The 177,806-nt window shown below is 74.8% G+C and carries 177 protein-coding genes, 2 tRNA genes and 1 pseudogene (1 of these 180 running past the window's edge); 82 read left to right on the forward strand and 98 right to left on the reverse strand.

The genetic code is table 11. The features are described from left to right. A protein-coding gene (locus ACI6QG_RS05440) for a VOC family protein (RefSeq protein WP_407023554.1) crosses the window boundary here: on the reverse strand, positions 1 to 94 show its 5' end (the start). Its footprint begins 341 nt before the window's first position; only the first 94 of its 435 coding nucleotides appear in the window; it begins with the start codon at positions 92 to 94; the stop codon falls past the left edge of the window. A 23-nt stretch (positions 95 to 117) separates the two neighbouring features. Further along, positions 118 to 873, reverse strand: a complete 756-nt coding sequence (locus tag ACI6QG_RS05445; protein WP_407023555.1) for an SDR family NAD(P)-dependent oxidoreductase — start codon at positions 871 to 873, stop codon at positions 118 to 120. Positions 874 to 1,088: 215 nt separating this feature from the next. Between ACI6QG_RS05445 and ACI6QG_RS05450 the strand changes: the two genes are divergently transcribed. Genes ACI6QG_RS05450 through ACI6QG_RS05465 form a run of 4 tightly spaced genes read left to right on the forward strand, consistent with a single transcriptional unit; the run spans position 1,089 to position 4,295 of the window. Next, positions 1,089 to 1,229: a hypothetical protein gene (locus ACI6QG_RS05450; RefSeq protein WP_407023556.1), complete on the forward strand. Its 141-nt coding sequence runs from the start codon at positions 1,089 to 1,091 to the stop codon at positions 1,227 to 1,229. Then, a complete protein-coding gene (locus ACI6QG_RS05455; RefSeq protein WP_407023557.1) occupies positions 1,222 to 2,244 on the forward strand; it encodes a Bug family tripartite tricarboxylate transporter substrate binding protein in 1,023 nt (340 codons plus the stop codon). Before ACI6QG_RS05450 ends, ACI6QG_RS05455 begins: the two co-directional genes overlap by 8 nt. Positions 2,245 to 2,257: 13 nt before the next feature. Beyond that, positions 2,258 to 3,469 (forward strand): CaiB/BaiF CoA transferase family protein, encoded by a 1,212-nt coding sequence (locus ACI6QG_RS05460; protein ID WP_407023558.1) that lies wholly within the window; start codon positions 2,258 to 2,260, stop codon positions 3,467 to 3,469. Between the two features lie 34 nt (positions 3,470 to 3,503). Then, positions 3,504 to 4,295, forward strand: coding sequence for an SDR family NAD(P)-dependent oxidoreductase (locus ACI6QG_RS05465; RefSeq protein ID WP_407023559.1), 792 nt, complete (start codon positions 3,504 to 3,506; stop codon positions 4,293 to 4,295). A gap of 319 nt (positions 4,296 to 4,614) precedes the next feature. On the opposite strand, the gene proA is transcribed toward ACI6QG_RS05465, so the two are convergent. Together proA and ACI6QG_RS05475 are read right to left on the reverse strand one after the other, a co-directional pair. After that, positions 4,615 to 10,473 (reverse strand): anti-phage protein ProA, encoded by a 5,859-nt coding sequence (gene proA, locus ACI6QG_RS05470; RefSeq protein ID WP_407023560.1) that lies wholly within the window; start codon positions 10,471 to 10,473, stop codon positions 4,615 to 4,617. Between the two features lie 423 nt (positions 10,474 to 10,896). Further along, positions 10,897 to 10,972 (reverse strand) — tRNA-Ala (locus tag ACI6QG_RS05475). A gap of 133 nt (positions 10,973 to 11,105) precedes the next feature. On the opposite strand from ACI6QG_RS05475, the gene ACI6QG_RS05480 reads away from it, so the two are divergent. Genes ACI6QG_RS05480 through ACI6QG_RS05495 form a run of 4 tightly spaced genes read left to right on the forward strand, consistent with a single transcriptional unit; the run spans position 11,106 to position 13,373 of the window. Then, a complete protein-coding gene (locus ACI6QG_RS05480) occupies positions 11,106 to 11,417 on the forward strand; it encodes a YggT family protein (protein WP_407023561.1) in 312 nt (103 codons plus the stop codon). 2 nt (positions 11,418 to 11,419) lie between these two features. Then, the gene (gene folD, locus ACI6QG_RS05485; RefSeq protein WP_407023562.1) at positions 11,420 to 12,262 is read left to right on the forward strand and encodes a bifunctional methylenetetrahydrofolate dehydrogenase/methenyltetrahydrofolate cyclohydrolase FolD; all 843 of its coding nucleotides are present in this window, start codon (positions 11,420 to 11,422) and stop codon (positions 12,260 to 12,262) included. Beyond that, positions 12,259 to 12,516, forward strand: coding sequence for a hypothetical protein (locus ACI6QG_RS05490; RefSeq protein WP_407023563.1), 258 nt, complete (start codon positions 12,259 to 12,261; stop codon positions 12,514 to 12,516). Before folD ends, ACI6QG_RS05490 begins: the two co-directional genes overlap by 4 nt. Next, entirely contained in the window at positions 12,513 to 13,373 is an 861-nt protein-coding gene (locus ACI6QG_RS05495) for a DMT family transporter (protein ID WP_407023564.1), read from the forward strand. The genes ACI6QG_RS05490 and ACI6QG_RS05495 overlap by 4 nt, the downstream gene beginning before the upstream one ends. Here ACI6QG_RS05495 and ACI6QG_RS05500 read toward each other — a convergent pair. Beyond that, the gene (locus tag ACI6QG_RS05500; protein WP_407023565.1) at positions 13,357 to 13,782 is read right to left on the reverse strand and encodes an acyl-CoA thioesterase; all 426 of its coding nucleotides are present in this window, start codon (positions 13,780 to 13,782) and stop codon (positions 13,357 to 13,359) included. The two genes, ACI6QG_RS05495 and ACI6QG_RS05500, sit on opposite strands and share 17 nt — an antisense overlap. A 48-nt stretch (positions 13,783 to 13,830) precedes the next feature. On the opposite strand from ACI6QG_RS05500, the gene ACI6QG_RS05505 reads away from it, so the two are divergent. Beyond that, entirely contained in the window at positions 13,831 to 14,211 is a 381-nt protein-coding gene (locus tag ACI6QG_RS05505) for a histidine triad nucleotide-binding protein (RefSeq protein ID WP_407023566.1), read from the forward strand. After that, the gene (locus ACI6QG_RS05510) at positions 14,208 to 15,053 is read left to right on the forward strand and encodes a SirB1 family protein (RefSeq protein WP_407023567.1); all 846 of its coding nucleotides are present in this window, start codon (positions 14,208 to 14,210) and stop codon (positions 15,051 to 15,053) included. The genes ACI6QG_RS05505 and ACI6QG_RS05510 overlap by 4 nt, the downstream gene beginning before the upstream one ends. A gap of 9 nt (positions 15,054 to 15,062) precedes the next feature. Here the strand turns inward: ACI6QG_RS05510 and shc are convergent, their stop codons facing one another. The 3 genes from shc to hpnA all read right to left on the reverse strand — a co-directional run bounded on the left by shc (position 15,063) and on the right by hpnA (position 19,201). Continuing rightward, positions 15,063 to 17,012, reverse strand: a complete 1,950-nt coding sequence (gene shc / locus ACI6QG_RS05515; protein ID WP_407023568.1) for a squalene--hopene cyclase — start codon at positions 17,010 to 17,012, stop codon at positions 15,063 to 15,065. An 81-nt stretch (positions 17,013 to 17,093) separates the two neighbouring features. Then, positions 17,094 to 18,218 (reverse strand): glycosyltransferase, encoded by a 1,125-nt coding sequence (locus ACI6QG_RS05520; protein ID WP_407023569.1) that lies wholly within the window; start codon positions 18,216 to 18,218, stop codon positions 17,094 to 17,096. Then, positions 18,215 to 19,201, reverse strand: coding sequence for a hopanoid-associated sugar epimerase (hpnA, locus tag ACI6QG_RS05525; RefSeq protein WP_407023570.1), 987 nt, complete (start codon positions 19,199 to 19,201; stop codon positions 18,215 to 18,217). Before hpnA ends, ACI6QG_RS05520 begins: the two co-directional genes overlap by 4 nt. 60 nt (positions 19,202 to 19,261) lie before the next feature. Here hpnA and ACI6QG_RS05530 point away from each other — a divergent pair, with 60 nt between their 5' ends. Then, complete coding sequence (locus ACI6QG_RS05530) at positions 19,262 to 19,897, forward strand: ABC transporter substrate-binding protein (protein ID WP_407023571.1); 636 nt, start codon at positions 19,262 to 19,264, stop codon at positions 19,895 to 19,897. A gap of 12 nt (positions 19,898 to 19,909) precedes the next feature. On the opposite strand, the gene ACI6QG_RS05535 is transcribed toward ACI6QG_RS05530, so the two are convergent. Then, positions 19,910 to 20,362 (reverse strand): zinc-ribbon domain-containing protein, encoded by a 453-nt coding sequence (locus ACI6QG_RS05535; RefSeq protein WP_407023572.1) that lies wholly within the window; start codon positions 20,360 to 20,362, stop codon positions 19,910 to 19,912. Positions 20,363 to 20,436: 74 nt separating this feature from the next. Between ACI6QG_RS05535 and ACI6QG_RS05540 the strand changes: the two genes are divergently transcribed. The 4 genes from ACI6QG_RS05540 to ACI6QG_RS05555 are packed head-to-tail and all read left to right on the forward strand — an operon-like array spanning position 20,437 to position 22,982. Then, positions 20,437 to 21,120, forward strand: a complete 684-nt coding sequence (locus tag ACI6QG_RS05540; protein WP_407023573.1) for a cell division ATP-binding protein FtsE — start codon at positions 20,437 to 20,439, stop codon at positions 21,118 to 21,120. Further along, positions 21,113 to 21,949, forward strand: coding sequence for an FtsX-like permease family protein (locus tag ACI6QG_RS05545; protein ID WP_407023574.1), 837 nt, complete (start codon positions 21,113 to 21,115; stop codon positions 21,947 to 21,949). Before ACI6QG_RS05540 ends, ACI6QG_RS05545 begins: the two co-directional genes overlap by 8 nt. Positions 21,950 to 21,975: 26 nt before the next feature. Next, a complete protein-coding gene (tsaB, locus tag ACI6QG_RS05550; protein ID WP_407023575.1) occupies positions 21,976 to 22,578 on the forward strand; it encodes a tRNA (adenosine(37)-N6)-threonylcarbamoyltransferase complex dimerization subunit type 1 TsaB in 603 nt (200 codons plus the stop codon). Beyond that, entirely contained in the window at positions 22,575 to 22,982 is a 408-nt protein-coding gene (locus tag ACI6QG_RS05555; protein ID WP_407023576.1) for a GNAT family N-acetyltransferase, read from the forward strand. Before tsaB ends, ACI6QG_RS05555 begins: the two co-directional genes overlap by 4 nt. Here the strand turns inward: ACI6QG_RS05555 and ACI6QG_RS05560 are convergent. Then, complete coding sequence (locus ACI6QG_RS05560; RefSeq protein ID WP_407023577.1) at positions 22,969 to 23,187, reverse strand: sulfurtransferase TusA family protein; 219 nt, start codon at positions 23,185 to 23,187, stop codon at positions 22,969 to 22,971. The genes ACI6QG_RS05555 and ACI6QG_RS05560 overlap by 14 nt on opposite strands. Before the next feature lie 100 nt (positions 23,188 to 23,287). Here ACI6QG_RS05560 and ACI6QG_RS05565 point away from each other — a divergent pair, with 100 nt between their 5' ends. The 4 genes from ACI6QG_RS05565 to ACI6QG_RS05580 are packed head-to-tail and all read left to right on the forward strand — an operon-like array spanning position 23,288 to position 25,261. Beyond that, positions 23,288 to 23,710 (forward strand): Ros/MucR family transcriptional regulator, encoded by a 423-nt coding sequence (locus tag ACI6QG_RS05565; protein WP_407023578.1) that lies wholly within the window; start codon positions 23,288 to 23,290, stop codon positions 23,708 to 23,710. A gap of 47 nt (positions 23,711 to 23,757) precedes the next feature. Further along, positions 23,758 to 24,150, forward strand: coding sequence for a Fur family transcriptional regulator (locus ACI6QG_RS05570; RefSeq protein ID WP_407023579.1), 393 nt, complete (start codon positions 23,758 to 23,760; stop codon positions 24,148 to 24,150). Next, positions 24,147 to 24,929 (forward strand): GNAT family N-acetyltransferase, encoded by a 783-nt coding sequence (locus ACI6QG_RS05575; protein ID WP_407023580.1) that lies wholly within the window; start codon positions 24,147 to 24,149, stop codon positions 24,927 to 24,929. Before ACI6QG_RS05570 ends, ACI6QG_RS05575 begins: the two co-directional genes overlap by 4 nt. Continuing rightward, complete coding sequence (locus tag ACI6QG_RS05580) at positions 24,929 to 25,261, forward strand: DHCW motif cupin fold protein (protein ID WP_407023581.1); 333 nt, start codon at positions 24,929 to 24,931, stop codon at positions 25,259 to 25,261. Before ACI6QG_RS05575 ends, ACI6QG_RS05580 begins: the two co-directional genes overlap by 1 nt. Here ACI6QG_RS05580 and ACI6QG_RS05585 read toward each other — a convergent pair. Together ACI6QG_RS05585 and ACI6QG_RS05590 are read right to left on the reverse strand one after the other, a co-directional pair. Then, a complete protein-coding gene (locus ACI6QG_RS05585; protein WP_407023582.1) occupies positions 25,248 to 25,925 on the reverse strand; it encodes a lysophospholipid acyltransferase family protein in 678 nt (225 codons plus the stop codon). The genes ACI6QG_RS05580 and ACI6QG_RS05585 overlap by 14 nt on opposite strands. A gap of 34 nt (positions 25,926 to 25,959) precedes the next feature. Then, positions 25,960 to 26,832: a branched-chain amino acid aminotransferase gene (locus ACI6QG_RS05590; RefSeq protein ID WP_407023583.1), complete on the reverse strand. Its 873-nt coding sequence runs from the start codon at positions 26,830 to 26,832 to the stop codon at positions 25,960 to 25,962. A gap of 154 nt (positions 26,833 to 26,986) precedes the next feature. On the opposite strand from ACI6QG_RS05590, the gene ACI6QG_RS05595 reads away from it, so the two are divergent. Further along, on the forward strand, positions 26,987 to 27,538 hold the full coding sequence (locus ACI6QG_RS05595; protein ID WP_407023584.1) for a MarR family winged helix-turn-helix transcriptional regulator: 552 nt from the start codon (positions 26,987 to 26,989) through the stop codon (positions 27,536 to 27,538). Continuing rightward, complete coding sequence (locus tag ACI6QG_RS05600; protein WP_407023585.1) at positions 27,538 to 28,236, forward strand: response regulator; 699 nt, start codon at positions 27,538 to 27,540, stop codon at positions 28,234 to 28,236. The genes ACI6QG_RS05595 and ACI6QG_RS05600 overlap by 1 nt, the downstream gene beginning before the upstream one ends. On the opposite strand, the gene ACI6QG_RS05605 is transcribed toward ACI6QG_RS05600, so the two are convergent. Together ACI6QG_RS05605 and ACI6QG_RS05610 are read right to left on the reverse strand one after the other, a co-directional pair. Then, positions 28,233 to 30,254 carry an acetate--CoA ligase family protein gene (locus ACI6QG_RS05605; RefSeq protein WP_407023586.1) on the reverse strand — a complete coding sequence of 674 codons (2,022 nt, stop codon included), beginning with the start codon at positions 30,252 to 30,254 and terminating at the stop codon, positions 28,233 to 28,235. The genes ACI6QG_RS05600 and ACI6QG_RS05605 overlap by 4 nt on opposite strands. Continuing rightward, complete coding sequence (locus ACI6QG_RS05610) at positions 30,254 to 31,633, reverse strand: MmgE/PrpD family protein (protein WP_407023587.1); 1,380 nt, start codon at positions 31,631 to 31,633, stop codon at positions 30,254 to 30,256. Before ACI6QG_RS05610 ends, ACI6QG_RS05605 begins: the two co-directional genes overlap by 1 nt. A 469-nt stretch (positions 31,634 to 32,102) precedes the next feature. On the opposite strand from ACI6QG_RS05610, the gene ACI6QG_RS05615 reads away from it, so the two are divergent. The 5 genes from ACI6QG_RS05615 to ACI6QG_RS05635 all read left to right on the forward strand — a co-directional run bounded on the left by ACI6QG_RS05615 (position 32,103) and on the right by ACI6QG_RS05635 (position 36,440). Beyond that, entirely contained in the window at positions 32,103 to 33,233 is a 1,131-nt protein-coding gene (locus tag ACI6QG_RS05615; protein WP_407023588.1) for a type III PLP-dependent enzyme, read from the forward strand. 70 nt (positions 33,234 to 33,303) lie between these two features. After that, on the forward strand, positions 33,304 to 33,774 hold the full coding sequence (locus tag ACI6QG_RS05620) for an Lrp/AsnC family transcriptional regulator (protein ID WP_407023589.1): 471 nt from the start codon (positions 33,304 to 33,306) through the stop codon (positions 33,772 to 33,774). A gap of 239 nt (positions 33,775 to 34,013) precedes the next feature. Further along, complete coding sequence (gene radA / locus ACI6QG_RS05625) at positions 34,014 to 35,429, forward strand: DNA repair protein RadA (protein ID WP_407023590.1); 1,416 nt, start codon at positions 34,014 to 34,016, stop codon at positions 35,427 to 35,429. Positions 35,430 to 35,463: 34 nt separating this feature from the next. Next, positions 35,464 to 36,075, forward strand: coding sequence for an RluA family pseudouridine synthase (locus ACI6QG_RS05630; RefSeq protein ID WP_407023591.1), 612 nt, complete (start codon positions 35,464 to 35,466; stop codon positions 36,073 to 36,075). Then, on the forward strand, positions 36,060 to 36,440 hold the full coding sequence (locus ACI6QG_RS05635; RefSeq protein ID WP_407023592.1) for a hypothetical protein: 381 nt from the start codon (positions 36,060 to 36,062) through the stop codon (positions 36,438 to 36,440). The genes ACI6QG_RS05630 and ACI6QG_RS05635 overlap by 16 nt, the downstream gene beginning before the upstream one ends. On the opposite strand, the gene ACI6QG_RS05640 is transcribed toward ACI6QG_RS05635, so the two are convergent. From ACI6QG_RS05640 to lysA, 3 genes are read right to left on the reverse strand one after another with little or no spacing between them, the layout of a single operon-like run. After that, positions 36,425 to 36,814, reverse strand: coding sequence for a hypothetical protein (locus tag ACI6QG_RS05640; RefSeq protein WP_407023593.1), 390 nt, complete (start codon positions 36,812 to 36,814; stop codon positions 36,425 to 36,427). The two genes, ACI6QG_RS05635 and ACI6QG_RS05640, sit on opposite strands and share 16 nt — an antisense overlap. Next, positions 36,814 to 39,312 carry a DUF4175 domain-containing protein gene (locus tag ACI6QG_RS05645; RefSeq protein WP_407023594.1) on the reverse strand — a complete coding sequence of 833 codons (2,499 nt, stop codon included), beginning with the start codon at positions 39,310 to 39,312 and terminating at the stop codon, positions 36,814 to 36,816. Before ACI6QG_RS05645 ends, ACI6QG_RS05640 begins: the two co-directional genes overlap by 1 nt. Continuing rightward, positions 39,302 to 40,642 (reverse strand): diaminopimelate decarboxylase, encoded by a 1,341-nt coding sequence (lysA, locus tag ACI6QG_RS05650; protein ID WP_407023595.1) that lies wholly within the window; start codon positions 40,640 to 40,642, stop codon positions 39,302 to 39,304. Before lysA ends, ACI6QG_RS05645 begins: the two co-directional genes overlap by 11 nt. Before the next feature lie 74 nt (positions 40,643 to 40,716). Between lysA and ACI6QG_RS05655 the strand changes: the two genes are divergently transcribed. Together ACI6QG_RS05655 and ACI6QG_RS05660 are read left to right on the forward strand one after the other, a co-directional pair. Beyond that, positions 40,717 to 41,106, forward strand: a complete 390-nt coding sequence (locus ACI6QG_RS05655) for a hypothetical protein (RefSeq protein ID WP_407023596.1) — start codon at positions 40,717 to 40,719, stop codon at positions 41,104 to 41,106. A 31-nt stretch (positions 41,107 to 41,137) separates the two neighbouring features. Continuing rightward, on the forward strand, positions 41,138 to 42,970 hold the full coding sequence (locus tag ACI6QG_RS05660; RefSeq protein ID WP_407023597.1) for a transglycosylase domain-containing protein: 1,833 nt from the start codon (positions 41,138 to 41,140) through the stop codon (positions 42,968 to 42,970). Between the two features lie 7 nt (positions 42,971 to 42,977). Here ACI6QG_RS05660 and ACI6QG_RS05665 read toward each other — a convergent pair whose 3' ends face one another. Beyond that, the gene (locus tag ACI6QG_RS05665; protein ID WP_407023598.1) at positions 42,978 to 43,481 is read right to left on the reverse strand and encodes a type III secretion system chaperone family protein; all 504 of its coding nucleotides are present in this window, start codon (positions 43,479 to 43,481) and stop codon (positions 42,978 to 42,980) included. A gap of 165 nt (positions 43,482 to 43,646) precedes the next feature. Continuing rightward, on the reverse strand, positions 43,647 to 43,997 hold the full coding sequence (locus ACI6QG_RS05670) for a DMT family protein (protein WP_407023599.1): 351 nt from the start codon (positions 43,995 to 43,997) through the stop codon (positions 43,647 to 43,649). A 74-nt stretch (positions 43,998 to 44,071) separates the two neighbouring features. Between ACI6QG_RS05670 and ACI6QG_RS05675 the strand changes: the two genes are divergently transcribed. From ACI6QG_RS05675 to ACI6QG_RS05690, 4 genes are read left to right on the forward strand one after another with little or no spacing between them, the layout of a single operon-like run. Next, positions 44,072 to 44,395, forward strand: coding sequence for an ArsR/SmtB family transcription factor (locus ACI6QG_RS05675; RefSeq protein WP_407023600.1), 324 nt, complete (start codon positions 44,072 to 44,074; stop codon positions 44,393 to 44,395). Next, positions 44,392 to 44,793 (forward strand): arsenate reductase (glutaredoxin), encoded by a 402-nt coding sequence (gene arsC / locus ACI6QG_RS05680; protein WP_407023601.1) that lies wholly within the window; start codon positions 44,392 to 44,394, stop codon positions 44,791 to 44,793. Before ACI6QG_RS05675 ends, arsC begins: the two co-directional genes overlap by 4 nt. Continuing rightward, the gene (locus ACI6QG_RS05685; RefSeq protein WP_407023602.1) at positions 44,786 to 45,499 is read left to right on the forward strand and encodes an aquaporin; all 714 of its coding nucleotides are present in this window, start codon (positions 44,786 to 44,788) and stop codon (positions 45,497 to 45,499) included. Before arsC ends, ACI6QG_RS05685 begins: the two co-directional genes overlap by 8 nt. Further along, entirely contained in the window at positions 45,466 to 45,753 is a 288-nt protein-coding gene (locus tag ACI6QG_RS05690; RefSeq protein WP_407023603.1) for a hypothetical protein, read from the forward strand. The genes ACI6QG_RS05685 and ACI6QG_RS05690 overlap by 34 nt, the downstream gene beginning before the upstream one ends. Here the strand turns inward: ACI6QG_RS05690 and ACI6QG_RS05695 are convergent. Further along, positions 45,701 to 46,972, reverse strand: a complete 1,272-nt coding sequence (locus tag ACI6QG_RS05695) for an AmpG family muropeptide MFS transporter (protein ID WP_407023604.1) — start codon at positions 46,970 to 46,972, stop codon at positions 45,701 to 45,703. The genes ACI6QG_RS05690 and ACI6QG_RS05695 overlap by 53 nt on opposite strands. Before the next feature lie 46 nt (positions 46,973 to 47,018). Between ACI6QG_RS05695 and ACI6QG_RS05700 the strand changes: the two genes are divergently transcribed. The 6 genes from ACI6QG_RS05700 to ACI6QG_RS05725 all read left to right on the forward strand — a co-directional run bounded on the left by ACI6QG_RS05700 (position 47,019) and on the right by ACI6QG_RS05725 (position 52,170). Then, the gene (locus ACI6QG_RS05700) at positions 47,019 to 47,651 is read left to right on the forward strand and encodes a histidine phosphatase family protein (protein WP_407023605.1); all 633 of its coding nucleotides are present in this window, start codon (positions 47,019 to 47,021) and stop codon (positions 47,649 to 47,651) included. Positions 47,652 to 47,787: 136 nt separating this feature from the next. Then, positions 47,788 to 49,083, forward strand: a complete 1,296-nt coding sequence (gene rho, locus ACI6QG_RS05705) for a transcription termination factor Rho (protein ID WP_407023606.1) — start codon at positions 47,788 to 47,790, stop codon at positions 49,081 to 49,083. A 301-nt stretch (positions 49,084 to 49,384) separates the two neighbouring features. After that, a complete protein-coding gene (locus ACI6QG_RS05710) occupies positions 49,385 to 50,101 on the forward strand; it encodes an ATP synthase subunit B family protein (RefSeq protein WP_407023607.1) in 717 nt (238 codons plus the stop codon). Continuing rightward, positions 50,098 to 50,493, forward strand: a complete 396-nt coding sequence (locus ACI6QG_RS05715) for a phage holin family protein (RefSeq protein ID WP_407023608.1) — start codon at positions 50,098 to 50,100, stop codon at positions 50,491 to 50,493. Before ACI6QG_RS05710 ends, ACI6QG_RS05715 begins: the two co-directional genes overlap by 4 nt. Next, a complete protein-coding gene (locus ACI6QG_RS05720) occupies positions 50,490 to 51,428 on the forward strand; it encodes a DUF3618 domain-containing protein (RefSeq protein WP_407023609.1) in 939 nt (312 codons plus the stop codon). The genes ACI6QG_RS05715 and ACI6QG_RS05720 overlap by 4 nt, the downstream gene beginning before the upstream one ends. A 409-nt stretch (positions 51,429 to 51,837) precedes the next feature. Then, on the forward strand, positions 51,838 to 52,170 hold the full coding sequence (locus ACI6QG_RS05725) for a hypothetical protein (protein ID WP_407023610.1): 333 nt from the start codon (positions 51,838 to 51,840) through the stop codon (positions 52,168 to 52,170). Between the two features lie 11 nt (positions 52,171 to 52,181). On the opposite strand, the gene ACI6QG_RS05730 is transcribed toward ACI6QG_RS05725, so the two are convergent. The 3 genes from ACI6QG_RS05730 to ACI6QG_RS05740 all read right to left on the reverse strand — a co-directional run bounded on the left by ACI6QG_RS05730 (position 52,182) and on the right by ACI6QG_RS05740 (position 54,925). Further along, positions 52,182 to 53,039, reverse strand: a complete 858-nt coding sequence (locus tag ACI6QG_RS05730) for a PhzF family phenazine biosynthesis protein (RefSeq protein ID WP_407023611.1) — start codon at positions 53,037 to 53,039, stop codon at positions 52,182 to 52,184. After that, entirely contained in the window at positions 53,036 to 53,836 is an 801-nt protein-coding gene (locus tag ACI6QG_RS05735; RefSeq protein ID WP_407023612.1) for an exodeoxyribonuclease III, read from the reverse strand. Before ACI6QG_RS05735 ends, ACI6QG_RS05730 begins: the two co-directional genes overlap by 4 nt. A 138-nt stretch (positions 53,837 to 53,974) precedes the next feature. Beyond that, a complete protein-coding gene (locus ACI6QG_RS05740; RefSeq protein ID WP_407023613.1) occupies positions 53,975 to 54,925 on the reverse strand; it encodes an acetamidase/formamidase family protein in 951 nt (316 codons plus the stop codon). 118 nt (positions 54,926 to 55,043) lie between these two features. Here ACI6QG_RS05740 and ACI6QG_RS05745 point away from each other — a divergent pair, with 118 nt between their 5' ends. From ACI6QG_RS05745 to ACI6QG_RS05775, 7 genes are all read left to right on the forward strand, one after another. Further along, the gene (locus ACI6QG_RS05745; protein WP_407023614.1) at positions 55,044 to 55,556 is read left to right on the forward strand and encodes a transporter substrate-binding domain-containing protein; all 513 of its coding nucleotides are present in this window, start codon (positions 55,044 to 55,046) and stop codon (positions 55,554 to 55,556) included. An 11-nt stretch (positions 55,557 to 55,567) separates the two neighbouring features. Beyond that, on the forward strand, positions 55,568 to 56,071 hold the full coding sequence (locus ACI6QG_RS05750; RefSeq protein ID WP_407023615.1) for a type 2 periplasmic-binding domain-containing protein: 504 nt from the start codon (positions 55,568 to 55,570) through the stop codon (positions 56,069 to 56,071). Between the two features lie 72 nt (positions 56,072 to 56,143). Further along, positions 56,144 to 57,169: an amino acid ABC transporter substrate-binding protein gene (locus ACI6QG_RS05755; RefSeq protein WP_407023616.1), complete on the forward strand. Its 1,026-nt coding sequence runs from the start codon at positions 56,144 to 56,146 to the stop codon at positions 57,167 to 57,169. 595 nt (positions 57,170 to 57,764) lie between these two features. Then, positions 57,765 to 58,787 (forward strand): amino acid ABC transporter substrate-binding protein, encoded by a 1,023-nt coding sequence (locus ACI6QG_RS05760; protein WP_407023617.1) that lies wholly within the window; start codon positions 57,765 to 57,767, stop codon positions 58,785 to 58,787. A gap of 183 nt (positions 58,788 to 58,970) precedes the next feature. After that, positions 58,971 to 60,269 carry an efflux RND transporter periplasmic adaptor subunit gene (locus ACI6QG_RS05765; protein WP_407023618.1) on the forward strand — a complete coding sequence of 433 codons (1,299 nt, stop codon included), beginning with the start codon at positions 58,971 to 58,973 and terminating at the stop codon, positions 60,267 to 60,269. A gap of 7 nt (positions 60,270 to 60,276) precedes the next feature. Then, on the forward strand, positions 60,277 to 63,435 hold the full coding sequence (locus ACI6QG_RS05770; RefSeq protein WP_407023619.1) for an efflux RND transporter permease subunit: 3,159 nt from the start codon (positions 60,277 to 60,279) through the stop codon (positions 63,433 to 63,435). 266 nt (positions 63,436 to 63,701) lie between these two features. Continuing rightward, on the forward strand, positions 63,702 to 65,063 hold the full coding sequence (locus ACI6QG_RS05775; RefSeq protein WP_407023620.1) for a TolC family protein: 1,362 nt from the start codon (positions 63,702 to 63,704) through the stop codon (positions 65,061 to 65,063). Positions 65,064 to 65,530: 467 nt separating this feature from the next. Here the strand turns inward: ACI6QG_RS05775 and ACI6QG_RS05780 are convergent, their stop codons facing one another. The 8 genes from ACI6QG_RS05780 to ACI6QG_RS05815 all read right to left on the reverse strand — a co-directional run bounded on the left by ACI6QG_RS05780 (position 65,531) and on the right by ACI6QG_RS05815 (position 72,164). Then, entirely contained in the window at positions 65,531 to 66,886 is a 1,356-nt protein-coding gene (locus ACI6QG_RS05780) for a hypothetical protein (protein ID WP_407023621.1), read from the reverse strand. Beyond that, the gene (locus tag ACI6QG_RS05785; protein ID WP_407023622.1) at positions 66,880 to 67,320 is read right to left on the reverse strand and encodes a molybdenum cofactor biosynthesis protein MoaE; all 441 of its coding nucleotides are present in this window, start codon (positions 67,318 to 67,320) and stop codon (positions 66,880 to 66,882) included. Before ACI6QG_RS05785 ends, ACI6QG_RS05780 begins: the two co-directional genes overlap by 7 nt. A 2-nt stretch (positions 67,321 to 67,322) precedes the next feature. Beyond that, entirely contained in the window at positions 67,323 to 67,574 is a 252-nt protein-coding gene (gene moaD / locus ACI6QG_RS05790) for a molybdopterin converting factor subunit 1 (protein ID WP_407023623.1), read from the reverse strand. After that, positions 67,571 to 68,221, reverse strand: a complete 651-nt coding sequence (locus ACI6QG_RS05795) for a hypothetical protein (protein ID WP_407023624.1) — start codon at positions 68,219 to 68,221, stop codon at positions 67,571 to 67,573. The genes moaD and ACI6QG_RS05795 overlap by 4 nt, the downstream gene beginning before the upstream one ends. A 60-nt stretch (positions 68,222 to 68,281) precedes the next feature. Beyond that, entirely contained in the window at positions 68,282 to 68,869 is a 588-nt protein-coding gene (gene pgsA, locus ACI6QG_RS05800; RefSeq protein WP_407023625.1) for a CDP-diacylglycerol--glycerol-3-phosphate 3-phosphatidyltransferase, read from the reverse strand. Between the two features lie 6 nt (positions 68,870 to 68,875). After that, a complete protein-coding gene (uvrC, locus tag ACI6QG_RS05805; protein WP_407023626.1) occupies positions 68,876 to 70,768 on the reverse strand; it encodes an excinuclease ABC subunit UvrC in 1,893 nt (630 codons plus the stop codon). A 266-nt stretch (positions 70,769 to 71,034) separates the two neighbouring features. Beyond that, positions 71,035 to 71,418, reverse strand: coding sequence for a dihydroneopterin aldolase (gene folB, locus ACI6QG_RS05810; RefSeq protein ID WP_407023627.1), 384 nt, complete (start codon positions 71,416 to 71,418; stop codon positions 71,035 to 71,037). Then, complete coding sequence (locus ACI6QG_RS05815) at positions 71,415 to 72,164, reverse strand: SDR family oxidoreductase (RefSeq protein ID WP_407023628.1); 750 nt, start codon at positions 72,162 to 72,164, stop codon at positions 71,415 to 71,417. The genes folB and ACI6QG_RS05815 overlap by 4 nt, the downstream gene beginning before the upstream one ends. A 65-nt stretch (positions 72,165 to 72,229) precedes the next feature. Here ACI6QG_RS05815 and ACI6QG_RS05820 point away from each other — a divergent pair, with 65 nt between their 5' ends. Beyond that, on the forward strand, positions 72,230 to 72,604 hold the full coding sequence (locus tag ACI6QG_RS05820; RefSeq protein ID WP_407023629.1) for a dihydroneopterin aldolase: 375 nt from the start codon (positions 72,230 to 72,232) through the stop codon (positions 72,602 to 72,604). A 1-nt stretch (position 72,605) separates the two neighbouring features. On the opposite strand, the gene ACI6QG_RS05825 is transcribed toward ACI6QG_RS05820, so the two are convergent. From ACI6QG_RS05825 to hpnI, 6 genes are read right to left on the reverse strand one after another with little or no spacing between them, the layout of a single operon-like run. Further along, on the reverse strand, positions 72,606 to 73,274 hold the full coding sequence (locus ACI6QG_RS05825; protein WP_407023630.1) for a hypothetical protein: 669 nt from the start codon (positions 73,272 to 73,274) through the stop codon (positions 72,606 to 72,608). Positions 73,275 to 73,291: 17 nt separating this feature from the next. Beyond that, positions 73,292 to 74,215 (reverse strand): hypothetical protein, encoded by a 924-nt coding sequence (locus ACI6QG_RS05830; protein WP_407023631.1) that lies wholly within the window; start codon positions 74,213 to 74,215, stop codon positions 73,292 to 73,294. A 50-nt stretch (positions 74,216 to 74,265) separates the two neighbouring features. Then, positions 74,266 to 75,222, reverse strand: coding sequence for a lysylphosphatidylglycerol synthase domain-containing protein (locus tag ACI6QG_RS05835; protein ID WP_407023632.1), 957 nt, complete (start codon positions 75,220 to 75,222; stop codon positions 74,266 to 74,268). After that, the gene (hpnK, locus tag ACI6QG_RS05840) at positions 75,219 to 76,088 is read right to left on the reverse strand and encodes a hopanoid biosynthesis-associated protein HpnK (RefSeq protein ID WP_407023633.1); all 870 of its coding nucleotides are present in this window, start codon (positions 76,086 to 76,088) and stop codon (positions 75,219 to 75,221) included. The genes ACI6QG_RS05835 and hpnK overlap by 4 nt, the downstream gene beginning before the upstream one ends. After that, the gene (gene hpnJ, locus ACI6QG_RS05845) at positions 76,085 to 77,518 is read right to left on the reverse strand and encodes a hopanoid biosynthesis associated radical SAM protein HpnJ (RefSeq protein ID WP_407023734.1); all 1,434 of its coding nucleotides are present in this window, start codon (positions 77,516 to 77,518) and stop codon (positions 76,085 to 76,087) included. Before hpnJ ends, hpnK begins: the two co-directional genes overlap by 4 nt. A gap of 17 nt (positions 77,519 to 77,535) precedes the next feature. After that, positions 77,536 to 78,660, reverse strand: coding sequence for a bacteriohopanetetrol glucosamine biosynthesis glycosyltransferase HpnI (gene hpnI / locus ACI6QG_RS05850; protein ID WP_407023634.1), 1,125 nt, complete (start codon positions 78,658 to 78,660; stop codon positions 77,536 to 77,538). 44 nt (positions 78,661 to 78,704) lie between these two features. Here hpnI and ACI6QG_RS05855 point away from each other — a divergent pair, with 44 nt between their 5' ends. Both ACI6QG_RS05855 and ACI6QG_RS05860 read left to right on the forward strand, forming a co-directional pair. Beyond that, a complete protein-coding gene (locus ACI6QG_RS05855) occupies positions 78,705 to 79,610 on the forward strand; it encodes an MlaA family lipoprotein (RefSeq protein WP_407023635.1) in 906 nt (301 codons plus the stop codon). Beyond that, positions 79,607 to 80,242, forward strand: coding sequence for a substrate-binding domain-containing protein (locus tag ACI6QG_RS05860; protein WP_407023636.1), 636 nt, complete (start codon positions 79,607 to 79,609; stop codon positions 80,240 to 80,242). The genes ACI6QG_RS05855 and ACI6QG_RS05860 overlap by 4 nt, the downstream gene beginning before the upstream one ends. Before the next feature lie 15 nt (positions 80,243 to 80,257). Here ACI6QG_RS05860 and ACI6QG_RS05865 read toward each other — a convergent pair whose 3' ends face one another. The 7 genes from ACI6QG_RS05865 to ACI6QG_RS05895 form a co-directional block, all read right to left on the reverse strand. Next, entirely contained in the window at positions 80,258 to 81,268 is a 1,011-nt protein-coding gene (locus ACI6QG_RS05865; RefSeq protein WP_407023637.1) for a GDP-mannose 4,6-dehydratase, read from the reverse strand. A gap of 66 nt (positions 81,269 to 81,334) precedes the next feature. After that, positions 81,335 to 81,805, reverse strand: a complete 471-nt coding sequence (locus ACI6QG_RS05870; protein ID WP_407023638.1) for a GNAT family N-acetyltransferase — start codon at positions 81,803 to 81,805, stop codon at positions 81,335 to 81,337. Further along, positions 81,802 to 82,353, reverse strand: a complete 552-nt coding sequence (locus ACI6QG_RS05875; protein WP_407023639.1) for a nucleotide exchange factor GrpE — start codon at positions 82,351 to 82,353, stop codon at positions 81,802 to 81,804. Before ACI6QG_RS05875 ends, ACI6QG_RS05870 begins: the two co-directional genes overlap by 4 nt. Before the next feature lie 31 nt (positions 82,354 to 82,384). Further along, a complete protein-coding gene (hrcA, locus tag ACI6QG_RS05880) occupies positions 82,385 to 83,461 on the reverse strand; it encodes a heat-inducible transcriptional repressor HrcA (protein WP_407023640.1) in 1,077 nt (358 codons plus the stop codon). 57 nt (positions 83,462 to 83,518) lie between these two features. Further along, complete coding sequence (locus ACI6QG_RS05885; RefSeq protein ID WP_407023641.1) at positions 83,519 to 84,187, reverse strand: hypothetical protein; 669 nt, start codon at positions 84,185 to 84,187, stop codon at positions 83,519 to 83,521. Beyond that, positions 84,184 to 88,467 (reverse strand): CusA/CzcA family heavy metal efflux RND transporter, encoded by a 4,284-nt coding sequence (locus ACI6QG_RS05890; protein WP_407023642.1) that lies wholly within the window; start codon positions 88,465 to 88,467, stop codon positions 84,184 to 84,186. The genes ACI6QG_RS05885 and ACI6QG_RS05890 overlap by 4 nt, the downstream gene beginning before the upstream one ends. Continuing rightward, positions 88,467 to 89,588: an efflux RND transporter periplasmic adaptor subunit gene (locus ACI6QG_RS05895; protein WP_407023643.1), complete on the reverse strand. Its 1,122-nt coding sequence runs from the start codon at positions 89,586 to 89,588 to the stop codon at positions 88,467 to 88,469. The genes ACI6QG_RS05890 and ACI6QG_RS05895 overlap by 1 nt, the downstream gene beginning before the upstream one ends. Before the next feature lie 244 nt (positions 89,589 to 89,832). On the opposite strand from ACI6QG_RS05895, the gene ACI6QG_RS05900 reads away from it, so the two are divergent. The 6 genes from ACI6QG_RS05900 (at position 89,833) to ACI6QG_RS05925 (ending at position 95,206) form a co-directional block, all read left to right on the forward strand. After that, positions 89,833 to 90,582, forward strand: a complete 750-nt coding sequence (locus ACI6QG_RS05900) for an SDR family oxidoreductase (RefSeq protein ID WP_407023644.1) — start codon at positions 89,833 to 89,835, stop codon at positions 90,580 to 90,582. Then, positions 90,579 to 91,913 (forward strand): cytochrome P450, encoded by a 1,335-nt coding sequence (locus ACI6QG_RS05905; protein ID WP_407023645.1) that lies wholly within the window; start codon positions 90,579 to 90,581, stop codon positions 91,911 to 91,913. The genes ACI6QG_RS05900 and ACI6QG_RS05905 overlap by 4 nt, the downstream gene beginning before the upstream one ends. Continuing rightward, complete coding sequence (locus tag ACI6QG_RS05910; RefSeq protein WP_407023646.1) at positions 91,910 to 92,779, forward strand: lysophospholipid acyltransferase family protein; 870 nt, start codon at positions 91,910 to 91,912, stop codon at positions 92,777 to 92,779. Before ACI6QG_RS05905 ends, ACI6QG_RS05910 begins: the two co-directional genes overlap by 4 nt. 8 nt (positions 92,780 to 92,787) lie before the next feature. Further along, positions 92,788 to 93,966 carry a bifunctional phosphopantothenoylcysteine decarboxylase/phosphopantothenate--cysteine ligase CoaBC gene (gene coaBC, locus ACI6QG_RS05915; protein WP_407023647.1) on the forward strand — a complete coding sequence of 393 codons (1,179 nt, stop codon included), beginning with the start codon at positions 92,788 to 92,790 and terminating at the stop codon, positions 93,964 to 93,966. After that, entirely contained in the window at positions 93,963 to 94,439 is a 477-nt protein-coding gene (gene dut / locus ACI6QG_RS05920) for a dUTP diphosphatase (RefSeq protein WP_407023648.1), read from the forward strand. The genes coaBC and dut overlap by 4 nt, the downstream gene beginning before the upstream one ends. A gap of 140 nt (positions 94,440 to 94,579) precedes the next feature. Beyond that, the gene (locus tag ACI6QG_RS05925; protein WP_407023649.1) at positions 94,580 to 95,206 is read left to right on the forward strand and encodes a hypothetical protein; all 627 of its coding nucleotides are present in this window, start codon (positions 94,580 to 94,582) and stop codon (positions 95,204 to 95,206) included. On the opposite strand, the gene ACI6QG_RS05930 is transcribed toward ACI6QG_RS05925, so the two are convergent. Beyond that, complete coding sequence (locus tag ACI6QG_RS05930; RefSeq protein WP_407023650.1) at positions 95,127 to 95,885, reverse strand: methyltransferase domain-containing protein; 759 nt, start codon at positions 95,883 to 95,885, stop codon at positions 95,127 to 95,129. The genes ACI6QG_RS05925 and ACI6QG_RS05930 overlap by 80 nt on opposite strands. 37 nt (positions 95,886 to 95,922) lie before the next feature. Between ACI6QG_RS05930 and gloB the strand changes: the two genes are divergently transcribed. The 5 genes from gloB to ACI6QG_RS05955 are packed head-to-tail and all read left to right on the forward strand — an operon-like array spanning position 95,923 to position 99,282. Next, positions 95,923 to 96,648, forward strand: coding sequence for a hydroxyacylglutathione hydrolase (gloB, locus tag ACI6QG_RS05935; protein WP_407023651.1), 726 nt, complete (start codon positions 95,923 to 95,925; stop codon positions 96,646 to 96,648). 14 nt (positions 96,649 to 96,662) lie between these two features. After that, entirely contained in the window at positions 96,663 to 97,253 is a 591-nt protein-coding gene (locus ACI6QG_RS05940; RefSeq protein ID WP_407023652.1) for a glutathione S-transferase N-terminal domain-containing protein, read from the forward strand. Further along, on the forward strand, positions 97,250 to 97,672 hold the full coding sequence (locus ACI6QG_RS05945; RefSeq protein ID WP_407023653.1) for a cupin domain-containing protein: 423 nt from the start codon (positions 97,250 to 97,252) through the stop codon (positions 97,670 to 97,672). Before ACI6QG_RS05940 ends, ACI6QG_RS05945 begins: the two co-directional genes overlap by 4 nt. Then, positions 97,669 to 98,262, forward strand: a complete 594-nt coding sequence (locus tag ACI6QG_RS05950) for a class I SAM-dependent methyltransferase (protein ID WP_407023654.1) — start codon at positions 97,669 to 97,671, stop codon at positions 98,260 to 98,262. The genes ACI6QG_RS05945 and ACI6QG_RS05950 overlap by 4 nt, the downstream gene beginning before the upstream one ends. 48 nt (positions 98,263 to 98,310) lie before the next feature. After that, entirely contained in the window at positions 98,311 to 99,282 is a 972-nt protein-coding gene (locus ACI6QG_RS05955; protein WP_407023655.1) for a Bug family tripartite tricarboxylate transporter substrate binding protein, read from the forward strand. A gap of 22 nt (positions 99,283 to 99,304) precedes the next feature. On the opposite strand, the gene ACI6QG_RS05960 is transcribed toward ACI6QG_RS05955, so the two are convergent. The 15 genes from ACI6QG_RS05960 to ACI6QG_RS06030 form a co-directional block, all read right to left on the reverse strand. Beyond that, complete coding sequence (locus ACI6QG_RS05960; protein ID WP_407023656.1) at positions 99,305 to 100,264, reverse strand: tripartite tricarboxylate transporter substrate-binding protein; 960 nt, start codon at positions 100,262 to 100,264, stop codon at positions 99,305 to 99,307. After that, on the reverse strand, positions 100,261 to 101,094 hold the full coding sequence (locus ACI6QG_RS05965; protein WP_407023657.1) for a 3-oxoadipate:acetyl-CoA acetyltransferase: 834 nt from the start codon (positions 101,092 to 101,094) through the stop codon (positions 100,261 to 100,263). Before ACI6QG_RS05965 ends, ACI6QG_RS05960 begins: the two co-directional genes overlap by 4 nt. Then, complete coding sequence (locus ACI6QG_RS05970) at positions 101,091 to 102,290, reverse strand: benzoate/H(+) symporter BenE family transporter (RefSeq protein WP_407023658.1); 1,200 nt, start codon at positions 102,288 to 102,290, stop codon at positions 101,091 to 101,093. The genes ACI6QG_RS05965 and ACI6QG_RS05970 overlap by 4 nt, the downstream gene beginning before the upstream one ends. A gap of 4 nt (positions 102,291 to 102,294) precedes the next feature. After that, positions 102,295 to 103,008 carry an ABC transporter ATP-binding protein gene (locus tag ACI6QG_RS05975; protein WP_407023659.1) on the reverse strand — a complete coding sequence of 238 codons (714 nt, stop codon included), beginning with the start codon at positions 103,006 to 103,008 and terminating at the stop codon, positions 102,295 to 102,297. Then, entirely contained in the window at positions 103,005 to 103,754 is a 750-nt protein-coding gene (locus ACI6QG_RS05980) for an ABC transporter ATP-binding protein (protein WP_407023660.1), read from the reverse strand. Before ACI6QG_RS05980 ends, ACI6QG_RS05975 begins: the two co-directional genes overlap by 4 nt. Then, complete coding sequence (locus tag ACI6QG_RS05985) at positions 103,751 to 104,743, reverse strand: branched-chain amino acid ABC transporter permease (protein ID WP_407023661.1); 993 nt, start codon at positions 104,741 to 104,743, stop codon at positions 103,751 to 103,753. The genes ACI6QG_RS05980 and ACI6QG_RS05985 overlap by 4 nt, the downstream gene beginning before the upstream one ends. A 4-nt stretch (positions 104,744 to 104,747) precedes the next feature. Continuing rightward, on the reverse strand, positions 104,748 to 105,608 hold the full coding sequence (locus ACI6QG_RS05990) for a branched-chain amino acid ABC transporter permease (RefSeq protein ID WP_407023662.1): 861 nt from the start codon (positions 105,606 to 105,608) through the stop codon (positions 104,748 to 104,750). Positions 105,609 to 105,633: 25 nt separating this feature from the next. Then, a complete protein-coding gene (locus ACI6QG_RS05995) occupies positions 105,634 to 106,821 on the reverse strand; it encodes an ABC transporter substrate-binding protein (RefSeq protein ID WP_407023663.1) in 1,188 nt (395 codons plus the stop codon). A 28-nt stretch (positions 106,822 to 106,849) separates the two neighbouring features. Then, the gene (gene catC / locus ACI6QG_RS06000) at positions 106,850 to 107,128 is read right to left on the reverse strand and encodes a muconolactone Delta-isomerase (protein WP_407023664.1); all 279 of its coding nucleotides are present in this window, start codon (positions 107,126 to 107,128) and stop codon (positions 106,850 to 106,852) included. An 11-nt stretch (positions 107,129 to 107,139) separates the two neighbouring features. Further along, positions 107,140 to 108,297, reverse strand: a complete 1,158-nt coding sequence (locus ACI6QG_RS06005; RefSeq protein ID WP_407023665.1) for a muconate/chloromuconate family cycloisomerase — start codon at positions 108,295 to 108,297, stop codon at positions 107,140 to 107,142. Positions 108,298 to 108,361: 64 nt separating this feature from the next. Further along, a complete protein-coding gene (gene catA / locus ACI6QG_RS06010; protein ID WP_407023666.1) occupies positions 108,362 to 109,291 on the reverse strand; it encodes a catechol 1,2-dioxygenase in 930 nt (309 codons plus the stop codon). A 30-nt stretch (positions 109,292 to 109,321) separates the two neighbouring features. Beyond that, entirely contained in the window at positions 109,322 to 110,116 is a 795-nt protein-coding gene (locus ACI6QG_RS06015) for a 1,6-dihydroxycyclohexa-2,4-diene-1-carboxylate dehydrogenase (protein WP_407023667.1), read from the reverse strand. Between the two features lies 1 nt (position 110,117). Then, entirely contained in the window at positions 110,118 to 111,140 is a 1,023-nt protein-coding gene (gene benC / locus ACI6QG_RS06020) for a benzoate 1,2-dioxygenase electron transfer component BenC (RefSeq protein WP_407023668.1), read from the reverse strand. Positions 111,141 to 111,153: 13 nt separating this feature from the next. After that, the gene (gene benB / locus ACI6QG_RS06025; RefSeq protein WP_407023669.1) at positions 111,154 to 111,675 is read right to left on the reverse strand and encodes a benzoate 1,2-dioxygenase small subunit; all 522 of its coding nucleotides are present in this window, start codon (positions 111,673 to 111,675) and stop codon (positions 111,154 to 111,156) included. Positions 111,676 to 111,689: 14 nt separating this feature from the next. Next, positions 111,690 to 112,751 carry an SRPBCC family protein gene (locus tag ACI6QG_RS06030; protein ID WP_407023670.1) on the reverse strand — a complete coding sequence of 354 codons (1,062 nt, stop codon included), beginning with the start codon at positions 112,749 to 112,751 and terminating at the stop codon, positions 111,690 to 111,692. Between the two features lie 497 nt (positions 112,752 to 113,248). On the opposite strand from ACI6QG_RS06030, the gene ACI6QG_RS06035 reads away from it, so the two are divergent. From ACI6QG_RS06035 to mbfA, 3 genes are all read left to right on the forward strand, one after another. Then, a complete protein-coding gene (locus ACI6QG_RS06035; protein WP_407023671.1) occupies positions 113,249 to 114,157 on the forward strand; it encodes a LysR family transcriptional regulator in 909 nt (302 codons plus the stop codon). Between the two features lie 181 nt (positions 114,158 to 114,338). After that, on the forward strand, positions 114,339 to 115,019 hold the full coding sequence (locus ACI6QG_RS06040) for an alpha/beta hydrolase (RefSeq protein ID WP_407023672.1): 681 nt from the start codon (positions 114,339 to 114,341) through the stop codon (positions 115,017 to 115,019). 147 nt (positions 115,020 to 115,166) lie between these two features. Further along, entirely contained in the window at positions 115,167 to 116,144 is a 978-nt protein-coding gene (gene mbfA, locus ACI6QG_RS06045; RefSeq protein WP_407023673.1) for an iron exporter MbfA, read from the forward strand. Between the two features lie 61 nt (positions 116,145 to 116,205). Here the strand turns inward: mbfA and ACI6QG_RS06050 are convergent, their stop codons facing one another. Next, complete coding sequence (locus tag ACI6QG_RS06050; protein WP_407023674.1) at positions 116,206 to 116,811, reverse strand: helix-turn-helix domain-containing protein; 606 nt, start codon at positions 116,809 to 116,811, stop codon at positions 116,206 to 116,208. A gap of 131 nt (positions 116,812 to 116,942) precedes the next feature. On the opposite strand from ACI6QG_RS06050, the gene ACI6QG_RS06055 reads away from it, so the two are divergent. The 7 genes from ACI6QG_RS06055 to ACI6QG_RS06085 are packed head-to-tail and all read left to right on the forward strand — an operon-like array spanning position 116,943 to position 124,560. Beyond that, entirely contained in the window at positions 116,943 to 118,571 is a 1,629-nt protein-coding gene (locus ACI6QG_RS06055; RefSeq protein WP_407023675.1) for a peptide ABC transporter substrate-binding protein, read from the forward strand. 1 nt (position 118,572) lies between these two features. Next, positions 118,573 to 119,523 carry an ABC transporter permease gene (locus ACI6QG_RS06060; RefSeq protein ID WP_407023676.1) on the forward strand — a complete coding sequence of 317 codons (951 nt, stop codon included), beginning with the start codon at positions 118,573 to 118,575 and terminating at the stop codon, positions 119,521 to 119,523. Then, positions 119,520 to 120,371 (forward strand): ABC transporter permease, encoded by an 852-nt coding sequence (locus tag ACI6QG_RS06065; protein ID WP_407023677.1) that lies wholly within the window; start codon positions 119,520 to 119,522, stop codon positions 120,369 to 120,371. Before ACI6QG_RS06060 ends, ACI6QG_RS06065 begins: the two co-directional genes overlap by 4 nt. Then, positions 120,368 to 121,333, forward strand: coding sequence for an ABC transporter ATP-binding protein (locus tag ACI6QG_RS06070; protein WP_407023678.1), 966 nt, complete (start codon positions 120,368 to 120,370; stop codon positions 121,331 to 121,333). Before ACI6QG_RS06065 ends, ACI6QG_RS06070 begins: the two co-directional genes overlap by 4 nt. Continuing rightward, on the forward strand, positions 121,330 to 122,334 hold the full coding sequence (locus ACI6QG_RS06075; RefSeq protein ID WP_407023679.1) for an ABC transporter ATP-binding protein: 1,005 nt from the start codon (positions 121,330 to 121,332) through the stop codon (positions 122,332 to 122,334). Before ACI6QG_RS06070 ends, ACI6QG_RS06075 begins: the two co-directional genes overlap by 4 nt. Continuing rightward, positions 122,318 to 123,643, forward strand: coding sequence for an NAD(P)/FAD-dependent oxidoreductase (locus ACI6QG_RS06080; RefSeq protein ID WP_407023680.1), 1,326 nt, complete (start codon positions 122,318 to 122,320; stop codon positions 123,641 to 123,643). Before ACI6QG_RS06075 ends, ACI6QG_RS06080 begins: the two co-directional genes overlap by 17 nt. Further along, positions 123,643 to 124,560 (forward strand): 2-hydroxyacid dehydrogenase, encoded by a 918-nt coding sequence (locus ACI6QG_RS06085; protein ID WP_407023681.1) that lies wholly within the window; start codon positions 123,643 to 123,645, stop codon positions 124,558 to 124,560. Before ACI6QG_RS06080 ends, ACI6QG_RS06085 begins: the two co-directional genes overlap by 1 nt. A 36-nt stretch (positions 124,561 to 124,596) precedes the next feature. Here ACI6QG_RS06085 and ACI6QG_RS06090 read toward each other — a convergent pair whose 3' ends face one another. The 10 genes from ACI6QG_RS06090 to ACI6QG_RS06135 all read right to left on the reverse strand — a co-directional run bounded on the left by ACI6QG_RS06090 (position 124,597) and on the right by ACI6QG_RS06135 (position 135,315). Further along, complete coding sequence (locus ACI6QG_RS06090; RefSeq protein WP_407023682.1) at positions 124,597 to 125,823, reverse strand: ABC transporter substrate-binding protein; 1,227 nt, start codon at positions 125,821 to 125,823, stop codon at positions 124,597 to 124,599. 27 nt (positions 125,824 to 125,850) lie between these two features. After that, on the reverse strand, positions 125,851 to 126,321 hold the full coding sequence (locus ACI6QG_RS06095) for a MaoC/PaaZ C-terminal domain-containing protein (RefSeq protein ID WP_407023683.1): 471 nt from the start codon (positions 126,319 to 126,321) through the stop codon (positions 125,851 to 125,853). Continuing rightward, on the reverse strand, positions 126,318 to 127,922 hold the full coding sequence (locus ACI6QG_RS06100; RefSeq protein ID WP_407023684.1) for an AMP-binding protein: 1,605 nt from the start codon (positions 127,920 to 127,922) through the stop codon (positions 126,318 to 126,320). The genes ACI6QG_RS06095 and ACI6QG_RS06100 overlap by 4 nt, the downstream gene beginning before the upstream one ends. Continuing rightward, on the reverse strand, positions 127,922 to 128,995 hold the full coding sequence (locus tag ACI6QG_RS06105; protein ID WP_407023685.1) for an alcohol dehydrogenase catalytic domain-containing protein: 1,074 nt from the start codon (positions 128,993 to 128,995) through the stop codon (positions 127,922 to 127,924). The genes ACI6QG_RS06100 and ACI6QG_RS06105 overlap by 1 nt, the downstream gene beginning before the upstream one ends. Before the next feature lie 148 nt (positions 128,996 to 129,143). Beyond that, positions 129,144 to 130,070: a LysR substrate-binding domain-containing protein gene (locus ACI6QG_RS06110; protein ID WP_407023686.1), complete on the reverse strand. Its 927-nt coding sequence runs from the start codon at positions 130,068 to 130,070 to the stop codon at positions 129,144 to 129,146. A gap of 196 nt (positions 130,071 to 130,266) precedes the next feature. After that, the gene (locus ACI6QG_RS06115) at positions 130,267 to 131,211 is read right to left on the reverse strand and encodes a Bug family tripartite tricarboxylate transporter substrate binding protein (RefSeq protein ID WP_407023687.1); all 945 of its coding nucleotides are present in this window, start codon (positions 131,209 to 131,211) and stop codon (positions 130,267 to 130,269) included. A 7-nt stretch (positions 131,212 to 131,218) separates the two neighbouring features. Next, the gene (locus ACI6QG_RS06120) at positions 131,219 to 132,160 is read right to left on the reverse strand and encodes a Bug family tripartite tricarboxylate transporter substrate binding protein (RefSeq protein WP_407023688.1); all 942 of its coding nucleotides are present in this window, start codon (positions 132,158 to 132,160) and stop codon (positions 131,219 to 131,221) included. After that, positions 132,157 to 133,728 carry an acyl-CoA carboxylase subunit beta gene (locus ACI6QG_RS06125; protein ID WP_407023689.1) on the reverse strand — a complete coding sequence of 524 codons (1,572 nt, stop codon included), beginning with the start codon at positions 133,726 to 133,728 and terminating at the stop codon, positions 132,157 to 132,159. The genes ACI6QG_RS06120 and ACI6QG_RS06125 overlap by 4 nt, the downstream gene beginning before the upstream one ends. After that, on the reverse strand, positions 133,725 to 135,083 hold the full coding sequence (locus ACI6QG_RS06130) for an acetyl-CoA carboxylase biotin carboxylase subunit (RefSeq protein ID WP_407023690.1): 1,359 nt from the start codon (positions 135,081 to 135,083) through the stop codon (positions 133,725 to 133,727). The genes ACI6QG_RS06125 and ACI6QG_RS06130 overlap by 4 nt, the downstream gene beginning before the upstream one ends. Positions 135,084 to 135,087: 4 nt before the next feature. Beyond that, a complete protein-coding gene (locus ACI6QG_RS06135; RefSeq protein ID WP_407023691.1) occupies positions 135,088 to 135,315 on the reverse strand; it encodes a biotin/lipoyl-binding carrier protein in 228 nt (75 codons plus the stop codon). A gap of 70 nt (positions 135,316 to 135,385) precedes the next feature. On the opposite strand from ACI6QG_RS06135, the gene ACI6QG_RS06140 reads away from it, so the two are divergent. From ACI6QG_RS06140 to ACI6QG_RS06150, 3 genes are read left to right on the forward strand one after another with little or no spacing between them, the layout of a single operon-like run. After that, positions 135,386 to 136,081 carry a GntR family transcriptional regulator gene (locus ACI6QG_RS06140; RefSeq protein ID WP_407023692.1) on the forward strand — a complete coding sequence of 232 codons (696 nt, stop codon included), beginning with the start codon at positions 135,386 to 135,388 and terminating at the stop codon, positions 136,079 to 136,081. A gap of 37 nt (positions 136,082 to 136,118) precedes the next feature. Continuing rightward, a complete protein-coding gene (locus ACI6QG_RS06145; protein WP_407023693.1) occupies positions 136,119 to 138,473 on the forward strand; it encodes a CaiB/BaiF CoA-transferase family protein in 2,355 nt (784 codons plus the stop codon). Beyond that, on the forward strand, positions 138,470 to 139,417 hold the full coding sequence (locus tag ACI6QG_RS06150) for a Bug family tripartite tricarboxylate transporter substrate binding protein (RefSeq protein ID WP_407023694.1): 948 nt from the start codon (positions 138,470 to 138,472) through the stop codon (positions 139,415 to 139,417). The genes ACI6QG_RS06145 and ACI6QG_RS06150 overlap by 4 nt, the downstream gene beginning before the upstream one ends. A gap of 719 nt (positions 139,418 to 140,136) precedes the next feature. Here the strand turns inward: ACI6QG_RS06150 and ACI6QG_RS06155 are convergent. Together ACI6QG_RS06155 and ACI6QG_RS06160 are read right to left on the reverse strand one after the other, a co-directional pair. After that, positions 140,137 to 141,051 carry an NAD(P)-dependent oxidoreductase gene (locus ACI6QG_RS06155; RefSeq protein ID WP_407023695.1) on the reverse strand — a complete coding sequence of 305 codons (915 nt, stop codon included), beginning with the start codon at positions 141,049 to 141,051 and terminating at the stop codon, positions 140,137 to 140,139. Continuing rightward, complete coding sequence (locus ACI6QG_RS06160; RefSeq protein WP_407023696.1) at positions 141,048 to 142,262, reverse strand: ABC transporter substrate-binding protein; 1,215 nt, start codon at positions 142,260 to 142,262, stop codon at positions 141,048 to 141,050. Before ACI6QG_RS06160 ends, ACI6QG_RS06155 begins: the two co-directional genes overlap by 4 nt. Before the next feature lie 380 nt (positions 142,263 to 142,642). Between ACI6QG_RS06160 and ACI6QG_RS06165 the strand changes: the two genes are divergently transcribed. Beyond that, positions 142,643 to 143,404, forward strand: a complete 762-nt coding sequence (locus ACI6QG_RS06165; protein ID WP_407023697.1) for an SDR family NAD(P)-dependent oxidoreductase — start codon at positions 142,643 to 142,645, stop codon at positions 143,402 to 143,404. Between the two features lie 106 nt (positions 143,405 to 143,510). Here ACI6QG_RS06165 and ACI6QG_RS06170 read toward each other — a convergent pair whose 3' ends face one another. After that, positions 143,511 to 144,671 (reverse strand): CaiB/BaiF CoA transferase family protein, encoded by a 1,161-nt coding sequence (locus tag ACI6QG_RS06170; RefSeq protein WP_407023698.1) that lies wholly within the window; start codon positions 144,669 to 144,671, stop codon positions 143,511 to 143,513. 31 nt (positions 144,672 to 144,702) lie between these two features. Here ACI6QG_RS06170 and ACI6QG_RS06175 point away from each other — a divergent pair, with 31 nt between their 5' ends. The 4 genes from ACI6QG_RS06175 to ACI6QG_RS06190 all read left to right on the forward strand — a co-directional run bounded on the left by ACI6QG_RS06175 (position 144,703) and on the right by ACI6QG_RS06190 (position 147,924). Continuing rightward, positions 144,703 to 145,623 (forward strand): LysR substrate-binding domain-containing protein, encoded by a 921-nt coding sequence (locus tag ACI6QG_RS06175; RefSeq protein ID WP_407023699.1) that lies wholly within the window; start codon positions 144,703 to 144,705, stop codon positions 145,621 to 145,623. Positions 145,624 to 145,757: 134 nt separating this feature from the next. After that, the gene (locus ACI6QG_RS06180) at positions 145,758 to 146,135 is read left to right on the forward strand and encodes a carboxymuconolactone decarboxylase family protein (protein WP_407023700.1); all 378 of its coding nucleotides are present in this window, start codon (positions 145,758 to 145,760) and stop codon (positions 146,133 to 146,135) included. Then, a complete protein-coding gene (locus ACI6QG_RS06185) occupies positions 146,125 to 146,898 on the forward strand; it encodes an enoyl-CoA hydratase/isomerase family protein (RefSeq protein ID WP_407023701.1) in 774 nt (257 codons plus the stop codon). The genes ACI6QG_RS06180 and ACI6QG_RS06185 overlap by 11 nt, the downstream gene beginning before the upstream one ends. Before the next feature lie 57 nt (positions 146,899 to 146,955). Continuing rightward, on the forward strand, positions 146,956 to 147,924 hold the full coding sequence (locus tag ACI6QG_RS06190) for a Bug family tripartite tricarboxylate transporter substrate binding protein (protein ID WP_407023702.1): 969 nt from the start codon (positions 146,956 to 146,958) through the stop codon (positions 147,922 to 147,924). Here ACI6QG_RS06190 and ACI6QG_RS06195 read toward each other — a convergent pair. Genes ACI6QG_RS06195 through ACI6QG_RS06250 form a run of 12 tightly spaced genes read right to left on the reverse strand, consistent with a single transcriptional unit; the run spans position 147,908 to position 159,717 of the window. After that, positions 147,908 to 148,894, reverse strand: a complete 987-nt coding sequence (locus tag ACI6QG_RS06195) for an NADPH:quinone oxidoreductase family protein (RefSeq protein WP_407023703.1) — start codon at positions 148,892 to 148,894, stop codon at positions 147,908 to 147,910. The genes ACI6QG_RS06190 and ACI6QG_RS06195 overlap by 17 nt on opposite strands. Then, entirely contained in the window at positions 148,891 to 149,988 is a 1,098-nt protein-coding gene (locus ACI6QG_RS06200) for a CaiB/BaiF CoA transferase family protein (protein ID WP_407023704.1), read from the reverse strand. Before ACI6QG_RS06200 ends, ACI6QG_RS06195 begins: the two co-directional genes overlap by 4 nt. Continuing rightward, positions 149,985 to 150,578 carry a 3-hydroxyacyl-CoA dehydrogenase family protein gene (locus ACI6QG_RS06205; protein WP_407023705.1) on the reverse strand — a complete coding sequence of 198 codons (594 nt, stop codon included), beginning with the start codon at positions 150,576 to 150,578 and terminating at the stop codon, positions 149,985 to 149,987. The genes ACI6QG_RS06200 and ACI6QG_RS06205 overlap by 4 nt, the downstream gene beginning before the upstream one ends. After that, complete coding sequence (locus tag ACI6QG_RS06210) at positions 150,575 to 151,471, reverse strand: 3-hydroxyacyl-CoA dehydrogenase family protein (protein ID WP_407023706.1); 897 nt, start codon at positions 151,469 to 151,471, stop codon at positions 150,575 to 150,577. Before ACI6QG_RS06210 ends, ACI6QG_RS06205 begins: the two co-directional genes overlap by 4 nt. Beyond that, positions 151,468 to 152,640, reverse strand: a complete 1,173-nt coding sequence (locus ACI6QG_RS06215; protein WP_407023707.1) for an acyl-CoA dehydrogenase family protein — start codon at positions 152,638 to 152,640, stop codon at positions 151,468 to 151,470. Before ACI6QG_RS06215 ends, ACI6QG_RS06210 begins: the two co-directional genes overlap by 4 nt. Further along, a complete protein-coding gene (locus ACI6QG_RS06220; RefSeq protein ID WP_407023708.1) occupies positions 152,640 to 153,335 on the reverse strand; it encodes an SDR family NAD(P)-dependent oxidoreductase in 696 nt (231 codons plus the stop codon). Before ACI6QG_RS06220 ends, ACI6QG_RS06215 begins: the two co-directional genes overlap by 1 nt. Further along, positions 153,335 to 154,531 (reverse strand): ABC transporter substrate-binding protein, encoded by a 1,197-nt coding sequence (locus ACI6QG_RS06225; RefSeq protein ID WP_407023709.1) that lies wholly within the window; start codon positions 154,529 to 154,531, stop codon positions 153,335 to 153,337. Before ACI6QG_RS06225 ends, ACI6QG_RS06220 begins: the two co-directional genes overlap by 1 nt. A 14-nt stretch (positions 154,532 to 154,545) precedes the next feature. Beyond that, positions 154,546 to 155,313: an enoyl-CoA hydratase/isomerase family protein gene (locus ACI6QG_RS06230; protein WP_407023710.1), complete on the reverse strand. Its 768-nt coding sequence runs from the start codon at positions 155,311 to 155,313 to the stop codon at positions 154,546 to 154,548. After that, positions 155,310 to 156,929, reverse strand: coding sequence for a class I adenylate-forming enzyme family protein (locus ACI6QG_RS06235; protein ID WP_407023711.1), 1,620 nt, complete (start codon positions 156,927 to 156,929; stop codon positions 155,310 to 155,312). The genes ACI6QG_RS06230 and ACI6QG_RS06235 overlap by 4 nt, the downstream gene beginning before the upstream one ends. Further along, entirely contained in the window at positions 156,929 to 157,708 is a 780-nt protein-coding gene (locus ACI6QG_RS06240) for an enoyl-CoA hydratase-related protein (protein ID WP_407023712.1), read from the reverse strand. Before ACI6QG_RS06240 ends, ACI6QG_RS06235 begins: the two co-directional genes overlap by 1 nt. Further along, positions 157,705 to 158,916, reverse strand: a complete 1,212-nt coding sequence (locus ACI6QG_RS06245) for a CaiB/BaiF CoA transferase family protein (RefSeq protein WP_407023713.1) — start codon at positions 158,914 to 158,916, stop codon at positions 157,705 to 157,707. The genes ACI6QG_RS06240 and ACI6QG_RS06245 overlap by 4 nt, the downstream gene beginning before the upstream one ends. A 42-nt stretch (positions 158,917 to 158,958) precedes the next feature. Then, positions 158,959 to 159,717 (reverse strand): SDR family oxidoreductase, encoded by a 759-nt coding sequence (locus tag ACI6QG_RS06250; protein ID WP_407023714.1) that lies wholly within the window; start codon positions 159,715 to 159,717, stop codon positions 158,959 to 158,961. A gap of 142 nt (positions 159,718 to 159,859) precedes the next feature. Here ACI6QG_RS06250 and ACI6QG_RS06255 point away from each other — a divergent pair, with 142 nt between their 5' ends. Genes ACI6QG_RS06255 through ACI6QG_RS06265 form a run of 3 tightly spaced genes read left to right on the forward strand, consistent with a single transcriptional unit; the run spans position 159,860 to position 163,801 of the window. Then, a complete protein-coding gene (locus ACI6QG_RS06255) occupies positions 159,860 to 161,494 on the forward strand; it encodes a sigma-54 interaction domain-containing protein (RefSeq protein WP_407023715.1) in 1,635 nt (544 codons plus the stop codon). A gap of 52 nt (positions 161,495 to 161,546) precedes the next feature. Further along, positions 161,547 to 162,506 carry a tripartite tricarboxylate transporter substrate-binding protein gene (locus ACI6QG_RS06260; RefSeq protein WP_407023716.1) on the forward strand — a complete coding sequence of 320 codons (960 nt, stop codon included), beginning with the start codon at positions 161,547 to 161,549 and terminating at the stop codon, positions 162,504 to 162,506. Beyond that, on the forward strand, positions 162,503 to 163,801 hold the full coding sequence (locus ACI6QG_RS06265) for an MmgE/PrpD family protein (RefSeq protein ID WP_407023717.1): 1,299 nt from the start codon (positions 162,503 to 162,505) through the stop codon (positions 163,799 to 163,801). Before ACI6QG_RS06260 ends, ACI6QG_RS06265 begins: the two co-directional genes overlap by 4 nt. 29 nt (positions 163,802 to 163,830) lie before the next feature. On the opposite strand, the gene hpxZ is transcribed toward ACI6QG_RS06265, so the two are convergent. From hpxZ to ACI6QG_RS06325, 12 genes are all read right to left on the reverse strand, one after another. Then, entirely contained in the window at positions 163,831 to 164,217 is a 387-nt protein-coding gene (gene hpxZ, locus ACI6QG_RS06270) for an oxalurate catabolism protein HpxZ (RefSeq protein WP_407023718.1), read from the reverse strand. A gap of 5 nt (positions 164,218 to 164,222) precedes the next feature. Further along, positions 164,223 to 165,605 carry an AtzE family amidohydrolase gene (locus ACI6QG_RS06275; protein WP_407023719.1) on the reverse strand — a complete coding sequence of 461 codons (1,383 nt, stop codon included), beginning with the start codon at positions 165,603 to 165,605 and terminating at the stop codon, positions 164,223 to 164,225. Continuing rightward, positions 165,602 to 165,796: a DUF4089 domain-containing protein gene (locus ACI6QG_RS06280; RefSeq protein WP_407023720.1), complete on the reverse strand. Its 195-nt coding sequence runs from the start codon at positions 165,794 to 165,796 to the stop codon at positions 165,602 to 165,604. The genes ACI6QG_RS06275 and ACI6QG_RS06280 overlap by 4 nt, the downstream gene beginning before the upstream one ends. Next, positions 165,793 to 166,767 carry an oligopeptide/dipeptide ABC transporter ATP-binding protein gene (locus tag ACI6QG_RS06285; protein WP_407023721.1) on the reverse strand — a complete coding sequence of 325 codons (975 nt, stop codon included), beginning with the start codon at positions 166,765 to 166,767 and terminating at the stop codon, positions 165,793 to 165,795. The genes ACI6QG_RS06280 and ACI6QG_RS06285 overlap by 4 nt, the downstream gene beginning before the upstream one ends. Beyond that, the gene (locus ACI6QG_RS06290; RefSeq protein ID WP_407023722.1) at positions 166,764 to 167,732 is read right to left on the reverse strand and encodes an ABC transporter ATP-binding protein; all 969 of its coding nucleotides are present in this window, start codon (positions 167,730 to 167,732) and stop codon (positions 166,764 to 166,766) included. Before ACI6QG_RS06290 ends, ACI6QG_RS06285 begins: the two co-directional genes overlap by 4 nt. Then, on the reverse strand, positions 167,729 to 168,571 hold the full coding sequence (locus ACI6QG_RS06295; protein WP_407023723.1) for an ABC transporter permease: 843 nt from the start codon (positions 168,569 to 168,571) through the stop codon (positions 167,729 to 167,731). The genes ACI6QG_RS06290 and ACI6QG_RS06295 overlap by 4 nt, the downstream gene beginning before the upstream one ends. Further along, complete coding sequence (locus ACI6QG_RS06300; RefSeq protein ID WP_407023724.1) at positions 168,568 to 169,581, reverse strand: ABC transporter permease; 1,014 nt, start codon at positions 169,579 to 169,581, stop codon at positions 168,568 to 168,570. The genes ACI6QG_RS06295 and ACI6QG_RS06300 overlap by 4 nt, the downstream gene beginning before the upstream one ends. After that, positions 169,581 to 171,188 carry an ABC transporter substrate-binding protein gene (locus tag ACI6QG_RS06305; RefSeq protein ID WP_407023725.1) on the reverse strand — a complete coding sequence of 536 codons (1,608 nt, stop codon included), beginning with the start codon at positions 171,186 to 171,188 and terminating at the stop codon, positions 169,581 to 169,583. The genes ACI6QG_RS06300 and ACI6QG_RS06305 overlap by 1 nt, the downstream gene beginning before the upstream one ends. An 839-nt stretch (positions 171,189 to 172,027) precedes the next feature. Beyond that, positions 172,028 to 172,104 (reverse strand) — tRNA-Arg (locus ACI6QG_RS06310). A gap of 20 nt (positions 172,105 to 172,124) precedes the next feature. After that, complete coding sequence (locus ACI6QG_RS06315; protein WP_407023726.1) at positions 172,125 to 173,378, reverse strand: glycosyltransferase; 1,254 nt, start codon at positions 173,376 to 173,378, stop codon at positions 172,125 to 172,127. Continuing rightward, positions 173,375 to 174,769, reverse strand: a complete 1,395-nt coding sequence (locus tag ACI6QG_RS06320) for an SEL1-like repeat protein (RefSeq protein ID WP_407023727.1) — start codon at positions 174,767 to 174,769, stop codon at positions 173,375 to 173,377. Before ACI6QG_RS06320 ends, ACI6QG_RS06315 begins: the two co-directional genes overlap by 4 nt. 31 nt (positions 174,770 to 174,800) lie before the next feature. Further along, positions 174,801 to 176,084 (reverse strand): FAD/NAD(P)-binding protein, encoded by a 1,284-nt coding sequence (locus ACI6QG_RS06325; protein WP_407023728.1) that lies wholly within the window; start codon positions 176,082 to 176,084, stop codon positions 174,801 to 174,803. Between the two features lie 95 nt (positions 176,085 to 176,179). On the opposite strand from ACI6QG_RS06325, the gene ACI6QG_RS06330 reads away from it, so the two are divergent. Both ACI6QG_RS06330 and ACI6QG_RS06335 read left to right on the forward strand, forming a co-directional pair. Then, entirely contained in the window at positions 176,180 to 177,178 is a 999-nt protein-coding gene (locus ACI6QG_RS06330; protein WP_407023729.1) for a Bug family tripartite tricarboxylate transporter substrate binding protein, read from the forward strand. Positions 177,179 to 177,210: 32 nt separating this feature from the next. Continuing rightward, a pseudogene (locus ACI6QG_RS06335) lies at positions 177,211 to 177,806 on the forward strand (hypothetical protein); the annotation flags it as partial.

The raw sequence follows: 177,806 nt of genomic DNA on the forward strand, positions 1-177,806 counted from the left end.
GGGACTCATCGAGCTGCAGGACCTCGCGGTAGAACTCCTCCAGCTCCGGCAGCTGCTTGGTCGCGAAGTTCACGTGGTGGAAGCGGGTGGCCATGGGAACTCTCCTGGTGGGTTGCGTCAGTGGATGTGGCTGCCGCCATTCACGTCCAGCGTGGCGCCGGTGACGTAGGAGGACAGGTCGGAGGCGAGGAACAGGCAGGCCGCTGCCACTTCGTCCGGCCGGCCCGGGCGGCCGAGCGGCAGGCCGGCGGTGAGCGCGCGGATCTTCTCCGCCGAGACCGCGCCGGTCACGAAATCCGTCTCGATCAAGGACGGGCACACCGCGTTGGCGCGCACGCCCACGGGGCCCAGCTCGCGCGCCAGCGACTTGGTGAGGCTGAGCACGCCGCCCTTGGAGGCTGCGTAATGCGCCCCGCCAACCAGCCCGCCGCCGCGCTGCGCCGCGACGGAGGCGACGTTGACGATGGCGCCCGCACCCTGCGCCGCCATCGGGGGCGCGAAGGCATGAGCGACGTTGAAGGCGCCGGTGAGGTTCACCGCCAGCACCTGATCGAACTCCGCCGGCGTGATCTCCGCGAAGCCGCCGGAGCGGATGATGCCGGCGCAATGCACCACCGCATCCACCCGGCCGAAGCGTGCCAGCACCTCGGCCGCGGCCGCGGCGCAGGCGTCGCGACTAGTGATGTCGCAGGCCAGGCCGATGGCGGCCGAGTCGGGATGCAGCGCCGTCACCTCCAAGGCCGCATCGGCGATGAGGGGGCTGACGTCGAGCAGCGCGATCCGCGCGCCATGTGCGGCGAGGGCGATGGCGACGGCGCGGCCGATGCCCTGTTTCGTCGCTGCGCCGGTGACGACGCACGCCTTGCCCTGCATCAGCATCGCGCTTCCTTCCCTGGGTCCGGTTCCAGCCGAGTCACCACATTCCATATCTGAAATCAATCGCTCATTGGTGGAAGGCTTCGAATCCACTTGAAAAAATTTTAGATATGACTTGTTGACTCCATATCTGAAAAACTGCTCAGGTCGGGAAGCGTGGGCCACAAGGCCGGCCGGGTTGCCAAGGCCCGGACAGCAGGAGGGGAAACCGGATGATCCAGCCCAAGACTGCCAAGGCCCCCAGCCTCGCCGCGCGCCGCGACTGCGTCGCCCCGCTGTCGGGGCGCGGCCAGTCCAACGCGCTGCCGCACGGCGGCCTGATCAACAACCCTGGGGGACTTCGTGATGGCTGAGATGGATCAGGCCCGCATCGGGCATCGCAAGGTGGCGACGACCCGCCGCCGCGTCATGCAGGGCCTGCCCGCGCTCGGCGCCGCAGCGCTGCTGCCCGGCGCCGCTGCCGCGCAGGGCGCCCCGCGACCCATTCGCTGGATTGTCGGCTTCCCGCCGGGCAGCGGCACGGACGTGGGGGCGCGCATCATCGCCGAGGTGGCGAGCCGCAACCTCGGCCAACCCATCGTGGTCGAGAATCGGCCCGGCGCGTCCGGCAGCCTGGCGCCGGCCGCCGCCAGGACCTTTCCGGCCGATGGCCTCACCATCTTCACCCTGGAGATGGGAGCCTATTCGCTGGTCCCGCATTTCCTGCCGGGGATCAGCTACGACGCCGCGCGGGACTTCCGCATGGTCAGCATCCTCCTCAGCATCCCGATGGTGCTGATGGTGCCGAGTTCGCTCGGCGTCTCCACCGCCGCCGAGTTCGTCGCCCTGGCGCGGTCGCGCGCGCCCAACACGATGCAGTTCGGCAGCTCCGGCGCCGGCAGCATCACCCACGTCACCATGGCCGCCTTCCTGCGCGAAGTGGGCGTGACGATGGAGCACGTGCCCTATCGCGGCACCAACTTCACCGTGGCCGATCTGGCCGCGGACCGGATCGCCGCCGCCTTCACCGATGCCAACACGCCTACCCCCTTCATGCAGGCCGGGAAGCTGCGGATGCTGGCGGTGGCCGCCCCGGAGCGCCTGGCGGCGCAGCCGAACGTGCCGACGATCCGCGAGGCCGGCTTCAGCATGGACATGCCGTACTGGCAGGGCGTCGCCGTGCTGCGCGGCACCGCCGACGCCACGGTGGAGCGCCTGAATGACGCCCTGAACCGTGCCGCCGCCGACCCCCAGGTTGGCGTGCGCCTGCGCGAGATCGGCATGGAGCCCTGGCCACGGATGACGGCGCAGGCAGCGGACGACTTCGCCCGCACCGGCGACGTGGCGGTGCGCGACAAGCTCCGCGAGCTCGGCCTGGCCACGCAGTGAGGCGCGCCGGGCGATGAGTGGGGACGCCCTGGCCGGCCTGTGCGTCCTCGACCTGACGAGCGTCGTGGTCGGGCCGGCCTGCACCTGGCGCCTGGCGCAGTACGGCGCCGAAGTGATCAAGGTGGAGGCGCCGGAGGGCGACCTGATGCGCGGCCTGGGCGGTCTCTCGCCCACCGGCGAGCATTCGGGCACCTTCCTCCACCTCAACCGCGGCAAGCGCAACATCTGCCTCGACCTCAAGCAACCCAGCGCGCGGGAGGTGATCGCCCGGCTGCTGGCGCGCGTGGATGTGGTGGTGGCCAACATGCGGCCCGGGGCGCTGGCGCGGCTGGGGCTGGACGCCGCCGCGGTGCGCACGCGCCACCCGGCGATGATCCATTGCCTCATCACGGGCTATGGCACGGACGGCCCCTATGCCGGCCGGCCGACCTACGACAGCGTCGTCCAAGGCGCCAGCGGCGTCGCCGGGCTGTTCGGCGCACGCGATGGCCGGCCCGCCTACGTCCCCATGGTGGTCTGCGACCATGTGGTAGGCGAGATCGCGGCCGGCGCCATCCTGGCGGCCGTGCTGCGCCGGAACGCCGGCGGCGGGGGCAGCAGCCTGGAAGTCCCGATGTTCGAGACGATGGCCGCCTTCGTCCTCCAGGAGCATCTGGCGCAGCACAGCTTCGACCCGCCGGTCGGGCCGGAGGGCGACCAGCGCCTGCTGAATCCGCGCAACACCCCGCTTCAGACGGCGGATGGCTGGATCTCCGTCACCATCAACAGCGACGCGCAGGTGCGCGCCTTCCTCGCCGCCGTGGGGCGGGAGGATCTGCTCGGCGATCCGCGCTTCGCCACGGTGGCGGCGCGGGCGCGCCACGTAAAGGAATGGTTCGAGGTGCGCGGCGCCGGGCTGTCCGGCAAGACCACCGCCGAATGGCTGGCGGTCTTCGGCGCTGCCGACATCGCGGCCATGCCCTGCCACACGCTGGAAACGCTGCGCGAGGATCCGCACCTGCGCGCCGTCGGCCTCCTTGTGCCGGAGCAGCACCCCACGGAGGGTCCGGTCACGGCGGTGCGCTCCACCGTCCGGCAGGATGGTGAACTCCCGCCCCTCCGGGGCCCCGCCCAACCGCGCGGGTGGGACACCCGGGCCGTGCTGGAGGAGATCGGCTGCAGTCCAGGCGAGATCAAGGCGCTGCTTGCGGCCCGCGCCGCGGTGGCGGCTCCGGGGCGGGCCTGAGACCCAGCGAGATCAGCAGAGAAGGAGGAACGCCATGCCCGGCACGAGGCTCGGCGGCAAGGTCGCGATCATCACTGGTGGCGGGGGCGGCATCGGCTCCGCCGCCGGCCGCATCTTCTGTGCGGAAGGCGCCCGCGTCGCGCTGCTCGACCGTGACCCGGCCGTGGTCGAGGCCGCCGCCACGGGCATCCGCGACGGCGTGCCGGGCGCGCAGGTCATCGGACTGGTGGCCGATGTGGGGGAGGAAGCCGCCGCCCAGGTGGCGGTGGACGCCGTGCTGCGCGAGTTCGGCGGCGTGGACGTGCTGGTGAACAATGTCGGCATCCGGCGCTACGAGGCCGTCGCCGATGCGCCGTGGGCGGCGTGGGATGACATCCTGCGCGTCAACCTGCTCAGCTTCGTGTCCATGACGCGGGCGGCGTTGCCGGCCCTGCGACGCAGCGGGCGGGGGAGCATCGTCAACGTCTCCTCCACCGGCGCCGTCTTCGGCCGCAAGGGGATGGCGGCCTATGATGCCTCCAAGGCGGCCGTGCTGGCGCTGACGCGCACCATGGCCTTCGAGGAGGCAGAGCACGGCATCCGCGTCAACGCCATCTGCCCCGGCTACACCCGCACGCCTTTCCACGAGGCGCGCATGGGCCCGGCCGCGGTGGATGCGCTGGTGCCGCCCTGCGTCCTGCAACGGTGGGGCAGGCCTGAGGAGCTGGCCTTTCCCGTGCTGTGGCTGGCCTCCGACGAGGCCTCCTATGTGACGGCAGCCACCTTGATGGTGGATGGTGGCTTCCCGGCGGAGGGTGGCGGAACGGCGGTGAGGAGCGCGGTTTAGGCGATCCGGCCCCTCGCTCCCTGAGCGGACGGAGGGCAAGGGCCGGGCTACCTTCGCGCAGCGTTAGGCAGGCCCACAGCCATCCAGCTATGGGCCGGTGCGTGCGCGCATCCGCTGCCATTCGGACCGTCATTGCCGGAACGCCAGCCCGCATCCCGGCTGGCGCAGCGAAGCGCATCGCGCGGCCGCGAACACGCTCCCACCTACTCCATTCGGCATGGGCTTCGGTGCTGACATCCTGCTTCCTCCCCGGCCGGGCATGCCGCGGAGCCTCCCGGCCGCGCGTCATCGTGCCGCGGCGAGGCGCGACCTGTCCCGTTCAACCCCCTGTCACGCGTGCCGCGTCCACGGCTTCCTGGAGGCGCTCGCGCACCAGGCTCCGCAGCGCCTTCACCCCGCATGCCTCCTGCATGGCCAGGAGGAGGTCATCGCCGGGTCGCGCAGCGGCGCCTAGTTCGCGCGCCAGTGCGCGCAGCCGTTCGATCGGCACCTCGGCCGGGTCGGCTGGCCCGCGCTCACCGCGCCGGAGCGGCGCCGCCGCTTCCGGGTCCACCCCTGCCGGCCAGACGAAGGTCCCGGCCGAGTCCCGGGTCTGCGGCAGCGAGGCGGGGATGGCCGCCTCCACGCGCTCCTGGATCTCGCGCCCCGCCCGCTTGAAGCCGTGCGCGCGCGCCATGCGCTGGATGAGGCGGTCCTTGCGGATCGGGCCATGCGACGCCACGGCGGCTGCCACCATCGCCGCCAGCGTGTCGCGGTAGTCCGCGTCGTAGAACCGCGCCGCGTCGGCGTCCCCTGCCCAGGCGCGGTCATCATCGCCCTCAGCGGCGTCGGGCGCCGCCTCCCCGGCGGGAGGCGCATCGGCGGCGCCATCGGCCGGGCCGCCTGCCTCCGCCTGCGGTGCCGCCTCCTCACGGCGTCGCTCACGCGATGCCGTCAAGCGTTCCTCCAGCGCAGCGTGCAGGCGCTCCGCCTCGCGCGCGGCGTTCACCCACCAGTCGGTGGACCATACCCGCAGCACGTGCCAGCCAAGCCCCTCCAGCACGGCCTGCCGCAGGCGGTCGCGGTCGCGCGCCGTGGCGCCGCGATGGTAGGTGGCGCCGTCGCACTCCACGCCCGCGAGGTAGGCGCCGGGCCGGTCGGGATCCACCACGCCGAGATCGACGCGGAAGCCGGAGACGCCCACCTGCGCGTGCACCGTCCACCCCTTGGCGCGCAGCCGCTCGGCCACCGCGGCCTCGAACGGGCTCTCCACCTCCCCGCCCGGCGCGGATGGCACCACCGCGAAGGCCCGCGCGCCCAGCTGCGCGAAGGTGAGGAACCGCTTGAGGTGCGCCACGCCCGTCGCCGCCGTGCGCGCGAGGTCTATCTGGTCGGGCCGGAGGCTGGCGAAGACCACCAGCGCCTCCCGCGCGCGGGTGACGGCGACGTTGAGCCGGCGCTCGCCACCGGCCTGGTTGAGCGGACCGAAGTTCATCGCCACCCGCCCGGTCGCGTCCGGCCCGTAGGTGAGCGAGAAGAGCATGACGTCGCGCTCCTCGCCCTGCACGGATTCGAGGTTCTTCACCAGCACCGGCTCGGCGCGCTCCTCGGCGAAGAAGGGCTCCAGCGCCGGGTCGTCGCGCCGCGCCTCGTCCAGCAGGTTCTCGATCAGCGCCTGCTGCTCGGCGTTGAAGGTGACGATGCCCAGCGAGCGCTCCGGCCCGCCGGCGAGCGTGGCGCGCAGCACCGACAGGGCCTCCGCCACCACGGCCCGCGCCTCCACTTGGTTGGTCCGGGCGCCGGCGCGCGCATAGACGCCGCCGGCGACGTGGCGGAAGGACACCGCCGCGTCCTCGGTCATCGGCGAGGGGAAGGTGACGAGCCGCCCGCCGTAGTAGCTCTCGTTGCTGAAGGCGATCAGGCTCTCGTGGCGGGAGCGGTAGTGCCACAGCAGCTCCACCGCCGGCACGCCGGCGCCGAGGCATTCGTCGAGGATGGATTCGAGGTCCTGCACCTCCGTCTCCACGCCCTCGCCGCCCTCCGCCTCGGGGAGCACGCGTTCGAAGAAGCGCGTTGGCGGCAGCTGCTTCGGGTCGCCCACCACGACGGCCTGCCGCCCGCGCCCGAGGGCGCCGACGGCGTCCCAGGTCGGGATCTGCGAGGCCTCGTCGAACACCACCAGGTCGAAGGGCTCGGCATCCGCCGGCAGGTACTGCGCGACGGAGAGCGGGCTCATCATCAGGCAGGGGGTCAGTCGGCGCAGCGCCCGCGGCATCCGCGCGGCGAGCTGGCGGAGCGGGAGGTGGGCGCGCCGCTTGGCGAGCTCGCGCTTGAGCACCGCGTATTCGGGGTGGCCTTCGCGCTCCGCCTCGCCCGGCAATCCGGCGGCGAGGCGCGCGCGCACCAGGCGTGTCGAGAGCGCGAGGAGGTGCGCGTCCAGCGCCCGGAAGCGGGCGATGCGCGTCTCGTGCCGCGCCGCCACGAAGGAGCGCAGGCGCGGCGAGGCCTCGACTGCGAGACCGACCCACCAGCGCGCGTAGTTCGCCTCGAACACCCGCGCCGCGTCGGCGGGCGCCACGCGTCCATCCTCCAGCGCCCGGATAAGCGGGGCGAGGCCCGCGGCCTCGGCGCGTTGGGCGATGCCGCGCCAGCTGGTCCAGTCCTTCAGGCGCGCGGCGGCGGGCGGCCAGCCGCGCAGGTGCGCCGCCAGCGCCCCGGCCCAGTCCGTGCGCGACCCATCGAGCACGCCGCGCGGGTCGGCGCCGCTTTCCAGCGCCAGGGCATCCAGGGCGGCCTCGGCGGCGCGCAACGCGTCACGGAAGCGCAGGAGCGCGGCGCCGATGCTGCCGGAGGGCGCCAGCAGGTCGGCGCCCTCCGTCACCAGCAGGCGCAACCCGGCGCGCAGCTCCAGCAGTTCCGTAGGGTTGGCCGCGCAGGATGCCGCGGCGGCACGCAGGGCGCGTGCCCATTCGATGCAGGCGTCGAGCCGGGCGAAGTCCGTCCCGAAGCCGCGCCATGCCGGGCCAAGCCGGGACAGCGGCGCGCCTGCCGCGCGCGAGGCCGCTTCCAGCTCCGCCATCTCCGCAAGGCGGCCGAGGTCCGGGCCGCAATCTTCCGGCACCGGCCCGTCGCAGGCGCCGGCAAGGCGCTTGCGCAGCCCACGCCAGGCCAGGGCGCGCGCCACCACCCACTTCCCGGCCGCCGCGAGCCATTCGCCGCGCAGCGCCGCCACCGGCAGGCCGGTCGCCTCCGGCCGCCACTTGGCCGAGAGCCCCGCCCGCAGCTCGGCGTGTCGGGCCGCGCGGGTGGCCTCCTCGCGCAGCGCCTCGGCGATGGCCGCCGCGTCGTCGCCAAGTGCCCATCCCGCCTCGGGCGCCAAGCGGTCCAGCAGCACGGCGGCGAGCGCGTCGAGCGCGGCGAGGGCAGGCCGCGACGCCCCGCCGTCGCGCAGCCCCGCCGCGAGCGATGCTTCCGCGGCGAGGCGAGGCAGCGCGTCGAGCGCCGCCGCCGCGGCCATCGCGCCATCGAGCACGCGGGACTGCCAGGGCGGCGACCACTCCGTGGCCTCCACGCCGGCGAGGGGCGCCGCGTCGGCCAAGCCGCCCATGCGCTCCAGCGTGGCCGCCGCATCCTCGACCAGCTCGCGCAGCCGCAGGTAGTCGCCGGCGTCATGCGCGTCGGCGTCGGGCCAGGACAGGCGCAGCTCCGGCACGGCGCCGCCCTCTGCGCGCAGCACGTGGCCCATGGCGCGGAACGGCGTCCAGCCGTTGCGGCCGCGCTGGTGCAGCGCGCGCACGTAGCCGTTCAGCTCCTCGCGCAGCGCCGCCGCCTCGGCGAGCGCGGTGTCCCAGTCGTGCTCGGCCCGCGCCTCGCGCACCTGCTGCGCCTGGTCGAGCTGGGCCAGCACGGCCGCCTTGCTGGTCTTGGAGGAGAAGAGGTCGAGGCAGAACTCGCCGAGACCCACTTGCCGGAGCCGGCGCTGCACCACCTCCAGCGCCGCGCGCTTCTCCGCGACGAAGAGCACGGTGCGGCCCTGCGCCAGCGTGCTGGCGATGATGTTGGCGATGGTCTGGCTCTTGCCCGTGCCGGGCGGGCCGATCAGCACGAAGGAGCGCCCCGAGGCCGCCGCCGCCACGGCGCGGAGCTGGGAGCTGTCCGATTCCAGCGGGCAGGCGAGGCCGGCCGTCGCCTCGTCGAGCGAGGGCGGCGCGACGGTTTCCCCGTCCTCGCCGCCGAAGGCGGGCGCCGTGCCGCCCGTGCCGGGCCCATCCATCAGCCGCTGCGCGACCTCGCTGCCGCGCAGCGCCTCCGCGCGGTCTGCCAGGTCCTTCCACATGAGGTACTTGGTGAAGGACAGGTTGGTCAGCGCCACGTCCTCCGCCACCTCCCAGCCCGGGATGTCGCGGACCTTGGTGCGGAAGGCGTCCAGGATGGCGGCGACGTCGGCGCCGCTCTCATCCTCCGGCGGGCGCTCCATCTCCAGGGTGGGGAAGCGGATGTCGAACTCCTGGCGCAGCATCTCCAGCAGGGTTGAGTTCAGCCGCGTCTCGTCGTCATGGGCACGCAGCGAGAAGCCCGAGCGGATGCTCGGCCGCTCCAGCACCACCGGCACGAGGAGGATCGGCGCCCGGAAAGGGGCCTCGCGGCCCTTCTGCCGCCACACCAGGGCGCCGATGGTGAGGAAGAGGGTGTTTGCCCCGCCCTCCTCGCGGTTCGCCCGCGCGGCGCGGAAAATCTCCGTCAGCCCGGCCTGCAGCGATGCGTCGTCCCGACCCACCAGCAGCTCGCGCCGCCCCAGCGCCTCCCGTGCGAAGGCGCGATCCGTTTCCTCCTGCAGCCGGTTGCGCGCGAGGCGCGCCGAGCGCGGATCGTCGCCCGACATCAGCTCCGGCCAGGGGCGGAAGCGCAGGGCAGGCCCGGCGCGCCCGCCGCGCCCGGCCCGCATCTCCGCGAGCAGGTTCTCCAGCGCGCCCGGGTCCGGGCAATCCACGGCGAGCGCCTGCTTGCCGCCGGTACGGAGGTTGAGCAGCCGGTTGCGGCCCGACAGGTCGAGGAGGCGCTTGCGCCATTGCTCGAGCCGCCCGGCGGGCGTGCCGGGGGGCGCCTCCGCCTCGGGCGGGGCGTCCTCGCGCAGCGGCGGCGCCTCCTCGGGCGGCAGGTCGAGGACCACCTCATCCTGGACCTCCGCGGTCGTGTCACGCAGCGCATGCGCCGGCGCGCGCGCCGACAGGGGCTGGATGCGCCGGCTGCGCGCGCGGGCGACGTCAATGACCGCCTCGAACTCGGTGTCCTTGTCCGCGGCCACGCGTGCCGCGCCGACCGCGCAGGCCCGCCCGAAGCCGACGCGGCCGCTGCCGGCGGCGAGGGTGGATTCGAACAGGACGATGTCGTGCAGCGCCAGGCGGGTGCGCAGGCCGGGCGCGTCATCCGCCCGCGACGCGCCGAAATCGTGCTTGCTGAGCCAGAGCCCGGGGAAGGCATGCCCGCGCACCAGCACGATGACCGGGCGCAGCCCCATCGCCTCCAGGGCGCTCGCGAACAGCACGGCGAGGTCGAGGCAGGTCCCGAGGCGCTCCTCCATCACCTGACGGGGCGGGCGGATGCGCTGGCCCTCCCTCTCGAAGGAGGCCGGGGGGTTGGTGTAGCGGATGTCGAGCGCGCACACCGCCCGCCACAGCGCCTCGGCCTGTTCCCAGGCGCGCGGCTTGGAGCCCTGCTGGTAGCCGTCCAGCCCGTCATTCTTGCCCGCCGCGCGCAGCTTGTCCGAGGTAGCGCGCAGCAGGCGCGGCACGGCGGGGTCATTGGGCTCCACGAAGGCAGCGAGGATGTCGGGGATGCCGCCGCATCCGCCCCACTCATTGTAGGCGAGGACGCGCACTTCCTCATGCGCCTCCGCCAGGGCGGTGCCGCCGGCGCCCGTCGCCACCAAGCTGACGCGCGCCCGCGTGGCCTCGGTCAGCGAGGACAGGAAGGCACCGTCGAGCTCGACGTCGAGCGGGGCGAGGGAGCGGAGCTGGCCGGCCGCCACGCCGCTCAGCCGCCAGCTGCGCGGCCGGATGACGGGTGGCTCGCAGGACAGGGCGACCTCGACCTCCGTCGAAGCGGCGCCCTCGCCGGCCTGGAAGGCGAGTTCCGCGAGGACCGGGACGTGGTTCTGCCAGAGCGCGGCGTTCAGGGCCGGCTGGATGGCGAAGGACAATCGGGCGGGACGCGGCGGCTCCGTAATGTCCGATGTGGTGTCGTGAGACTTTGATGCGAGGTCGGACATGGCGATGTCGATACCACGGGCCGCAATCCTTGTATCCGTTGTCAAGCTGTGGTCGCCGTCATCCCGAACGGAGTGTGGGAGGGCGAAACAAGCTTTCTCGAACGGGTTAACCGTGAGGATTGCCGGTTGAATGGCAGCTTAAACGGGTCTGCCACTTCCGACCGGCAGAGCCTCGCTGCAGGTTGAGGTGAGCTAACTGTGGTGACCGGCTGCCTCAACAGATGCAAGAGCACCACGCCAACGAAGTTCGTGCGCGTTCGCCACCAGCCAACAGTCGTGAGGGGGAAGGTAGGGGGGTATGCGACCAAAAAGCAGACGAGAACTCAATGGTATCAAGTATTTGCTGCGAGGTGATGGTGGAGCTGAGGGGAATCGAACCCCTGGCCTCGTCATTGCGAACGACGCGCTCTCCCAACTGAGCTACAGCCCCGTATCCATCCCGCGGCGGTGGGGCGCCGGGGTGGCGGGTGTTTGCCCCCAAGGGCCGCGCAAGTCAACCGCCCCTTGCCCTTCCGCCCGCCATCCGCGACAAGCCCGGAACCGCGCAGGGAACGCCGCCGCCCATGATCCTCGACGCCCCCTTCTACATCCTCCTCACCGGGCTGAACCTTTACTCCTGGGCGGTCATCATCGCCGCCGTGCTGTCCATGCTGGTGGGCTTCGGCGTGCTGGACAGCCGCAACCGCTTCGTCTGGGCGGTCAGCGACTTCTTCTACCGCATCACCGAGCCCGCCCTGCGCCCCATCCGCCAGCGCATGCCCAACCTGGGCGCGGTGGACCTGTCGCCCCTGGTGCTGATCCTGCTGATCCAGGCCGCCATCCTGCTGGTCGCGGCGGTGCAGGGCTACCTCATCCGCGGCGGGATGTACTTCTGAGCATGGCGGCGCTGCTCGACGGCAAGGCGCTCGCCGCGCGGGTCCGCGCCGGGCTGGCCCAGCGCGTCGCCACGCTCGGCTTCCGCCCCGGCCTGGTGGTGGTGCGGGTGGGCGAGGACCCGGCCAGCGGCGTCTACGTCCGCAACAAGGACCGCGCGGCGCAGGAGGCGGGCTTCGCCTCGCGCACGCTGCACCTGCCCGCGGCGACGACGGAGGCGGAGCTGCTCTTCACCATCGCCGCGCTGAACGCGGACGGCGCGGTGGACGGCATCCTGGTGCAGCTGCCGCTGCCGCCGCACATCGCCACGGAGAAGGCGATCGGCGCGGTGGACCCGGCCAAGGACGTGGACGGCTTCCACCCGCTCAACGCCGGGCGGCTGGCCTCGGGCCTGCCGGGGCTGGTGCCCTGCACGCCGCGCGGGGTGATGCACCTGCTGGCCGAGTCCGGCGCCCGCCTGCGCGGCGCCCGCGCCCTGGTGCTGGGCCGCTCGCAGATCGTCGGCCGGCCGATGGCGCAGCTGCTGCTGGGCGCCGATTGCACCGTCACCATCGCGCATTCCCGCACCGATGACCTCGGCGCCGAATGCCGCCGCGCCGACATCCTGGTCGCCGCCGTCGGCCGGGCCGAGATGGTGAAGGGCGGCTGGATCAAGCCCGGCGCGGTGGTCATCGACGTGGGCATCAACCGCCGCGCCGACGGCACGCTGTGCGGCGACGTGGCGTTCGGCGAGGCGCAGCACGCCGCCGCAATCACGCCCGTCCCCGGTGGCGTCGGCCCGATGACCATCGCCTGCCTGCTGGAGAACACGCTGGACGCCGCCATCGCCCGCAGGGGTGGCGCATGATCATCCACCGCAGCCTGCAGGTCATCGGCGTGCTCGCCATCCTGATGTGCCTGGAACTGGCGTGGCGCGCCTCGCCCTGGGGCGGCGATGGCTGGTCGCGCGCGCGGCTGCTCTACGCCGCGGCGGGCGGCGTCTCGGCGCTGGCGCTGGTGGCGATCGGGGGCCTTGGCATCGCCTTGCGCCGCGCCGAGGCCCAGGCGGCGGAGATGCGCGCCGCCATCGCCCGGCTGGAAGAGATGCTGCGCGGCAGGTGAGCCTGCTCCTCGCCGCGCTCTACGTCCTCATCTGGGGCTCGGCCTTCAACGCGGCGCGGGTGGTGGCGCTGGAATGGCCGCCGCTCTGGGCGCTGGCGATCCGCTTCGCGCTGGTGGTGCCGCTGCTGTGGCTGCTGTGGCGCCGGCTGGGCGGGGCGCTGCCGCAGGGCGCCGACCGCTGGCGGCTGGCGGCGATGGGGGCGCTGGGCATGGGCGCCTACCTGGCCTGTTCCTGGGTGGCGTCCCGCCACGTGCCTTCCGGGCTGGTGGCGCTGCTGGCGGCCACCGCGCCCATGTTCGTGGCGCTGGGCGAGCGCGCGCTGCGCGGGGCGCGCCTGCCGCCGCTGGGCTGGGGCGGGCTGGCGCTGGGCTGGCTGGGGGTGGCGGTGCTGGGGCTGGGCCGGGCGCTGGACGGCCTCCTCGCCGCCGAGGCCTGGGGCATCGGGCTGACCCTGGTCGGCGCGCTGTGCCAGGCGGCGGGGCTGCTGGCCTATGCCCCGGCGCGCGGGCGGGTGGACCCGTGGTCGGCCAACCTGGGGCAGACGGCGGTGGCGGCCGCGTTGCTGCTGGCGCTGGCGCTGCCCTTCGGCGGGCCGGCGCCGGCGGCGGCGTCCGTCCCCGTGCTGCTGGCGATGGCCTGGTCCATCCTGGTGGTGGGCATCGGCGGCTACGCGCTGTTCTTCGCGGTGCTGCGCCGCTTCGGCCCGGCGCGGGCGGCGGCGCTGCAATTGCTGGCGCCCCCGGTGGCGGCGCTGCTGGGCTGGGCGCTGCTGGGCGAGAAGCTGCTGCCCGGCGACCTGCTGGGCGGCGCGCTGACGCTGGCCGGGCTGCTGCTGCTGTTCAGGGCGCGCGGCTGATGGCCTGGAAGGCCGCGCGCATCCCTTCGGGGATGGGCTCCGGCCGCCCCGTCTCCCGGCGCACGTAGACGTGGACGAAGTGCCCCTCCGCCGCCGCTTCCGGCGCGTCGGGGCCGAACACCGCGACGTCGTAGCGGACGGAGGAGGTGCCCAGCCGGGCCACCCGCAGCCCGACCTCCAGCGGCATCGGGTAGGCGAGCGGGCGGCGGTAGCGGCACCCGGTTTCCGCCACGATGCCGATCAGGGGCGAGCGTGCGATGTCCAGCAGCCCGGCCTCCAGCAGCCAGCGGTTCACCGCGGTGTCGAAGAAGGAATAGTAGGCGACGTTGTTGATGTGCCCGTAGGCGTCGTTGTCGGCCCAGCGCGTGGTGAGGGGCACCAGCACCGGAAAGGCGTCGCGCGTCGTCATGGTGCGCAGGATGGCGCGGCCCGCGCGGCGTTGGTAGCCTTTGCCCCCATGAGCGTGACCGGCCTGCCCCCCTACGACCCCGCCAACGTCTTCGCCCGCATCCTGCGCGGCGAGATCCCGTGCCGGAAGGTGCACGAGGACGAATGGGCGCTGGCCTTCCACGACATCAACCCGCTGACGCCCACCCACGTGCTGGTCATCCCCAAGGGGGAATGGGTCAGCGCGGCGGATTTCCACGCCGGCGCCGGGACGGAGGCCATCGCCGGCTTCTGGCGCGCGGTGGGCGCGGTGGCGAAGGCGCAGGGGCTGGAGGAGGGGGGCTACCGCCTGCTCGCCAACATGGGGCCGGATGCGGGGCAGGAGGTGCCGCACTTCCACGTGCACCTGTTCGGCGGCAGGCGGCTGGGCGCCATGGTGCCGCGCGGGTGAACGGGGCGGAGGAAGCGCGCGCCGCGCTGGACGCCGCCGGCCAGCTGCCGGACGCGGAGCTGGAGCTGGCGATGGTGGCGCTGCACTTCGCCCGGCTGGACGCGCCGGAGGCCGACTGGCGCGCGGCGCGCGACGCCCTGTCCGAGCTGGCGCGCCGCGCCGTGGCGGCCGCTGCGTCCGACCCCGCGGCCGATGCGGGGGACACCCCCCGCCGCGCCGAGGCGCTGCGCGCCCTGCTGCATGACGGCTTCGGCCTGGCCGGCGACACCGACACCTACGACGACCCGCGCAACGCCAACCTCCTGCACGTGCTGGCGCGCCGGCGCGGGCTGCCGGTGGCGCTGGGCATCCTGTGGCTGCACGCCGCCGAGGCCGCGGGCTGGGGCGCGCACGGCGTGGACTTCCCCGGCCACTTCCTGCTGGCGCTGGAGGACCCGCGCGGCCAGCTCGTCCTCGACCCCTTCGCCGGCGGCGCGGCCCTGGCGGCGCCGGAGCTGCGCGCGCTGATCAAGCGGGTGGAAGGCCCGAAGGCGGAGCTGCGCCCCGGGCTGCTGGCGCCCATGGGCAAGCGCGCCGTGCTGCTGCGGCTGCAGAACAACATCAAGCTGCGCCGCCTGCAGGCCAACGACGTGGAAGGCGCGCTGCGCTGCGTGGAGGACATGCTGCGCCTGGCGCCCGACCACGCCGCCCTGTGGCGGGAAGCCGGGCTGATGCGCCACCGGCTGGAGCGCATCGGCGCCGCCATCGAGGCGATTTCCCGCGCGCTGGAGCTGGAGCCGCGCGGCGAGGCCGCCACCCGCCTGCGCGCCTTGCTGGAGGAGCTGCGCAACCGCCTGAACTGAGGCGCCGCCCTACAGCCCCGCCGTCACCCGCCGGCTGTTGGAATCGCGCAGGTTGCGCAGCCGCGCCAGCGCCCAGAGCGGGAAGATGCGGCGGTAGCCGTGGTAGCGCAGGTAGAAGACGTGCGGGAAGCCGGTGCCGGTGTGGTCCTCCTCCGCCCAGCCGCCATCGGGCTGCTGGCGCTCCAGCAGCCATTGCGCGCCGCGCGCCACCGCCGGGCCGTCGGCCTCGCCCGCCGCCATCAGCGCCAGCATCGCCCATGCGGTCTGGGAGGCGGTGGAGGGGCAGGGGCGGCGCGCCCCGTCCGGCCGGGTGCCGCCGCGCTCGGGGTAGGTGAAGCCGTCCTCGCCCCAGCCGCCATCGGGGTTCTGCGCCGCCTCCAGCCAGGCCACGGCGCGGCGCATCGCCGGGTGGCCGTGCCCCAGGCCGGCGGCGTTCAGCGCCGTCAGCGCGCTCCAGGTGCCGTAGACGTAGTTCACCCCCCAGCGCCCGTACCAGGAGCCGTCGGCCTCCTGCTCGCGCAGCAGGTACTCGGTGGCGGCGCGGGCGGCGGGGCCGTCGCCCTGGCCGAGCTGCGCCAGCATGGCCAGGCAGCGGGCGGAGACGTCGGCCGTCGGCGGGTCCAGCAGGGCGCCGTGGTCGGCGAAGGGGATGTGGTTCAGGTAGTGGAAGGTGTTGTCGGCGTCGAAGGCGCCCCAGCCGCCGCCGCGCGACTGCATGCCCACCGTCCAGTCCACCGCCCGGCGGATGGCGCCGTCGAAGGCGTCCTCGCCGGCGCGCTGGCGGTGGCGGTCCATGGCCAGCACCACCACGGCGGTGTCGTCCACGTCGGGGTAGTGGGCGTTCTGGTACTGGAAGGCCCAGCCGCCGGGCTTCAGCTCGGGGCGCTGCCAGGCCCAGTCGCCCTGCACGCCGGTGATCTCCCGCGCGCGCAGCCAGTGCAGGCCGCGCGCCACCTCGGCCTCCGCGCCGCCGGCCTCCATGAGGGCGTGGGCGGCCAGGGCGGTGTCCCAGACGGGGGACAGGCAGGGCTGCACGTAGGTCTCGCCGTCCGCGCGCTCCAGCACCAGCTTCTCCACCGCCGACCAGGCGGTGCGCACCCGCGGGTCGTCCGGCGGGATGCCCAGGCAGTGGTACATCATCACCGCGTTGGCCATGGCGGGGTAGATGGCGCCCAGCCCGTCCTCGCCGTTCAGGCGCTCGGTGACGAAGGCCTCGCAGGCGGCCTCGGCCTTGGCGCGGTGGTTGCGCGGGAACAGGGCGCGGGCGCGGTGCAGCGCGGCGTCCAGGCCCTTGAACAGGCTGGCCCAGGGCTCGGCCTGGTGGGCGCCGCCGGGCCATTCCCTCACGAATTCCGGCGGGGTGCGGAACAGCTCGCGGATGCTGGCGCCCGTGGGGTTCGCCGCCACCGGGCGATGGGCCATCACCACCGTCAGCGGCACCAGCACCGTGCGCGCCCAGTAGGAGATCTTGGAGATGTGGAAGGGGAACCAGCGCGGCAGCAGCATGATCTCGGGCGGCATCATCGGCACGGCGCGCCAGGGCACCGCGCCGAACACCGCCAGCGCGGCCCGGGTGAACACGTTGGAGCGCTCGGCGCCGCCGGCGGCGAGGATGGCCTCGCGCGCGCGCGCCATGTGCGGCTCGTCGGCGCCGTCGCCCACCAGCTTCAGCGCCAGGTAGGCCTTGACCGAGCAGGAGACGTCGAGCGGCCCGCCATGCACCAGCGCCCAGCCGCCATGCGCGCCCTGGATGCGCCGCAGGTAGCGGCCGATGCGCGCCTCCTTCTCCGGCTGGATGCGGCCGAAGAAGTGATGGAGCATCAGGTATTCGGCCGGAATGGTGGCGTCCGCCTCCAGCTCGAAGACCCAGTGGCCGTCGGGGCGCTGGTGCGCCAGCAGGTGCGCCGCCGCGCCCTTCACCGCCTCGTCCAGCGCCGTGCTGCCGATGAGTTCGCCCATGCCCCCGTCCTCAACCCGCCCCATGGATAGGCCATTCCGTGCGCGGGCCGGAAGGGGGCAGGGCGCGGGCTTGGCATGCCGTCACCGCCGCCCCAGGGCCTCTCCCTTCCAGAAGCCGCCGCGCCCGGCCCATTCGGCCCGGGCGGAATCCAGCGTCCAGAGCAGGTAGAGCCCGGCGGTCAGCGGCAGCCCCAGCCCGCGCAGCGGCGACAGCCCGTAGCGCCGCAGCATGGGCGCCAGGGCCACCGCCATCAGCGCCCAGGACAGCGCCCCCAGCCCCCGCGCCCAGCCCGCGCCGAACAGCGCCAGCAGCGGCGGCGCCAGGTAGACCAGCGCCATGCCGGCCACGCAGCCCGCCAGCACCAGGGGCGAGTAGCCGAGCTGCGCGTAGGCGGTGCGCGCCACCATGGCGCGGATGGCCGACAGGTCGTCATAGGCGCGCAGGGAGCGCACGCGCTCCGTCAGCCCCAGCCAGGTGCGGCCGCCGCCGCGCTTCACCAGCGCGGCCAGGGCGCAGTCGTCGATGATGCGGCCGCGGATGGGCGCCAGCCCGCCCCGCGCCTCCAGCGTGGCGCGGCGCAGCAGCACGCAGCCCCCGGCGGCGGCGGCGGTGCGCGCCCGCGGGTCGTTGGCCCAGCGGAAGGGGTAGAGCATGGCGAAGAAGAACACGAAGTGCGGCACCGTCCAGCGCTCCGCGCGCGGGGCGCAGCGCAGCCTGGCCATCAGCGACACCAGGTCCAGCCGGCCGTGCTCCATGCGCCGCACCAGCAGGCGCAGGCTGTCGGGGGCATGGAGGATGTCGGCGTCGGTGAGCAGCAGCAGCGCGTGGTCCTCGCCCGCCACCGCCTCCAGCCCCTGGCGCAGGGCGTTCAGCTTGCCCGACCAGCCCGGCGGCCGCGCCCCGCCCGGCACCACCCGCGCCCCGGCCGCCGCCGCCAGGGCGCCGGTGCCGTCCGTGCTGCGGTCGTCCACCACCGTCACGGAGAAGCGGCCCGGGTAGTCCTGCGCCAGCAGGGCGCGCACCACGGGGCCGATGGTCGCGGCCTCGTCGCGCGCGGGGATGAGCACGGCCACGGCGGGCCATCGCGCCGGGTCGGGCAGGGCGGGGGCGTCGCGGTCGTCCTCGCGCGCCAGCCAGAACATGCCGCGGCCGAGCAGCAGCACCCCCCAGGCCAGCAGCGCGGCCAGCGCCAGCGCCAGGCTCACCGGAGCATCCCGGCCTGGCGGAACCAGGCGATGGCGTCGCGCACCCCCTCCTGCCAGGAGCGCGCCCGGTGGCCCAGCACGGCCGCCGCCTTGGCGGAGGAGAAGAACATGCGGTGCCCGGCCATGCGCAGCCCGTCGCGCGTCAGCATCGGCTCGCGCCCGGTGGCGCGGGCGGCCAGCTCCGCCGCGACCGCCAGGGGGAACAGCGGGGCGCGCGGCAGGCGCACCGGCGGGCGGTGGCCGCATTCGGCGGCGATGAAGCGCAGCATCTCCGCCAGCGAGACGTCCTGCCCGCCCAGGATGTGGCGCTCGCCGGGGGTGCCGCGCCCCAGCGCCGCCACCACGCCCCGCGCGCAGTCGGCGGCGTGCACCAGGTTCAGCCCGGTGTCCACGTAGGCCGGCATGCGGCCGCGCGCCGCCTCCAGGATGATGCGCCCGGTGGGGGTGGGGCGGCGGTCGAAGGGGCCGATGGGGGTGGAGGGGTTCACGATCACCGCCGGCAGCCCTTCCCCGGCCACCAGGCGCTCCACCAGCCGCTCGGCCTCCGTCTTGCTGCGCTTGTAGGGGCCGATGGCTTCCTCCGGCGCCGCGGCGTCGGCCTCGGTGGCCGGGGTGCCGTCGGCGCGGGGCCGGAGCGTGGCGACGGAGGAGACGTGGACCACCCGCCCCAGCCCGGCCTGCCGCGCCGCGCGCATCAGGGCGGCGGTGCCCTCCACGTTCACCGCGTGCATGGCGGCCGGGTCGGGCACGAAGATGCGGTAGTCGGCCGCGGCGTGCACCAGGGCGTCGCAGCCGGCCACGGCGTAGCCCAGGCTGGCGTGGTCGGTCAGGCTGCCCAGCGCCCAGTCCAGATCCAGCCCGGCCAGGGTGCCGCGCGGGGCGCCGGGGCGCACCAGGGCGCGCACCCGGTGGCCCTGCGCCAGCAATTCGCGCGCCAGGGAGGCGCCCAGGAACCCCGTGGCGCCGGTGAGGAGGACGAGCATGGCCGGGTTCTAGCCGCGGCGCCTTCCTGCGGCCACCGTCGGCTTCCTATATGCCGGGCCATGACGACGCGACGCCTCCTCCTCGCCCTGCCGGTGCTGGCGGCCCCCCTGGCGGCCCCGATGGTGGCCCCAATGTTGGCCCCCTTGGCGCCCCGCCCGGCCGCCGCCCAGGGCAGCCCGGCCCAGGTGGTGGAAGGCTTCCACGCCGCCCTGCTGGGGGTGATGCGCGACGCCCAGCGCCTGGGCGTGCGCGGCCGCTTCGAGCGCCTGGCGCCGGCCATGGGCCAGGCCTTCGACCTGGCGGCGATGACGCGCATCAGCGTCGGCCCGCCCTGGAACACCTTCTCCCCGCCCGAGCAGCAGGCGCTGGCGGAGGCCTTCGCGCGCTGGTCCGTGGCCACCTACGCCGCGCGCTTCGACGGCTTCTCCGGCGAATCCTTCGCCACCCAGGGCGTGCAGGCGCTGCCCAACGGCGACGCGCTGGTGCGCACCGTGCTGAACCGCCCGGGAGGGCAGGAGCCGGTGGTGCTGTCCTACCTGGTGCGGGGCGGGCGCATCGTGGACATCTACCTCACCGGCACCATCAGCGAACTCGCCTCCCGCCGCTCGGAGTTCACCGGGCTGGTGCGCGAGGGCGGGGCCGCGCGGCTGGCGGCGGAGCTGAACAGCCGCGCCCAGCGCCTGCTGGCCGGGTAGGCGGGCGCTGCCTCAGCCGCCGCCGACCGCCTGCGCCAGCCGGCCGAAGGGCGGCCAGGCGGCGGCGATGGGCCCGCTGAAGGCCACCAGCGCCCCCAGCAGCGCCGCCACCGCCAGCAGGGAGGCCACCCAGGCCAGCGGCAGCCACCGCCCGCCGGCCCGCCGCCCGGCATGCGCCTCGCGCAGGCGGCGGGGGTCGGCCACCGGCTCCAGCGGCGGGGGCGGCGGGGCGTCGGGGCGCGGCGCCAGCGGGCGCGGCGGCGACAGGGTGGGCGGGGCCGGGCGCGGCGCGGGCGGCGGCTCCTCGGGCGGGAGGGGCTCCGGCGGGGGCGGGGCGGGCGCGGGCTCCTCGGCCAGCGGCGCCCAGTCGGTCTTGCAGGCGGCGCAGCGCAGCTTCTTGCCCGGCTTCAGCAGGGTGTCGGGCACGCGGTAGGCCGCGGCGCAGGTCGGGCAGGTGATGTCCATCGCTGGCCGCCAATGTGCCAACGGGGGCCGTGGCCCTACAAGGGGCGGGTGAACCCTTGCTGGGGGGTGGCGGGATGGTGCGATTCGACGGGGTGGGGCTGCGCTACGACGCGCCGGGCGGGCGCTCCGCCTGGGGGCTGCTGGGGCTGTCCTTCGCGCTGGCGCCCGGCGAGTTCGCCTGGCTGCTCGGCCCCTCCGGCGCCGGCAAGTCCACCCTGCTGCGGCTGATGCAGCTTTCGCTGCGCGCCACGGAAGGGCGGGTGGAGCTGCTGGGCGAGGACGTCTCCCGCCTGCGCCGCCACGCCCTGCCGGCGCTGCGCCGGCGCATCGGCGTGGTGTTCCAGGACGACCGCCTGCTGCCCCACCTCAGCGCGCGGGAGAACGTGGCCCTGCCCCTGCGCATCCAGGGCGTCACGGAGGCGCGCGTCGCCGCCGACGTGGAGGAGATGCTGCGCTGGGTCGGCCTGGACCACCGCGGCGAGGACCCGCCGGACATCCTGAGCGGCGGCGAGCGCCAGCGCCTGGCCATCGCGCGCGCCATCGTCGCCCGCCCCGCCCTGCTGGTGGCCGACGAGCCGACCGCCAACCTGGACGAGGCGCAGGCCCGCCGCGTCATCGCCCTGCTGCGGGAGCTGCACCGCATGGGCACCACCGTGGTGGTCGCCACCCATAGCGAGACGCTGCCCGCCGCCTATCCCGCCCGCGCCCTGCTGCTCGAATCCGGCCGGCTGGTGGCCGACGAGGCGGCCGGTGCGTAGCGCCCCCCTGCGCCCCCTGCGCGGCCGGGACCCGCTGGGGCTGCGCCGCGCCCTGGCCGACCGGCTGCTGCCCGCCCTGGTCGGGGCGATGGCGCTGCTGGCGGCCCTGGCCCTGGCCGCCGCCGCCGGGGCCGGGCACCTGGCGGCGCGCTGGCAGGCCGCCGCCGACGGCCCCGCCATCCTCACCCTGCCCGCCGGCACGCCGGACACCGCCCTGGCGCCGCTGCACGCCCATGCCGGGCTGGCGCCGGTGGCCGAGGCCCGGCTGCGCGCCCTGCTGGCGCCCTGGCTGGGCGACGCCCCCGCCCTGCCGCTGCCCCGCGTGCTGGAGGCCGCGCCGCGCGACCCGGCCGCCTTCCGCGCCGCCGTGGAGGCCATTCCCGGCGCGCGGCTGGAAGGGCGGGGCGAATCCCTGGCCCCGGCGCTGCGGCTGGCCACCGGGCTGCGCGTGCTGGCGCTGGGGCTGCTGGCGGTGACCGGGGCGGTGGCCGCGGCGCTGGTGGCGGTGGCCACCCGCGCCGGCATCGCCGCCCGGCGCGACACCATCGTCATCCTGCACGAGCTCGGCGCCCGGGACGCCGACATCGCCGGGCGCTTCGCGGCGCGGCTGGGCGCGCTGTGCGCGGCCGGGGCGGCGGCGGGGCTGGCGCTGGCCCTGGCGGCGCTGGCCGTCATCGTGCCGGCGGCGGTGCCGGTGGCGCTGTCCCGCCCCGCCGGCTGGGCGGACCTGCCCTGGGCCTGGCTGGCGCTGCTGCCGCCGGGCTTCGCCGCGCTGGGCTGGGCGGTGGCGCGCTGGACGGTGGCGCGCTGGCTGCGCCGCTTGCCCTGACGGCGCCGCGGTGGCACGCGGCGGGCATGCGCCTGCTCGTCCTCGACGCCTCGCTCGACCGCTGCCTGGTGGCGCTGGTGGAGGACGGGCGCGTGCTGGCCGAGGCGCAGGAGCCCGGCGCCCACGGCCAGCCCGCCCGCCTGCCGCCGCTGCTGGAGGCCGTGCTGGCGCAGGGCGCGCCGGCGGGCATCGCCGCCTGCGTCGGCCCCGGCTCCTTCACCGGCATCCGCACGGCGCTGGCCCTGGCGCACGGCCTGGCGCTGGCCCGCGCCCTGCCCCTGTGCGGCGTGACGGTGGGCGAGGCGCTGCAAGCCGAGGCCGGGCCGGGCTGGCCGGTCTGGAGCGCCACGGAGAACCGCCGCGGCGCCCTGTTCCTGGAAGGCGCCGGCCCGCCGCGCACGGTGGCGGAGGCCGCGCTGCCCCGCCCGGACGGCCCGGTGCGCCTGGCCGGCGACGGCGCCCCGCGCGCCGCCGCCCGGCTGCTGGCGCGCGGCGCCACCGCGATGCTGACGGAGCTGCGCCGCCCCTCCGCCCGCGGCCTGGCCCTGGCGGGCGCGGCGCGGCGGGCGGGCGCGCTGCCGCCGCGGGCGGCCGAGCCGCTCTACCTCGACCCGCCGGCCACCACGTGAGCGTCCCCGCGCGCCTGGCCGCCATCCACGCCGACACCTTCCCGCGGGACGAGGCCTGGGGCGAGGGGGCGCTGCGCACCATGCTGGAGATGCCCGGCGCCATCCTGGCGGCGGAGGGCGAGGACGGCTTCCTGCTGGCCCGCGCCGCGGGCGGCGAGGCGGAGATCCTCACCCTGGCGGTGCGCCCGGCGGCGCGGCGGCGCGGGGTGGCGCGCCGCCTGCTGGGCAGCGCCGCCGCCGCCGCCCGCAGCCTGGGCGCGGCGGCGCTGTTCCTGGAGGTGGCGGCGGACAACGCCCCGGCGCTGGCGCTCTACGGGCAGGCGGGCTTCGCCCCGGTGGGCCTGCGCCGCAACTACTACGGGCCGGGGCGCGACGCGCGGGTGCTGCGCCTCAGCCTTTCCTGACCAGGATCAGCTCCTCGCCGGCCTCCAGCACCTCGTGCCCCTGCTCGGCCAGGGTGCGCGGCAGGTTGCGGCGCGGCTCCTCGCCGCGGAAGCGCAGGGCCAGCACCTGCCCGCTGCGCATGCGGTCCAGTTGCAGCCGGGCCCGCACGAAGGTCATCGGGCAGGTGTCGCGGGTGATGTCGAGCTCGTGGTCAGCATGGTTCATGTATTGCCCACCGGTTTTCTTGCGCGATTCCTGCGCGGATGACTTGCGGAACCCCGCAAGGACAGAATAAGCCCGTGGCGACGAATCGGGGAACACGCGCATGTCCGATACTTCCGCCGGGGCCGACCTCCTCGGACTGACGGCCGAGATCGTCTCGGCCCACGTCTCCAACAACTCCGTCTCCGTGACGGACCTGCCCAACCTGATCACGGAGGTGCACCGCACCCTGGCCGGGCTGGGCGGCATGGCGCCGGCGCCGCGCGTGGAGGCCGAGAAGCCCGCCCCCGCCGTGCCCGTGAAGAAGAGCATCACCCCCGACTACCTCGTGTGCCTGGAGGACGGGAAGAAGATGAAGATGCTCAAGCGCCACCTCCAGACCTCCTACAACATGACGCCCGACCAGTACCGGGAGAAGTGGGGCCTGGGCGCCGACTACCCGATGGTGGCGCCCAACTACGCCAAGCACCGCTCCTCGCTCGCGAAGAAGATCGGCCTGGGCACCCAGGGCCGCAGGAAGGGCTGAACCGCTTGCCCGCGGCGGCTTCCGCCGATCCCTCGCGGATCGAGCGCATGTGCATCGAGCGCGGCCTGAAGATGACCGGCCAGCGCCGGCTGATCGCGCGCGTGCTGAGCGAGGCGGAAGACCACCCGGACGTGGAGGAGCTGTACCGCCGCGCCTCCGCCCGCGACGCCCGCGTCTCGGTGGCCACGGTGTACCGCACCGTGCGCCTGCTGGAGGAGAAGGGCATCCTGGAGCGCCGGGACTTCGGCGGCGGCCGCGCCCGCTTCGACCCCGCCGACCGCGGCCACCACCACCACCTGATCGACGTGGACAGCGGCACGGTGGTGGAGTTCCAGGACGCCGAGCACGACGCCCTGGCCCGCGCCATCGCCCGCCGCCTGGGCTTCGACCTGGTGCAGATGCGGCTGGAGATCTTCGGCCGCAAGGCCCCGCGCACGTGACCTTCGCGGAGCTGCGGGCCGGCAACCTGGGCGTGCGCCTGGCCCGCGACGGCGCGGAGGTCCGGGCCGCGCAGCGCCTGCGCGCCGAGGTGTTCTTCGGCGAGATGGGCGCCACCCCCGACGCCGCGGCGCGCGAGAGCGGGCTGGACGCCGACGCCTTCGACGCCGTGGCCGACCACCTGCTGGTGCTGGACCACGACCGCGGCGACGGGCCGGAGGCCGTGGTCGGCACCTACCGCCTGATCCGGCGCGAGGCCGCGGCGCGGCTGGGCCGCTTCTACTCGGAGGACGAGTACGACATCGGCCCGGTGACCGCCTTTCCCGGCGAGGTGCTGGAGCTGGGCCGTTCCTGCACCCATGCGGGATACCGCACGCGCGGCACGCTGCAGCTGCTGTGGGGCGGCATCGCCGCCTACGTGTTCCAGCACCGCATCGCGCTGATGTTCGGCTGCGCCTCCCTGCCCGGCACCGACCTGGACGCCAACGCCGCGCCGCTGTCCTACCTGCACCAGCACCACCTGGCGCCGGAGGCGCTGCGCCCGCGCGCCCTGCCCGGCCGCTTCGAGAGCATGGACCGCCTGCCGCCCGGCGCCTTCGACGCCAAGCGCGCCCTGCTGGACCTGCCCCCGCTGATCAAGGGCTACCTGCGCCTGGGCGGCTTCGTGGGGGAGGGGGCGGTGGTGGACCACGCCTTCAACACCACCGACGTCTGCGTCGTGGTCAAGACCGACCAGGTGACGGACAAGTACTACCGCCACTACGAGCGCAAGCGCGGCTGATGAAGCTGCCGCCCATGCCCTTCGGCGTGACGGACTGGGCGGCGGTGGAGCCCACCCGCCACCCCGGCGAAGCCGGCCACGCCACCTGGCGCAGCTTCACCGCGGGCGACCTGCGGGTGCGCATGGTGGAGTATTCCCCCGGCTACCTGGCCGACCACTGGTGCGACCGCGGCCACGTGCTGCTGGTGCTGGAAGGCGAGCTGGAGACGGAGCTGCGCGACGGCCGCCGCTTCACCCTGCGCGCCGGGCAGTCCTACCAGGTGAGCGACTTCGGCGACGCCGCCCACCGCTCCTCCACCCGCACCGGGGCCCGGCTGTTCATCGTGGACTGATGGCCTCGGCCAGCCGCTCCGCCAGGCGCTCGCGGCCGTGCAGCGGCGGCTGCACGGCGATGCGGATGGTGCCCGGGTGCTTCAGGAAGGAGCGGCGCGGCCAGCACAGGCCGCTGTCCGTGCGCACCGGCACCACCGGGTGGCCGCCGGCCTGGGCCAGCGCCACCACCCCGGGCAGCACGGGGGCGGCCACGCCGGGCGCGGCGCGGGTGCCCTCGGGGAAGATGATGAGCTGCCGGCCGGTCTCCAGCGCCGCCTTGCCGTCGCGCACCAGGGCGCGCACCGCCTTCATGCCGCCGGCGCGGTCCACCCCCACATGGCCGGTGCGCCGGGCCCACAAGCCGTAGACCGGCACCCGGAACAGCTCCTGCTTCATCACGTAGGCGGCGTCGGGCACCAGGGCGAACCAGACCAGCGTGTCGAAGGCCGATTCGTGGCGCGAGGCGACGAGGGCGGCGCCTTGCGGCAGGTGCTCGCGCCCCGTCACCTCCAGCCGGATGCCGGCGATGGCGCGCAGCAGCACCAGCATGGTGCGACTCCACAGCCGCATGACGTCGCGCGACCAGCGGCGCGGCCCCAGCAGCAGCGGCAGCAGCACGAGGCCGGCCACGGCGGTGAGGCCGAAGAAGAGCAGGTTGAACAGCAGGGAGCGCAGCAGGGTCATCGCCGCGCCCCCTTGCCCGAAACCCGGCGGCGCGTCAGCCCCGCGTGGCGGCCTCGTAGTCGCGCATCAGCGTCTCGGTGATCTGGCCGGGGGTGAACTCCAGCTCGCCGATGCGGCGCACCGGCGTCACCTCGGCCGCGGTGCCGGCGACGAAGCTCTCGGTGGCGCGCTTCAGCTCCTCGGGCTTGATGACGCGCTCCACCACCGTCATCTGCCGCTTGCGCGCCAGGTCCATCACGGTGCGGCGGGTGATGCCGTCCAGGAAGCAGGTCGGCGTGGGGGTGTGCAGCTCCCCGTCGAACACGAAGAAGGCGTTGGCGCCGGTCGCCTCGGCGACGTCGCCCTTGTGGTCCAGCATCATGGCGTCGTCGGCGCCCTCGTCGGCGGCGGCATGCTTGCTCATGGTGCCGATCATGTAGAGGCCCGCCGCCTTGCTGGCGGTCGGCGCGGTGTCGGGGTGCGGGCGGCGCCACTTGGCCCAGGCCAGGTTGATGCCCTTCATCCGCTGCTCGACGCCGAAATAGGCGCCCCATTCCCACACGGCGATGGCGAGGTTCACGCCCGCGTTGCGCGCCGCCACCCCCATCTCGCCCGAGCCGCGCCAGGCGATGGGGCGCACATAGGCGTCTGCCAGCCCGTTGGCCTTCAGCGTGGCGTTGGTGGCCTCGTCGATCTGCCCGGCGGTGTAGCCGATGTCGAAGCCCAGGATCTTCGCCGAGTTGATCAGGCGCTCGGTGTGCTCGCGCAGCTTGAACACCTGCCCGCCGTAGCAGCGCTCGCCCTCGAACACGGCGGAGGCGTAGTGCAGCCCGTGCGACAGGACGTGCAGCTTGGCGTCGCGCCAGGGGCGCATTTCGCCGTTCCACCAGATGAAGCCGTCGCGGTCGTCGTAGGGAACCAGGGCCACCGTCGAGTCCTCCTTGCCCGGGGCGGCCCGGTGCCGTCCCGAAACGAACACCGATGGGCCGTTTGGCGCATCATTCGTTCGTTCACTTCGCGGTTCTTGAAGCAACGGGAAATATGTGTCAATGATGCTGACCGAAACAGCACGCATGGCACCCATGCCCGAACGCCCGCCCGCGCTGACCCCCGTCGCCGGCCGCAACCTCCTCTTCCTGCGGGAGGAGGAGCTGCGGCTGGCGCAGGACCTGCTGTATTTCGGCTACCGCGACTTCACCTCCGGCCCGGACCGCATCCTGGAAGGGCGCGGCATGGGCCGGGCGCACCACCGCGTGCTGCACTTCGTGGGCCGCGCGCCGGGCATCCGGGTGGGGGATCTGCTGGCCATCCTGGGCATCACCAAGCAGAGCCTGGGCCGCGTGCTGCAGCCGATGATCGAGAGCGGGCTGATCGCCCAGGCGCCCGGCCGCACCGACAAGCGCCAGCGCCTGCTGCGGCTGACGCCGGAGGGCGAGGCGCTGGAGCGCCAGCTGTTCGCCGCCCAGCGCGAATGGGTGCTGCGCGCCTACCGCGAGGCCGGGCCGCAGGCGGTGGAGGGCTTCCGCCAGGTGATGCGCGGGCTGATGGGCGCCGAGGCGCGCCAGCAGTTCGAGATGCTGGAGCGCGCCGCCGCCCCCGACCGCGCCCAGCCCGCCTTCCTGCGGAGCGCCTGATGGAGGGCGCCGACCTGCTGGTGGTGGACGACGACGCCCGCCTGCGCGCCCTGCTGCAACGCTTCCTGAGCGAGCAGGGCCACCGCGTGGCCGCCGCCGCCGACGCGGCGGAGGCCCGCGCCGCCATCGCCGCCATGGCCTTCGACCTGCTGGTGCTGGACGTGATGATGCCCGGCGAGAGCGGGCTGGAACTGGCGGAGTCGCTGCGGCGGGAGGGGGTGGAGACGCCCATCCTGATGCTGACGGCCCGCGGCGGCGCCGACGACCGCGTGGCCGGCTTCGAGCACGGCGCCGACGACTACCTGCCCAAGCCCTTCGACCCGCGCGAGCTGGCGCTGCGCATCCGCACCATCCTGCGCCGCGCCGCGCCGGTGCAGCAGGCCGCCCTGCTGCCCCCCGGCCCGGTGCAGCTGGGCGAGCGCTGGTTCGACCCCGACCGGAGCGAGCTGCGCGGCCCCGACGGCACCCAGCGCCTGACCGGCGGCGAGGCCGCGCTGCTGGCCGCCCTGGCCCGCCGCGCCGGCGACGTGCTCTCGCGCGAGGACATCGCCGCCGCCATCGGCACCCCCGAGGCCGGGGAGCGCAGCGTGGACGTGCAGGTGACGCGCCTGCGCCGCAAGATCGAGCCCGACCCGCGGGAGCCGCGCTTCCTGCACACCATCCGTCACAAGGGCTACGTGCTGCGGCCCGGGCCCTAGGGCGCCGCCACCCGCACCACCGCGTCCAGCGCCAGCACGCCCCGGCCTTCCTCCAGCACCAGCAGGGGGTTGACCTCGGCCTCCAGCACCTCCGGCCGCGCGGCGAGGCGCGACATCGCCACCACGGCCGCCACCAGCGCCTCCAGGTCGCCGCGCGGGGCGCCGCGGTGGCCCTCCAGCGCGCGGAAGGCGCGCACCTCGGCCAGCATCTCGCGGGCGTCGGCCGGCTCCACCGGGGCCATGCGCACGGCGCGGTCGCGCAGCACCTCCGCCAGCGTGCCGCCGGCGGCGAGGAGGATGACCGGCCCCACCTGCGGGTCGCGCCGGAAGCCCAGCAGCACCTCGCCCAGCCCGCCCGCGGCCATGGCCTGCACCAGGATGGGCACCTCCCCCAGCTCCGGCCGGTGCCGCGCCACGGAGGCGCGGATGCGCGCCGCGGCCGCCTCCAGCGCCGCCGCGTCGCGCAGGCCCAGCGCCACGCCGCCGATGTCGGTCTTGTGGAGGATGGCGGCGTGCAGCGCCTTGGCCGCCACGGGGAAGGGCGGGGGCGGGCCTTCGCCCAGCACGGCGCAGGGCGGGTGCGGCAGGCCCAGCAGGGCGTAGCCCGCGCGCTCGTCAAGCAGGCGCCCCTCGCCGGGCGCGGCGGCGGGCGGCGCGGCGGCGCGCGGCGGGCGGCGGCGGAAGGCGGCGGCGATGGCGTCCGCCGCCGCCTCGGGCGTGCGGAAGGCGGGCACCCCGGCGGCGCCCAGCCGGGCCAGCGCCTCCGGCGCCTCGGGCACGCAGAAGGCGGCCAGGTGCGGCGCGGCGGCGGCGGCCTCGGCCACCGGCTGCACCGCCAGCTCCGGCTCGAAGCGGGCGGAGGAACCGGCCACCGCCACCACCAGGTCGAATTCCGGCGCCGCCAGCAGCGTGTCCAGCGCCGCGCGCATCACCGCGGGGCGCGTGCCGGCCAGGGTCAGGTCCAGGATGCGCCCTTCCGCCGCGATGCCCGCCGCCGCCAGCGCGGCGCGCGTGGCGGCCGAGGGCGCCTCGGTGGTCACGCCGCGCACGCCCAGCTGGTCCACCACCATCGCCGCCCCGCCGCCGGTGGTGGTGACGACGCCGACCCGCGGCGCCCGCCGCAAGGGGCGGATGGGCAGGCGGCGCAGCAGGGCCGGCGCCTCCAGCAGCCCTTCCAGCGTCTCGACGCGCGCGATGCCGCAATCGGCCAGGAAGGCGCCGGCCAGGTCGTCCTCGCCGGCCAGCGCCCCGGTGTGGGACTGCGCCAGCTCCGCCGCCTCGGCCGAGCGGCCGAGCTTGTAGGCCGCCACCGGCACGCCGCGCCGCGCCGCCTCCCGCGCGAAGCCGCGCAGCGAATCGGCGCCGCGCAGGGTTTCCAGGAACAGCAGCACCGCCTCGCTGCGCCCGTCCTCCAGCGCGGCCAGGGCCACCGCGCCGACATCCAGGTCCACCTCCGCCCCCACCGAGACGAGGGAGGAGAAGCCCAGCCCGCGCGCCTTGCCGCGCGACATCAGCGCGCCGATCATCGAGCCGCTCTGCGAGGCGACGAACAGGCCGCCGCGCGGCAGCGGCGCCTCGGCGAAGGCGGCGTTGGCGGTCAGCACCAGCCCCTCGTGCAGGTTGGCGAGGCCGATGGAGTTGGGCCCCAGCAGCCGCGTGCCGGAACCGCGCAGCAGCGCCCGCAGCGCGTCCTCGCGCGCCGCGCCCTGCGGCCCGGATTCGGCGAAGCCGCCGGCCAGCACCGTCACCGCGGGGATGCCCAGGCGCACGCAATCGGCCACCGCCGCCATCGCGCCCTCGGTCGGCAGCAGGATGAAGGCGTGGTCCGGCCGCTCCGGCAGCGCGTCGAGCGAGGCGAAGGCGGGCTCGCCCAGCACGGTGGCGCGGCGGGCGACGGGGAACACCCGCCCGGCATAGCCGGCGGCGCGCAGGAAGCGCTGCGGGCGGGAAGCGGTCTTGGCCGGGTCGTCCGAGGCGCCGACCAGCGCCACGGAGCGGGGCGACAGCAGGGCGCGCATCAGGGCAGCGCGTCGCCGTGCAGGATGGCGCGCTCCAGCGCCGCCGCGCCGGCCGCGCCCAGCACCGGGGCCGCCAGCTCGTGGAACTTGGCCGACAGCTCGGCGTCGGTCAGCGGGTCGTCCGGGTCGCCCTTGCGGGTGGGCTGGAAGCGCCGGAGCACGCGGCCATCGGCCAGGTGCAGGGTGACGCGCGCGGCGCGCCGGGCCGGGTAGGCGTCGGCCAGCTCCGGGTCCAGCGCGAGGCTGACGCGGGGCATCAGGGCGCGGATGGCCGGGTCGGCCAGGGCGGGCGGCTCGAAGGCGGCCAGGCGAACGCCGCCCAGCCGCAGCAGCGCGCCCACGCAGTATTGCAGGGAGAAGCGGCAATCCTGCTCCGTGCGCGCGTCGGGCCGGTCGCAGACCGCCACGGTGGGCCCGTAGCCGCCGACATGGATGGCGACGACATCCTCCGCGCCGAAGCCGTGCTCGGCCCGCAGGGCGGCCACGGCGTCCAGCGCGGGGAAGATGTGACCGCAGCAGCCGTGGTTCTTGAAGGTGATGGCGGCGATGGCCTGCCATTCCCCCAGGCCGGCCAGGGCGCGGTCCCACTTGCCGGCGTCCTCGCTGGTGGCGGCGGCGAAGCCGGCGGGGCCGTGCAGCACGTCCGGTGCGCCGGTCACGCCGCGCGCGGCGGCGAGCGCCGCCAGCGCCCCGGCCTCCGCCGCGTGGGCAGCGTGCAGGGGCTTGCTCATCCCCTCGCCGCGGAAGGCCTGCTGCAGGCCGCCGGCCATGGTGGCGGCGCTGGCGATGGCGTGGGCGGTGCGCGCCGCGTCCAGCCCCAGCACCACGGCGGTGGCCGCCGCCGCGCCCAGCGTGCCCACCGTGCCGGTGGTGTGCCAGAACCGGTAGTGGGAGGGCTGCACGGCCAGCCCGACCCGGCAGCCCACCTCGTAGCCCGCCACCATCGCGCGCAGCAGCGTGTCCATGGAGGCGCCGCGCGCCTGGGCGGCAGCCAGCGCCGGCGGGATGGTGACCACCGCCGGGTGGTGGCCGGCGTCGCGGAAGATGTCGTCGAACTCCACCGTGTGCGAAGCGGCGGCGTTCACCAGCGCGGCGTGGCGGATGCCGCCGCGCGCGCCATCGGCGTAACACAGCGCCTCGCCGGCGCCGCGCTCCCCGGCCAGCGCCTGGGCCAGCAGGGTGGCCGGGGCGCGGAGCGTGCCGGGCAGCAGGGCGGCGAACCAGTCCAGCAGGGCGCGCCGCGCGTGGCGCTGCAGCCCGGCCGGCCAGGGGCGGCTGCGCCAGGGCGCGGCCTCGGCGGCCAGGGCGGGCAGGGGGTTGCCCGGCGGGGCCCCGCCCCCGCGGATGATGCGCCGGTCCCCGGCGAGGCTGGAATCCATGGCGGCCGCTCCCCTCGGGCCGCAGCATGCGCCGGGGCGGCGCGGGCGCAAGCCGCCCGCCCGCGGTGGCGGCGCAGCGCGGCCCGGAAGCCTTGCGGCGGGTTGCGCGGTTGCGCGTGATTTTTCCGCGCCCTCCCCCGGGGAAGCCGAGGGTCGTTCCGGCTGCATGCCGGTGTTGCGCGAAAAATCTTCGCCCCGCGGGCGCGGGGCGCTTGCATCCGCCGGCCGCCGCGCGTATCTGCCCCCTCACAAGACGCAGTACGCACGTGCCTCTGGCCCCAAGCCCCCGGGGCCGCCCACTCAGGCGGCTCACGCGGCGCAAGGTTTACGCAACGACGTCAAGCGTTCTGGCAACCCCGTCCCGTCAGGGCCGGTTCTCTTCTGGTCGCTGGTTCGTTCGACCGTTTCGTCAATCAGGGGCCGCCCCATCCCGGGGCCGGTCCCGCCTGTTCGGGTGGAGGATGGTGCGATGACCCCCAAGGTCGCTCGCTATCTCGCGGAAATGCAGCCGGCGACGCCGTGCCTGGTGCTCGACGTGGACCGCGTCGCGCAGAACTACGGCCGGCTGAAGGCCGCGCTGCCGCTGGCGCGCATCTACTACGCGGTGAAGGCCAACCCGGCCGCCCCCATCCTGGAGCGGCTGGCCGGGCTGGGCTCCTTCTTCGACGCCGCCTCCTTCGAGGAGGTGCGGATGTGCCTGGAGGCCGGCGCGCCCGGCGCGCGCGTCTCCTACGGCAACACCATCAAGAAGGAGCGCGACATCGCCGCCGCCTATGCCGCGGGCGTGCGCATGTTCGCCTTCGACTCGGAGGCGGAGCTGCTGAAGCTCGCGCGCTCGGCGCCCGGCGCTTCCGTGTACTGCCGCATCCTGGTCGGCAATGACGGCGCCGAGTGGCCGCTGTCGCGCAAGTTCGGCTGCGAGGTGGAGATGGCGCGCCGGCTGATGGTGCAGGCGCAGGAGCTGGGGCTGGACGCCTTCGGCCTGTCCTTCCACGTCGGCTCCCAGCAGGTGAAGACCGCCGCCTACGAGGCCGCGATCGCCAAGGTCGCCATGCTGTTCACCGACCTCGCCGAGGCCGGGGTGAAGCTGCGCATGGTCAACCTCGGCGGCGGCTACCCGGTGCGCTACAAGGCGGAGGTCCCGGAGATCGAGGATTTCGGCAACGCCATCATGGGCGCCATGGCCGAGCACTTCGGCAACGCCCTGCCCGAGATCGTGATCGAGCCGGGCCGCTTCCTGGTGGCCGATGCCGGCGTGGTGCAGGGCGAGGTCGTGCTCGTCTCCCGCAAGGGCGAGGACGACCCGGTGCGCTGGGTCTACCTCGACATCGGGCGCTTCGGCGGCCTGGCGGAGACGGAGGGCGAGGCCATCCGCTACGCCATCCGCACCCCGCACGAGGGCATGGCGGACGGCCCGGTGACCATCGCCGGCCCGACCTGCGACAGCACGGACACGCTCTACGAGAAGAGCAACTACCGGCTGCCGCTGGCCCTGAAGGATGGCGACAAGGTGGAGCTGCTGGCGACCGGCGCCTACGTCACCACCTACGCCTCCCAGCGGTTCAACGGCTTCGCCCCGCTGGGCGAGCACTACATCTGAGCGGGCGCCGCGGGAGAAACTCGCGGCGCCTTTCCTTTCTTCCGGCCGCGGAACCGTATAGGCTCCGGCCATGGATGAGATAGACCGGAAAATCCTGCTCGCGGTGCAGGCCGATGGCGCCGCCGGCCTGGCGGAGATCGCCAAGGCGGCCGGGCTCTCCGTCTCTGCCACCGCCGAGCGCCAGAAGCGGCTGGAGGAGCGCGGGCTGATCCGCGGCTGGCACGCCGCGCTGGACCCCGCGCTGGTCGGCGTGCCGCTGCTGGCCTTCCTGCGGCTGGACATGCGCCCGGGCAAGGAGGAGACCGCCTTCCGCCGCCTGGTCCGCAAGCAGGAGGCGGTGCTGGAGTGCCATCAGCTGACCGGCGAGTGGTCCTACCTGCTGAAGCTGCGCGTGCCCGGCATCGCCGCGCTGGACGCGCTGATTGCCGAGGAAATCCGCCCGCTGCCGGGGCTGGAGCGCCTGTCGGTGGAGATCGCCCTCGCCTCGGTGAAGGAGACCGCCCTGCTGCCGGTGCCGCCGGTGCCGGAGGAGGAGGAGTAGCGCCGCGCCGCCCGGCCCCACGGGCCTGATGCCGGTGCCGGAGGCGATGTGCTCCTCCCGACGGCCAGCGTGGTGGCCAGCCCCGGCCGGGCGGTGGCAGCGCGATGGCTGGTCTAGCCTGGGAAGGAACCCCGCCTGGCCGGCGCCGCCGCGCCGCGCCATCCAGCGCGTCCCATGGCGGGCATCATCGGCGCCGATGCCCGGTTGAAGCGGCCCGCCGTTCGCGCCATGTTCCAGCCATGGCCAAGGAACGCGCGCGCTACGTCTGCCAGTCCTGCGGCGCGCCGCACCCCAAGTGGCAGGGCCGCTGCGACGGCTGCGGCGAATGGAACACCCTGGCCGAGGAAGCCGTGCAGGCCGGCCCCGGCCCGGCCGGGCGCCTGGGGCGCGGCAAGGGGCTGGAGTTCGTCGGGCTGAAGGGGCAGGGCGCGCCGCCGCCGCGCCACGTCACCGGCATCGCCGAGCTGGACCGCGTGCTGGGCGGCGGCTTCGTCCCCGGCTCCGCCGTGCTGGTGGGCGGCGACCCCGGCATCGGCAAGAGCACCATCCTGCTGCAGGCCGCCGCGCGCATGGCCGGCGCCGGCAAGCGCGTCCTCTACATCTCGGGCGAGGAGGCGGTGGAACAGGTGCGGCTGCGCGCCCGCCGCCTGGGGCTGACGGAGGCGCCGATGGCCCTGGCCAACGCCACCGCGCTGCGCGACATCACCGCCTCCCTGGAGGCCGAGCGCGACGCCGCGCTGGTCGTCATCGACTCCATCCAGACCATGTGGCTGGACGCGCTGGACAGCGCGCCCGGCACGGTGGCGCAGGTGCGCGCCTGCGCGGCGGAACTCATCCGCGTGGCCAAGGGACGCGGCTTCGCCCTGGTGCTGGTGGGCCACGTCACCAAGGAGGGCACGCTGGCCGGCCCGCGCGTGCTGGAGCACATGGTGGACGCCACCCTGTACTTCGAAGGCGACCGCGGCCACCAGTTCCGCATCCTGCGCGCGGTGAAGAACCGCTTCGGCGCCACCGACGAGATCGGCGTCTTCGAGATGACCGAGGGCGGGCTGGTGGAGGTCGCCAACCCCTCCGCCCTGTTCCTGGCCGAGCGGCGGGGCAACATCTCCGGCTCGGCCGTCTTCGCCGGGCTGGAGGGCACGCGGCCGGTGCTGGTGGAGATCCAGGCGTTGCTGGCGCCCTCGGCCGGCGGCAGCCCGCGGCGGCAGGTGGTGGGCTGGGATGGCGGGCGGCTGGCCATGCTGCTGGCGGTGCTGGAAAGCCGCTGCGGCCTGACCTTCGCCCAGGCCGACGTGTACCTCAACATCGCCGGCGGCCTGCGCATCAACGAGCCGGCGGCCGACCTCGCGGTGGCCGCCGCCCTGGTGAGCGCGATGACCGACCGCCCCACCGCGCCCGAGGCGGTGTATTTCGGCGAGGTGGGGCTGAGCGGCGAGGTGCGCCAGGTCTCCCAGGCCGAGTCGCGGCTGCGCGAGGCGCGCAAGCTGGGCTTCGGCGCCGCGGTGCTGCCGCGCCGCACCGCCCGCGGCAACAAGGCCCCCGCCCCCATCGAGGGCCTGCGGCTGGAGGAGGTGGGCCACCTGGCCGACCTGGTGGCGCCCTTCGCGGCGCAGACGGTGCGCCGCAAGGAGAAGCCGCCTGAACGCGCCGCCTGACCCGCTGGCGCGCATCCTGTGGCAGGACGACGCGGTGCTGGTGCTGGACAAGCCGGCCGGCCTGCCGGTGCACCGCGGCCCGCGCGGCGGCCCCTCGCTGGAGGATTGGGGGGAGGCGCTGCGCCAGGGCCGGCGCCACGCCCCGCAACCGGCGCACCGGCTGGACCAGGACACGGCGGGCTGCCTTGCCTTCGGCCGCACCAAGCCCGCCATGGCGGCACTGGGTGCGCTGTTCGCCGCCGGCCGGGCCGACAAGGCCTACTGGGCCGTGGTGGCGGGCGACCTGCCGGATGAGGGGGCGTGCGAGGCACCGCTGCTGAAGCGCAGCACCGCCGCGCGCGGCTGGTGGATGGCGGTGGACCCCGCCGGGCAGCCGGCCCGCACCGAATGGCGGGTGCTGGGCCGCGCCGGGGGCCGCGCGGCGCTGGAGCTGCGCCCGCACACCGGCCGCACCCACCAGCTGCGCGTCCACTTGGCCCACCTGGGCGCGCCCATCCTGGGCGACGCGCGCTACGGCGGCCCGCCGGGGGCGCTGCACCTGCTGGCGCGCCGGCTGGCGCTGCCGCTGGACGGCGGCCCGGTGATGGCCGAGGCGCCGGTGCCCGCCCACATGCGCGCGGCGCTGGCGGCATGCGGCGTCGCCTGATCCTGCTGGCGCCGCTGCTGATGGGCCAGGGCGCCCCCCGGGGCGGCCTGCCGCGCCCGCGCTGCGACTTCGCCGCCGCCATGGCCGCGCTGGACGCCGCCGAGGCATCCGCCCGCACCCCGCTGGCCGGGCTGGAGCAGGCGCGCGCCGCCGGCGCCGCCCTGGGCGCGTCCATCGCGGAGCTGGCGGCCCGGCTGGCTGGCTGCGGCTGCCGCGACCTGGCGGAGCGCGCAGCGGAGGCCGGCGCCGCCGCCGCGCCGATGGAATCCGCCGCTTCCGCCGGCATCGCCGCCCGGGCGCAGGAAGCGGCGCGCTTCCGCCTGGCGCTGGTGCGCGAGGGCTTCGCCCGTCAGGGCTGCCGGTGAAGCCGGGGCAGCAGGGCGAAGACCAGGTAGGCCCCCAGCGCCGCCAGCCCCGGCGGCGTCAGGAAATCCGCCAGCCAGGCCCGCGCGTCCCAGCCGCGCAGGGCGGCGCCCGCGCCGAATTCCAGCAGCAGCAGCAGCGCCAGCGCGGCCAGGCCCAGGCGCAGCCGCGGCGCGCCCGGCGGCACGCGCAGCCGGCGCAGCACCCAGCCCGCCGCCACCCAGGCCCAGCCCAGCATCAAGGGCAGCTCCGCCAGCACGGCCGGCAGGCGGCCGATGCGCGGCGCCAGCACGAATTCCCGCAGCGGGCCCAGCACGAAGCCGGCGGCGAACACCAGCGCCACGTAGAGCAGCGCGCCCCGCAGCTCGCGGCTCATCAGAAGCGGCGCAGCAGCCGGTCGATGTAGTCCAGCTCCTCCGGCGGGCGGGCGCGCTCGCCGGCGCGGCGGCGCAGCTCCTCCTGCAGGCGGCGGGTGCGCAGCAGCTCCGCCTCCTCCGGCACGCGGGTGTCGGAGCCGTTCTCCGCCTGCCCGGCCGTCTCGCGCGAGCGGCGGCCGAGCGGGTCGCGTCCCTCGCCCAGCTGCTGCTCCTCGCCGGCCTCCTCGCCGCCCTCGGCGTCGCCGGCCATCTCCTCGCCGGGCTCGCCCTCGCCCTGCTGGCCGCGGCCCATCTGGCGCTGCATGGCCTGCTGCATCTGGCGCCCGGCCTCCTGCAGGCGGCGCATCGCCTCCTGCTGGGCGGGGCGGGCGTCGCGCCCTTGCCCGAGGGCTTCCTGCGCCTCGCGCATCGCCTGGTCGGCCTGGCCCAGCCCCTCGGGCACCTCGCCGGTCAGGTCGCCGTGCTGCTGCATCAGCTCGCCCAGGGCGCGGCGCAGGGCGCGCTGCTGGCGGGCCTCGGCCTGGCGCTGCGCCTCGGCCTGGGGGTCGGCGGCGGGCGGGGGCTGGTTGCGCCGGGTCTCGCGCCGGCGCTGCTCCTCCGCCTGGGCGCGGCGCTCGCCGCTGTCCAGCTGCTCGGCCTGGCGGCGCACCAGGTCCTGCACGGCGCCCATCTGCTGCTGGCCGCGCTGGCGCTGCTGCTGGCGCTCCGGCGTCTCGCCGCGGGCGACGCGGCCCTCCTGCAGGGCGCGCAGCATCTCCTCCAGCTCGGCCAGTTCGCGCCTCGCGTCCTCCGTGCGGCCCTGGCGGGCGGCCTCCTCCATGCGGCGGGTGCGGCGCTCGATGTCGCGCTGGTCCAGCAGGCGCTGCTGCGGGTCGTAGGGCAGGGCCTCGGCGTTCTCGCGCTGCAGGCGCTCGGCCAGCGCCTCCATGTGGCGGCGGATGGCCTCGCGCAGCGCCTCGATGCGGCGCTGCAACTCCTCGCGCGCCGCCTGCTCCTGCGGGGTGCGCCCGGCCTCGTCCAGCGCCTCGCGCAGCTGCTGCTGCGCCTCAGCGAGCGCCCGGGCGGTGCGCTCGTCGCGGCCTTCCTCCAGCGCCAGGGCGGTTTCCCACAGCAGCTCCTGCACCTCGGCCACCGCCTCGGCGCGGCGGTCGCGCTGCAGCTGGGTGCGGGCGGTGCGGACGGACAGCTGGGTGGCCGGGTCGTGCTCGAAGCGCTCGGGCGCCGCCAGCACGGCGTCCAGCGCGCGGGCGGCGGGGATGCGCTCGGCCGGATTCAGCGACAGCGCCTTGCGCACGGCGATGAGGTCGCGCGCCACCGGGTGGTTGAAGGAGCGCTCGGGCAGGTCGAAGCGCGCCTCCTCCGACACGCCTTCCTGGCCGGCGCCGTCGCGGGCGCGCAGGGTGGCCACCACCGGCAGCCCGGCCCATGGGTGCGCCGCCAGCTCCGCCGGCATCAGCCCGCGCGCCTGCCGCGGCGCGGCGGCCGGCAGCGCCACGTCGAGCGTGACCGGCGGCGCCTCCGGCCGGGCGGCGAGGCGGATCTCGACGCGCAGGGACAGCACGCCCCAGTCATCCTCCACCTGCCAGGGCAGGCGCAGGCCCAGCCCGCGCGGGGCGCGGCCCGGCGCCTCGGGGAAGCGGGCCACCGGGGGGGCGTCGGGCTGCACCTGCAGGGTCCAGGACGCGACCTCGCGCCCGCCGTCGCGCAGGGTCACGCGGGTGTCGGCCTCCAGCACCGCCTCCCCGGCATGGGAGCCGGGGCCGAGGGGGGCCAGCGCCAGGCCGGTGGCCGCGGGGTCGGCGGCGTTCGCCACCGCCAGCTGCAGCTTCGCGCCGGCGGGCACGGTGGCCGCGCCCCCGGTGGCGGGCAGGAAGACCGGCGGCGCGCCGGTGTAGGCGGGCGGCGTCACCCAGGCCTCCACCCGCAGGGCGGGGGCGGCGGCGGCCGGGCCGGCGGCCAGCTTGGGCAGCAGGGCGCGGCGCAGCAGGGCGGGGGCGTCCGCCCCGGCGGCCAGCAGGGCGGCCAGCGCCAGCAGCCCGGCCCCGGCGCGCAGCGCGCGCGGGTCGCGCGCCACCAGCCCCGGCCGCGGCGGGCCGACGCGCAGGCGGCCCAGCGCCGCGCGCATGCGGGCCTGATGCGCCGCCCACAGCCCGGGGTCGCCGCTGGCGGGCGTGTCGTGCAGGGTGGCCAGGGGGCGGTGGCGCAGGCCGGAATCGGCTTCCAGCCGGCGGTCGGCGGCCTCGGCGCCCGGCGGCGCCCAGCCGCGCGCGCCGCGCCAGGCGGCCCAGCCCAGCGCGGCGGCGAAGCCGGCCAGGGCCAGGGCGTGCGCCCAGGCCGGCAGCAGGCCCGGCAGCCCGGACCAGGCGAAGGCGAGGAACAGCGCGAGGACGGAAAGCGCCGGCCAGGCGGCGCGCCAAGCGGCCTCCCACCCCAGGGCGGCGCGGGCCAGGGCCCGCTTGCGGGGCAGGCCGGGGATCACCGGCCGCTCAGCCGCCATCGGCCCAGCGCGGCAGCCGCTGCCCGGCCAGCAGCGCCGGGTAGTCCTGCCGGTCGCGGATCACGGACCATTCGGTGCCCCTCACCATCACCTCCGCGGCCAGCGGCCGGGCGTTGTAGGTGCTGCTCATGCTCGCACCGTAGGCCCCGGCGTCGAGGAACGCCACGAGGGAATGCGGCGGCAGGGCGGGAAGTTCCCGCCCGCGGGCGAAGGTGTCGGAGGATTCGCACACCGGGCCCACCACGTCGGCGGCCGTGCGCGGCGCGTGAAAGGCGGTGGGCGAGACCGGCAGGATGGCATGCCAGGCGTCGTACATCGCCGGGCGCAGCAGGTCGTTCATCGCCGCGTCCAGGATGACGAAGCGCCGGCCGACGCTGGCCTTCTCCAGCACGACGGCCGCCAGCAGCACCCCGGCCGGGCCGCAGATCCAGCGCCCGGGCTCCAGCATCAGCTCCACCCCCGCATCACCCAGCCCGGCCTTGATGGCCCCGGCCAGCGCGGCGGGCGAGGCCGGCTGCTCGTCGCGGTAGGGGATGCCCAGGCCGCCGCCGCAATCCACCCGGCGCACCGCGTGGCCGGCGGCGCGCAGCTCGCGCACCAGCTCGCCCAGGCGGGCGTAAGCGGCGGCGTAGGGCGCCACGCCGCGCGTGATCTGCGAGCCGATGTGGGTGGCCAGCCCCACCACCTCCAGGCCCGGCATGGCGCGCAGCCGCGCGTACAGCTCCGGCGCCAGGGCGATGGGCACGCCGAACTTGTTCTCCGTCAGCCCGGTGGTGATCTTGGCGTGGGTGCGCGCGTCCACGTCCGGGTTCACCCGCAGCGCCACCCGCACCGTGCGCCCCAGCGAGGCGGCGAGGGCCGAGAGCATCTCCGCCTCCTCGGCGGATTCCAGGTTCACCTGGAGGATGTCCTCCGCGATGGCCAGGCGCATCTCGCGCGCGGTCTTGCCGACGCCGCTGAACACGATGCGCCCGGCCGGCACCCCGGCGGCGCGGGCGGCGCGCAGCTCGCCCTCGCTCACCACGTCGGCGCCCAGCCCCTCGCCGGCCAGCAGGTTCACCACGGCGATGTTGGGGTTGGCCTTGGTGGCGAAGTGGATGGTGGCCGCCAGCCCGGCCTCCGCCAGCGCCGCCTTCAGGGCGTTGGCGCGCCGCGCCAGGGTGGTGGCGGAATACACCCAGGTCGGCGTGCCGGCCGCCTGGGCGATGCGCGCCAGCGGCACCTCCTCCATCAGCAGCCCGGCGGAGGCGTCCATGGCCAGGGCCGGGCGCTGCGCCAGCAGGTCGGCGAAGGCGGGGTCGGGGCCGGTGGGGGGGATAGCGTCGGGCATCGGGACGATATGCCGCCGGATGCCCGCCCAGGGTAGGGGGAGATTTTCCGCGCGCCCCCGGATGGAGGACCGCGATGGACGTCATCGGCCAGCTCACCGCCTGCCTGCCGCTGGTGGAGCTCAACCGCTGGGGCCATGCCCGCCTGCTGGCGGAGCGCCCGCTGTTCCGGCTGGATGATGGCGGCCTGGGTGCACGCATCCGCCGCCGGGTGCGGCCGGTGCTGCTGGACGCGGTGCACCGCCACCCCTTCGTCTGGCAGCGCCGCCCCTTTCCCGGCCCCGCGCTGCCGCCCGGCCACGTGCCGGAGCTGACCCGGCGCGAGCTGGAGCACGACGTGGCCGCCCTGCTGCGCGCCCATGGCGAGGGCTGGTCCCCCCAGGCGGTGCGCGACGCGGTGCGGCCGCACGTCGCCGCCGCCGCCCTGCGCGACGTGCTGTGCGAGGAGGGGCTGGACGGCTTGTGACGCCCCGGCCCCCCGCGGCATCCTGCCCCCCGTGCGCCGCGCCCTCCTCCTGCTGCCCGTCCTCGGCCTCGCGGCGGCCTGGGCGCTCGACCGCGCCTTCCCGCCCGACCTGTCGCGGCTGCAGCGCGTCTCGGCGGAGGTGCCGGCGCGCGACGGGCGGCTGCTGCACGCCAGCCCCCTGCCCGGCGGGGAATGGCGGCTGCGCACCACCGCCGCCGACGCGCCGCCGCACCTGCTGGCGCAGCTGCTGGCGGCGGAGGATGCGCGCTTCCGCTGGCATCCGGGCGTGGACCCGCTGGCCATCGCCCGCGCCGCCGGCCAATGGGCCTGGCGGGGGCGGGTGGTGTCCGGTGGCTCCACCCTGTCCATGCAGGCGGCGCGGCTGCTGGAGCCGCGCCCGCGCACCCTGCGCTCCAAGGCCATCGAGGCGTGGCGGGCGGTGCAGCTGGAATGGCGCCTGGGCAAGACGGGCGTGCTGGAGGCGTGGCTGACCCTGGCGCCGCAGGGCGGCAACCTCCAGGGGCTGCGCGCCGGCGCCCTGGCCTGGTTCGGCCGCCCGCTGCACGCGCTGGACGCCGGGGAAACGGCGCTGCTGCTGGCCCTGGCCCGCGCGCCGGAGCGCACCCGCCCCGACCGCCACCCCGGCGCCGCCCGGCTGGCGCGCGACGCCGTGCTGCACCGCCGGGCGCCGGGCATCGCCACCCCCGCCGAGGCCGCGCTGGCCCAGCTGCCCGCCCGCCGCCTGCCGCTGCCGCGCCACGCCCCGCTGGTGGCGCTGCCGACCCTCGACCTCGACCTGCAGCGCGCCCTGAACCGGCTGGCCGCCGAGACCCTGGCGACCCTGCCCGAGCGCGCCTCGCTGGCCATCGCCGTGCAGGACATCGCCACGGGGGAATGGCGCGCCCTGGTGGCGGGGGACTGGCCCAACCCGCTGCGCGCCGGCCACCTGGACCTGACGCGGGCGGTGCGCTCGCCCGGCTCGGCGCTCAAGCCGCTGGTCTACGCCCTGGGGTTCGAGGCCGGGGTGGTGCGCCCCGACACCTTGCTGGAGGACCTGCCGCGCCGCTGGGGCGACTACGCGCCGGAGAACTACGACCGCGCCTTCGCCGGGCGGCTGACGGTGGCCGACGCCCTGCGCCAGAGCCTGAACGCGCCCGCCGTCGCCATCCTGGACCGGGTGGGGCCGCTGCGCATGGCCGCCGCCATGAAGGCGGCCGGCGCGCCGCCCCGCCTGCCGCCCGGCGCCGCCCCCGCCCTGCCCCTGGCCCTGGGCGGCGCGGGCGTGACCCTGCGCGAGCTGGTGACGCTGCACGCCCGCCTGCCCCAGGTGGTGGAGCGCCGCGCCGCCGAGGCCGCGCTGGCGGCGCTGGTGCAGCCCTGGCCCGGCCCGCCCGGCGTGGCGTGGAAGACCGGCACCTCCTGGGGCGGGCGCGACGCCTGGGCGGTGGGGCAGGACCGGCGGCACGCCGTGGGCGTCTGGGTGGGCCGGCCGGACGGCACGCCGCTGCCCGGCGCCACCGGGGCGCGGCTGGCCCTGCCCGTGCTGGCAGCCGCCTTCGAGCGCCTGCCCCGCGCCCCGCGCGAGGCGCTGCCTTCCCGCGCCCCGGCGGCGGCGCCCGGCGGCACGGACGCCCTTCGCCTGGTGTTCCCGCCGCCGGGCGCCCTGCTGCCGGAGGCCGGGCGGGTGGTGCTGCGCGCGCAGGGCGGGCAGCGGCCGCTGGCCTTCCTGGTGGATGGCGCGCCCATCGCCAGCGACCCGGCGCGGCGGGAGGCCGGCTGGACCCCGCCGGGGCCCGGCCTCTACCGCATCACCGTGCTGGACCGCGCCGGCGCGGCGGCGCGCACCGAGCTGCGGGTGCGCTGAGGCCGGCTCAGGCCTCGCCCACGCAGTCCAGCATGGCGGCCTCCAGCGCCTCGGCCGGCGGCTTGCCGCCCCAGAGCACGAACTGGAAGGCGGGGAAGAAGCGCTCGCACTCGGTGATGGCGATGTCCACCATGTCCTCCAGGCTCTCGGCGGAGGCGCCCGGCGCCCCGCGCAGCAGCACGGAATGGCGGAAGACCGGGGTGCCCTCCTCGCTCTCCAGCCCGAAATGGCCGATCCACAGCTTCTCGTTGGCGCGGGCCAGCAGCTCGAACAGCGGGCCGCGGCGGTTGTCGGGCACCTTGGCCTCGAAGGCGCAGGTGAAGTGCATGGCGCTGATCTCCGGCGACCAGGAGAAGAGCAGGGTGTAGGTGCACCACTGCCCCGGCGCCTCGGCCGCCAGGTCGCCGTCCGAATGGCGCTCGAAGGCCCAGTCGTTGGCGGCGACGATCTGCTCCAGCACGTCCAGCGGGTTGGCGAGCTGTTCGGTGGTTTCCACGAGCAGTCCGGACATCGCGCGGCACTCCCCTGATGTTGCCCGCCGCGGCGTGGCGGGGTGGTGGAAACGGCTGTTCCGCATCCCCTCCAACGGCCACGGGCCACAAGGGTTGGGAGAACACAGCGCGATTCCCCACAAGGGATAGGGTAGGGCAGGGGGATGCCGCGCCGCAACAGGGGATCACCCCCCACCGGATGGCAGGAAGATGAAGACGCAGGCCATCACCAGGCAGCCCATGGCGGCGAAGTAGGTCCAGCGCAGCGGCTCGCCCAGCAGGGTCACGCTGAACACGGCGAAGACGGACAGGGTGATGACCTCCTGCATCACCTTGAGCTGCTGGCCGGTGAAGGCGCCGTAGCCGATGCGGTTGGCCGGCACCGCCAGGCAGTACTCGAAGAAGGCGATCCCCCAGGAGACGAGGATGGCCACCCACATGGGCCAGGAGGGCGCCTTGAGGTGGCCGTACCAGGCCAGGGTCATGACGATGTTGGACAGCACGAGGAGGAAGGGCGTGAGGAGGAGCGGCGACATGGGCGGGGTCCTGTTCGATGCCCCCGCATGTCGCCACGCTGGACACGCCCTGTCATGTCCATTATTCTCGACATATGGACGAAAACTCGGCGATCCTGGCCCTGGACGCGCTGGCCCAGCCGACCCGGCTGGCGGCCTTCCGGCGCCTGGTCGCCGCCCCCGCGGAGGGGCTGCCCGCCGGCGAGCTCGCGCGGGTGCTCGCCGTGCCGCACAACACCCTTTCCACCCACCTGTCCGCCCTGGCCCGCGCCGGGCTGCTGCGCGCCAACCGCGAGGGGCGGGTGGTGCGCTACGCGGCCGACCCCGCGGGCATCCGCGCCCTGCTGGGCTTCCTGCTGCACGATTGCTGCGGCGGCCGGCCCGAGCTGTGCCGACCCTCCACGGAGTGCCCCCCATGAGCGTCACCATCTGGCACAACCCCGCCTGCGGCACCTCCCGCAACGTGCTGGCGATGATCCGCAACAGCGGGGAGGAGCCGGTGATCCGCGACTACCTCCGCCAGCCGCCCGATGCGGCGGCGCTGCGCGACGCGCTGGCGCGCACCGGCCTGCCCGCCCGGGCCCTGCTGCGCCGCAAGGGCGCCCCCTTCGCGGAGTTGGGGCTGGATGACCCCGCCCTGGACGAGGAGGCGCTGATCGCCGCCATGCTGGCGCATCCCATCCTGATCGAGCGCCCGCTGGTCTTCACGGCGCGGGGCGCGCGCCTCTGCCGGCCCTCGGAGGTGGTGCTGGAGATCCTGGAGCAGCCGCAGCGTGCGCCGTTCAGCAAGGAAGACGGCACGCCCGTCCATGGCTGACGCCGCCCGCCGCGCCGTCGCGGAGGGGCTGGCCACCGCCCTGCTGCTGGCCACGGTGGTGGGCAGCGGCATCATGGCGGAACGGCTGGCCGGCGGGAACGGCGCCCTGGCGCTGCTGGGCAACGCCCTGGCCACCGGCGCCATGCTGCCGGTGCTGATCTGGCTGTTCGGCCCGCTGTCCGGCGCGGCGATGAACCCCGCCGTGACGCTGGTGCAGTGGCGTGCCGGCGCCGTGGCGGGCGCCGAGGCGCTGCGCATGGCGGCCGCGCAGGCCGCGGGCGCGCTGGCCGGCGTGGCGCTGGCCCACGCGATGTTCGGCCTGCCCCTGGTCCAGGCGGGGGGCGCGGCGCGCGGCCTGCCCGGCCACTGGCTGGCCGAGGCGGTCGCCACCGCCGGGCTGGTCTGGGTGGTGCTGGGGGTGCCGGCCGGCCGGGTGGCGGTGGCGGTCGGGCTCTACATCACGGCGGCCTACTGGTTCACCGCCTCCACCAGCTTCGCCAACCCCGCGGTGACGCTCGCCCGCGGGTTCACCGCCAGCTTCAGCGGCATCGCCCTGGCCGACGTGCCCGGCTTCGTGGCGGCGCAACTGGCCGGCGCGCTGGGGGCGGCGGCGCTGTGGCGCTGGCTTTCGCCAGGCTTGCCCGGGCCGCGGCCCATGCGCCAGGATGCGCCATGCGCCGGCTCCTCCTCCCGCTGCTGCTGCTGACGGCCCCTGCCGCGGCCCAGGAACCCGGCCGCTTCGCCTGCCCGCCCGGCGGGGAATGCCACGTGGTCTGCGCCACCCCCGCCCAGCCGGACTACGAGGTGGGCGCGGTGGAGCGCGCCGAGTTCCTCACGCTCGAGCTGCCCGGCGGGGTGCGGGTGGCCGCGCTGCGGGTGACGCTGCGCGGCGGCAGCGCCATCACCTTCACGGGGCCGGAGCTGCGCTGCCGGCTGTCGGGCTTGACGCCCGCTCCCTAGGCGGCAGCCGCCACAGCAGGAACAGCATCACCAGCATGGCCGGGATGGCCGCCAGGGTGGTCAGGATGAAGAACTGGCTCCAGCCCAGGGATTGCGCCAGCGCCCCGGCGCTGGCCCCCAGCGTGCGCAGCGGCACCGCGGCCAGGGAGGAGAGCAGCGCGTACTGCGTCGCGCTGAAGGAGCGGTTCACCAGGCCGGAGAGGTAGGTGAGGAAGGCGGCGTCGGCCAGCCCGTCGGTGAAGTTCTCCACCCCCACCTGGGCGAACAGCATGGGCATGTCCCGTCCGCCGCCGACCAGCGCCAGGTACATCAGGTTGGACAGCATCTGCCCCAGCCCGGTGAGGATCAGCGCCCAGCGCACCCCGATGCGCCCCACCAGCCAGGACCCCGCCACCGCTCCCGCCAGGGTGCAGCCCAGGCCGAACGCCGTGCCCACCGCCGCCACGTCCTCCCGCGTGAAGCCCTCGCTGCGGTAGAAGGGCGTGACCATGACGCCGGCCAGCGCCTCGCCCAGCTTGAACAGCGCGACGAAGAGCAGGATGGCCAGCCAGTAGGGGCGGCGCAGGAAGTCCAGGAAGGGGTCGGCCACCGAATGGCGCAGCCGCGCGCCCCAGGTGGCGGGCAGGGCGGGCGCGGCCAGGCTGTCCTTCCCCGCCAGCGCCGCGGCCAGCCCCACCCCCATCAGCGCCGCGCCATAGGCATAGGCGCCGCCCCAGCCCAGCGGCCCCACCAGGAACAGCGTGCCGGCGCCCGCCGCCAGCAGCGCGGCGCGGTAGCCCCAGACATAGGCGGCCAGGCCCCAGGCCTGCCGCTCCTCGTCCTCGCCCAGCATCTCGATGCGCCAGGCATCCACCACGATGTCCTGCGAGGCCGACAGGAAGGCCACCAGCGCCGCCAGCGCCACCGTCCAGGTCGCGCCCTGGCGCGGGTCGGTCAGCGCGATGCCCAGCAGCGCGGCGACGAGGGCGAGCTGGATGGGCACCAGCCAGCCGCGCCGCCGGCCCAGCGGCAGGGGCGGGCGGAGGGCGTCCAGCGCGGGCGACCACAGGAACTTCCAGGCATAGGCCAGGCCGATCAGCGCCGTCAGGCCGATCTGCGTCAGCGACATGCCGCTTTCGGTGAACCATTGCCGCAGCACCTGCCCGGCCACCAGCGGCAGCGGCACCCCGGCCCCGAAGCCCAGGGCCAGCATCAGCAGGTATCGGCGGTCGCGCAGCATGGGGCATGGCTACCAGCGCACCCCGCGCGCCGCTACAGGGGGGCGCATGGACGTCACCCGCTTCTTCCTGGTCCGCCACGCCCTGGTGGAGCCCTCGGCCCGCGCCATCCTCTACGGCGCCATGGATGTCGCGCTGTGCGACCTGGCGCTGCGGGAGGAGGCGGCGCTGCACCGTTGGCTGGCCGCGCGCCTGCCCACCCCCGCCCGCTGGTTCGTCACCCCGCTGAGCCGCACCCGCGCCACGGCGGCCGCCATCTTCGCCGCCGGCCACCCCGCGCAGGAGCTGGCGGAGGAGCCCGACCTGGCCGAGCAGCACCTGGGCGAGTGGCAGGGCATCGCGCATGAGGCGCTGGTGGAGCGGCTGCGCGCCCCCGCCCACCCCTTCTGGCCGCATGGGGCGGAGGAGCGCCCGCCCGGCGGCGAATCCCTGGACGACGTGCGCGCGCGGGTCGGCCGGGTGATGGAGGCGCTGAGCCAGACCTGCCGCGGGCAGGACGTGGTCGTCATCGCCCATGGCGGCTCCATCCGCGGGGCGCTGGCGCATGCGCTGAGCCTGTCGGCGCAGCAGGCGCTCTCCTTCTCCATCCGCAACCTGGGCCTGACGCGGCTGGAACGCCACGGGCCGGACTGGCGGGTGGCCGCGGTGAACGAGGAGCCCTGGACCCCGCCCCCCGGTTGACGCGGCGCGGCGGCCTCCCTAGCTTCGGCGGGGCCGGCGCCCCGCGCGCCGGTCCCTCCCTCCAAGTCGCCGCCACGTCAGCACCCCGCGGGGCCTGCCGTGCGCGCCGCCCCCGCATCCCACGCTGGATCACCCGATGCACCTTTCCGAACTCAAGGCCAAGTCGCCGCCCGACCTCCTCGCCTTCGCGGAGGAGCTGGGCGTCGAGAACGCCTCCGTGCTGCGCAAGCAGGACATCATGTTCGCCGTCCTCAAGACGCTGGCCGACAACGACCAGGCCATCTACGGCGACGGCACGCTGGAAATCCTGTCCGACGGCTTCGGCTACCTCCGCTCGCCCCAGGCGAACTTCCTGCCGGGGCCGGACGACATCTACGTCTCCCCCGCCCAGGTGCGCCGCTTCGGCCTGCGCACCGGCGACACGGTGGAAGGCCAGATCCGCGCGCCCAAGGACGGCGAGCGCTACTTCGCCATGCTCAAGGTCACGGCGGTCAACTTCGACCAGCCCGAGGCGCTGCGCCACCGCATCAACTTCGACAACCTCACCCCGCTCTATCCCAACCGGCGGCTGGTGATGGAGGTGCCGGACGGCGACGCCCCGGTGCGCGCCGCCGGCGCCAAGGACAAGGGCCCGATGAAGGACATGACGCACCGCGTCATCGACCTCATCTCGCCCATCGGCATGGGGCAGCGCGCCCTGATCGTGGCGCCGCCGCGCACCGGCAAGACGGTGATGCTGCAATCCATCGCCAAGTCCATCACCGCCAACAACCCCGACGTCTTTCTAATGGTGCTGCTGATCGACGAGCGCCCGGAGGAGGTGACCGACATGGCCCGCACCGTGCGCGGCGAGGTGGTGGCCTCCACCTTCGACGAGCCGGCGACGCGCCACGTGCAGGTGACGGAGATGGTGCTGGAGAAGGCCAAGCGCCTGGTCGAGCACAAGCGCGACGTGGTGATCCTGCTGGATTCCATCACCCGCCTGGGCCGCGCCTACAACTCCGTCGTGCCGTCCTCCGGCAAGGTGCTGACGGGCGGCGTGGACGCCAACGCCCTGCAACGGCCCAAGCGCTTCTTCGGCGCGGCGCGCAACATCGAGGAGGGCGGCAGCCTCACCATCATCGCCACCGCGCTGATCGACACCGGCTCGCGCATGGACGAGGTGATCTTCGAGGAGTTCAAGGGCACCGGCAACTCGGAGATCGTGCTGGACCGCAAGCTGTCCGACAAGCGCACCTTCCCGGCCATCGACATCCTGAAGTCCGGCACCCGCAAGGAGGAGCTGCTGGTGGACCGCGGCACGCTGTCCAAGATGTGGGTGCTGCGGCGCATCCTGAACCCGATGGGCACGCAGGACGCCATGGAGTTCCTGCTGGACAAGCTGAAGTACTCCAAGACCAACCAGGATTTCTTCGACGCGATGAACACCTGACGGTGTTCGCCGCGTCGAAGAGGCTTCTTGGTGCCCTCACCGCCGCTGCCTAGGGCAGCGGCTACGCCGGGCGGCGGGCATCCGCCCGCCTTGGCTTCGGCCCCCTGAAGGGGGCCGGCGGCCGCGCTGCGGCCGCATCCTCCGTCGTCGGGCCGGACTTGGGGGGTGACGCTGGCCGGCCGGCCTTGCCTGCGGCGTCGGCCTCGCGCGGACGTTGCGCCGCTCCTTCCCATCCGAGTCAACCAAACCCGCCGGCGCGTGTTGTCCCCGCACGCCATCCAAGGTGCCGAAGGGGACAGCCATGAGCGACCGACCGGTGGGCGCGGACCAGCCGCGCGCCACGATCAACAACGTGATGGAAGACGCGCGCGACCTCGCCGGCCGCGCCAAGGCCGAAGGGGCCGCCAAGCTGGAGGAGGCCAAGGACAAGGCCCTCGCGCTGGCCGGCGAGGCGAAGGCCGAGGGCGAGGACCTGCTGGCCACCGCCCGCGCCCGCGCCGAGGACGTGGCCGAGCAGGGCAAGGAGAAGGGCGCGGCGACCGTGTCCGCCCTGGCCCGCGCCATCCACCACATCGGCGAGGACCTGGACCAGGGCGCGCCGGAGATCGGCCGCCACGTCCACCGCGCCGCCGAGGCCGCGGACGGCCTGGCGCACGCCCTGCGCGAGCGCCCGCTGGGCGAGCTGGTGGCCGACGTGGGCGACTTCGCCCGCCGCAACCCCACCGCCTTCTTCGCGGTCAGCGCCATCGCCGGCTTCGCCCTGGCGCGCTTCCTCAAGGCCGGCCCGGCGCCGCGCGCCATGCGCCACGTCCGCGCCGGCACCGGCAGCTACGCCGGCCCGGCGCCGCGCCAGCCGGCCACCATGGCCGCCGCCTCGCTGGGCGGGGCCGCGGCCTATGGCGGCCACCCGCCCGCCAACACCATGGCCCAGCCGGTGCAGCCGGCGGACATGAGCCATGGCGGCATGGGCACGCGCAGCGGCACGGTGCCCAACCAGCACACGGGCACGCCGCTGTGAGCCAGGGCGGCGAGCGCGGGGTCGCCGACCTGCTCGGCGACCTGGTGGACCAGACCACGACCCTGGTCCGCAAGGAGGTGCAGCTGGCGCGGGCCGAGCTGGGCGAGAAGGCCGGCCAGGTCAGCGGCGCCGTCATCTCCCTCGGCGCGGGGATGGTGCTGTTCATCGGCGCGCTGATCGCGCTGGTGCAGGCGGCCATCGCCGCGCTGGTCGAGTATGCGGGGCTGTCGGCCACCGTGTCGGCGCTGATCGTGGCGGTCGTCGTCGCCCTGGTCGGCTGGCTGGTGGCGCGCGGCGGCCTCGCCACCCTCAAGAGCTTTTCCATCACCCCCGACCGCACGGCCGCGCAGCTCTCGCGCGATGCCGAGGTCGTCAAGGAGCAGGTCCGATGAGCGGCATCACCGACCCCGGCGACAAGTCCCCCGCGGAGATCGAGCGCGAGGTGGAGCAGACCCGCAGCAACGTCTCCTCCACGCTCGATGAGCTGCGCGCCAAGCTGAAGCCCTCCCAGATGGTGGACGAGGTGGTCGGCGAGGCGGTGGAGTGGGTGAAGGGCTCGGGCGGCACCGAGTTCGCCCGCAACCTGGGCGTCGCCATCCGCGACAACCCGCTGCCGGTGGCGCTGATCGGTGCCGGGCTGGCCTGGCTGCTGTTCTCCGGCGGCCGCTCCGACGCCGCCCCGCCGCGGCGCGAGCAGCGCTGGCGCGAGGTGCGCTACCCCGACGGCTCCTACTCGCGCACGCGGGTCGAGGCGCCGGCGCAGCCCGCCTCCTCCGCCGGCTTCGCCTCGCGCACGCTGCACGACGCGCGCGACGCGGTGACGGGCGCGGCCTCCTCCGTCGCCTCCACCGCCTCCGACCTCGCTTCCCGCGCGGGCGAGGCGGCGCAGGGGGTGCTGGAGGGCGGCAAGGCCCAGGTGGCGGCGCTGGCCGACCAGGCCGGCATCGCCGCCGGCCGCGCCGGCGACCAGTTCCGCGCCGCCGAGCCCTTCCTGTACGGCGCGCTGGGCCTGGCCATCGGCGCGGGCATCGGCGCCCTGCTGCCGCGCACGGAGGTGGAGGACCGCCTGCTGGGCGAGCAGCGCGAGGCCGCCTTCGCCGCCGCCCGCGAGTCCATGGACACGGTGCGCGCCGTGGCCGAGGACAAGCTGGCCGAGGCCCGCGACACCATCGTGGAGACCTACGAGGGCACGATGGAGCGCCTGGACCGCGAGGGGCTGGCCGAGGCGCCGCGCATCCTGTCCGACGCCGCCTCCCAGGTGGGCGGGGCGGTGCAGGACACGGTGCGCTCCGCCGCCGAGGAGGCGAAGCGCGGCCTGCAGGGCTGAACCCGCCCCGGCGGCGCCCGGCCCGCCGGTCACCACACCCCCGGGGCGCCCCGCCGCGCCCCGGGAACCGCCCCCGGCGTGACGCCCGCAGGCGGCGAATCCCTCCCTGCTGCGAGGCGCGAAGGCACCTGCCGCCCGCTGAAGGGCAGCAGGCTTCTCGCGCCTGGACCACGAAGACATGCCTGGCTTCGCAAGTGGCAGTCCCGATATCGCGCAAAGGCCACGCCCGCACGCGGCCGCCAGTTGCCCGGGTCGTGGGCACCGGGCTGACCTGGCGCGGGCCTTCGGCTTCGGGCTGTCATCCGTTGGGGGGAGGTGGCCCTCTCCGACTTGACAGGGGCAACCTTGCCTTGTCTTGCAACGTAGGGTTTAGACTCCGCGGGCGCGACGCCGCGCCGAGGAAAGTGCCATGACCCGCCGTCTCCTGCTTGCCCTGCCCCTGCTGGCCATCGCCGGTGCCGCCCAGGCCCAGTGCGACACCCGGTTCGACTTCCTGAACCGCACCAGCCGCACGGTGAACGAAATCTACTTCGACAGCTCCTCCAACCCCAACTGGACGCGCGACGAGCTGGGGCGCGACGTGCTGCCCTCCGGTCAGGCGCGTCGCTTCCGGGCCGCCTACACCGGCAACTACGACTTCCGCGTGGTGCTGGACAACGGCCGCGCCATGGAGCTTCGGCAGATCAACATCTGCACCACCTCGCGCATCATCGCCACCGACAACGGGCTGCGCGCCGAGTAGGCGCGCGGCGGCTACAGCGCCGCCCAGCCCTCCAGCACCGGCACGCAGCCGCCGCCCACGCTGGCGCGCACCCCGTCCGCGGCGTCCCAGGCGCGGGCGTGCAGCAGGGAGGGGCGGCGCATCTCCACCCCCTGGGTGATGGCGAAGGCGCTGCCCTCGCCGCGCGCGTGCAGCAGCGCGGCCAGCGGCGTGGCGGCGCTGCCGGTCGCCGCGTCCTCCAGCGTGCCCGAGAGCGGGGAGAACATGCGCGCGCGGATGGCGGCCGCGCCGCTGCGCGCCCACAGGTGGACCGGCAGCCGCGGCGCCGCCCCGCCCTGGGCCGCGTGCGGCCAGGCCGCGGCGGCGGCGCGGAAGGCGGCCAGGTCGGGCGCGGCGCGCGGCAGGTCCTCCGCCGCCACCTCCGCCAGCACGAAGGAATTGCCGCAGGAGGCGAGCACCGGCTTGCCCAGCGGCGCTACGCCCAGGCAAGGCGCCAGCAGTTCGGCGGGCATCTCCGGCCCCAGGGCCAGCGGCTGCGGCGCCTCCACCGTCGCCGCCGCGTCCTCCAGCCGCACCGTCACCAGCCCGGCCAGCTCCTCGAAGCGCAGCACGCCGCCGCGGGCGCGGTGGCGCAGCGCCCAGGCGGTGCCGACATTCGGGTGGCCGGCGAAGGGCATCTCCGCCGTGCGGTTGAAGATGCGCACGCGCGCGTCGTTGGCCGGGTCGGCCGGCGGCAGCACGAAGGTGGTCTCGCTGAGGTTCAGCTCGGCGGCCAGGGCCTGCATCTCGGCGTCGGCGAGGCCCTCCGCCTCGGGGAAGACGGCCAGCGGGTTGCCGCCGAAGCGCTGGCCGGTGAACACGTCCAGCGTCAGGAAGCGGAAGCGCCTCACGCGTCCAGCTCCACCAGCACGGGCACGTGGTCGCTGGCCTGGGTCCAGCCGCGCGCCTCCTTCAGCGTGTGCTGGCGCCGCAGCGCGCCGCGCAGGTCCGGGCTGACCCAGACGTGGTCCAGGCGGCGGCCGCGGTCGGCGGCGGCCCAGTCCTTCGCGCGGTAGCTCCACCAGGAGTACAGCTTCTGCTCCTCCGGCACGAAGTGGCGCACCGCGTCCACCCAGGCGCCCTGCGCCATCCAGCCCGCCATCGCCGCCACCTCCCCCGGGGTGTGGCTCACCACGTCCAGCAGCTGGCGGTGGCTCCAGACGTCGTGCTCGCCCGGGGCGATGTTCAGGTCGCCCACCAGCACGCGCCGCGGGGCGCCGGCGCGGCTGGCGCCCCATGCCGTCACCTCGCGCAGGAAGCGCAGCTTGTGGGCGAATTTCGGGTTGGCCGCGGGGTCGGGCACGTCGCCGCCGGCGGGCACGTAGAAGTCGTGCAGCTCCAGCGGGCCGCCCGGCGCGTCGAGCGTCACGCCCAGGTGGCGGCAATCGCCCTTCTCGCACCAGTCGGGGTCCTGGTCGCGCACCGCGAAGGGGACGCGCGAAAGGATGGCCACGCCGTTGTAGCCCTTCATCCCGCGCACCGCGACGTGGCCCCAGCCCAGTTCCCGCAGGCCGTCATGGGGAATCAGCTCGTCCGGGCACTTGGTTTCCTGCAGGCACAGCACGTCGGGGCGCAGCGCCTCGTCCAGCGCGCGCAGCAGCGGCAGGCGCAGGCGGATGCTGTTGATGTTCCAGGTGACGATGCGCATGGCGTCAGCGTCCCGCTGCCGGAGTGGCGCACGGGCGGGCGGCGCCACGGCTTTGCCGCGGCAACGCGGCGCACGCCTGGGAAACCAGGCGCCATGACGGGGCCCCCGCGGAACTGCGGAGCGGTTCCGTGGGGATGCTCAAAACAGCAGGCCCTTGCGCAGCATCCCGTGCACGCCCTTCTCGCCGTTCACCGTCTGCGTCACGTGGAAGTCCACCGCCAGCGAGCAGAGCTGGTAGGCATCGGCCGGCGAGAGGTTGCTGCGCGACGCGATGAAGGAGATCATCTCCCGCAGGGCCTTCCTCATCGCCTCGTCCAGGTCCTCGTGCATGCCCATGGAGATGAAGTGGGTCGGCGTCTCGGCGCGCGGATAGGCGAGCGGCGCGCCCTTCTCGACGCTCAGGCGGAAATGGCCGGTCAGGCACATCTCCAGCGCGTTGATGCACACCTCGCCGTCGCCCTGCACGCCGTGGCCGTCGCCGGCGCTGAACAGGGCGCCGGGCCGGTGCACCGGCAGGAACAGGGTCGCGCCCTCGCCGATCTCCTTGTTGTCCAGGTTGCCGCCATGCGCGCGCGGCTCCTTGGTGGAGATGGTGCCCCATTCCGCCGGCGGCGCCACGCCCATGACGCCGAAGAAGGGCGAGAGCGGCAGGGTGACGCCGCCGCCCACCGGCACGGTGCAGCTGCGCGCCGCGCGGTCCACCGGGATGTGCAGCATGCGGCGGAAGGGGAAGTCCTCCGGCAGGGTGCCGGCCAGCGGGCGGAAGCCGCAGAAGCCCCAGTCGGCGCCCAGCTCGATGCGCTCGATGTCCACCCGCAGCACGTCGCCCGGCTCGGCGCCCTTCACCGCCACCGGGCCGGTGAGGATGTGCGGGCCCAGGCGGGGCGGCTGCGCGGCGTGGATGGCGGCCAGCGCCGGCGGCACCGCCAGCGGCGAGCCGGCGGGCGGCATGGCCTCCGGCCCGCCGGAGACGCATTGCATCACCACCAGGTCGCCGCTCTCCACCTCCAGCAGCGGGGCGTAGGCGGCGTCGAAGGTGCCGAAGCGGATGGTCTCGGGCGTGGCGTCCAGGCGGTGGGTGCGGGGCATCGCGTCTTTCTCCGGTGCGCCCGCCAGGAAGGGCAGGGCGGGCGCGGCGTCAAGACGGCGCTTGACCGGCGGCCCGCCGGGCGTGCCTCATCGCGCCGCAGCAACTGGGATGCCGATGATGATGAAGAAGCTCCTGCTGGCCGCCGCCATGGCCGCCGGCCTCAGCTCCGCGCCCCTGGGCGGCGCCCAGGCGCAGGCGACGCTGGACGCGGTGCGCGCGCGCGGGCAGCTGGCCTGCGGCGTCAACGCCTCGGCGCCGGGCTTCACCGTGCTGGACGCCCAGGGCCGCTACCAGGGCATGGTGGCCGACCTGTGCCGCGGCCTGGCCGCCGCCATCTTCGGCAGCCCAGACCGCGTGCGCTTCGTGCCGCTGACCTTCGCCACCCGCTTCACCGCGCTGGGGGCGGGCGAGGTGGACGTGCTGATGCTCACCTCCACCCACACCGTGCTGCGCGACACCACGCTGGGGCTGCGCTTCACCGCCTACTACTTCTACGACGGGCACGGCTTCATGGCGCGGCGCTCGGCCAACGCCACCCGCGTGCGCGACCTGGCCGGCGCCACCATCTGCCTGCAGCAGGGCACCACCAACGAGCAGATCACCGCCGAGTACTTCCGCTCCCAGGCCTGACCTTCCGCCCGGTGCTGTTCGCCGAGCAGGAGCAGGTGGTGCAGGGCCTCGCCTCGGGCCGCTGCGACGCCACGGGCTTCGACGCCTCCGGCCTCGCCTCCACCCGCTCCGCCCTGCCCAACCCCAATGACTGGGTGATCCTGGAGGAGCGCTTCTCCAAGGAGCCCTACACCCCGGTGATCCGCCGCGGCGACGAGAACTGGCACGACATCGTGCGTTGGTACATCCACGCCCTGGTGCAGGCCGAGGAGAGCGGCATCACCATGGCCAATGCCGAGGAGCAGCGCCGCACCCGCCAGGACGCCAACACCCGCCGCCTGCTAGGCGCGGTGCCCGAGGTCGGGCAGGCGCTGCGCCTGGACCCCGCCTGGGCGCTGAACGCCGTGCGGGCCATCGGCAACTACGGCGAGCTGTACGACCGCCATTTCGGGCCGAACACGCCCATCGCCATGCCGCGGGCGCAGAACAACCTCTGGACCAACGGGGGCCTGCTCTACGCGCCGCCCTTCCGGTGAATGGCGGTTGACGCGCCCCCGGCGGGCGCGACAGCATCGCTGCCCAGAAGCAAGGCTGAGGCAGTCAAAGCGATGTTCCACACGTTGAAGCGCGCCGCGCTGGCCATGGCCTGCGCGGCCGGCCTGGTTTCCGCAGCCCAGGCGGGCCCCATCCTGGATGGCATCCGCGCGCGCGGGCAGCTCGTCTGCGGCATCCATGTCGGCACCGCCGGCTTCGCGCTGCCGGACAGCCGCGGCACCTGGCAGGGCATGGACGTGGACCTGTGCCGCGGCCTGGCGGTGGCCATCTTCAACGATGCCTCCAAGCTGCGGCTGGTGCCGCTCTCGGCCTCGCAGCGCTTCACCGCGCTGGGCTCGGGCGAGATCGACGTGCTGTTCCGCACCTCCACCCAGACCATGCTGCGCGACACCACGCTGGGGGTGCGCCACGCCGTCACCTATTTCTACGACGGCCACGGCTTCATGGTGCGGCGCGACGCCGGCATCACGCGGGCGCGCGACATGGCCGGCGCCTCCATCTGCCTGCTGCAGGGCACCACCAACGAGCAGGTGACCGCGGACTACTTCCGCTCGGTCAACGTGCGCTTCCAGCCGGTGGTGTTCGAGCGCAACGAGCAGATCGCCGCCGCCCTGCAATCCGGCCGCTGCGACGCCTTCGGCAGCGACGTCTCGCTGGTGGCGGGCATGCGCGCCGCCCTGCCCAACCCGCGCGACTGGGTCATCCTGGACGAGACCTTCAGCAAGGAGCCCTACGGCGCCTATGTCCGCCGCGGCGACGAGGACTGGTACGAGCTGGTGCGCTGGTACACCTACGCCATCATCGAGGCGGAGGAGCAGGGCATCACGGCGGCCAACGTGGACGAGCAGCGCCGCACCACCACCACGCCCAACACCCGCCGCCTGCTGGGCGTGACGCCCGAGCTGGGCCAGGCCATCAAGCTGGACCCGCTGTGGCTGGTGAACGTGGTCAAGGCCATCGGCAACTACGGCGAGCTGTACAACCGCCACTTCGGCCCCGAGAGCCCGGTCGCGGTGCCCCGCGGCCGCAACCGCCTGTGGACCGATGGCGGCCTGATGTACGCCTTGCCGCTGCGCTGAGGCCCCGGAGGGGCCTCAGCGCAGCGGCAAGGCTGGTGTTGCTGGGGCCCTCACCGCCGCCCGGCCCTGCGGGCCGGACGGCTACGCCGGGCGCCGCCCTCCGGGCGGCTTGGCTTCGGCCCCCTGAAGGGGGCCGGCGCGCGCTGTGCGCGCGCATCCTTCGTGCGCGGCGCTGGTCTTGGGTGGGTGGCGCTGGCTGGCCGGCGCTCGCCTGCGGCTTTGCGCCTCTGGCGTCGGGGGCAGCGCTGGTCTTGGGCGTGCGGTGCTGGCTGGCCGGCGCTCGCCTGCGGCTTTGCGCCTCGGGCGTCGGGGGCAGCGCTGGTCCTGTGCGGGTGGCGCTGGCTGGCCGGCGCTCGCCTGCGGCTTTGCGCCTCGGGCGTCGGGGGCAGCGCTGGTCTTGGGCGTGCGGTGCTGGCTGGCCGGCGCTCGCCTGCGGCGTCGCGTCTCTGCCGCTCGCATGCGCCATCTTTTCTCGCCCTGCCTGTCCGCTGGGCAACGCGCGGCCGGGCGCCGCGCCGGCGCGCCGTTTCCGCGTTGACCGCCCGGTCCGCCGCGCGCCAGCCTCCCTGCCAACACAGGGAAGGCACCACCACCGATGAACCTCCGACGCACGCTGCTCGGCGCCGCCATGGCGCTGCTGGGCTGGGCCGGCGCCGCCCAGGCGGGGCCGACGCTGGACGCCATCCGCGCCCGCGGCCAACTGGCCTGCGGCATCCACACCGGCATCGCCGGCTTCGCGCTGCCGGACAGCCGCGGCACCTGGCAGGGCATGGACGTGGACCTGTGCCGCGGCCTCGCGGCGGCCATCTTCAACGACCCCGCGCGGGTGCGCTTCGTGCCGCTGTCCAGCAGCACGCGCTTCACCGCCCTGGGCTCGGGCGAGGTGGACGTGCTGTTCCGCACCTCCACCCAGACCATGCTGCGCGACACCACGCTGGGCATCCGCCACGCCGTCACCTACTTCTACGACGGCCACGGCTTTCTGGTGCGGCGCGACGCCAACCTCCAGCGCGTGCGCGACATGGGCGGCGCCACCATCTGCCTGCTGCAAGGCACCACCAACGAGCAGGTGACCGCCGAGTACTTCCGCTCGATCAACGTGCAGTTCCGCCCCGTGGTGTTCGAGCGCGCCGACCAGGTGCTGGCCGCCCTGCAGGCCGGGCGCTGCGACGCCTGGGGCTCCGACGCCTCGCAGCTCGCCGGGCTGCGCTCCCAGTTGCCCAACCCGCGCGACTGGATGGTGCTGCCCGAGCGGCTGAGCAAGGAGCCCTACGGCGCCTATGTCCGCCGCGGCGACGAGGACTGGTTCGAACTGGTGCGGTGGTACACCTACGCGCTGATCGAGGCCGAGGAGCAGGGCATCACCCGCGCCAACGTGGAGGAGCAGCGCCGCACCGCCACCAACCCCAACACCCGCCGCCTGCTGGGCGCGACGCCGGAACTGGGCCAGGCGCTGAAGCTCGACCCGGCCTGGGTGGTCAACGCCCTGCGCGCCATCGGCAACTACGGGGAGCTTTACGAGCGGACCATGGGGGAGCAAACTCCGGTCGGCCTGCCGCGCGGTCCGAACAACCTCTGGACCCAGGGGGGCCTGATGTACGCCCTCCCCATGCGCTAGCCTCCCGCTTGCCTGAACCGGCGCTGAACGGTTCAGGGCATTTCCGGACTATCGCAATTTTCAGGATTCGTGCAGCTTCCCGGCAACAAGGCCGAGAATAGGCTCCGGGGGCTGGGTCGAGACGGCCGCCCTCCGGGCCATTCGTCGAACGGCGAACCTTGTCCAAGGACTGCTCGAACGGCGATGAACGTGATCCACCCAGACGCGCCCAAGGCGGACCCCCGCCCGGGTTTCAGCGAGCCCCCCGCCGCGCCGTCCGTGGCGGAGGCGCCGGCGCGCCCGCGCCCGCTGTGGCCCTGGCTGCTGGGCCTGGCCATCCTCGGCGGCGCCGGCTGGTACGTGCTGGAGGGGCGCGAGCCCGCCCAGGCCCCCACCACGGCCGCCGCCCCCGCCCTGCCGCCCGGCGAGTTCCGCCTGAACGAGGCGGAGATGCGCGCCTTGCGCATCGAGCCGGTCGTCCTCCGCGCCTTCCGGCCGGAGCGCGTGGCCGAGGGCCGCATCGCCGTCAACGACGACCGCTCGACCCCCATGCTCCCGCCCTACACCGGCCGGGTGACGCGCGCCTTCGCCCGCGTGGGCGAGGACGTGGCCCAGGGCGCGCCGCTCTACGAGATCGAGACGCCCGACGTGACGGGCGCCGCCAACGACCTGCTCTCCGCCCTGGACAACGTGCAGAAGATGCGCGTGGCGCTGGACCAGGCGCGGCGCGAGCAGGCGCGCCAGCAATCCCTGCTGGCCGCCCGCGCCGCCTCCCAGCGCGACCTGGAGCAGGCGACCGCCGCCCTGCTGGCCGCCCAGGCCGACCGCTCCTCCGCCGAGGCGCAGCTGGAATCCGCGCGCGACAAGCTGCGCGTGCTGGGCCGCAGCCCGGCGCAGGTGGCGGAGATCGAGCGCACCCGGCAGGTTTCGGGCGTCATCACCGTCACCGCGCCGCTGGCCGGCACCATCACCCAGCGCCGCGTCGGGCCCGGCCAGTGGCTGACCGCCGGCCAGGGCGACCCGGTCTTCACCATCGCCGACCTCTCGACCGCCTGGATGGTCGCCGCGGTGCGCGAGCTCGACGCGCCGGTGATCCGCCCCGGCCTGCGGGTGGAGGTGACGGTGGGCGCGCTGCCGGGCCGCGTGTTTGAGGCGCGCATCGTGCGCGTGAACGCCGGGCTGGACCCCGCGACCCGCCGCCTGACCGCCATCGCCGAGATCCCCGACCCCGACCGCGCGCTGCGGCCGGAGATGTTCGCCACCTTCCGCATCGCGGTGGGCGAGGCGCAGCAGCGCCCGGCGGTGCCGGCCGGCGCCGTCATCTTCCGCGGCGCCGACGCCTTCGCCTGGGTCGCCACCGGCGAGGGGCGCTTCGCCCAGCGCCAGCTGAGGCTGGGCATGCGCGACGGCGATCAGCTGGAGGTGCTGGACGGGCTGGCGCCCGGCGACCGCGTGGTGACCGGCGGCGCCCTGTTCATCGACCGCGCCGCGCGCATCGACTGAGCATTCCATGCGCCAGGTCGTCGCCTTCTCGCTCCAGCAGCGGGCGCTGGTCATCCTGTTGTTCGTCGTGTTCGTGGCGGCCGGCGCCTTCGGCTTCGCGAAGCTGAACATCGAGGCCTACCCGGACCCCGTGCCGCCGCAGGTGGTCATCATCACCCAGAACCCGGGGCAGAGCGCGGAGGAGATCGAGCGCTACGTCACCATCCCGGTCGAACTCGCCATGGCTGGGCTGCCCAACCTCAACTCGGTGCGCTCCACCTCGCTCTTCGGCCTGTCCGACGTGCGGGTGCAATTCACCTTCGCCTACACCTACGAGCAGGCGCTGCAGCAGGTGCTCAACCGCCTCGCCGTGCTGCGCGACCTGCCGGAAGGGGCCAACCCCACCATCTCGCCGCTCAGCCCGATCGGCGAGATCATGCGCTACCGCATCGTCGGCCCGCCGGGCTTCTCGGTGGACGACCTCAAGACCCTGCAGGAATGGGTGCTGGAGCGCCGCTTCAAGCGCGTGCCCGGCGTGGTGGACGTCACCTCCTTCGGCGGCCGCTCCAAGTCCTACAACGTCGTCATCGACCTCGCGCGGATGAACGCGCACGGGCTCTCCCTGCCCGAGGTGATCGGCGCGGTGCGCGCGGGCAATGTCACCGTCGGCGCGGGCACCATCCGCATCGGGCCGCAGGCGGCGGTGGTGCAGGGTGTGGGCCTGATCCGCTCCATGGAGGATTTGCGCGGCGTGGTGCTGGGCAGCCAGGGCGGCGCCCCCGTGCTGCTGGGCGACATCGCCGCCGTGGAGGTCGGCGCCCTGCCGCGCCTGGGCATCGCCGGGCACGAGGGCGACGAGGACGTGCTGCTGGCCACCGTGCTGATGCGCCGCGGCGAGCAGACCCTGCCCACCATCCACGGCGTGCAGGCCGAGGTGGCGCGCATCAACGCCGGCGGCGTGCTGCCGCCAGGCGTGCGGCTGGTGCCCATCTACGACCGCGAGGACCTGGTGAAGGTCACCACCAAGATGGTGGTGCACAACATCATCGTCGGCGTCGCGCTCATCCTGGTCATCCAGTGGCTGTTCCTGGGCGACCTGCGCGGCGCCATCGTGGTGGCGGCCACCATCCCCTTCGCCTTCTTCTTCGCCGTGCTGATGATGCTGGCGCGCGGCGAGAGCGCGAACCTGCTCTCGCTCGGCTCGCTCGACTTCGGGCTGCTGGTGGACGCCACCATCATCATGGTGGAGAACATCTACCGCCACCTGGCGCTGGCCCGCCGCCACCCGGCGCTGCACAGCGTCGGCGCGCACGCGCCCGGCCTGTCGGGGCTGTCGCTCACCATCCTCCGCGCGGGGGGCGAGGTGGGCAAGCCCATCGCCTTCGCGCTGGCCATCGTCATCGTCGCCTTCATCCCGCTGTTCACCATGGGCGGCATCGAGGGGCGCATCTTCGGCCCGATGGCCAAGACCTACGCCTACGCCATCGGCGGCAGCCTCGTCGCCGCCTTCACCATCGTGCCCGCCCTGTCCTCCGTGCTGCTGCGCGAGGACAGCGAGGAGCGCGACACGCTGCTGGTGCGCGTGCTGCGCCGCGCCCACGCGCTGCTCTACGCCGCGGCGATGCGCGCGCGGGAGCTGGCGCTGGTGGTGGCCATCGTGCTCACCGGCGGCTCGGTCTACCTGCTCTCGCACATGGGGGCGGAGTTCCTGCCGACGCTGGAGGAAGGCAACCTCTACGTCCGCGCCACCATGCCCGGCACCATCAGCCTGGAGGAGGGGCATGCCACCGTGCAGGCCATCCGCGCCACGCTGATGGAGTTCCCCGAGGCGCTGACCGTGACCAGCCAGCAGGGCCGCCCCGACGACGGCACCGACCCCGCCGGCTTCTTCAACGCCGAGTTCTTCATCCCCCTCAAGCCGCCCGAGCAATGGACCACCGCGCGCAACCGCGACGGGCTGGTGGCCGCCATCAACCGCCGCCTGGACGAGCGCTTCCTGGGCGTGCAGTTCTCCTACGCGCAGATGATCTCGGACAACGTGCAGGAGGCGGCGTCGGGCGTGAAGGGCGCCAACGCCATCAAGGTGTTCGGCAGCGAGCTGGACGTGCTGACCGACAAGGCCGAGCAGGTGCGCCGCATCCTGGGCCGGGTGCGGGGGCTGGAGGACGTGGCGGTGTTCCCCACGCTGGGCCAGCCCACCGTCTCCGTCACCATCGACCGCGCGCGGGCGGCGCGCTTCGGCCTGCCGGTGGCCGACATCAACGACGTGGTGCAGGCCGCCATCGGCGGGCGCGAGGCCGGGCGCCTGTACGAGCGCGGCGGCGACCGCAACTTCCCCATCACCGTCCGCCTGGCCGAGCCCTTCCGCAACGACCTGGACGCCATCGGCCGCATCCCCGTGGGCGGCCCGCGCGGCGCCGTGCTGGCCGACGTGGCGGAGATCCGCCTGGTGTCCGGCACCGCCTACGTGTACCGCGAGGACGGCACGCGCTACGTGCCCATCCGCTTCTCCGTGCGCGGCCGCGACCCGGCCAGCGCGGTGCGCGAGGCGCAGGCCATCGTGGAGCGCGAGCTGGAGCTGCTGCCCGGCTACCGCCTCGACTGGGTGGGCGAGTTCCGCAACCTGCAGGAGGCAGTGGGCCGGCTGCTGGTGGTGGTGCCCATCGCGCTCGCGATCATCATGATCCTGCTCTACGTGCAGTTCGGCAACGTGCGCGAGATGCTGCTGGTGATGGCGATGATCCCGCTCTCGCTGGTGGGCGGCATCCTGGCGCTGGCGGTGGCGGGGCTGAACTTCTCCGTGCCCGCGGCCATCGGCTTCCTGGCCCTGTTCGGCATCACCGTGATGGAGGGCATCATCCTGCTGGCCCACTTCAACCACCTGCGCCACGAGGGGATGCCCTGGCGACAGGCGCTGGACCAGTCGGGCCAGGACCGGCTGCGGCCGGTGTTCATGACCTGCTTCGCCTCCTTCTTCGGGCTGCTGCCGATGGCGCTGGCCACCGGCATCGGCGCCGACGTCACCAAGCCGCTGGCGCTGGTGGTGGTGGGCGGCATCGGGTTGGTGCCGGTGTTCATCCTCGTCATCTTCCCGGCGCTGATCGACCGGCTGGGCCGCCCGCGCGACCTGCTGCGGCAGGAGCAGGCGCTGGCGGCGCGGCGCGAGCGCGCGGGGCTGCCGGCATGATGAGATCCCCACGCCACTTCTCCTTCGGCGCTTCGCCTGAAGGAAAAGCGCCGCGGGGGCCCCAGGATGGGGTCCCGTCCTCCAGGGGCGCAATGCGTTGCCCTGGCGGAGCCGCGGCGCCGCCGTGGCGGGTCGCGCTGCTGGGGGTGATGCTTGCTTCACCGGCATTCGCGCAGCCGGTGGCCGTTCCCGTGCCGGGGCAGGCGGCGCCGGTCTTCGTGCCGCGGCCGCAGGCGCCGGCCGCCGTGGTCGCGCCGGTTGCGCCCGTGGCACCGCTCGCCGTGCCGGCGCCGCGCGCGGAGCAGCCCGCGCCGCGCCCGCGCACGCGCGCGCCGCAGCCACCGGCCCCCGCCAACGGCCTGACGCTGGCCGAGGCCGAGGCGCGGCTGGTGGAGCGCAACCTCGCCGTCATCGCCGCGCAGCGCGGGGTGGATGCGGCGCGCGCGCAGCGCCTCGTCGCCTCCTCCTTGCCGCCACCCTCCGTCAGCGTCGGCAACACCTTCGGGCAATACAACGAGGGCCCGAACACCGGCACGCGCGACATCCGCGGCCTGTCGCCGTCCAACAACATCAATGCCGGGCTGACGGTGCTGGTGGAACTCGGCGGCAAGCGCACGCTGCGCACCCGCCTCGCTGAAGGCAACATCGGCGTGGCCGAGGCGCAGGTGCTGGACACGCTGCGGCAGCAGATCTTCGCGCTGCGCCAGGCCTTCATCGCCGCCCTGGCCGCCCGCGCCAACTACGAGGTCGCCGCCAGCAACCGCCAGAGCCTGGACCGCACGGAGGCGCTGCTGCGCCGCCAGCTGCAGGACGGCGCCCTGCCGGAAGGCGACCTGCTGCGCTTCCAGGCCGCCCGCCTGCCCTTCGAGGCCGAGGTCACCACCGCGGCGCAGAACTACGCCGCCGCCGCCGCGCAGCTGGCCGTGGCGCTTGCCGCCGACGCCGCCGCCCTCCCGGCCCCACGCCCCGGCCTGCCCGCCGTGGCCCTCGAGCCGCGCGGCACGCTGCCCCAGCGCGCCGACCCCGGCGTGAGCCGGGGCGAGCTGCTGGACGCGGTGCGGAACCGCCCCGACGTGGTCGCCGCCCAGCGCCAGGCCGCCGCGGCAACCACCAACACCGAGCTGGCCCAGGCCTCGCAATGGCGCGACGTGACGGCCAATGCCGGCTGGGGCCGCACCCGCCTGTCGCAGAACCTGCCCTCCGGCGCGCGGGAGCTGGACGCCAACAACCAGTTCACCTTCAACCTGTCGGTGCCGATCTTCACCAACCGGATCGTGCAGGGGAACATCGGCGTGGCGCAGGGCCAGCAGGCCCAGGCCGAGGCACTGGCCCGCGCCGCGCTGCTGCAGGCCCGCGCCGACTTCGCCACCGCCTGGAGCGCGCTGGAACAGGCCCGCGCCCTGTCGCGCCTGTTCAGCGAAGGCGGCGCGCTGAACCGCGCCGAGCTGGCCTATCGCTCGACGGAGCAGGCCTACCTGGCCGGCGGGCGCTCCTTGCTGGAGGTGCTGGACGCGCTGCGCACGCTGAACGCCACCCGCGTGGCGGCGAACAACGCCCGCGCCGGCGTGCTGCTGGCATTGGCGCAGCTGGAAGCGGCCACCGGCGTCGGCGGCCTCATGCCGCGCTGAAGGGGGATGCGGGCGGCGCCCGCATCCCCCTTCAGCGCGGCGGCTTTGTCGTGCCCTCACCGCCGCCGCCCGGGGCGGCGGCTACGCCGGGCGGCGGGCATCCGCCCGCCTTGGCTTCGGCACCCTGAAGGGTGCCGGCGCGCGCCGTGCGCGCGCATTCTCCGTCCGCGGTGTCGATGCCTGGGGTGGGTTGGCGCTGGCTGGCCGGCGCTCGGCTGCGCCGTGGCGCCTCTGGCGCGCGGGGGCGCTGGTCCTGGTGGGTTGGCGCTGGCTGGCCGGCGCTTGGCTGCGACGTTGCGTCTCCGGCGCGTGGGGCGCTGGTCCTGGCGGGTCGGCGCTGGCTGGCTGGCGCTCGGCTGCGCCGTTGCGCCTCTGGTGCGTGGGGCGCTGGTCCTGGCGGGTCGGCGCTGGCTGGCTGGCGCTCGGCTGCGCCGTTGCGCCTCTGGTGCGTGGGGCGCCCGCCGGCGTCAACCGGCGCCGATGCGGATGCGCCGGTAGCCCGGCACCTCCACCCCCGGCGCCGGGCGGCGCGTCAGCAGCAGCGCCGCCAGCGGCACCAGCCAGGCGACGCGCGCGCCGTAGCGGTGGTGCGGCTTGGACAGCATGCCCGTGGCGGCGGCGTTGCCCAGCACACCGAGGATGATCGCCACCCGCAGCCCCGCGCCCACCCGGTCGCCCTGCCGCCAGGCCCGCCACGCCCACAGCAGCAGCAGGGGCGCGGAGGCCGCCACCACCAGCGGGTGCAGCCAGGCGATGGCGCGCGCCTGCTCCGCCAGCCGGTCCTGCTGCTGCAACGCCGCCTCGTAGCGGCGCATCTCGGCAGCGGGGAAGCCCTCCGCCAGGCCGGGGCGGACGGAACCGCCGACGGCGGCCGCCGGCAGCACGTCGCCCACCGCCATCAGCCGCAGCTGGCGGCCCCAGTTCAGCAGGGCGTGGCCGGCCACCGCCAGCGGCTCTCGCCGCAGCGTCTCGCGGATGATGGCGCGCGCCTCCGGCGCCAGCTTCGCCCCGCCCAGGAAGATGGCGTTGCCCGCGGGGTCGCGGTTCACCGGGCTGCCGGGCAGCCACAGGAAGTCATCCGAATCGGCGGGAAGGCGGCCGGCGAAGGCGCAGAGGTACCAGCCGCTGCCGGGGCACAGCGCCTCCACCGTGCGCGCCGCCGGCCCATCCGCCACCAGCCGCGCCAGCAGGAAGGTGGAGCCGTGGGGCGACAGCGCCGCCACCCCATGCCCGACGAGATTGGTGAGCAGCAGCAGCGCCACCGCGCCCCCCAGCGGGATGGCGGCGCGCAGCAAGGGCCCCCAGTGGCGCAGCAGCACCGCCCCGCCCAGCACCGCCAGCAGCATGGGGATGTTGGACAAGTGCGCCGCCGCCGCCACGCTGCCCAGCAGCATCAGCCACGCGCGCTCCCACCGCCGCAGCCCGGCCCAGCCCCAGCCCAGCAGCGCGGCGCACAACAACGCCGCCGGCACCAGGATGTCGGGCATCACCAGCGCCACGAACCAGGGCGCGGTGCTGAGCACCGCCAGCGCGGCGCAGAGCGCGACGTGGAAGGCCGGCCGCGCCCGCCCGGCCTCCCGCGCCAGCAGCCACACCAGGTGCGAGGTGATGGCCCCCTGCGCCAGCACCACGCCCCACAGCGTGACGTGCCAGTGGAAGGGCAGGATGAAGGGGCCGTAGATCCAGGGCTTGTCCCAGATCATCAGCGGCACGACGGTCTGCGCCAGGAAGGCGCCGCTGTCGCTGAACACGATGGGCCAGCCGTTCAGGAAGGCGGGCCAGCACAGCAGCACGGCGCCCAGCGCGATGGCGGCCGCTACCACCGGCCGGCGGCGTCCTCGTCGGCGGCGCGGGCTTCCACCCAGCGGGTGCTGCCGTCCTCCCATTCCTCGCGCTTCCAGAAGGGGGCCTTGGTCTTCAGCCAGTCCATCAGGAAGGCGCAGGATTCCAGCGCGGCGGCGCGATGCGCGCTGGCGGTCAGCACCAGCACGATGGGGTCGCCCGGCAGCATGCGGCCGTGGCGGTGGATGACGGTGCAGCCCGACAATGGCCAGCGCGCCATCGCCTCCTGCGCGATGCCGCGCAGGGCGCGTTCGGTCATGGCCGGGTAGTGCTCCAGCACCATGGCGCGCAGCCCCTGGTCGGCGCGGCAGATGCCGGTGAAGGAGGCCAGCGCCCCCACCTCGCCCGCGCCCTGCAGGGCGGCGGCCTCGGCTGCGAGGTCGAAGGCGGCTTCGGTGACGGCGACCTTGAGCATGGCTAGCCGCCGGTGACCGGCGGGAAGAAGGCGACCTCGTCGCCCTCCCGCACCGGGTCGGAGGGGGTGGCGAAATCCTGGTTCACCGCGCAGCGCAGGGCGGAGGGATTGGCGAAGCCCGCCGCGTGGCCGGGGCTGCGCGTCGCCAGGTGGGCCATCAGCCCCGCCACGTCGCGCACGCCTTCGGGCAGGGGCATCTCCTCCTCGGCCAGGCCCACCTTCTCGCGCAGCCAGGCGAAGTAGAGGAGCTTCATCGCGGGGTCGGCACCTGTTCGGGCGGCAGGCCGGGGCGCAGGATGGTGGTCACCCCGCCGTCGCGGATCGCCACGCCGGGCACGCCGCCGGGCTCCATGGTGGTGCCCACATTGCCCGAGCGCGTGGTGACGGTGGCGGGCCCGCGCAGGGTGGGCAGCACGCCGCCCACCTCGTCCGCGCGCAGCGGGCGCGGCGGGGGCGCGGGCATCGGCACGGTGGGCGGCACCACGTTCTGCGGCTGGATCGGGTTCAGCGCGTCGGGCGGCGGCGAGGAGGAGCCGCGCCGGGCCGGGCGCGCGGCCTCCGTGGCCGGGTCGCTCAGGCCCATGCGCTGGTTGCCGAAGCCGCGCAGCGCCTCGTCCGGGTTGGCCAGGGTGGCGCGCGGCGCTTCCTCGCGCGGCCAGACGTCGCCGGCCTCGGGGCGCAGCACCGCCATGTCCGCCGTCGGGCCGGCGGCGCCACCGGCACGCACGCGCTGCACGGTCAGGCTTTCCTCCACGCCCACCCGCGGGCCGCCCCATTGCGGCCCGTTGCGCAGGGAGATGTCGGTCAGCCCGTCGGTCATGGAGGAGAAGGAGCGCTCCATCGCCGCGCAGCCCCCCAGCAGGGCGGCGCAGAGCAGCAGCGGCACGAGGCGAAGGGCCATCACGGGCTCCCGGAAGGGGGGATTCATCGCGGGCGACAATGCGCCGCGAAGGGGGGAATCTCAAGGCCGGGTGGCTGTGCCGCCCGTCGCGTGGCGCAGCCCGGCGCGCAGGTAGTCCCAGCCGGTCATCAGGGTCAGGGCGGCGGCGGCCCACAGCATCGCCTCGCCGATGGCGCCCACCGGCAGCGCGCCCAGGCCGATGGCGGCGGCGCCGCTGTCGCCGGCCAGCAGCACGCCCAGCGCGCCCATCTGGAAGCCGGTCTTCCACTTGGCCAGCCGCGTCACCGGCAGGCCGATGCGCAGCGCGGCCAGGTATTCCCGCAGGCCCGAGACGAGGATCTCCCGCAGCAGGATGATGATGGCCGGCAGCAGGGACCAGTTGGGCAGGCGGTCGAAGCCGGCCAGGCACATCAGCGCCGCGCCCACCAGCAGCTTGTCGGCGATGGGGTCCAGCATGCGGCCGAAATCGCTGGTGATCTGGCGGTCGCGCGCGATCTTGCCGTCGAAGTAGTCGGTGATGGCGGCGGCGCTGAACACGGCGCAGGCCGCCATGTCCGCCCAGGGCTCGCGGAACGCCGCCAGCAGCACCATCACCGGGATCGCCAGGATGCGCGAGATGGTCAGCAGGTTGGGCAGGTCGGTGGGCACGCCACCCTACTTAGCTTGCGCCGCGCCGGGATGGAAATGCCCGTGGATCTTCCGCGCCAGCCCGGGGCCGATGCCGGGGCAGGCGGCCAGGTCAGCCTCGCCCGCGTTGCGCACCCCGCGCGCCGAGCCGAAATGGTTCAGCAGCCGCTTCTTCACCGCCGCGCCGACGCCGGGGACGTCGTCCAGCTCCGACTTCACCATCGCCTTGGCGCGGCCGGCGCGGTGGGCGCCGATGACGAAGCGGTGCGCCTCGTCGCGCAGGCGCTGGAGGTAGTAGAGGACGGGGTCGCGCGGTGGCAGCTGGAAGGCCTCGCGCCCGTCCATGTGGAACCATTCGCGCCCGGCGTCGCGGTCCACGCCCTTGGCGATGGCGACCAGCGGGATGTCCTCCAGGCCCAGCTCGCGCATCGCCTCCCGCGCCACGGACAGCTGGCCCTGGCCGCCGTCGATCAGCACCAGGTCGGGCCAGCCATCGCCGCCGCGGCTCGGGTCCTCCTTCAGGGCGCGGCCGAAGCGGCGCTCCAGCACCTCGCGCATCATGGCGAAATCGTCGCCCGGCTTGGCGTCCTTGATGGCGAACTTGCGGTAGTTGGCCTTCATGAAGCCGGCCGGCCCGGCGACGATCATCGCGCCATAGGCGGCGGTGCCCTGGATGTGGCTGTTGTCGTAGACCTCGATGCGCTCGGGCCGGCCATCCAGGTTGAACAGGGCCTGCACGCCGTCCAGCAGGGCGGCCTGGGCGGTGGATTCCGCCAGCCGCCGCTCCAGCGCCTCCCGCGCGTTGGTGGCGGCGTGCTCCACCAGGGCGCGCTTCTCGCCGCGCTGGGGGGTGGCCAGCTCCACCTTGCGGCCGGCCTTCAGCGCCAGCGCCTCGCCCAGCAGCTCGCCTTCCGGGGCGGCGTGGCTCAGCAGCACCAGGGGCGGCGGCGGCATGTCGTCGTCGTAGAGCTGCGCGAGGAAGGAGCCCATCACCTCCTCCGGCGTGATGTCGGCCCGCGCATGGGACAGGAAATAGGGCCGGTTGCCGTTGTTGCGGCCGCCGCGGAAGAAGAAGACCTGCACGCAGGACTGCCCGGCCGCCATGTGCAGCGCCACCACGTCGGCATCCGCCACGGATTCCACGTTGATGCGGCTGTGGCCCTGCACGTGGGTCAGGCCGCGGATGCGGTCGCGCAGGGCGGCGGCGCGCTCGAACTCCAGCGCCTCGGCGGCCTGCTCCATCTCGCGCGCCAGCCGCTTCTGGATGGAGGGCACCTGGCCGGCGAGGAACTGCTTGGCCTCCTCCACCAGCTCCCGGTAGGCGCCTTGCTCGACGCGGCGGACGCAGGGGGCGGAGCAGCGCTTGATCTGGTGCAGCAGGCAGGGCCGGTCGCGGCTGTCGAACACGGTGTCGTTGCAGGAGCGCAGCAGGAACACGCGCTGCAGCGCCGTCAGCGTCTGGTTCACCGCCCAGGTGGAGGCGAAGGGGCCGTAGTAGGAGGCGCCCTTGCGGCGCTCCCCGCGGTGCTTGGCGATCTGCGGGAAGGCGTGGTCGTCGGTGATCAGCAGCCAGGGATACGACTTGTCGTCGCGCAGCACGATGTTGTAGCGCGGCCGCAGCTTCTTGATGAGGTTGGCTTCCAGCAGCAGCGCCTCGGCCTCGCTGGCGGTGGTGACGACCTCCAGGCGCCGCGTCTCGTGCACCATGCGCCGCAGCCGCTCGGGCAGACGGGCGAGCTGGGTGTAGGAATAGACGCGCTTGCGGATGGCCCGCGCCTTGCCGACGTAGAGCACGTCGCCCCGCGCATCCAGCATGCGGTAGCAGCCGGGCGTCAGCGGCAGGGTGGGCAGGGCTTCCTCCAGCACCTGCAGCCCCTGCATGGGCGGCGGCGCGGGGGTTTCGGTGATGTCCTCGGTCATGCCTTCGGGGAAACGCGACTTGTCCACGGAAGCTGTGGATAAGCCTGTGGGAGATCAAGCGGGTTCGGCCCGCCGCCCCAGGCGCATCCTGGGGTTGGCCGCGATTGCTGCCGTTTTGTGCAATAAGTCAAGCCCTTGTTTTTGAACGATTTTCCAGGATTGCGACCCTGGGAATGCGTCAATCCCATGACGGACGAGGCGCGCAAAGGATTCCGGTTGCAGCGGTGGACGAAATTTTTTGCCCCCCGGAATCCGCTTGACTCGGCCTAGAGCCGCGTCCGCTCGATGGTCACGCCGACGGAGGCGATGTCGGGGAAGGCGTCGGGCTTCTCGATGGACACCCGCGCCAGCTTGACACGCGGGTCCACCAGCGCGGCGGCGGCGACCGTCTCCGCCAGGGTCTCCACCAGCATCACGTGGCCGCGGGCGACGGCGCTGCGGGCGGCCTCCACCACGCGCTCGTAGTCCACCACGCGGGCAAGGTCGTCCGGGCCGATGCCGATGGCGGCCGATTCGTCCTCCACCGCCAGCTCCACATGCACCAGGATGCGCTGCGGCGCCGCCTTCTCGTGCGCATGCACGCCCAGCCGCGCCTGGAGCTGCAGGCCGCGGACGAAGACCTGCCGCAGCCGCAGGGGATGCGCGCTCATGCCGGGAAGGCCACGTCGCGGCCGCGCCGGCGCAGCTTCTGGCCCGCATCCACCACGATGACCTCCCCGGTGACGCGCCGCGCGCGCAGCAGGAACAGCACCGCCTCCGCCACGTCCTGCGGCTCCACCCCGGCGCCCAGCGGGTTGTTGCGATGGGCGCGCTCGAAGTTGGCGGCGCTCTGCTCGCCGCTCACCAGGGTGATGGCGGGGGCGACGCCGTTGACGCGGATGCGCGGGGCGAAGTGCAGCGCCGCCATCTCCGTCATCCCCGCCAGCCCGTACTTGCCGAGCGCGTAGGTGAAGTAGTCCGGGTTGGGCGCCCACAGGCGGTTGTCCAGCAGGTTGACCACCGCGCCCTCCGCCCCCTCGGGCAGCTGCGCCGCGAAGCCCTGGGTCAGCAGGGCGGGCGCCAGCAGGTTCACCGCCGCCTGTCGGGCGAACTGCGCCGCCTGGAAGGCCGAGGGCGTGTCGTAGAGGAACAGGGAGGCGTTGTTCACCAGCCCGTGCAGCCCGCCGCACAGCGCCCCGGCCCGCGCCGGCAGGGCGGCGGCGGCGGCGGCGTCCGACAGGTCGGCGCCCAGCGTCCAGGCCTGGCCGCCGGCGGCGGCGATCTCGGCGGCCAGGGCGGCGGCGTCGTCGCCGCCGGTGTGGTGGTGGATGACCACGGGCAGCCCGGCCTGGGCCAGGTGGCGGCTGATGGCGGCGCCGATGCGCCGCGCGCCGCCGGTGACGAGGATGCCGGGCAAGGGGGCCTCTTGGTCGGGAAGGGGGGACTCGCCTATAGCGCCGCCTTCCCCCCCGGAGAAGCCGCATGGACCCGATGACCCTGTTCCCCCGCGGCTACGTCGCCTCCCGCGTGCTGGGCATGGAGGTGGAGGTGGCCATCGGCCTGCACCCGTGGGAGCGCCATCCGGAGCGCCCCAACCGACTGCGGGTGGACGCCGAGATGTTCGTGCCGGCCGACGCGCTGGGCGGGGCCATCGTGGACTATGACGGGGTGCGGAACCTGGTGCGCGGCTGGCGCGGCCGGCCGCACGTGGAGGTGCTGGAAACCCTGGCCGAGGAGCTGCTGGCCGAATGCTTCCGCGACGGCCGGGTGGCGGCGGCCCGCGTGGCCATCACCAAGACGCAGATCTTCCCGGAGGCGTCCGGGGCCGGAATCGAGGTGTTCCGGCCCCGGCGCTGAGTCAGACCCGCCCGTCCAGCGTCGGCCGGGTGGCCGTGCTGTCGGCGGCGTGGGTCTGGGCGCGGGCCGGCGCCACGGCCGGGTCGCGGTTGGCGTCCATGTGGCCGGCGCCGCGGCCCATCTCGCCCGACTCCAGGTCGAAGTTCTGCCAGCCGGCGGAGCGGTAGCTCTCGCCGCGCTCGCGCAGGCTCACGGGCTGGTGGCGGGCCAGGATGGTCTCGGCGTTGGCCGCCTGGGTGGCGTCGGCCGCGCGGATGGTCACCAGGGTGCCGCCGCGCTTCACGCCCTCGGCGTAGACATGGGCGTCGGCCTCGTCCACGCCGGCGCCGGTCAGCGCGCCCAGGATGCCGCCCGCCGCGGCGCCCACGCCGGCGCCGGTGAGGGTGGCGACCAGCCAGCCGGCCGCCACCACCGGGCCGAGGCCCGGGATGGCCAGCAGGCCCAGCCCGGCCAGGATGCCGGCGCCGCCGCCGACCACGGTGCCCAGCGTGGCGCCGATGCCCGCGCCGGAGTCGGCGTCGCCGTCCCCGTCGCGCGCGTCGGCGATCTCGCCATCGGCGCGGCGGTGGAGGATGGAGATGTCAGCGGCGGCGAAGCCCGCGGCCTCCAGGTCGCGCACGGCGGCCTCGGCGTGGGTGTAGCTGTCGAAGAGCTTGACGATGGTCTGCATGGTTCGGGTTCCCTGGATCAGCGGAAGGTCACGGTGCCCTGGAAGTCCAGGCCGACCTGCACCTGCCGGCCCTCGCGCATCGCCTGGCCGCGCCAGACGCCGTTGTTGTCGCGGGTCAGCTCGCCCACCTGGGAGAAGCCGGCCTCCTCGATGCGGGCGCGGGCCTGGCCCTCGGTGAAGGAGTTGGCGCCGGGCTGGTCGCCCACGCCCGCGGTGCCGGCGGGCACCACGTTCACCCGCCCGTCGCGGTCGCGGCGGTCGCTGTCGTTGGCCGCGGCCTCGCGTCCGCCGCGGCTGTTGTCCATGGCCGCGCCGACCGGGGCATTGGTCACGTTGCTGCCGGTGGCCGTGCCGCCGGCCGCGCCGGTGGGCATGGTGGCGTTCTGGCCGGTGGCCGCGCCCGTGCTGTTGCGCCCGTCCACCGTGTTGTTGGTGATGGCCGAGGTCGAGCCGGTGGCGGTGCCCGCCTGGCCCGCGGCCGGCGTGCCGGCCTGGCCCATCGGGCGGTTGCCGGCGGTGCCGGTGGTGTTGGTCACCGTCGGCGCGGCGGAGGTGGAGGAGCCCATCTGGGTGCCGGACACCCCGGTGCCGCTGCCCGAGCCGGGCACGCCCGAGGGCGCGGCGGAGGTGGAGGAGCCGAAGGTGGCGCCGGAGGCGTTGCCGCTGCCGGCGGTGCCGGCGGCCGGGTTCACCCCCATCGGCGCGCCCATGTTCGGGCGCGTCTCGGCGGTGGCGTTCGGCCCGGAGGTGGCGCCGGAGGAGCGGCCATCCGTCACCTGCCCGCCGGAGCGCAGCGGGTCGGTCGTGTTGGGCGAGGTGGTGTCCACCGAGCGGGACATGCCGGTGCCCGGCGCCTGCGCCGAGGTGCCGAGGTTGCCCTGGGCATAGGCCGGCATGGCGGCGAGCGCGAGGCAGATGTGGGTCAGCAGGATCTTGCGCATGGCTGGGTGTTCCCCTCTGGCAGTCTTGTGCGGGTGGGAACGGCCCAGGGTCAGGGCGGGTTGCGGCGCTCCAGCCAGGCCCAGGCCAGCAGGCCGGGCAGGAACAGGAACAGGTCCCGGAAGCGGCGCGCGATGGCGAGCGCCGCGGCGGGCGCGGCGGGGATGCCGACCAGCGCGCCGATGCCGATGAACCCGGCCTCCTGTAGGCCCAGCGCGCCGGGCACCAGGAAGGCGGCGGAGGAGACGGCCTGGATCAGCGCCTCCAGCACCAGGGCCTCGGCGAAGCCGAAGGGCAGGCCGAAGACCTGGAAGGCCACCCAGATCTCCAGCGCGCCGGCGATCCAGGCCAGGAACTGCCAGCCGAAGCACAGGGCGATGGCGCGCGGGCGGCGCCAGGCGCGGCGGACGTAGCGGTCCATCCGCCCGGCCTGCGCCGCGAAGCCCTCCAGCCTTCCCGCCGCCACGCGGTTCAGCGCGCCGGCCATGCGGCCGAACAGCGCCAGGCGCTGGGCGGCGATGAAGGCGCCGCCCAGCGCGGCGCCGCCGGCCATTCCCAGCAGCAGCCCACCCCAGCCGATGGCCCCACCCCCGGCCGCCAGCAGCGCCAGCCCCAGCAGGGCGAACAGCAGCTGGGACAGGATGGACAGCGCCACGTCCATTAACAGGCCCCCGGCGGCGGGCGCGGCGGGCACGCCCTGCCGGCGCAGTAGGCGGAAGGAGGCGACCTCGCCCCCCACCCGGCCCACCGGCAGCAGGCCGTTCACGGATTCGCGCACCCAGACGTTCAGCGTCATCAGCGGCAGGGCGGGGCGGCTGCGGCCAGGCATCAGCACCGCCCAGGCCCAGGCGTTCAGCACCATGGAAGGCACATGCGCCAGCGCCACCAGCACCAGCCCCGGGCCCGCCGTGCGCAGCAGCGCCGCGATGGCCGAAAGATCCTGCGTGGCGAGCACCGCCAGCGCCAGCGCCAGCCCGCCCAGCGCCAGCAGCAGGCCGAGGCGGTTCAAAGCCCGCGGTCGGCGGAGGGCGCAACCCCCAGCATCGCCCGGTAGCCGCCGCGTGGGGTGCCTTCCAGCAGGTCGCGCACTGCCGGGTCGGTCAAGGCCGCCAGCTCCTCGGCATAGCGGTAGCCGGGCGCCGAGCCGGGGAAGCCGCCTTGCGTCGCCGGGTGGAAATACAGCTCCGTCACGCCCCCGGGCAGCAGGGGGAGGACGGCGCGCAGCCGCGCGGGGGTGAAGGCGCCGGACCAGGCATAGCCCACCACCCGGTCCGGCGCGCGCAGCGCCCAGTTGGTGGCGCGCCGGCGCAGCACGCCGCACCAGCGGTTGAGGATGGCGTAGGGCAGCTGCGGGCTTGCCGGGTCGGCGCGGCGGATCAGCGCCGGGTCTTCCTGCGGCAGTCGGATGCAGGGGATGCCGGCGCCGGCGGCGGCCTGCATCAGCGCGGCGGCGATGTGCGGGTGCAGGTGGTAGTGCTTATGGGCGTTGACGTGGTCGCAGCGCAGGCCGGTGTCGGCGAAGCGGGCGAGCTGCGCCGCGACCTCGGCATGGAGTTCGGCGCGGGCCTCGCGCGACAGGGCCAGCAACAGGCCCAGCGCCGCCATGTCGTCGCGGAAGCGGCCATCCTTGCCCACCAGCGAGGGGATGCGCGCGGCGGGCAGCACCGGCACGCCATCGGTGAGCGTGAGGTGCAGCCCGATGGCGAGGGCGGGATTGGCGCGGGCCACCCGCACGCCTTCCTCGAACCCCGCCTCGCCCACCATCAGGGAGGCCGCCGTCAGCACGCCCTCGCGGTGGGCGCGCTCGATGCCCTCGTTGGTGGCGGGGGCGAGGCCGAGGTCGTCGGCGGTGAGGATGAGGCGGCGCGCGTTCACGCCGCCTTGGCGACCTTGCGGTCCTTCAGGAAGCGGAAGAACTCCACCCCCTCGCGCAGGCGGCGCACCAGCATCTGGCGGTCGCGCACCATCTCGCCGCAGATGCTCGCGATCTTCGGCACGCGGAAGTAGAAGCGGCGGTAGAAGCGCTCCACGCCGTCGAAGATCTCCTGGTGGCTCAGGCCGGGATAGTGCAACGGCGCGATCTGCACGCCATGCGCGTCCACGTAGTCGGTGTGGGCGGTGTCCAGCCAGCCCTCGCGCGCCGCCTGGTCGTACAGGAAGGTGCCGGGATAGGGCGCGGCCAGCGACACCTGGATGGTGTGCGGGTTGGTCTCGATGGCGAAGCGGATGGTTTCCTCGATGGTCTCCTGCGTCTCGCCCGGCAGGCCGAGGATGAAGGTGCCGTGGATGGCGATGCCGAGGTCATGGCAGTCCTTGGTGAACTGCCGCGCCACCTCCACCCGCATGCCCTTCTTGATGTTGTGCAGGATCTGCTGGTTGCCGCTCTCGTAGCCCACCAGCAGCAGGCGCAGGCCGTTGGCGCGCATCACCTCCAGGCTCTTGCGCGGCACGTTGGCCTTGGCGTTGCAGGACCAGGTGACGCCCAGCTTGCCGAGCTCCTTCGCGATGGCCTCGGCGCGCGGCAGGTCGTCGGTGAAGGTGTCGTCGTCGAAGAAGATCTCCTGCACGCCAGGGAAGTTGGCCTGGATGTACTTGATCTCCTCGATCACGTGCGCGACCGAGCGCGTGCGGTAGCGGTGCCCGCCCACCGTCTGCGGCCACAGGCAGAAGGTGCAGCGGCTCTTGCAGCCGCGCCCGGTGTAGAAGGACACGTAGGGGTGCTTCAGGTAGCCGATGAAGTACTTCGTCCAGTCCAGGTCGCGCTTGTACACCTCGCTCACGAAGGGCAGGGCGTCCATGTCCTCCAGCACCGGGCGGTCGGGGTTGTGGACGATGCTGCCGTCGGGGGCGCGGAAGGACAGGCCCTTCACCTCGGCCAGCGGCACGCCCTCCGCCACCTCCTTGCAGGTGAAGTCGAACTCGTTGCGCGCCACCCAGTCGATCACCGGCGCGTCGCGCAGGGATTCCTCGGCCTGCACCGCCACCTTGGCGCCGATCAGGCCGATCTGCAGCGCGGGGTTCACCTGCTTCAGCCGCTCCGCCACCTTCACGTCGGAGGCGAAGGAGGGCGTGGAGGTGTGCATCACGCACAGGTCGTAGTCGCGCGCCATCGGCGCCACGTCCTCCAGGCCCAGACCGTGCGGCGGCGCGTCCACCAGCCTGGAGCCGGGGATCAGCGCGGCGGGCTGGGCCAGCCAGGTGGGGAACCAGAAGGACTTGATCTCGCGCCGCGCCTGGTAGCGGGCGCCGGCGCCGCCGTCGAAGCCGTCGAAGGACGGGGCCTGGAGGAACAGGGTGCGCATCATCGGCGGTTCGGGCCTCATCAACCGGGGTCGCCCGCCTCCGTCATCCGGCCGGCGGGGGTCAGGGCGTAGCGGCGGCCTTGCCAGTCCACCCGCCCGGACCCCCAAGCCGTGGCCCAGACGGCGAAGGAAAGCAAGTCACGGATCGGCAAGGCGGCCCAGCGCCGCAGGGAGGGCGGCCGCCCCAGCGCCCCGTCCACCCCGGCCGCCAGGGCCAGCCGCGCGGCGCCGGCGGCGGCCAGCACGGCGGCGGTGGCCGCGCCGGGCGCCAGGGCCAGCGCCGCCAGCGCCCAGGGCAGCGGGTGGGTCAGCGCCAGCCCGGCGAAGCCCCAGGGGTCCAGCAGGCGCAGGGTGCGCGCCCAGCGCCGCTCGTGCCGCCACAGCGCGGGCAGGGAGGGCTCGCTCATCAGGTGCGCCGGCAGCACCGGGGCCACCACCACCCGCAGCCCCAGGCCGCGCACCGCCATGCCCAGGGCGTGGTCGTCGGCCAGCAGCTCCAGGAAGCGCCGGAAGCCGCCCAGCCGCTCCAGCGTCTCGGCGCGCAGGGCCACGGTGGCGCCGTAGCAGCCCTGCGCCTTGCCCAGCGCCTCGCCCAGGGCCGCGTTGGGCAGGAAGTGCCAGTCCACCCCGCGCGCCGCCAGGGCCGACCAGGGCGAGGCATCCGCCGCCTCGGCGCGGTACAGGCAGGTCACCAGCCCCACCGCCGGGTCGGCCAGCGGGGCGGTCACCGCCGTCAGCCATTCCGGCGGGCAGCGCATGTCGGCGTCGGCGGCCACCAGCACCGGGTGCGCGGCCGCGCCGGACAGGTGAACGAGTTGCGACACCTTGCGGTTCGCCCCCAGCACGGCGCCGCCGGCCAGCACGCGCAGGCCCAGCGCCGCGGCCACCGCCCGCGCCGGGTCGGCGGGGTCGGCCACCGCGGCCAGCACCTCGAAGGGGGCGGCGTGGCGCTGCGCCAGGGTGGCGCGCAGGTTCCCCGCCAGCCCGGGCTCGGCGCCGTGCAGCGGCTTCAGCACGCTGGCCGGCAGGGCGGGGGCTGCGGCCGGCGGCGTGGCGGCCAGCCGGCGCAGGGCGCGGCGGGCCAGCAGCGCCTGGGCCGCGCCGGCCAGCGCCAGCAGCGCGCACAGGATGGCGAGGATGCTCACGCCCGCACCATCGCGCCGCCACCGCCGGTTTGCTAGCCTGGGCCATGCCCCGCGCCCTGCTCCTGCTGCCGCTGCTCGCCGCCTGCGCCGCCGCGCCGGGCGCCGACCCGCGCGACCCCTTCGAGGCGCAGAACCGCCAGGTGCTGGCCTTCAACGAGGGGGTGGACGCCGCCGTGCTGCGCCCCGCCGCCGAGGCGTACCGCGAGGCGCTGCCCACGCCGGTGCGCACCGGCATCCGCAACGTGCTGAACAACCTCAACCAGCCGGTCATCCTGGCCAACAACCTGCTGCAGGCCCGCTTCCTGGACGCCGGGCAGACGCTGATGCGCTTCTACATCAACACCACCGCCGGGCTGCTGGGCGTGTTCGACGTCGCCACCCCCGCCGGCGCGGTGGAACGCCCGGCGGATTTCGGCCAGACGCTCGCGGCCTACGGCCTGCCGGACGGGCCGTTCCTGATGCTGCCCATCCTGGGCCCCACCAACCTGCGCGACGCGGTGGGGCAGGGGGTGGACACCCTGGCCAACCCGGTGGGGCTGGCCGGCGGCTACGTGGTGGGGCGCACGGTCAACGGGCTGGTGGGCGTGGGGCGCGGCACGCTGGGCGGGCTGGACCTGCGCGCGGAGAACATCGAGACGCTGGACGCCCTGCGCGCCGACAGCCTGGACTTCTACGCCCGCCTGCGCTCCGTCGTGCAGCAGCGCCGCGACGCCGAGCTGGGCCGCGCGGGCAGCGACGCCGCCCTGCCCGGCGTGCTGGAGGACCCCGGCGCCGCCCCGCCGGGCGCCGGGCCGCTGATGCCGGTCATCCTGGCCGACCCCGGCGCCGGGCCGCCCGCCGCCGTGGTGCCCGCCGCCGCCGCGGCGCCCGGCGCGCCCGCCCCCGCCCCGGTGCTGCGGGTGGACCCCGCCTGGGCGCGCCAGGCGCTGGACGGGGCGCAACGCCGGTGAGGCTGCTGTCCACCCTGGCGGTGCGGCTGCCGCTTGAGCGCGACATCCTGCCGCGCCTGCCCTTCGCCGTGCAGGCCGAATGGCTGCCCACCACCCTGGCGCTGCGGCGGCTGGCGGAAGGCGCGGCGCCCGACCTCCTCATCCTCACGGACGAGGCGCTGGCGGAGGGCCCGCGCGTGCCGCTGGTGCGCTCCGCCCTCGGCCTGGCGGTGCGCGCCGGGGCGCCGCGGCCGGAGGTGGCGGACGAGGCCGGCTTCCGCGCCGCCTTGCTGGCCGCCCGCCGCCCGTGCTGGAGCCGCGCCGGGGCCAGCGGCATCCACCTGGAAGGCGTGCTGGAGCGCCTGGGCATCGCCGAAGCGGTGCGCCCCAAGGCCCTGGTCATCCCCCAGGGCTTCACCGCCGAGCGCCTGCTGACCGGCGAGGCCGACCTGGCGGTGCAGCAGGTGAGCGAGCTGCTGATGGTGCCCGGCGCCGAGGTCTTCGCCCGCTTCCCCGAGGCGTTGCAGCAGCGCGCCCTGTTCAGCGCCCGCGCGGCCCCGCAATCGGCCGAAGCGGCGGCGCTGCTGGCGGCGCTGGCCGCGCCGGAGGGCCGGGCGGCGCTGCGCGCCGCGGGGCTGGAGCCGGTGGCGTAGGCAGGCGCGCCGCGCTCAGGGCGGCGGGCCGGGCCCGCGGGAGGGCCGGTCCGCGCGCTCGCGGTGGCGGCGGAGGTCGGCCTCCACCATCTCGGCCACCATCTCCTCCAGGCTGGTGCGCGGGGCCCAGCCCAGCACGCGGCGGGCGCGGGTGGCGTCGCCCCGCAGCACGTCCACCTCGGCCGGGCGCAGGAAGGCGGGGTCCACCCGCACGTGGCGTTCCCAGTCCAGCCCGGCATGGGCGAAGGCCAGCCGGCAGAACTCCCGCACGGAGGTGGTGCGGCCGGTGGCCACCACGTAGTCGCCCGGCTGCTCCTGCTGCAGCATCAGCCACATCGCCTCCACGTAGTCTGCCGCGTGGCCCCAGTCGCGCGTGGCGTCCAGGTTGCCCAGCGGCAGCGCCTCGGCCAGCCCCAGCCGGATGCGCGCCACGCCGTCGGTGATCTTGCGGGTGACGAACTCGATGCCGCGCAGCGGGCTCTCGTGGTTGAACAGGATGCCGGAGGAGGCGTGCAGGCCGAAGCTCTCGCGGTAGTTCACCGTCATCCAGTGGGCGTAGAGCTTGGCGGCGGCGTAGGGCGAGCGCGGGTAGAAGGGGGTGGCCTCGTCCTGCACGGGCCGCTGGATCAGCCCGTACATCTCGCTGGAGGAGGCCTGGTAGAAGCGCGCCCGCGGCGCCACCAGCCGCGTCGCCTCCAGCATGTTCACCGCGCCCAGCCCGGTCACCTGCCCGGTGAGGATGGGCTGCGTCCAGGAGGTCTTGACGAAGCTCTGGGCGCCGAGGTTGTAGATCTCGTCCGGCTGCGCCGCCTCGATGGCGCGCAGGATGGAGGCGAGGTCGGACAGGTCGGCGTCCAGCATCTCCACCCGGCCCTCGATGCCCAGCCAGCGCAGGCGCTCCCCCACCACGTCGGCGGAGGCGGAGCGGCGCAGCAGGCCGAAGACGCGGTAGCCCTTGCCCAGCAGCAGCCGCGCCAGGTAGGCGCCGTCCTGGCCGGTGACGCCGGTGATGAGGGCATGGGGCATCGGGGTTCCTCGGCGGGCCCGGCCTGGGTGCCAGAAACCGCCGGGGCTGGAAAGGTGGCGCGCCGGTCAGCCCAGCGGCTTGCAGAGGTAGCGCACCACCTTGCCGTTGCGCGGGTCCGTCGCCTCGCCCATCGGCGCGAAGCCCAGCGCGGCGTGGAAGGCCAGGGAGGCGGGGTTGGGCGGCAGCAGGTTCACCTCGCAGCACAGCAGGGGCAGCCCCGCCGCGCGGGCGCGCGCCTCCACCTCCGCGTACAGCGCCCGCGCCAGGCCGCGGCCGCGGGCGGCGGGGGCCACCACCACGCGGTCCACGTAGGCGAAGGCGGGCAGGCGCGCCTGGAACCAGGCGTGGTTGGGCCCCTGGCTCGGGGTGTCGCCGCGCAGGGCCACCAGCAGCGCGCCCTCCGCCCGCAGCGCCAGCCAGGCGGCGCCCAGCAGGGCGCGCAGCCCGGACTCGCCCAGGGCGTTGACGTGCTCCGCCTCGGCGTCGTTCAGCGCCGCCAGGGCGGGGATGTCGGCGTCGGTGACCGGGCGGATCACCCCTTGGCGGCCACCACCACCATGGCCGGCTTCAGCAGGCGGCCGTTCAGCGTCCAGGCGTGGCTCCAGGCCTGCAGCACGGTGCCGGGCGCCACGCCCTCCGGCGCCGGGGCCTCGCTCATCGCCTGGTGCAGCGCGGGGTCGAAGGCCTCGCCCTGGGCGGGCTTGCGCTGGATGCCGTTGGCCTCCAGGCGCTGGAGGAAGAAGCGCTCCACCCCCTCGAAGCCGCCGCGCAGCTTGGCCACCAGCTCGGGCTCGTCCTCGGCGGGCGGGGGCAGGGCGTCCAGGCCGCGGCGCAGGTTCTCGGCGGCCTCCACCACGTCGGCGGCGAATTTCTGCACGGCGAAAAGGCGCGCCTTCTCCGCCTCCTCCTTGCCGCGGCGCACGGCGTTGGCCGTCTCGGCGCGGGCGTAGAGCAGGGCGGATTCCAGCTCGGCCACCTTGGCCTCCAGGGCGGCGGCGCGGTCCTCCGGCGCGGGGTCGGGCTGGGCCTCGGGGGCCACGGCGTCGTTCAGGGCTTCGGGCTTCTCGGGCTGCTGTTCGCTCATGCCGCCCAGGTAATGGCCGCCGGCGCGCGCATCAACCCAGCAACCGCCCCAGCACGCGGGCCGTGTAGTCCACCACGGGGATGACACGCCCGTAGTTGATGCGCGAGGGCCCGATGACGCCGATCGCTCCGACGATGCGCTCCTGCGCGTTCCGGAACGGCGCCACCACCACCGACAGCCCGGCGGAGTTGAACAGGCCGGATTCGGCACCGATGAAGATCTGCACCCCCTCACCGCGCTGGGCCAGCTCCAGCAGCTTCAGGGTGGTCTCCTGCGCCTCCAGCCGCTCGAACAGGGCGGAGATCTCCTGCACGCGGGCCAGGTTCTCCACGTTCTCCAGCAGCCGCGCCTGCCCGCGCAGGATCAGGCTGCCGGCGGAGCCGCCGGCCCAGGTGGCCAGCCCGGCCTCGATCACCTGGTGCGTCAGCGCGTCCAGCGCGGTTCGGTTGGCGGCGATCTCCTCGCCCACCGTCTCGCGCGTCTCCTCCAGGGTGCGGCCGGCCAGCCGGGCGTTGAGGTAGTTGCCGGCCTGCACCAGGGCGGCGGGCGGCAGGCCCGGTGGCACCTCGATGACGCGGTTCTCCACCCGGCCATCCTCGCTCACCAGCACCACCAGGGCGCGGCCGGGGCCGAGGGGGACGAACTCGATGTGGCGCAGCGCCGCCTCGCCCTTAGGCGCGACCACCAGCCCGGCCGCACCCGCGAGGCCGGACAGCATCTGCCCCGCCTCGGCCATCGTCTCCTGCAGGGAGCGGCCATGGGCGGCGCAGCGGGCGGCGATGCGCTCGCGCTCCTCCGCGCTCAGGTCGCCGAATTCCAGCAGCCCGTCCACGAACAGGCGCAGGCCTTGCTGGGTGGGCAGGCGGCCGGCGGAGGTGTGCGGCGCGTAGAGCAGCCCCGCCTCCTCCAGGTCGGCCATCACGTTGCGGATGGAGGCGGGGGAAAGGTTCAGCGGCAGCCGGCGCGACAGCGTGCGCGAGCCCACGGGCTCGCCGGTCTGGACATAGACCTCCACCAGTTCGCGCAGCACGGCGGTCGCGCGGGGGTCGAGGGCGCTGGCGAGGCTGGGGGCGGGCAGCAGGCCCGGCGGGCGGGGCGGCGTGTTCATCCACCCCGGAGTCTTGGTTTTCCCGGCCCCCAGGTCAAGGCGCGCAGGTCAGGGCGTTCAGGTCAGGGCGTTCAGGGCGTGGCGGTAGAGCACGGGGTTGGAGGCCAGCACCGGCTTGCCGCGCCGGGCCTGCTCCGCCGCCGCCAGCGCGGCGAAGCGCAGGTTGGTGCCCACCTGCACCAGGTGCGTGACGTCCGGCGCGTCCAGCGCGTCCAGCGCCGCGCGCAGCCGGTCCTCGCCGATGGCGGCGATGGCGGCGGGCGAGGGGGCGCGCAGCCCTTGCAGCCGCACCACCTGGTGCCCGGCCTCCTCGAACAGGCGGCGAGCGGCGGCGTCGCCCACCGGCATGAAGGGCGTCAGCAGGCCGATGCGGCTGCGCGGCGGCAGCTCGGCCAGGATGGCCGTGGTGTAGTCCGTCACCGGGCAGCCGGCCGCCGCGCGCACCCGCGCCAGCAGGGCCGGCGCCTCGGGGCCGGCGAAGTTCTCCACCATCACGCCCAGCAGCAGCGCGTCCGGACGCTGGGCGGCGGCTTCCTCCACGGCGGCCATCAGCCCGTCCAGCATGGCCCGGCGCACCGCCAGCGTGTCGGCGTCCGATCGCACCGCCTGGTCGGGGTTGGCGATGCGGGCGTGGATGTTGGCCACGCCCGGCGGCGCCAGCGCGTCGCATTCCGCCGGCGTGGTGGTGTTGGTGGCGGGAAACACCAGCGCGATGCGGCGCGTCACGGGATGACGCCGCCCGCCTGGTTCACGCGCGAGCGCGCGCGGTTCACCTCCACCTCGGCGCGCCCGGCGTCGTTCGCCGCCTCCAGCCGCAACTGCCGCACCCGGAACAGGTCGAAGGTGAGGATCTCGCCGCCGCGGAAGGCGGTCAGCGCGATGCGCTCCTGCTCCTGCGCCACGGACAGGCGCTGGCGGGCGATGCGCAGCGCGGCCTCGGCGGCGTTTAGGGCCAGCAGGGCGCGCTCCACCCCGCTTTCCACCAGGCGCCGCGCCTGGGCCAGCTCGGCGGCGGCGCGGGTCAGCTCGGCCTGGGCGTCGGCGCGGCGGGGGGCGTTGCGCCCCTCGGTGGCCAGCGGCAGGCGCAGCCGCACGCCGATGGAGGTGCTGTCGCTGGCCACCAGCCCGTTCTCGTGCCGGGTGAACAGCCCGACCTCCGGGTTGTCGCGCGGGGTGGCCGCGACGTAGCGCGAGCGCGCCTCGGCCGCCGCCACCGCCGCCTGCCCGGCGGCCAGCGCGGGGTGCAGCGCGGCGCGGGGCTGCGGGCGCTCCGGCGGCAGGTTGGGCTCCAGCCCGCCGGTGACGGCGCGGTAGATGGCGCGCGCCTGCGCCGCCTCGGCCTGCGCCTGCGCCAGGGCCAGCTCGGCCGCCAGCACCTCGTTGCGGCCCAGCAGCCCTTCGGAGGGGGCGATGTCGCCCAGCTGGGCACGTCGGCCGACGTCGTTCGACAAGGCGCGGGCGGAGGACAGGCGCTCGCGCGCCAGCTGCACCAGGCGCTGCGCCTCGGCGGCGTTCCACCAGGCGTCGCGCAGGGCGCCGGCCACCTCCAGCCGCCGCAGCGCCAGGGCGCGCTCGCGCTCCTCCACGTTGGCGGCCACCGTGCCGGACAGGGCGCTGCGCTGGCCGGGCAGCCAGAGCGGCAGCGCCAGCTCGGCATCGAACTCCCGCAGCTCGCGCGGGCCGCGCAGGTCGGAGCGCGCGGAGCCCGAGACGGCCGGCGGCAGCGGCGTGACCGAGCGCACGGTGGCCGAGCGCGCCGCCGCCGCCTCGCGCTGGGCGGCGATGGCGCGCGCCCCGGCGTCCAGCGCCATCGCCGCGTCCACATGGGCCGAGAGCTGGGCCTGCGCCGGCTGCGCCAGCCCCAGACCGAGGCCCAGCAGCAGGGCCGCCGCCACCTTGGCCTTCGCCTTCGCCGGCTGCCGCGCGCGCGGCAGGGCGAAGCGCTCGTACAGGATGGGCAGCAGCACCAGCGTCAGCACCGTCGCCGTCACCAGCCCGCCGATCACCACCACCGCCAGCGGGCGCTGGATCTCGCTGCCCGGGCCGGTGGCGAACAGGAAGGGCACCAGCGCCAGCGCGGCGATGGAGGCGGTGAGCGTCACCGGCGTCATGCGGCGCTTCGCCCCCTCGCGCACCGCGCGCGACAGGTCCAGCCCCTCCTCCGCGATCAGGCGGTTGATGTAGGAGATGAGCACCACGCCGTTGAGCACCGCGATGCCCATCAGGCACAGGAAGCCCACCGAGGCGGGCACGGAGATGAACTCGCCCGAGGCCCACAGCGCCAGCACGCCGCCGATCAGCGCGAAGGGCACGTTGCAGAACACCAGCGTGGCCTGCCGCACCGAGCCGAAGGTGAGGTAGAGCAGCAGGAAGATGCCCGCCATGGCCATGGGCACCACCACCATCAGCCGCGCCTGGGCGCGCTGCTGGTTCTCGAACTGCCCGCCCCACACGATCTCGTAGCCCACGGGAAGCTGCACGCTCGCGGCCACCGCCGCCCGCGCCTCGGCCACGAAGCTGCCGATGTCGCGGCCGCGCACGTTGCTCAGCACGGTCTGGAAGCGCTGCGCCTGCTCGCGGATCACCTGCACCGCGCCTTCCTCCTCGCGCACCTCCGCCACCTGGGAGAGCAGCACGGTGCCGCCCTGGGGCAGCGCGATCTGCACCCGCGCCAGGTCGCCGGCCGAGCGGCGCAGGTTCTCCTCGCCGCGCAGCAGCACGGGGATGCGGCGGTCGCCCTCCAGCACCTCGCCCACGCGGCGGCCATCCACCCAGGCGCGCAGCGCCTCCTGCACCTCGGAGGCGTTGAGCCCCAGCCGGCCGGCGGCCAGGCGGTCCACCCGCACGGTCAGGTACTTCATGCCCTCGTTGCGCAGGGCGAAGACGTCGGTGGCGCCGGCCACGCCGCGCACCGCGGCCTCCACCTCGCGCGACAGGCGGTTCAGCTCGGGGATCTCCGGGCCGAACACCTTGATCACCACGTCGCCGCGCGCGCCGATGATCATCTCCTGCACGCGCATGTCGATGGGCTGCGAGAAGGCGTAGGTGATGCCCGGGAAACCGTCCAGCACCTCGCGCACGCGGTCCATCACCCAGGCCGTGCCTCCCTGCTGCGCCTCCGGCCGCCACTCCTCCGTGGGCGCCATCTGGAAGAACATGTCCGTCTCGTTCAGGCCGACCGGGTCGATGCCCAGCTCGTCGGCGCCGGCGCGGGCCATGATGCCGCGCACCTCCGGCACCCGCTGGCGGATCTCGTGCGCGATGCGGATGTCGGTGTCGGCGGCGTTCTCCACGTTGATGGTGGGGTGCTTGCGCACCGTCACCACCGGCGTGCCCTCGTCCATGGAGGGGATGAAGATGGACCCGATCTGCCCGAAGGCCAGCACGGCCGCCACCAGACCGGCCAGCGCCGCGCCGCCGATCACCAGCGGCCGCTTCAGCGCCCATTCCAGGAAGGGGTCGTAGACGCGGTGCAGCTTGCGCACCAGCCAGGGCTCGCCCGCGTGGCCGCCGCGCAGCAGGGTGGCGCACAGCACCGGCACCACCGTCAGCGACAGCGTCAGCGCCGCGATCAGCGCGAAGGCGATGGTCAGCGCCACGGGGCCGAACAGCCGCCCCTCCAGCCCCTGCAGCGACAGCAGCGGCACGAAGACGCCCACGATGATGATCACGCCCGAGACCAGCGGCACCGCCACCTCCCGCGTCGCCTCCGCCGTGATGCGCACCTTCTGCGCCAGCGAGGGCTTCTCGGGCAGCTCGTGGAAGCGGTGGGCCACGTTCTCCACCACCACCACCGCGCAGTCCACCAGCAGGCCGATGGCGATGGCCATGCCGCCCAGCGACATGATGTTGGCGCTCAGCCCGTACCACTTCATCACGCCGAAGGTGGCCAGCACGGCGAGCGGCAGCGAGAGCGAGACCACCAGCGCCGCGCGCCAGTTGCCCAGGAACAGCAGCAGCAGCACCACCACCAGGGCGATCGCCTCCAGCAGCACCTTCTGCACCGTCCACACCGCCTTGCCGATCAGGTCGGCGCGGTCGTAGAACATCACCAGCCGCACGCCCTCGGGCAGCTGGCGCTCGATGGCGGGGATGCGCGCCTTGGCGCCCTCCACCACCTCGCGCGCGTTGGCGCCGCGCAGGCCCAGCACCAGGCCCCACACCGCCTCGCCCTCGCCGTCGCGCGTCACCACGCCGTTGCGCGGCAGGGCGCCGAAGCGCACGTCCGCCACGTCGCCCACCCGCACCACGCCGGTGGGCCGCGACACCAGCACGATCGCGCGCACGTCGTCCAGGTTCTGGATGCGGCCCTCGGCGCGCACCAGCAGCGCCTCCTCGCCGTCGCGCACGCGCCCGGCGCCGTCGTTGCGGTTGTTGCGCTCGATCGCCTCCTCCAGCATCACGGTGGTGATGCCGCGCGCGGCCATGGCCGCCGGGTCGGGCACCACCTCGTAGGTGCGGACGTAGCCGCCCAGCACGTTCACGTCCGCCACGCCGGGCACGGCGCGCAGCTGCGGGCGCACCACCCAGTCCAGCATGGTGCGCGCGTCGCGCGGGGCCAGGTCCGGCCCCTCCAGGGTGAACATCAGCATCTCGGCCAGCGGCGTGATGATGGGCGCGAGGCCCCCGTCCACGCCGGAGGGAAGCTGGTCCTCGATCTCGTTCAGGCGCTCGTTCACCTGGGCGCGGGCCCAGAAGATGTCCGTGCCCGGCGCGAACTCGAAGGTCATCAGCGTGACGGAGAAGCGCGTGACCGAGCGCATGAAGGTGAGGTTGGGGATGCCGCGCATCGCCAGCTCCACCGGCTGGGTCACCCGGCGCTCCAGCTCCTCCGGCGTCAGGCCGGGGGCGCGCATGGAGACCAGCACCTGGGTGGGCGAGACGTCGGGGAAGGCGTCGATCGGCAGGGCGCGGTAGGAGTTCCACCCCCAGGCCGCCAGCCCCAGCGCGGCGATGATCACGAGCAGGCGCTGGCGCAGCGCCGTGTCCACCAGGCGTCCGAGCATCAGGACTGGTCCGCTTCCGCGAGTTCCGCCAGCAGGGCGAGCATGCCGCGCGTCGCCACCTGGGCGTCGGGCGACAGGTCGCCGCGGATGGAGACGAACTGCGCCGTCTCGTTCACCACCTGCACCGGCCGGGCCAGGAAGCCCTCGCGCGTGCGCAGGAACACCCAGGAACGCTCGCGGTGGCGCACCACGGAGCCGGCGGGCACGCGCCATTGCGGCTGCCCGGCGGCGCGCACCTGCAGCGTCACCGTCACCGCCTGGCCGGGGCGCAGGGCCTCGGCGCCCACGTTCATCTCCGCCGTGGCCAGCACGGACTGGGTGGCGGCGTCCGCCGTGCGGCCCACGCGCAGCACGAAGCCCTCCGCCCCCAGGGCGGGCACCATCACGCGGGCGTTGTTCTCCAGCGCCGGCGCGCGGGCGATGGGGACCTGGATGTTGATCCACAGCGTCCGCAGGTCGGCCACCGTCAGCAGGGGCGCGGCCTGGGCCACGCGCTCGCCCGGGGTGGCGGCGCGGCCGATGACGACGCCGCCCATTGGCGCGGAGACCACCAGCCCCTGCTGGATGCGGCGGTGGCGCCTGAGCGCCTCGACCTCGCCATCGCCCATCCCCAGCAGGGACAGCATCTGGGTGCGCTCGTCCAGCGCGGCCTCGGCGGCGCGGGTCTCGGCGCGGGTGATGATCAGCCGGCGCTCGGCGATCACGCGCTCGCGGAACAGCTGCTCGTCGCGGCGCAGCTTCTCCTTGGCCAGGTCGGCGGCGGTGGCGGCCTGCAGGAACAGGCGCTGCGCCTCCACCAGCTCGGTCGAACGCAGGCGGACCACGGCCTGGCCGGCGCGCACGCGTTCGTCGGGGGCGACGAAGATGGCCTCGATCAGCCCGGTGGCCGGGGCGGCGACCACGCGCAGCTGGTTGGGCGGCACCACCACCTGCCCAGGCAGCGCGATCTCGGAGGGGCCGCTTTCCGGCTCCACCCGCGCGAGGTCGATGCCGGCGGAGCGCACCTGCCGCTCATCCAGGCGCAGGGCGATGTCGGGCGTGCCCGGCTGGGCCAGGGCCGGGCCGAATAGGCCGGCCAGCAGCAGGGACGCGCCGGCACGGCGCGTGACGCGGGGCATCATGCGGGACTCCTCAAGGCTTCGCAGGCTCGGGGAGGCGCACGGCTCAGCGCCCAAGGACCAGCGGGAAGGGATCCCCCTGGCTGCCGGCTCAACAGGCCCCTCGGACGAAGGGGGCGCGCCGCTTGCCCGCGGTCTCCAGCGCCGGCCGACACATTGCAGGTGGTTCATCTGTCCGACAGTTTCAAGACCATGCCGGGCGCGATACTGGTGGGCAGCTTGACCCAGCCTGAACGGATGTGCGCGCATGATCGTCCTCGTCACCGGTGCCACCGCGGGCTTCGGCCTGGCCATCGCCCGCCGCTTCGCCGCCCGCGGCGACCGCGTCATCGCCACCGGCCGCCGCGCCGCGCGGCTCGACGACCTGCGGAACGAATTGGGGGCGGAACATTGCCTTGCCATCCCCCTGGACGTGCGCGACCGCGCGGCGACGGAGGCCGCCATCGCCGCCCTGCCGCCCGGATGGGCCGCGGTGGACCTGCTGGTGAACAATGCCGGCCTGGCCCTGGGCCTGGCCCCCGCCCACCAGGCCGACCCGGAGGAATGGGAGCGCATGGTGGACACCAACGTGAAGGGGCTGCTGCACGTCACCCGCGCGGTGCTGCCGGGCATGGTGGCGCGCGATGCGGGGCACGTGGTCAACATCGGCTCCACCGCCGGGGAATGGCCCTATCCGGGCGGCAACGTCTACGGCGCCACCAAGGCCTTCGTGCGCCAGTTCTCCCTGAACCTGCGCGCCGACCTGTGGGGGACCAGGGTCCGGGTGACGGACATCGAGCCCGGTCTGGTGGGCGGCACCGAGTTCAGCACGGTGCGCTTCGGCGGCGACGCCGCGCGCGCCGCCGGCATCTACGAGAACGCCGACCCGCTGACGCCCGAGGACATCGCCGACGCGGTGGAATGGGTGGCCACCCGCCCGGCGCGGGTGAACGTCAACACGCTGCAGGTGATGCCGGTGGGCCAGGCCTGGGGCCCGTTGCGCGTCCACAAGGGGTGACCCCGCCCTTCCCGCCGCGGCACGAGGGGCGGCTGCCGCCGCTGGAGCTGCTGCGCCGCGGCGCGCGCTCGTTCATCTCCATCTGGAACACCGCCGCCTTCGGCGCCCCGGTCATCGACACCCGCATCCTGGGCCGGCGCATCGTGGTGCTGAACGACCCGGCGCTGATCTCCGCCGCCTTCGTGGAGGGCCACGCGGCCTTCGAGCGCAAGTCGCCGCAGATGCGCCACGCGCTGGAGCCGCTGCTGGGCGACGGGCTGTTCATCTCCGACGGACTGGTGTGGAAGCGCCGCCGCCCGCAGGTGCAGCGCGTCACCCACCCCTCGCGCCTGGCGGAACTGGTGCCGGTGATGACGCAGGTGGCCGAGGAATGGGCCGGGGACTGGGCCCGCCGGCCCGACGGCGCCGTGCTGGACGCGCTGGCCGAGATGGGGCGCTTTGCGGCCGAGGTGATCTCCCGCACCTTGTTCGGCGCGGCGCTGGGGCGGCAGGCGGCGGGGCAGGTGGTGGCCGCCTTCGCCGAGTACCAGGCGGTGGTGGGCAACACCGACCTGCTGTCCCTGCTGAACCTGCCGGACTTCCTGCCGCGCTGGCACGGCTTCCGTGCCCGCGGCGCGGCGCGGCGCATCCAGGCGGTGGTGGACGGCCTGATCGGCCGCATCCTGGCCGGCGAGGGCGAATCCTCCCTCATCGCCGCCATGGCCGAGGGCGGCGGCATGGACCGCCGCGGCTTCCGCAACGAGGCCATCACCCTGTTCATGGCCGGGCACGAGACCACGGCCAACTGCCTCGCCTGGTGCTGGTTCCTGCTCGGCGAGGACGCGGAGGCCGAGGCGGCGGTGGCGGAGGAATCGCAGCGCGTGCTGGCCGGCCGCGCCGCCGGCTTCGCCGACATCCCCCACCTGCCCTGGGCGCGGGCGGTGGTGGAGGAGGCGTTGCGCCTGTACCCCCCGGTGCCCCTGCTGGCGCGCGAGGTGCAGGCGCCCGTCGCGCTGGGCGAGCTGGCGCTGGAGGCCGGCACCATCGCCGTGGTGTCGCCCTGGCTGGTGCACCGCCACCGCGCGCTGTGGGAGGCGCCGGACGAGTTCCGCCCGCAGCGCTTCCTGCCCGGCGCCCCGCCGCCGGCGCGGATGACCTTCCTGCCCTTCTCGCTGGGGCCGCGGGTGTGCACCGGCCAGCATTTCGGCCTCTACGAGGCGATCATCGCCTTGTCCTCCCTGGCCGGGCGCTTCCGCCTGCGCCCGGTGCCCGGCCACCGCGCCTTCCCCGTGGCGCGGCTGACCCTGCGCCCCGGCGAGTCGCTGCCGATGCGGCTGGAGCGCCGGGCATGAGCGCGCGCGCCCTGGCCATCGTCGCCATCGAGCGCGGCACGGTGGCGCTGATGCGCCACGGCCCGCCGGCGCTGGCGCACCGCTGGGCCGGCTTCCTGGGCCGCCGCCTGGTGCCGCCGCTGCACCCGGGGCAGATGGCGTGCATCCGCCACAACATCGCCGCCCTGCGCCCCGACCTGCCGCTGGAGGAGAGCGCGGCGGCGGCGATGGAGCACATCACCCGCGGCTTCTGCGAAGCGGCGGTGTTCTGGCGCTTCTGGGACGAAGGACGGGTGGAGGTGGCGGGCGCGGAGAACCTGGGCCGCAACCCCTCGCTGTTCATCGGCGTGCACACGGGGCAGTGGGAGCTGCTGCCCGTCACCGGCGCGCGCTTCGGCCACCGCGGCGTCGGCCCGCACCAGAAGCCGCCCTCCTCATTCCGCGAGCGCGTGCTGCAGGAGGGCTACGCCCGCACCCGCGCGGTGGGCCCGCTGCCGGACGGGCCGCACATGGGCGCGCGCCTGGCCGCCGCCCTGCGCCGCGGCGACACGCTGCTGCTGCACCTGGACGAGACGCAGACCTCCGGCATCCCGACCTCGCCGCGCCTGGGCCGGGCGCTCTCGCCCACCGGCAACCTGCTCTACGCGGCGCGGCTGTGGCACATGACGGGCGTGCCGCCGCAGCTGGTCTGGGTGGAGCGCCTGCCGGGCCCGCGCTTCCGGGTGCACATCGGCCCGCCGATGGACCTGCCGCGCACCGGCGACCGGCAGGCGGACATCCGCGCCTGCATGGCGGCGCTGGACGACGCGGCGGACGCCGTGGTGCGCGCGAACCTGCTGCAATGGCTGTTCCTCAGCGAGTTCGCGGTCGCCGCGCCGGCGGGGTAGAAGGACGCATGCAAGGCCGCCGAATCCTCCTCGTCGTTTCCGGCTCGGTCGCCGCCTTCAAGGCGCTGGCCCTGGCACGGCTGCTGCGCGCGGAAGGGGCCACGGTGCGCGCCGTGCCCACCGCCGCCGGCCTGCGCTTCGTCACCAAGGAATCCCTGGCGGCGCTGACCGCGCAGCCGGTGATGGACGACCTTTGGGCCGCCGAGAGCGAGATCGGCCACATCCGCCTGGCGCGCTGGGCCGAGCTGGTGCTGGTGGTCCCGGCCTCGGCGCACCGGCTGGCGGCGATGGCGGCCGGCCTGGCCGACGACCTGGCCGGCTGCGTGCTGCTGGCCACCCGCGCCCCGGTGCTGGCCGCCCCGGCGATGAACCCGGCGATGTGGGAGCACCCGGCCACCCAGGCCAACCTGGCGGCGCTGCGCGGGCGCGGCGTGCGCTTCCTGGGCCCGGTGGAAGGCGCGATGGCCGAGCCGGAATCCGGCCCCGGCCGCCTGCTGGAGCCCGAGGCGATGCTGCCGCTGATCCGCGCCGCCCTCGCCGATGGGCCGCTGGCGGGGCGGCACGTGCTGGTCACCAGCGGCCCGACGCATGAGCCGATCGACCCGGTGCGCTACATCGCCAACCGCAGCAGCGGGCGGCAGGGCCACGGCATCGCCGCCGCCTGCGCCGCGCTGGGGGCGCGCGTCACGCTGGTGTCCGGCCCCGTGCAGGTGCCCGACCCGCCGGGGGTGCGGGTGGTGCGGGTGGAAACGGCGCGCGACATGCTGGCCGCCTGCGAGGCGGCGCTGCCGGCCGATGCCGCCATCTGCGCCGCCGCCGTGGCCGACTGGCGCCCGGCGCGCGAGGCCGGGCAGAAGATGAAGAAGCAGCCCGGCGCCGCCGCGCCGACCCTGGAGATGGCGCTGAACCCGGACATCCTCCTCACCCTCTCCGCCCATGCCCGGCGCCCGCGGCTGGTGGTGGGCTTCGCGGCGGAGACGGAGCAGGTGGTGCCCCACGCCCAGGCCAAGCTGGCGCGCAAGGGCTGCGACTGGGTGGTGGCCAACGACGTCTCGGGTGACGTGATGGGGGGTGCGGAGAACGCGGTCCACATCGTGTCCGCCGCCGGGGTGGAGGACTGGCCGCGCCTGCCGAAGGAGGAGGTGGCGGCGCGGCTGGCGGCGCGCGTCGCGGCGGCGCTGGCATGAAGGTCAAGGTCCTGCGCCTTCCGCACGCGGCGGACCTGCCGCTGCCGGCCTACGCCACCGCGGGCGCCGCGGGGATGGACCTGCTGGCCGCCGCCGCGCTGGAGATCCCGCCCGGCGGCCGCGCCCTGGTGCCCACCGGCCTGTGCGTGGCGCTGCCGCCGGGGTGGGAGATGCAGGTGCGCCCGCGTTCCGGCCTGGCGCTGAAGCACGGCGTCACCGTGCTGAACGCCCCGGGCACGGTGGACGAGGACTACCGCGGCGAGGTGGGCGTCATCCTGTTCAACGCCGGCGCGGCGCCCTTCGCGGTGGCGCGCGGCGACCGCGTGGCCCAGGCGGTCTTCGCCCCCGTGGCCCGCGTCGCGTGGGAGGAGGCGGAGGCGCTGGACGGCACGGCGCGCGGGGGCGGGGGGTTCGGCTCGACGGGGTCGGGCCTGAGGGAGCATTCCGGGGAAATCAGCGACGACAACAAATAAGGCCCAAGAAACAAATGAATCAAGCAAGGAAGTATCCCCAGGTTTTTCTTGGCCTCCTGCCCCATCTTGTTGACCGAATCTGAAGCTGCGCGGTCTTAGCTTCCTCGTCGGGCAATGTGCCCCGAGGGAGATTCGTCTTGATGTTCCGTGCCAATGCCCTGCGGGGCCTTGCCCTGCTGGGCCTCATGCTCACCACCGCTTGCGCCACCGTCACGCAGGGCACCACGGCCACCATCGCCGTCACCAGCGAGCCGCCGGGCGCCACCTGCACGATCTCGCGCGAAGGCACGCCGATCGCGGTGGTGAACCCCACCCCCGGTACCGTCACCATCAGCCGCTCGACGCGGGACCTCTCGACGCGCTGCGAGCGCCCGGGTCACCTGCCCGGCATCGTGGCCACCCCGGCCGGGTTCCAGGCCATGACGGTCGGCAACCTGCTGCTCGGCGGCGTCATCGGCGTGGCGGTGGACGCGGCCTCGGGCGCCATGGGCACCTATCCCGGCTCCATCATGGTGACCCTGCCGCCCGCGCAGTTCGCCACACCGGAAAGCCGGGCCGACTGGTACGCGAACCGCCGGCGCGAGATCGACCGCAACGCCCAAGACCGCATCGCCGCCGCCCGCGCCGCCTGCCCGGCCGGGCGCTCCCCGCGCGGGGCACCCACCGCCTGCGACCAGTCGGTCGAGTTCATCGAGCAGGTGCGCGCCGACCAGCTCCGCCAGCTCGCGGAGCAGGAGCGCCAAGGCGCCGTCCCGCCGCGGACCTGACGGGCACCACCACCCGCCGGCGCACCGCGACCGCGCCGGCGGGCAGGGCGGCGAAGGCGTCCTTCTCCGCCTCCAGCACCAGCACGCCGGCGAAGCGGGCCATGGCCCAGCGCCCCGGCGCCTCCCAGGCCGGGGCCAGGTTCACCGCCCAGCGCCAGGGCAGCGGCGGCTGGAACAGCGCGCCGTCGCGCCGCGTCACCCGGAACATCTGCGCCTCCAGCAGCCGCTGCGCCTGCCCGGGCGAGAAGGGGCGGCCCTGGCCGAAGGGGGTGTGCTCGAACAGCGCCCAGTTGCCCAGGCGGTTGGGCACCACCACCAGCAGCCGGCCGTGGTCGCGCAGCACGCGCCAGCATTCGCGCAGCAGGGCGCGCGGGGCGTGGCTGGCCTCCAGCGCGTGCGCCAGCACGATGCCGTCCAGGCAGCGGTCGGGCAGCGGCAGCCGGCCTTCCTGCACGCGCGCGCCGTCGGCGGCGTGCAGCGTCTCGGGCGTCAGCAGCAGGCGCCGGCCCGGCCCGCTGGGCAGGCCCTTCAGGAAGGGGCGCGCCCAGCCGATGCCCGCCACGTCCAGCCGCCCGGCCTCCGGCCACAGGGCGCCCAGGCGCGCGCGCACCAGCCGCGCCGCCATGCCCCCCAGCGGCGAGGCATGGAAGGACCGCAGCCCATGGACCTTGTCGCTCATGGCGGGGATATTGGGGCGCGAAGGAGCCCCGCGCCACATGCTGCACGTCGAGCCGATCCCCATCCTGGACGACAACTACGCCTGGCTGCTGCGCTGCCCCGCCACCGGCGCCACGGCGGTGGCCGACCCCGCCGTGGCCGCGCCGGTGCTGGCGCGGGTGCAGGCGCTGGGCGGCCGGCTGGACTGGATCCTGCTGACGCATCACCACGGCGACCACGTGGCGGAGGTGCCCCAGGTGGCCGCCGCCACCGGCGCCCGGGTCGCCGGCCACGCCGCCGACGCCCACCGCCTGCCCAGCCTCGACCTCGCGGTGAAGCCCGGCGAGACGTTCACCCTGGGCGAGGCGGCGGCGCAGGTGCTGGACACGCCCGGCCACACCCGCGGCCACATCGCCTGGGCCTTCGTGGAAGGCCAGGCGCTGCTGTGCGGCGACACGCTGTTCTCCATCGGCTGCGGCCGGCTGCTGGAAGGCACGGCGGCGGAGATGTTCGCCTCCCTCCGGGCGCTGGCCGCGCTGCCGGACGCGATGCGCGTGTGCTGCGGGCACGAATACACCCTGTCCAACCTGCGCTACGCCCGCCATGTGGAGCCGGACAACCAGGCCCTGGCCGCGCACGAGGCGGAGGTGAAGGCCCGCCGCGCCCGCGGCGAGCCCAGCCTTCCCACCACCCTGGGGCTGGAGAAGGCGCTGAACCCCTTCCTGCGCGCGCGCGACGTGGCCGAACTGGCCGCGTTGCGCTCGGGCAAGGACGACTTCCGCTGAGGAGACGACAAGGAATGAAGCTCTACCACTCCGCCGCCAGCCCCTTCGTGCGCAAGGTGCGCGCGGTGGCCATCCATCACGGGCTGGAGCTCGACCTCGTGCCGGTGAACCCGCACGAGAGCCCGGAGGCGCTGGTGCAGGACAACCCGCTGAGCAAGGTGCCGGCGCTGGTGACCGATGACGGGCTGGCCCTGTGCGACAGCAAGCTGATCTGCGAGTACCTGGACAGCATCGGCCACGGCGAGAAGCTCTACCCCGACCACGGGCTGCCGCGCTGGAACGCCCTGCGCGTCGCTGCCCTGGCCGAGGGCGTGATGGAGGCCGCGGTGTTCCGCCGCATGCATGGCGGCCTGCCGCAGGACGAGGGGCGCCAGCGCTTCGACGCCCGCGCCAAGGCCGCCATCGGCCGCGCGCTGGACGCGCTGGAGCGCGAGGACCCGGACGCGCCGCTGACCATCGGCGCCGTCGCCGCCGCCTGCGCCCTGGGCTACCTGGACTTCCGCTTCGCGTCGGAGGACTGGCGCGCCGGCCGCCCCAAGCTGGCGGGCTGGTACGAGAAGACGGTGCAGCTGCGCCCCTTCGCGGAAACGATGCCGCAGGGATGAACCTGCGCGACCCCGCGCTGCCGGCCGGCGCCGTCATCGCCGCGCTGGGCCTCGCCCCCCACCCGGAGGGCGGGCACTACCGCGAGGCGTGGCGCGACGCCCCGCCGGGCGGCGGGCGCGGGGCGGGCACCGCCATCCACTTCCTGCTGGCGCCGGGCGAGCGCTCGCGCTGGCACCGGGTGGACGCGGCGGAATGCTGGCTGTGGCAGGCCGGCGGCCCGCTGCGCCTGCGGCTGGACGGGCGGGAGGTGACGCTGGGCCCCGACCTCGGCGCCGGGCAGGCGCTGATGGCGGTGGTGCCGGCGGGGGAATGGCAGGCGGCGGAGCCGCTGGCCGGCTGGGCGCTGGTGGCCTGCACCGTGTCCCCCGCCTTCGACTTCGCCGGCTTCGAGATGGCGCCCGAGGGCTGGGAGCCGTGAGCACCTCCCTCGCCTGGGATGAGCGCTACGGCGCCGGGCAGGGCCTGTTCGGCGACGCCCCCAACGACTACCTGCGCGCCCAGGCGTGGCGGCTGCCGCCGCGCGGCCGCGCGCTGTCGCTGGGCGATGGCGAGGGGCGCAACGGGCTGTTCCTGGCCCGGCACGGGCTGCGCACCCTCTCGCTCGACTGGTCGCCCGTCGCCACCGCCCGCGCCGCCGGCCGCCACCGCCGCCTGCGCGCCGAGACGGCGGACCTCACGGCCTGGACCTTCCCGGACGGCGCATTCGACGTGGTGGCCTGGATCTTCCTGCACCTGCCGCCGGCCGACCGCGCGGTGGTGGCGGCCGGGGCGGTGCGGGCGCTGAGGCCCGGCGGGCTGCTGGTGCTGGAGGGCTTCTCGCCCGCGCAGCAGGGCCGGCGCTCCGGCGGCCCGCGCGAGGCGGCGCTGCTCTGGACCCGCGCGGCGGCCGACGCCGCCTTCGGCGCGCTGGAGCTGGAGGAATGCACCGAGGGCACGGTGCGGCTGGACGAGGGGCCGAAGCACCAGGGCCCCGCCGAGGTGCTGCGCGGGGTGTGGCGCCGGCCCTGAGCGGCGTGCCAGCATGGCGGCAAGAAACGCCCCGAGGAGGCCCCGTCCATGCACCCCACCCGCCGCGCCGCCCTGGCGCTGCCGCTGCTCGCCGCGCCCGGCCTGGCGCTGGCGCAGGAGCGCTTCCCCTCCCGGCCCATCCGGCTGGTGGTCGGCTTCCCGCCCGGTGGCGGCAGCGACCTGGTGGCGCGCCCCATCGCCCAGCGCATGGGCGAGCTGCTGGGCCAGCCGGTGGCGGTGGAGAACCGCGGCGGCGCCAACGGCAACCTGGGGCTGGACGCGGTGGCCAAGGCGCCGGCCGACGGCTACGTCTTCGGCCACGTCAACAACGCCGTCATCGGCGTGAACCCGCTGCTGTACCGCAACCTGCCCTTCGACCCGGTGCGCGAGCTGGAGGCGCTGGCGGCGGTGACCATCGGCGGGCTGTTCCTGATGGTGCCCGCCGCGCTGCCCGCCAACACCCTGGCCGAGTTCGTCGCCCTGGCCCGCGCCCAGCCCGGGCGGCTGAACTTCGCGTCCGCCGGGCCCGGCTCCATCACCCACCTGGCCTTCGAGCTGTTCCGCCGCCAGGCGGGGGTGGAGCTGGAGGTGGTGCACTACCGCGGCTCGGCCCCCGCCCTGCAGGACATGCTGGGCGGCCGCGCGCAGCTGATGATCGACGGCATCAACCTGGCGAAGGCGCAGGTGGACAGCGGCCGGGTGAAGGCCCTGGCCTTCCTGAACGCCGAGCGCCACCCGCTGATGCCCCAGGTGCCCACGGCGCGCGAGCAGGGGCTGGAGCGGCTGGTCATCCCCGGCTGGCAGGGCTTCGTGGTCCGCGCCGGCACGCCCGCCCCGGTGGCGGAGGCGCTGGAGCGCGCCGTGCGCGCGGCGCTGGAGGACCCCGGCGTGCAGGAGACCTTCCGCAACCAGGCCATCCTGACCCGCTTCGCCGGCCGCGCCGAGTTCGCCCGCATGATCCGCGAGGAAACCGAGCGCTGGCGCCCCATCGTGACGGAGATGGGGCTGACGCTGGACTGAGGCCGGCCGAAGCCGGCCCCCTTCACTCGGCCCGGATGTCGAACCGCCGGGCGATGCCGGTCCACTTCACCGTCTCCTCCGCCCGCAGCGCGTCCAGCGCGGCGGCGCCGCCCTCCATCGGCTCGGCGCCGATGGCGGCGAGGCGGCGCACCATCTCCTCGTCGCGCAGCAGGCCGCTCACCAGCGCCTCCAGCGGGGCGCGCGCCGCCTCGGGCAGGTGGCGCGGCGCCAGCATGGCGAACCAGGGGTCCACCGCGTAGCCCGCCACCCCGGCCTCGGCCATGGTCGGCAGGTCGGGCCCGGCGCGGCTGCGGCGGCGCGTGGTCACCGCCAGGGCGCGCAGCCGCCCGGCCGCGACGTGCGGCCCGGCGGAGGTGACGCTGTCGAACATCAGGTCCAGCCGGCCGGCCAGCAGGTCGGCCACCGCAGGGCCCGAGCCGCGATAGGGCACGTGGGTCATCTCCACCTCGGCCAGCGCGCTGAACAGCGCGCCCGCCAGGTGGATGGAGGTGCCGCTGCCGGCCGAGCCGTAGGTGAGCACCCCCGGCTGGCGGCGCGCCGCCGCCGCCAGCGCCGCGACGTCCCGCCAGGGCCGGTCCGCCGGCACCACCAGGATGTTGGGCACCACGGCCACGGGGGCGATGGAGACGAAGTCCGCCACGCTGTCGTAGGGCAGGCGCGGGTACAGCGCCGGGTTCACCGCGTGGCCGATGGACACCATCAGCAGCGTGTGGCCGTCCTGCGCCTGCAGCGCCGCCGCGGTGCCGGTGGTGCCGCCGGCGCCCGGGCGGTTCTCCACCACCACGGGGCGGCCCAGCGCCTCGGACATCCGCGGCGCCAGCAGGCGGGCCATGGCGTCGATGGCGCCGCCGGGCGGGAAGGGCACCAGCAGGCGCACCGGGCGGTCGGGCCAGGCGGGCTGCGCGCCGGCCGGCGCGGCCAGCGATGCCCCCAGCAGGGCGAGGGCGGAGCGGCGCCTCATGCCGCCACCCCCAGGCCCAGCATGGAGCGCGCCTCGGCGGGGGTGGCGGGACGGCGCCCGTGCCGCGCCAGCGCCTCGGCCGCCAGCCGCACCAGCTCGGCGTTGCCAGACGCCAGGCGCTCGCGCGAGACGCGGATGTTGTCCTCCATCCCGGTGCGCACGCCGTCGGCGCCGCGCGCCAGCGCCCATTCCATCACCCGCGCCTGCTGGGCGCCGATGCCCGCGGCCGTCCAGGTCGCGTGGGGCAGGACGCGGCGCAGCTCGCCCAGCATCAGGTCCAGCAGGTGCTCCTCGGCCGGCATGGCGTTCTTCACGCCCATGACGAACTGCACGTGCGGGCGCTCGTCCATCAGCCCCGCATCCACCAGCCGGCGCGCGCCGTGCAGGTGCGACAGGTCGAAGATCTCGATCTCCGGCCGCACCGCATTGGCCTGCATCCGCGTCGCCAGGTCGGTCACCAGGGCGGCCGGGTTCTCGTAGACGATGGTGGGGAAGTTCACCGAGCCGGTGGACAGCGAGGCCATGTCGGGCCGCAGCTCCAGCGCGTTGCCGCGCTGCGAGGGGTCGCGCCCGCGGCCGCCGGTGGAGAACTGCACGATCATCCCCGGGCAGTGCCGGCGCACCCCCTCCTGCACCGCGGCGAACAGCGCGGGGTCGGAGGAGGGGCTCTCGTCGGGGGCGCGCACGTGGATGTGCACCAGCGAGGCGCCGGCCTCGAAGGCCTCGCGCGTGCTGCGGACCTGCTCCTCGGGCGTGACGGGCAGGGCGGGGTTGTCGCGCTTGCGCGGGACGGAGCCGGTGATGGCGACGGCGATGACGGCGGGGGTCATGGAGCACTCCGTGGGGAAGGGGTGGGGGCGGCCTCGGCCCGCAGGTCGGCGGGCTCGAGGACGCGGGCGGCGAGGAGGCCGGCGAGCAGCCCCCAGAAGGCGGCGCCGATGCCCAGCAGCGGCCGGTCGGCGACGGTGACGAGGAAGCAGACCAGGGCGCCCAGCGCGCAGCGATGCGCGAAGGCGGCGACGAAGGTGGCCTGCAGCACGCGCAGCATCGCCAGCCCGGCGAGGGCGACGACGAACACCCGCGGCGCGGCGAGCATCAGCCCGGTCACCGCCGGTGCCAGCAGGCCGAAGCCCACCGCCAGGGTGCCGGTGACCATCGCGCCCAGGTAGTGGCGCTCCCGCTGCGTGCCCTGCGCGACGAGGGCGTTGGTCGGCCCGGCCAGGCAGGTGCTGACCGCCCCCACCAGCGCCGCCAGCAGGGAGCCGATTCCGCAGGCGGTGGTGACGGCGTCGGCCGGCGGCTGGTGGCCCTGCGCCCGCAGCACGGCGAAGCCCTGGCCGTTCTGCACCACCAGCACCGTGACGGCGAGCGGCACCACCAGGGCGCCCATCGCCTCCCAGCCGAAGCGCGGCATCACCGGCACCGGCCGCGCGAAGGCGAGGCTGAAGCCTGGGGGCAGCTCCGCGCGGCCCAGCAGCAGCACCAGCGCGGCGCCCACCAGCAGGGCGCCGATCACCGGCGGCAGGCGGCGGCCCAGCGCCGGCGCGGCGGAGAGCAGCACGAAGGCCAGCACCATCGGCGCGGCCAGCGCGGCGTCGTCGTGCAGGGCGTGCACCAGGTCCAGCCCGAAGCGCAGGAACACGCCGGCCACCATCGCCATCACGATGGGCATGGGCACCAGGCGCATGGCGCGCCCGACCAGTCCGCTCAGCCCCACCGCGAGGATCAGCGCCGCCGTCGCGAGGTAGGCGCCCACCACCTCCTCGAAGGGCAGGCGCTGCAATGCGCCGGCGACCAGCACGGTGCCCGGGATGGTCCAGAAGAAGCACAGCGGCATGCGGAACCAGGCGCTCATCGCCAGGGTCAGCGCGCCGTTCACCGCGAAGACGCCGAACACCCAGGAGGACAGGCGCGCGGCGTCCAGCCCGCCCGCCGCCCCGGCCGACAGGATGATGGCGAGCGGCCCGGACGCGGCGAACAGGAATCCGATGGCGCCGTTCGCCAGTTCCGTGCCGCGGGGCCGCATCCCCTCACACGCCCAGGCAGCGGTGCATCAGCGCCTCGTCCGCCTGCAAGGCCGCGGGCGGGCCGTCGAACACCACGGCGCCCTTCACGATCACCACCGAGCGGTCCACCAGCGAGAGGATGGAGGCCACCGTCTTGTCCACCACGATGGTGGCGATGCCGGTCTCGCGGATGGTGGCGATGACGCGCCAGATCTCGTCGCGGATCAGCGGGGCCAGCCCCTCCGTCGCCTCGTCGAGGATCAGCAGCCGCGGGTTCGTCATCAGCGCGCGGCCGATGGCCAGCATCTGCTGCTCGCCGCCCGAGAGCTGGTCGCCGCGGTTGGACAGGCGCTCCTTCAACCGGGGGAAGGTGTCGAGCACCCGCTCCTCCGTCCAGCGGCGGGAGCCGTCCACGCCCGGCCGCGCCGCCAGCCGCAGGTTCTCCGGCACCGTGAGGCTGGCGAAGACGCCGCGCCCTTCCGGCACCACGGCGATGCCGCGCCGGATGCGGCGGAACGGCGCCTCGCGCGAGATGTCGGCGCCGTCCATCGCCACGCGGCCGCCGCGCAGCGGCAGCAGGCCCAGCATGGTGCGCAGCAGCGTGGTCTTGCCCATGCCGTTGCGCCCCATCAGCCCCACCGCCTCCCCGGGGCGGACGGAGAAATCAATGCCGTGCAGCACCATGCCGGCACCATAGCCGGCCTTGACGGCCCCGGCTTCAAGGATCGCGGCGCTCATGCGGCATGCCCCAGATAGGCGTCGCGCACCGACGCCGCGTTGCGGATGTGCGCGGGCGGGCCGGATTCCAGCACCCGCCCGTCCACCATCACGGTCACGCGGTCGGCGACCGCGAAGACCACGTCCATGTCGTGCTCGATCAGCATCACGGCGTGGTCGGCCGCGAGCTCCTTCAGCAGCAGGGCCAGGCGCTCGCTTTCCTCAGGCCCCATGCCGGCCAGCGGCTCGTCGAGCAGCAGCACGGTGGGGCCGGCGGCCAGCGCCATGGCGATCTCCAGCTGGCGCAGCTGGCCGTGGCTCAGCGTGCCGGCGGTGCGGTGGATGGAGGCGGCGAGGCCCACCCGCTCCAGCGCGGCCTCCGCCGCCTCGCCCGGCGCGTGCTCCTCCGTCGCCACGCTGAGATAGCGGCGGATCGGCGTCAGGCGCGCCTGGGCGGCGAGGCGCACGTTCTCGCGCACCGTCATCGGCTTCAGCACGTTGGTGCGCTGGAAGGAGCGGCCGACCCCGGCGCGGGCGAAGCGCCAGGAGGGCCAGTCGCCCACCTCCGCCCCGTGCAGCAGCAGCTTGCCCGAGCTCGGCCGCAGCTCGCCCGAGAGGAGGTTGGTGAGCGTGCTCTTGCCGGCGCCGTTCGGGCCGATGACGGCGTGCAGCTCGCCCACCAGCAGCGCCAGGTTCACCTCGTTCACGGCGACCAGTCCGCCGAAGCGGCGGGTGAGGCCGACGGCCTCCATGGCGGCGACGGTCATGGCGCGGCCTCCTTGGCGGGGGTGGGGGCGGGGATGCGGCGGAAGGCGGGCAGGCGGATGCCGACGATGCCGTGCCGCAGCCCGAGCACCACCGCCAGGATGACCAGCCCCTCGACCAGCCGCTGCCGCTCGGTGAGCTGGCCGGCGATCTCGCCCAGGCCGACGAAGGCGAAGGCGCCCAGGATGGGGCCGTGCAGCGCGCCCAGCCCACCCAGCAGGATCATCAGCAGCGCCTCGGCGCTGCGGTGCCAGGCCAGCAGCTCGGGGCTGACGAAGGCCTGCGTCATGCCCCACATGTGCCCCGCCAGCCCGGCCAGCGCGCCGGCCAGGGTGAAGGCGCTGAGCTGCAGCCAGTAGGTGTCGAAGCCCATGGAGCGCATGCGGTGCTCGTTGGCGCGGATGCCCAGCAGCGCGCGGCCGAACATGGTGCGCAGCAGGGTGGCCATGCCAGCATACATCGCCACCAGCACGCCGAGGTTCAGCAGCAGCATCACCGTCGGCCGGTCCTGGCGGGACACCGTCCATTCCAGCCCGAAGATGCTGAAGGAGGGCCGGGTGACGAAGACGCCGTCGGCGCCGCCGCCCAGCGGCGTGTCGTGGAACACGAAGAACAGCATCTGCCCGAAGGCCAGCGTCGTCATCAGGAAGAAGAAGCCGCGGGTGCGCAGCGACAGCGCGCCCACCGCGAAGGCCGCCAGCGCCGCCAGGATCATCGCCGAGGGGATGCTGAGCAGCACCGAAGGCGCGGCGCCGAAGACGCCGAGCAGGTGGATGGTGTAGGCGCCGACGCCGAAGAAGGCGGCGTGGCCCAGGCTCACCAGCCCCGTCACGCCCACCAGCAATTGCAGGCTGAGCGCGAACATCGCGAGGACGAGGGCGGTGGAGGCCAGCTCCAGGTAGTAGGGGTCGGCGAAGAGGGGCAGCGCGGCCACCGCGAGCGCGGCGGCGCCGAGCGCCATGGTGCCGTTGCGGCCGGCGATGGTCAGCATGGCGTCAGCTCCGCGCGAAGAGGCCGGTGGGGCGCCAGAGCAGCACCGCGGCCATGAGGACGTAGACGGCAAGCCCGGAGGCGAAGGGCAGGTAGGCCTTGGACAGGGTGTCCACCACGCCGATCAGCAGCGCGCCCCAGAAGGCCCCGGCGATGGAGCCCACGCCGCCCACCACCACCACCACGAAGCAGATGATGAGGAAGCCATGCCCCATGTTCGGGTAGACCGAGTGCAGCGGCGCGGCGAGCGCCCCGGCCAGCATCGCCAGCGCGGTGCCCACGGCGAAGACGACCATGTGGATGCGCCGCGCATCCAGGCCCAGCAGCTCCACCATCTCCGGCTTCTCGGCGGCGGCGCGGATGGCCGAGCCGATGCGCGTGCGCTCGATGGACAGGAACATCGCCGCCGCCACCGCCAGGCAGGCCAGCAGCACCGCGAGGCGGTAGGCGGAGTAGGAGAACTCGCCCACCATCGGCACCGCGACATCCAGCGCGGCGGGCACCGGCACGGAGTGGAAGTCGTTGCCCAGCAGCATGGAGCGCGCTTCCTCGAACAGCAGGATCAGCGCGAAGGTCAGCAGCACCTGGTCCAGGTGCTCGCGGTGGTAGAAGCGGCGGAACAGCCCGCGCTCCAGCAGCGCGCCCAGCGCCAGCCCCCCCAGGATGGCCGCGGGCAGGGCGAGCCAGAGCGAGCCCGTGCCGCCCACCACCACGAAGGCGATGTAGGCGCCGATCATGAACAGGCTGCCATGGGCGAGGTTGATCACCCCCATGACGCCGAAGATGAGGGTGAGGCCGCTGCTGATCAGGAACAGCAGCAGCCCGTATTGCAGCCCGTTGAGGAGCTGCGCGGCCAGGCCGGACATCGTCGTTCTCTCCCTTCGTCGCGCGTCAGGCGGCCGGCATGCGGCAGCCGGTGCCGGGGTCGGACAGGCGCTCGGCGGCGACGCCGATCACCATGTTCTGGCCGCCGCGCGCCTCGCGCAGGTAGATGTCCTGCACCGGGTTGTGCTGGGGCGAGAGGGTGAAGGTGCCGCGCGGGCTGTCGATGCGCGCGGCGCGCATCGCCGCCACCAGCGCGCGCTCGGCGGCGATGTCGCCGCGGGTGGCCTCCAGCCCGGCGGCCAGGAGCTGGCCGGCGTCATAGCCCTGCACGGCGTAGACGTCCGCCTCGCGGCCCGTGCGCTCGCGGAAGGCGCGGCGGAAGCCGATGTTGCGCTCGGTCTGGATGCCGTCGCCGTAGTGCAGCGCGGTGCGCACGCCCTCGGCGGCCGGGCCCTGGGCGGCCAGCGTGCCCTCGGTCAGGAAGCCCGAGCCGACCAGCGGCAGGCGGTCCTTCAGCCCGGCGGAGGCGTAGTCGCGCACGAACTGCACGGCGCCGCCGCCGGCGAAGAAGGCGCCCACCGCCTCGACGTTCAGGCCCGGCAGCTGCGCCAGGATCGGCTGGAAGTTGTTCTCCGGGAAGGGCAGCATCAGCTCGCGCACCAGCTCGGCGCCGCCGGAGCGCAGGCCCTCGCGGAAGCCCTCCGTCGCCTCCTTGCCGGCGGCGTAGTCCCAGGTGACCCAGGCGGCGCGGCGCACGCCGCGGTCGGCCAGCGACTTGCCGATGGCGAAGGCCGGCTGCCAGTTGGTGAAGGAGGTGCGGAACACGGTCGGCGCGCACAGCTCGCGCGTCGCCGCGGCGTTGCCGGCGTTGGGGATGATCAGCGGCACGCCGCGCTCGCGGCTGGCCTGCACCATCGCCATCACCACGCCGGAATGCACGGTGCCAACCAGCGCGCCCACGCGCTCGCGCGCCACCAGGCGGTTGACGTTCTGCACCGACTTCGCGGGGTCGGACTCGTCGTCCAGCCGCACCACCTGGATGGGCCGCCCGCCGAGGCGGCCGCCCTTCTCGGCCAGGAACATCTCGAAGGCGGCGGCGATGTTCTCGCCCAGCGAGGCGAAGGTGCCCGAGAAGGGCAGCATCAGCCCGATGCGCACCGGCGCGCCCTGCGCGAGGGCGGGCGCGGCCAGCAGCGCCGCGGGCGCCAGGGTGGAGGCGGCCAGCAGGCCGCGGCGGGAAGCGATGTTGTTCATGGACGTGTCCTCCGTTTTCTTGGTTGCGTCAGGCGATGGCGGACGGGTGCCGCGCGAGGGGGGTGACCGTGATCTCCATGAAGGGGAACAGCGGCAGGGTGGACAGGATGGCGTGCAGCGCATCGTGGTCCGGCACGTCGAAGATGCTGACGTTCGCGTAGGCCCCGGCGATGCGCCACAGGTGCACCCATTCGCCGCTGCGCTGCAGCTTCTCGGCGCGGGCCTTCTCCGTGGCCTTCAGCGCCTCGAAGGCGGCGGGCTCCATGTCGCGCGGCACGCGCACGTCCATCCTCACGTGGTAGAGCATCGGTCTTCTCCTCAGCGCCGCGCGAAGCGGTGCAGCTTGTCCTGGTCCAGCGTCACGCCCAGGCCGGGGCCGGCGGGCAGGTGGATGTGGAAGTCCTCGAAGCGCAGCGGCTCGGTCACCAGGTCCTCGACCAGGATCTGCGGTCCGAAGTGCTCGCAGCCCCATTCCAGGGCGCGCAGCCCGGCGAAGGCGTGCAGGTGCGCGGCGGCGCCGACCGAGCTTTCCAGCAGGCAGCCGCCATACAGGCCGATGCCCGCGGCCTCGGCGATGCCGGCCACGCGTTGCAGCGCCCGCAGCCCGCCATGCTTCACCAGCTTCAGCGAGACGACGTCGGCGGCGTCGCGTCGCGCCACCTCCAGCATGTCGGCCGCCGAGAACACGCATTCATCGGCCATCAGCGGCACGGCGGAACGCGCGCGCAGCGCGGCGAGGCCGGTGAGGTCCTCGGCCGGCACGGGCTGCTCGACCAGGGCCACGCCCATCTCCGCCATCTCGGCCAGGCAGCGCAGCGCCACCGGGCGGCCCCAGGCCTGGTTGGCGTCCACCACCAGGCGCGCGCGGCCTTCCAGCGCCGCGGCCAGGCGGCGCAGCCGGGCCATGTCGGCCGCGGGCTCCTGCGCGCCGACCTTGACCTTGAAGGTGTCGTGGAGGCGGCGCTCCAGCTTGCCCTGGGCTTCCTCGATCTCCTGCGCGGGGTCGCCGGAAGCCAGCGTCCACAGCACGGGCACGCGGTCGCGCACCACGCCGCCCAGCAGCGCGGCGGCCGGCACGCCCAGCGTCTTGCCCAGCGCGTCGAACAGGGCGGACTCGATGGCGCCCTTGGCGGCGTTGTTGCGCTTGGCCGCGGCGTCCAGGCGCGCGCCGGCCGCCTCGATGCGGTCGGCGGGCTGGCCCAGGATGGCCGGGGCCAGGTAGGCGTCGATGTTGGCCTTGATGGCCTCCACGCTTTCCTCGGCCCAGCGCGGGCCGCCCAGCGTCGCCGCCTCGCCGATGCCGGTGACGCCGTTCTCCAGCCGCAGCTCCACGATGACGTAGCCCTGCGCGGTGACGGCGGTGTTGGACAGCTTGTGGCGCCGCACCGTCGGCACGTCCACGATGGTCGTCCGCACCTCGCGGATGGCGAGGTCGGGGCGCAGGTCGGCCTGCACGGGGAACGTGCTGTCGGGCATCGGGAGGGTCCGTTCGGGTAGGGTGAAGGGGGCGGCGCGCGGTGCCGCGCGCCGCCGGGTGCCGTCAGCCGGCCGGGGCGTGGGCCCGGACGACCTCGGTCTTCGGGGCGGCGCCCTGCTCGGCGTGCATCACGAAGTCGAAGGTGATCTCCGCGTAGGGCGCGTTCAGGCCCTTCTCGTGCACCTTCGCCGCGTCGCTCACGCGGCGGACCTCGGGGATGAGGCCGTCGCGGGTGGCGAAGGCGAAGTCGTCATGCAGGTAGGCGTCGCCGTCGATGTTGATCTGCGTCGTCAGCTTGCGGAAGCCGGGCGCGGTGACGAAGAAGTGGATGTGGGCCGGGCGCCGGCCGTGGCGGCCGATCTTGTCCAGCAGCGCCTGGGTGGCGCCGTCCGGCGGGCAGGCGTAGCCGGCGGGCAGGATGGAGCGGAAGCGGTAGCGCCCCTCGGCGTCCGTCCGGATGCGGCGGCGCAGGTTGTACTTGGGCTGCGTGGGGTCGAAGAAGGAATAGCCGCCCATGGTGTTGGCGTGCCACACGTCCACGATGGCGTTGGCCACCGGGGCGCCGTCCATGTCGCGGACCTGGCCGTCCATGAACAGGACCTCGCCCTGCTCGCTGCCGTCGTCCAGCCGCGCCTCGCCGTCCGACAGGGGCGCGCCCTCGATCCACAGCGGGCCCTCGATGGTGCGCGGCGTGCCGCCCTCGATGCCGGCCTTGCGCTCGGCCTCGTCCAGCCGCAGGTCGAGGAAGGTCTCCAGCCCCAGGCCGGGCACGAGCAGCCCCACCTCGTTGGCCTGGCCCAGGCGGGTCAGGTAGCCCATCGCGGCCCAGAACTCGTCGGGCTGCACGTCGAACTCCTCGATGAGGCGGAACGCGCCGGACACGGCGCGGTGGATGATCCGCTTCAGCCGCACGTCGCCCTCGGCGTTGTTCAGGCCGCTCACCTTCATCAGGAGGTCCTTGACCTCCTTGGTCTCCATCAGGCTGTCGCTCACTTCACGCTCCTCCTCTCGGGATGGGGTTGCTCAGCCGAGGTCACCGCCCGCGACGGGCAGGGTGACGCCGGTGATGTATGAGGCCTCGTCCGAGGCCAGGAACAGGATGGCGGCCACCTGCTCGGCGATGGTGCCGTAGCGGCCCATGAGGCTGGAGGCCTTGGTCTGCGCCACCACCTCCGCCCACCAGGCGCCTTCCTGTTCCGTCTGCTGCGGCGCCTTGGCGTTGCGCGGGATGCGCCGCGGCGGCGCCTCCGTGCCGCCCGGCGCCACCGCGCAGACGCGGATGCCCGCCTGCGCGTATTCCCAGGCCAGCGAGGCGGTCAGCGCATTCACGCCGCCCTTGGCCGCCGCGTAGGGCACGCGGTTGATGCCGCGCGTGGCCACGGAGGACACGTTGACGATGACCCCGCCCTTGCCGTGCGCCAGCAGCGCCGGCAGCGCCGCGCGGCAGCACCACAGGGTGGGGAACAGCGAGCGGCGGATCTCCGCCTCGATCTCGGCCTCGCCGTACTCGGCGAAGGGCTTGGCCCAGATGGTGCCGCCGACGTTGTTCACCAGGACGTCCAGCCGCCCGAAGCGCGCGGTGGCGGCCTCCACCGCCGCGGTCGCGCCGGCGAAGCCCTCCAGGTCGGCGGTGACGGCCAGGGCCGCGGCGCCGGCCTCGGCGGCCACCTCGGCCACCAGCTCCGAGCGGTCCACCATCGCCACCTGCGCGCCCTCGCGGCACAGGCGCAGCGCGACCTCGCGGCCGATGCCCTGCGCGGCGCCGGTGACCAGCGCCACCTTGCCCTTGAAGCGCCCGCGGAAGCCTGGCTTCGCCATGTCAGGCGGCCTCCGCCTGGCCGGCGCCGCTGGGGGAGAACTTCTCGTGGAAGAAGTTGGCCGGGGTGACGCCCTCGCGCGACAGCCAGGCGCGCACGGCGTCCACCATCGGCGGCGGGCCGCAGAGGTAGACGTCCACCTCGCCGCCGTTCAGCTGCGCCGGCGCGACATGGGCGGTGACGTAGCCCTTGCGCGGGTGGGCGCTGCCCTCCGCCGCCACGCAGGTGGAGAAGGTGAAGCCTGGCATGGCGGCGGCCAGGCGCTCCAGCTCCTCCAGCCCCACCAGGTCGGCGTCGTTGGTGACGCCGTAGACCAGGTGCACCGGGTGCGCCGGCCCGCCGCCGGCCTGCAGCAGGCCCAGCATGGACAGGAACGGCGCCAGGCCGGTGCCGCCCGCCAGCATCAGGACCGGCCGCTGCAGCGGGCGCAGGTAGAAGCTGCCCGAGGGGCCGGTGAACTGCATCGCCGCCCCGGGCTGCGCCGCGCGCAGCCAGCCGCTCATCAGCCCGTTCGGGATGTCGCGCACCAGGAAGGACAGCCGCGCCGCGCCGGGGGCGGAGCTGAAGGAGTAGGAGCGGTGCTGCTCCGTGCCCGGCACGCGCAGGTTGACGTACTGCCCCGGCAGGAAGGACAGGCCGGGGGGCGCGGAGACGGAGAAGGCGATGCTGCTGTCCGACAGCCGCGTCACCTCCTCCAGCGTCGCCTCGAAGGCCTGCGCGCGGGTCTTGCACGCCGCCGAGGAGGCCGGGATGGCGACCACGAGGTCGGAGCGCGGCCGCATCTGGCAGGCCAGCGCGAAGCCCTGCGCGGCCTCCTCCTCGGTCAGCGCGTCCTCGATGTAGGAGCCGCCGTCGTAGTCGCCGGACTCGACGCGGCAGCGGCAGGTGCCGCAGGCGCCGTCGCGGCAGTCCAGCGGGATGTTGATGCCCAGCCGGTAGGAGGCGTCGGCGACCGTCTCGCCGGGCCGCGTCTCCACGAAGCGGGTGACGCCGTCCTCGAAGTTCAGGGCGATGCTGTGCGACATGTCCGCTGCGCCGTCAGATGTGGTAGACGTCGACGACGTGGTGGATGTAGTCGTTCTTCAGCACCACCTTCTTGCGGCGGATCAACGGCTCGGCGCCCGACACGTCCAGCGTGTAGAAGGACGTGCCGAAGTAGGTGTCCGTGGTCTTGTAGCGGAAGCTGAAGGTCACCCAGTTGAAGCGCAGCTTCACCAGCCCGCCCGCCTGCTCCAGGATCTCGACGTTGCTGATGTTGTGCGAGGTCCGCGGCTCCGGCAGGCTGGTGGCGCTGGAGCGCTCGGTGCGGATGCGGAACACCCGGTCCTCCAGCCCGCCGCGGTCGCCGTACCAGATCAGCGAGATCTCCGTGCTCGGGTCCTCCACCAGGCGGTCGTCGTCGTCCCAGGAGGGCATCCAGAACTCGGCGTCCGGGGCGTAGTGCGCCAGCCAGGCGTCCCAGTCCTTGTCGTCCAGGGCGCGGGCCTCGCGGTACAGGAAGCGCTCCGCGTCCTGGCGGGAGAAGCCGGCGCGCGCCGGGGCGTCCATCACGTCAGACATGCCTCGTCCCTCCCTCAGGCCTTGGTGTCGCTGGCCAGGGCGCGCTGCATCGCCTCCTGCCAGTACTTGTGCTGCACCACGAACAGGCCCTCGTCCTCCGTCTTCACGCCGCTCATCAGCGGGGCGAGGCCGATGGCCGCGGCGGCCTCGTCGGGGCCCTCGATCCAGTGCTTGGCGCCGCGGCACAGGTCGTTCCAGCGCGCCGCGCTGGCGGCCATGGAGAACTGGCAGGCGCGGAACTCCTCCAGGTCGTCGGGCGTGGCCATGCCGGAGGCGTTGAAGAAGTCCTCGTACTGCCGGATGCGCCGGGTGCGCGCCTCCGCGGGCTCGCCCTTCGGCGCGATGCAGTAGATCGTCACCTCGGTCTTATCCACGGCGATCGGCCGGAAGGTGCGGATCTGCGAGGAGAACTGGTCCATCAGGTACACGTTGGGGTACAGGCACAGGTTGCGGCTGCGCCCGACCATCCAGTCAGCGCGGGCCTGGCCGAACTGCGCCGCCAGCTCCTCGCGCCGCTCCCAGTTCGGGCGGTCCTCCGGGTTGGCCCAGGTGGTCCACAGCAGCAGGTGCCCGTGCTCGAAGGAGTAGAAGCCGCCGCCCTGCTTGCCCCAGCCGCCCGCGCTCATGGCGCGGACCTTGTCCTCGCGCTCGGCTTCCTTGCGGCGGCTGGTGGTGGCCGCGTAGTTCCAGTGCACGGCCGAGACGTGGTAGCCGTCGGCGCCGTTCTCCGTCTGCAGCTTCCAGTTGCCGTCGTAGACGTAGGTGGAGGAGCCGCGCAGCACCTCCAGCCCCTCGGGCGACTGGTCCACGATCAGGTCGATGATCTTGGCGGCCTCGCCCAGGTGCTCGACCAGCGGCTTCACGTCGGGGTTCAGGCTGCCGAACAGGAAGCCGCGGTAGGACTCGAAGCGCGCGACGGGCGTCAGGTCGTGGCTGCCGTCGGTGTTGAAGCTGTCCGGGTAGCCCGCGCCCTCGGGGTCCTTCACCTTGAGCAGCTTGCCGCCGTTGCTGAAGGTCCAGCCGTGGAACGGGCAGGTGTAGGTGGCCTTGTTGCCGCGCTTGTGCCGGCACAGCATGGCGCCGCGGTGGCTGCACGCGTTCAGGAAGGCGTTGAGCTTGCCCTGGCGGTTGCGCGATGATGATCGGCTGCCGGCCCATCCAGCCCGTCAGGTAGTCGTTCGGGTTGGGGATCTGGCTCTCGTGCGCCAGGTAGATCCAGTTGCCCTCGAAGATGTGCTTCATCTCGAGCTCGAAGACGGCCGGATCGGTGAAGATGTCGCGCGCCACGCGGAACACGCCGGCGGCGGCGTCGTCCTCGATGGCGGCGTCCACGGTGGCTTGGACGTTATCCAGCATGTCCGCTCTCCTGCGGGTGACGGGTCGGGGAAGGGGTGCGATGGGCCGGCAGGGGCGCCTGGCCCGCGATGGGGCGCGGCTGCCGGGCGGGCGCCGCACCGCGGTTCATTCCGCTTGGTGTGTGAACCATTGGTTTCCTCCGTTGCCCGGAGATCATCGTTTCTTTGCACCTGCGTCCAAGACTAAATAGGTCAGGTCCATACCCTCGGGGTATCGCATGGAGCTGCGTCAGCTGCGCTACTTCGTCACCGTGGCGAGGGAGCGGAACTTCACCCGCGCGGCGGCGGTGCTGCGCATCGCGCAGCCGCCGCTGAGCCGCGCCGTGCAGCTGCTGGAGGAGCAGCTGGGCCTGGTGCTGCTGGACCGCACCAGCCGGCCGCTGGCGCTGACCGACGCCGGGCGCGTGATCTTCGAGCAGGCGGTGCAGCTGCTGGACCGGCTGGAGGAGGTGCATGCCGTCGCGCGCCGGCTGCGCCAGGCCGAGGTGCCGCGGCTGGGCATCGGCTTCGTGCCCTCCACCCTCTACGGCTACCTGCCCGAGGTGCTGCGCCGCTACCGCGCGGCGCGCCCGGCGGTGGAGCTGACCCTGCTGGAGATGACCACGCTGGAGCAGGTGGCGGCGCTGAAGGAAGGGCGCATCGACGTGGGCTTCGGCCGCGTGCTGTTCAACGACGCGGGCGTGGACCGCACGACCCTGCGCGTGGAGCGCCTGCGCGTGGCGATGCCCATGCGCCACCGCCTGGCCTCACGCACCGGCGAGCTGTCCCTGCGCGAGCTGGAGGACGAGGTGGTGATCGTCTTCCCCAAGGCGCCGCGCCCGAGCTACGCCGACCAGGTGCTGGCCCTGCTGCGCGACCACGGCGCCAAGCCGCGCGCCACGCTGGAGGTGCGCGAGCTGCAGACCGCGCTGGGCCTGGTGGCGGCGGAAACCGGGGTCTGCGTCGTGCCGGCCTCCGTCGAGCGGCTGCGGCGCGACAACGTGGTGTACCGCCCGCTGGCGGAAACCGATGCCGTGACCCGCGTCATCATGAGCGTGCGCAAGGGCGACCGCTCGCCGGAGTTCGCGCTGATCCTGCGCATCGTGAAGGAGATCTACCGCAAGGAAGGGCTGGAGTTCGGGGAGTGAGCGCCCCCCCTCTCGCCCCGGTCCGGGCCGGAGGCGCGCAGGAGCGGCGCGCTGCCGGCCACGGCGCGGGGAAACGGCTTTGCACGCCGCGCCACCAGCGCGCCGCTGGCGGCGTTGATCCCGCGCCCGGTGCCGTCGCCCCTGCGGGGAAAGCGACGGCCCCGCGCGCGGCCGGAGGGAGATGCGGAAGATGCCCCAGGTGACGGAAGCAACCGGCCCCCATTCCGGCCAGCCCATCGCCACGGCGGGGCCGCCGCCGCGCGAGGCCGCGGCGGCGCTGGTCCTGCTGCATGGCCGCGGCGGCGACGCGGACGGGATGCTGGAGCTGGCGCGGGCGGTGGCGCCGCCGACCTTCGCCTGCCTGGCGCCGCAGGCCGCCGGCCACACCTGGTATCCGCTCCGCTTCACCGAGCCGGTCGCGCGCAACGAGCCGCACCTGTCATCGGCGCTGTCGGTGCTCCATGCGCTGCTGGAGCAGATGATGGCGGAGGGCGTGCCGGCCGGGCGCATCGCGCTGCTCGGCTTCTCGCAGGGTGCCTGCCTGGGGCTGGAATTCGCCCGGCGGCGCGGGCAGCGCCTCGGCGCCGTGCTCGGGCTGAGCGGCGGGCTGATCGGCGAGGCGGTCGCCCCCGCCGCCGGGCCGCCGGTCCTCGCGGGCATGCCCGTGCTGCTCGGCTGCAGCGAGCGCGACCCGCACATCCCGCTGCCGCGCGTGCAGGAGACGGCGGCGGTGATGCGGGCGCTCGGCGCCGAGGTGGTGACGCGCATCCATCCCGGTGCCGGCCACGGCGTCACCGGGGACGAGGTGGCGCTCGCGCGCGGCATCCTCGCCCGCGTGGCGGGCGCCGCGCCACCTGCCTGACGCGGCGGCGGGCCGGACGGCAGAGAACCCATCGCACCGGCGGCGGGCAGGCGTTCAGCCCCCGCCCGGAACGCGTTACCCTGCGCCGGCACGCCGTCCGCGCCGCGCGTGGCCGGCCTGCGGATGCGACGGAGGACAGGAGGCGCGATGCTCGGGTTTCTCGGTGGCCGCAGGCCGTTTTCCCGCCTGACGGAGAAGGAGGTGCTGGCGCTGGCGATCTCGTCCGAGGAGGATGACGCGCGCATCTACGCCACCTATGCCGACCGCCTGCGCAAGGACTACCCGGCGACCGCCGCGATGTTCGAGGAGATGGTGGAGGAGGAGGACGGCCACCGGCGCGCGCTGATCGCCGCGTTCGAGCGGCGCTTCGGCAGCACCATCCCGCTGATCCGGCGTGAGCATGTGGCCGGCTACTACGCGCGCCGCCCGGTCTGGCTGGTGGAGAACCTGGGCCTGGAGCGGATCCGCGAGGAAGCCGCCCGGATGGAGTCGGACAGCCGCCGCTTCTACGAGGCGGCGGCGTCGCGGGCGACCGATCCCGCCACGCGGCGGCTGCTCGGCGACCTCGCGGCGAAGGAGCGGGGCCACATGAACCGCGTGACGGCCGCCGAGGCGACCCACCTGACGCCCGGTGCGCGGGCGGGGGAGGACGAGCAGTCCAGGCGGCAGACCATCCTGACCTGGATCCAGCCGGGGCTGGCAGGTCTGATGGATGGCTCGGTGTCCACGCTGGCGCCGATCTTCGCCACCGCCTTCGCCACGCAGGATCCCTGGACGACCTTCCTGGTCGGCCTCGCCGCCTCGGTCGGCGCGGGCATCTCCATGGGCTTCACCGAGGCGGCGCACGATGACGGCGTGATCTCCGGCCGCGGCGCGCCGTGGAAGCGGGGGCTGGCGTCCGGCGTCATGACCACGGTGGGCGGGCTCGGCCACGCGCTGCCCTACCTGATCCCGCATTTCTGGACCGCGACGACGGTCGCCTTCGCGGTGGTGTTCGTCGAGCTCTGGGCCATCGCCTGGATCCAGAACCGCTTCATGGAGACGCCGTTCCTGCGCGCGGTCACGCAGGTCGTGGTCGGCGGTGCGCTGGTGCTCGCGGCCGGCATCCTGATCGGCGGCGGGTGAGGCGCGGGGGCGGCAACGCGGGCGGCGCGTGCGCCCGGGGCATGGCGGCGGGGCGGGTGGGCTAAGGCGCCGCGCCGCGCGTCGTCACCCAGATCACCCGCGCCACCTCCTCGCCCGGATTGTCGAACATGTGCGGCACGGAGGAAGGGAAGCGGAAGCTGTCGCCGGCCTCCAGCAGCTCGACGGCGCCGTCCAGCACCAGGCGCAGCCGGCCGGACAGCAGGTAGCCGGCCTTCTCGCCCTCATGCTGCATGAAGTCGCTGCCCGAGGCGCCGCCGGGGTTCAGCGCCAGCTCGTACATCTCCAGCAGGCCCTTGCCGGGGGGCAGCAGCGCCTCCTTCAGCACGCCGCTGCGCGTCAGCCGCAGCAGGCGCCGCGCGCCGCGGCGGACCACGTAGCGTTGCGCCGCCTCCTCCCGCGCCTCGAAGAAGTAGGAGACGGGCACGTCGAGCGCGAGGCCCAGCAGGCGCAGGGTGCGCAGGGACGGGGTTGCGCGGCCGCGCTCCAGCAGGCTCACCATGGCCTGGGACAGCTGCGCCTTCTCCGCCAGCGCGCCGATGGTCAGCCCGGCGCGGCGGCGCAGCAGGCGCAGCGCCTCGCCCAGCCGGCGGTCATCCTCGCCGCATTCCGGGCTATCCAGCGCCGGGCCTTGTGGCGCAGCATCCATTCCCTGTTCCCTGTCTCGCCGTGCCACGCCTGTATGGCGCGCCGCCAATGCGTAATCCAGTTAAACTTCCTTGCATTGATGCGGGGTGTAGTTAACACTCGCGGCAAGCGAGCGCATCGAAGGGGGCAAGCATGAACCATTTCCGCACCGATCGCCGTGCCGTGCTGGGGCTGGGCACCGCCGCCCTCCTGCCGCAGGCCGCCGTGGCCCAGCCCCGCCCGCCGGCGCGCCCGCGCGGGCAGGTGGTGGTCGGCCTCTCGCAGGAACCCACGGTCTTCAACCCGCTGATGCCGGGCATCGAGGTGGACCAGGGCGTCTGGTGGAACCTGTTCTCCCCGCTGTGGTTCACCGACCCGGAAGGCAAGCTGGTGCCCGACCTGGCGCGCGAGGTGCCGAGCCTGGAGAATGGCGGCATCTCCGCCGACGGCCTCACCTGGAAGGTCAGGCTGCGCACGGGCGTCACCTGGCACGACGGCACGCCCTTCACGGCCGAGGACGTGAAGTTCACGCTCGACCTCATCAACAACGCGTCCTTCCGCGCGCGCTCGCGCGTCGGCCACCAGCTGGTGCGCGACATCCAGGTGACGGCGCCGGACGAGCTGACCTGGCGGATGGAGACGGCCTACGCGCCCTACCTGTCCATCCTGTCGCTGACCTTCATGGTGCCCCGGCACGCCTTCGCCGGGGTGGACCCGAACACGGCACCCTTCAACACCGCACCCATCGGCACCGGGCCGTTCCGCTGGGGCAGCCGCCAGCCGGGCGACAACATCACGCTGACGGCCAGCCCCGCCTACCATGGCGGCGGCCCGTTCGTGGAACGGGTGGTGTTCAAGTACATCCCCGACCTGACGGTGCTCTACACCCAGTTCCGCACCGGGCAGGTGGACCACACGAGCATCCAGGGCATCTCGCCGCCCTTCGTGCGGGAGGCGCGGACGCTGCGCGGGCGCGTCATCCACGTGAACCCGTCGCCCTCCATCGAGCACATCGCGCCGAACCTGGAATTCGGCCCGCTGGCGGACAAGGCGGTGCGCCAGGCGCTGTACATGGCGATGAACCGGCGGGCGCTGATCGACGCCATCTACTACGGCCTGCCGACGCCCACGGAATCCTTCCTGCCGCGCCAGTCCTGGGCCTACAACCCGGAGCTGCCGGCGCACCGGCACGACCCGGCGGCCGCGAACGCCCTGCTGGACCAGGCGGGCTGGCGCCGCGGCGCCGGCGGCGTGCGCGAGAAGGACGGCGTGAAGCTGGAGTTCACCAACAGCACCACGTCAGGAAACCCGGTGCGCGAGCAGGCGCAGCAGCTGCTGATGCAGGACTGGCGCGCCATCGGCGCCACCATGCGCGTGCAGAACATGCCCGCCGCCGTGATCTGGGGGGAATTCTGGCAACAGTCGCGCTTCCAGTCCGTCATGGTCGGCGTCAACTTCACCCAGGGCGCCGACCCGGACGTGACGCCGCGCTTCCATTCCTCCGCCATCGGGGCCAAGGGCGGGCGCGGCCAGAACAACTACCAGTTCCAGAACGCCGAGGTGGACCGGCTGCTGCTGCTGGGCGCCACCCAGTTCGACCAGGCGCAGCGCCGCGCCACCATGCAGCGCATCCAGGCCATCCTGCGCGAGGAGCTGGCGATCCTGCCGATGTTCCAGCGCGCCGACGCGGAAGGCGTGAAGGAGGGGCTGCACGGCTACCGCCCCAACCTCAACTGCTCCTCGAACTGCTGGAACATCCGCGAATGGTTCTGGGCCCAGTGAGGTGAGCGGCTTCCTCGCCCGCCGCCTCGGGCAGTCGCTGGTGCTGCTGGTGCTAGTCTCCATGGTGGGCTTCGCCATCCTGCACCTGGCGCCCGGCGGGCCGCTGTCGCAATTCGCCTCCGGCACCGACATGACGCAGGAGGACCTGGACCGCATCGCCGAGCAGCTGGGGCTGAACCGCCCGCTGCCGGTGCAGTACGGCGAATGGTTCTGGCGGATGCTGGGGGGCGACTGGGGCCGCTCCTTCCGCGATGGCGAGCCGGTGCTGCACGTCATCGGCGCGCACCTGCCGGCCACCTTGCAGCTGATGGTGACGGCGACGCTGCTGGCCATCCTGCTGGGCGTCGGCATCGGCACGCTGGGCGCGGTGCGCCGGCATTCGGCCTTCGACACGCTGGCCACCGTGGGCGCCATGGTCGCGCTGTCCATCCCTACCTTCTGGTTCGGGCTGATGGCCATCTACCTGTTCTCCGTCTGGCTGGGCTGGCTGCCCTCCGGCAACCGCTCCACCCCCGGCGACGGCTCCTGGCCGGACCTGCTGCGCCACCTCATCCTGCCCGCGCTGGTGCTGGCGCTGGTCGAGACGGCGATCTGGAGCCGCTACATGCGCTCCTCCATGCTCGACGTGGTGAACCAGGACTACATCCGCACCGCCCGCGCCAAGGGCGTGCCGGAAGGGCGCATCCTGCTGCGCCACGCCTTCCGCAACGCCGCCCTGCCGATGATCACCGTGCTGGGTCTGCAGCTTCCCACCCTGCTGGGCGGCGCGCTGGTGACCGAGACGGTGTTCACTTGGCCCGGCATGGGCCGGCTGTTCCTCGATTCCATCTCCTACCGCGACTACCCGGTGGTGATGGGCATCCTGATGTTCAGCGCCGTGCTGGTGCTGCTGGGCTCCCTGCTGGCGGACCTGCTGCACGCCATCGCCGACCCGCGGATCCGGCTGGGATGAGCGCGACCCTGGCCGCCCCCGCCCTGCACCGCTTCGCGCAGCACCGCCTCGCCGCCTTCGGCGCCGCGACGGTCATCGTGCTGACGCTGGGCTGCTTCCTCGGCCCCTTCCTGCTGCCCTTCGACGACACGACCATCGACGTGATGAACCGCTTCGCCGGCCCGTTCTCCGGCCCGCACCTGCTGGGCACCGACGAGCTGGGGCGCGACATGCTGGCGCGGCTGATGATGGGCGGGCGCGTCTCGCTCATCGTCGGCTTCACCGCCATGGCCATCGGCATGGCGGTGGGCATCCTGGTCGGCGCCGTCGCCGGCTTCCATGGCGGCTGGCTGGGCGCGGCGCTGATGCGCCTGGTGGACGCGGTGCTGTGCTTCCCCACCATCTTCCTGCTGCTGGCGCTGGCCGCGCTGGTGCAGCCCGGCCTGCTCTCCATCATCATCCTGATCGCCGCGACGTCCTGGATGGACGTGGCGCGCATCGTCGAGGGGCAGGTGAAGTCCCTGCGCGAGCGCGACTTCGCGGTGGCGGCCCAGGTGCTCGGCGCCTCCGACGCGCGCATCATCATCCACGAACTGGTGCCGAACGCCGTGGCGCCGATCGTGGTGGCGGCGACGCTGACGGTGGCGCGCGCCATCCTGCTGGAAAGCTACGTCTCCTTTCTCGGCTACGGCATCCAGCCGCCGGTGCCCTCCTGGGGGAACATGCTCAACAACGCGCAGATCTACCTCACCTCCGCGCCCTGGCTGGCCATCCTGCCGGGGCTGGCCATCACGCTGGCCGTCACCTCCTTCAACTTCCTGGGCGATGGGCTGCGCGACGCGCTGGACCCGCGGATGCGCGGGCGATGATCCTCGACGTGCGCGGCCTGTCGGTGCGCTTCGGCGCGGTGCCGGCAGTGAACGACCTGTCCTTCACCCTGGCGCGCGGCGAGACGCTGGCGGTGGTGGGCGAGAGCGGTTCCGGCAAGTCCGTCACCAGCCTCGCGCTGATGCGCCTGCTGCCGCGCGGCACCGCGGTGACGGGCAGCGCCCTGCTGGACGGGCAGGACCTGCTGGCGCTGCCGGAGGCCGAGATGCGGCGCCTGCGCGGCGGCGCCATCGCGATGGTGTTCCAGGAGCCGATGACCTCGCTCAACCCCACCACCGCGGTCGGGGCGCAGGTGGCGGAGGCGGTGCGGCTGCACCGCGGCATGGACGCCCCTGCGGCGCGGGAGGAGGCGGCGCGGCTGCTCGATCTCGTTGGCATCCCCGCCGCGCGGCAGCGGCTGGACGACTACCCGCACCACCTTTCCGGCGGCATGCGCCAGCGGGTGATGATCGCCATGGCGCTGGCCGGCGACCCGCAGGTGCTCATCGCCGACGAGCCGACCACGGCGCTGGACGTCACCATCCAGGCGCAGATCCTCGACCTGCTGAAGCGCCTGCAGCAGAGCACCGGCATGGCGATGGTCTTCATCACCCACAACCTGGGCGTGGTGGCCGAGGTCGCGGACCGCGTGCTGGTGATGTGTGGCGGCCGCGCGGTGGAGCAGGCGCCGCTGCGCCCGTTGTTCCGCCAGCCGCTGATGCCCTACACCGCCGGGCTGCTGCGCTCGGTGCCGCGGATGGAGCTGGCCGGGCAGCGCCGCGGCCCGCTGCCCGCCATCCCCGGCAACGTGCCGGACCCGCGCGCCATGCCACCCGGCTGCGTCTTCCACCCGCGCTGCGCCCACCACCAGCCCGGCCGCTGCGACGCGCAGGCCCCCGTGCTGGAACCGGCCGGCGAGGCACGCGCCGTGCGCTGCCTGCGCTGGAAGGAGCTGGCGGCATGACGCCGCTGGTCGAGCTGCGCGACCTCCGCAAGTGGTTCCCGGTCGGCGGCGGCCTGTTCCGCGCGCCGCGCCAGGTGAAGGCGATCGACGGAGTCAGCCTCGACATCCATCGCGGCGAGATCCTGTCCTTGGTGGGGGAAAGCGGCTCGGGCAAGACCACGGTGGGGCGCGCCATCCTGCGCCTGCTGGAGCCCACCGGCGGCACCATCCGCTTCGACGGCCAGGACATCACCCGGCGGGACCGCGCCGCGCTGCGGCCGCTGCGCCGGCGGATGCAGCTGGTGTTCCAGGACCCCTTCGCCTCGCTCAACCCGCGCCACACGGTGGAGCGCATCGTCGCCGCGCCCCTCGCCATCCAGGGCGAACCTGGCGGGCGCGAGCGGGTGATGGAGGCGCTGGAGATGGTGGGCCTGCAGCGCCACCACGCCGCGCGCTATCCGCATGAGCTTTCCGGCGGGCAGCGCCAGCGCGTCGGCATCGCCCGCGCGTTGATCCTGCGCCCTCAGTTGCTGGTGGCCGACGAGCCGGTGAGCGCGCTGGACGTCTCCATCCAGGCCCAGGTGGTGAACCTGCTGCTGGAGCTGAAAGAACGGCTGGGCCTCACCATCCTGTTCATCTCGCATGACCTTTCGGTGGTCGGGCACATCAGCGACCGCATCGCCGTGATGTACCTGGGCCGGCTGGTGGAGGTGGCCCAGACGCGCGACCTGTTCCGCACCCCGCGCCACCCCTACACCGAGGCGCTGCTCTCCGCCGCGCCGGACCCCGACCCGGATGCGCGCCGCCGCCGCATCATCCTGCAGGGCGACATCCCCAGCCCGCTGGACCCGCCGCCCGGCTGCGCCTTCGCCGGGCGCTGCCGCTTCGCGCTGGATGCCTGCCGCGCCGCGCCGCCGCCGCTGCGGCAGGTGGCGCCCGGCCACCTCTCGGCCTGCATCCGCGACGACCTCACCCTGCAATCCCCGCTCGACGAAGGAGCCGCCCATGTCCCCGCCGGTTGACCGCATCCCCAGCGACGAGCGCCTGCCCGAGGCGGCGGATGTCGTCATCATCGGCGGCGGCATCATCGGCGTCTCGGCGGCGCTGCACCTGGCGCGGCAGGGCCGCTCCGTCGCGCTGCTGGAGAAGGGGCATGTCGGCGCCGAGCAATCCTCGCGCAACTGGGGCTGGTGCCGCGTGCAGGGCCGCGACCCGCAGGAGATCCCGCTCGCCCAGGCCAGCCTGCGCCTGTGGGGCGACATGAACGAGGTGATCGGCGCCGAGGCCGGCTTCCGCCGCACCGGCATCATCCGCGCCACCAGGGACCCGGCGCAGATGGCCGAGTGGGAGGGCTGGGCCGACGAGGCGCAGGGCATGCAGCAGCACACGCGCGTCCTGTCCGCCGCCGAGGTGAAGGAGCTGCTGCCCGGCAACGCGGAAGCCTTCATCGGCGGGCTGCACACCCCCACCGATGGCCGCGCCGAGCCCGCCATGGCCGCCCCCGCCATCGCCGCCGGCGCGCGGCGCATGGGCAACGTCTCCATCCACCAGGACTGCGCCGCGCGCGGGCTGGAGACCACCGGCGGGCGCGTCAGCGCCGTGGTGACGGAGAAGGGGCGCATCCGCGCCGACGCGGTGATCCTGAGCGGCGGCGCCTGGTCCTCGCTGTTCCTCAAGCGCCACGGGGTGAAGCTGCCGGCGGCGGTGGTGAACGCCACGGCCTTCCGCACCGTGCCGGGGCCGGAGATCACCGAGGGCAACCTGGCCACCAAGGCCTATTGCGTGCGCCGCCGGCTGGATGGCGGCTACACCGTGGCGCTGAGCGGCGTCGGCACGCTGGAGCTGACGCCCGACAACCTGCTGAACGCCCGCGCCTTCTGGCCCATGTACCTCAAGCGGCGCGAGAACCTGCGCTTCCGCGTGGGCGGCCGCTTCCTCCAGGGCATGAAGGGCGCCTCCTGGGCGATGGACGCCCCCAGCCCCTTCGAGGCCGAGCGCGTGCGCGACCCCGCGCCCGACCCCGCGCTGGTGGAGCGCGCCCTGTCCGCCCTGCGCGCCGCCTATCCGGGCCAGCGCATCGAGGTGGCGGAGGCCTGGGGCGGCGCCATCGATTCCACGCCCGACGCGGTGCCCGTCATCTCCCCCTGCGAGGGGCTGCCCGGCGTGGTGCTGGCCACCGGCTTCAGCGGGCATGGCTTCGGCATCGGCCCCGCCGCCGGCACGCTGGCCGCCAACCTCGCCACCGGTGAGGCGCCCATCGTGGACCCCGCGCCCTTCCGCCACGCGCGCTTCCTCTCGGGCGAGCCCATCCGTCCCTCGCGCTCGCTCTGATGAGCTTCGTCTACAAGGCCGACCCGGCGCGCGGCCTGATCTGGCAGCGCGCCTTCGCCGAGCGCCGCCCCGACCTCCCCTTCCACCTGTGGCCCGAGACGGGGGACCCGGCGAAGGTGCGCTTCCTGTGCGCCTGGATGCCGCCGGAGGACATCCCCGGCACCTTCCCCAACCTGGAGATCCTGTTCTCCGTCGGCGCGGGGGTGGACCAGCTGCCGCTCGACAGCCTGCCGCCCGGCCTGCCGGTGGTGCGGATGATCGAGGACGGGCTGACCCAGGGCATGGTGGAATACTGCCTCGCCGCCGTGCTGGCCCTGCACCGCGACCTGCCGCTGTATCGCCAGCGCCAGGCCGCCGGGCTGTGGCAGCCCGAGCCGGTGCGCCTGGCGCGTGGGCGCAGCGTGGGGGTGATGGGGCTGGGCGTGCTGGGCCAGGCGGTGCTGGCGGCGCTGCGGCCCCTGGGCTTCCGGCTGCATGGCTGGAACCGCTCCCCGCGCGCCATCGAGGGCGTGACGGTGCATCGGCGGCTGGACGACATGCTGCCCGAGGTGGAGATCCTCGTCTGCCTGTTGCCGCTGACGGAGGCGACGCGCGGCATCCTGGACGCGCGCCTGCTGGCCCGGCTGCCACCGGGCGCGTGCCTGGTGAACACCGGGCGCGGCGGGCACCTGGTGGAGGCGGACCTGCTGGCGGCGCTGGACAGCGGCCACCTCGCCGCCGCGGTGCTGGACGTGGCGGAACCGGAGCCGCTGCCCCCCGGCCACCCGTTCTGGACGCATCCGCGCATCTGGCTGACGCCCCACATCGCCAGCATGACCCAGCCGGAGACGGCGGTGGAGGCCGTCCTCGCCAACCTGGAGCGCCATGCCAGGGGCGAGGCGCTGCTGGGGCTGGTGGAGCGCGGCCGCGGCTACTGACGCGCCGCTGGCCGGCCCCCTCGCGCGGCCCGGCCGCTACCGGACCAGCGCGCAGCCGCCATCGGCCAGCGGGCGGAAGGCCTGGTCCGCCGGGGTGGTCGCCAGCAGCTTGTAGTAGTCCCAGCCGCCGCGGCTTTCCTCCGGCCGCTTCACCTCGAACAGGAAGGAGGGGTGCAGCTTGCGGCCATCGGGGCGGATGGAGCCGGCGCCGAAGGCGTCGTCGTCGGTGGGCATCGCCTTCATGCGCGCCACCGTCGCCGCGCCGCTGCGCTTGGCCTGCGCCACGCCCAGGTCGGCCACCGCCTTCAGGTAGTGCAGCGTGCCGCCGTAGCAGCCGGCGTGGCTCATCGCCGGGTGGATGCCGCCGGTCTTGGGCAGGACGCGCCGGGTGAAGGCGCGGGTGCGGTCATTCAGGTCCCAGTAGAAGCTTTCGGTCAGCACCAGACCCTGAGCGGTCTGCAGCCCCAGCGCGTGGATGTCGGTGATGAACATCAGCATGCCGGCGATCTTGGTGCCGCGGCGGGTGATGCCGAACTCCGCCGCCTGCTTGATGCAGGCCACGGTGTCGTTGCCCGCGTTGCACAAGCCGATCACCTTGGCGCGGCTGGCCTGCGCCTGCAGCAGGTAGGAGGCGAAGTCGCTGGTCGCCGGGAAGGGATGGCGCACGCTGCCCAGCACCCGGCCCTGCGCCTCGCGCACGAAGGCGGAGGTCTCGCGCTCCAGCGAATGGCCGAAGGCGTAGTCGGCGGTGATGAAGAACCAGGTGTCGCCGCCCGCGCGCACCATGGCGCCGCCGGTGGAGCGCGACAGCATGTAGTTGTCGTAGGTCCAGTGCACCAGCGTCGGGCTGCACTGCGCGCCGGTCAGGTCGGTGGAGCCGGCGGTGGAGTTGACGTAGGCGCGGTCCTTCTCGCGGCAGATGCCGTTGACGGCGAGCGCGACGGCGCTGTTGCCCACGTCCACGATCATGTCCACGCCCTCGCGGTCGATCCACTGGCGGGCGATGTTGGAGCCCACATCGGGGCGGTTCTGGTGGTCGGCCGAGACCACCTCCACCTCGATCCCGCCATGGGCGGCGCGGAACTCCTCCACCGCCTGGCGCACGCAGGCGACGGAGGTGGGCCCGCTGGCGTCGCGGTAGACGCCCGACATGTCGTTCAGGACGCCGATCTTGATCGCCTGGGACTGGGCGCGCGCCGGGGCGTGCGGAGCGGCGGAAAGGACGGCGGTGGAGGCCAGGAGGCCGCGGCGGGTCAGGTTCATCGGAAGTCCCTCAGGGTCGGAAAACGGTCAGGCGGCGGGGCTGTCGGCGGCTGGACGCTTGAGCACCAGCACGTCGCTGGTGCCGTCCTGGATCACCGCGCCGTGCTCGTCCAGCAGGCGCAGGCGGCGGTTGACGCGGCCGACGCGCCGGCTGCTGCCCGGCTCCGTCTCCAGGATCGTGAGCTCCAGGTGCAGCGTCTGGCCGACCAGGATGGGCGCGACGAATTTCCATTCGCGCAGGGACATCATGGCGACCGCCGTGCGGTCGAAGATGCCCAGCTGGTGCATCATGCCGGTAGCCATCGCGATGCCCAGCGCGCCATGCACCACGCGCTGGCCGAAGCGCGTGCCCTTGGCGAAGGCCGCGTCGGCGTGGATCGGGTTCCAGTCGCCCGACAGCATGGAGAACATGGTCAGGTCGGTTTCGGTGACCGTCCGCCCGGTGCTGACGAAGACCTGGCCCGGCGCGAATTCCTCGAAATGCAGCGATGCGCTCATGCGCGTTCCTCCAGCGCCAGGCGCTCCCTGGCCATGTCGCGCAAGCGGTTGCGCTGCACCTTCAGGCCGTTCGTGCCGTCGGTCATGGGATACTCCGCGACGAACCAGAGGCGCGCCGGCACCTTGAAGGCGCCCATCCCCTCGGCGGAGCGCGCGATGAGCGCCGCGGCCTCCGGCGCCGCGCCGGGCGCGGGGATGACAAAGGCGACGGCGCGCGGCTGCCCTCCGATCTCGGCGGCGACCACCTGGGCGTCGGCCACGCCGGGCAGGCGCTTCAGCACGTCCTCGATCTCGGCCGGGCTGACCAGGAAGCCGCCCAGGCGCATCGCGTCGCCCATGCGCGCCTCGTAGACCAGCGTGCCGTCGGGCCGCAGGTGGCCGACATCGCCGGTGCGGAAGAAGCCGTCCGGCAGCAGCGCGGCGGCCGTCGCCTCCGGGTCGTTCAGGTAGCCCAGGAAGGTGCTGGGGGCGCGGATCTCGATCTCGCCGGAGGCACCGGCCGGTGCCAGGGCGCCCGTCGCGCCGTCACGGATGCGCAGCTGCACCGCCGCGCCGGCCACCGGGCGGCCGCCGCCCCGCACCCGCTCCTCCACCGGCAATTCGCGCGGCTGCAGGGCGAAGAGGGCCAGCACCTCGCTGGAGCCGTACATCCCCAGGAAGGGCATGCCGCGCGACCAGGCGTCGCGCGCGTCATCGGCGAAGCTGGTGGTGAAGGCGCCGAAGCCGAAGACGCGCGCGGTGGGGAAGGGCTGGTCGCCCGGGGCGGCGTCCATCATCCGGCGGAACATCTCGTCGCTGCCATACATGTGCGTGACGCCGTGGCGGGCGAAGAGCGCGGCGGCGGCCGGGCCCTCGAAGGCCTCCATCAGCACCACCGGGGCGCCGCCGGCGAAGGCGGCCAGCACGCTGTTCAGCCCGAACACGCCGCAGAGCGGCAGCCCGGCCAGCAGCACCGCCCCCGGCTGGTCCAGCCCATGCGCCGCGGCGCAGTTGCGCGCGTGGCCCACCACCGTCCGCTGCGGGTGGATCACCAGCTTCGGACCCTTGGTGGTGCCGGAGGTGGGGAAAAGGATCGCCGGTGCCCCGGGGTCGGAGGCGTCCTCGCCCGGCGCCGGGGCATGGGCGCGCAGGTCCAGCCGGGTGACGGGGCGGCCGAGCACCTGTGCGGGGGCGGCGGCGTCGCCGTCCAGCAGGGCGATGCGCTCCAGCGCCGGGATCTCCCCCGGCGCGATGCCGGCGAGGATCGCCAGGAAGTCCACGCGGCGGAAGCCGGCCTGCGTCACCAGCAGCCGGGCGCCGCTGCGCCGGAGGATGTGCGCCACCTCCTCGCTGCGGTAGCGGGTGTTGACCGTCACCAGGGCGGCGCCCAGCCGCGCCAGCGCGAAGAGCAGCGCCAGCCATTCGATGCGGTTGACCAGCCAGACGGCGACCAGGTCGCCGCGCCCGACCCCCTGGGCCTGGAGGCAGGCGGTGGCGCGGCGGCACAGCGCGTCGAAGCCGGCGACGGTGACCTGCTCGCCATCGGCGATGAAGGCGACCGCGTCGGGTGCCGTGGCCAGGCGCTGCTCCAGCAGCGCGGCGAAGGTCATGCCATCGCGCATCAGCCCCCCGCCACCTCCAGCACCAGCCGGCCCTGGCCTTCGCCGGCCTCCATGCGCCGGTGCAGCCCGGCGGCGTCCTCCAGCGGCACCACGCCCTCGACCGCGGCGACCAGGCGCCCGTCGGCCACGCGCGCCAGCACCTCGGACAGTTCCTGCGCGGTGCAGGACTTGGTGCCCAGCAGCGCCACCTCCTTCAGGATCAGGTGCGCCGGGCGCAGCGTCGCCGCCTTGCCCTCCACATTGCCGACGATCACCACCCGCCCGCCGCTGCGCACCGCGTGCAGCGATTCCGCCAGGGTGCGGGCGCCGACGATCTCCAGCACCACGTCGGCGCCGCGGCCGCCGGTGGCCGCCTTCACCGCGCGGGCGAAATCCAGCTCGGGCGACACCACCACCTCGGCGGCGCCCAGGCGGCGCAGCGCCTCCGCCTTGCCGGCGCCGGAGGTGATGGCGATCACCCGCGCGCCGAGCGCCACCGCGACCTGCACCGCGTGCGCGCCGACGCCGCCGCTGGCGCCGGTGACCACCACCGTCTCGCTCTCGGCCAGCTTCGCGCGCGTCACCAGCGCGTGCCAGGCGGTGCCGAGGGTGCAGGAGACGATGGCCGCCTGGGCGAAGGACACCTCGGGTGGCAGCGGCACCACGCCATCCGCGCGGCGGGCGACGTATTCGGCATAGCCGCCATCCACGTCCTCGCCGAGGAATTTCGGCCGCTCGCCCTCGCACAGCGAGGCGTTGCCGGACAGGCAGCGCTCGCAGGCGCCGCAGCCGAGGAAGATCGTCGTCATCACCCGGTCGCCCGGGCGGAAGTCCTGCACCGCCCGGCCGGCGGCGGCGACGGTGCCGCTGACCTGGTGGCCGAGGATCACCGGCACGCGGGCGTGGGGAAAGGCGCCCTTGCGGGTCAGCAGGTCGTGCCGGCACACGCCGCAATAGGCGACGCGGATCAGCACCTCGTCATCCCCGGGCACCGGCACGGCGACGGAGCGGCAGGCCAGCACCTCCGGCCCGCCGAACTCCGTCATCACCACCGCGCGCATGGCCGGCGGCACTTCCCCCAGGCGCGCGATCATGCCCGGGGCCGCGACGGATGGCGGGGATCGGGCGCCCGGGCGTCGGCCCGCGGCGCGGTCTTGCAGGGGGTGTCGTTCAAGCGGGCGGTTCCTCCGCGGCCATGGAGCCGGGAAGGGGCCTTGCCGTCCAACACTTTGATCGTCCGGATTAAGACGCCTCACGTCTCACCGCCAGGGGCCGCGCCGCCGCGCCGCCGAGGCCCGCCCGGGCCAGCGCGACGAAGGCGCGCACCAGCGGGGAGGTGCTGTCCCTGCGCCAGGCCAGCGCGAGCTCCAGCACCGGGCTCGCCTCGCGCAGCGGGCGCAGGGCCACGCCCTCGATGCGCAGCAGCCCGGCGGAGGCCGGCAGCAGCGCCACGCCCATGCCGGCCGCGACCAGGCGCATGATGGTCTGCAGCTCCCCGACCTCCTGCGCGACGGAGGGCGTGAAGCCCGCGGCGTGGCACAGCGCCACGACGGGGTCGTTCAGCGCGGCGCCGACGGCGCGCGGGTACATGATGAAGCCCTCGCCGGCCAGGCGGCCGACCGGCAGCCGGGCGGCGCGGGCCAGCTTGTGCCCCTGCGGCAGGGCGGCGACCAGCCTTTCCCGCCGCACCACGAGCAGGGCGATGCCCGGGTTGCGCACCGGCGGGCGCAGCAGCCCGACATCCTGCTCCCCCTCCTCGATCGCCCGCAGCTGGTCGGGGCTCAGCACGCCCTCGCGCAGCACGATGTCCACGTCCGGGTGCGCGGCGCGGTAGGCGGCGAGCAGGTCCGGCAGGACGTCGTAGCTCGCGGAGCTGGTGAAGCCGATCACCAGCCGCCCGGTCAGGCCCTCATGCGCCCGGCGCGCGGCGCGGCGGGCCTCGTCCATCCGCTTGAGGATCGCGCGCGCCTCGCCGATCAGCACGCGCCCGGCCTCCGTCAGCTCGACGTGCCGCTTGGTGCGGTGGAAGAGCGGCACGCCCAGGTCGGCCTCGAGCGCCTTGATCTGCTGCGACAGCGGCGACTGCGCGATGTGCAGGCGCGCGGCGGCGCGGGTGAAGCTGAGCTCCTCGGCGACGGCGAGGAAGTAGCGCAGGTGCCGGATGTCCACGGCCGGGAGGGGTCCTTTGGGCGGGGCGCGAGGATACCGCGCCGTCGGCCCGGTGCCGAGTGGCCGGCGCCCGGCAGGGCCTCGCCGACGCGCCACGCCTGTTCACCCAGGGCCCAGGCAGCATCGAAGGCGGCCATGGCCCGCTACCCGGCGGTTGGGGCCTGGCCACCAACCCTCCCCCGGCCAGCTTCGCCGCTCAGTCGGCGCGGATGTTGGCGCGGCGGATGGTCTCGCCCCAGCCCTGGCGGTCGCGCGCCATGCGGGCGGCGAAGGCGTCCGGCCCCTCGGTCACCGGGGTCAGGCCGCTTTCCAGCAGGCGCTGGCGGATGGCGGGCTCGCGCAGGGCCACCGCCATGGCATCGGACCAGCGCGCGATGGCGGCGGGCGCCATGCCGCGCGGGCCGCACAGGCCGAACCAGCCCGCCACCTCCAGCCCCGGCACGATGTCGGGCAGGCGGGGGGCGCTGGCGAATTCCGGCACGCCCTCGCGGTCGGCCAGGGCCAGCAGGCGCAGGTCGCCGGAGCGGATCTGCCCCACCACGTCGCCCAGGTTGGTGATGAGCAGGTCCACGCGCCCGGCGATCACCTCCAGCGCCGCAGGCGCCGCGCCGCGGAAGGGCACGTGCAGCATGTCCAGCCCCGCCATGCTGGCCAGCCGCGCCCCCGTCAGGTGCTGCGCGGTGCCGATGCCGGCCGAGGCGTAGCTCAGCGCGCCGGGCCGCTGCCGCGCGGCGGCCACCAGCTCCTCCAGCGTGCGGTGGGGGCTGCGCGCGCCGGTGACGACGCCGTAGGAGGACAGGGCGAAGTTGGCGACCGGGATCAGCTCCGTCCGCGGGTCCACCGGCAGCACGGCGCCCGGCAGCTCGGGGCTGATGGTCATGGTGCCCATGGGGCATTGCAGCACGGTGGCGCCATCGGGGGCGGAGCGCGCCACCGCCTCGGCGGCGATGAAGCCGTTGGCGCCGGTGCGGTTCTCCACCACCGGGCGGGCGCCCAGCTGCGGCGCCACCCCCTCGGCGATGAGGCGCGCGACGAGGTCGCCGGTGCCGCCGGGGGCGAAGCCGGCCAGGATGCGCGGCGGCCGGTCCTGCGCGGCGGCGAGGGCGGGCAGCAGCAGGAAGGCAAGGAGGAGGCGCTTCATCGGTGGGTCACTCCGCGCGGATGCCGGCGTTGCGGATCACCGCGCCCCAGGTGGCGCGGTCGGTGGCGATGGTGCGGGCGAAGGCGGCGGGGTTCTCGTAGCGGGGCACCAGGCCGTTCTCGCCCAGGCGGCGCAGGGTGGCGGGGTCCTCCACCGCGGCGCGGATGGCCCCGGCCCAGCGGGCGATGACCGGTTCGGGCGTCCCGCGCGGGGCGCAGAAGCCGAACCAGCCGGAAACGGCATAGCCCGGCACCGCCGCGCCGACCTGCGGCACATCGGGGAAGGCGGGGCTGCCGATGCCGTCGGCGAAGGCGAGCATGCGCATGGAGCCGCCGCGCACCTGCTGCACCGCATCGCCCAGGTTGGTGATGATGGCGTCCACCCGGCCGGCCATCACCTCCACCACCCCCGGCGCAGCGCCGCGGAACGGGACATGGACGAGCTGGATGCCCGCCATCTGCTCCAGCCGCGCGCCCGAAAGATGGGACACGGCGCCGATGCCGGCGGAGGCGTAGGTGAGCGTGCCCGGCCGCGCGCGGGCGGCGGCGAGGAACTCCTCCACCGTGCGGAAGGGGGAGGTGGCCGCGACGAACATCGCTTGGGTGGAATGGGCGAAGTTGGCGATGGGAACGAGGTCGCGCTGAGGGTCCACCGGCATCTGCGCGCCCGGCAATTCGGGCGAGATGGTGAGCATGCCGGTGGAGCATTGCACGACCGTGGAGCCATCGGCGGGCGAGCGCGCGGCCTCGGCGGCGGCGACGAAGCCGTTGGCGCCGGTCCGCACCTCCACCACCGGGCGGGCGCCCAGGCTGGCGGCGGCGCCCTCGGCCATGATGCGGTTCACCATGTCGCTGGTGCCGCCGGCCGCGAAGCCGCCCAGGATGCGCGCCGGCTGCTGCGCCTGCGCCGCGCCGCCGAGCAGCAGCAGGGCGAGGAGCAGGCGCCTCACGGCCGCATCCGCAGTGCGGAGGGGGTGGGGCTCAGCAGCGGCCGGGCGAGGTCGGCGAAGTCGGTCAGCAGGCGCCGCGTGTCGCGCGGGTCCACGATCTCCTCCACCCAGAAGGTTTCCGCCGTGCGGAAGGGGGAGCGGAGCTGGTTCAGCCGGTCCTCGATCTCCGCCAGCTTCGCCGCCTTGTCGTCGGCCACCGCGAGGTCGGCGGCGTAGGCGGCCTCGATCCCGCCTTCCAAAGGCAAGGAGCCCCAGCGGGCGGACAGCCAGGCGTAGCGCAGGGAGAGGCGGCTGGCCGGGCCATGCACCGCGCCGGCCACGCCGAAGGCGTTGCGGATGATGACCGTGCACCAGGGCACCGTCGTCTGCCCCATCGCCGCCATGGCGCGCACGCCCAGGCGGATGGTCGCCGCCTTCTCCGCCTCCAGCCCCACCATGAAGCCCGGGCAGTCGCACAGGTAGACCACGGGCAGGTGGAAGGTTTCCGCGAGGTCGAGGAAGCGGATGATCTTGGAGCAGGCATCGGCGGTCCAGGAGCCGCCATAGAAGAAGGGGTCGGAGGCCATCACCGCCACCGGCAGCCCGTTCAGCCGCGCGAGGCCGGTGATGATGGGGCGGCCGAACATCTTGCCCATCTCGAAGAAGGAGCCGCGGTCCACCACGGATTCCACGATGGGGCGCATCTGGTAGACGCGCCGCCGGTCGCGCGGGATGGCGGTGAACAGCTTCTCGTCGCGCCGCTGCGGGTCGTCCTCGCACGCCGTCACCGGCGGCAGGGCGTGGACGGAGGAGGGCAGGTAGGACAGGAAGCGGCGGGCGGCGGCGAAGGCTTCCTCCTCCGTCTCCACCGCATGGTCCACCGCGCCGGACTTGGTCTGGATCTCCCAGCCGCCCAGTTCGGTCTTGGACAGGTCCTGCCCCAGCCGCGCCACCACCGGCGGGCCGGCGACGAACATGGCGGATTGCTTCGTCATCACGGAATAGTGCGAGGCGGCGAGCCGCGCCGCACCCAGCCCGGCCACCGAGCCCAGCCCGAGCCCGACCACCGGCACCACCGCCATGTTGGCGGTGGTGAGGTGGAAGAGCTGCGTGCCCCCCACCCCGCCGGGCAGGTTGGCGCGCCCCGTCGTCTCGATGGTCTTCACCGAGCCGCCGCCGCCCGAGCCCTCGATCACGCGGATGATGGGCAGGCGCAGTTCGTTCGCCATGCGCTCGGCCATCACCGGCTTCTCGCGGATGGTGGCGTCGGCGCTGCCGCCGCGCACGGTGAAGTCGTCGCCGACGATCACCACCTTGCGGCCGTCCACCGTCGCGCGGCCCATCACGCAGTTGGACGGGGTGAGGCGCAGCAGCTCGCCCTTGTCGTCATACTCGGCGCGGCCGGCGATGGCGCCGATCTCGTGGAAGCTGCCGGGGTCGGCCAGCTTCGCCACGCGCTCGCGCACCGTCAGGCGGCCGCCGGCATGCTGACGGGCCACCTTGTCGGGGCCGCCCATCGCCTTGGCATGGGCTTCGCGCAGGCGCAGCTCGTCCAGCTCGGGCTGCCAGCCGGTGGCGGGGGCGGTCACTGGGCGGGTTCCGTCAGGCATTGCTCCACCAGGCGCTTGCGCGCCTCCTCCAGGAAACGTGTGTGCATCGTGGCCGCGCGCATCTCCGGCGCGCGCAGCGCGGCAGCGAGGAAGGGGGCGTTCACCCGCAGCCCCTCGGCGCGCACCGCGTCCAGGGCTTCCGCCAGGCGCTCCAGCGCCTCCGCGCGCGTCGGCGCATGGGCGATCAGCTTGGCCAGCATGGAATCGTAGAAGGGCGTGACGGTGTCGCCCGCGCGCACCCCGGCATCCACCCGCACGCCGCCGGGCAGGTCGAGGCGCGCCAGGTGGCCGGGGGAGGGCAGGAAGTTGCGCGCCGGGTCCTCGGCGCAGAGCCGCGCCTCGACGGCATGGCCCTCCAGGCGGATGTCGTCCTGGGTGAAGGGCAGGCGCTCGCCGGCGGCGATGCGGAGCTGCCATTCCACCAGGTCCAGCCCGGTGACCGCCTCCGTGACCGGATGCTCGACTTGGAGGCGGGTGTTCATCTCCATGAACCAGATGCGGTCGGGGTGCAGCGGCGCCTCGGCGATGAACTCCACCGTGCCGGCGCCGGCGTAGCCGACGGCGCGGGCCAGGGCGCAGACGCGGCGGCCCAGCTCGGCGCGCGTCGCTTCGTCCATGCCCGGGGCGGGGCTCTCCTCCACCAGCTTCTGGTGGCGGCGCTGCAGGGTGCAGTCGCGCTCGCCCAGGTGCAGCACGGTGCCATGCGCGTCGGCCAGCACCTGCACCTCGATGTGGCGCGCATGCACCACGGCGCGTTCCAGCAGCAGGCGGTCATCGCCGAAGATGGCGGCCTCGCGCCGCGCCGCCTCGATGGCGCCCGGCAGGGCGGCGGCATCGGCGGCGAGGCGCATGCCGCGGCCACCGCCGCCGGCCACCGCCTTCACCATCACCGGGAAGCCGATGCGCGCGGCGGCCTCGGCCGTCGCCTCCGGCGCGCCCGGCAGGCAGGGGACGCCCGCTTCCTCCGCCACCGTGCGGGCCGCGGCCTTGCCGCCCATGGCGCGGATGGCCGGGGCCGGCGGGCCGATGAAGGCGAGGCCGGCCGCGGCGCAGGCCTCGGCGAATTCGGCGCGCTCGCTCAGGAAGCCGTAGCCCGGATGCACCATGCGCGCGCCGGAGCGCTTCGCGGCGTCGAGGATGGCGGGGATGCTGAGGTAGCTGTCGCGCGGCGGGGCGGGGCCGATGCGCTCGGCGCGGTCGCAGGCCTCGACGTGCAGCGCCTCGGCATCGGCGTCGGAGAAGACGGCGATGCTGGGCACGCCCAGCCGGCGGCAGGTGCGGGCGATGCGCGCGGCGATCTCGCCCCGGTTGGCGATGAGGACGGGGCCGAGCATGGCCCTAGCGCCGGATGGTGGCGACGGGCTGGCCTTCCTCCACCTGCTGGCCTTCCTCGACCAGCACGGATTCCACCGTGCCGGCATGGGGGGCCAGCACGGGGATCTCCATCTTCATGCTTTCGAGGATCACCACCGGCTCGTCCTCCGCCACCACCGTCCCGGGCGGGGCGGTGATCTTCCAGACGGCGGCGCCGATCTCGGCGCGGATGGTGGCGATGCCCTCGGCCATCGTGCTTTCCTGAACCTGTTTCCCCGCGATGGCCTTGCCAGCCGCCGCATTTGTGATCACGTTTTCATCCATGCCGCCGCCTGTCAACACCCCATCCGTGGAGTCCATGGCCGCGCAGGTGCATGGCCGGCTGCGGCTGGCCTTGATGCGCTCGCGCTTCCTGCCCGGCGAGAAGCTGACCCTGCGCGCGCTGGGCGAGGAGCTGGGCGTCAGCGCCACCCCCATCCGCGCCGCCCTGGCGCGGCTGGTGAGCGAGGGGGCGCTGGAGCAGCATGACCGCCGCTCCGTGCGCGTGCCCACCCTGTCCGACGCGCGCTTCCGCGAGGTGGTGGAGCTGCGCATGGACCTGGAGGGCAAGGCCGCCGCCCGCGCCGCCGAGCGCGCCCAGCCCGCCGACATCGCAAGGCTGGAGGCCATCCACGCCGCGATGACCGCCGCCCGCCTGGATGGCCGCGCCGAGGCGATGATGCTGGAGAATGAGCGCTTCCACATGGCGCTGTGCAGCCTGGCCGCCATGCCGGTGCTCCAGCGGATGGTGGAGGGACTGTGGCTGCAATGCGGGCCGCTGAATGCCGGGCTGAAATCCATCCGCTTCCTGCACCAGCCGGAGGAGCACCCGCACCATGACGTGATTCGCGCCTTGCGCCAGGGCGACGGCGCGCTGGCGCGGCTGGCTGTGCAGCGGGACATCGCGGTCTATGCCGATGCCCTGCTGCGGCGCCTGCCGGCGATGAATGCCGCCCGCCGGACGGTTGACGCGGCCTGACGGCCGCATTCATGATCAAAAAAACGGAGGAAGGTTCATGGCGAAGGCCCTCCAGGGGATCCGTGTGCTGGAGGCCGGCCAGGGTGCCGCCCTGGCCTATGCCGGCAAGCTCTTCGCGGATTTCGGCGCGGAGGTCTGGAAGCTGCCCGATGCGGCGGACCCGCTGCACCAGGCCTGGCCGCTGCGCGACGGCACCTCGCTGACCGAAGCCTGGCTGAACGCCAACAAGCGGCTGGGCACCGGCAGCGTCGCCGGGCACGCGCCCGCCTTCCACGTGCTGCTGGACGGGCGGCCGGGCGGCGTGGAGGAGGCGCTGCCGCCGCACCTCATCCACCTGCGCATCGGCTGGTTCGGCGCCACCGGCCCCCATGCCGGCTTCGCGGCGACCGACGTGACGGCGCGCGCCCTGGCCGGCGTCTTCGCCTGCACCGGCCCGAAGGAAGGGCCGCCGCAGATGCTGGGCGGCGTGGCGGGCGAGGCGCTGGGCGGCATCTGCGCCTTCATCGCCGCCGCGGCATCGCTCTGGGGCGGCGGCGGGCGCGCCATGGAGGCCTCGGTGCACGAGGCCAATGTCGCCATCGCCGAGTACCAGGCGGCGCAGGCGGTGACGAACCCGGAGGTGGAGCAGCGGCTGGGCATCAACCGCTTCGCCCCCACCTGCCCGCTGGGCGTCTATCCCTGCAAGCAAGGCTGGCTGGGCGTGACGGTCGTCACCCCTGCCCAGTGGCGCGCCTTCTGCGACATGGTGGGGCTGGAGGAGCTGGGCCGCGACCCGCGGCTGGTGATCGGGCTGGAGCGCCTGCCGCAGGCCGACCGGCTGGACGCGCTGTTCGGCGAGCGGCTGAAGGCCCGCACCGCCGAGGAATGGTTCGCCGAGGCGCTGGCCCGCCGCCTGCCCTTCGCCGTGGTGCCGGAGATGGCAACGCTGCTGCGCACCCCCACCCACCGCGCCCGCGCCGCCTTCCAGCGCATCACGCATCCCGGCGGCAATTTCGAGGGGCCGACGCCGCCGCAGCGCCTGACGCGCACGCCGCCGCGCGCCACCGGCATCGCGCCCGGCCCGGCCCAGCCCATCCCCGCCGCCCCGACGCTGTCCGGTGCCGCTGCCGCGCCGGGCTCGCTGCCGCTGGCGGGGATGCGGGTGGTGGACCTGTCCATGGGCTGGGCCGGGCCGCTCTGCACCCGCACCCTGGGCGACCTGGGCGCGGAGGTCATCAAGGTCGAGGCCATCCAGTATCCCGACTGGTGGCGCGGCGTGGACCCACGCCCGGCCTTCTTCAGCGAGAAGCGCTACGAGAAGGATGTCCGCTTCGCCTTCCAGAACCGCAACAAGCGCGGCATCACGCTGGACCTGTCGCGGCCCGAGGGCGCGGCGCTGCTCAAGCGCCTCGTCGCCACGGCGGATGCGGTGGTGGAGAACTACGCGCGCGAGGTGCTGCCCAAGCTGGGGCTGGACTACCCGGTGCTGCGCGCGGCGCGGCCGGACCTGGTGATGCTCTCCATGCCCGCTTTCGGCGGCGAGGGGCCGTGGCGGGATGCGCGCGCCTATGGCTCGACGCTGGAGCACGCCTCCGGCCTGCCCACCGTCTCCGGCCCCGCCGATGCGCCGCCGATGACCAACCAGCTCGCCTATGGCGACCCGGTGGGCGGGCTGAACGCCGCCGCCGCGCTGCTGGTGGCGCTGCTGCACCGCAAGGCCACGCGCGAGGGGCAGCATGTGGACCTGGCGCAGGTGGAGTGCATGTTCCCGCTGGTGGCGCCCTGGATCATCGCGCAATCGGCGCTCGGCTCGCCGGGGCCGCGGCTGGGCAACCGCCACCCGCAGCACGTGCCGCACGGCGCCTTCCCCTGCGCCGCCGATGGCTGGCTGGCGGTGGCGGTGACGGATGACGCCGCCTGGGCGCGGCTGGCCGCGCTGCTGGGCCGCCCGGACCTCGCGGCGCTGGACGCGGCGGCACGGCGCGGGCGCGAGGATGAGCTGGAAGCGCTGATCGCCGCCTGGACGCGCGGCCGCGAGGCCGATGCGGCGATGGCGGCCTTGCAGGCCATCGGCGTCGCCGCGGGCACCGTGCGCTGGCCCACCGACCTGCGCGAGGACCCGCACCTGCGCGCCCGCGGCTTCTGGCAGGCGGCGGAGCGCCCCTTCCTGGGCGCGCATGAGCTGCCCTCCGCCCCCATCCGCCCGCTGGGCGGCGGCCCGCTGCCGGTGCGCCGCCCCGCGCCGACCCTGGGGCAGGAGAACGAGGCCGTGCTCGGCGCCATCCTTGGCCTCGGCCCGGAGGAGATCCGGCGGCTGGAGGCGGAAGGCATCATCGGCGCCGCGGCCATCCCGGCCGAGGCACGCAAGCCGCGCAGCCAGCCCGCGCGGCAAGGGGAAAGGGAACCCGCATGATCGCCCGCCGCTCGCTGCTCCTTGCGCCCCTCGCCACGCCGGCCCTCGCGCAGGGCGGCTTTCCCGACAAGCCGATCCGGCTGATCTATCCCTTCGCGCCCGGCGCGGGGGATGTCTTCGCCCGCGCCATCGGCGAGCGGCTGCGCGAGACGCTGGGACAGCCGCTGGTGATCGACAACCGCCCCGGCGCCAACACCATGCTGGCCGCCGAGGCTGCGGCCCGCGCGCCGAAGGATGGCTACACCCTGGGCTGGGTGGCGACCTCCACCCTGTCGCTCAACCCCAATTTCTACCCGAACATCACCTACCGGCTGGAGGATTTCGCGCCGCTCTGCGTGGTGTACCGCGCCCCCGTCTCCTTCGCCGTCACCGCCGAGCTGCCGATCCACACGGTGGCGGAGGCGCTGGAGTACATCCGCCGCAATCCCGGCGCCGGGGTGGGCAGCGTGGGCAACGGCTCCTCGCCGCACCTGACGATGGAATGGCTGATGTCCCTCACCGGGGTGCGGCTGGAGAACGTGGCCTATCGCGGCGAGCAGCCCATCGTCACCGACCTCATCACCGGGCGCATCCCCTTCTACGCCGGCTCCACCAACACGCTGCTGCCGCACCTGGCCGGGGGGAAGTTCCGCATCCTCGCCACCTCCTCGCCCACGCGCCTCGCCGCGCTGCCGGACGTGCCGACCTTCGCGGAAACGGTGAGCCCTGTGCTGGTGCAGCGCTACTGGCATGGCGTGGTGGCCCCTGCCGGGGTGCCGGCGGCCATCCTGCGGCGTCTCGCTGAGGCCATCGCCGAGGCGGTGGGCAGCGAGGAGATGCGCCGCCGCGCCACGCCCGACCTGCTGCTGGAGCCGGTGCTGCTGGACGACTTCGCCGCGCTGGTGCGCGAGGAGCAGGCGCTCTACGGCCGGCTGATCCGCGAGCGCGGCATCAGCGTGGCGTGAACCCGCGGGCGGGGCGGCGCTGCGTCCCGCCCTTGGTCATCGCGCCCTGATCGGCGGGGTGGCGCGGCCGGCTGGAGGAGGAGCTTGCTGGGGGGCACCCGCAACGAGGGTGGCGAACGCCACGCCCGCGGGGCCACGCCAAGGCCGATGGCGCTGCCGGGCAGCGCAGCGGCGGCGCCGCCCGGTGCGGCGCTGCCGGCTTCCGTCAGGCGCGCGGCGTGGCGGAGCGAGGGGTTCCGCCTCCCGCGGTCATCGTGATGCTCCGGGTGCCGCTCATGCGACGCCTTTCCCAAGGCTTCGGGGATGAAACCGGCAGGGACGGTGCGCGACGCGCGCAGGCGATGACCCGCCGCCCGGAGACGGGCACGACGAAGGCAGCGCGGGTGGGGCGTGCCGGGCGGCCACGGGGTGCAGCCACCCCTTGCAACCACGGCCGGACCCGGCGGGATTCGCGCTCACCTCCTCTGCTTCCAGCAAGCGCCCATCGCGCGAGGCGGCCTCCCAAGCGGCTGGTCCCGTTTGCATCGCGACGTGCTGCAGGAGGCGTCGGCGCGGTTCGCGAAGCTTCGCAGCAGGACGTAGAGGAACTGCCCGGCAGCCATGTCTGCCGCAGACGCCCGACCTTCGCCCGTGGAAGCGGGTTCCAGCCGGACTCCGTCGCCTGCCGGCCGCTTCCACGGGGGCAGGCCCATCCTTCCTTCGACGAGGCCCCGCTGTCGTCAGTCTCGCCGCTGCGCGGAAACCTCCGCCCCGCCCCAGGTTTCGAGCAGCCGGATCAGGGCGGTGACGTCCTGCCCCTCTGCGCCATGCGCGTGGGCGTGGTCGTAGAGTTGCTTGGCGGTGGTGCAGGTCAGCATGGTGGTGCCGAGAGCCTCGGCCTCGGCCAGGGCCAGCCGCACATCCTTGCGCATCAACTCCAGCCGGAAGCCGAAGTCGAAGCGCCGCTCCAGCACCGCCTCCGGCATGAACACCTCGGTGGAGAAGGACCGGCCGCTGCTGCGCGCGACCACCGCGTGCATGACCGCCGGGTCCAGCCCCGCCTTGGCCCCCATCACCATCGCTTCGGCCGTTGCCGCCCAGACCGTCGCGGCGATCAGGTTGTTGACGAGCTTCAGCGTCTGCCCCTGTCCGACCTGCTCGCCGACATGGATGGTTCCCTTGCCGATCGCCTGCAGCAGGTCGCTCACCCGCTCGAAGGCCACCCGGTCGCCGGAGACCATGATCGAGAGCGTCCCCGCCTGGGCGCCCGCCACGCCCCCCGACACCGGGGCGTCGAGCACCGCCACGCCCTTGGGGGAAAGGCCCGCCGCCACCTCCTGCGCGACGCGCGCGCCGGTGGTGGACAGGTCGGCATAGACGCGCATCGCCGATCCCTCGACCAGCCCACCGGCGCCGAGGGCCACCTGCTTCACCACCTCCGGCGTCGGCAGGCTGACGAAGACGACCGGCGCGGCGTCCGCCACGGCGGCCGGGGAGGGCAGGGCGGTCGCCCCCAGCGCCGCGGCCCGCGCCACCATCGCTGGATCGACGTCGTGCACCAGCAGGCGGTGGCCCGCCGCGAGCAGCCGCTCGGCCATCGGCCCGCCCATCGCGCCGAGGCCGATGAAGCCGACCGTCAGGGCATTCGCGGTCACGGACGCACCAGCGGGCAGCCACCCTCCGCCAAGGGGCGGAAGGCCTGTTCCGCCGGGATGGTGGCGATGATGCGGTACAGGTCCCACTCGCCGCGGGACTCCTCGGGGCGCTTGGCCTCCACCAGGTACATGTCGTGCACGTGGCGCCCGTCCGGCCGCACATGTCCGTTGCGGGTGAACATGTCGTTCACCGGCAGCTCCCGCATCCGGGCCGCCACGGCCGGGCCCTCATCCGTGCCGGCCGACTCGATGGCGCGCAGGTAGTGGCGCACGGCCGAATAGACGCCGGCCTGGTACTGGGTCGGCATGGCGCCCCGGTGACGTTCCGCGAAGCGTTGGGCGAAGGCGCGGGTCTCGTCGTTCTGATCCCAGTACCAGGCCTCGGTCGCCACCACCCCCTGCGCCGTCTGGAGGCCGAGGGCCCGGATGTCCGTGATGTTCACGAACATGCCGACGAGCCGCTGGCCGCGCCGCGTCAGCCCGAACTCCCCGGCCTGCTTGATGGAGTTGATGGTGTCGGTCCCGGCATTGGCCAGCGCCACCACCTGGGCGCGGGATGCCTGCGCCTGCAGCAGGAAGGAGGAGAAGTCGGGCGCGTTGAGGGGGTGCCTCACCCGTCCGGCCACCGTGCCGCCCTCCGCCCGCACCACGGCGTCCGACGCGCGCTCGAGCGCGTAGCCCCCTTCGTAATCCACCGTGAGGTAGAACCAGGATCGCGCGCCTTGCTGCAGCACCGCCCGCGTGGTGCCCGAGGACAGGGCGTAGCTGTCCGACACCCAGTGGAAGCCGACCGGCGAGCACTGCCGGCCCGTCAGCTCGGTCGAGGCGGCGGAGGTGTTGATGATCACGCGGTTGCGCTCCCGCCCGACCTGCTGCACCGCCAGCGCCACCGCGGAGTTCGGCATGTCGATGATCATGTCGACGCGCTCGGTGTCGATCCAGCGGCGCGCCGTCGCGGCACCGGTGTCCGGGCGGTTCTGGTGGTCGGCGAAGACCACCTCCACCGGACGTCCAAGGGCGCGGCCACCGTGATCCTCGATGGCCAGCCGCGCGGCGGCGACCGAGCCAGGCCCGGCGAAATCCGCGTAGGGGCCCGTCATGTCGGTCAGCACGCCGATGCGGACGACATTGTCGGACACCGGCTGGGCGGCGGCAGGGGATGCCAGGCCGAGCGCCACAAGCAGCGCGACCGCGCTGGAGCGGATGGACATGCTGTTTCCTCCTCGCCCTGGGGCGCTCTGGAGGCGGCGCACCTTGTGGCCCCGATACATTCCCAGAGGTGAAAAAGGCGGTCAATGCTGGCGGCATGTCCGCGGGCGGCCGCGAATGCCCGGTCGGCGCCGGCGGTGGAGGCCGGCGGGCACGACCACGCCGGAGCCATCCGTCCGGGGCCTGGGCGAGCGGTCAGGGAGGGCTCGGCCCGGCGCGCCCGCGCGGGTCCGCGGCACGATGGGGGCGGTGGCGGGAGGCGCGGCCCCCAGCGTGCCTCCCGGCTGGCGCGCAGCATGGCCACGCGCTTGTCACTGGCAGGACGCTTCCATACATCGGATCATATGACGCTTCATGTATGCGCCATCCATCGGAGGAAGCCATGACGTACGCCGATCTCGCGGGGAAGGTCGTCCTGATCACGGGCGGCGCCAATGGCCTGGGTGCGGCCGCCGCCAAGGCCTTCCTCGCCGAGGGCTGCAAGGTCGCCATCGTGGACATCGCGGAGGATGCGCTCGCCGAGGCGGCGCGCAGCCTGGGCTTCCCGGACCGGCTGCTCACCATCGTCGCCGACGTCTCGCGCGAGGAGGACGTGCGGCGCTACGTGGAGCGCACGGTCGCCGCCTTCGGCACGATCGACGTGTTCTTCAACAATGCCGGCATCGAGGGGAAGGTGGCGCCCATCGTCGAGCAGGCGGTGGAGGATTTCGACCGGGTGATGGCGATCAACGTGCGCGGCAGCTGGCTGGGGCTGAAGCACGTGCTGCCGGTGATGTACGCGAAGAAGTCCGGCAGCGTGATCAACACCTCCTCCATCGGCGGGCTGGTGGCGGGGCCGATGCCGGTGTCGCCCTACGTCGCCTCCAAGTTCGCCATCCATGGGCTGACGCGCATCGCCGCCAACGAGGCCGCGCCCCATCAGGTGCGCGTCAACTCGGTCCATCCGTCGCCGGCCAACACCCGGATGATGCGCTCCCTCGAGAGCGGCGCCGGCTCCTCGCAGGAGGCCATCGCGCACGCCATCCCGCTGGGACGCTACGCCGAGGGCGAGGACATCGCCAACATGGTGCTGTTCCTGGCCAGCGAGAAATCCAGCTTCGTTACCGGCTCGCAGTTCCGGGTGGATGGCGGGATGCTCAGCTGAAGGCAGGGACCGCCGGGTGGAGGCCGCAGCGCGCCCTCCGACGGCCCCCGCCGGCCGTGGCCATCCATGACGCGCCCGGCCGCGTCGCCCGCGCTTTGCGGCGGCCTCACTCGCCGCCGGCCACCCGCGTCCCGATCGGGCCCGGCGCGCCGCACCGCGGCACCCGCCGCGGCGCGTCGCCGAAGCGGAAGGGCGAGGCCAGGCCGCGGTAGCCCTCCAGCTCCGCCACCAGCCCTTCGGCCTGCACCTGCGGGTGGTCGAACATGTCCTCGATGCCGCCGACCACGGCGCAGGGCACCTGGCCGCGCATCAGCGCCTCCCACTCCGCCGCCGTGCGCGCGGCCAGCGCGGCGTGCAGCGCGGGCAGGATGGCGTCGGCGCGCTCGGCACGGTCGCGCACCGTGGCGAAGCGCGGGTCCTCCGCCATCGCCGCCAGCCCGGTCAGGCGGCACAGGGCGCGCCAGAAATGGTCCGTGGTGGCGGAGAGGTAGAGGAAGCCCGCCCGTGTCGGGTGGATGCCGGCGACGCGGCCTTGGCGCAGGTCGCGGTCGGCCTCGCGCCCCTCGTCATCGGCCCAGACCAGGCGGCCGGCCTGCATGGCCAGCGCGGCGGCCAGCAGGCTCATCCCCACGCGCTCGCCCCGGCCGGTGGCGTGGCGTTGGTGCAGCGCGGCCACGATGCCGAGCGCCGCCAGCGACGCCGCGTAGAAATCCACCGCCGAGCCCGAGAGCAGCTGCGGCGGCCCGCCCGCCGCCTGGCCCTGCAAGGCGGCCAGGCCCGTCATCGCCTGCAGCACCTGGTCGAAGCCAGCGGCACCGGCCAGCGGCCCCGTCTCGCCGAAGCCGGTCAGGCTGCACCAGACCAGCCGCGGGTTGCGCGCCGACAGCAGGGCCCAGCCCAGGCCCAGGCGTTCCATCACGCCGGGGCGGAAATTTTCCAGCAGCACGTCGGCCTCGTCCGCCATCGCCAGCAGCGTGGCCTTGCCGGCGGGGTCCTTGAGGTCCAGCACCAGGCCGCGCTTGCCGCGGTTCACCCCCAGGAACACGCGCGAACGCCCGGGCAGGGTGGAGGGGTAGTGGCGGATGGGGTCGCCGCCCGGCGGCTCCACCTTCACCACCTCCGCGCCCAGGTCCGCCAGCAGGGAGGCGGCGAAGGGGCCGGCGATGTAGCCGGACAGGTCCAGCACGCGGATGCCGGCGAGCGGGGCATTGGTCTCCATGCGCCGCGCATAGGCGGGGGCGACGCGGCGCGGGAAATACCGTTGCACGCGGCGGCCATAGCGTTGCCTTATGGCAAGCATGGATTTGCGGCAGCTGCAGAACTTCGTGCGCATCGTCGAGGCGGGCTCCATCACCCGCGCCGCGGCGCTGGTCGGCATCGCCCAGCCGGCGCTGACCCTGCAGGTGGCGCGGCTGGAGCAGGAACTGGGCGTGCCCCTGTTGCTGCGCTCGCCCCGCGGCGTGAAGCCGACGGAGGCCGGGCTTTCCCTGCACCGCCAGGCGCGGGAGCTGCTGCGCCAGGCCGAGCGCATTCCCGCCCGCGTCCGTGCCTCGGCCGGCGAGGCGGCGGGGGAGGTGTCGGTGGGGCTGCCCACCGCGCTGGTCGCCTTCTTCGCCGCGCCGCTGATGCGCGCGGTGGCGGAGCGCCTGCCGCGGGTGACGCTGCGCCTGTTCGACGGCCAGAGCGCCCTGCTGCGCGAGCACGCGCTGACCGGCCGGGTGGACCTGGCGCTGGTGAGCGAGCACGGCCCGCAGCCGGCGCTGGACCGCCTGCCGCTGTTCCGCCAGCGCCTGTCCTTGCTGACCGACGGCACCGGGCCGGGCGACGCCGAGGGCGCGCCGATCGCGCTGGAGGCCGCCGCCGCGCGCGCCGCCGGCCTGCCCAGCCCCGGCAACGTGGTGCGCGCCGCCTTCGACGCGGCGCTGGCCCGCGCCGGGCTGGCGGCGCAGGCGCGGGTGGAGCTGAACTCCCTGCCCACCGTGGTGGCCGCGGTGCGCGAGGGGCTGGGCGCGGCCATCACCATCTGGACGCCGCTGCCCGCCGCCTCGGGCCTGTGCCACCGGCCGGTGGAGCCGGCGCTGTCCATCGCCGTCTCGCTCTGTGCCGCCGCCGGCGCCGCGCCGGACCCGGCGGCGGAGGCGGTGCGCGCCCTGCTGGCCGAGGGCGTGCGCGCCCGCATCGGCGCCGGCGACTGGCCCGGGGCGGAGCCCCTGACGTAAACGGGGGCGGAGCCCTTGACGGAGACGCGGGCCGAACCCTTGCCATAACCCGGCGCGATGACCCCTGCGCGAGACGGTATTTCCCCAAGGCCCCGCCGGTGCCTTAGCCATGCGCCATGGGACCGGAGGAACGGATGCGCTTCGACGACGGCCTGGCCGTGCTGCGCGAGGTGCTGGGCGAGGACTACGCCCGCCGCGCCGAGGCCGGCCGCGCCCACCCCTTCGCCGCCCCCTTCACCGAGATCGCCACCGAGGCCGCCTGGGGCGGCGCCTGGGCGCGCGACGACCTCGACCGCCGCACGCGCTCGCTGGTGACGCTGGGCATGCTGCTGGCCATCGGCGCGCCGGGCGAGGTGAAGCTGCACACGCGGGGCGCGCTGCGCAACGGTGCGACGCGCGAGGAGGTGCGCGCCGTGGTGCTGCACGCCGTCGCCTATTGCGGCGTGCCGCGCGCGCTGGAGGGGCTGCGCGCGGTGATGGCGGCCCTGAAGGAGCTGGACGGTGCCGATTGAGTTGGAGGTGGCCGCCGACGGCGTCGCGCTGCTCACCCTCAACCGTCCCGAGCGGTTGAACGCGCTGGACCCGGAGCACTACGCCCTGCTGTCCCGCGCCTTCGAGCGGGTGCGCGACGACCCCGCCATCCGCGCCTGCGTGGTGACCGGCGCGGGCGAGCGCGCCTTCTGCACCGGCGCCGACCTCAAGGCGCCCATGCCGCGCCTCGGCCCGGCCGAGATGGCGATGACGCAGCGCGACCTGCTGCCCAACCGCGGCATGCAGCTGTGGAAGCCGCTGGTGGCCGCGGTGAACGGGCATTGCCTGGCCGGCGGCATGTGCCTGCTGCTGGCCTGCGACATCCGCCTGGCCGCCCCCCATGCCACCTTCGGGCTGAGCGAGGTGAGGCGCGGCCTCATCGCCGGCAATGGCGGCACGGTGCGCGCGGGGCGCGACCTGCCGCACGCCCTGGCGATGGAGCTGCTGCTGACCGGCGACGCCTGGGACGCCGCGCGCGCCGAGCGCTGGGGCCTGGTGAACCGCGTGGTGCCGATGGCGTCGTTGCTGGAGGAGGCGCTGGCGGCGGCGCGGCGCATCGCCGCCAATGCCCCGCTGGCGGTGCAGGCGGCGAAGGAGGTGGCGCTGCGCGCCCGCGACCTGCCGCTGGACGACGCGCTGCGGCTGGAACAGGCCATGCTGGCCCTGCTGGCCACCACGGAGGACCGCGCCGAGGGCGTGCGCGCCTTCACCGAGAAGCGCGCCCCGGCCTTCGCGGGGCGCTGAATCCATGGCACGGCGGTTGCAGCGCCGCGGCCCAACGACAGCAACGGGGACACGTCCATGATGACCGCACCGCGCCGCGCCCTGCTGGCGCTCCCGCTCGCCACGCCGGCCCTGGCGCAGGGCTGGGCGCCCGCGCGCCCCATCCGCTACGTGGTGAACTTCCCGCCCGGCGGCACGGCGGACCTGGTGGGCCGCGCCATGGAGCAGGCGCTGCCCGAGACGCTGGGCCAGCCGGTGGTGGTGGAGAACCGCGGCGGCGCCGGCGGCGTGCTGGGCACCGAGCAGGTGGCCCGCGCCGCGCCGGATGGCCACACGCTGGGCCAGGTCCTCGCCACCCACGCCACCACCCCGGCGCTGCTGCCCAGCCTGCCCTTCGACCCCGTGCGCGACTTCCAGCCGCTCTCCATGGTGGCGCGGATGAGCACGGTGGTGCTGGTGGCGCCCTCCAGCCCCATCCGCACCGTGGCGGACCTGCTGGCGGCGGCGCGCGCGAACCGCGACGGGCTGGCCTATGCCTCGCCCGGGGTAGGCGTCATCGCGCACCTGGCCGGCGCGCTGCTGCAGCAGGTGAGCGGCGCCAACCTGGTGCACGTGCCCTATCGCGGCGGCGGCCCGGCGCTGACCGACCTGATGGCCGGCAACGTGCCGGTGATGTTCAACGGCTTCGGCGGCAGCGTGCCCCATGTGCGCGAGGGGCGGGTGCGCGCCATCGCCGTCACCTCCGCCCGCCGCTCCGCCACCCTGCCCGAGGTGCCCACCATGGCCGAGCAGGGCTTCCCGCAGATCGAGCTGTATGACTGGTTCGGCGTGGTGGCCCCCGCCCGCACGCCGCCGGCGGCGACGGAGCGGCTGTTCCGCGCGGTGGTGGAGGCCACGCGCAACGCCGCGCTGCGCCAGCGGCTGGAGGCGGCGGGGCTGGAGGTGATGGCCAGCGCCTCGCCCGACGAGTTCGGCGGCTACATCGCCGCGGAAATCGAGCGCTGGGGCGCCCTGATCCGCGCCGCCGGCATCAGGGCCGACGGGTGAGGTCCAGCACCACCCGCCGCCCGCCGGCGCCCTGCGCGACCATCGCCAGGGCCTCGGCGGCGCGTTCCAGCGGCAGGGTGGCGCCGATCACCGGGCGCAGCAGGCCCGCGCGCCACCAGCCGGCGATGTCGCGCCACGCCGCGCGCACCTTGTCGGGCTGGCGGGCGCGGTAGTCGGTCCATTGCAGGCCCAGCACGGCGATGTTCTTCAGCAGCAGGTAGTTGGCCTTGATGGCGGGGATGCCGCCGGCGGCGAAGCCCACCACCACCAGCCGGCCGCACCAGTCCAGGCAGCGCAGCGCGGCTTCCGTCGCCTCGCCGCCCACGGGGTCCAGCACGGCGTCCACCGGGCCGCCGCACCCGGCCAGGGCGGCGCGCAGCCCGTCGCGCAGCTCCAGCCCGTCGAGGCGCAGGACGTGATGCGCGCCGGCGGCCTGGGCCAGCGCGGCATGGGCCTCGCCGCGCACCGCCGCCACCACGCGGCCCGCGCCCAGCGCGCGGGCGATGCCGATGGCGGCGAGGCCCACCGCGCCGGAGGCGCCCAGCACCAGCAGGCTCTCGCCCGGCTGCAGGCGTGCGCGCTCGGCCAGGGCGAACCAGGCGGTCTGCGCCGCCAGGCCCAGCGCGGCGGCCTCGGGGGCCGGGATGTCCTCGTCCAGCGGGGCGAGGCCGTTGGCCGGCACGGCGGCGCGCTCGGCGAAGGCGCCCCAGTCCACCGAGGCGGCGACGCGGGTGCCCGGCGCGTAGGGACCGCCGGACACCACCCGCCCCACCGCCAGCACGCCCGGCACGAAGGGCAGCGGCGCCTTGAGCTGGTAGCGGCCGGAGATGGCCAGCAGGTCGGGGAAGTTCACCTCCGCCGCTTCCAGCGCCACCAGCGCCTCGCCCTCCCGCGGCTGCGGCTCGGGCGCCCCGGTGGTGAAGGCGGCGGCGTCGGGGCCGCCGAAGGCCTGGACCAGCGCCGCCCTCATGCCGGCAGGGCCGGCCAGGGTGCCTCGGCGGCGTCGGCGCGCAGGGCGGGGGCGATGGGGGTGGGCAGGGCCGGGAGCCGGGCGCCATCGGGCGCCACCACGCCCCGCGCGAACAGGCCGCGCGCGGCGAAATGCGGGTCGGCCAGCGCCTCCTGCACCGTGGCGACGATGCTGGTGCAGCAATCGGCCCGCGCGAAGACGGGGCGCCAGGCGTCGGCGGGCCTGGTGGCCAGGATGGCGGCGACGCGCGCCGCGGTGCCGGCGGGGTCGCGCGCGTCGTCGCGCCACTCCGGCTCCAGCCCGATGGCGTCGCAGAAGGCCGCCCAGAACTTGTCCTCGATAGGCGCGGCGGCGACCAGCCGCCCGTCCCCCGCGGCGTAGAGGCGGTAGCGCGGCGTGCCGCCGGTCACGAGGTCCGTGCCGTTGCCCGGCCATTGCCCGGCGGCCAGCCCGTTGCCCATGGCCCAGTAGAGGAAGGGCCAGACATTGTCGGCCATCGCCACGTCCAGGTGCGCGCCCTGCCCGGTGATGCCGCGGCGGATCAGCGCCAGCAGGATGTTGATGACCGCCGGGTAGGCGCCGCCCGCGATGTCCGCCACCAGGGCCGGCGGCACCACCGGCCGCGCCGCCTCGCCATGCGAGAGCGAGAGCATGCCGGCATCGCCCAGGTAGTTCAGGTCATGCCCCGCCACGTCGCGCTTCGGGCCGGTCTGCCCATAGCCGGTGATGGAGCAGGTGATGACGCGCGGGTTGCGCGCGGCGATGGCGGCGTGGCCCAGGCCAAGGCGCTCCATCACCCCAGGGCGGAACTGCTCCATCACCACGTCGGCGCGCGCCAGCAGCGGGTCCAGCACGGCGCGCGAGGCGGGGTCCTTCAGGTCCAGCGCCAGGCTGCGCTTGCCGCGGTTGAGCAGGGCGAAGTTGACGCCGTCCCCGCCCCAGCGCGGCGCGTAGGAGCGCATCTCGTCGCCGCGCCCCGGGCGCTCGACCTTGATGACCTCGGCGCCGGCCTCAGCGAGGATGAGCGTGGCCAGCGGGCCGGGCAGCAGGGTAGAGAAATCCAGCACCAGCAGCCCATCGAGCGGGCCCTTCACCGGCGTCGCCTCGCGGCGACGACGCTGCGCCGCGCCGGCGCGTAGCCCGGCGTGCCGAAGGCCTCGAACAGCGCCGCGCTGGCGGCGTGGTGGTGGTGCAGCCCGCCGCGCAGCAGGCGCTCGACGGGGCCGTCCGGGTAGCCCAGGCCCAGCCTGCAGGTCAGGTCCATGTCGGCCTGCGTCGCCAGGCCTTCGTCCAGGAAGCGCAGGGCGGCGTTGTACTTGGGCCGCAGCAGCCGGTCGAGGATGCGGCCCGGCTGGTCGTCGCAGAGCGCCACCTGCAGCCCCGCCGCCTCCAGCGCCGCGCGGGCGGCTGCCACCGCGGCGGGCGCGCTGCCCTTCTGCGTCACCAGCTCCACCAGGGGCGAGGGCGCGTCGTCGCCGTTACGCCAGCGGGCGATGCCCAGAACGATGCCGCCCTCCTCGCCCGCATGCTCGGCGAGGGATTCATGGCCGAGTTCCACCAGCACGGCGGCGAAGCCGGCGGGGTCGGGCAGCGCCGCGCCGGGCAACACCACGGCGATGCCGGGCTGCGCGCGCAGCAGGTCCAGCGCCGGGTCGCCCGGCGGGAAGGAACGGGAGGTGCTCATGCGCCGTACATCCCCGGCTTGCCGTAGTCGAAGAAGCCGCGGCCGGACTTCCGCCCCAGCCGCCCGGCCGCCACCATGCGCCGCAGCAGGGGCGGCGCCGCGGCGCGCGGATCGAGCGTGACCGGGTAGAAGGCCTCCGACAGCCGCACCTGCGTGTCCAGCCCGATCAGGTCGATCAGCTCCAGCGGGCCCATCTTATAGCCCAGCCCGGCCTTCACCGCGCGGTCCACATCCGCCGGCGCCGCCACGCCGGCCTCCACCAGCCGGATGGCGTCGTTGTTGAAGGGCACCAGCAGTGCGTTGAGGATGAAGCCCGGCTTGTCCTGCGTGCGCACCGGCTGCTGGCCCGCCGCCACCGTCCAGTCCCAGGCGGCCTGGAAGGCGGCGTCCGAGGTGTTCACGCCGGGCGACATCTCGATCAGCTTCATCAGCTGCGCGGGCAGGCAGAAATGCATCCCCACCACCCGGTCCTCCCGCCCGCAGCCCGAGGCGATCTCGGTGATGGACAGCGTGGAGGTGTTGGAGGCGATGATGGCGTGTTCCGCCAGCACCGGGTGCAGCGCGCGCAGCAGCGCCTGCTTCACCGACAATTCCTCGAACACCGCCTCGATCACCAGGTCGCAGCCCGCGAGCCCGTCCAGCGCCACCGTGTCGGTGATGCGGGCCATGGTGGCGTCGCGCGCCTCGGCGCTCATCTTGCCGCGCTCGACGGACTTGCCGAAGAAGCCCGCGGTGTCGCGCAGGGAGCGCTCCAGCGCCGCGGCGCTGAGGTCCTGGCGCGCCACGTCGAAGCCCGCGCGGGCGGCGACGATGGCGATGCCCGCGCCCATGGTGCCGCCGGCACCGCACACGCCCACCGTCTTGATGGCGCGTCCCGCGCCGGGGCGGATCATCGCGCGCGCTCCGCGAAGGCGCGGCCGATCAGGCCGCGATGCACCTGGTTGGTGCCCTCCCAGATCTGGGTGATCTTGGCGTCGCGCATCAGCCGCTCCACGCGGTGATCGCGGCAATAGCCGTAGCCGCCGAACATCTGCACCGCCTCCGTCGTCATCCGCATCGCCAGGTCGGTGGCGCGCAGCTTCAGCATGGAGGCCTCCACGCCGAAATCCCGCTCGCCCGCATCCACCATGGCGGCCACGTGGTCCAGCCAGGCCTCCGCCATCGCCAGCTCCGTCGCCAGGTCGGCCAGGGTGAACTGGTTGCCCTGGAAGTCGATCACCCGCCGGCCGGACTGCTTCCGCTCGTTCATGTAGGCCACCATGTCGGTGAAGGCGGCGCGCGCGATGCCCAGCGCATGCGCCGCCACCGAGGGGCGCGACTTGTTGAGCGAGGCGAGCAGGATCCTCAGGCCCTCGCCAGGCTGGCCCAGCAGGTTCGCGCGCGGCACCCGCATGCCATCGAAGGCGATGGCGGCGGTGGAGGCGGCGCGGTGGCCCATCTTGTCCTCCAGCCGCACCACGCTGAAGCCCGGCGCGCCCTTCTCCATCACCAGCACGGAGATGGCGGCCTTCGGGTCCTCGATGCCGTCCCACTTGCCGAAGAGCAGCGTGAGGTCGGCGACGTCGCCGTTGGAGATGAAGACCTTGCCGCCATCCACCACGATGTCGTCGCCATCGGGCGTGAACTTCGTGCGCATGCCGGTGGCGTCGGAGCCCGCGGTCGGCTCGGTGATGGCCAGCGCGCCCAGGCCGCCCTCGGCGATGCGCGGCAGCAGCCGCGCCTTCTGCTCCGCCGTGCCGAGGTCGATCAGCGGCTTCATGCCGTGGAAGGTCGTGGCGTAGACGATGCCGGTGGAGGCGCAGGCGGCGCTGATCTCCTCCACCACCGCGAGGTAGAGGCGATAGGACATCGGCGCGCCGCCGAATTCCTCCGGCACGAAGAGCCCGTTCAGCCCCAGGGCGTTGATGGCGCGCATGTTCTCCCAGGGGAAGTCGCCGCTGGCGTCCAGCGCCGCGGCGCGGGGCGCGATCTCCCCGGCGCAGAGGCGGCGCACCTGGTCCAGCACCATGCGCTCGTCGTCGGAAAAGGGCCGGCGCGCCGCCAGCCGCTCGAACACGCCCATCAGTGGTTCATCCCCTGCCCGCCATCCATGGTGATCGTCTCGCCGGTGAGGAAGCCGATTCCGGGGTCGAACAGCAGCCCCACCAGCCGCGCCACCTCCTCCGGCGTGCCGGCGCGCCCGGCGGGCACGCGGCGCTTCAGCCAGGACTGCACCTTGGCGTCGGCCAGGAACTCCCGGTTCAGGTCGGTCTCGATGTAGCCGGGCGCGACATTCAGCACGCGGATGCCATCGGCCGCCCATTCGCTGGCCAGCACGCGCGTCATCGCGCCCACCGCCGCCTTGGCCGCGCAGTAGGCCAGGCTGCCCGGCACGCCGAGCGCGCCGAAGAAGGAGCCGATGTTGACGATGGTGCCGCCGCCATTCGCCACCAGCCCCGCATGCGCCTCGCGGCAGGCGATGAAGGCCGCCGTGGCGTCCAGCCGCAGCACCGCCTCCCACTCCGCCGTCGGCAGCTCCGCCGAGGGGCGCGCGGTGTGCGCGCCCGCATTGTTCACCAGTCCCGCCAGCGGCCCCGCCGCGCGGATGGCGGCGGCCAGCGCCGCCTCATCCGTCACGTCGCAGCTGACGCCGCGCCCGGCCGCGCTGGCGCCGGAGCGCGACAGCCCGACCACGGCGAAGCCCCGCGCCTCCAGCTCCCGCGCGATGGCGGCGCCGATCCCGCGCGAGGCGCCGGTGACGAGGACGGTGCCCGCCATCAGCGCCGCACCCGCGGGCACTCGCTCTGCGCCAGCGGGCGGAAGGCGCGCTCGGCGGGGATGGTGGAGACGACCTCCAGCAGGCCCCATTCGCCGCGCACCTGGGCGGGCGGCAGGGCGCGCATCAGGTACATGTCGCGCATCATCCGGCCATCCTCGCGGATGGTGCCGCCGCGGGTCATGAAGTCCTCCACCGGGATGGCGCGCATGCGCTCCATCACCGCGCCGGCCTCGTCGGTGCCGGCGGCGTCCACCGCTTTCAGGTAGTGGCGCACGGCGGAGTAGGTGCCGGCCTGGAACATGGTGGGCGGGCGGCCGTGCCGGGCCTGGAAGCGCGCGGCGAAGGCGCGGGTGTCATCGGTCTGGTCCCAGTAGAAGGCCTCGGTGAAGACCAGGCCCTGCGCGGCCTCGCTGCCCAGGGAGCGGATGTCGGTGATGAGCGCCAGCAGCGCCGCCGGGCGAAGGCCGCGCCGCTGCAGCCCGAACTCGCTGGCCTGCTTCACGATGTTCTGGAAATCAGCCCCCGCCGCGGCGATGCCCAGCACCTGCGCGCGCGAGCCCGCGGCCTGCGCCAGCGCCGAGGCGAAGTCGGTGGAGCCCAGCGGCACCCGCACGCTGCCCAGCACCCGCCCGCCGCGCTCCCGCACCACCGCGGCCGCGTTGGCTTCCAGCGAATGGCCGAAGGCGTAGTCGCTGGTGATGAAGAACCAGTCGCGTCCGCCGGCATCCACCACGGCATTCGCCGTGCCGGCCGCCAGGGCGAAGTTGTCGTAGACCCAGTGCACGCCGGTGGCGGCGCAGGCGCGCCCCGTGAGGTCGGTGGTGCCGACGCTGGTGGCGATGGTGATGCGGTTGCGCTCGGCGCCCAGCGCCTGGATGCCCAGCGCGATGGCCGAGTTGTTGAGGCCGAAGATGGCGTCCACGCGCTCGTTGTCGAACCAGCGCCGCGCCATCGCCACGCCGATGTCGGTGCGGTTCTGCCCGTCGCCGCTCACCAGCTCCACCGGCGCGCCGGCGGCGCGGCCGCCATGGTCCTCGATGGCCATGCGCGCCGCCACCACGTCGCCCGGCCCCTGGATGTCGGCGAAGACGCCGCTCATGTCCGCCAGCACGCCGATGCGCACCGCGCGGTCCGATGGCTGCGCCTGCGCCGCCATGCCGCCGGCCAGCATCCCGGCCATCACCCATTTCCACATCGCTCTGTTCCTCCTCACCGGTCGCGGAATTCCGGCTTCCGCTTCTCCGCGAAGGCGGCCATGCCCTCCTCCGCATCCTCCGTGCGGTAGGCGAGCGTGGACAGCTCGGCCTCCGCCTTCAGCCCCTCGTGCAACGGCAGGTCCTGCGCGCGGGCCACCGCGGCGCGGGCGAAGCCCAGCGCGGGCAGGCCGTAGCCGGTGAACTCGGCGGCGAAGGCGCAGCCGGCCTCCGCCGGGTCGCCCTCGACGATGCGGTTCACCAGGCCCCAGCGCTCGGCCTCCTCGGCGCGCAGGGTGCGGCCTGAGAGGATCATCTCCATCGCCCGCGCCTGCCCAACCACCCGCGGCAGGCGCTGCGTGCCGCCATAGCCGGGGATGAGGCCGAGCTTGATCTCCGGCAGGCCCATGCGCGCCGCCGGCGTGGCCAGGCGGAAGGTGCAGGCCAGCGCGAGCTCCAGCCCGCCGCCGAAGGCGAAGCCGTGGATGACGGCGACGGAGGGCATGGGCAGCGCGTCCAGCCTGGCGAACACCGCCTGGCCCAGTTCCGCGCCGCGCTTCTGCTCCAGGAGCGCGCGCCCGCGCAGCTCGGGGAGGTCGGCGCCGGCGCAGAAGGCGCGCTCGCCGGCGCCGGTGATGACCAGGGCGCGGGCGTCGCTGGCCGCCACCTCGTCGAAGACCTCGCCCAGCCGGCGCAGGATGGCGAAGGACAGGGCGTTCAGCGCCTCCGGCCGGTCCAGCGTCACCAGGGCCACGGCGCCGCGGCGTTCCAGGCGGGGCATCATGCCGCGCCCTCCTTCTGCTCGGCGCGGATGGGTTCGGGCGCCAGCTCGCCGCGCGCCACCATCGCCGCCAGCTCGCGCTTCAGCACCTTGCCCGAGGCGGTGAGCGGGAAGCCGTCCAGCCGCAGGAAGCGCTCGGGCATGTCGAAGCGGCTCAGCCCCTCGGCGGCCAGGTGGGCCAGCAGCGCGGCGGGCTCGGCCTCGCCGATGATGGCGAGGCAGACGCGCTCGCCCAGGCGCTCGTCGGGCACGGCGAAGGCGGCGGCGCGGGCCACCTGGGGGTGGCGCAGCGCCAGCGCCTCGACCTTCGCCGGGTGGATGTTGTGCCCGCCGCGGATCACCAGGTCCTTCGAGCGGCCGGCGATGGAGAGGTTGCCTTGCGCGTCCAGCACGCCCAGGTCGCCGGACATGAACCAGCCGCCGCGGTTGAAGCTCGCCGCCGTCGCCTCCTGGTTGCCCAGGTAGCCCAGCATCAGCGCCGCGCCGCGCCCGCCGATCTCGCCCACCTCGCCGGGCGGCAGCGGGCGGTCGCGGTCGGCGGGGTCGAAGATGGCGACCTCGTAGGCGCGTCCGCCGCGGCCGCAGGTGGCGAGGATGACGTCCGTGGCGTCGTGCGGGTGGGTGTACTGGTGGGAGGAGTTCTCCGTCATGCCGTAGACGTTCTGCGGCTTCACGCCGCGGCGCACGAACTCCTCCGCCACCGCGGGCGGGATGGGGCTGCCGGCCATGTAGAAGGTGCGCGTGGCGCCGAGGTCCAGGCCGCGCGCGCGGGCCTCGGCCTGGATGTCCATGGCGTGGGTCGGCACGCCCAGCACGTAGGTGGCCCCCGTCTCGCGCAGCCAGTCCAGCCGGGTGCGGCCCTGCGGCGCGTCGTCCAGCACCAGGGTGCAGCCGGCCACCAGCCACTGCGCCACCGCCACCCAGGCGATGTGGTGCGACACCGGCGAGAGCGTCAGCAGCACCGTGTGCGGGCCGTGGTTCCAGTCGCGCACCAGGTCGCGCGCATTGGCCAGCAGCGTGTTGTCGCTGTGCATCACGCATTTCGGCGCGCCGGTGGTGCCGGAGGTGAAGGCGAGGTAGCCCACCCCGTCGGCGTCGCCCTCCTCCAGCGGCGGGCCTTCGGCGGGGCGGGGAAAGGTGGCCGGCGTCCAGACCGCGCGCAGCCCCGGCACGCCGCCGAAGCGCGCCACCGGGTCGCCCACCGCATCCGCCCCCCAGCCGGGCGCCGTGACCAGCAGCTTCGCCTCCAGCACGCCCAGCAGGCCGGCGACCTCCGCCCCCGTGTAGGTGCGGTGCAGCGAGGGGTTGCAGGCCAGCCCCTGGCGCGAGCACGCGAGGAAGGCCACCACCGCCTCCGCCATGTTGGGCATCCAGAGCGAGACGCGGTCGCCGCGCGCCAGCCCCAGCTTCGCCATCGCCGCCGCCGTGCCCTCCACCCAGTCCAGCAGGGCGCGCCAGGACAGGGCGCGGGTGCCGTCGCGCAGGGCCAGCGTGCCGGGATGCGCCATGGCCATGGCGCGCAGCCGGTCGAACAGCGTCTCGCTGCGCCACAGCCCGGCGGCGCCGTAGGCGCGGGCCGAGGCCGGGTGGTGCAGGGTGAGGAAGGGCGCGTGGCGCATCAATGGCCGAACTTCGTCGCGTCGGGCACGCGCTTGGCGCCGAAGGCCTCGCGCAGTTCCTGGCTTTCCTCGCTCTCCAGGTAGGAGCGCAGCAGCAGGTCATGCGCCATGCGCGACAGCCCCGCCACGCCGCCGGAGCGCGCGTGGAACGCCGCCTTCACCGAGGCGAGCGCGAAGGCGCCGCGCTGGGCGATCTCGTTCGCCCATTGCATCGTCGCCGCGCGCAGCTGGTCGTCCGGCACCACCTTGTTGATGAGGCCCATCGCCATGGCGTCGCGCGCGGGGATCTTGGGGTTGTGGAACCAGATCTCCTTGGCGCGCTTCTTGCCGACCAGGTCCTCCAGGTACCAGGTGCCGTAGCCGGCGTCGAAGGAGCCCATCATCGGCCCCACCTGGCGGAAGGTGGCGGATTCCTTGGCGATGGTGACGTCGCACACCATCTGCAGCACGTTGCCGCCGCCCACCGCGAAGCCGTTGACGCTGGCGATCACCGGCTTCTGGCACTTCTCGATCGCCTCATACATCTCCAGCGTCGGCAGGGTGCCGGCGTAGAGGGTGGTCTTCTCCATCCCCTCCTTGCGTCCGCCGATGCAGAAGAAGCGGTCGCCCGCGCCGGTCAGCACCAGCACGCGGGTGCGGGTCTCGCGCCGCGCCGCCTCGATGCAGTCGCGCAGCTCGTGGCAGGTGGCGGCGGTGAACATGTTGCCGTCCTCGGGGCGGTTCAGCGTGATGACGCCGACCGGGCCTTCCTCGGCGTAGGTGATGGTGGTGAAGGTCACGCGCGTTCTCCAAGCCAGTCGTGCAGGATCTCGTCGGTGTGCTCGCCCAGGCGCGGCGGCGGGCGGCGCGGCACGCAGGGCGCGCCGTCCAGGCCGATGCCCAGCCCCACCTGCGGCACGCGCCGCCCCTCGGCCTCCAGCGTGAAGAACAGGCCGCGGGCGTGCAGCGCCGGATCCATCGCCACCTCGTCCACCCGGTTGATCGGGCCGGCGGGCACGCGGGCGGCGGCCAGCACCTCCAGCCAATGCGCGCGCGGGCGGGTGCGCAGGATGGCCGCGATCTCCGCCACGATGGCGGGGCGGTCGGCGTGGCGCTGGGCGTTGGTGGCGTGGCGCGGCTCGCGGGCGTTGCCGGGCAGGCCCAGCGCGGCCCAGAAGCGCGCCCAGATGGCGTCGTTGCCCAGGCCCAGCGTCATCGGCGCATCCGCCGTCTCGAAGGCCTGGTAGACGGCGATGACGCTGTCCGTGCCGCCCGAGCGGCGGAACACCTGCCCCGAGCCCAGGTGTGGCACGATGCGGCAGGCCAGGAAGCGCGTCATGCTCTCGACCAGCGAGATGTCGAGCGCGGCACCCCGCCCGGTGCGCTGCCGGCGGAACAGCGCGGCGATGGCGGCCATGGCGGCGTCCTGCCCGGCCAGCAGGTCGGCCGCCGGGGCGCCCACCTTCTGCGGCGGGCCGTCCGGCAGGCCGGTGAGGTCCATCACGCCCGAATGCCCCTCGGCGATCAGGTCGTAGCAGGTCTGGTCCGCGCGCTCGCCGTGCTGGCCGAAGCCGGTGATGGCGACGTGGACCAGCGCGGGGTTCAGCGCGTGGCAGGCGGCGGCGTCCAGCCCCAGCTTGCGCAGCACCCGCGGCGGCTGGGAAACCAGCATGACGTCGGCCGCGGCGATCAGGCGGCGCAGCGTCTCCCCGCCCGCGGGGGTCGCGGTGTCCAGCGCGATGGCGCGCTTGTTGCGGTTCACCGCGGCGAACCACAGGGATTCGCCATGCAGGAAGGGCGGGCCCCAGGCGCGGCAGTCATCCGGCGCGTCCGGGCGCTCCAGCTTCGCCACGTCCGCGCCCAGGTCGCCCAGCAGCATGGCGGCGTAGGGGCCGGAGACGCTGCCCGTCAGGTCCAGCACGCGCACGCCATCCAGCAGGTCGAAGCCCGCCCCGGCCAGCAGCGTGGGCAGCGCGTCCATCGGCAGGGTCTGCGGGCCAAGGTCCATGGGTGTCCTCCGGCCCGGTGCTGTGCAGGAAGCGTGCCAGCGCTACACCGCCCGCACCCAGCCGCCATCCACGTCCCACAGCGCGCCCTGCACGTAGGAGGCGCGGCGGCCGCACAGGAAGGCCACCACCTCGGCGATCTCCCCGGCCTCGGCGAAGCGGGCCACGCCGGTCTCGGCGGCCAGCAGGCGGCGGGCCTCGGCCTCGTCGCAGCCGGCCTCGCGCATCTTGCTCCGGATGCGCCCGGCCAGGCGGTCGGTCGCCACGCTGCCGGGGTTGACCAGGTTCACCCGCACGCCCTCGCGCACGCCGCGGTCGGCCAGGGCCTTGGTCAGGTTCATCAGCGCGGCGTTGACGCTGCCGCCGATGGTGAATTCCGCGCTGGCCACCCGGCCGCCGACGCCGCCGATGTTCACCACCGCGCCGTGGCCGGACTGCACCAGCAGCGGCCAGGCGGCGCGGGTGCAGCGCACAGCGCCGAGGAACTTGAGGCCGAAGCCGTCGGCCCAGGCGGCCTCGTCCAGCGCCAGGAAATCGCCGCGCCTGGTGGCGCCGGCGTTGTTCACCAGGATGTCCAGGCCGCCCAGCGCGGCGGCGGCGGCCCGCACCGCCGCCTCCGGCCCCTCGGGCACCGACAGGTCGGCGGCGATGGGGGTGATGCCCTCTCCCTCCAGCCCCGCCACGTCGCGCGCCGCGCCGGCCACGCGGGCACCGGCCCGGGCCAGGTGGCGCGCGATGGCGCGGCCGATGCCCTTGCTCGCCCCGGTCACCAGGGCGCGGCGGCCCGTCAACCCGTCATCCATCCTCAATCACTCCCCAAGGTCGCTTCGCCTGATCCAAGCGCCGTTCCAAGCGCCGTTCCAAGCGCCGTGCCACGCCATCCTGCCCCGCCCGGTGTTGCACCGGGAGACACTTGGCCCGCATGCTGTCCCCAGGGAGAGACACATGCCAGGGACACCGCGGCCGCACGGCATCGCCGTCTTCGACGCCCAGGGGCGGCTGGCCTTCGCCGCCGGCACGGCGGATGAGGTGCGGCTGCGCGCCATCCTGGCCGATCCCGAATGGCGCGCCGGCCTGCGCGCCCGCCGGCTGCAGCCGCTGGAGCCGCAGCGCGACCGCCGCCTGCTGGCCCTGCTGGTGCCGCTGGCCACCGGCGAGGCCGTGCTGCTGCAGGACCCGCCGGGCGACGTGCTGCTGGGCTTCGTCGCCTCCGTGGACTTCGCCTGGGACGTGTTCCACCACTTGGTGAGCGACAAGCACGACGCGATGACCGTGGTGGACGCCCAGGCGCGCGTCGCCTGGCTGTCGCCGGTGCACGAGGCCTTCTTCGGCCTGGCGCCGGGCGCGGCCGCCGGCCGCCCGGTGACGGAGGTGATCGAGAACACCAGGCTGCCCCGCGTGCTGGGGACCGGCAAGGCCGAGGCCGGCGAGATCCAGCGCATGAGGGGCAAGGAGCGCGTGGTCTCGCGCGTGCCGATCCGCCGCGGCGGCGCGGTGGTGGGCGCCATCGGCCGGGTGATGTTCGCCGGCCCCGCGCAGGTGGAGGCGCTGTCGCGCCGGGTGAACGCGCTGGAGCGCGAGGTCGCCTTCTACCGGCAGGAGGCGGCGGCGCTGCGCGGCCGCGCCCTGGCCGCGCCCGCCATCATCGGCGAGGGCGCGGCGGTGTCCCGCCTGCGCGCGCGCATCGCCCGCGTGGCGCCGCTGGACGTCCCCGTGCTGATCCAGGGCGAGAGCGGCACCGGCAAGGAGCTGGTGGCCCGCGCCCTGCACGGCGAGGGCCCGCGCCGCGCCGGGCCGCTGGTGACGGTGAACGCCGCCGCCCTGCCGGCCACCCTGGTGGAGAGCGAGCTGTTCGGCTACGCGCCCGGCTCCTTCACCGGCGCCGAGCGCAAGGGCCGCAAGGGCCGCTTCGAGCAGGCCGATGGCGGCACCCTGTTCCTGGACGAGATCGGCGAGATGCCGCCCGACACCCAGGCCAAGCTGCTGCGCGTGCTGCAGGAGCGCGTGGTGGAGCCGGTGGGCGGCGACCGGCCGGTGCCGGTGGATTTCCGCCTCATCGCCGCCACCAACCGCGACCTGAAGGCGATGGTGGATGCCGGCACCTTCCGCCTGGACCTGTTCTACCGCCTGTCCACCGTGACGCTGGAGGTGCCGCGCCTGGCCGACCGGCGCGACGACATCGCCCCCCTGTGCCGCCACTTCCTGCACGAGCTGGGCGAGCTGCACGGCCGCCCCGCCCTGGCGCTGGAACCCGAGGCCGCCGATTGGCTGGCCGCGCAGCCCTGGCCCGGCAACGTCCGCCAGCTGCGCCAGGCGCTGGAGCGCGCGGTGATCTTCGCCGAAGGCCCGGTGCTGCGCCGCGCCGACCTGCTGGACGCCGCCCCCGCCGACGCCCCGCCCGCCGCGCCGCCGCCGCCCGTGGCCGCCGCCCCCCGGCTGGGCGAGGCGACGGCGCGGCTGGAGGAGGCGATGATTCGCGACGCCATCGCCCGCGCCGGCGGCAACAAGAAGGCGGCGGCGGCGCTGCTGGGCATCTCGCGCTCGCACCTCTACCGCCGGCTGGAGGCGATGGAGGGCTGAGCCCTGGCACGGCGCTTGCTGCCGCACGGGCAACGAACCGGAGGTCCCGCCCATGCCCGCGCGCCGCGCCCTGCTCCTCTCCGCCGCCCTGCTGCCCGCCGCGGCCCGCGCCCAGGCGGCCTGGCCCGCGCGCGGCCTGCGCATCATCCTGCCCACCCCGCCGGGCGGCGCCTTCGACACCACGGCGCGCCTGCTGCAGGAACCGCTGGCGCGGCTGCTCGGCCAGCCGGTGGTGGTGGAGAACCGGGCCGGCGGTGCCGGGGTGCCGGCCATGCAGGCGGTGCTGCAATCCGGCGACGGGCACACGGTGGGGCTCGTCGGCTCCTCGCACGCCGCCAACGCCGCGCTGGTGCCGAACCTGCCCTTCGACCCCGTCGAGGGCATCCGCCCCGTCGCGCTGCTGGCGCGCTGGCCCAACGTCATCGCCTGCCATCCTTCGCAACCGTGGCGGAACCTGGCGGAGCTGGCGGCGGCGGCGCGGGCGCGGCCGGGCAGCATCTCCTGGGCCTCGGCGGGCATCGGGCTGTCGCAGCACCTGGCGGGCGAGCTGTTCCGCATCCGCGCAGGCATCGAGCTGCCGCACGTGCCCTATCGCGGCGCCGGCCCGGCGCTGAGCGACGCCATGGCCGGGCACGTGCCGCTGGTGGTCAGCGCCATCGCCTCCGCTGCGCCGCCGGTGCGCGCGGGGCGGCTGCGGGCGCTGGCGGTCACCGGCCCCGTGCGCTCCGCCGCGCTGCCCGAGGTGCCAACGGTGGCCGAGCAGGGCTTCCCCGGCTTCGACGTGGGCGAATGGATCGGCATCGCCGGCCCGCGCGACATGCCCGCCGCCCATGCCGAGGCGCTGGGCCGCGCCCTGGCCGCGGCGATTGCCGAGCCGGACGTGCAGCGCCGCTTGGTGGAATCCGGCATCGAGACCCTGGCGCAGGACGGCGCGGCCTTCGGCGCCTTCCTGCGCGCGCAGGTGGAGGTGCTGGGCGGCATCATCCGCACCGCCGGCATCCGCGCCGAATGAGCGCGGAGGCGCGGCTGGCCGGAACCCTGGCGGCGGCGCGGTGGGACGACCTGCCGGAGGCGCCGCGGCGCGCCGCGCGGCGGATGGCGCTGAACATCGCCGCCTGCGCCATCGGCGGCGCCACCGACCCGGACGTGGCGCGCTTCGCCGCCGTGCTCGGCCGCTCGCCGGGGGAGTGCGCCTACCTCAACGCCCTGGCCGCCAACATCCTGGATTTCGATGACCAGCACCTGCCGACGGTGATGCACCCCGGCTCCGTGGTGGTGCCAGCGGCCGCGGTTGCGGCGGAGTTGGCGGGGGCGGGGGGCCAGGACCTGCTGGCCGCCCTGGCCTGCGGGACGGAGGCGGCGCTGCGCGTGGCGCTGGCGGTGTCGCCCGGGCACTACGCCGCCGGATTTCACATCACCGCCACCTGCGGCGTGTTCGGCGCGGCGGTGGCGGCGGGGCGGCTGCTGGGGCTGGATGGCGCGCGGATGCTGGACGCGCTGGGCCACGCCGCCTGCCAGTCCGCCGGGCTGGTGGCGGGGCTGGGGGCGGCCTCCAAGGGGGCCGGGGTGGGCGCGGCGGCGCGGGCGGGGCTGGAGGCGGCGCTGCTGGCCCGCGCCGGGCTGCGCGGCCCGGCGGCGCCGCTGACCGGCGCCTTCGGCTTCCTGGCGGTGCAGCCCGCCGCCACCCATCCGGCGGCGCTGACGGAGGGGCTGGGCGAGGATTGGGACTGCGTGCGCAACCTGCCCAAGCCCTTTCCGGTGGGCGTGGTGCTGCACCCGGTGGTGGACGCCGCCCTGGCCCTGCGCGCCGCGGGCTGGGCGGCGGAGGCCATCGCCGGGGCGGTGCTGCACGGCCCCGCGCTGCTGCGCCAGCGCGCCGACCGCCCGGCACCGCGCGACGCGCGCGAGGCGACGGTGTCCGCCCAGCACGTCTTCGCCGCCGCCTTCCTGCGCGGCCGGCTGACGCCCGCGGAACTCTCCCCGGCGGCGCTGGCCGACCCCGCCATCCGCGGCTTGGCGGCGCGGGTGTCGGTCGCGGTGGACCAGGCGGTGCCGCAGGGCGGCGTGCGGCTGGCGGCGCGCCGGGCGGATGGCGTGGCGCACGAGGCCATGGTGCCGGTCGGCACCGGGCTGCCGGGGCGTGAGATGGACGACGCCCTGCTGGCGGCCAAGGCCCACAGCCTCCTGGCTTCCGGCGCCCCGCCGCAGGATGGCGCGGCGCTGGCCGCCCTGGCCGCGGCGCTGGAAGCTGGCGCGCCAGCCATGGCCTTCGCCGCCGCCTTGCCCTTCCGCCGGATGACGGGGTGAGGCAGCGGGCCAGGCCGGCCCGGATGCCCTCACCCCGGCGTCATCAGCAGGCTCACATGCGCCGCCACCACGCGCCATCCCGTGCCGGGCACGCGCAGCCAGGTCTGGCTCTGCCGGCCGGTGCGGTCGCTGCCCTTGCGCTGGAAGGTGGTGTTGCAGGTGGCGAAGTCCTGCCCGTAGGTGGTGATGACGGTGCGCAGCAGGGTGCGCTCCAGCCCCTGGCCCGGGCGGCCGGCGCGGAAGGCCCTGATCTCGTCGGAGCCGTGCAGGTTCTCCGTCACGCCGTAGCGCAGCGTGTGCGGGCTGTCCCAGAACAGCTCGTCCAGCACGGCGACGTCGTTGCCCACCAGCGCGGCCTCGTAGCGCTGGAAGGCGGCCGTGACCTCGGCCACCACCTCGGGGATGTTGATGTGCATGTGGTTCAGCTCCGGACCGGGGGTGAGGCGGCGACGCCCGAGCGCTCCAGCGCGGCGGCGACGCGGAACAGCGTGGCTTCCTGCCACGGTGCGGCGACCAGCTGCACGCCGATGGGCAGCCCGCCCGGCGGCGCCGCCAGCGGCACCACCAGCGCGGGCAGGCCGACGCAGGAGATGGGCTGGGTGAAGACGCCCAGGTTCGGCCGCACCGGGATGCGCTGCCCGTCCACCTCCACCATCTCCTGCCCGATGGCCGGCGCGGCATAGGGGGTGGCGGGGGCGATGATGACGTCGGCGTCGTCGAAGGCGCGCAGGGCGGCGGCGCGCCAGGCGGCGCGCACGCGCTGGGCCTGCTGCACCCAGTGCGCCGGCAGCAGGGCGCCGGCCAGGAAGCGGTCGCGCGTCATCGGGTCGAAATCGTCGGGGCGGGTGCGCAGGTCGGGCAGGTGCAGGTTGCCGCCTTCGGCCATCGTCACCAGGAAGGCGGCGGCGCGGCCCTCGGCGGCCAGCGGCAGCTCCGCCGTGGCCGTGGCGCCCAGGGCGCGGGCCACCGCCTCCACCGCCCCGAAGCATTCCGGGTGGCCGTTGCGGGCGAAGTGGCCGCCCGCCACGGCGAAGCGCAGCCCCTGCGTGCCGGCGTCCAGCAGCTGCGAGACGGGCTCGGGCGCGCGCCATTGCTGGGCGTGGTCCTCAGCGTCCTCGCCCTGCAGCGCGTCGTAGGCGAGGGCGAGGTCCGCCACGTCCCGCGCGAAGGGGCCGAGGTGGTCGAAGGAGGCGGCGAACAGGAAGGAGCCGGTGCGCGACAGCCGCCCATAGGTGGGCTTCAGGCCGAAGATGCCGCACAGCGAGGCCGGCACCCGGATGGACCCGTTGGTGTCCGAGCCGAGGGAGAGCGCCACCATCCCCGCCGCCACCGCCGCCGCCGAGCCGCCGGAGGAGCCGCCGGCCATGCGCGCGGTGTCGTGCGGGTTGCGGGTGGGGCCGTGATGGCTGTTCTCCGTGGTGAAGCCGTAGGCGTATTCGTCCATGTTCAGCGCGCCCAGGCACACCGCGCCCGCCGCGCGCAGGCGCCGCACCAGGAAGGCGTCGCGCGTGGCCGCCGGGCGGCCGCGCTGGATGGCGGAGCCGGCGAGGGTGGTGATGCCCTCCAGGTCGAACAGGTTCTTCACGGCATAGGGCACGCCGGCCAGCGGGCCGGGGTCCCGCCCGGCCGCCAGGGCGGCGTCCACCGCCGCGGCCTCGGCGCGGGCACGCACGGCCGTCACCTCGGTGAAGGCGTTGATGGCGCCGTCGCGGGCGGCGATGGCCTCCAGCGCCGCCTCGGTGGCGGCGGCGGCGGTGGTGGTGCCGGCGCGGATGGCCGCGGCGGTGGCGGCGGCGCCGCTCACGGCCGGCCCGCCACGAAGACGGGCGCCGCCTCGTCCGCCGGCGTCAGCGGCACGGATTCGACGATGGCGGCCATGCGCGCGGCCAGGCCGATGTTGAAGGCCACGCCGGGCAGGTGGCGGGCGTCCAGCGGCAGCCGCACCGCGGCAGCGGCGGCCTGGGCGAAGGCCTTGGGGTCGAAGTCGGGCGTCATGGCGTTCCTGTGGTGAGCGGGAAGTGGCAGGCGACGCGGCGGCCGCCGGGAAGCTGGTGGACCGGCGGCGCCTGCCGGGCGCAGACCGCCTGTCCAACCGGGCAGCGGCCGTGGAAGCGGCAGGCATCGGGGTCGGGGTCGATGGGCGAGCGCGGCTCGCCCTCCAGCCGCACCGGCGCGCCGGTGACGGCGCCGACCAGGGCGCGGGTGTAGGGGTGGGCGGGCGCGGTGAACAGCGCCTCGGCCGGGCCTTCCTCCACCACCCGGCCCAGGTACATCACCAGCACGCGGTCGCAGAGCAGGCGCACCACGTTCAGGTCGTGGCTGACGAAGATGAAGGCCGCGCCGGTGCGCGCCTGCAACGCCTTCAGCAGCCCCAGGATGACCACCTGCACCGAGACGTCGAGCGCGCTGGTCGGCTCGTCCAGCACCAGCAGCGCCGGCTCGGTGGCCACCGCGCGGGCGATGCCGACGCGCGCCTTCTGCCCGCCGGACAGCTGGTGCGGGAAGCGCCCCAGCAGTTCCGCCGGCAACCCGCACAGGGCGGCGGTGCGTACCACACGCTCATGCAGGGCGCCGCCGCGCAGGGGGGAAAGGCGGCGCAGCGGGCGGGCGATGGCCTCGAAGGCGGTGTGGCGCGGGTTGATGGAGCCTTCGGCGTCCTGGAACACCATCTGGATGGACGCCCGCGCCGGGCTGGCGCCGAAGCGCGCCGCCGGCACCGCGCCGATGGACTCGCCGCGCAGGCGGATGCCGCCCTCGGAAGGGTCCAGCAGGCGCGCCAGCAGCCGCGCCAGGGTGGACTTGCCGCAGCCGGATTCGCCCACCAGCCCCAGGGTCGCGCCTGCTTCCAGCGTGAAGGACACGTCCTCCACCGCGTGCAGCTGGGCGGGCGCGCGGCGGGACAGCCAGCCCCCGCCGCCGATGGGAAAGCGCTTGTGCAGCGCCTCGACCTCCAGCAGCGGCGTCACAGCGGGTGCCGGCAGGCGGCCATGCGCCCGTCCTCCAGCGCCGGGCGTGGCAGCGGCGCCACGGCGCAGTCGGGTGCCGCGCGGTCGCAGCGGGCGCTGAAGCGGCAGGGTGGCAGGTCGGCGCGCCGCAGGTCGGGGAGGCCGCCGGGAATGGCCTGCAGCTCGGCCAGCGCCCGGCCGGGGCGCGGCGTCGCGGCGAGCAGGCGCGCCGCGTAGGGGTGGCGAGGCGCGGCGAACAGCGCTGCGGTCGGCGCGTCCTCCACCACGTGGCCGGCGTGCATGACGGCGATGCGGTCGCAGTGCTCGCTGGCTAGGCCGAGGTCGTGGGTGATGAGCAGGGTGGCCATGCCGCGCGCCTTCGCCAGCCCCAGCACCAGCTCCATGATGACCGCCTGCGTGGTGACGTCGAGGCCGGTGGTCGGCTCGTCGGCAATCAGCAGCGCCGGGCGGCAGGCCAGCGCCAGCGCGATGCCCACGCGCTGGCACATGCCGCCCGACAGCTCGAACGGGTAGGCGCGGGCGCGGCGGGCGGGGTCGGGAATGCCGACCTCGGCCAGCAGCTCCACGGCACGGGCGGGGGCGCGGGCGCGGGTGGCGCCGCCGTGGCGCACCAGCACGTCGGCGATCTGCGCGCCCACCCGGCGGATGGGGTTCAGGCTGGCGCGCGGGTTCTGGAAGATCATGGAGACTTCCCGCCCGCGCAGCCCGGCCATCTCGCGCTCCGGCAGGGACAGCAGGTCCAGCCCCTCGAAGAGGATGCGCCCGGCGGTGACGCGCGCCGCCGCGTCCAGCAGGCGCATCACCGCGTAGGCGGTGACGGACTTGCCCGAGCCGCTCTCGCCCACCACGCCCAGGCACTCGCCGCGCGCCACGCGCAGCGACACGTCCTCCAGCGCGTGCACCGTGCCGGCGCGGGTGCGGAACTCCACCGAAAGGCCGGCGATGTCGAGGACGGGGATGCTCACCTGCGCTTCCTCGGATCCACGATGTCGCGCAGGCCGTCGCCCAGCAGGTTGAAGGTGAAGACCGCCAGCATCAGCGCCAGCCCGGGGAACAGCGCGATCCACCACTCCCCGGAGACGATGTAGGAGGCGCCCTCGGCCACCATGATGCCCCATTCGGGCGTGGGCGGGCGCACGCCGAGGCCGATGAAGGACAGCCCGGCGCAGTTGAGGATCGCGTAGCCCAGCGACAGCGAGGCCTGCACCATCATGATGGGCAGCAGGTTGGGCAGGATTTCCGTCAGCAGGATGCGCGGGCCCGATGAGCCGGACAGGCGCGCCGCCTCCACCCACCCGGCCTCGCGCCGCGTGCCGGCCTCGGTGCGGGCGATGCGGACGTAGAGCGGGAAGTTCACCACGGCGGTGGCGATGACGATGTTCATCACGGTGTTGCCCAGCGCGGCGACGATGCCCATGGCCAGCACGAACAGCGGGAAGGCCATCACCGTGTCGGCCAGGCGGCCCACCACGCGGTCCACCCAGCCGCCGAAGAAGCCGGCCGCCGCGCCGGTGAGCGTGCCCAGCACGAAGACGATGCCCACCGCGGCGAAGGCCATGCCCAGGTCCAGCCGCGTGGCGGCGACGACGCGCGAGAAGACATCGCGCCCAACCGCGTCCGTGCCGAACCAGTGGCGGGCCGAGGGCGCCTGCAAGGCCGGGCCGGCGGCCGCCACGGGGTCGAAGGGCACCAGCGCCGGGCCCAGCAGCGCCGCCAGCGCCAGCAGCAGGAACAGCCCGAAGGCCATGGCGGTGACGGGATTGCCCCCCACCACCTGGCGCGCATGCAGGACGGCGGCGCTCACGCTCTCACCTGCATCCGGGGGTCCACCACGCGGTAGAGGAGGTCTATCCCCAGGTTGAGCAGCACGTAGATCAGGCCCATCACCAGCACGAAGCCCTGCACGGGGGCGTAGTCGCCGGCGATCAGCGCCTCCACCGCGTAGGAGCCGATGCCGGGCCAGGCGAAGACCTTCTCCACCAGCACGTTGGCGCCCAGCAGGAAGGAGAACACCATGCCCAGCGTGGTCAGCACCGGCAGCAGCCCGTTGCGGAGCGCATAGGCCAGCACGATGCGGCGGCGCGACAGGCCGTGGGCGCGGGCGGCGCGGACGAAGTCGCTGCCCATCACCGCCAGCATGGAGCCGCGGGTGATGCGCGCGATGGGCGCGATGGCGAAGACGCCCAGCGCCAGGGCCGGCAGCACCGCCTGCGCGGCGGCCGAGCGGAACGCCTCCGCATCGCCGGCCAGCAGCGTGTCCAGCAGGAAGAAGCCGGTGCGGAAGGGCGGCGGCGAGGCGAAGGCGTCCAGCCGCCCCAGCGGCGCCGGCGCCCAGCCCAGCAGGTAGTAGAAGACGTAGATGAGCAGCAGCCCGGTGAAGAAGGCGGGCAGGCAGACGCCCAGCGTGGCAACCACGCGGCAGGCGTTGTCCAGCCAGCCATTGGGCTTCAGCGCCGCCAGGACGCCCAGCGTGATGCCGCCGCCGGCCGCCAGCAGCAGCCCCAGCAGGGCGAGTTCCGCCGAGGCCGGCAGGCGGGCCAGGATGTCGCTCACCACCGGCTGCCCGGTGGTGAGCGAGGTGCCGAGGTCGCCGCGCGACAGGTCGCGCAGGTAGAGCAGGAACTGCTCCGGCAGCGGCCGGTCGAGGCCGAGCGCGGCGCGCACCTGCTCCACCGCTTGCTGGGTCGCGGCGGGGCCGGCGAAGTAGGCGGCCGGGTCTCCGGGCAGGGCGCGCGTCAGCACGAAGGTGACCACCACCACCCCGGCCAGGGTTGGCAGGGCGGCGAGCAGCCGCCGCCCGATGACGGCCAGCATCACGCCCCCTTGGACAGCGTGCGGTAGTCCAGCTGGCGGTGGAACCAGTAGCGGTAGCCGCTGATGGAGTTCTGCATCGCCACGTTCTGCCAGGGCTGGAAGAGCGGGGCGCGCGGCGCGTCCTGCCAGGCCAGCCCGACGAAGCCGCGCACCGCCTCCTCGTAGGCGGCGCGGTCCTCCTCGAAGCGGGCGCGCTCGATGAGGGCGTCCATCGCCGGGCTGCGGTAGCCGCTGGTGTTGAAGACGGCGTTCTGCCCGTGATAGGCCCAGAAAAAGAAGTAGTCCGGCACGTTCAGCCAGCCGCCGAAGCCGTTGAGGAACAGCGGCATCTCCTTCTTCAGCAGCTCCGCCCGCCAGTTGGCGCCGGGCACCTTGTTGATGCCGGCGCGGATGCCGATGCGCGCCAGGTTCTCGGCGATGGCCAGCGCCGCGGGCTCGTTCACCGTGGCGCCGCCCAGGTCGAAGGACAGCGTGGTGTCGAAGCCGTTGGCGTGGCCGGCCTCGGCCAGCAGGGCGCGGGCGCGCTCCAGGTCGGTGCGGAAGGGCGAAGGCTGGGGCCATTCAGCGGAGGCCGGCTGGGCGGGGCCGCCGAACATCGGCGTGCCCTGGCCGTGCATCGCCTGCTCCATGATGCGCTCGTAGGGGATGGCGAAGGCCACGGCACGCCGCACGCGCGCGTCGGCGAAGGGGCCGCGCACCGCATTCATGCCGAGGTAGCTCAACGCGTTCTCCACCGGGGTGGACACGATCTTCAGACGACGGGATTCCCGCAGCTCCATGAAGTCCTTCGGCGGCAGGTCGAAGGACAGGTCGGCGTCGCCGCGCTCCAGCAACGCGCGGCGGTTGCCGGCCTGGGGCACGATGCGCCAGATGACGCGCGCCAGCGCCGGGCGCGGGCCGGCGGCCCAGGCGTCGTTGCGCGCGAAGACCATCTCCTGCCCCGGCACCCAGCGTTCCAGCCGGAAGGCGCCGGAGCCGGCGGGGTTGGAACGCAGCCAGGCCATGGCCCAGGGGTCGGCCTCGGTGGCGTGGCGCCGCGCCAAGCCGCTGTTGATGATGACGGGCACCGGCACCGCGAGGTCGGGCATGGTGAGCTTGTCGCGGCGCAGGAAGTCCACGCGGAAGGTGTGGTCGTCCACCACCACGAACTGCTCGCGCCGCTCCAGGCTGCCGGCGTTCATCTGGAAGGTGGGGAAGCCGCCGACCGTGACCGCGCGATCGAAGCTCCACTTCACGTCATGGGCGGTGACGGGGCTGCCGTCGTGGAATCGGGCGTCGCGGCGCAGGCGGAAGGTGACGGACATGGGCCGCAGGTCCCAGTCCTCCGCCAGCTCGGGGCGCAGGGCGTCGTAGTCGTAGCTCTCATTGCCCTGGGCGTCGGTCTTGCTGCCGAAGGTCATCAGCCGGTCATACAGGTTCCAGCTCGCCTCATAGGCCGGGCGGTTGGCGCCGACGCCGTGGATGTCCGTGCTGTTGGGCGGGTTCTCGCTGACGATCAGCAGCGTTTCGCGCCGACCCTGGGCGGCGGCCGTGCGGATGCCGGGTGCGACGAGGCCACCGGGCGTCGCGAGGGCGAGCGTGAGGGCGGAGCGGCGGGGCAGGAGCAAGGGCGTCGTCCGTTTCTCGGCAAGATGGCCAAGTCGTGACATACAGGAAACATTTTGCGCGGTGTGGAGGCTTGTACGGCAATTTCCGCGCCACCATCCGGCCTTTGCCCAAGCCGTGGGCAGATGAGGTCCGAAAAAGGTGACACGATAGGCAGGAGAAGGCCAATGAGCCTGGCCCGCGGTCGGCTGTCGAGGCGCCCGGGGTGCGGCGGCTGGCGGCCTTCCGCACCAAGCTTGCCGCGGCGGATGTGCCGGGTCGCTCTGGCGCGGGTCGCTGGCTGCGCGCCGCCTCCCCCGCCGCGCGCCGGCCGCTGCTGGCCACGGGTGGGCGGGCGCTGCTGCTGCAGCCCGGCGACCAGGGACGGCACGTGCGGGCCGACGAAGTCGCTCCCTGCTGCCGAAAGTGATGGTGCAGGCGGACGGGCGGGCGGTGGAGGCTGTGCCCAAGCTGCTGGGCGTGCCGCCGCCGCGCGGCACGACGACGCCGCTTAGCCTGCCGCCGTGGCCCGCCGAATGATGGACTGCCCGGCGCCGCGTCCTTGCCCGCGATCCTGGCGACGGCACCGGTGGATTGCGATGCTTGAGACATCCTCGGATGCCTGGGACGGCGTGGAGGTTCAGCGCGGCGCGGTCCTGAACGACCCAGCCGGCGGCGGTGAGGGCGGCGTCGATCAGGCGTCGGGCGCGGGCTTCAGGCGGGGTGGGGCCGTCCATGCCAGGGAGGTAACACGGGCCGCCCGGGTGGCGAGATGCGCGGGTTTTGCCCACGTTGCAGAGATGTTTACAGGGATGTAGCGCGATTCCGCGCCGACCGCCCCTCGCTAACCCAATGAAATTATTGGCGGACCCGGCGAGATTCGAACTCACGACCTCTGCCTTCGGAGGGCAGCGCTCTATCCAGCTGAGCTACGGGTCCGGCCGGGCCTGCTTAGACCATCAGGCGGCCGGGCGGAACCCCTGGCGGGCGCGCTCGATGCCGGTGGCCTCGGCGATCAGCGCCTCCATGGCCGCGAAGGTGTCGGCCATGCGCAGGTGCTCCTCCGCCCAGGCGCGCGCCGCCTTGCCCAGCCGCCGGCGCCGGCGCGTGTCGGCCAGCAGGCCCACCGCGGCCTCGGCCAGCAGGTCGGGGCGCAGGAAGGGGAACAGCGTGCCGGTCCTGCCGTGCTCCACGAACTCGCTCACCGTCGGCACGTCGCTGCCCAGGATGCAGCAGCCCGCCGCCATCGCCTCGCGCAGGCTCCAGGACGCCACGAAGGGATAGGTCAGGTACAGGTGCAGGGAGGAGACCTGCAGCATCCGCCGGAAGGCGTCGTAGGGGATGGGGCCGGGGAAGAACACCCGCGCGGGGTCCAGCTGCCCGTCCAGCTCGCGCAGGAAGCGGTCCTTCCAGGTGCCGCCATCCGGGCAGGCCCCGCCATAGGAGACGCCGTCGCCGCCCACCAGCACCACGTCCACGTCCGGGCATTCGCGCAGGATGCGCGGCAGGGCGCGCAGCACGATGTGCGTGCCGCGGTAGGGCTCCAGGTTGCGCGAGACGTAGGTGACCAGCCGCCGGCCCTTGCCGGCGCGCCAGGTGTGGCCGCCCAGCGTGAACTCGGCCCTGGGGTCGGGGCGGAACAGCTCCAGGTCGGCGCCCTCGCGCACGATGCGCAGCTTGTCCTGCGCCCAGGCGGGGTAGGTGGAGGCCTGGAAGCGCGTCGGCGTCTGCCCCAGCGTGGCGACGTCCAGCCCCAGGAAGCTGGTGGCGTTGCGCATGCGCACGACGGAGCGCCGGGCGTCGTCCATGGGGAATTCGGGGTCGAAGTTCACGTCCAGCCCGGCGGGGTCGAAGTGGAACTCGAAGTAGGGGATGATGGGCACGTCGGGCCACACCTCGCGCAGGTGCAGCAGCTCGCCCCAGCCATTGTGGCCCAGGATGGCGTCGGGCCGGTAGCCCAGCCCCACCAGCTGCCGCGCCCGCGCCGCCACCGACTGCGCGCGCAGCATCGCCAGGTCGAACTCGCGCACCAGCGGGTCGGGGTCGGCCAGCGGCTTGCGGACCAGCGGGTACTCCATCTTGCGCACGCCCTGCATGGCGTTGGCGTTGGGCTGGCTGAGGAACAGCAGGTCGTGCCGCTTCTGCGCGATGAGGTGGCGCAGCAGGTGCAGGTACTGGCCCGGGAAATTCTGGTGCAGGAACAGCAGCTTCATGCGGCGGCCCGCGCCTGCATGGCCGCGCGCGCCTCCGGCACGCCTTCCTCGGCGGCGGAGGCGATGGCGGCCCAGCCTTCCTGCGCGTCGCCGCCGCCTTCCAGCAGCAGCCGCCCGTACCAGTAGCGCGCGTTCAGCTGCCCGCCCTCGGAGGCGGCGCGCATCCAGCGCAGGGCGCCGGCGGGGTCCTTGGCGCGGCCCACGCCCAGGTGCAGGCAGACGGCGTAGTTGAAGGCCGAGAGCAGGTCGCCCCCGGCGGCCAGCGCCTCCAGCCGGTCGGCGGCCTCGCGCGCCTCCGCCGTGTCGTTGCCGGTGGCCGAGCCCAGCCGGGCCAGGTCGGCCGCGGCCTCGGCGTCGCCGGCCGCCGCGGCCTTGTCCAGCCAGCGCGCGGCCGCCTCGGCGTCGGGCGGGACGCCGCGCCCCTGCCGCAGCGCCAGGCCCAGCACGCGCATGGCGGTGGGGTGGCCGTGCTCGGCGGCCAGGCGGTACCAGGTCATCGCCTCCGCCTCGTTGGGCGGGCTGCCGTCGGGGGGGTGGGCGTTCATGTCGCCCACCACCGCCGCCGCCTCGCGGTCGCCGGCCATGGCGGCGCGGCGCAGCCAGCGCTCGGCCTGCACCGGGTTGGGCTGGCAGCCCCAGCCCTTCAGCAGCGCCATGCCCAGCCGCGCGCAGGCCGGGCGCACGTCCTGCGCCGCCGCCTGCTCGTACAGCGCGAAGGCGCGGGCCTCGTCGAAGGGCAGGGGCGGGACGGCGGCCTCGTGCAGCGTGCCCAGCACGTAGAGCGCCATCGGCAGCCCGGCCTCGGCGGCCTCTGCCACCAGGCGGCAGGCCAGGGCGGCGTCCGTCCCGCCGTCCAGCCCGTGCAGGCGGATCATCCCCAGGCCCAGCTTGGCCGAAGGGTTCCCCAGCTCGGCGGCGCGGGCGTACCAGCGGGCGGCGGCGGCCATGTCGCGCTCAACCCCGTGCCCGTTGGCGTGCAGCCAGGCCAGCAGCGCCATGGCGGGGGCCGAGCCCGCCTCCGCCGCGGCCAGCGCCTGCGCGGCGGCGGCCGGCGCGTCCACCCGGGGCGGGCCGGGGTCGTCGAACAGGCCGGCGGCGTCGGCGTGGCCCAGCCCCTGCAGGTGCAGCTGCGCCAGCAGCAGGCGCGCCCCGGCGTCGCCCGCCTCGGCGGCACGGTTCAGCCAGCGCACGCCCTCGGCGCGGCTGCGCGGCACGCCGCGGCCCTCGATGTAGGCGCGGCCCAGCTCCCGCCGCGCCTCGGCCTCGCCCTTGGCGGCGCGGCGATACAGGCGCTTGGCCTCCGCCGCCTCGGCGGCGCGCGCCTGGGCGGGGCTGGCCGGCGCCGCGGGTCCGCCCAGCTGCTGCAGCCAGGAAACGAAGCCGCTCAGCATGCGGGGGGATCGAACGCGGGCATCGGGCGATCTAGACCGCGCCTCCGCCCGGAGTCGAGGCCGCGGCCAGGATGCGCCGCGCCGCTTCCGCCGCCTGGGCGCGCAGCTCGGGCACCGCGGTCGCCTCCCACAGGCTGGCCCGGGTGGCGGGGCCCAGCAGGTGCAGCCCGTCCGGCGCGGCGGGGCCCGGCAGCAGCCCCAGCCCGTGCGGGTCAGGCGCCAGCCAGCCGCGCGCCGCCAGCGCCGCCACCAGCGGCTGCGCCAGCAGCCCGGCGCCGTTCTCCGGCCCGGTGCACAGCAGCAGGTGGCGGGCCGGCAGCGAGGCGCCGCCGGCCAGCACGGCGGCGCCGGGGGCGAAGGCGCGCAGCCGGCCGGCCCGGCGGCGCAGCGCGCCCTGCGCCTCCCATTGCGCCAGGCGGGCGGCCACGGCGGGTGGCAGGCGGTGGCGGTGGATGTTCCAGGCGGTGCGGCCGTGGCGCAGGAAGCGGGCGCGCGCCGGGCCGTCCATGGCCTGCCAGGCGTGCTGGAGCTGCGGGCGGAAGCCGTCCAGCCCGGCCTGCCAGGGCGCCTCGCGGCAGGCGGCGCGCAGGGCGCGGGCCATGGCGGCCACCCCCTGCGCCACCGGCAGGGGCGGCGCCGGGCGCGGGGCAGGCAGGGGCGGGGCGGCGTGGGCCAGCGGCGCCCAGCCATGGCGCGACAGCGCGGTCACCGGCGCCGCATGGCCCAGCCGCGCCTTCAGCGTCAGCACCGCGTCCGCCATGGTCAGGCCGGTGCCCAGCACCAGCACCTCCTCGCCCGGGCCGATGGCGGACAGCGCGCCGGGCGCCCAGGGGTCGGCGATCACGCCGGGGCCGCCGAAGGCCGGGGCGGGGGGCGGGTTGCCCAGGCACAGGGCGGCGGCGCGGCCGCGGAGGCCGCCGGGCTCGGCCACCCAGTCGGCGCCCTCGCGCCGCAGGGATTCGACGCGGACGGGCCGGTGCTCCAGCCCCGACGCCAGCTCGCGCAGGTAGCGGCCGTACAGGCAGCGCGGCGCGAAGGCGTCCGGCCCGGCCTCCGGGCACAGGGGGCCCAGTTCCGTCGCGTCCTGCCGGGCCAGCCAGTCCAGGAAGTGCCCGGGTTCCTCGGCGAAGGCGGACATGGCCTTGGCCGGCACGTTCAGCAGGTGCAGCGGGTCCGCCGTGCCGTAGGCCAGGCCGGGGCCGGGCGGCGCCGGGTCCAGCAGCAGGGCCGGCACGCCGAGGCGGCGCAGCTGCACGGCCAGCACGGTGCCGGTGAAGCCGGCGCCGATGACCAGGACGGGGCACGTGTCGGGCATCCCTTCCATGTATGGGCGCGCGCGGCGTCCTTGCAGGGGCGGCGCGGCGGCGGCATCCTGCCGCGCAGGCACCAGACCTCCCGGGAAACGTCCAGATGACTTCGCGCCGCGCCTTCCTCCTGGCCGCGCCGGCCCTCGCCGCCGCCCCTGCCGGCCGCAGGGCGGCGGCCCAGCCCGCCTGGCCCGACCGCCCCATCGCGCTGGTGGTGGGCTTCCTGCCCGGCGGCTCCACCGACATCGGCGCGCGCCTGCTGGCCGACCGCATGGCGCCGCGCCTGGGGCCGAACGCGCGCCTGATCATCGAGAACCGGCCCGGCGCCGGCGGCTCGCTGGCGGCGGAGCACGTGGCGCGCGCCGCGCCGGACGGGCACGTGCTGACCCTGGCCTCCGCCTCCTCCTTCGCCACCAACCCCGCCGCCCTGCCCGACACGGTGCGCTACGACCCGGTGGGCGACTTCACCCACCTGGCGGTGGTCGGCGGCGGGCCGATGTGCCTGGTGGTGCCCGGCACCTCCCCGCACCGCAGCATCGCCGACCTCGTGGCGGCGGCGAAGGCGGCGCGGGCGCCGCTGATGTGGGGCGCCTCGGGCGCCGGGGGCATCGGCCACCTGACGGGCGAGTTCTTCGCCCACCGCGCCGGCTTTCGGGCGGAATTCGTGCCCTATCGCGGCGGTTCCGCCGTGCTGGAGGCGATGCGCAAGGCGGAGATCGACTTCTCGGCGGAGGTGCTGGCCTCGGCCTTCCCGCACCTGCGCGACGGCTCCTCCCGCGCGCTGGCCGTCACCTCTGCCGCGCGCCACCCCCTGCTGCCCGAGGTGCCGACCCTGGCGGAGCAGGGCTTCGCGGGGTTCGACGTCGTCACCTCCAACGTGCTGCAGGCGCCGCGCGGCCTGCCCGACGCCCTGGCCCAGCGCATCAACCGCGCGGCGATGGAGGCCCTGGCCGAGCCCGAGCTGCGCCGCCGCCTGGCCGCCGCCGGGGTGGACCCGGCCGAGCCCTCCAGCCCCGCCAGCACGCGCGACTTCGTGGCGGGCGAGCTGGCGAAGTTCCAGGCCATCGTGCGCGAAACCGGGCTGCGGCTCAGCCGGGGCTAGACGCCCCACCGGGGCGGCCGCACATGCGCGGCATGGACGATCCTCCCGGCCTCGCCGCGCCCGCCGCCGTGCTGGCCGCCCTGGCGCCCCGGCCGGTGGCGGCGGAGGCGCTGCCGCCGGCCCAGGCGCTGGGCGCCGTGCTGGCCGAGGCGCTGCACGCGCCCCGCGCCCACCCGCCCGCCGCCCTGGCGCTGCGCGCCGGCTGGGCGGTGGCGGCGGCCGACACGCTGGGCGCCTCGCCCCACGCGCCGCTGCCGCTGCCCGGCCGGCCGCCCTTCGTGAGCCCCGGCGAGGCGCTGCCGCCCGGGGCCGACGCCGTGCTGCCGCCCTTCGCGCTGGAGGAAGCCGGGCCGCTGGCCCTGGCCCTGGCCGACCTCGCCCCCGGCGAGGGGGTGCGCCGCGCCGGGGAGGACCTGGCGGCGGGCGCGGTGCTGCGCGCCGCCGGGCAGCGGCTGCGCCCGCAGGACCTGCCCGCGCTGGCGGCGCTGGGGCTGGAGGCGGTGGCGGTGCGCCGCCCGCCCCCGGGCGGGGCCGGCGCGGGCGGCGCGGCGGGGCCGCGGCCCGCCCCGGTGGCCGCCCCCCCGGGCGGCCCCCCCCCCCCGCCCCAGGGGGGGGGGGGGGCGGCCCC

It is taken from the genome of Sabulicella flocculans (genome assembly GCF_045449635.1).
Lineage (GTDB): Bacteria > Pseudomonadota > Alphaproteobacteria > Acetobacterales > Acetobacteraceae > Roseococcus.

Coding starts and splice junctions, on each gene's coding strand:
- ACI6QG_RS06235 (WP_407023711.1), bottom strand. CDS start 156,929: ATGCGCCACGCGCCCTTCCTCACCCTGCACCACCCGGCCTCGGCCCGC.
- ACI6QG_RS05825 (WP_407023630.1), bottom strand. CDS start 73,274: ATGCAGACCATCGTCAAGCTCTTCGACAGCTACACCCACGCCGAGGCC.
- ACI6QG_RS05535 (WP_407023572.1), bottom strand. CDS start 20,362: ATGGACATCACCTGCCCGACCTGCGCCGCGGCCTACCGCGTGCCCGAC.
- ACI6QG_RS05740 (WP_407023613.1), bottom strand. CDS start 54,925: ATGCCCCGCACCCACCGCCTGGACGCCACGCCCGAGACCATCCGCTTC.
- ACI6QG_RS05675 (WP_407023600.1), top strand. CDS start 44,072: ATGGACGAAAACTCGGCGATCCTGGCCCTGGACGCGCTGGCCCAGCCG.
- ACI6QG_RS05655 (WP_407023596.1), top strand. CDS start 40,717: ATGGACGTCATCGGCCAGCTCACCGCCTGCCTGCCGCTGGTGGAGCTC.
- lysA (WP_407023595.1), bottom strand. CDS start 40,642: ATGCCCGACGCTATCCCCCCCACCGGCCCCGACCCCGCCTTCGCCGAC.
- ACI6QG_RS06260 (WP_407023716.1), top strand. CDS start 161,547: ATGCCCGCGCGCCGCGCCCTGCTCCTCTCCGCCGCCCTGCTGCCCGCC.
- ACI6QG_RS05665 (WP_407023598.1), bottom strand. CDS start 43,481: ATGTCCGGACTGCTCGTGGAAACCACCGAACAGCTCGCCAACCCGCTG.
- ACI6QG_RS05910 (WP_407023646.1), top strand. CDS start 91,910: ATGAGCGCGCGCGCCCTGGCCATCGTCGCCATCGAGCGCGGCACGGTG.
- ACI6QG_RS05450 (WP_407023556.1), top strand. CDS start 1,089: ATGATCCAGCCCAAGACTGCCAAGGCCCCCAGCCTCGCCGCGCGCCGC.
- ACI6QG_RS06085 (WP_407023681.1), top strand. CDS start 123,643: ATGAGCTTCGTCTACAAGGCCGACCCGGCGCGCGGCCTGATCTGGCAG.
- ACI6QG_RS05930 (WP_407023650.1), bottom strand. CDS start 95,885: ATGAGCGACAAGGTCCATGGGCTGCGGTCCTTCCATGCCTCGCCGCTG.
- ACI6QG_RS06245 (WP_407023713.1), bottom strand. CDS start 158,916: ATGGACCTTGGCCCGCAGACCCTGCCGATGGACGCGCTGCCCACGCTG.
- ACI6QG_RS06220 (WP_407023708.1), bottom strand. CDS start 153,335: ATGGCGGGCACCGTCCTCGTCACCGGCGCCTCGCGCGGGATCGGCGCC.
- ACI6QG_RS06075 (WP_407023679.1), top strand. CDS start 121,330: ATGACGCCGCTGGTCGAGCTGCGCGACCTCCGCAAGTGGTTCCCGGTC.
- ACI6QG_RS06225 (WP_407023709.1), bottom strand. CDS start 154,531: ATGTGGAAATGGGTGATGGCCGGGATGCTGGCCGGCGGCATGGCGGCG.
- ACI6QG_RS05795 (WP_407023624.1), bottom strand. CDS start 68,221: ATGGCCCTTCGCCTCGTGCCGCTGCTGCTCTGCGCCGCCCTGCTGGGG.
- ACI6QG_RS05540 (WP_407023573.1), top strand. CDS start 20,437: ATGGTGCGATTCGACGGGGTGGGGCTGCGCTACGACGCGCCGGGCGGG.
- ACI6QG_RS05955 (WP_407023655.1), top strand. CDS start 98,311: ATGCACCCCACCCGCCGCGCCGCCCTGGCGCTGCCGCTGCTCGCCGCG.
- ACI6QG_RS06100 (WP_407023684.1), bottom strand. CDS start 127,922: ATGCGCGATGGCATGACCTTCGCCGCGCTGCTGGAGCAGCGCCTGGCC.
- ACI6QG_RS06115 (WP_407023687.1), bottom strand. CDS start 131,211: ATGAAGCGCCTCCTCCTTGCCTTCCTGCTGCTGCCCGCCCTCGCCGCC.
- ACI6QG_RS05690 (WP_407023603.1), top strand. CDS start 45,466: ATGCGCCGGCTCCTCCTCCCGCTGCTGCTGCTGACGGCCCCTGCCGCG.
- hpnJ (WP_407023734.1), bottom strand. CDS start 77,518: ATGATGCGCACCCTGTTCCTCCAGGCCCCGTCCTTCGACGGCTTCGAC.
- ACI6QG_RS06105 (WP_407023685.1), bottom strand. CDS start 128,995: ATGATCGCGCGCCTGGGGGAAGTGCCGCCGGCCATGCGCGCGGTGGTG.
- ACI6QG_RS05890 (WP_407023642.1), bottom strand. CDS start 88,467: ATGCTCGGACGCCTGGTGGACACGGCGCTGCGCCAGCGCCTGCTCGTG.
- ACI6QG_RS05995 (WP_407023663.1), bottom strand. CDS start 106,821: ATGAACAACATCGCTTCCCGCCGCGGCCTGCTGGCCGCCTCCACCCTG.
- ACI6QG_RS05465 (WP_407023559.1), top strand. CDS start 3,504: ATGCCCGGCACGAGGCTCGGCGGCAAGGTCGCGATCATCACTGGTGGC.
- ACI6QG_RS06070 (WP_407023678.1), top strand. CDS start 120,368: ATGATCCTCGACGTGCGCGGCCTGTCGGTGCGCTTCGGCGCGGTGCCG.
- ACI6QG_RS05600 (WP_407023585.1), top strand. CDS start 27,538: ATGGAGGGCGCCGACCTGCTGGTGGTGGACGACGACGCCCGCCTGCGC.
- ACI6QG_RS05700 (WP_407023605.1), top strand. CDS start 47,019: ATGGACGTCACCCGCTTCTTCCTGGTCCGCCACGCCCTGGTGGAGCCC.
- ACI6QG_RS06140 (WP_407023692.1), top strand. CDS start 135,386: ATGCCGCCGCCTGTCAACACCCCATCCGTGGAGTCCATGGCCGCGCAG.
- hrcA (WP_407023640.1), bottom strand. CDS start 83,461: ATGAACACGCCGCCCCGCCCGCCGGGCCTGCTGCCCGCCCCCAGCCTC.
- ACI6QG_RS06300 (WP_407023724.1), bottom strand. CDS start 169,581: ATGCTGGCCGTCATCGGGCGGCGGCTGCTCGCCGCCCTGCCAACCCTG.
- ACI6QG_RS05735 (WP_407023612.1), bottom strand. CDS start 53,836: ATGCGCATCGTCACCTGGAACATCAACAGCATCCGCCTGCGCCTGCCG.
- ACI6QG_RS05585 (WP_407023582.1), bottom strand. CDS start 25,925: ATGACCCTGCTGCGCTCCCTGCTGTTCAACCTGCTCTTCTTCGGCCTC.
- ACI6QG_RS06050 (WP_407023674.1), bottom strand. CDS start 116,811: ATGGATGCTGCGCCACAAGGCCCGGCGCTGGATAGCCCGGAATGCGGC.
- hpnA (WP_407023570.1), bottom strand. CDS start 19,201: ATGCTCGTCCTCCTCACCGGCGCCACGGGGTTCCTGGGCGCCTCCCTG.
- catC (WP_407023664.1), bottom strand. CDS start 107,128: ATGCTCTACCACGTGAGGATGGACGTGCGCGTGCCGCGCGACATGGAG.
- ACI6QG_RS05605 (WP_407023586.1), bottom strand. CDS start 30,254: ATGCGCGCCCTGCTGTCGCCCCGCTCCGTGGCGCTGGTCGGCGCCTCG.
- ACI6QG_RS05505 (WP_407023566.1), top strand. CDS start 13,831: ATGAGCGTGACCGGCCTGCCCCCCTACGACCCCGCCAACGTCTTCGCC.
- ACI6QG_RS05900 (WP_407023644.1), top strand. CDS start 89,833: ATGATCGTCCTCGTCACCGGTGCCACCGCGGGCTTCGGCCTGGCCATC.
- ACI6QG_RS06035 (WP_407023671.1), top strand. CDS start 113,249: ATGGAGCTGCGTCAGCTGCGCTACTTCGTCACCGTGGCGAGGGAGCGG.
- ACI6QG_RS05975 (WP_407023659.1), bottom strand. CDS start 103,008: ATGAGCGCCGCGATCCTTGAAGCCGGGGCCGTCAAGGCCGGCTATGGT.
- ACI6QG_RS06080 (WP_407023680.1), top strand. CDS start 122,318: ATGTCCCCGCCGGTTGACCGCATCCCCAGCGACGAGCGCCTGCCCGAG.
- ACI6QG_RS06055 (WP_407023675.1), top strand. CDS start 116,943: ATGAACCATTTCCGCACCGATCGCCGTGCCGTGCTGGGGCTGGGCACC.
- ACI6QG_RS05710 (WP_407023607.1), top strand. CDS start 49,385: ATGAGCGACCGACCGGTGGGCGCGGACCAGCCGCGCGCCACGATCAAC.
- ACI6QG_RS06065 (WP_407023677.1), top strand. CDS start 119,520: ATGAGCGCGACCCTGGCCGCCCCCGCCCTGCACCGCTTCGCGCAGCAC.
- ACI6QG_RS05820 (WP_407023629.1), top strand. CDS start 72,230: ATGGACCCGATGACCCTGTTCCCCCGCGGCTACGTCGCCTCCCGCGTG.
- ACI6QG_RS05985 (WP_407023661.1), bottom strand. CDS start 104,743: ATGCTGACCATCGCCGGCCGCAACGGCACCATGGCGCTCGGCGCCGCC.
- ACI6QG_RS06165 (WP_407023697.1), top strand. CDS start 142,643: ATGACGTACGCCGATCTCGCGGGGAAGGTCGTCCTGATCACGGGCGGC.
- ACI6QG_RS05635 (WP_407023592.1), top strand. CDS start 36,060: ATGCGGCGTCGCCTGATCCTGCTGGCGCCGCTGCTGATGGGCCAGGGC.
- ACI6QG_RS05640 (WP_407023593.1), bottom strand. CDS start 36,814: ATGAGCCGCGAGCTGCGGGGCGCGCTGCTCTACGTGGCGCTGGTGTTC.
- mbfA (WP_407023673.1), top strand. CDS start 115,167: ATGCTCGGGTTTCTCGGTGGCCGCAGGCCGTTTTCCCGCCTGACGGAG.
- ACI6QG_RS06160 (WP_407023696.1), bottom strand. CDS start 142,262: ATGTCCATCCGCTCCAGCGCGGTCGCGCTGCTTGTGGCGCTCGGCCTG.
- ACI6QG_RS06230 (WP_407023710.1), bottom strand. CDS start 155,313: ATGATGCCCCGCCTGGAACGCCGCGGCGCCGTGGCCCTGGTGACGCTG.
- coaBC (WP_407023647.1), top strand. CDS start 92,788: ATGCAAGGCCGCCGAATCCTCCTCGTCGTTTCCGGCTCGGTCGCCGCC.
- ACI6QG_RS06205 (WP_407023705.1), bottom strand. CDS start 150,578: ATGAGCACCTCCCGTTCCTTCCCGCCGGGCGACCCGGCGCTGGACCTG.
- ACI6QG_RS05745 (WP_407023614.1), top strand. CDS start 55,044: ATGATGAAGAAGCTCCTGCTGGCCGCCGCCATGGCCGCCGGCCTCAGC.
- ACI6QG_RS05865 (WP_407023637.1), bottom strand. CDS start 81,268: ATGCCCCATGCCCTCATCACCGGCGTCACCGGCCAGGACGGCGCCTAC.
- folB (WP_407023627.1), bottom strand. CDS start 71,418: ATGAGCGCGCATCCCCTGCGGCTGCGGCAGGTCTTCGTCCGCGGCCTG.
- ACI6QG_RS05580 (WP_407023581.1), top strand. CDS start 24,929: ATGAAGCTGCCGCCCATGCCCTTCGGCGTGACGGACTGGGCGGCGGTG.
- gloB (WP_407023651.1), top strand. CDS start 95,923: ATGCTGCACGTCGAGCCGATCCCCATCCTGGACGACAACTACGCCTGG.
- benB (WP_407023669.1), bottom strand. CDS start 111,675: ATGTCTGACGTGATGGACGCCCCGGCGCGCGCCGGCTTCTCCCGCCAG.
- ACI6QG_RS05560 (WP_407023577.1), bottom strand. CDS start 23,187: ATGAACCATGCTGACCACGAGCTCGACATCACCCGCGACACCTGCCCG.
- ACI6QG_RS06210 (WP_407023706.1), bottom strand. CDS start 151,471: ATGATCCGCCCCGGCGCGGGACGCGCCATCAAGACGGTGGGCGTGTGC.
- ACI6QG_RS05855 (WP_407023635.1), top strand. CDS start 78,705: ATGCCCCGCGCCCTGCTCCTGCTGCCGCTGCTCGCCGCCTGCGCCGCC.
- ACI6QG_RS05945 (WP_407023653.1), top strand. CDS start 97,250: ATGAACCTGCGCGACCCCGCGCTGCCGGCCGGCGCCGTCATCGCCGCG.
- ACI6QG_RS06175 (WP_407023699.1), top strand. CDS start 144,703: ATGGATTTGCGGCAGCTGCAGAACTTCGTGCGCATCGTCGAGGCGGGC.
- ACI6QG_RS05565 (WP_407023578.1), top strand. CDS start 23,288: ATGTCCGATACTTCCGCCGGGGCCGACCTCCTCGGACTGACGGCCGAG.
- rho (WP_407023606.1), top strand. CDS start 47,788: ATGCACCTTTCCGAACTCAAGGCCAAGTCGCCGCCCGACCTCCTCGCC.
- ACI6QG_RS06090 (WP_407023682.1), bottom strand. CDS start 125,823: ATGAACCTGACCCGCCGCGGCCTCCTGGCCTCCACCGCCGTCCTTTCC.
- moaD (WP_407023623.1), bottom strand. CDS start 67,574: ATGAAGCTCCTCTACTTCGCCTGGCTGCGCGAGAAGGTGGGCCTGGCC.
- ACI6QG_RS06215 (WP_407023707.1), bottom strand. CDS start 152,640: ATGGGCGTGTTCGAGCGGCTGGCGGCGCGCCGGCCCTTTTCCGACGAC.
- folD (WP_407023562.1), top strand. CDS start 11,420: ATGGCGGCGCTGCTCGACGGCAAGGCGCTCGCCGCGCGGGTCCGCGCC.
- ACI6QG_RS06015 (WP_407023667.1), bottom strand. CDS start 110,116: ATGGCGAAGCCAGGCTTCCGCGGGCGCTTCAAGGGCAAGGTGGCGCTG.
- ACI6QG_RS05570 (WP_407023579.1), top strand. CDS start 23,758: ATGTGCATCGAGCGCGGCCTGAAGATGACCGGCCAGCGCCGGCTGATC.
- ACI6QG_RS06265 (WP_407023717.1), top strand. CDS start 162,503: ATGAGCGCGGAGGCGCGGCTGGCCGGAACCCTGGCGGCGGCGCGGTGG.
- ACI6QG_RS05895 (WP_407023643.1), bottom strand. CDS start 89,588: ATGATGCCCCGCGTCACGCGCCGTGCCGGCGCGTCCCTGCTGCTGGCC.
- ACI6QG_RS06030 (WP_407023670.1), bottom strand. CDS start 112,751: ATGCTGTGCCGGCACAAGCGCGGCAACAAGGCCACCTACACCTGCCCG.
- ACI6QG_RS06145 (WP_407023693.1), top strand. CDS start 136,119: ATGGCGAAGGCCCTCCAGGGGATCCGTGTGCTGGAGGCCGGCCAGGGT.
- ACI6QG_RS05960 (WP_407023656.1), bottom strand. CDS start 100,264: ATGAGGCGCCGCTCCGCCCTCGCCCTGCTGGGGGCATCGCTGGCCGCG.
- ACI6QG_RS06190 (WP_407023702.1), top strand. CDS start 146,956: ATGATGACCGCACCGCGCCGCGCCCTGCTGGCGCTCCCGCTCGCCACG.
- ACI6QG_RS05875 (WP_407023639.1), bottom strand. CDS start 82,353: ATGAGCGAACAGCAGCCCGAGAAGCCCGAAGCCCTGAACGACGCCGTG.
- ACI6QG_RS06255 (WP_407023715.1), top strand. CDS start 159,860: ATGCCAGGGACACCGCGGCCGCACGGCATCGCCGTCTTCGACGCCCAG.
- ACI6QG_RS05965 (WP_407023657.1), bottom strand. CDS start 101,094: ATGACCCCCGCCGTCATCGCCGTCGCCATCACCGGCTCCGTCCCGCGC.
- uvrC (WP_407023626.1), bottom strand. CDS start 70,768: ATGACCGAGGACATCACCGAAACCCCCGCGCCGCCGCCCATGCAGGGG.
- ACI6QG_RS06040 (WP_407023672.1), top strand. CDS start 114,339: ATGCGGAAGATGCCCCAGGTGACGGAAGCAACCGGCCCCCATTCCGGC.
- ACI6QG_RS06130 (WP_407023690.1), bottom strand. CDS start 135,083: ATGCTCGGCCCCGTCCTCATCGCCAACCGGGGCGAGATCGCCGCGCGC.
- radA (WP_407023590.1), top strand. CDS start 34,014: ATGGCCAAGGAACGCGCGCGCTACGTCTGCCAGTCCTGCGGCGCGCCG.
- hpxZ (WP_407023718.1), bottom strand. CDS start 164,217: ATGCACATCAACATCCCCGAGGTGGTGGCCGAGGTCACGGCCGCCTTC.
- tsaB (WP_407023575.1), top strand. CDS start 21,976: ATGCGCCTGCTCGTCCTCGACGCCTCGCTCGACCGCTGCCTGGTGGCG.
- ACI6QG_RS05755 (WP_407023616.1), top strand. CDS start 56,144: ATGTTCCACACGTTGAAGCGCGCCGCGCTGGCCATGGCCTGCGCGGCC.
- ACI6QG_RS06330 (WP_407023729.1), top strand. CDS start 176,180: ATGACTTCGCGCCGCGCCTTCCTCCTGGCCGCGCCGGCCCTCGCCGCC.
- ACI6QG_RS05760 (WP_407023617.1), top strand. CDS start 57,765: ATGAACCTCCGACGCACGCTGCTCGGCGCCGCCATGGCGCTGCTGGGC.
- ACI6QG_RS05990 (WP_407023662.1), bottom strand. CDS start 105,608: ATGTCCGGCCTGGCCGCGCAGCTCCTCAACGGGCTGCAATACGGGCTG.
- ACI6QG_RS06315 (WP_407023726.1), bottom strand. CDS start 173,378: ATGAAGCTGCTGTTCCTGCACCAGAATTTCCCGGGCCAGTACCTGCAC.
- ACI6QG_RS05455 (WP_407023557.1), top strand. CDS start 1,222: ATGGCTGAGATGGATCAGGCCCGCATCGGGCATCGCAAGGTGGCGACG.
- ACI6QG_RS05645 (WP_407023594.1), bottom strand. CDS start 39,312: ATGGCGGCTGAGCGGCCGGTGATCCCCGGCCTGCCCCGCAAGCGGGCC.
- shc (WP_407023568.1), bottom strand. CDS start 17,012: ATGGGCGAACTCATCGGCAGCACGGCGCTGGACGAGGCGGTGAAGGGC.
- ACI6QG_RS06135 (WP_407023691.1), bottom strand. CDS start 135,315: ATGGCCGAGGGCATCGCCACCATCCGCGCCGAGATCGGCGCCGCCGTC.
- ACI6QG_RS05765 (WP_407023618.1), top strand. CDS start 58,971: ATGAACGTGATCCACCCAGACGCGCCCAAGGCGGACCCCCGCCCGGGT.
- ACI6QG_RS05615 (WP_407023588.1), top strand. CDS start 32,103: ATGACCCCCAAGGTCGCTCGCTATCTCGCGGAAATGCAGCCGGCGACG.
- ACI6QG_RS05610 (WP_407023587.1), bottom strand. CDS start 31,633: ATGGATTCCAGCCTCGCCGGGGACCGGCGCATCATCCGCGGGGGCGGG.
- ACI6QG_RS05460 (WP_407023558.1), top strand. CDS start 2,258: ATGAGTGGGGACGCCCTGGCCGGCCTGTGCGTCCTCGACCTGACGAGC.
- ACI6QG_RS05685 (WP_407023602.1), top strand. CDS start 44,786: ATGGCTGACGCCGCCCGCCGCGCCGTCGCGGAGGGGCTGGCCACCGCC.
- ACI6QG_RS06325 (WP_407023728.1), bottom strand. CDS start 176,084: ATGCCCGACACGTGCCCCGTCCTGGTCATCGGCGCCGGCTTCACCGGC.
- ACI6QG_RS06280 (WP_407023720.1), bottom strand. CDS start 165,796: ATGACGCCCGACTTCGACCCCAAGGCCTTCGCCCAGGCCGCCGCTGCC.
- ACI6QG_RS05940 (WP_407023652.1), top strand. CDS start 96,663: ATGAAGCTCTACCACTCCGCCGCCAGCCCCTTCGTGCGCAAGGTGCGC.
- ACI6QG_RS06320 (WP_407023727.1), bottom strand. CDS start 174,769: ATGCTGAGCGGCTTCGTTTCCTGGCTGCAGCAGCTGGGCGGACCCGCG.
- ACI6QG_RS05725 (WP_407023610.1), top strand. CDS start 51,838: ATGACCCGCCGTCTCCTGCTTGCCCTGCCCCTGCTGGCCATCGCCGGT.
- ACI6QG_RS05925 (WP_407023649.1), top strand. CDS start 94,580: ATGTTCCGTGCCAATGCCCTGCGGGGCCTTGCCCTGCTGGGCCTCATG.
- ACI6QG_RS05785 (WP_407023622.1), bottom strand. CDS start 67,320: ATGCTCAAGGTCGCCGTCACCGAAGCCGCCTTCGACCTCGCAGCCGAG.
- ACI6QG_RS05445 (WP_407023555.1), bottom strand. CDS start 873: ATGCAGGGCAAGGCGTGCGTCGTCACCGGCGCAGCGACGAAACAGGGC.
- arsC (WP_407023601.1), top strand. CDS start 44,392: ATGAGCGTCACCATCTGGCACAACCCCGCCTGCGGCACCTCCCGCAAC.
- ACI6QG_RS05490 (WP_407023563.1), top strand. CDS start 12,259: ATGATCATCCACCGCAGCCTGCAGGTCATCGGCGTGCTCGCCATCCTG.
- ACI6QG_RS05720 (WP_407023609.1), top strand. CDS start 50,490: ATGAGCGGCATCACCGACCCCGGCGACAAGTCCCCCGCGGAGATCGAG.
- ACI6QG_RS05480 (WP_407023561.1), top strand. CDS start 11,106: ATGATCCTCGACGCCCCCTTCTACATCCTCCTCACCGGGCTGAACCTT.
- ACI6QG_RS05595 (WP_407023584.1), top strand. CDS start 26,987: ATGCCCGAACGCCCGCCCGCGCTGACCCCCGTCGCCGGCCGCAACCTC.
- ACI6QG_RS05620 (WP_407023589.1), top strand. CDS start 33,304: ATGGATGAGATAGACCGGAAAATCCTGCTCGCGGTGCAGGCCGATGGC.
- ACI6QG_RS05970 (WP_407023658.1), bottom strand. CDS start 102,290: ATGCGGCCCCGCGGCACGGAACTGGCGAACGGCGCCATCGGATTCCTG.
- ACI6QG_RS05770 (WP_407023619.1), top strand. CDS start 60,277: ATGCGCCAGGTCGTCGCCTTCTCGCTCCAGCAGCGGGCGCTGGTCATC.
- ACI6QG_RS06095 (WP_407023683.1), bottom strand. CDS start 126,321: ATGAGCGCATCGCTGCATTTCGAGGAATTCGCGCCGGGCCAGGTCTTC.
- benC (WP_407023668.1), bottom strand. CDS start 111,140: ATGTCGCACAGCATCGCCCTGAACTTCGAGGACGGCGTCACCCGCTTC.
- ACI6QG_RS06150 (WP_407023694.1), top strand. CDS start 138,470: ATGATCGCCCGCCGCTCGCTGCTCCTTGCGCCCCTCGCCACGCCGGCC.
- ACI6QG_RS06180 (WP_407023700.1), top strand. CDS start 145,758: ATGCGCTTCGACGACGGCCTGGCCGTGCTGCGCGAGGTGCTGGGCGAG.
- ACI6QG_RS06195 (WP_407023703.1), bottom strand. CDS start 148,894: ATGAGGGCGGCGCTGGTCCAGGCCTTCGGCGGCCCCGACGCCGCCGCC.
- ACI6QG_RS05500 (WP_407023565.1), bottom strand. CDS start 13,782: ATGACGACGCGCGACGCCTTTCCGGTGCTGGTGCCCCTCACCACGCGC.
- ACI6QG_RS05980 (WP_407023660.1), bottom strand. CDS start 103,754: ATGACCGTCGCCGCCATGGAGGCCGTCGGCCTCACCCGCCGCTTCGGC.
- ACI6QG_RS06005 (WP_407023665.1), bottom strand. CDS start 108,297: ATGCCCGACAGCACGTTCCCCGTGCAGGCCGACCTGCGCCCCGACCTC.
- ACI6QG_RS05830 (WP_407023631.1), bottom strand. CDS start 74,215: ATGCGCAAGATCCTGCTGACCCACATCTGCCTCGCGCTCGCCGCCATG.
- dut (WP_407023648.1), top strand. CDS start 93,963: ATGAAGGTCAAGGTCCTGCGCCTTCCGCACGCGGCGGACCTGCCGCTG.
- ACI6QG_RS05530 (WP_407023571.1), top strand. CDS start 19,262: ATGACGACGCGACGCCTCCTCCTCGCCCTGCCGGTGCTGGCGGCCCCC.
- ACI6QG_RS06250 (WP_407023714.1), bottom strand. CDS start 159,717: ATGGATGACGGGTTGACGGGCCGCCGCGCCCTGGTGACCGGGGCGAGC.
- ACI6QG_RS05695 (WP_407023604.1), bottom strand. CDS start 46,972: ATGCTGCGCGACCGCCGATACCTGCTGATGCTGGCCCTGGGCTTCGGG.
- ACI6QG_RS05670 (WP_407023599.1), bottom strand. CDS start 43,997: ATGTCGCCGCTCCTCCTCACGCCCTTCCTCCTCGTGCTGTCCAACATC.